Origin of the sequence: Salinicola endophyticus, assembly GCF_003206575.1 — a bacterium.
Lineage (GTDB): Bacteria > Pseudomonadota > Gammaproteobacteria > Pseudomonadales > Halomonadaceae > Salinicola > Salinicola endophyticus.
On record NZ_PZJO01000006.1, the window covers coordinates 99,768 to 298,229 of the forward strand.

Annotated in this window: 199 protein-coding genes and 3 tRNA genes; 91 read left to right on the forward strand and 111 right to left on the reverse strand. The window is 65.0% G+C overall.

The window, feature by feature from the left end; translation table 11 throughout:
• The 3 genes from DOM66_RS14000 to DOM66_RS14010 all read left to right on the forward strand — a co-directional run.
• On the forward strand, positions 1 to 992 hold a 992-nt coding region (locus DOM66_RS14000; protein ID WP_342588203.1), incomplete at its 5' end, for a tripartite tricarboxylate transporter substrate binding protein.
• A 92-nt stretch (positions 993 to 1,084) separates the two neighbouring features.
• Positions 1,085 to 1,546: a tripartite tricarboxylate transporter TctB family protein gene (locus tag DOM66_RS14005; protein WP_110690606.1), complete on the forward strand. Its 462-nt coding sequence runs from the start codon at positions 1,085 to 1,087 to the stop codon at positions 1,544 to 1,546.
• Between the two features lie 3 nt (positions 1,547 to 1,549).
• Positions 1,550 to 3,091: a tripartite tricarboxylate transporter permease gene (locus DOM66_RS14010; protein WP_110674888.1), complete on the forward strand. Its 1,542-nt coding sequence runs from the start codon at positions 1,550 to 1,552 to the stop codon at positions 3,089 to 3,091.
• A 56-nt stretch (positions 3,092 to 3,147) separates the two neighbouring features.
• On the opposite strand, the gene DOM66_RS14015 is transcribed toward DOM66_RS14010, so the two are convergent.
• The 7 genes from DOM66_RS14015 to DOM66_RS14045 form a co-directional block, all read right to left on the reverse strand.
• Positions 3,148 to 3,852 (reverse strand): GntR family transcriptional regulator, encoded by a 705-nt coding sequence (locus DOM66_RS14015; protein WP_110674887.1) that lies wholly within the window; start codon positions 3,850 to 3,852, stop codon positions 3,148 to 3,150.
• Between the two features lie 102 nt (positions 3,853 to 3,954).
• Positions 3,955 to 4,950 carry an LLM class flavin-dependent oxidoreductase gene (locus tag DOM66_RS14020; protein WP_110690607.1) on the reverse strand — a complete coding sequence of 332 codons (996 nt, stop codon included), beginning with the start codon at positions 4,948 to 4,950 and terminating at the stop codon, positions 3,955 to 3,957.
• Positions 4,951 to 5,077: 127 nt separating this feature from the next.
• Complete coding sequence (locus DOM66_RS14025; RefSeq protein ID WP_198651740.1) at positions 5,078 to 5,815, reverse strand: tetratricopeptide repeat protein; 738 nt, start codon at positions 5,813 to 5,815, stop codon at positions 5,078 to 5,080.
• 14 nt (positions 5,816 to 5,829) lie between these two features.
• Positions 5,830 to 6,630, reverse strand: a complete 801-nt coding sequence (locus DOM66_RS14030; protein WP_110674885.1) for an SDR family oxidoreductase — start codon at positions 6,628 to 6,630, stop codon at positions 5,830 to 5,832.
• Positions 6,617 to 7,312 carry a TenA family transcriptional regulator gene (locus DOM66_RS14035; protein WP_110690608.1) on the reverse strand — a complete coding sequence of 232 codons (696 nt, stop codon included), beginning with the start codon at positions 7,310 to 7,312 and terminating at the stop codon, positions 6,617 to 6,619. Before DOM66_RS14035 ends, DOM66_RS14030 begins: the two co-directional genes overlap by 14 nt.
• A 179-nt stretch (positions 7,313 to 7,491) precedes the next feature.
• Positions 7,492 to 8,937, reverse strand: a complete 1,446-nt coding sequence (locus tag DOM66_RS14040; RefSeq protein ID WP_110690609.1) for an AMP-binding protein — start codon at positions 8,935 to 8,937, stop codon at positions 7,492 to 7,494.
• The gene (locus DOM66_RS14045) at positions 8,930 to 9,601 is read right to left on the reverse strand and encodes a thermostable hemolysin (protein WP_110690610.1); all 672 of its coding nucleotides are present in this window, start codon (positions 9,599 to 9,601) and stop codon (positions 8,930 to 8,932) included. Before DOM66_RS14045 ends, DOM66_RS14040 begins: the two co-directional genes overlap by 8 nt.
• 433 nt (positions 9,602 to 10,034) lie before the next feature.
• Between DOM66_RS14045 and DOM66_RS14050 the strand changes: the two genes are divergently transcribed.
• Both DOM66_RS14050 and DOM66_RS19610 read left to right on the forward strand, forming a co-directional pair.
• Positions 10,035 to 11,669, forward strand: a complete 1,635-nt coding sequence (locus tag DOM66_RS14050) for a BCCT family transporter (RefSeq protein ID WP_110674881.1) — start codon at positions 10,035 to 10,037, stop codon at positions 11,667 to 11,669.
• 263 nt (positions 11,670 to 11,932) lie between these two features.
• Positions 11,933 to 12,100: a hypothetical protein gene (locus tag DOM66_RS19610; protein ID WP_157958805.1), complete on the forward strand. Its 168-nt coding sequence runs from the start codon at positions 11,933 to 11,935 to the stop codon at positions 12,098 to 12,100.
• Positions 12,101 to 12,145: 45 nt separating this feature from the next.
• Here the strand turns inward: DOM66_RS19610 and DOM66_RS14055 are convergent, their stop codons facing one another.
• A complete protein-coding gene (locus tag DOM66_RS14055; protein WP_110674880.1) occupies positions 12,146 to 12,814 on the reverse strand; it encodes a GntR family transcriptional regulator in 669 nt (222 codons plus the stop codon).
• Between the two features lie 298 nt (positions 12,815 to 13,112).
• Between DOM66_RS14055 and DOM66_RS14060 the strand changes: the two genes are divergently transcribed.
• From DOM66_RS14060 to madM, 4 genes are all read left to right on the forward strand, one after another.
• Positions 13,113 to 14,501: a malonyl-CoA decarboxylase gene (locus tag DOM66_RS14060; RefSeq protein ID WP_110675292.1), complete on the forward strand. Its 1,389-nt coding sequence runs from the start codon at positions 13,113 to 13,115 to the stop codon at positions 14,499 to 14,501.
• 81 nt (positions 14,502 to 14,582) lie between these two features.
• On the forward strand, positions 14,583 to 16,136 hold the full coding sequence (locus DOM66_RS14065) for a malonate--CoA ligase (protein WP_110690611.1): 1,554 nt from the start codon (positions 14,583 to 14,585) through the stop codon (positions 16,134 to 16,136).
• Between the two features lie 80 nt (positions 16,137 to 16,216).
• Positions 16,217 to 16,651 carry a malonate transporter subunit MadL gene (gene madL, locus DOM66_RS14070; RefSeq protein WP_232825159.1) on the forward strand — a complete coding sequence of 145 codons (435 nt, stop codon included), beginning with the start codon at positions 16,217 to 16,219 and terminating at the stop codon, positions 16,649 to 16,651.
• 72 nt (positions 16,652 to 16,723) lie between these two features.
• Positions 16,724 to 17,485, forward strand: a complete 762-nt coding sequence (madM, locus tag DOM66_RS14075; RefSeq protein WP_110690612.1) for a malonate transporter subunit MadM — start codon at positions 16,724 to 16,726, stop codon at positions 17,483 to 17,485.
• A gap of 42 nt (positions 17,486 to 17,527) precedes the next feature.
• On the opposite strand, the gene DOM66_RS14080 is transcribed toward madM, so the two are convergent.
• Both DOM66_RS14080 and DOM66_RS14085 read right to left on the reverse strand, forming a co-directional pair.
• The gene (locus DOM66_RS14080) at positions 17,528 to 18,958 is read right to left on the reverse strand and encodes a GGDEF domain-containing protein (protein WP_110690613.1); all 1,431 of its coding nucleotides are present in this window, start codon (positions 18,956 to 18,958) and stop codon (positions 17,528 to 17,530) included.
• Positions 18,959 to 18,998: 40 nt separating this feature from the next.
• Positions 18,999 to 19,706: an EAL domain-containing protein gene (locus tag DOM66_RS14085; protein WP_455431019.1), complete on the reverse strand. Its 708-nt coding sequence runs from the start codon at positions 19,704 to 19,706 to the stop codon at positions 18,999 to 19,001.
• Between the two features lie 306 nt (positions 19,707 to 20,012).
• Between DOM66_RS14085 and DOM66_RS14090 the strand changes: the two genes are divergently transcribed.
• Positions 20,013 to 20,705: an extensin-like domain-containing protein gene (locus DOM66_RS14090; protein ID WP_110690614.1), complete on the forward strand. Its 693-nt coding sequence runs from the start codon at positions 20,013 to 20,015 to the stop codon at positions 20,703 to 20,705.
• Positions 20,706 to 20,729: 24 nt separating this feature from the next.
• Here the strand turns inward: DOM66_RS14090 and DOM66_RS14095 are convergent, their stop codons facing one another.
• Positions 20,730 to 20,957, reverse strand: a complete 228-nt coding sequence (locus DOM66_RS14095; RefSeq protein ID WP_106419670.1) for a hypothetical protein — start codon at positions 20,955 to 20,957, stop codon at positions 20,730 to 20,732.
• Positions 20,958 to 21,084: 127 nt separating this feature from the next.
• Positions 21,085 to 22,185, reverse strand: a complete 1,101-nt coding sequence (gene aguA, locus DOM66_RS14100) for an agmatine deiminase (protein WP_110674874.1) — start codon at positions 22,183 to 22,185, stop codon at positions 21,085 to 21,087.
• 182 nt (positions 22,186 to 22,367) lie between these two features.
• Here aguA and DOM66_RS14105 point away from each other — a divergent pair, with 182 nt between their 5' ends.
• The 5 genes from DOM66_RS14105 (at position 22,368) to DOM66_RS14125 (ending at position 27,129) form a co-directional block, all read left to right on the forward strand.
• Positions 22,368 to 22,991, forward strand: coding sequence for a YbhB/YbcL family Raf kinase inhibitor-like protein (locus tag DOM66_RS14105; RefSeq protein ID WP_110690615.1), 624 nt, complete (start codon positions 22,368 to 22,370; stop codon positions 22,989 to 22,991).
• Between the two features lie 42 nt (positions 22,992 to 23,033).
• Positions 23,034 to 23,555 (forward strand): retropepsin-like aspartic protease family protein, encoded by a 522-nt coding sequence (locus tag DOM66_RS14110; protein WP_110675290.1) that lies wholly within the window; start codon positions 23,034 to 23,036, stop codon positions 23,553 to 23,555.
• Positions 23,556 to 23,781: 226 nt separating this feature from the next.
• Complete coding sequence (locus tag DOM66_RS14115) at positions 23,782 to 24,321, forward strand: carboxypeptidase-like regulatory domain-containing protein (protein ID WP_110674872.1); 540 nt, start codon at positions 23,782 to 23,784, stop codon at positions 24,319 to 24,321.
• Between the two features lie 381 nt (positions 24,322 to 24,702).
• Positions 24,703 to 25,422, forward strand: a complete 720-nt coding sequence (locus DOM66_RS14120; RefSeq protein WP_110674871.1) for a response regulator transcription factor — start codon at positions 24,703 to 24,705, stop codon at positions 25,420 to 25,422.
• A gap of 72 nt (positions 25,423 to 25,494) precedes the next feature.
• On the forward strand, positions 25,495 to 27,129 hold the full coding sequence (locus DOM66_RS14125; RefSeq protein ID WP_110674870.1) for an ATP-binding protein: 1,635 nt from the start codon (positions 25,495 to 25,497) through the stop codon (positions 27,127 to 27,129).
• Positions 27,130 to 27,145: 16 nt separating this feature from the next.
• Here the strand turns inward: DOM66_RS14125 and DOM66_RS14130 are convergent, their stop codons facing one another.
• Complete coding sequence (locus DOM66_RS14130; protein ID WP_110674869.1) at positions 27,146 to 28,060, reverse strand: LysR family transcriptional regulator; 915 nt, start codon at positions 28,058 to 28,060, stop codon at positions 27,146 to 27,148.
• Positions 28,061 to 28,183: 123 nt separating this feature from the next.
• On the opposite strand from DOM66_RS14130, the gene metE reads away from it, so the two are divergent.
• From metE to DOM66_RS14165, 7 genes are all read left to right on the forward strand, one after another.
• Positions 28,184 to 30,472 carry a 5-methyltetrahydropteroyltriglutamate--homocysteine S-methyltransferase gene (gene metE, locus DOM66_RS14135; protein ID WP_110690616.1) on the forward strand — a complete coding sequence of 763 codons (2,289 nt, stop codon included), beginning with the start codon at positions 28,184 to 28,186 and terminating at the stop codon, positions 30,470 to 30,472.
• 175 nt (positions 30,473 to 30,647) lie between these two features.
• The gene (locus tag DOM66_RS14140; protein WP_157959052.1) at positions 30,648 to 31,451 is read left to right on the forward strand and encodes a C-type lysozyme, inhibitor; all 804 of its coding nucleotides are present in this window, start codon (positions 30,648 to 30,650) and stop codon (positions 31,449 to 31,451) included.
• Between the two features lie 157 nt (positions 31,452 to 31,608).
• Positions 31,609 to 32,217 carry an FMN-dependent NADH-azoreductase gene (locus DOM66_RS14145; RefSeq protein WP_110674866.1) on the forward strand — a complete coding sequence of 203 codons (609 nt, stop codon included), beginning with the start codon at positions 31,609 to 31,611 and terminating at the stop codon, positions 32,215 to 32,217.
• A 67-nt stretch (positions 32,218 to 32,284) separates the two neighbouring features.
• Entirely contained in the window at positions 32,285 to 32,689 is a 405-nt protein-coding gene (locus tag DOM66_RS14150; RefSeq protein WP_110674865.1) for a DoxX family protein, read from the forward strand.
• A 191-nt stretch (positions 32,690 to 32,880) separates the two neighbouring features.
• Entirely contained in the window at positions 32,881 to 33,321 is a 441-nt protein-coding gene (locus DOM66_RS14155; protein ID WP_110690618.1) for a VOC family protein, read from the forward strand.
• A gap of 5 nt (positions 33,322 to 33,326) precedes the next feature.
• Positions 33,327 to 33,800, forward strand: coding sequence for a TspO/MBR family protein (locus DOM66_RS14160; protein ID WP_110690619.1), 474 nt, complete (start codon positions 33,327 to 33,329; stop codon positions 33,798 to 33,800).
• Between the two features lie 46 nt (positions 33,801 to 33,846).
• A complete protein-coding gene (locus tag DOM66_RS14165; protein WP_110690620.1) occupies positions 33,847 to 34,542 on the forward strand; it encodes a uracil-DNA glycosylase family protein in 696 nt (231 codons plus the stop codon).
• A 98-nt stretch (positions 34,543 to 34,640) separates the two neighbouring features.
• Here DOM66_RS14165 and DOM66_RS14170 read toward each other — a convergent pair whose 3' ends face one another.
• The gene (locus DOM66_RS14170) at positions 34,641 to 35,042 is read right to left on the reverse strand and encodes a DoxX family protein (RefSeq protein ID WP_345774420.1); all 402 of its coding nucleotides are present in this window, start codon (positions 35,040 to 35,042) and stop codon (positions 34,641 to 34,643) included.
• Between the two features lie 417 nt (positions 35,043 to 35,459).
• Here DOM66_RS14170 and DOM66_RS14175 point away from each other — a divergent pair, with 417 nt between their 5' ends.
• Positions 35,460 to 36,506, forward strand: coding sequence for a GGDEF domain-containing protein (locus tag DOM66_RS14175; protein WP_157959053.1), 1,047 nt, complete (start codon positions 35,460 to 35,462; stop codon positions 36,504 to 36,506).
• An 83-nt stretch (positions 36,507 to 36,589) separates the two neighbouring features.
• On the opposite strand, the gene DOM66_RS14180 is transcribed toward DOM66_RS14175, so the two are convergent.
• The 9 genes from DOM66_RS14180 to DOM66_RS14220 all read right to left on the reverse strand — a co-directional run bounded on the left by DOM66_RS14180 (position 36,590) and on the right by DOM66_RS14220 (position 46,392).
• Entirely contained in the window at positions 36,590 to 37,318 is a 729-nt protein-coding gene (locus tag DOM66_RS14180) for a phosphatase PAP2 family protein (protein WP_110690622.1), read from the reverse strand.
• Between the two features lie 234 nt (positions 37,319 to 37,552).
• A complete protein-coding gene (locus tag DOM66_RS14185; RefSeq protein WP_110690623.1) occupies positions 37,553 to 40,405 on the reverse strand; it encodes a valine--tRNA ligase in 2,853 nt (950 codons plus the stop codon).
• A gap of 141 nt (positions 40,406 to 40,546) precedes the next feature.
• Complete coding sequence (locus tag DOM66_RS14190; protein WP_110674859.1) at positions 40,547 to 40,972, reverse strand: DNA polymerase III subunit chi; 426 nt, start codon at positions 40,970 to 40,972, stop codon at positions 40,547 to 40,549.
• A gap of 13 nt (positions 40,973 to 40,985) precedes the next feature.
• Positions 40,986 to 41,630, reverse strand: a complete 645-nt coding sequence (locus DOM66_RS14195) for a LysE family translocator (protein WP_110690624.1) — start codon at positions 41,628 to 41,630, stop codon at positions 40,986 to 40,988.
• Between the two features lie 146 nt (positions 41,631 to 41,776).
• Positions 41,777 to 42,517 carry an SDR family oxidoreductase gene (locus tag DOM66_RS14200; protein WP_110674857.1) on the reverse strand — a complete coding sequence of 247 codons (741 nt, stop codon included), beginning with the start codon at positions 42,515 to 42,517 and terminating at the stop codon, positions 41,777 to 41,779.
• Between the two features lie 67 nt (positions 42,518 to 42,584).
• Positions 42,585 to 42,983 (reverse strand): VOC family protein, encoded by a 399-nt coding sequence (locus DOM66_RS14205; RefSeq protein ID WP_110674856.1) that lies wholly within the window; start codon positions 42,981 to 42,983, stop codon positions 42,585 to 42,587.
• 69 nt (positions 42,984 to 43,052) lie between these two features.
• Positions 43,053 to 44,153 (reverse strand): branched-chain amino acid aminotransferase, encoded by a 1,101-nt coding sequence (locus tag DOM66_RS14210; RefSeq protein ID WP_232825158.1) that lies wholly within the window; start codon positions 44,151 to 44,153, stop codon positions 43,053 to 43,055.
• A gap of 232 nt (positions 44,154 to 44,385) precedes the next feature.
• Complete coding sequence (locus DOM66_RS14215; protein WP_110690625.1) at positions 44,386 to 44,670, reverse strand: YciI family protein; 285 nt, start codon at positions 44,668 to 44,670, stop codon at positions 44,386 to 44,388.
• 204 nt (positions 44,671 to 44,874) lie between these two features.
• Positions 44,875 to 46,392: a leucyl aminopeptidase gene (locus tag DOM66_RS14220; protein WP_110690626.1), complete on the reverse strand. Its 1,518-nt coding sequence runs from the start codon at positions 46,390 to 46,392 to the stop codon at positions 44,875 to 44,877.
• A gap of 236 nt (positions 46,393 to 46,628) precedes the next feature.
• Here DOM66_RS14220 and lptF point away from each other — a divergent pair, with 236 nt between their 5' ends.
• The 4 genes from lptF (at position 46,629) to bfr (ending at position 50,248) form a co-directional block, all read left to right on the forward strand.
• Positions 46,629 to 47,705, forward strand: a complete 1,077-nt coding sequence (lptF, locus tag DOM66_RS14225) for an LPS export ABC transporter permease LptF (protein WP_188115195.1) — start codon at positions 46,629 to 46,631, stop codon at positions 47,703 to 47,705.
• Positions 47,705 to 48,769, forward strand: coding sequence for an LPS export ABC transporter permease LptG (gene lptG / locus DOM66_RS14230; RefSeq protein WP_110690627.1), 1,065 nt, complete (start codon positions 47,705 to 47,707; stop codon positions 48,767 to 48,769). Before lptF ends, lptG begins: the two co-directional genes overlap by 1 nt.
• Positions 48,770 to 49,090: 321 nt before the next feature.
• Positions 49,091 to 49,294 carry a (2Fe-2S)-binding protein gene (locus DOM66_RS14235; RefSeq protein WP_110674850.1) on the forward strand — a complete coding sequence of 68 codons (204 nt, stop codon included), beginning with the start codon at positions 49,091 to 49,093 and terminating at the stop codon, positions 49,292 to 49,294.
• Positions 49,295 to 49,765: 471 nt separating this feature from the next.
• Positions 49,766 to 50,248, forward strand: a complete 483-nt coding sequence (gene bfr, locus DOM66_RS14240; RefSeq protein WP_110674849.1) for a bacterioferritin — start codon at positions 49,766 to 49,768, stop codon at positions 50,246 to 50,248.
• Between the two features lie 194 nt (positions 50,249 to 50,442).
• Here the strand turns inward: bfr and DOM66_RS14245 are convergent, their stop codons facing one another.
• The 5 genes from DOM66_RS14245 to DOM66_RS14265 form a co-directional block, all read right to left on the reverse strand.
• Positions 50,443 to 51,534, reverse strand: coding sequence for a 5-(carboxyamino)imidazole ribonucleotide synthase (locus DOM66_RS14245; RefSeq protein ID WP_110690628.1), 1,092 nt, complete (start codon positions 51,532 to 51,534; stop codon positions 50,443 to 50,445).
• Positions 51,535 to 51,536: 2 nt separating this feature from the next.
• The gene (purE, locus tag DOM66_RS14250) at positions 51,537 to 52,055 is read right to left on the reverse strand and encodes a 5-(carboxyamino)imidazole ribonucleotide mutase (protein ID WP_110674847.1); all 519 of its coding nucleotides are present in this window, start codon (positions 52,053 to 52,055) and stop codon (positions 51,537 to 51,539) included.
• A gap of 154 nt (positions 52,056 to 52,209) precedes the next feature.
• The gene (locus DOM66_RS14255) at positions 52,210 to 52,440 is read right to left on the reverse strand and encodes a DUF1653 domain-containing protein (RefSeq protein WP_035473994.1); all 231 of its coding nucleotides are present in this window, start codon (positions 52,438 to 52,440) and stop codon (positions 52,210 to 52,212) included.
• On the reverse strand, positions 52,433 to 53,314 hold the full coding sequence (tcdA, locus tag DOM66_RS14260; RefSeq protein WP_110674846.1) for a tRNA cyclic N6-threonylcarbamoyladenosine(37) synthase TcdA: 882 nt from the start codon (positions 53,312 to 53,314) through the stop codon (positions 52,433 to 52,435). The genes DOM66_RS14255 and tcdA overlap by 8 nt, the downstream gene beginning before the upstream one ends.
• Complete coding sequence (locus tag DOM66_RS14265; protein ID WP_110690629.1) at positions 53,311 to 54,123, reverse strand: pseudouridine synthase; 813 nt, start codon at positions 54,121 to 54,123, stop codon at positions 53,311 to 53,313. The genes tcdA and DOM66_RS14265 overlap by 4 nt, the downstream gene beginning before the upstream one ends.
• A 125-nt stretch (positions 54,124 to 54,248) precedes the next feature.
• On the opposite strand from DOM66_RS14265, the gene DOM66_RS14270 reads away from it, so the two are divergent.
• From DOM66_RS14270 to DOM66_RS14295, 6 genes are all read left to right on the forward strand, one after another.
• Complete coding sequence (locus tag DOM66_RS14270; protein WP_110674844.1) at positions 54,249 to 54,962, forward strand: SIR2 family NAD-dependent protein deacylase; 714 nt, start codon at positions 54,249 to 54,251, stop codon at positions 54,960 to 54,962.
• Positions 54,963 to 55,231: 269 nt separating this feature from the next.
• Complete coding sequence (locus DOM66_RS14275; protein ID WP_110690630.1) at positions 55,232 to 56,179, forward strand: bile acid:sodium symporter family protein; 948 nt, start codon at positions 55,232 to 55,234, stop codon at positions 56,177 to 56,179.
• 131 nt (positions 56,180 to 56,310) lie between these two features.
• Positions 56,311 to 56,964, forward strand: coding sequence for a glutathione S-transferase family protein (locus tag DOM66_RS14280; RefSeq protein ID WP_110690631.1), 654 nt, complete (start codon positions 56,311 to 56,313; stop codon positions 56,962 to 56,964).
• A 155-nt stretch (positions 56,965 to 57,119) separates the two neighbouring features.
• Positions 57,120 to 57,911 carry a tRNA-uridine aminocarboxypropyltransferase gene (locus tag DOM66_RS14285; RefSeq protein ID WP_110690722.1) on the forward strand — a complete coding sequence of 264 codons (792 nt, stop codon included), beginning with the start codon at positions 57,120 to 57,122 and terminating at the stop codon, positions 57,909 to 57,911.
• Between the two features lie 73 nt (positions 57,912 to 57,984).
• A tRNA-Arg gene (locus DOM66_RS14290) sits at positions 57,985 to 58,061 on the forward strand.
• A 117-nt stretch (positions 58,062 to 58,178) separates the two neighbouring features.
• A complete protein-coding gene (locus tag DOM66_RS14295) occupies positions 58,179 to 58,814 on the forward strand; it encodes a cysteine hydrolase family protein (protein WP_110690632.1) in 636 nt (211 codons plus the stop codon).
• 49 nt (positions 58,815 to 58,863) lie between these two features.
• On the opposite strand, the gene DOM66_RS14300 is transcribed toward DOM66_RS14295, so the two are convergent.
• From DOM66_RS14300 to DOM66_RS14310, 3 genes are all read right to left on the reverse strand, one after another.
• Positions 58,864 to 59,658 carry a glutamate racemase gene (locus DOM66_RS14300; protein ID WP_110690633.1) on the reverse strand — a complete coding sequence of 265 codons (795 nt, stop codon included), beginning with the start codon at positions 59,656 to 59,658 and terminating at the stop codon, positions 58,864 to 58,866.
• Between the two features lie 24 nt (positions 59,659 to 59,682).
• The gene (locus DOM66_RS14305) at positions 59,683 to 60,318 is read right to left on the reverse strand and encodes a LysE family translocator (protein ID WP_110690634.1); all 636 of its coding nucleotides are present in this window, start codon (positions 60,316 to 60,318) and stop codon (positions 59,683 to 59,685) included.
• Between the two features lie 73 nt (positions 60,319 to 60,391).
• On the reverse strand, positions 60,392 to 60,925 hold the full coding sequence (locus DOM66_RS14310) for a GNAT family N-acetyltransferase (protein ID WP_157959054.1): 534 nt from the start codon (positions 60,923 to 60,925) through the stop codon (positions 60,392 to 60,394).
• 917 nt (positions 60,926 to 61,842) lie between these two features.
• Between DOM66_RS14310 and DOM66_RS14315 the strand changes: the two genes are divergently transcribed.
• The 5 genes from DOM66_RS14315 (at position 61,843) to DOM66_RS14335 (ending at position 65,435) form a co-directional block, all read left to right on the forward strand.
• Positions 61,843 to 62,418, forward strand: coding sequence for a GIY-YIG nuclease family protein (locus tag DOM66_RS14315; RefSeq protein ID WP_110690636.1), 576 nt, complete (start codon positions 61,843 to 61,845; stop codon positions 62,416 to 62,418).
• Positions 62,419 to 62,550: 132 nt separating this feature from the next.
• Positions 62,551 to 62,730: a hypothetical protein gene (locus tag DOM66_RS14320; protein ID WP_110690637.1), complete on the forward strand. Its 180-nt coding sequence runs from the start codon at positions 62,551 to 62,553 to the stop codon at positions 62,728 to 62,730.
• A gap of 66 nt (positions 62,731 to 62,796) precedes the next feature.
• Positions 62,797 to 63,264, forward strand: coding sequence for an ASCH domain-containing protein (locus DOM66_RS14325; protein ID WP_157959055.1), 468 nt, complete (start codon positions 62,797 to 62,799; stop codon positions 63,262 to 63,264).
• A gap of 105 nt (positions 63,265 to 63,369) precedes the next feature.
• Entirely contained in the window at positions 63,370 to 65,151 is a 1,782-nt protein-coding gene (locus DOM66_RS14330; protein WP_110690639.1) for a DUF748 domain-containing protein, read from the forward strand.
• Positions 65,148 to 65,435 (forward strand): GFA family protein, encoded by a 288-nt coding sequence (locus DOM66_RS14335; protein ID WP_223161990.1) that lies wholly within the window; start codon positions 65,148 to 65,150, stop codon positions 65,433 to 65,435. The genes DOM66_RS14330 and DOM66_RS14335 overlap by 4 nt, the downstream gene beginning before the upstream one ends.
• 63 nt (positions 65,436 to 65,498) lie before the next feature.
• Here DOM66_RS14335 and DOM66_RS14340 read toward each other — a convergent pair whose 3' ends face one another.
• On the reverse strand, positions 65,499 to 65,762 hold the full coding sequence (locus tag DOM66_RS14340) for a type B 50S ribosomal protein L31 (protein ID WP_110674835.1): 264 nt from the start codon (positions 65,760 to 65,762) through the stop codon (positions 65,499 to 65,501).
• Positions 65,763 to 66,058: 296 nt separating this feature from the next.
• Here DOM66_RS14340 and DOM66_RS14345 point away from each other — a divergent pair, with 296 nt between their 5' ends.
• The gene (locus DOM66_RS14345; protein ID WP_110674834.1) at positions 66,059 to 66,358 is read left to right on the forward strand and encodes a YfgM family protein; all 300 of its coding nucleotides are present in this window, start codon (positions 66,059 to 66,061) and stop codon (positions 66,356 to 66,358) included.
• A gap of 161 nt (positions 66,359 to 66,519) precedes the next feature.
• A complete protein-coding gene (locus DOM66_RS14350; RefSeq protein ID WP_110690640.1) occupies positions 66,520 to 66,885 on the forward strand; it encodes an STN domain-containing protein in 366 nt (121 codons plus the stop codon).
• A gap of 57 nt (positions 66,886 to 66,942) precedes the next feature.
• On the opposite strand, the gene DOM66_RS14355 is transcribed toward DOM66_RS14350, so the two are convergent.
• Positions 66,943 to 67,221: a hypothetical protein gene (locus tag DOM66_RS14355; protein WP_110690641.1), complete on the reverse strand. Its 279-nt coding sequence runs from the start codon at positions 67,219 to 67,221 to the stop codon at positions 66,943 to 66,945.
• A 165-nt stretch (positions 67,222 to 67,386) separates the two neighbouring features.
• Here DOM66_RS14355 and DOM66_RS14360 point away from each other — a divergent pair, with 165 nt between their 5' ends.
• On the forward strand, positions 67,387 to 68,934 hold the full coding sequence (locus DOM66_RS14360; protein WP_110674830.1) for a BCCT family transporter: 1,548 nt from the start codon (positions 67,387 to 67,389) through the stop codon (positions 68,932 to 68,934).
• A 161-nt stretch (positions 68,935 to 69,095) separates the two neighbouring features.
• On the opposite strand, the gene DOM66_RS14365 is transcribed toward DOM66_RS14360, so the two are convergent.
• The 13 genes from DOM66_RS14365 to def form a co-directional block, all read right to left on the reverse strand.
• The gene (locus DOM66_RS14365; RefSeq protein ID WP_110690642.1) at positions 69,096 to 69,605 is read right to left on the reverse strand and encodes an Hsp20 family protein; all 510 of its coding nucleotides are present in this window, start codon (positions 69,603 to 69,605) and stop codon (positions 69,096 to 69,098) included.
• A 459-nt stretch (positions 69,606 to 70,064) separates the two neighbouring features.
• Positions 70,065 to 71,279 (reverse strand): TraB/GumN family protein, encoded by a 1,215-nt coding sequence (locus DOM66_RS14370; RefSeq protein WP_110690643.1) that lies wholly within the window; start codon positions 71,277 to 71,279, stop codon positions 70,065 to 70,067.
• Between the two features lie 128 nt (positions 71,280 to 71,407).
• The gene (gene sstT / locus DOM66_RS14375; protein ID WP_110690644.1) at positions 71,408 to 72,691 is read right to left on the reverse strand and encodes a serine/threonine transporter SstT; all 1,284 of its coding nucleotides are present in this window, start codon (positions 72,689 to 72,691) and stop codon (positions 71,408 to 71,410) included.
• Between the two features lie 175 nt (positions 72,692 to 72,866).
• Positions 72,867 to 74,315 (reverse strand): TrkH family potassium uptake protein, encoded by a 1,449-nt coding sequence (locus tag DOM66_RS14380; protein ID WP_110674826.1) that lies wholly within the window; start codon positions 74,313 to 74,315, stop codon positions 72,867 to 72,869.
• Positions 74,316 to 74,430: 115 nt separating this feature from the next.
• Entirely contained in the window at positions 74,431 to 75,804 is a 1,374-nt protein-coding gene (trkA, locus tag DOM66_RS14385) for a Trk system potassium transporter TrkA (RefSeq protein WP_110674825.1), read from the reverse strand.
• A gap of 254 nt (positions 75,805 to 76,058) precedes the next feature.
• Entirely contained in the window at positions 76,059 to 76,265 is a 207-nt protein-coding gene (locus DOM66_RS14390) for a dodecin (RefSeq protein ID WP_110674824.1), read from the reverse strand.
• 45 nt (positions 76,266 to 76,310) lie between these two features.
• Entirely contained in the window at positions 76,311 to 77,102 is a 792-nt protein-coding gene (locus DOM66_RS14395; protein WP_245392450.1) for a nicotinamidase, read from the reverse strand.
• 152 nt (positions 77,103 to 77,254) lie between these two features.
• Positions 77,255 to 77,863, reverse strand: a complete 609-nt coding sequence (locus DOM66_RS14400) for an ATP-dependent Clp protease proteolytic subunit (protein WP_110690645.1) — start codon at positions 77,861 to 77,863, stop codon at positions 77,255 to 77,257.
• Positions 77,864 to 77,886: 23 nt separating this feature from the next.
• Positions 77,887 to 78,252 (reverse strand): SRPBCC family protein, encoded by a 366-nt coding sequence (locus DOM66_RS14405; RefSeq protein WP_110690646.1) that lies wholly within the window; start codon positions 78,250 to 78,252, stop codon positions 77,887 to 77,889.
• Positions 78,245 to 78,562: an ArsR/SmtB family transcription factor gene (locus tag DOM66_RS14410; RefSeq protein WP_110674821.1), complete on the reverse strand. Its 318-nt coding sequence runs from the start codon at positions 78,560 to 78,562 to the stop codon at positions 78,245 to 78,247. Before DOM66_RS14410 ends, DOM66_RS14405 begins: the two co-directional genes overlap by 8 nt.
• A gap of 326 nt (positions 78,563 to 78,888) precedes the next feature.
• Positions 78,889 to 80,250, reverse strand: coding sequence for a 16S rRNA (cytosine(967)-C(5))-methyltransferase RsmB (rsmB, locus tag DOM66_RS14415; protein WP_110690647.1), 1,362 nt, complete (start codon positions 80,248 to 80,250; stop codon positions 78,889 to 78,891).
• Positions 80,247 to 81,263, reverse strand: a complete 1,017-nt coding sequence (gene fmt / locus DOM66_RS14420) for a methionyl-tRNA formyltransferase (RefSeq protein WP_110690648.1) — start codon at positions 81,261 to 81,263, stop codon at positions 80,247 to 80,249. Before fmt ends, rsmB begins: the two co-directional genes overlap by 4 nt.
• 85 nt (positions 81,264 to 81,348) lie before the next feature.
• A complete protein-coding gene (def, locus tag DOM66_RS14425; RefSeq protein ID WP_110674818.1) occupies positions 81,349 to 81,861 on the reverse strand; it encodes a peptide deformylase in 513 nt (170 codons plus the stop codon).
• 188 nt (positions 81,862 to 82,049) lie between these two features.
• Between def and DOM66_RS14430 the strand changes: the two genes are divergently transcribed.
• A complete protein-coding gene (locus tag DOM66_RS14430) occupies positions 82,050 to 83,168 on the forward strand; it encodes a LysM peptidoglycan-binding domain-containing protein (protein WP_188115190.1) in 1,119 nt (372 codons plus the stop codon).
• Positions 83,165 to 84,319: a DNA-processing protein DprA gene (dprA, locus tag DOM66_RS14435; RefSeq protein ID WP_110690650.1), complete on the forward strand. Its 1,155-nt coding sequence runs from the start codon at positions 83,165 to 83,167 to the stop codon at positions 84,317 to 84,319. Before DOM66_RS14430 ends, dprA begins: the two co-directional genes overlap by 4 nt.
• A gap of 89 nt (positions 84,320 to 84,408) precedes the next feature.
• On the opposite strand, the gene DOM66_RS14440 is transcribed toward dprA, so the two are convergent.
• Positions 84,409 to 85,251: a 5'-nucleotidase, lipoprotein e(P4) family gene (locus tag DOM66_RS14440; RefSeq protein ID WP_157959056.1), complete on the reverse strand. Its 843-nt coding sequence runs from the start codon at positions 85,249 to 85,251 to the stop codon at positions 84,409 to 84,411.
• Positions 85,252 to 85,456: 205 nt separating this feature from the next.
• Between DOM66_RS14440 and DOM66_RS14445 the strand changes: the two genes are divergently transcribed.
• From DOM66_RS14445 to aroE, 3 genes are all read left to right on the forward strand, one after another.
• Positions 85,457 to 86,005 (forward strand): L-threonylcarbamoyladenylate synthase, encoded by a 549-nt coding sequence (locus tag DOM66_RS14445; protein WP_110674814.1) that lies wholly within the window; start codon positions 85,457 to 85,459, stop codon positions 86,003 to 86,005.
• 103 nt (positions 86,006 to 86,108) lie between these two features.
• Positions 86,109 to 87,041: an oxygen-dependent coproporphyrinogen oxidase gene (hemF, locus tag DOM66_RS14450; RefSeq protein ID WP_110690652.1), complete on the forward strand. Its 933-nt coding sequence runs from the start codon at positions 86,109 to 86,111 to the stop codon at positions 87,039 to 87,041.
• The gene (gene aroE / locus DOM66_RS14455; RefSeq protein WP_110690653.1) at positions 87,038 to 87,850 is read left to right on the forward strand and encodes a shikimate dehydrogenase; all 813 of its coding nucleotides are present in this window, start codon (positions 87,038 to 87,040) and stop codon (positions 87,848 to 87,850) included. The genes hemF and aroE overlap by 4 nt, the downstream gene beginning before the upstream one ends.
• 173 nt (positions 87,851 to 88,023) lie before the next feature.
• Here the strand turns inward: aroE and DOM66_RS14460 are convergent, their stop codons facing one another.
• Together DOM66_RS14460 and DOM66_RS14465 are read right to left on the reverse strand one after the other, a co-directional pair.
• Positions 88,024 to 88,830, reverse strand: coding sequence for a M48 family metallopeptidase (locus DOM66_RS14460; protein WP_110690654.1), 807 nt, complete (start codon positions 88,828 to 88,830; stop codon positions 88,024 to 88,026).
• Positions 88,831 to 89,013: 183 nt separating this feature from the next.
• Complete coding sequence (locus DOM66_RS14465) at positions 89,014 to 89,634, reverse strand: hypothetical protein (RefSeq protein ID WP_110674810.1); 621 nt, start codon at positions 89,632 to 89,634, stop codon at positions 89,014 to 89,016.
• Between the two features lie 147 nt (positions 89,635 to 89,781).
• On the opposite strand from DOM66_RS14465, the gene DOM66_RS14470 reads away from it, so the two are divergent.
• From DOM66_RS14470 to DOM66_RS14485, 4 genes are all read left to right on the forward strand, one after another.
• Entirely contained in the window at positions 89,782 to 90,657 is an 876-nt protein-coding gene (locus DOM66_RS14470; protein ID WP_110674809.1) for an ATP-binding protein, read from the forward strand.
• Positions 90,658 to 90,756: 99 nt separating this feature from the next.
• Positions 90,757 to 94,224, forward strand: coding sequence for an ATP-binding protein (locus DOM66_RS14475; RefSeq protein WP_157959057.1), 3,468 nt, complete (start codon positions 90,757 to 90,759; stop codon positions 94,222 to 94,224).
• Position 94,225: 1 nt separating this feature from the next.
• Positions 94,226 to 94,615 (forward strand): response regulator, encoded by a 390-nt coding sequence (locus tag DOM66_RS14480; protein WP_110674807.1) that lies wholly within the window; start codon positions 94,226 to 94,228, stop codon positions 94,613 to 94,615.
• Positions 94,605 to 96,224: a diguanylate cyclase gene (locus tag DOM66_RS14485; RefSeq protein WP_110690656.1), complete on the forward strand. Its 1,620-nt coding sequence runs from the start codon at positions 94,605 to 94,607 to the stop codon at positions 96,222 to 96,224. The genes DOM66_RS14480 and DOM66_RS14485 overlap by 11 nt, the downstream gene beginning before the upstream one ends.
• Positions 96,225 to 96,328: 104 nt before the next feature.
• Here DOM66_RS14485 and der read toward each other — a convergent pair whose 3' ends face one another.
• The 13 genes from der to DOM66_RS14550 form a co-directional block, all read right to left on the reverse strand.
• On the reverse strand, positions 96,329 to 97,732 hold the full coding sequence (der, locus tag DOM66_RS14490) for a ribosome biogenesis GTPase Der (protein WP_110674805.1): 1,404 nt from the start codon (positions 97,730 to 97,732) through the stop codon (positions 96,329 to 96,331).
• A 236-nt stretch (positions 97,733 to 97,968) separates the two neighbouring features.
• The gene (gene bamB, locus DOM66_RS14495; RefSeq protein WP_110674804.1) at positions 97,969 to 99,129 is read right to left on the reverse strand and encodes an outer membrane protein assembly factor BamB; all 1,161 of its coding nucleotides are present in this window, start codon (positions 99,127 to 99,129) and stop codon (positions 97,969 to 97,971) included.
• The gene (locus DOM66_RS14500) at positions 99,126 to 99,785 is read right to left on the reverse strand and encodes a YfgM family protein (RefSeq protein ID WP_110674803.1); all 660 of its coding nucleotides are present in this window, start codon (positions 99,783 to 99,785) and stop codon (positions 99,126 to 99,128) included. The genes bamB and DOM66_RS14500 overlap by 4 nt, the downstream gene beginning before the upstream one ends.
• 124 nt (positions 99,786 to 99,909) lie before the next feature.
• Entirely contained in the window at positions 99,910 to 101,199 is a 1,290-nt protein-coding gene (hisS, locus tag DOM66_RS14505; protein ID WP_110690657.1) for a histidine--tRNA ligase, read from the reverse strand.
• A gap of 76 nt (positions 101,200 to 101,275) precedes the next feature.
• Positions 101,276 to 102,391 (reverse strand): flavodoxin-dependent (E)-4-hydroxy-3-methylbut-2-enyl-diphosphate synthase, encoded by a 1,116-nt coding sequence (gene ispG, locus DOM66_RS14510; RefSeq protein ID WP_110674801.1) that lies wholly within the window; start codon positions 102,389 to 102,391, stop codon positions 101,276 to 101,278.
• Positions 102,392 to 102,399: 8 nt separating this feature from the next.
• Positions 102,400 to 103,479 (reverse strand): RodZ domain-containing protein, encoded by a 1,080-nt coding sequence (locus tag DOM66_RS14515; RefSeq protein ID WP_110690658.1) that lies wholly within the window; start codon positions 103,477 to 103,479, stop codon positions 102,400 to 102,402.
• Positions 103,480 to 103,516: 37 nt separating this feature from the next.
• The gene (pilW, locus tag DOM66_RS14520; RefSeq protein ID WP_110674799.1) at positions 103,517 to 104,254 is read right to left on the reverse strand and encodes a type IV pilus biogenesis/stability protein PilW; all 738 of its coding nucleotides are present in this window, start codon (positions 104,252 to 104,254) and stop codon (positions 103,517 to 103,519) included.
• 160 nt (positions 104,255 to 104,414) lie between these two features.
• A complete protein-coding gene (gene rlmN, locus DOM66_RS14525; RefSeq protein ID WP_110674798.1) occupies positions 104,415 to 105,548 on the reverse strand; it encodes a 23S rRNA (adenine(2503)-C(2))-methyltransferase RlmN in 1,134 nt (377 codons plus the stop codon).
• Between the two features lie 82 nt (positions 105,549 to 105,630).
• Positions 105,631 to 106,059 (reverse strand): nucleoside-diphosphate kinase, encoded by a 429-nt coding sequence (gene ndk, locus DOM66_RS14530; protein ID WP_110674797.1) that lies wholly within the window; start codon positions 106,057 to 106,059, stop codon positions 105,631 to 105,633.
• Positions 106,060 to 106,298: 239 nt separating this feature from the next.
• A complete protein-coding gene (locus tag DOM66_RS14535; RefSeq protein WP_035469853.1) occupies positions 106,299 to 106,625 on the reverse strand; it encodes a HesB/IscA family protein in 327 nt (108 codons plus the stop codon).
• 44 nt (positions 106,626 to 106,669) lie between these two features.
• A complete protein-coding gene (locus DOM66_RS14540) occupies positions 106,670 to 107,845 on the reverse strand; it encodes an aminotransferase class V-fold PLP-dependent enzyme (RefSeq protein ID WP_110690659.1) in 1,176 nt (391 codons plus the stop codon).
• A gap of 123 nt (positions 107,846 to 107,968) precedes the next feature.
• Complete coding sequence (gene iscR, locus DOM66_RS14545) at positions 107,969 to 108,454, reverse strand: Fe-S cluster assembly transcriptional regulator IscR (RefSeq protein ID WP_110674795.1); 486 nt, start codon at positions 108,452 to 108,454, stop codon at positions 107,969 to 107,971.
• 121 nt (positions 108,455 to 108,575) lie between these two features.
• Positions 108,576 to 109,367, reverse strand: a complete 792-nt coding sequence (locus DOM66_RS14550) for an RNA methyltransferase (RefSeq protein ID WP_110690725.1) — start codon at positions 109,365 to 109,367, stop codon at positions 108,576 to 108,578.
• 228 nt (positions 109,368 to 109,595) lie between these two features.
• Between DOM66_RS14550 and DOM66_RS14555 the strand changes: the two genes are divergently transcribed.
• A complete protein-coding gene (locus tag DOM66_RS14555) occupies positions 109,596 to 110,390 on the forward strand; it encodes an inositol monophosphatase family protein (RefSeq protein ID WP_110674794.1) in 795 nt (264 codons plus the stop codon).
• 234 nt (positions 110,391 to 110,624) lie between these two features.
• Here the strand turns inward: DOM66_RS14555 and DOM66_RS14560 are convergent, their stop codons facing one another.
• The 7 genes from DOM66_RS14560 to speB form a co-directional block, all read right to left on the reverse strand.
• Positions 110,625 to 112,466, reverse strand: a complete 1,842-nt coding sequence (locus DOM66_RS14560; RefSeq protein WP_223161993.1) for an autotransporter domain-containing protein — start codon at positions 112,464 to 112,466, stop codon at positions 110,625 to 110,627.
• Between the two features lie 158 nt (positions 112,467 to 112,624).
• Positions 112,625 to 114,067 (reverse strand): aldehyde dehydrogenase family protein, encoded by a 1,443-nt coding sequence (locus DOM66_RS14565; protein ID WP_110690728.1) that lies wholly within the window; start codon positions 114,065 to 114,067, stop codon positions 112,625 to 112,627.
• An 8-nt stretch (positions 114,068 to 114,075) separates the two neighbouring features.
• On the reverse strand, positions 114,076 to 114,819 hold the full coding sequence (locus tag DOM66_RS14570; protein WP_188115191.1) for an MBL fold metallo-hydrolase: 744 nt from the start codon (positions 114,817 to 114,819) through the stop codon (positions 114,076 to 114,078).
• On the reverse strand, positions 114,816 to 116,156 hold the full coding sequence (locus DOM66_RS14575) for a purine-cytosine permease family protein (protein ID WP_110690660.1): 1,341 nt from the start codon (positions 116,154 to 116,156) through the stop codon (positions 114,816 to 114,818). The genes DOM66_RS14570 and DOM66_RS14575 overlap by 4 nt, the downstream gene beginning before the upstream one ends.
• A 77-nt stretch (positions 116,157 to 116,233) precedes the next feature.
• Positions 116,234 to 117,823, reverse strand: a complete 1,590-nt coding sequence (locus DOM66_RS14580) for a 5-guanidino-2-oxopentanoate decarboxylase (protein WP_110690661.1) — start codon at positions 117,821 to 117,823, stop codon at positions 116,234 to 116,236.
• Positions 117,820 to 119,223 carry a sodium:solute symporter gene (locus DOM66_RS14585; protein ID WP_110690662.1) on the reverse strand — a complete coding sequence of 468 codons (1,404 nt, stop codon included), beginning with the start codon at positions 119,221 to 119,223 and terminating at the stop codon, positions 117,820 to 117,822. The genes DOM66_RS14580 and DOM66_RS14585 overlap by 4 nt, the downstream gene beginning before the upstream one ends.
• 83 nt (positions 119,224 to 119,306) lie before the next feature.
• Positions 119,307 to 120,275 (reverse strand): agmatinase, encoded by a 969-nt coding sequence (gene speB, locus DOM66_RS14590; RefSeq protein ID WP_110674789.1) that lies wholly within the window; start codon positions 120,273 to 120,275, stop codon positions 119,307 to 119,309.
• A gap of 177 nt (positions 120,276 to 120,452) precedes the next feature.
• On the opposite strand from speB, the gene DOM66_RS14595 reads away from it, so the two are divergent.
• Positions 120,453 to 121,880 carry a sigma-54 interaction domain-containing protein gene (locus DOM66_RS14595; RefSeq protein WP_110690663.1) on the forward strand — a complete coding sequence of 476 codons (1,428 nt, stop codon included), beginning with the start codon at positions 120,453 to 120,455 and terminating at the stop codon, positions 121,878 to 121,880.
• Positions 121,881 to 121,925: 45 nt separating this feature from the next.
• Here the strand turns inward: DOM66_RS14595 and DOM66_RS14600 are convergent, their stop codons facing one another.
• The 6 genes from DOM66_RS14600 to queA form a co-directional block, all read right to left on the reverse strand.
• Positions 121,926 to 123,062 (reverse strand): AI-2E family transporter, encoded by a 1,137-nt coding sequence (locus DOM66_RS14600; RefSeq protein WP_110674787.1) that lies wholly within the window; start codon positions 123,060 to 123,062, stop codon positions 121,926 to 121,928.
• A 139-nt stretch (positions 123,063 to 123,201) separates the two neighbouring features.
• Positions 123,202 to 124,113 (reverse strand): protein translocase subunit SecF, encoded by a 912-nt coding sequence (secF, locus tag DOM66_RS14605; protein WP_110674786.1) that lies wholly within the window; start codon positions 124,111 to 124,113, stop codon positions 123,202 to 123,204.
• 12 nt (positions 124,114 to 124,125) lie between these two features.
• Positions 124,126 to 125,973 (reverse strand): protein translocase subunit SecD, encoded by a 1,848-nt coding sequence (gene secD / locus DOM66_RS14610; protein ID WP_110674785.1) that lies wholly within the window; start codon positions 125,971 to 125,973, stop codon positions 124,126 to 124,128.
• A 104-nt stretch (positions 125,974 to 126,077) separates the two neighbouring features.
• A complete protein-coding gene (yajC, locus tag DOM66_RS14615; RefSeq protein WP_106419738.1) occupies positions 126,078 to 126,410 on the reverse strand; it encodes a preprotein translocase subunit YajC in 333 nt (110 codons plus the stop codon).
• Between the two features lie 114 nt (positions 126,411 to 126,524).
• On the reverse strand, positions 126,525 to 127,643 hold the full coding sequence (tgt, locus tag DOM66_RS14620) for a tRNA guanosine(34) transglycosylase Tgt (RefSeq protein WP_110690664.1): 1,119 nt from the start codon (positions 127,641 to 127,643) through the stop codon (positions 126,525 to 126,527).
• A 206-nt stretch (positions 127,644 to 127,849) separates the two neighbouring features.
• The gene (queA, locus tag DOM66_RS14625) at positions 127,850 to 128,884 is read right to left on the reverse strand and encodes a tRNA preQ1(34) S-adenosylmethionine ribosyltransferase-isomerase QueA (protein ID WP_110690665.1); all 1,035 of its coding nucleotides are present in this window, start codon (positions 128,882 to 128,884) and stop codon (positions 127,850 to 127,852) included.
• Between the two features lie 189 nt (positions 128,885 to 129,073).
• On the opposite strand from queA, the gene DOM66_RS14630 reads away from it, so the two are divergent.
• Positions 129,074 to 129,160: transfer RNA gene (locus DOM66_RS14630), tRNA-Leu, on the forward strand.
• 72 nt (positions 129,161 to 129,232) lie between these two features.
• Here the strand turns inward: DOM66_RS14630 and DOM66_RS14635 are convergent.
• The 13 genes from DOM66_RS14635 to DOM66_RS14700 form a co-directional block, all read right to left on the reverse strand.
• Positions 129,233 to 130,111: a phage integrase gene (locus DOM66_RS14635; RefSeq protein ID WP_245392451.1), complete on the reverse strand. Its 879-nt coding sequence runs from the start codon at positions 130,109 to 130,111 to the stop codon at positions 129,233 to 129,235.
• A 110-nt stretch (positions 130,112 to 130,221) separates the two neighbouring features.
• The gene (locus tag DOM66_RS14640) at positions 130,222 to 131,517 is read right to left on the reverse strand and encodes a hypothetical protein (protein WP_110690667.1); all 1,296 of its coding nucleotides are present in this window, start codon (positions 131,515 to 131,517) and stop codon (positions 130,222 to 130,224) included.
• Positions 131,518 to 131,847: 330 nt separating this feature from the next.
• On the reverse strand, positions 131,848 to 132,537 hold the full coding sequence (locus tag DOM66_RS14645) for a TraX family protein (RefSeq protein ID WP_110690668.1): 690 nt from the start codon (positions 132,535 to 132,537) through the stop codon (positions 131,848 to 131,850).
• On the reverse strand, positions 132,534 to 133,805 hold the full coding sequence (locus tag DOM66_RS14650; RefSeq protein ID WP_110690669.1) for a secretin N-terminal domain-containing protein: 1,272 nt from the start codon (positions 133,803 to 133,805) through the stop codon (positions 132,534 to 132,536). The genes DOM66_RS14645 and DOM66_RS14650 overlap by 4 nt, the downstream gene beginning before the upstream one ends.
• Positions 133,786 to 134,859, reverse strand: coding sequence for a zonular occludens toxin domain-containing protein (locus DOM66_RS14655; protein WP_110690670.1), 1,074 nt, complete (start codon positions 134,857 to 134,859; stop codon positions 133,786 to 133,788). The genes DOM66_RS14650 and DOM66_RS14655 overlap by 20 nt, the downstream gene beginning before the upstream one ends.
• Entirely contained in the window at positions 134,859 to 135,209 is a 351-nt protein-coding gene (locus DOM66_RS14660; RefSeq protein ID WP_110690671.1) for a DUF5455 family protein, read from the reverse strand. The genes DOM66_RS14655 and DOM66_RS14660 overlap by 1 nt, the downstream gene beginning before the upstream one ends.
• A gap of 2 nt (positions 135,210 to 135,211) precedes the next feature.
• Positions 135,212 to 136,843, reverse strand: a complete 1,632-nt coding sequence (locus DOM66_RS19615; RefSeq protein ID WP_188115192.1) for a hypothetical protein — start codon at positions 136,841 to 136,843, stop codon at positions 135,212 to 135,214.
• Between the two features lie 93 nt (positions 136,844 to 136,936).
• On the reverse strand, positions 136,937 to 137,209 hold the full coding sequence (locus DOM66_RS14675; RefSeq protein ID WP_110690673.1) for a major coat protein: 273 nt from the start codon (positions 137,207 to 137,209) through the stop codon (positions 136,937 to 136,939).
• 100 nt (positions 137,210 to 137,309) lie between these two features.
• A complete protein-coding gene (locus tag DOM66_RS20095; RefSeq protein ID WP_223161995.1) occupies positions 137,310 to 137,408 on the reverse strand; it encodes a tail virion protein G7P-2 in 99 nt (32 codons plus the stop codon).
• Positions 137,409 to 137,449: 41 nt separating this feature from the next.
• The gene (locus tag DOM66_RS14680; protein ID WP_110690674.1) at positions 137,450 to 137,800 is read right to left on the reverse strand and encodes a hypothetical protein; all 351 of its coding nucleotides are present in this window, start codon (positions 137,798 to 137,800) and stop codon (positions 137,450 to 137,452) included.
• A gap of 370 nt (positions 137,801 to 138,170) precedes the next feature.
• Positions 138,171 to 138,377 carry a hypothetical protein gene (locus tag DOM66_RS14690; RefSeq protein ID WP_110678998.1) on the reverse strand — a complete coding sequence of 69 codons (207 nt, stop codon included), beginning with the start codon at positions 138,375 to 138,377 and terminating at the stop codon, positions 138,171 to 138,173.
• Positions 138,374 to 139,108, reverse strand: a complete 735-nt coding sequence (locus tag DOM66_RS14695; protein ID WP_110690675.1) for a hypothetical protein — start codon at positions 139,106 to 139,108, stop codon at positions 138,374 to 138,376. The genes DOM66_RS14690 and DOM66_RS14695 overlap by 4 nt, the downstream gene beginning before the upstream one ends.
• A complete protein-coding gene (locus tag DOM66_RS14700) occupies positions 139,105 to 139,311 on the reverse strand; it encodes a DNA-binding protein (protein ID WP_110675377.1) in 207 nt (68 codons plus the stop codon). Before DOM66_RS14700 ends, DOM66_RS14695 begins: the two co-directional genes overlap by 4 nt.
• A gap of 111 nt (positions 139,312 to 139,422) precedes the next feature.
• Here DOM66_RS14700 and DOM66_RS14705 point away from each other — a divergent pair, with 111 nt between their 5' ends.
• The 5 genes from DOM66_RS14705 (at position 139,423) to glpT (ending at position 146,161) form a co-directional block, all read left to right on the forward strand.
• A complete protein-coding gene (locus tag DOM66_RS14705; protein WP_110690676.1) occupies positions 139,423 to 139,713 on the forward strand; it encodes a helix-turn-helix transcriptional regulator in 291 nt (96 codons plus the stop codon).
• A gap of 142 nt (positions 139,714 to 139,855) precedes the next feature.
• Positions 139,856 to 140,410: a hypothetical protein gene (locus tag DOM66_RS19620; RefSeq protein ID WP_157959059.1), complete on the forward strand. Its 555-nt coding sequence runs from the start codon at positions 139,856 to 139,858 to the stop codon at positions 140,408 to 140,410.
• 18 nt (positions 140,411 to 140,428) lie between these two features.
• Positions 140,429 to 141,379, forward strand: a complete 951-nt coding sequence (locus DOM66_RS14710) for a DUF2806 domain-containing protein (protein ID WP_157959060.1) — start codon at positions 140,429 to 140,431, stop codon at positions 141,377 to 141,379.
• Positions 141,380 to 142,298: 919 nt separating this feature from the next.
• A complete protein-coding gene (locus DOM66_RS19625) occupies positions 142,299 to 144,290 on the forward strand; it encodes a hypothetical protein (RefSeq protein WP_157959061.1) in 1,992 nt (663 codons plus the stop codon).
• Between the two features lie 548 nt (positions 144,291 to 144,838).
• The gene (gene glpT, locus DOM66_RS14715) at positions 144,839 to 146,161 is read left to right on the forward strand and encodes a glycerol-3-phosphate transporter (protein ID WP_110690678.1); all 1,323 of its coding nucleotides are present in this window, start codon (positions 144,839 to 144,841) and stop codon (positions 146,159 to 146,161) included.
• A gap of 849 nt (positions 146,162 to 147,010) precedes the next feature.
• On the opposite strand, the gene DOM66_RS19630 is transcribed toward glpT, so the two are convergent.
• The gene (locus DOM66_RS19630; RefSeq protein ID WP_157958925.1) at positions 147,011 to 147,232 is read right to left on the reverse strand and encodes a hypothetical protein; all 222 of its coding nucleotides are present in this window, start codon (positions 147,230 to 147,232) and stop codon (positions 147,011 to 147,013) included.
• A 130-nt stretch (positions 147,233 to 147,362) separates the two neighbouring features.
• Entirely contained in the window at positions 147,363 to 147,779 is a 417-nt protein-coding gene (locus tag DOM66_RS14720) for a hypothetical protein (protein WP_110690679.1), read from the reverse strand.
• A gap of 167 nt (positions 147,780 to 147,946) precedes the next feature.
• Between DOM66_RS14720 and DOM66_RS14725 the strand changes: the two genes are divergently transcribed.
• A complete protein-coding gene (locus tag DOM66_RS14725; protein WP_110690680.1) occupies positions 147,947 to 148,675 on the forward strand; it encodes a Crp/Fnr family transcriptional regulator in 729 nt (242 codons plus the stop codon).
• Between the two features lie 116 nt (positions 148,676 to 148,791).
• On the opposite strand, the gene DOM66_RS14730 is transcribed toward DOM66_RS14725, so the two are convergent.
• Positions 148,792 to 149,202, reverse strand: coding sequence for a carboxymuconolactone decarboxylase family protein (locus tag DOM66_RS14730; protein ID WP_110678980.1), 411 nt, complete (start codon positions 149,200 to 149,202; stop codon positions 148,792 to 148,794).
• A 150-nt stretch (positions 149,203 to 149,352) separates the two neighbouring features.
• Positions 149,353 to 149,676 carry a glycine zipper domain-containing protein gene (locus DOM66_RS14735; RefSeq protein WP_110690681.1) on the reverse strand — a complete coding sequence of 108 codons (324 nt, stop codon included), beginning with the start codon at positions 149,674 to 149,676 and terminating at the stop codon, positions 149,353 to 149,355.
• A 248-nt stretch (positions 149,677 to 149,924) separates the two neighbouring features.
• On the opposite strand from DOM66_RS14735, the gene DOM66_RS14740 reads away from it, so the two are divergent.
• Positions 149,925 to 150,533: a LysE family translocator gene (locus tag DOM66_RS14740; RefSeq protein ID WP_110690682.1), complete on the forward strand. Its 609-nt coding sequence runs from the start codon at positions 149,925 to 149,927 to the stop codon at positions 150,531 to 150,533.
• A 12-nt stretch (positions 150,534 to 150,545) separates the two neighbouring features.
• Here the strand turns inward: DOM66_RS14740 and DOM66_RS14745 are convergent, their stop codons facing one another.
• The gene (locus DOM66_RS14745; protein WP_110690683.1) at positions 150,546 to 152,201 is read right to left on the reverse strand and encodes an acyl-CoA dehydrogenase family protein; all 1,656 of its coding nucleotides are present in this window, start codon (positions 152,199 to 152,201) and stop codon (positions 150,546 to 150,548) included.
• Between the two features lie 203 nt (positions 152,202 to 152,404).
• Between DOM66_RS14745 and DOM66_RS14750 the strand changes: the two genes are divergently transcribed.
• Entirely contained in the window at positions 152,405 to 152,911 is a 507-nt protein-coding gene (locus DOM66_RS14750) for an NUDIX hydrolase (RefSeq protein WP_110690684.1), read from the forward strand.
• A 97-nt stretch (positions 152,912 to 153,008) separates the two neighbouring features.
• A complete protein-coding gene (locus DOM66_RS14755; RefSeq protein WP_110690685.1) occupies positions 153,009 to 153,503 on the forward strand; it encodes a glutathione peroxidase in 495 nt (164 codons plus the stop codon).
• Positions 153,504 to 153,568: 65 nt separating this feature from the next.
• On the opposite strand, the gene DOM66_RS14760 is transcribed toward DOM66_RS14755, so the two are convergent.
• Positions 153,569 to 153,973 (reverse strand): DUF7079 family protein, encoded by a 405-nt coding sequence (locus tag DOM66_RS14760; protein ID WP_110678968.1) that lies wholly within the window; start codon positions 153,971 to 153,973, stop codon positions 153,569 to 153,571.
• A gap of 428 nt (positions 153,974 to 154,401) precedes the next feature.
• On the opposite strand from DOM66_RS14760, the gene fabV reads away from it, so the two are divergent.
• From fabV to DOM66_RS14805, 9 genes are all read left to right on the forward strand, one after another.
• On the forward strand, positions 154,402 to 155,601 hold the full coding sequence (fabV, locus tag DOM66_RS14765; RefSeq protein ID WP_110690686.1) for an enoyl-ACP reductase FabV: 1,200 nt from the start codon (positions 154,402 to 154,404) through the stop codon (positions 155,599 to 155,601).
• A 65-nt stretch (positions 155,602 to 155,666) separates the two neighbouring features.
• The gene (locus tag DOM66_RS14770) at positions 155,667 to 156,668 is read left to right on the forward strand and encodes a GlxA family transcriptional regulator (protein WP_245392452.1); all 1,002 of its coding nucleotides are present in this window, start codon (positions 155,667 to 155,669) and stop codon (positions 156,666 to 156,668) included.
• Positions 156,665 to 157,237, forward strand: a complete 573-nt coding sequence (gene ampD, locus DOM66_RS14775; RefSeq protein WP_223161997.1) for a 1,6-anhydro-N-acetylmuramyl-L-alanine amidase AmpD — start codon at positions 156,665 to 156,667, stop codon at positions 157,235 to 157,237. The genes DOM66_RS14770 and ampD overlap by 4 nt, the downstream gene beginning before the upstream one ends.
• Positions 157,238 to 157,691: 454 nt before the next feature.
• Positions 157,692 to 160,382, forward strand: a complete 2,691-nt coding sequence (gene aceE, locus DOM66_RS14780; protein ID WP_110678964.1) for a pyruvate dehydrogenase (acetyl-transferring), homodimeric type — start codon at positions 157,692 to 157,694, stop codon at positions 160,380 to 160,382.
• Between the two features lie 107 nt (positions 160,383 to 160,489).
• Positions 160,490 to 162,592 (forward strand): pyruvate dehydrogenase complex dihydrolipoyllysine-residue acetyltransferase, encoded by a 2,103-nt coding sequence (aceF, locus tag DOM66_RS14785; protein WP_110690687.1) that lies wholly within the window; start codon positions 160,490 to 160,492, stop codon positions 162,590 to 162,592.
• A gap of 317 nt (positions 162,593 to 162,909) precedes the next feature.
• Positions 162,910 to 163,566: an adenylate kinase gene (adk, locus tag DOM66_RS14790; protein ID WP_110690688.1), complete on the forward strand. Its 657-nt coding sequence runs from the start codon at positions 162,910 to 162,912 to the stop codon at positions 163,564 to 163,566.
• A gap of 96 nt (positions 163,567 to 163,662) precedes the next feature.
• The gene (gene tsaB / locus DOM66_RS14795; RefSeq protein ID WP_110690689.1) at positions 163,663 to 164,352 is read left to right on the forward strand and encodes a tRNA (adenosine(37)-N6)-threonylcarbamoyltransferase complex dimerization subunit type 1 TsaB; all 690 of its coding nucleotides are present in this window, start codon (positions 163,663 to 163,665) and stop codon (positions 164,350 to 164,352) included.
• Between the two features lie 149 nt (positions 164,353 to 164,501).
• Positions 164,502 to 165,299 (forward strand): undecaprenyl-diphosphate phosphatase, encoded by a 798-nt coding sequence (locus tag DOM66_RS14800; protein ID WP_110690690.1) that lies wholly within the window; start codon positions 164,502 to 164,504, stop codon positions 165,297 to 165,299.
• Positions 165,287 to 166,102, forward strand: a complete 816-nt coding sequence (locus tag DOM66_RS14805) for a class I SAM-dependent methyltransferase (protein WP_110690691.1) — start codon at positions 165,287 to 165,289, stop codon at positions 166,100 to 166,102. The genes DOM66_RS14800 and DOM66_RS14805 overlap by 13 nt, the downstream gene beginning before the upstream one ends.
• Here the strand turns inward: DOM66_RS14805 and DOM66_RS14810 are convergent.
• The 5 genes from DOM66_RS14810 to DOM66_RS14830 all read right to left on the reverse strand — a co-directional run bounded on the left by DOM66_RS14810 (position 166,060) and on the right by DOM66_RS14830 (position 170,138).
• On the reverse strand, positions 166,060 to 167,052 hold the full coding sequence (locus tag DOM66_RS14810) for a DMT family transporter (RefSeq protein ID WP_110690692.1): 993 nt from the start codon (positions 167,050 to 167,052) through the stop codon (positions 166,060 to 166,062). The genes DOM66_RS14805 and DOM66_RS14810 overlap by 43 nt on opposite strands.
• Positions 167,053 to 167,200: 148 nt before the next feature.
• Entirely contained in the window at positions 167,201 to 168,508 is a 1,308-nt protein-coding gene (locus DOM66_RS14815) for an arsenic transporter (RefSeq protein WP_110690693.1), read from the reverse strand.
• A gap of 84 nt (positions 168,509 to 168,592) precedes the next feature.
• Positions 168,593 to 169,315 carry an arsenical resistance protein ArsH gene (gene arsH, locus DOM66_RS14820; protein ID WP_110690694.1) on the reverse strand — a complete coding sequence of 241 codons (723 nt, stop codon included), beginning with the start codon at positions 169,313 to 169,315 and terminating at the stop codon, positions 168,593 to 168,595.
• Between the two features lie 5 nt (positions 169,316 to 169,320).
• On the reverse strand, positions 169,321 to 169,758 hold the full coding sequence (arsC, locus tag DOM66_RS14825; protein WP_110678945.1) for an arsenate reductase (glutaredoxin): 438 nt from the start codon (positions 169,756 to 169,758) through the stop codon (positions 169,321 to 169,323).
• An 8-nt stretch (positions 169,759 to 169,766) separates the two neighbouring features.
• Complete coding sequence (locus DOM66_RS14830; RefSeq protein ID WP_110690695.1) at positions 169,767 to 170,138, reverse strand: ArsR/SmtB family transcription factor; 372 nt, start codon at positions 170,136 to 170,138, stop codon at positions 169,767 to 169,769.
• 164 nt (positions 170,139 to 170,302) lie between these two features.
• Here DOM66_RS14830 and DOM66_RS14835 point away from each other — a divergent pair, with 164 nt between their 5' ends.
• From DOM66_RS14835 to nspC, 3 genes are all read left to right on the forward strand, one after another.
• Complete coding sequence (locus tag DOM66_RS14835; RefSeq protein ID WP_106419771.1) at positions 170,303 to 170,554, forward strand: CsbD family protein; 252 nt, start codon at positions 170,303 to 170,305, stop codon at positions 170,552 to 170,554.
• Between the two features lie 291 nt (positions 170,555 to 170,845).
• A complete protein-coding gene (locus DOM66_RS14840; RefSeq protein WP_110678941.1) occupies positions 170,846 to 172,045 on the forward strand; it encodes a saccharopine dehydrogenase family protein in 1,200 nt (399 codons plus the stop codon).
• 22 nt (positions 172,046 to 172,067) lie between these two features.
• Positions 172,068 to 173,246 (forward strand): carboxynorspermidine decarboxylase, encoded by a 1,179-nt coding sequence (gene nspC / locus DOM66_RS14845; protein ID WP_110690731.1) that lies wholly within the window; start codon positions 172,068 to 172,070, stop codon positions 173,244 to 173,246.
• Between the two features lie 204 nt (positions 173,247 to 173,450).
• Here nspC and DOM66_RS14850 read toward each other — a convergent pair whose 3' ends face one another.
• The 3 genes from DOM66_RS14850 to DOM66_RS14860 all read right to left on the reverse strand — a co-directional run bounded on the left by DOM66_RS14850 (position 173,451) and on the right by DOM66_RS14860 (position 175,288).
• Positions 173,451 to 173,633, reverse strand: coding sequence for a hypothetical protein (locus tag DOM66_RS14850; RefSeq protein ID WP_110678939.1), 183 nt, complete (start codon positions 173,631 to 173,633; stop codon positions 173,451 to 173,453).
• Positions 173,630 to 173,878, reverse strand: coding sequence for a hypothetical protein (locus DOM66_RS14855; protein ID WP_110690696.1), 249 nt, complete (start codon positions 173,876 to 173,878; stop codon positions 173,630 to 173,632). The genes DOM66_RS14850 and DOM66_RS14855 overlap by 4 nt, the downstream gene beginning before the upstream one ends.
• A gap of 477 nt (positions 173,879 to 174,355) precedes the next feature.
• Positions 174,356 to 175,288: a LysR family transcriptional regulator gene (locus tag DOM66_RS14860; protein ID WP_110690697.1), complete on the reverse strand. Its 933-nt coding sequence runs from the start codon at positions 175,286 to 175,288 to the stop codon at positions 174,356 to 174,358.
• A gap of 188 nt (positions 175,289 to 175,476) precedes the next feature.
• Between DOM66_RS14860 and DOM66_RS14865 the strand changes: the two genes are divergently transcribed.
• Positions 175,477 to 176,112, forward strand: a complete 636-nt coding sequence (locus tag DOM66_RS14865; protein ID WP_110678934.1) for a hypothetical protein — start codon at positions 175,477 to 175,479, stop codon at positions 176,110 to 176,112.
• Between the two features lie 205 nt (positions 176,113 to 176,317).
• On the opposite strand, the gene DOM66_RS14870 is transcribed toward DOM66_RS14865, so the two are convergent.
• The 4 genes from DOM66_RS14870 to hmpA all read right to left on the reverse strand — a co-directional run bounded on the left by DOM66_RS14870 (position 176,318) and on the right by hmpA (position 179,868).
• Entirely contained in the window at positions 176,318 to 176,521 is a 204-nt protein-coding gene (locus tag DOM66_RS14870) for a cold-shock protein (RefSeq protein ID WP_035475974.1), read from the reverse strand.
• 503 nt (positions 176,522 to 177,024) lie between these two features.
• On the reverse strand, positions 177,025 to 177,276 hold the full coding sequence (locus DOM66_RS14875) for a hypothetical protein (protein WP_110678932.1): 252 nt from the start codon (positions 177,274 to 177,276) through the stop codon (positions 177,025 to 177,027).
• A 196-nt stretch (positions 177,277 to 177,472) separates the two neighbouring features.
• Positions 177,473 to 178,546: an NAD(P)H-dependent flavin oxidoreductase gene (locus DOM66_RS14880; protein WP_245392453.1), complete on the reverse strand. Its 1,074-nt coding sequence runs from the start codon at positions 178,544 to 178,546 to the stop codon at positions 177,473 to 177,475.
• Between the two features lie 98 nt (positions 178,547 to 178,644).
• Positions 178,645 to 179,868: an NO-inducible flavohemoprotein gene (gene hmpA, locus DOM66_RS14885; protein WP_110690699.1), complete on the reverse strand. Its 1,224-nt coding sequence runs from the start codon at positions 179,866 to 179,868 to the stop codon at positions 178,645 to 178,647.
• A gap of 116 nt (positions 179,869 to 179,984) precedes the next feature.
• Here hmpA and DOM66_RS14890 point away from each other — a divergent pair, with 116 nt between their 5' ends.
• From DOM66_RS14890 to DOM66_RS14905, 4 genes are all read left to right on the forward strand, one after another.
• Complete coding sequence (locus DOM66_RS14890) at positions 179,985 to 180,422, forward strand: Rrf2 family transcriptional regulator (protein ID WP_110690700.1); 438 nt, start codon at positions 179,985 to 179,987, stop codon at positions 180,420 to 180,422.
• Positions 180,423 to 180,531: 109 nt separating this feature from the next.
• Positions 180,532 to 181,146, forward strand: a complete 615-nt coding sequence (locus tag DOM66_RS14895; protein ID WP_110690701.1) for a LysE family translocator — start codon at positions 180,532 to 180,534, stop codon at positions 181,144 to 181,146.
• A 9-nt stretch (positions 181,147 to 181,155) separates the two neighbouring features.
• The gene (locus DOM66_RS14900; protein ID WP_110690702.1) at positions 181,156 to 181,977 is read left to right on the forward strand and encodes an AraC family transcriptional regulator; all 822 of its coding nucleotides are present in this window, start codon (positions 181,156 to 181,158) and stop codon (positions 181,975 to 181,977) included.
• A 128-nt stretch (positions 181,978 to 182,105) separates the two neighbouring features.
• Positions 182,106 to 182,182: transfer RNA gene (locus tag DOM66_RS14905), tRNA-Arg, on the forward strand.
• Between the two features lie 209 nt (positions 182,183 to 182,391).
• Here the strand turns inward: DOM66_RS14905 and DOM66_RS14910 are convergent.
• On the reverse strand, positions 182,392 to 182,967 hold the full coding sequence (locus DOM66_RS14910) for a LysE family translocator (protein WP_110690703.1): 576 nt from the start codon (positions 182,965 to 182,967) through the stop codon (positions 182,392 to 182,394).
• A gap of 140 nt (positions 182,968 to 183,107) precedes the next feature.
• Here DOM66_RS14910 and DOM66_RS14915 point away from each other — a divergent pair, with 140 nt between their 5' ends.
• The 5 genes from DOM66_RS14915 to DOM66_RS14925 all read left to right on the forward strand — a co-directional run bounded on the left by DOM66_RS14915 (position 183,108) and on the right by DOM66_RS14925 (position 189,031).
• Positions 183,108 to 183,650: a TetR/AcrR family transcriptional regulator gene (locus tag DOM66_RS14915; RefSeq protein WP_110690704.1), complete on the forward strand. Its 543-nt coding sequence runs from the start codon at positions 183,108 to 183,110 to the stop codon at positions 183,648 to 183,650.
• Positions 183,651 to 184,448: 798 nt separating this feature from the next.
• A complete protein-coding gene (locus tag DOM66_RS14920) occupies positions 184,449 to 185,201 on the forward strand; it encodes a KilA-N domain-containing protein (RefSeq protein WP_110690705.1) in 753 nt (250 codons plus the stop codon).
• Between the two features lie 94 nt (positions 185,202 to 185,295).
• A complete protein-coding gene (locus DOM66_RS19635; protein ID WP_157959062.1) occupies positions 185,296 to 186,219 on the forward strand; it encodes a hypothetical protein in 924 nt (307 codons plus the stop codon).
• A 95-nt stretch (positions 186,220 to 186,314) separates the two neighbouring features.
• On the forward strand, positions 186,315 to 186,677 hold the full coding sequence (locus DOM66_RS19640) for a hypothetical protein (RefSeq protein WP_157959063.1): 363 nt from the start codon (positions 186,315 to 186,317) through the stop codon (positions 186,675 to 186,677).
• 506 nt (positions 186,678 to 187,183) lie between these two features.
• A complete protein-coding gene (locus tag DOM66_RS14925; protein WP_110690706.1) occupies positions 187,184 to 189,031 on the forward strand; it encodes an AAA family ATPase in 1,848 nt (615 codons plus the stop codon).
• Between the two features lie 55 nt (positions 189,032 to 189,086).
• Here the strand turns inward: DOM66_RS14925 and DOM66_RS14930 are convergent, their stop codons facing one another.
• Positions 189,087 to 189,539, reverse strand: a complete 453-nt coding sequence (locus DOM66_RS14930) for a GNAT family N-acetyltransferase (RefSeq protein ID WP_110690707.1) — start codon at positions 189,537 to 189,539, stop codon at positions 189,087 to 189,089.
• Positions 189,540 to 190,174: 635 nt separating this feature from the next.
• Here DOM66_RS14930 and DOM66_RS14935 point away from each other — a divergent pair.
• On the forward strand, positions 190,175 to 190,681 hold the full coding sequence (locus DOM66_RS14935; protein ID WP_110690708.1) for a GNAT family N-acetyltransferase: 507 nt from the start codon (positions 190,175 to 190,177) through the stop codon (positions 190,679 to 190,681).
• A 54-nt stretch (positions 190,682 to 190,735) separates the two neighbouring features.
• On the opposite strand, the gene DOM66_RS14940 is transcribed toward DOM66_RS14935, so the two are convergent.
• Positions 190,736 to 191,302, reverse strand: a complete 567-nt coding sequence (locus tag DOM66_RS14940) for an HPP family protein (protein WP_245392454.1) — start codon at positions 191,300 to 191,302, stop codon at positions 190,736 to 190,738.
• 164 nt (positions 191,303 to 191,466) lie between these two features.
• On the opposite strand from DOM66_RS14940, the gene DOM66_RS14945 reads away from it, so the two are divergent.
• On the forward strand, positions 191,467 to 192,369 hold the full coding sequence (locus DOM66_RS14945; protein WP_110690709.1) for a methyltransferase domain-containing protein: 903 nt from the start codon (positions 191,467 to 191,469) through the stop codon (positions 192,367 to 192,369).
• Positions 192,366 to 193,370, forward strand: coding sequence for a methyltransferase (locus DOM66_RS14950; protein ID WP_110690710.1), 1,005 nt, complete (start codon positions 192,366 to 192,368; stop codon positions 193,368 to 193,370). The genes DOM66_RS14945 and DOM66_RS14950 overlap by 4 nt, the downstream gene beginning before the upstream one ends.
• On the opposite strand, the gene DOM66_RS14955 is transcribed toward DOM66_RS14950, so the two are convergent.
• Together DOM66_RS14955 and greB are read right to left on the reverse strand one after the other, a co-directional pair.
• A complete protein-coding gene (locus DOM66_RS14955; RefSeq protein ID WP_110690711.1) occupies positions 193,354 to 194,598 on the reverse strand; it encodes an EAL and HDOD domain-containing protein in 1,245 nt (414 codons plus the stop codon). The genes DOM66_RS14950 and DOM66_RS14955 overlap by 17 nt on opposite strands.
• 103 nt (positions 194,599 to 194,701) lie before the next feature.
• Positions 194,702 to 195,235 carry a transcription elongation factor GreB gene (gene greB, locus DOM66_RS14960; protein WP_110678904.1) on the reverse strand — a complete coding sequence of 178 codons (534 nt, stop codon included), beginning with the start codon at positions 195,233 to 195,235 and terminating at the stop codon, positions 194,702 to 194,704.
• A 174-nt stretch (positions 195,236 to 195,409) separates the two neighbouring features.
• Between greB and DOM66_RS14965 the strand changes: the two genes are divergently transcribed.
• From DOM66_RS14965 to DOM66_RS14980, 4 genes are all read left to right on the forward strand, one after another.
• Positions 195,410 to 196,051: a tetratricopeptide repeat protein gene (locus tag DOM66_RS14965; protein WP_110690712.1), complete on the forward strand. Its 642-nt coding sequence runs from the start codon at positions 195,410 to 195,412 to the stop codon at positions 196,049 to 196,051.
• A 308-nt stretch (positions 196,052 to 196,359) separates the two neighbouring features.
• Complete coding sequence (locus DOM66_RS14970; RefSeq protein WP_110678900.1) at positions 196,360 to 196,986, forward strand: NUDIX domain-containing protein; 627 nt, start codon at positions 196,360 to 196,362, stop codon at positions 196,984 to 196,986.
• A 43-nt stretch (positions 196,987 to 197,029) separates the two neighbouring features.
• Positions 197,030 to 197,476 carry a DUF1249 domain-containing protein gene (locus DOM66_RS14975; protein WP_110678898.1) on the forward strand — a complete coding sequence of 149 codons (447 nt, stop codon included), beginning with the start codon at positions 197,030 to 197,032 and terminating at the stop codon, positions 197,474 to 197,476.
• A complete protein-coding gene (locus DOM66_RS14980; RefSeq protein WP_110690713.1) occupies positions 197,476 to 198,198 on the forward strand; it encodes a phosphodiesterase in 723 nt (240 codons plus the stop codon). Before DOM66_RS14975 ends, DOM66_RS14980 begins: the two co-directional genes overlap by 1 nt.
• Positions 198,199 to 198,462 lie beyond the last annotated feature (264 nt).

Below are 198,462 nucleotides of genomic sequence, written 5' to 3' on the forward strand. Positions count from 1 at the left end.
GAGCGGTGCTGGCGGCCAACCAGGAGAAGCCAATGAAGCCCGGGAAGAAGACCAGAACCCTTGCGATCGCTGCCCTCATGCTGACACCGCTGTCGGCCATGGCGGACTACCCCGAGCGTGCGGTTCAGATGATCGTGGCCTATTCCGCCGGGGGCGGTACCGATATCGCCGCCCGCACCCTGGTGCCCTACATCGAGAAAGCCCTGGGCACCGACATCACCGTGATCAACCGACCGGGTGCCGGTGGTGAGGTCGGTTTCACGGCCCTGGCCCACGCCCAGCCCGACGGCTACACCATTGGCTTCATCAATACGCCCAACGTCTTGACCATCCCGATCGAGCGCAAGACGCGCTATACGTTGTCCGACTTCCAGCCGGTGGCGAGCGTCGTCGACGATCCCGACGGCTTCAACGTCGGGCCGGAGAGCCCGTTCGCATCGCTGGCGGATCTGGTCGACTACGCCAAGCAGCATCCCGGTGCGATCACCTATGGCACCACCGGGGTCGGCTCGGACGATCACCTGGCGGCCCTGGCGCTGCAGCGTCTGGCAGGGATCGAGATGACCCACGTCCCTTTCCCCGGCGCGGCCGATGTACGCCAGGCACTGATGGGCGGACATATCGACCTGGGCATCTTCAACATCGGGGAGGCGGCGTCCGACGTGAAGGCCGGACGGGTCAGAATGCTCGCGCAGGCCGCGGCGCAACGCTCGAAGGAGCTGCCCGAGGTGCCGACGACCGCCGAGGCGGGCTATCCGCTGACCATCGGTTCCAACCGCGGGATCGCCGTCCCCGCCGGGGTGCCGGCGCCGATCGTCGAGAAGCTCTCCAGCGCCATCGAGACGGCCATGCAGGACGAGTCCTTCCGCCAGGCGGCTGCGCAGCAGTCGCTGCCGCTCGATTATCAGGATCCGGCCACCTATCAGAAGACCCTCGAGGAACTGCAGGTGCGCTTCCAGGCGCTATGGAAAGAGTCACCCTGGAGTGATTGACGCCACCGGCGGAGCAGTCGCTCCGCTGCCTGCCTCCCGGTCTGGGCTCGACCCTGGGTCGGGAGTCTTCACGTTAGAGAGGAGAGCACACCATGCGTCAAGCCACGCTGGAGACGGGTGTCGCCCTGGCCGGGGCGGTGCTCAGCGGCTGGGGGCTGTGGCACGCGCTGAGCTTCACCCGGGACTCGGCCTATCTGCCCACGGCGGTCATGGGCCTGCTGACGTTGCTGCTGCTGGTGTGGGGGATTCGCTCGGCCTGGGCGCTGCGCCAGGCCGGTAGCGACACGCTGCGCTTTGCACCGGGCCATGCCCGGCGCTTTCTCACCCTGCTGGCGACCTCCATCGCCATGATTGCCATCGCCCCCAGCCTGGGTTTCGCCACCACCTTCCTATTGTTCGTGCCGTTGAGCGGGTGGCTGCTCGGCTATCGCCAGGGCAAATGGCTGGTGGTGACCGCGATCCTCTTTTCACTGCTGATCTATCTGATCTTTCAGATCGTGCTCGACAGACCGCTGCCGCCGGAGATGGCGCTACGTCTGGTGACCGGGAGCTAAGCCATGTGGGATTCGATTCTTGCCGCCTTGCCGCTGCTGTTCTCGCCAGCGGTGCTGCTGGCGATGGCCGGCGGCACCACCATTGGCGTGCTGATCGGTGCGCTGCCCGGGCTTTCCGCCACCATGGGGATTGCCGTGCTGATTCCGCTGACCTTCACCATGCAACCGCTGGTGGCGCTGGGGATGATGGCCGGGATCTACAACGGTGCCATGTACGGTGGGGCGATCCCCGCCATTCTGCTGCGCATTCCCGGTACGCCCGCGGGTATCGCCACGGTTTTCGATGGTCACCCCATGGCGCAGAAGGGGCAGGGGCTCGAGGCGATGAAGATCGCCCTGACGTCGTCGGCGATCGGCGGTTCGGTCAGCGCGCTGGCGCTGCTCTTTCTCAGCCCGCCGCTGGCCGCCATGGCGCTCAAGTTCGGGCCGGTGGAGATCTTCTGGCTGGCGATCTTCGGGCTGGCGGCGATCGCCGTACTGCTGAGCGATGCCCCTATCAAGGGGCTGATCAGTGCCTGCATCGGCCTGGTGATCGGCATGGTGGGCATCGACTCGATGACCGGCAACGAGCGCTTCACCTTCGATGTCATGGAGCTGATGGGTGGTATCGACATCCTGGTGCTGCTGACCGGTCTTTATGCCATCCCTCCGGCGTTGACCCTGGCGCAGGAGGCGCTGCTGCTGGGTCGCGGCGGCCTCGGCAGCAGTGGACGAACACGCAGCGGTATCGGCTGGCGCCGCCTGCTGCCGACCTGGGGCCGGGCCTCGATCATCGGTGTCGTCGTCGGCATCATTCCCGGCACCGGTGGCAACATCGCCGCCATGCTGTCGTGGAACGAGACCCGGCGCGTGGCCAAGGACAAGTCACGCTTCGGCAAGGGGGCGCCGGAAGGCGTAGCGGCGGCGGAGTGCGCCAACAACGCCGACAACGCCGCTTCGCTGATTCCCGCCCTGACCCTGGGCATTCCTGGCAGCAGTGTGTCGGCGGTGATCCTGGGCGGGCTACTGGTGCACGGCATGCTGCCGGGGCCGGAACTCTTCACCCGCTCCGCGCCAGTGACCTACGGCTTCATCCTGGCCATGCTGGTGACGTCGGTCATGCTGTTCGTGATCGGTCGACTCGGGGCGCGGCTGTTCATCAACGTGATGTACATGCCGCCGCTGCTGTTGGCACCGATCATCATTGCCCTGACCACCATCGGCGTCTATGCCATCAACAACAGCCTGTTCGATGTCTGGCTCATGCTGGCGTTCGGGGTCATGGGGTGGGGCATGGAGCGGCTAGGCATCCCGCTGGCGCCGGCGGTCCTGGCGGTCATTCTGGGGCCGGTGGCGGAGTCCAGCCTGCGCCGGGCGATGCTGATCGGACATCATCAGATGGGATATCTGTTCTCCAGCACCATTGCCATCGTCATGGTCACGCTCATCGTGCTGACGATACTCGTGCCGCTGGTCAGGCGCCTGCTGGCGCACTACCGCGGACGGCCGTCGAAGCTGGCCCTGGCGGCCGACCCGGAGCGGGCGCGTCGCCACATGGAGTCCTGAGCGCTTCCGGTTCGGGATACGGCCGCATAGCGCGGCGTCGGGGAACCGGCGGCGCGCTACGCCTCGTCCGCCATATTCCAGGGCTCTCCCTTCTCCCGGGCCGACTGTCGGGCCATGAAGGCGCAGTAGGCCATGCGCAGGTGCACGCGCATCAGATCCTCGGCGTAGCTCTCCTCCCGGCGCTCGATCGCATCGACGAGATCGCGGTGCTGCTGCATCGAACGCTGCATCTGTGTCTCGGAATAGAGATAGTAAGAGCCCACCGTGATCGGCGAGTCCACCAGCATCCTCACCATCTGCTTGAGCTGAACCGAGCCCGCGGCGGTCAGGATGACCTGATGGAACAGCTGGTTCTCCGTCTGGATGCTGAACAGGTACTTGTCCGGCTGTTCCCGGTAGAGCTCTTCGATGACGCTGGCGTGATGGCGCAACCGCGTGATCTGCTCAGGCGTCGCGCGCGCCGCCGCCAGCCTGGCGGCACGCGATTCCAGCAGGATGCGCAGCTCGTAGATATCGACGATATCGTCCTGCTGCCAGGGCGAGACGAACGAGCCGCGACCCTTCTCGTGGTAGATCAGGCCATCGTCCGCGAGCCGCTGGATCGCCGCCCGCACCGGCGTGCGGCTGACCGCGAGCATGTCGGCAAGGTGAGCCTCCTTGATCTGCATATCCGAGGAGAGTTCGCCCGACATGATTTGTCTTCTGAGGGTCGTGTAGACCCTATCTGTGAGCTTGGTCATGACGCCCGGCCATCGTTGCATGGATATCGTATCGCCCTGTCTCCCGGATGCAGGACGTGGAGACGGCCAGAAGATACTACCCAACAGACGCCATGGGCGCGAGACGGGCCCCGGGTCGAGGCTTCAGGCGCCTTTCCACACCTCGGCCAGAATCTCGTAGGAGCGCACCCGGTCGGCGTGGTCGTAGCAGTCGGTGTTGACCATGATCTCGTCGGCGCCGGTGGCGTCGAGCAGCTCGTCGAGCTGACGGCGTACGCTCTCCGGGCCACCGACCACCGCGGCGCCGAGGTTCTGCGAGACTGCGGCCTCTTCCTGGGGTAGCCAGTCGAGACGCTCGACCGGCGGCCGCGTGCGGGTGCTCTTGCCGCGGATCAGGTTGAGGAACTTCTGCTGCTGGGTGGTGGCGAGGAAGCGCGCACGCTCGTCGCTCTCCGCGGCGATCAGCGGAATGCCGATCATGGCATGGGGCGCGTCGAGCACGCCTGGCTGAAACCCTTCGCGGTAGAGGTGCAGGGCTTCGAGCATGTAGCCGGGGGCGAACTGGCCGGCAAAAGCGAACGGCAGTCCCAGCCGTGCGGCGAGCTGGGCGCTGTAGCCGCTGGAGCCGAGCAGCCAGATGGGTACGTGGGTGCCTTCGCCGGGGATCGCGCGCACGCGCTGGCCCGGGGTGGCGTCGCCGAGATAGCGGCGCAGCTCGTCGAGGCGGTCGGGGAAGTCGTTGACCCCGGCGTAGGGATCGCGGCGCATCGCCTGCATGGTGACGCCATCCGAGCCCGGCGCACGGCCCAGGCCCAGGTCGATACGGCCGGGGTAGAGCGTCTCCAGGGTGCCGAACTGCTCCGCCACCACCAGCGGCGGATGGTTGGGCAGCATGATGCCGCCGCTACCTACGCGGATCGTCGAGGTGGCGCCGGCGACATGGCCGATCAGCAGGCTGGTCGCGGCGCTGGCGATACCGTCGATATTGTGGTGCTCGGCGAGCCAGTAGCGGTTGTAGCCCAGGCGCTCGGTCTGCTTGGCGAGATCGACGGTATGGCGGAAGGTCTCCGCCGGGGTGCCGTCGAGGGTGATCGGTGCCAGGTCCAGCACCGAAAGGGGAATGTCGGCCAATCGTGACATGAGGCTCCTCGATCGTAAACGGCGGGCGAGTTTCCTTAGCGCCCTCATGATTCATATCATGAGGGCGCCCATCACGATTGCAAGCGCGGCCTGAGCGATCCGTGCGGGCGGCTCGCTCAGGCAGGGCTCAGCTCTTCAACTGACTCATCAGCTTCTGAATATCTTGACGCCGGCCGGCATCGGCGCTTTCGCGGCCGGGTCGGGGGGCGGCGGCCAGGGCTTTCTGCAGCGCCTGGCGGGCCTGGGCGTCATCGCCCTGATCGTGCAGGAAGTCGGCCCAGAAGTAGTTGCTGTCGATGCCGTTGGGGTTGATCGCCAGCCCTTTCTGCAGCAGCTCGCGCGCCTTGTCGTCGTCTCCGAAGGCGATCGGCCAGCCGGGTACCTTGTGATAGAGCGTGCCCAGACTGGTATAGGCGGAGCCATCCAGCACCTTGGGATCGATGGCCAGTGCCTTCTCTAGCTGCTGGCGTGCCTCCTTGACCTGGGAGAGCGCACTGAGCCCGCCGCCGGCGCCGGCTTCGGAGGCGCGGATGATCCCGGCCCAGGTATGCAGCTCTGCGCTCTGCGGATGTGCGGCGACCAGGGCGGTGGCACGTTGATAGAGCTGGTCGAAGGCATCCTCGCGGCGGGATTCCGGCAGCTGATAGTTGATGTTGGCCCAGCGGTTCTGCAGCTCGTGCAGGCCGGCGGCCACCGAGGTGGCACTGGCGGCGGGGGCCGCCTGGGCCTGGGCCATGGGCGTGGCCAGCAGGGTGCCGCTGGTGCTCAGGCCGAGGGCCAGCGCCAGGACCAGCGGGCGCCAGCCCGGGGTGCGAGAACGGACGCTGGCGTGATCGACGACAGGGGTGCGCGAAGAGAATGTCATGGGGATCTCTCGAATCAGGGGGTGTGCGTCGAGACGTGACGCGCATGGCGCTGGATGATCGGCAGACGCTTCTTGAGCGCGCGGTCGACCACCCCGGGCAGCAGGCCGTTGAGACGGACCAGCAGGCATTCGGGCCAGCCCAGCTGGCGCTCGCGGGTGCGCTTCTCGATGCTCGAGACGATCGCCGCGGCCACCGCCTCCGGAGCGTCGACGGCGTTGCCGAGCGCAGCGTTGAGCGAGTCCGCGGCGGCGCTGTTCATGCCGGTGCGAGTCGCCCGCGGGGCGATGTGCAGCACCGCCACCGGGGTGTCGGCGAGCTCGCGGCGCAGCGCCTGGCTGAAGCCGCGCAGGGCGAACTTGGTGGCGCAGTAGGTGGCATAACCCGGGTGCCCGATGGCGCCGAAGGCCGAACCGACGTTGACGATCCAGGCACGGTCGTGGTGCAGCAGGCGCGGCAGCAGCGCCTGGGTCAGCAGCAGGGTGGCGGTGACGTTGAGCTCGACCATGGCGCTGATGGCCGTCGCGGCCTGCTCCTCGAACAGGCCGAACTGGTTGCTGCCGGCGGCGTTGATCAGCATGTCGATGCGCGCCTCGTTGGCGGCGTCGACGACCCGGCGGCGATCCTCGGCCTGGGCGAGATCCGCTTTCAGCACGTAGATGCGCTCCGGCGCCAGTGCTGCCAGGCGATCCAGACTCGGCTGGTTACGGCCGACGATCAGCAGCGTGGCGCCGGCCTCGGCGAGTTCGGCCACCAGCGCGCCGCCGATGCCGCCGCTGGCACCGGTGACCAGGATACGGCGATCAGACCAGCGCATCGGCGAGTACCTCGCTGGTGTGGGCGTCGTCCGCGGCCTGGCCGAGGGTGCGGAACATGGCGCCATAGAGGCGATAGACCATGTTGGCGGTATCGATCACCGCCTGCAGGTCCTGGGCCGATTCGATGCGGTTGATCTGCTCTTCGAAGAACGCCAGGTGGCCGATATCGAGGGCGCCGTGGGACTCCAGGTAGCGGAAGGCATCGGCGGGCAGGCCAGCACCGTCGCGCATCTTCTCCGCCGCCTGGGTGGCGATGGCGGTGCTGGTGCCTTCGAGCACCTGGACCATGCCGAAGAAGCCGATCGGGTTGCCGTGTTCGATCACGTCGCGCACGTAGCTCACCATCAGCTCGGTGGCCGGCGCCGGGCGACCCGCGGCAACCGCCTCGGCGTCGCCGCCGAGGGCGCGAATGTCATCGAGAATCCACGCCTGATGGCCGTACTCCTCCTCGATGTACTCGACCAGCGCGCCGCGCAGCCACTCCAGGCGCTCGGGCAGGTGCGCGCCGCAGGCCATCATCAGCGGCACCGTGTACTTGACGTGGTGGTAGGCCTGGGTGAGGAAGGCCTGGTAGGTGGCGCGGTCGATGTCACCGGCCAGGGCGCGGCGGATCACCGGGGTGTCCAGCAGCCACTGGCGCTGTTCTGCGGTTTGCTGCTGCAGGGTCTGATACGGGGTCATGGCGTTCTCCAGGGCGGCCTTGTCGGCCGCACGATGTGCAGGGGGTGTCCGAGTCGAGGCGTCGTGCGTCGATCGAACGGGTGTCGAGTCTTGATGCGTCGGGTCTGTGTACGTCGACTTCGTGTGCGTCGAATCTTGATGGGGCATGCGGTGCTCTCCTGGTGCTGTCCGCGGGCGTGTCACGCGCTGACCGGGGTCTCCAGCCAGTGGTGGTAGCGCTCGGCCAGCGCCTCGCGGCGCAGCCGGCCATTGGCCGTCGCCAGGCCGTTGTCCGGGGTGAAGGGGCCGCCGCGCTGCCAGCACGCCACACGGGCGTAGTCGGGCAGACGCTGGTTGGCGCGGGCCACGGCCTCTTCGAGCTGCTGGTCGTTGACCCACTCGCCGCGGGGTACCAGCAGTGCGCGGTTGCTCGGCTGAGCCTCGCCACTGACCCAGGCCTGGGCGATCGCCGGTTCGGCGGTGAGCTCGGCCTCGACCCAGGCGGGGTCGACGTTACGCCCGTAAGCGGTGATGAAGACTTGACGCCGGCGCCCCTTGAGCACCAGCGCTGCGCCCTCCCAGGCGCCGAGATCCCCGGTGGGCCAGCGGGTCGGGCGCGGCTCTGCGTCACCGAGATAGCCGAGCATCAGGCTGCCCTCGACCACCACTTCGCCATCCTCGGCGAGGGTGATCCGGGCATGGGGCAGCGGGCGGCCGACGCTACCCGGCTGCACCTCGCCGGGGCGGTTGAGTGCCACCACCGAGGCGCACTCGGAGAGCCCGTAGCCTTCGAAGACCGGCCAGCCGGCCTGCGCCGCACGTGTCAGCAGCGCCGGTGAGACCGTGGCCCCGCCCACCGCGAAGAAGCGCCCGAAGCCGAGCGGCGCCTCACCCTGCTGCATCAGCAGTGCGCTGAGCAGCTGTGGCACCAGGATCAGACTGTCCGGAGCCTCGGCGCGGATCACACGCCACGCCTGGGCGCTGTCGAAGCCGCTGGCACCGCGCCAGCCGAGCTCGCCCAGCCCCGGAAGGGCGACGCTGCCGCCCAGCCACAGTGGGGCATAGAGGCCGCCGATGTTTTCCAGCAGCGTGGCCAGTGGCAGCATCGCCAGATGCCGCCTCACGCCCACGCTGCGCGCCACTTCGGCCAGACTGTCCGCCACCGTCAGTTGGGTATCGCTGTCGAGGCAGACCCCCTTGGGCGTGCCGCTGGTGCCGGAGGTAAAGGTGATCTTGTGGGTTCCCGGCGGCAGTACCGGCGGTGTGGCGACCTCGCGCCGCCACAGCAGCGGATCGTCGCTGGCGGCAAAGCCCAGCGCTGCGGCGGCCGCGCCCGGACCGATCAGGGTGTCGATCCCGGCCTGGTCGACCACATGGGCCAACTGGGCGGGGGAGAAGAACGCCGGCAGCGGCACGTTGACCGCCTCGCTCTGCATCAGCGCCAGATCCCACAGCGCCCAGTCGAGGCCGTTGTCGAGCATCAGCGCCACGCGGCGCCCGCCGAACGCTGCCAGCTGTTGGCTGCGCCGGGCGATCTCGCCGGGTAGATCGGCGTAGTTCAGCGCCACGTCATTGGCGCTCAGGGCGACCTGACCCGGCTGGCTCACGGCCAGCGCGCTGAGATGGTCGAGGAAACGTTCACGCATGGGGGACGGCCTTGTGATGGCAGCCCTGGGCTGTCACGGTGAGTGGGGTAGGGCTATCGGGAGAGGTAAGCTCGCGGTTGGGATCTAGCCGCCGCCACGCCTTGATCAGGTCGCCGCCCATGACCCACGGGCGGTGCAGGTAGTAGTTGCCCCAGCGCTCGCGTTCGCGGCTGTCGAGATGGGCGGGGTCGGCGTCACCCAGGCGGCGCACGTCGAGCCCCAGCCGGCGGAAGCCGTTGCGCACCGCCGCGGTGGCGGTGAAGGTGAGCCAGCCGCAGCCCTCGGCCACCAACGAGTCGATCAGGTGGCGGATGAGTGGAACCGCCAGGCCCGGGCGCAGCGTGGCCAGGTTGGCGATTTCGGCCAGCGCGTGGCGCTCGACCGGCACGCCCAGCTCGCGGGCCAGCAGGTGCTCGACCGGCTCGCCCAGGTAGCGCTCCAGGTACAGCGGGGCGTCGCCAGCCAGACGCACGCCGACAGCGGCCTGCAGCTGGTCGGCATCCCACAGCCCATAGAGGCGCGGCGCGAACTGGCTCAGCTCGGCGCCGTGCTGACGTCGGTAGGTCTCGGCGATGAAAGCTTCGAGCTGGGTGCGCTCCGACGCCTGCTGGCACTCGCGCCAGTGCAGCGCGGGGGTGGGAGAGGTCAGCGATAAACCGGGCATTGGGTTTTCCCTCGTGGTCGGTCTCCTGCATGCCTCTAGGCACTATCTGAAAAGGACTGCGCTCGCCCATGCGGCGTTAAAAATCGGCTCACTGAACCTCGTTCAGAACGTCCGTAGGACGGCCCGAAGGGCGAGCGGAGCGAGTAATATGCTCATTTACACCAGTAAACTCCGCGTTCTCACCGATTTTTGCCTTGCCTGGTCTTCGCTCGTCGACTTTTCAGACAGCTCCTAGGGGTCTGAAGGAGAGGATGTCGAGGGTAGGGTGCCGTGGATGGGCTTAACGAAGTCTTACGTATATTAAGTTTGCTTCATGCCCGTCGAACCGGGTGCCTCGAGGCAGGGTGAAAAACGCGTCGTCTATACTGGTGCCAGCCCTGCGTTGCGGCGTCGGCATGATTCAAGGAAGAGACACAACGACCGGAGAGTCTTTATGGCCAGACTTGGCAAGCAAGGTGTATTCATCGTATCCGCGGTGCTGATCGCCGCGATCGTGGCCATCGGGGCCATCTTTCCCACCCGCTTCGGCGATATCGCCAATACCGCACTCAGTGCCACCACCCACTACTTCGGCTGGTTCTATCTGATCTCGGTGTTCGGGTTCGTGACCTTTCTGGTAGTGCTGGCCTTCAGCAAGTACGGCAAGATCCGGCTCGGGCCGCAGGACAGCAAGCCGACCTATGGCTTCTTCTCCTGGGTCAGCATGCTGCTGGCCGCCGGCTTCGGCGTAGGGCTGGTGTTCTACGGCATGGCCGAACCCATGACCCACTATCTCAATCCGCCGTTCGGCGACGTCCAGGGTGGTACCCCCGAGGCGGCGCGCTACGCCATCCAGTACAGCTTCTTCAACTGGGGCATTCACCAGTGGGCGGCGTTCTCGGTGGTCGGCCTGATCATCGCCTACTACCAGTTCCGCAAGGGGCAGGCGGGCATGGTCTCCAACGTGCTCTCGACGGTCACCGCCAAGCGCCCCAAGCTACGCCGTCTGGGGCCGGTGCTGGATATCTTCGCGGTGGTCGCCACCGTGATGGGGGTGGCCACCTCGATCGGCCTGGCGGTGCTGCAGATCAACGGCGGCCTGCACGCAGTGTTCGGGGTCGACGAGGGCATGACCTGGCAGTTCATCATCATGGGGGCGATGTTCGTCTGCTACATGATCTCGGCCACCTCCGGGCTGGACAAGGGGATCAAGAACCTCTCCAACCTCAACCTGATCATCTGCTTCGCGCTGATGTTCTACGTCCTGCTCACCGGGCCCACGGTCCAGATCCTGGAGACGATCACCCTGGGCATCGGTGACTATCTGCAGAACTTCATCGGCATGAGCCTGCGCATGTCGCCCTACAACGGCAGCGACTGGGCCGCCGGCTGGACCATCTTCTACTGGGCCTGGGTAATCGCCTGGTCGCCGTTCGTCGGCACCTTCGTGGCGCGCATCTCCCGCGGGCGCACGATCAAGCAGTACGTGTTCGGCGTGCTGGTCGTGCCGCCGCTGCTGGCGTGTCTGTGGATCGGAGTGTTCGGCGGCGCGGCGATTCAGATGGAGCTGCACAGCGACGCAGGTCTTGCCCAGGCCACCGCGGACAACATCACCTCGGCGCTGTTTCGCATGTTCGACCTGATGCCGTTCTCCAACGTGCTGTCGGTGGTGGCGCTGTGCCTGATCTTCATCTTCCTGGTGACCTCGGCGGACTCGGCGACCTACATCGTGTCGCAGATGACCGATAACGGCTCGCTCAATCCGCCGCTGCTCAAGCGTGTGATCTGGGGTGTGCTGATTGCCGCGATCTGCCTGACCCTGCTCTCCGCCGGCGGCGAGAGTGGCCTCAAGGGGTTGCAGTCGGCGGCAGTGCTGTCGGCGCTGCCGTTCACCTTCATCCTCTACGGCATGATCTCGGTAATGATCAAGGAGCTCAGAAGCGACCGCAAGGCGATGCTCACCGCGCTCTACCGCCGTCACAGCGAGACCCCGGTGGGGGCGGATGCGTTCGAGGCCGAGGAGCTGGTCGACGAGGACCGCTACCGCCGTGCGCCGGACGTCAAGAACCGCCGCATCAATCCACGCTGAACTGCTCCGCCCGCCATCGCTGGCGGGCGAGGTACGCTATCGGGCCCCGCTTCGGCGGGGCCCTTTTTCATCTCCGGGCGCCGATAGCCAGCGAGTGTGATCAGACCGGGAAGGGGAGGTCGAGGCGAAAGATAGCGTGGGAGAGAGGTGGTGCGTGGCAAGATCGCGTGGCAGTGGAGAAAAATCCCCGCGGGGCCTAATGTAACGGGAGTCACGGCCGTTAACCTTGGTATCACCCACCTTTAACCGATTGCCGACTGCCCATGCCTGACCGATCTTCCCATCGTGCCCCGCAGGGCGCCACCCGGCGAGCCGCGCCGATGGCGCTGTCACGCTTCGACCGCTGGCTCAACCGGCTGGTCAGCGTGAGCGTGTCGGTGGCGCTGGTGGTGGGCGCCGTGGCTCTGCTGCTGACGCTACTGGTGCGCTGACAGGCGGATATTACCGCAGTGCTCACGCCGTCTTGCTGTGTGCCATCAGCGGCGCATGGCCTGTAGCCGCTGCATCGAGGCCACCAGGTCGTTGAAACGCTCGCCCTGAATCTGCACATGATCGCGGATCGCCTGTTCGGCACGTGCGGCATCGCCGGCCTCCAGCGCGGCGATGATCGCCTGATGCTCGGCGTAGCTGCTCTGCATGCGCTGGCGCACGTGCAGCTGCAGGCGCCGGTAGGGTTTGAGGATGGCGTGCAGTCGCGTCGCCTCCTGGGTCAGGAAATCGTTGTGGCCGGCGGCGTAGATCCGATGATGAAAGGCGCCGTTCTCGTAGTAGTAGCCATCGACGTCCCCCGCTTCGAGGCAGGCGTGGCAGGCCTGATGCGCCCGGCGCAGGCCTGCCAGCTCCTCGGGGGTGGCACGCCGCGCCGCCAGGCGTGCGCACATGCCCTCCAGTTCTGCCATCACCTCGAACCGCTCCACCAGTTCGGTCACCCCGAGCTGGGCTACGAAGGTGCCGCGCTTGGGCAGCACCTTGACCATGCCCGAGGCGGCCAACTGCTGCAGCGCTTCGCGGATCGGCGTGCGCGAGCAGGCGTAGTCGCGTGCCAGCGCCTCGGGGTCGAGTCGGTCACCGGGGGCGAAGTGGCCCTCGACGATCGCGTCCTCGAGTAGGTCGCGCAGTCGCTGGGCCTGGGGGACGCTGGCCATGCTCGATATTCTCCTCTGCTTTCCGCTTCCGTGATCTGTCCAGATTTCCCTGTCTTTTCAGTCTTCCAGGCCTATCCAGGCAGCTATGCTGCCGCGCCTTCTTAGACTTTTTCCCAAGTTGACAGTCAACCCGCTAGCCGTGACTGTTGTATATAACAGAACGGTGACATGTATGTTAACACCCGTGTCCGAGTGATCTCGCTAGGCCTTGTCTAAAAATCAGGTCTGAACGTCGGGTCTGACACGTCGGCGAGCGCACCCACACTCCATACCCGAGAGGGCCGGCATGAACGTCAACATGAATTTTCTGCAGGAACTCCTGTCGAGCATCGGCCGCCGCACCCGCGGGCAGACCGGTCACGCCGACAAGCGCGACACCCCGAGCAGTCTCGCGCGCCTGACCTCGGTGTGCGAGACGCTGATGCAGCCCGGTGGCGAGGCGTCGCAGATATTGATCGCCCAGGAGGCGCTGGAGCGCTACGCCTCCCTCGATGACGCCGGCCGCCTGGCTTTCTTCCAGCTGCTCGCCGAGCACTACGCCGCCGAGCCCGAGCGGATCCATGCCGCCTATGCGGCCTATCAGGAGGCGGAAGACAACGCCAGCCTGGCGCAGCTGTTCGCGGTGTGCGAACCGCGGCGTCAGCATCTGCTGCGGCGGCTCAATCTCTGCCCCGGTGGCACCTACGAGCTGGTGAAGATGCGCGCCGATCTGCTCGGCCTGCTCAAGGCCCATCCGGAGCTGGCGCCGCTGGATGCGGATTTCGCGCACCTGTTCGCCTCCTGGTTCAACCGCGGTTTTCTGATGCTGGAGAGCATCGACTGGAACACCTCGGCGGCGGTGCTCGAAAAGCTGATCCGCTACGAGGCGGTACACGCGATTCGTGACTGGGGCGATCTGCGTCGGCGGCTCGATCCCGATGACCGCCACTGCTACGCCTTCTTCCACCCGGCCACCGGCGACGAGCCGCTGATCTTCGTTGAGGTGGCGCTGTGCCGCGGCATTCCCGACAACATCCAGACCATCCTCGAGAGCGGCGACGAGGTGCCGCCGCAGGAAGCGGACACCGCCGCCTTCTACAGCATCAGCAACTGCCAGTCCGGACTCAAGGGCATCTCCTTCGGCAACTTCCTGATCAAGCAGGTGGTGCAGGAGCTCAAGCGCGAGCTGCCCAATCTGGAGAACTTCGTCACCCTGTCGCCGGTGCCGGGGTTCGCCGCCTGGCTGCAGCAGACCCGCGACCAGGGCGAACTCAACCTCAGCGACGATCTCGTCGCCGAGCTCGACGCCGGGCACTGGCGCGAGCCGGGCAAGGCGCGCGACAAGCTCGCCCCCGAAGTGCGTGCGCTGGCCGCCCACTACCTGATCGACGTCAAGCGTGGCGGCAGCGGCATGCCGCTCGACCCGGTGGCACGCTTCCACCTCGGCAACGGCGCCAGCCTGCATCGCCTCAACTGGCCGGGTGACGTGTCGGAGAAAGGGCTCAAGCAGTCGCACGCGCTGATGGTCAACTACCTCTATGAGCTCGAGCGGATCGAGCAGAACCACGAAGCGTTCAGCCGCGAGGGCAGCGTGGTGTGTACCCAGGAGATCCGGCGCGACGCCAAGCAGGCGCGTGGTCGTCTGCGCGGCGCGTCGAAGAACCCGTCCAAGACCGACCCCAAGAGCAATCCCAAGGCCAACGCATGAGCCCCGGCGGGCGACCCCGCCGCGGTGGGCGCGTGTCATGAGCAGTGGCATGGCGCGTGGCATGAATCGCAGGAGAGTGGCATGAACCAAAATCTTTACCTTCAGTTCTTCGACAACTTTTCACGTCAGCCGGAGAAGGTGCTGATCGATACCGCCGAGGGGACGAGCTACCGCTACCGCGATGTGCTCGACACCTCGCGGCGTCTGGCCCGGGTGCTGCGCGAGCGCGGAGTGACCCCCGGCGAGCGGGTGGTGGTGCAGGTCGACAAGAGCCCGCAGACGGTGATGCTCTATCTCGCCTGCCTGCAGGTCGGCGCCGTCTATCTACCGCTCAACACCGCCTACACCGAGGCCGAGATCGAGTACTTCCTCGGTGATGCCGAGCCGCGCCTCTACGTCTGCCGGCCGGCGGATCGCGACAGCGCCGAGCGGCTGGCCGAGCGCTGCGGCGATGTTTATCAGACACCGACCGCGGTCGAGACCTTGGGGGCGGCGGCCGACGGTTCGCTGATGGCCCTCGCCGAGGCGACCGAGGCGGATGCGGAGATCGCCGAGCTGGCGGGAGACGACCTGGCTGCGATTCTCTACACCTCGGGCACCACCGGCCGCTCCAAGGGGGCGATGCTGACCCACGCCAACCTCTCTGCCAACAGCCAAGCGCTGGCCGAGACCTGGCGCTTCAGCAGCGATGACCATCTGCTCCACGCGCTGCCGATCTTCCATACCCACGGCTTGTTCGTGGCGTGCAACATCATCCTGACCGTCGGCGCCTCGATGACCTTCCTGCCCAAGCTCGATCCGGAGCAGCTGATCACGCTGATGCCGCGGGCGACCGTGCTGATGGGGGTGCCGACCTTCTACACCCGTCTGCTCGCCAGTCCGCGTCTCGATCGCGAGGCGGTGCGCAACATGCGCCTGTTCGTCTCCGGCTCGGCGCCGCTGCTGGCGGAGACCCACCACGACTTCTTCGAGCGCACCGGTCACGCCATCCTCGAGCGCTACGGCATGACCGAGACCAACATGAACACCTCCAACCCCTACGACGGCGAGCGCCGCCCCGGTACGGTCGGCTTCGCGCTGCCCGGCAGCGAGGTGCGGATCACCGATCGCGACAGCGGCACGGTACTGGCGCCGGGTGAGACCGGGCTGGTCGAGGTACGCGGCCCCAATGTGTTCAAGGGGTATTGGCGCATGCCGGAGAAGACCGCCGCCGAATTCCGCGAGGATGGCTTCTTCATCACCGGTGATCTGGGGGTGATCGATTCCGACGGCTATCTGTCGATCGTCGGACGCGACAAGGATCTGGTGATCTCCGGCGGCTACAACGTCTATCCCAAGGAGATCGAGCAGTGGATCGACGAATTGCCGGAGGTGGTCGAGTCGGCGGTGATCGGCGTCAACCATCCGGATCTGGGCGAAGGCGTCACCGCCGCGGTGGTGCTCAAGCCGGGTGCCACGCTCGACGAGACACAGGTTCTCGCCGCGCTCAGCGACAAGGTGGCGCGCTACAAGCAGCCCAAGCGGGTGTTCTTCATCGATAGCCTGCCGCGCAACGTCATGGGCAAGGTTCAGAAGAACGCCCTGCGCGAGCGTTACGCCGACATCTATCAGGCACCCGCCGCGGCGTCGCGCTGAGGCACTACCTCCGTTCATGCCATCACAAGCGCCGGTGATCAGGGGCTCGCCGGCGCAACAACAATGCCCCGATGAGGTGAATGACGATGGTGATCTACGGTGTTGCACTACTCGCCGGCTGCATGCTGGTGGGGCTGATCATCGGCGACGTGCTGGGCCAGCTGCTCGGCATCAGCGCCAACCTGGGCGGCGTGGGTATCGCCATGCTGCTGCTGATCTTCGTGACCGGCTATCTCAAGGACCGCGGCAAGCTGCCGGAGGCGACCGAGAGCGGCATCAATTTCTGGAATGCGATGTACATTCCGATCGTGGTCGCCATGGCTGCCAGCCAGAACGTGGCGGCGGCCTTCAGCGGTGGCCTGGTGGCGATCGTCGCCGGGGTTCTGGCAGTAGCCCTGGGGCTGGCGCTGGTGCCGGTGCTCACCGGGAAGAAGGGGGATGATGCGCGCCCGCTGGACCCGCCTGCCAGCGCCGCCATGCCGCCCTCCCGGGCGACCACTTCCGATCGTTCCTGACCGCGCGGCTACTGAATCTTTTGACAACGTTTCTTAACAACGAATTTTAACAACAACAGGGGGAGTGCCCGCATGAACGACTCCATCGTGTCGCTGGTCGACAAATACCATCTGATCGCGGCCTTCGCCGTGGTCGGCCTGACCATGTATGTGGCCTATTGGCTCAGCCGCCATCTCACCGCCGATCGTCTGCACGGCTCGGCGATCGCGATCATCATCGGCCTGGTGCTGGCCTACGTGGGCGGTATCTCCACCGGGGGCAGCAAGGGGCTCTCCGATGTCACCCTGTTTTCGGGGCTGGGCCTGATGGGCGGCGGCATGCTGCGGGATCTGGCGATCATCGCCACCGCCTATGGCGTGCGCTTCCAGGAGATCAAGAAAGCCGGGCTGCGCGGCGTGATCGCGCTGTTTCTCGGTGTGCTGGTCTCGTTCGTCGCCGGTGCCGTGGTCGCGGTGGGCTTCGGCTACACCGACCCGGTGGACATCACCACCATCGCCGCCGGTGCGGTGACCTATATCGTCGGGCCGGTGACCGGCGCCACCCTCGGGGCGAGTTCGGAAGTGATCGCGCTGTCGATCGCCGCCGGGCTGGTCAAGTCGATCCTGACCATGATCGCGACCCCGGCCACGGCGCGGCTGATCGGGCTCGACAACCCGCGCTCGGCAATGATCTTCGGCGGCCTGATCGGCACCACCAGCGGGGTCGCGGCAGGGCTCGCCGCCACCGACGCACGGCTGGTGCCGTATGGCGCGATGACCGCGACCTTCTATACCGGCCTGGGCATTCTGCTGGCACCGACGGTGCTGTTCCTGGCCGTGCGCGCGCTCTTCTGAACCCGCGGTGGCGCGACGTAGACCCGGCGGTGCGCCTGCTAGCTACAGCGGCAGCGCCGGGCCTTCGGGGGGCGCCGGGCCTGTAGGGCTCGCCGAGTTTCCGGGCCGTGCCGTGTCTTCGCGCAGGGCCGGCGGCTGCGGCGTCTCCTCGGCCATGGTGATACAGCCGCGGCCGGCCTGCTTGGCCTGATAGAGTGCGGTATCCACCTGTTCGAGCAGCCTGTGCGAACTGGTCTGGCGCGGCTCGGCGATTCCCGCCGAGAACGATAGCTGCAGCTCGCACGCGCTCAGTGGCTGCTGTACCAGGCGCGCCAGGACCCGGCCCAGGGTGGCATGAGCGGAGAAGCGGTCGACTCCCGGCAACAGCAGCAGAAACTCCTCGCCGCCCCAGCGGATCAGGGTGTCGCTCTGACGCAGCATGGTGCCGACCAGATCGCTGAACTCTCGCAGCACCTCGTCGCCGACCGCATGGCCGTGTTCGTCGTTGACCGTCTTGAAGTGATCCAGATCGAGCATGGCCACGGCCAGCGGCTCGCCATAGCGGCGGCTGCGCCGGATCGCCTGCTCCAGCAGTTGCTGGCCGTAACGCCGATTGTGCAGCCCGGTCATCTCGTCACGCGTGGCCAGATACTCCAGCCGGCGGTTGCGTGCCTCGAGCTGGCGCGTCTGTTCGCGCTGGGCGGTGAGGTCGACCAGACACGCGAGGCGCAGCGGCTGGCCATCGGCGTCGTTCACCAGGCTATCCGCCACCTGCACCGAGCACAGCGAGCCGTCGCGACGCACCACTTCCACACGTTGCTGCCCGCCGCCGTCGGCGAGCGCCGCCTGGTGGTGGCGCTCGCCGCGCTCGCGCGAGGCGGGGGCGAGCAGTTCGCCATAGGGGCGCCCCAGCAGCTCGCTGGCCGCGTAACCGAGGAGCGTACAGAGCGTCGGATTGACCAGGCGCAGGTAGCCCTTGGCGTCGATCACGCAGGCGCCGATCGGCAGGCTGCCGATCCACTGGTGCAGCGATGCCGGCAGCCGGGGTGTGGGCGCCGGCAGATCGGCTGGATGCGGATCGAGCGGGGTGATCTCATCGAGGGCGACCAGCACCTGGCGGCCGGCGTCGGCCTCGATCTGGCGGCAGCGCAGCCGCAGTGCGCGCAGCGATCCGTGACGGTCGCGCAGATGGCAGCGGCGCCAGCCCTGGGGGGCGCTGTCTGCCCGCCGTCGCGCGGGATGATCGTCGGCCGCCAGCGGCTGGTGCTGATCATCGAGCCACTGCCAGGGATCGGCGAGGGGCGGTCGAGCATCCAGCGCGAGCTGCTGGCACGCCAGCGCGTTAGCGCCGGCAACCCAGTTTTCGTCGCCTTCGACGCGGTAGACCAGCGCGGCAATGCCGAGCTGGTCGAGTCCATCCAGGGTGGCCTGTAGGGTCGGCTGACGCGGCGGCTGGCCGGCGTCGCCGTCGGGAAGTGCCTGCGGAGCGTCCATGGGGAGAGCAGCCAGGTAAGATGACAAGAGACGCTGGCGCTCAGTGCTGACCACGGACCAGCGCGAGCTGGGCCGGCTGACACTGGGGCAGACGTTCGGTTTCCGGGCGTGCGTACCAGTAGCCCTGCTGACGCGTGATACCGCGCCCGTAGAGCCAACGCGCCTCTTCCAGGGTCTCCACGCCTTCTGCGACCAGCGCGATATCGAGCTTCTCAGCCAGGTTCACGATCTGGTCGATGAGGATCTGCTGACGCGGGGCCCTGTCAACGCCATCCACCAGACGGCGGTCGATCTTGAGCAGATCGGGCGTGATATCCACCAGTAGATCGAGATTGGCGTGGCCGCTGCCGAAATCATCCAGCGCCACGGTCATGCCCATGTCGCGATAGGTGTCGACGATGTTCTGCAGATGGCGTCGATCCCGGACATGCTCGGTCTCGATGATCTCGAAACAGAGCCGGTCCACCGGCCAGCCAAGCCGCTCGGCGGTGACCAGTGTGGCCTGGATGCAGGCTTCGGGTTCGTAGACGGCGTTGGGCAGGAAGTTGATCGAGAGCAGGCCCTGGTTGCCGAGCCGATGGGCCAGCTCCAGCGCCTTTACCCGGCACGCCTGATCGAAGCGGTAGAGGTTGTCGTCGTCGACCCGACTCAGCACGCTGAACGCCGAGCCGCCGTCGCTGCCGCGTACCAGCGCCTCATAGCCGTAGATCTCGCCATGCTCGAGATCCACGAGCGGTTGGAAAGCCATGGTGAAGTCGAACGGCAGCGGAGCATCGCAGCGCCGGCATACCGATTCGTGTCTCGCGCATCCCGGCATTGTGGTCCTCCCTGACGCGACAATCTGGGTAATCGAGGTGATGGAGCGGTTGGGCGGCGTCGACGCAGCACCCAGCATGCCCCATGCATCCAGACTAGAAGAGATCGGCGCCGACGAATAGTCGCGATGTTATCGCCGTGGCGGCGAGATGCCCGCATGGCGCCATCGTCAGGGGCGGAATGTGACGCAGCCACCTAAGCTAAGAGCTGGATTCGGTGGCATGAGGCAGGGAGGCGCATGCGCGCAACGACGCTGGGATGGCTGGCGCTGATCGCGCTGGGTGTTGCGCTCGACAAGGGCGGCATCGAGGTGCCGCGGGCGTGGAATCCGTTCGCGCCGCTGGTGGTGGGCGATCCGGTGACGCCGGTCACCCGGCTCAAGCTCGCCCGCGTCGAACGCGACCCCGAGGCGTGCCGCGCGGCGCTGCGCACGGCCCCGGAGGTGCGCTTCACGCCGCTGGCGGACTACACCCCGGCGGCGGGCTGTCCGCTGACCGATGTGGTACGCCTCCAGGGCACCGGAGTGCGCTTCAGTTCCAGCTTCGTCGCCACCTGCCCGCTGGCCCTGGCGTGGACGATGTTCGAACGCCACGAGCTTCAGCCCCTGGCCGAGCGTAGCTTCGGCAGCCGCGTCACCGCGGTGCGCCACTTCGGCTCCTTTGCCTGCCGCAATATCTACCACCGGAAAAACGCCAGACGCAGCGAGCACGCCACGGCGTCGGCGCTGGACGTGGCGAGCTTCACACTGGCCAATGGCGAGCGCATCGATCTACTCGAGGATTGGAGGGGCGACGGGGTGCGGGCGGGTTTCTTGCGCCAGGTCCAGGCGGCGGCCTGTGGCTATTTCGGGACCGTGATCGGCCCCGATTACAACGCCGCCCATGCCAATCACTTTCATCTGGGGATGCGCGGCGTTGCCTTCTGCCGCTGACGGCAGATAGCGGTTGCGATGCGCTCAGTTGCCGAGGTTGATGTCGTTCGAGTCGGTCGCTGCCCCGGTGGCCGCACCCACGCCACCGCCGATCACGGCACCGTCGGAGACATCGCCGCCGGTGGCCGCGGCGGCGCCGGCGCCCACTGCGGCACCCACACCGGCACCGCTGACCGCGCGTTCACCGGTAGTGGTGCCGCAAGCGCTGAGCAGCAGAGCGGTGGCCATCATGAAGGGAATCGTACGTAGCATGATCAATCTCCTGAATCGACATCGGGTTCCTTGGCGCCAAAGGCCATGACTTCAGCATAGCCCGGGTGATGACAGGCGCCACCGCCCCCGGGATGTGCGATGCCGATGAGGTAGGGCCACGGGGCGCTCAGGGTCTGGGCTGCTGCTGGGTGATGCAGTGGATGTTGCCACCGCCGAGCAGAATCTCCCGCGCCGGTACTCCGATCACCCGGCGCCCCGGGAAGAGCTCTGCCAGCGTCTCGCGCACGCTGTCGTCGTGGCTGGGATCGAGCAGCGGCATCACCACCACGCGGGTGCCGATATAGAAGTTGACGTAGGAAGCCGCCATGCGATCCCCCGGGCGCCGCGGACGCGAGCTCGACAGGCGGTCGACGCCACTGGCTTCCTCTTCGCCCAGATAGAGCGGGCCCGGCTGCGGCAGTCTGTGCACCACGAAGCGGCGGCCGCGGGCATCGGTGGCGCTTTCCAGAATCTCCAGCGCCTGCCGCGAGATGGCGTACTGCGGGTCGCGCTCGTCGTCGGTCCAGGTCAGCGCCACCACCCCGGGGGCGATGAAGCAGCAGAGGTTGTCGACGTGGCCATCGGTCTCGTCCTGATAGCAGCCCGCCGGCAGCCAGATCACCTTGTCGATGCCCAGGTAGTCGGCCAGCAGTCGAGTCTGGGCCTCGCGGCTGAGCTCCGGATTGCGATTGGGGTTGAGCAGGCACTCTTCGGTGGTGATCAGCGTGCCCTCGCCATCCACATGGATGGCGCCGCCCTCGAGCACCATCGGCGCGGCAAAGCAGGGGATGCCCAGCATCTCGGCGATCTTGCGCCGAATGCGCCGATCCTTGTCCCAGGGGAAGTAGAGCCCGCCCTTGAGCCCGCCCCAGGCGTTGAAGTCCCAATCGACCAGGGCGATGCGGCCGTCGGGGTGGGTGACGAAGGTCGGGCCGACGTCGCGCATCCAGGCGTCGTTGCTCGAGAGCTCGACCACCCGGACGTGCTCCGGCAGCTGGTGGCGGGCGTTCTCGTACTGCTCGTCGTTGACCCCGACGATCACGGTCTCGCTCTCGGCGATGGCGCGGGCGACCTCGACGAAGGCGCGCTGCGCCGGCTTGGCACCCAGGCGCCAGTTGTCCGGACGCTGTGGCCACAGCATCCAGCAGGCGTCATGGGGAGCGAACTCCGCCGGCATGCGAAAGCCCAACTGGGCGGGCGTCTGGGAGGGGGGAGCGAGATCGGTCATGACAAACGCCTGCGGGAACCCTAAGGTTATCGGTGAACGGTAGTGGGTGCGTCGAGAGTACAGCGTGGGTGCGTCGTGACGGCGACTTTAGCACCCTGCGATGCGCTTGCGCAGTGGGTCGCGGATGCGCTCGCAGCACCCCGGGTCAACGGAAGATCCCATCGGAGAGACAGGAGAGAGTCATGCGTTTCAGCGTCAAGGGTATCGCCGAGGGCCAGCCGGTCCCGGCCGAATTCGCCTTCGCGGTGCCCGATCCCGGACAGCACATGCGTTTCAGTGACAACCGCAATCCAGAGCTGCGCTGGCTCGACGCGCCGCAGGGCACCCAGAGTTTCGTGGTGCTGGTGATGGACCCGGACGTGCCCAGCGTGGCTGACGACGTCAATCAGGAGGGCAAGCGCGTGCCCGCCGATCTTCCACGGGTCGACTTCTACCACTGGGTGCTGGTCGATATTCCCGCCGATGTCACCCTGCTCGAGGAGGGTGAGTTCGCCGATGGCGTGGTGCCGCGGGGCAAGACCCCGGGCAAGCGCCGCAAGGGCATCGAGGGCATCAACGGCTATACCGGCTTTCTCGCCGGTGACCCGGACCTGGCCGGCACCTACGGCGGCTACGACGGTCCCTGCCCGCCGTGGAACGATGAGATCGTCCACCGCTACATCTATAGCGTGTTCGCCCTCGACGTGCCGTCGCTCGAGCTGGAGGGCGATTTCACCGGTGGCCAGGTGCGCGAGGCGATGCGCGGCCACGTGCTGGCCGAGGCCAGCGTGACCGGCACTTACACCCTCGACCCGGCGCTGCGCTGAGCGCCGCCGCCGACGGGGTGAATTCGCACGGTGGCCGAGCCGATGGCTGATACGCAACGCACTACCCGGCGTCTCGGCCTCGGCATGATGCTGCTGTGCTGGGTAGTGATGCTGGCGCTGGCGGTGTGGTGGTTTCGCGGCGTCGAGAGCCGTCGCGCCAATCCCAATCTCGAGCTCTCCCGCCACGCCGCCCCCGGGGCGCCGGTCACCCTGGCGCGCAATGCCGCAGGCCACTTCGTCGCGCCGGGCGAGATCGACGGCCAGCCGGTCACCTTCCTGCTCGACACCGGCGCCACCTATGTCTCACTGTCGCGTGGGCTGGCCGAGCGCCTGGGTCTGCAACCCGGCCCTGCGGCCACCTTCACCACCGCCAATGGACGCGTCGAAGGGCGCCTCACCACCCTCGACAGCGTGCGCCTGGGTGGTCTCTCTGCGCGTCGGGTGGCGGGGTCGATACATGCCGGTATCGGCGATGACATGGTGCTGCTCGGCATGAGCTTTCTCGGCCGCTTCGATATTCAGATCCGCGCCGATCACCTGACGCTGAGTCCACGCAAGCCCTGACACGGATATATCTAAAGAAGTGTCGCCCGGTAGCGACAACACTTGCGTAATCTCTGCGTGATTGTCGTTTACAATTGTTCTCTCGGGTGACTCACGCTGACACTGTCGGACAGCTCGACAGCGCTGCGTGACCTAATATGAGCTCTCGCCGCAGTGCACTGCAGGGAATTGTCGCGTGTCAGGCCCGGTCGGCCATGAACGCGTGGTTGCATTCAAGGAGTCGAAGATGACGCTGACACGCTGGCGGCCTTGGCTGCTGCCCTTTTTGATCACGCTGGGGCTGGCGGGATGTGAAAACCTCTCCACCAGCAGCTTCGAGATGCCTGACATCTTCGGCAGCCAGTCCCGGGACGAGAATGTGGTCAAGCGTCAGATCGCGTTTCCGGCGGAGGAGTACGCCAAGCTCGAAAAGCACGGTACGGCGGCGGTGCAGGGGCGGCTGAGCTACACCATGCCGGGTGGGCGGACGATCGTCGGCGCCAACGAGACGATCTCGGTGGCGCCGGCGACGCGCTACGCTGCGGAGGCAGCCGATGTCGCGCTCTCCGGGCGCCGGATCGAGCCCGCCGACCCGCGGGCGCGCGACTACACCCACTATGCCAAGACCGATGCCAATGGCTACTTCGTGGTGCGCGGCATTCCCGCCGGGGTCTTCTACGTGGCCGGCAGCGTGCTGCTGCCCGGCGGAGAGTCGCGCAGCCCGATCATCATCAAGCAGGTGACGCTGCGCGATGGCAAGACCCGTGAGGTCGAGCTGAGCCGCTGATCGCGGTGCAATGAAGCGGCCGAGCGGGGGCGCAGGTCGCCCAGTGGGATCGGTTTTTCCTAAGTCTAATGAGTGAAAGGGTGGCGAGTTATCTCGCACATCCGCTCTGAAGCCTATCTCGAGAAAGTGTGATGGATAGTGAGTAACACCAGATTATCCAGATGGGTTAGTGGGTTACAAAGGTGTCATATGAGGTATCATGATCGCTCGGATACCATCGGCGTTGATTGAACTTGGCGTAGCATAGCGTCTCTAAAGATTTCGTTGCGTTATGCGCCACCTTGGTTCACCGTTCACTATCAATCGGTCGATGCCTTAGCGCGTCACACAATAAATGAATCGGTGGTATGCAGGGCCGGGTTTCGAGGCCAACTCAAAGGGATGGAAGACAGCTTGGACAGCACTGCACATCAAGATCGCGTACTGATCATCGAAGACGACGAGCGGCTGGCGCATCTGACTCGCGAATATCTGGAAGCCAATGGTTTCCAGGTCGGACTGGAGCATGATGGCGCTCACGGCGTGGAGCGGATCATCGAGGAGCAGCCGGACATGGTCATCCTCGACCTGATGCTGCCCGGTGAGGATGGACTCTCCATCTGCCGCCGGGCGCGGCCACACTATGCCGGTCCCATTCTGATGCTGACCGCGCGCACCGACGACATGGACCAGGTGCTGGGGCTGGAGATGGGCGCTGACGACTACGTGCCCAAGCCGGTGCAGCCGCGGGTGCTGCTGGCACGCATGCGCGCGCTGATGCGTCGCGCCGACAGTCTGGTGTCGTCGAGTGGTGCCACGCGTCTGACCTTCGACAACCTGGTGATCGACAGCGCCACCCGCGAAGCCTGGCTCGAGGAGCAGCGTATCGACCTCACCAGTGCCGAATTCGATCTGCTCTGGCTGCTGGCCGACAACGCCGGGCGCGTGCTCACCCGCGAGGAGATCTTCTCGCAGCTGCGCGGGATCAAGTACGACGGCCAGGATCGCTCGATCGACGTGCGCGTATCGCGTATTCGTCCCAAGATCGGCGACGATCCCAATCATCCCCACCGCATCAAGACGGTGCGCAGCAAAGGCTACCTGTTCGTCAGGGATAGCTGAGCCACGAAGGCGACCGCGCTCGCGGTCGCCTTCGTTTGCCGACCCACCCCCTTATTCCCCGCGAGAGCAGCGATGCGGCGTTCGCTTACCGACAGCACGTTTCTGCGCTTCTACCTGGCGCTGCTGGCCGCACTGGTGATCACCTTCGGGTTGGCACTATTCGGCTTTCTGATGGTCGACAAGGTGCGTCAGGAGCACTATCGCGAAAGCCTGGTCAGCGGCCCCTTGGCGCTGCTCGCCGATCTGGTCTCACGGCAGCCGCTGGACAGGCGCGACGACTGGCTCGCCTCGATGGCCTCGACCCTGGGCATGCCCCTGGGGCTGTTTCGGCTCGAGGATCTTTCGCTCGACTATTTCGAGCGCGCCCGGCTGGAGGAGAAGCGCCCGGTGATCGAGGCCGCCGACGACGGCTGGCGCTCGCTCTATAAGGTACCGCAGTCCGACTGGGTGCTGGCGGCGCGCATCAACTCGCTCAACGAGATGCAGCTGCGCGGCATCACCGAGGTTCTGCGCAGCTGGCTCAGCGGTGAGTCGGACAAGGTCCAGGCCAAGCGCCTGCATCGGGTGCAGCAGCAGTTCCAGGTGCCGGTGGGCCTCTACGCCGAGCCGCCGTCCCACGTCGACCCGATCCAGGCGACCCGGCTCGATGCCGGCGAGGTGGTCGTGCGTCTCGACTCCAGCCTGAGTGCGCTCTACATCCACGCCCGGGTCGGCCCCGATCGCTGGCTGCGTATCGGCCCGCTGCCCAGCTTCGAGGCGATGCCGCTGTCACTGGCGCTGGCGCTGCTGATCATCGTGCTGATCACGCTGGCGGGGGCGATCTATCTGATCGTCTGGAGCGTCGAGGGGCGGGTCGGCCGGCTCGAGCGTGCGGCGACGCGGATCGCCGCCGGCCATCTCAATGCCCGTGTGCGGGTCGACGGCAACGACTTCCTCGGCCGCCTGGGCATGGCGCTCAACGGCATGGCGGCGCAGGTGCAGTCACTGCTGCGCAGCCAGCAGGAGATGATCCGCGCGGTCTCCCACGAACTGCGCACGCCGGTGGCGCGTATCCGCTTCGCGGTGCAGATGCTCGAGGATCTCTACGGCGAGGGCCATGCGCGCAAGCAGCTGGAGGGCATCGACGAAGATATCTCCGAGCTCGATCGTCTGATCGACGAGATCCTCACGTACGCCAAGCTCGACAGCGAGAACGCCCAGGGCGTCACGCTCAAGACCGAAAGCCTGGAGTGCCGCGCGCTGGCGTGGCGAGTGCTGGAGATCCTCAGCCCGCTGCATCCGCATCTGACGCTGACGGTGGCCGACGGCGAAGAGCTGGAAGTCGAGGCGGAGCCGCGTTATCTGCAGCGTGCGGTGCAGAACCTGGTCGCCAACGCCTGCCGCCACGCCGAGACCCAGGTCTGCATCACCATCCACCGCGAGCCGCGGGCGATCCGTATCGATGTCGAGGACGACGGCCCCGGCGTGCCGGAGAAGGATCGCATCGCCATCTTCAAGCCTTTCGCCCGGCTCGACGACAGCCGCACGCGGCGCTCAGGCGGCTATGGTCTGGGGCTGTCGATCGTGCAGAAGATCATGGTGTGGCACGGCGGCAACGTGGTGGTGGATCGCAGCGAGCGCCTGGGTGGAGCACGCTTCAGCCTGCTGCTGCCGCTGCACGCGCGCGAATCGATCAGCCCGCTCAACTTCGACGGCGGCGCCCACTGAGCGCCGTCGCTGGCGCTCAGGCCGGCTTGATGCCGCTCAGTACCGCAAAAGAGGTATCCCGCGCGGTGCGAATGAAATCCTCCATCCACGGCAGCGCCCGGTCGTTGTCGCGGATCGCCGCGTAGAGCGTGCTCCACACCCCCTCCTTGCCCAGCGGCAGCGCCTTGACGTAGTCGCGCTCCAGATACTCGGTCAGAGCCCAGTTGGGCAGGGCGCAGACGCCACGCCCGCTGGCCACCAGCTGCATCATCATCACCGTCAGCTCGGCGCTGCGAATCTCGCGCGGGCGAATCTCCGCCGGCTCCAGGAACTGGGTGAAGATATCCAGCCGCGAGTGGTCGATGGGGTAGACGATCAGCGTCTCCTCGACCAGATCCGGCGGCTCTACCCAGCTCTGCCCAGCCAGGGCGTGCTGCTTGGCCACCGCCAGCAGCCCTTCGTAGCGGAACAGCGGGGCGTAGTGGATGCCGGGCAGCGGCTCGGGATTGTCGGTGATCACCAGATCGAGCGCTTCGCGCACCAGCGCCGGCAGCAGGTCGAAGTTCTGGCCGCTGGGAATGTCCACCTCCACCTCGGGCCAGTGATCGCGGAAGTGGTCGACCGTGGGCATCAGCCACTGGAAGCAGCTATGGCACTCGATCGCCATGTGCAGGCGCCCCTGCTCGTGCCCGGCGAGGCGGGCGAGATCGCGTTCCGCCAGGCGCAGTTGCGGCAGTACCTGCTCGGCCAGGGCCAGCAGCCGCTCTCCGGCGCGGGTGAAGGCGACCGGGCGCGTCTTGCGCGCGAACAGCGGCATGCCCAGACGCGACTCCAGATCCTTGATCTGGTGCGACAGCGCCGACTGGGTGAGATGAACACGCTCCGCCGCCTCGACCAGCGAGCCGGTGTCTCGCAGGGCGATCAGCGTACGAAGATGGCGAAGTTCGAGCATGCTATGAATATTGTTCACGTCAGGGATTAGGAAAACGCGTTTGATTCAGGGAAAGGGCGTGGCGAGACTGCTCGTCTGGCCGTCGGCCCCGATGTTACCCGCTAATGCACAGAGACCCTACCTATGACGACCCTGGTTCACACGCTCGGCTATCCGCGTATCGGCGCCCACCGCGAGTTGAAGAAGGCCGTCGAGGCCTATTGGCAAGGCGAACTCGACCGCGATGCGCTCGAGCAGGCGGGCAAGCGCCTGCGTCTGACGCATTGGCAGGAGCAGCGCGATGCCGGGCTCGATGTGGTCACCGTGGGTGACTTCTCCTTCTACGATCAGGTCCTCGATGTCTCTGTGCTGGTCGGTGCCGTACCGCCACGCTTCGGCCAGGTGGCAGGCGATGTCGACCTGGACACCGGCTTCCGCATGGCCCGGGGCCGCGCCCCCAGCGGTGAACCCGCGGCGGCCTGCGAGATGACCAAGTACTTCGACACCAATTACCACTATCTGGTGCCGGAACTCCATACCGGGCAGCGTTTCCGCATCGCCAGCCAGCGGCTGTTCGACGAGGTGCAGGAGGCCCACGACGCCGGGCACCCGGTCAAGGTCGTGCTGACCGGGCCGCTGACCTGGCTGTGGCTGGCCAAGGTGAAGAGTGAAGGGCTCGAGCGGCTGGCGCTGCTCGACGCGCTGGTCGCCACCTATGGCGAGATTCTGGCACGCCTGGGGGCGCTTGGGGTGGCGTGGGTCCAGCTCGACGAGCCGGCGCTGGTGCAGGATCTGCCCAGCGCCTGGCAGCGTGCCTTCCAGGCCGCCTATCGCCAGCTGCAATCGGCCCCGGTGAAGCTGCTGGTGGCGACCTACTTCGGGGCGCTCGGCGACAACCTGGAACTGGCGCTGGCGTTGCCCGTGGCTGGGCTGCACATCGATCTGGCACGGGCCCCGCAGCAGCTCGACCCGGTGCTCGAGCGCCTGCCGCAGGACAAGGTGCTGTCACTCGGCGCCATCGACGGGCGTAACGTCTGGCGTGCCGATCTGCGTGCGCTGGCTGCTGCGCTGGCGCCGGCCAAGGCGCGTCTCGGCGAGCGCCTGTGGATCGCGCCCAGCTGTTCGCTGCTGCACGTGCCGGTGGACCTGGCGCACGAGACCCGGCTCGATCCGGCGCTCAAGCGCTGGCTCGCCTTCGCTCGCCAGAAGCTCGACGAGGTGGCCACCCTGGCACGGGTGGTGGATGGCAGCGAAGGTGCCGCCGATCGTCAGCGTCTCGAAGAGGCCGACAGCGCTCTCGCCGCCCGGCGGGCCTCCCGGCGCATCCATAACCCCCGGGTCGGCGAACGGCTCGCGCGGCTCGAGGCCGCCGACACCCGGCGCGATAGCGCCTATGCCGTGCGCGCTGTGGCCCAGCGCCGCCATCTGCAGCTGCCACTGTTCCCGACCACGACCATTGGCTCCTTTCCGCAGACCCAGGCGATCCGCCAGACCCGGCGCGAGTTCAAGCAGGGCAGCCTGAGCCGCGAGGCGTACGAAGCACGCATGCGCGAGGAGATCGCCCAGGTGGTCGCACGGCAGGCAGCCCTCGGCCTCGATGTGCCGGTGCACGGCGAGGCCGAGCGTAACGACATGGTGGAGTACTTCGGCGAGCAGTTGGATGGCTTTGCCTTCACCCAGAACGGCTGGGTGCAGAGCTACGGCTCGCGCTGCGTCAAGCCACCGGTGATCTTCGGTGACGTCGAGCGTCCGCAGGCGATGACGGTGCGCTGGAGCGAATACGCCCAGTCGCTGACCGACAAGCCGATGAAGGGCATGCTCACCGGGCCGGTGACCATTCTGCAGTGGTCGTTCGTGCGTGATGACCAGCCACGCGAGGTGAGCTGCCGCCAGATCGCGCTGGCCCTGCGCGACGAGGTTGCCGATCTCGAACGCGCGGGTATCTCGATCATTCAGATCGACGAGCCGGCCTTCCGGGAGGGGTTGCCGCTGCGCCAGGCCGAGTGGCAGCACTACCTCGACTGGGCGGTGGCGTGTTTCCAGCTGAGCGCTGCGGTGGTGCGCGACGAGACCCAGATCCATACCCACATGTGCTACTCGGAGTTCAACGACATCATTGGCGCGATCGCGGCCATGGATGCCGATGTCATCACCATCGAGACCTCGCGCTCGGACATGGAGCTGCTGGATGCGTTCCACGACTTCGACTATCCCAACGAGATCGGGCCGGGGGTCTACGACATCCACTCGCCCAACATCCCCACGGTGACGTGGATGGTCGACCTGATGGACAAGGCGGCGGAGAAGATTCCGGCCGAACGGTTGTGGGTCAATCCGGACTGCGGGCTCAAGACGCGCGGCTGGGCCGAGGTCGAGCCGGCGCTCGCCAACCTGGTCGAGGCCGCGCGACTGCTGCGCCAGCGCTTCGCCTGAGTCTTGCCTGAGCGGCGCAGCGCGGCGGGCGCCCGAGCCTGCGTCGGCCGCGCTGCACATGGTAGTCTTCGTCACGCGCCACGAGTTCGCTCGCGGCGCTTTTTTGTCGTCCAACCGCAAGTTTTGTCGTCCAACCGCAAGCTGCTGTCAGCCAACAACATTCGGGAACTCGCTCATGTCTTCCGTGCCTCTTGCCGCTCTTCGTCGTGCTCTGACGTCGCCCCGCGCGCCCAGGCTCGCCGCCACGCTTCTGCTCGCCTCGTTGGTCGCCGGCTGTGCCGGTGGTGCCCAGCCGACCTCGGGCGGGTCAGGCGCTGGCGGGGGTACCGGTGTCGATAGCCCGAAGGCGGCCGGCGCGCCGCAGTCGCCGCTGCTGCCGAGTGCCTTCTTCGCCGATGGCGGCGAGCGCTTCAGCGCCTGGCGCTGCACGCCGTCGCAGAATCTGGTGACCACGACGCCGGACGCCAAGCGCCTGCGCCTGTGGACCGCGCTCGGCAGCACGGAACTGCAGCGTGCAGTGGCCGCCGACGGTGACCGCTATGTGCTCGGCGGTGTCGCCTTCGAGCGCCACGGCCGCGACGCCCGGGTCGAGAGCGACAATGGCCAGCTGGTCTGCGCGCTGGCCAGCGAGCGCGCCACCACCACGCGCCAGGCGCATCCACAGAGCATCTTCTACGCCAGCGGCAACGAGCCGGGCTGGAACGTCTCGCTCGACCGCCAGACCACCACCCTGACGCTGGTCTCCGACTACGGTCAGGCGATCGACACCTTCCGCTACCGCGTGGCCTCGGTGAAGAACGGAAGCGATGCGCGCATGGTGCTGGTCAGCGACAGCGGGCGCCAGCCGCTGGAGATGGATCTGCGCGCCGGCGCCTGTTTCGACGACATGAGCGGGCAGCCGTGGCCGGTGAAGGTGACCCTGCGCTACGGGCGCCACGATTGGCACGGCTGCGGGCAGGGGGTGGAGGCCAAACGCTGATATTCAAACGAATCTATCGAATGGTTTGTGCCAATATTCGCGGTTTTTATTTCAAAAACCACAATGAATAATGGCAGTCAGCGTTCACCCGCCGCCTTGGGCGGCGGGCTTCACCTCTACGCTCCAACCTTCACCCTCTGCAAGGGAAGCTTCGTCCATGACACAACGCATCCTGCTGATCACCAGTTCGCTGTTCGGCGAGAATGGCCAGTCCCGCGCTCTCGCCGCGGCTTTCAAGTCCGAACTCGCCGGGCGCGACGTCGCGCTGGTCGAGCGTGACGTGGTCGCAAGCGAGCTGCCGCACCTGAGCGGTGCAGAGATGGGGAGCTGGATGACCGAGCCCAGCGCGCGCACTCCGGAGCAGGTCGCACTCGCGAGCCACTCCGAAGCGCTGCTGGCCGAGGTCGAGGCCGCCGATCTGATCGTGCTCGCGGTGCCGCTCTACAATCTCGGCATCCCCAGCCAGCTCAAGGCGTGGTTCGACCGTATCCTGCGTGCGGGCAAGACCTTCAAGTACACCGAAAACGGTCCGGTCGGCCTGCTCGAGGGCAAGTCCGGGCTGATCCTGGCGGCGCGCGGTGGCCAGTACGCCGGTACCGAGCTCGACTCGCAGACGCCGCATCTGCGCCACATGCTGGGGCTGATCGGGATCAAGGATGTCCATGCCATCTACGCCGAAGGGCTCAACATGGGCGACGCCCAGAAGCAGGCGGCCATGACCGAAGCCCAGCAGGCGATTGCCGAGTACGTGGCCAACCACTGCTGATTTCCCGCTGCGCTGACGCGGCCACGCCGGATGCCGGCACTTGATCTCGAGGGCGGGAGACGATCCCATGCCAAGGTTTTTCCATAACGACGATATGGGCAAGCTGGTCCTGCGCCTGTGTGTCGGTGTGCTCATGCTGTTCCACGGCATCAACAAGGTGCTCCATCCGGCCGCTTTCGACTGGCTGGCGCAGACGTTGTCCGGCGTCGGCTTGCCGACTTTCATCGCCTATGGCGTGCTGCTGGGCGAGATCGTCGGTCCGCTGATGGCGATCGTGGGCTGGCGGGCCCGTATTGGCGGCTTGCTGATGGCTGGCAACATGGTCGTCGCGGTGCTGTTGGTGCATCTGCCGCAGTTCTGGTCGCTCACCAGCCAGGGTGGCTGGGCGCTCGAACTGCAAGGCATGTATCTGTTTGCCGCGCTGGCGGTGATGTTCCTGGGCAGCGGGCGTTTGGCGCTCAAGCCCGACTGAGCCTGCCGGCGCTTGCTGCCGAAGCTCTACAGCCGTAGCGACGAAAATCGCCCGCNNGCGGGCGATTTTCGTGATGGCAGGGGGGCGGTGCCACCCGCAGATCGACCACCCGTGCTAGCCGACATTCACCGTCGCGCGTTCCTGGTCTACCATGAAACGGTTCAACTCACTGACGAATCAGGAAGATTCCCATGGAATACCTGCACACGATGGTGCGCGTGTCGGATCTCGATGCGTCGCTGCACTTCTATTGCGACCTGCTCGGCCTCGAGGAGGTATCGCGCAAGGAGAGCGAAAAGGGCCGTTTCACGCTGGTCTTCCTCGCCACCCCCAACGACCGGCCGCGCGCCGAAGCGGAACAGTCCCCGATGGTCGAGCTGACCTACAACTGGGACCCGGAGACCTACACCGGTGGGCGCAATTTCGGCCACCTGGCCTACCGTGTCGACGACATCTATGCGCTGTGCGACAAGCTCCAGAGCAATGGCGTGGCCATCAATCGCCCGCCGCGGGATGGCCATATGGCCTTCGTGCGTTCGCCTGACGGTATCTCCATCGAACTGCTGCAGAAGGGCGAGCCGAAGCCGGCGCAGGAGCCCTGGGCGTCGATGGAAAACACCGGCTCCTGGTAAGTCACGTGAATCGCTCGTTCGCGATCTTTCTCGGCTGGCTGCTGCTGGTGGCGCTCGCCGCCAGCAGCGGCATCCTGGCGCCACCGGGGCCCTGGTACGCCGCGCTCACCAAACCGCCGCTGACGCCTCCGGACTGGCTCTTTCCGGTGGCCTGGACACTGCTCTATCTGCTGATGGCGGTGGCCGCCTGGCGAGTCACGCTGGTGGCACCACCTGGGCAGCGACGCCGGGCCTTGACCCCCTTCGTCGCTCAACTGCTCGCCAACGCGCTGTGGTCGTGGCTGTTCTTCGCTGCCCACTGGATGCTGGTGGGGCTGCTCGATCTGCTGCTGATGTGGGGGCTGATCGTGTGGACGCTGGTCACGTTCTCGCGCTACTCGCGACTGGCGGTGCTGCTGTTGCTGCCCTATCTGGTCTGGGTCAGCTTCGCGGGTTATCTCAACGCCGGGTTGTTGGTGCTCAATTTTTCCACCGGTTGAGCATTGAACCCGCCGGGGCACAGACAGGAACGAGCCAGGAGACTGCATGGGAGATAACGATCGGCTAGTATCGCTGCCGGCGACCCTCGAGGCTGCCCTGCGTCGGGAAGCGGCTGGGCTGGAACGCCTGGATCGCGATACCTATGCGCGCTTTGGACGCGATCCCTGCGAGCCGATCGTAGGGCTCGGCCCGCGCAGCGCCCGGCTTGCGATCTTCGGCCGCGATCCAGGCACCCGCGAGGTCGAGACCGGGGAGCCATTCGTCGGCGCAGGGGGGCAGAAGGTGCGTACCGAGCTCTACCGGCACCGCCACCAGGAACCGCCGCCGGACTTCGATGCCGCCCTCGCGATCGGGCGTGAGCTGTTCTGGATCAATACCGTGCCCTACAAGCCCCAAGGCAACAAGGCTTGGTCGATGGCGGTCAAGCGTCGCTTCCAGCCGCTGGTGGCGCAACTGCTCGACGCCTGCTGGCAGGGCGAGCGGATCATCACCCTGGGGCGGGAAGCGTTTCTATGGTTCGGTATCGATCAGCCGCGCGAGGTTCGCGCGGCGCTCGACGCGTTCTGGGCCCGGGAGGATCGCTTCGCGGCGCTGCACGCTACCCGGCTGCGCCTGCCGGATGGCCGGGAACGCACCTTCACGCTGGCGCCGCTGCCGCATCCTTCACCGCTCAATCAGCGCTGGTTCAAGCGCTTTCCCGAGCTCATGGCCCAGCGTCTGGAGGCCCTCGACGGGGGATGAAAGCGAGCCCTTATTTAATATTAGTAAAAATTTAACTAAAGAGTCCGGCAATCAGACCCGTCCGAGCGCCTGCCAGTCCAGGCGCTCGCTGTGGCGGGCTAGTCTGGCTTGACCGCCATCCGCCCGCTGCCCAGGAACATCACCGCCAGCGCCGCGCCGAGGAACATGCCCTGCAGCTCCAGCGTCCAGCCGCCCTGGCCGTTCAGGCTCGACAGCTGTGATAGGTGCACCAGGACGATGGCCACCAGCATGTTGATCGCCATCAGTAGTCCGCCCAGGCGGGCCTGCCAGCCGAGGATCGCCATCAGCGGGGCGATGATCTCGCCCACCAGCACGCCGTAGGCGACGAAGGAGGGGACGCCCATCTGTGCGAGCTGATGGGCGATACCGTTGAGACTGGCGGGGTCCATCAGCTTGTGCAGACCGTGCAGCAGGATCAGAATCCCCACGCAGAGTCGCAGCAGCAGTTTGCCTAAGTCGTCGTTGTGCATGAAACGCATGAGCCAGCGCGTCCTTGTGGTTGGGTCGATAGGGGGGTGGAGTGGGTGACGGATACGAGGATGGATGACACTTCCCTCGGGCGTATGACGTTTCTTCGGGACGGTGACATTATACGTCGTGCGCCGAGATTATCAGAGTTTGTTAATAGAAAGTCAGTGTCGTCATGGGCTTACAAAGTAAATCGGCAAATTTGAATGTTATTTGAAGTTAAAACAAGCGATACTCTTGTGCTGTCACCTCAGCGCGCCTCAAACTCGGCCGATACCGACGCCTGAGGGCGCGCCGTGCCCGCGCCGAGGTAATAACAAGATTGCGAGCCGATCACCATGCCTAGCCGCTATCTCTTTCATCTCTGGCGGCGCGTTACGCGTCCCCCCGATAGGCTATCGGTGGAGCGTCGCCGCAGTTTCGAGATCATGGCCGAAATCTATCTGCTGGCCCTCTGCCTGCAGATTTTCATCGCCCCTGTCCTGTATCTGCTTGGCTATAGCGTGATGGGACACCTGAATCTCGTCTGTGTGCTTGCCTACGCGGTGGCGCTGCGCCTGCACCGGCACCTCTGGGTGGCGCTGGCCCTGGGGGTGAAGCTGGGCGCCTTTCTCCTGCTGTTGATCTATGGCGCCTTGGTGCTGGGCAGCGACAGCGGGGTCGTCTACTGCTTGCTGTTCGCCGAGGTGGAGCTGATGCTCGCCGATCTGCGTCGACGCACCAAGCTGCTGTTGACGGCCGGACTGGCGACGCTCGCCCTGGGCCTGGCGGACCTGCCCAGGCTGAACTCGCCGCCGCTGGGTTTCGAGGCGCATCTGCTGGAGAATTTCGTGCTGGTGGCGGTTTTCGTCATGCTGTGCATGGTGATCTTGCGCATGCTCACGATCACCGACCGCCACGAGTACCGTTACCGCCGCGATGCCATGCATGACTCCCTGACCCTGGTCCTCAATCGCCGTGCCATTTTCGACAAAGCTTCGGCCTACTGGCGTCAGCAGACAGCGTTCGCGATGATCCTGGTGGACGCCGATCACTTCAAGGAGATCAACGACAACTTCGGCCATACCGCGGGGGACGCGGTGCTGCACCATCTGGCCGGCGTGCTCAGGGATGCGCTGCGCGGCGAGGACGACGTCGGTCGCGTCGGCGGTGAGGAGTTCCTGCTGCTGTTGCCGGAAACCAGCATCTCGGAGGCGGTGACGGTTTCCGAACGTATCCGCGTGCGGCTGGCCCGGCGCCCGTGTCAGTTCGGCGGTCAGCTGATGCCGGTGACGCTGTCGATGGGGATTGCCTGTGCCGACGAGGGCGACAAGCTGCAGAGCATCATCGAACTCGCCGACCGGCGGCTGTATGCCGCCAAGTCGGCCGGGCGCAATCAGGTGGTGGCCGAGGGGCATGTCGAGAGCGCCAACTCGCGCAACGCCGGGCGGCTGTCGCGCGGGGTGAAGGATGCGCTGCAGTCGGAAGATGGCTAGGGGCTGCCGAGAAGTCACTGTCGAGAAGCCCAGCGCGGGGTGCGGGGCTTCCCGACAGGCCTGGCGTGCGCAGCCCAGGCCTCTCAGCCCGAGTGCAGACGTTGCGGCATCCAGCGTGCCAGCGCGCGCTGGATGCGGCCGGCGGCAGCCGCCGCCAGCGGCGTGCACAGCACCCAGGGCAGGGCGATCAGAGCGATGCTCAGCGCGCCCATGTAGACATCGCTGAACCAGTGCGCGCCGACCATGATGCGCGGGGCGCTCAGCAGCACCACGAAGGCCACGCTGAGCAGGGCGATGCGGCGCGCGGCGAAGCGCAGCATGAAGCCGGCGAACACCATCAGCATCAGGCCGTGATCGCCGGGGAAGCTGTTCGATGCCGAATCCTTGGTCGGAATCGAGACCACGTCGGTCAGTCGCATGGCGTTGGCGAAGAAGCGGGTCGGGCTGGGGTGGCCATAGCTGATGCCCTTGGTCGTGAACAGCGCCAGCACGCCGGCGGTGAGCACCATGGTCACACCGATACCGATCCAGCGGGTCAGGCGCTCGGGATGCGGATCGCGAAGCATCGCCCACAGGAACAGCAGGCCCATGATCGCCAGCGAGATCATGTCGAAGGCGCGATGGTTGAGAATCGCCAGAGTATCGTCCCACCAGTTGGGCTCGGGCGTGATCAGGGCGTTGAAGAACCAGAAGATACGATCGTCGAGATCGCTCCACAGCATGTCGTGGGGCCAGGCCCAGCTCAACAGCAGCAGCAGGCCGGTAACGTTGAAAGCGACGATACGCTTGAGATCGAGACGGGGGCGGGTCATGAAGGAGCCTTGCCGAACGGCGTTGCAAGAGACGGTAAGGCGCCATTTTAAGTTAAGCTGGGCATAAGAAACAATGTTTCTTAACTTCGCAGACTCACCCCTGACATCTTTCTATGGCAGACGTCGGTGTCAGGCGACGTATAGCACCGCTATACAGCCAGCGGCCCCGTCATCTGACGGGGCCGCTGGTGTCACCGCAGGCCGCCGGCAAGGGCGGTGGTCAGGGCGAGGCGATCAGCCGTCGAGTTCGGCGATCTTGTTGTGCTGTTCGACCAGGTGCTGGCGCGCCGCCAGATACTCCTTGAGCTTGCCGCGCTCCTTCTCGACCACCGCCTCCGGCGCCTTGGCTACGAAGCTGTCGTTGGAGAGCTTCTTCTCGATGCCGACGATCAGCTTGTCCTGCTTGTCGATCTCCTTGTCCAGCCGTGCCAGTTCGGCTTCCTTGTCGATCAGATCGGCCATCGGCACCAGCACTTCCATGTCGCCCACCAGCTGGGTCGCAGCCAGCGGCGCCTGTGCCGGATCGTCGAGCCAGTCGGCGCTCGCCAGCTTGGCCAGTTTGGCCAGGAACAGGCGGTTGGCCTCTAGACGCTCGCGGTCGCCGGCGTCGCCCTTGGTCAGCAGCACTTCCAGCGGCTTGCCGGGGGCGATGTTCATCTCGGCGCGAATATTGCGCACGGCGACGATCACGCCCTTGAGCCACTCGATGTCGCGGATCGACTGTTCGTCGATGCGCGAGGCGTCGGCCTCCGGCCACGGCTGGGTCATCAGGCTGGCGCTCTCACCGGACGCGGTGCCGGCCAGCGGTGCCACGCGCTGCCAGATCTCTTCACTGATGAACGGCATCATCGGATGCGCCAGACGCAGCACTGTCTCCAGCACGCGAACCAGGGTACGGCGAGTGCCGCGCTTGGCTTCCGGCGTCGCGGCGTCGTCCCACAGCACCGGCTTGGAGAGCTCCAGGTACCAGTCGCAGTACTCGTTCCAGACGAAGTCGTAGAGCGCCTGGGAGGCGTGGTCGAAGCGGTACTCGTCGAGGGCGTTGGTGACCTGGGTCTCGGTCTGCTGCAGGCGCGAGACGATCCAGCGGTCGGCCAGCGACAGCGCCACCGGTGCGTCGTCGAGGCCGACATCCTCGCCCTCGGCGTTCATCAGCACGTAGCGCGAGGCGTTCCACAGCTTGTTGCAGAAGTTGCGGTAGCCATCCAGGCGGCCCATGTCGAACTTGATGTCACGCCCGGTGGTGGCCAGCGAGAGGAAGGTGTAGCGCAGGGCGTCGGTGCCGTGGGCCTCGATGCCCTCCGGGAACTCGGCACGGGTTGCCTTCTCGATGGCGCGTGCTTTCTGCGGCTGCATCATGTTGCCGGTGCGCTTGGCCACCAGGGTTTCGAGGTCGATACCGTCGATCAGGTCGATCGGATCGAGCACGTTGCCCTTGGACTTCGACATCTTCTGGCCCTGGCTGTCACGCACCAGGCCGTGAACGTAGACGGTCTTGAACGGCACTTCGTCGGTGAACTTCAGCGTCATCATGATCATCCGGGCGACCCAGAAGAAGATGATGTCGAAGCCGGTCACCAGCACGCTGGTGGGGTGGAAGGTCGAAAGCGCCGGCGTCTGTTCCGGCCAGCCCAGGGTGGCGAAGGTCCACAGGCCCGAGCTGAACCAGGTATCCAGCACGTCCTCGTCCTGGGTGAGCGCGACCTCGGCGCCGAGGGCGTACTTGTCGCGGGCCTCCGCTTCGGTGCGCGCCACGTAGACGTTGCCCTCGGCATCGTACCAGGCCGGAATACGGTGGCCCCACCACAGCTGACGCGAGATGCACCAGTCCTGCAGGTCGCGCATCCAGGCGAAGTACATGTTCTCGTAGTTCTTGGGCACGAACTGGATATCGCCGTTCTCCACCGCGGCGATGGCCGGCTTGGCCAGCTGCTCCACGGCGACGAACCACTGATCGGTGAGCAGCGGCTCGATGACATCGCCGGAGCGGTCGCCGTAGGGCAGGGTGTTGCTGATCGTCTCGATCTGCTCGAGCAGCCCGGCGGCCTCCATGTCGGCGACGATGCGCTCGCGCGCCTCGAAGCGGCCGAGCCCGGCGTAGGCGGCAGGCAGGCTGACATCGATGTCGTCCAGCGGTTGGCCCTGGAGATCGAATGCCTCGGCGCGTTCGAGGATGGTGGCATCCTGGGAGAAGACGTTGATCAGCGCATGGTTGTGGCGCTTGCCCACCTCATAGTCATTGAAGTCATGGGCCGGAGTGATCTTGACGCAGCCCGAGCCCTTCTCCATGTCGGCGTGTTCGTCGGCGATCACCGGAATGCGGCGGCCGACCAGCGGCAGCTCGATGAACTTGCCGACCAGCGAGGCGTAGCGCGGATCCTCCGGATTGACCGCCACGCCGGTGTCACCCAGCAGGGTCTCCGGGCGGGTCGTGGCGACGACCAGATAATCCTTGCCGTCGGCGGTGGTGACACCGTCGGCGAGCGGGTAGCGGAAGTGCCAGAACTGGCCCTGTTGCTCGCGGTTCTCCACCTCCAGATCGGAGATCGCGGTGTGCAGGGTCGGGTCCCAGTTGACCAGGCGCTTGCCGCGATAGATCAGCCCCTCGTCGAACAGGCGCACGAAGACTTCCTGGACCGCCTGGTAGAAGCCGTCATCCATGGTGAAGCGTTCGCGGCTCCAGTCGACACTGGCGCCCATGCGCCGCAACTGGCGCGTAATATGTCCGCCGGACTCCGTCTTCCACTCCCAGATCTTGTCGGTGAACGCTTCGCGGCCTAGGTCGTGACGCGACTGGCCGGTCTCCGCCGCCAGCTTGCGCTCCACCAGCATCTGGGTAGCGATGCCGGCGTGGTCGGTGCCCACCTGCCACAGTGTGTTGTTGCCGCGCATCCGCCGCCAGCGCGTCAGCGTGTCCATGATGGTGTCCTGGAAGGCGTGGCCCATGTGCAGGCTGCCGGTGACGTTGGGCGGCGGGATCATGATCGAGAACGGCTCGCCCTGGCCGCTGGGGGCGAAGTGGCCGTCCGTTTCCCAGCGTTGATACCAGCGGGTTTCGATCTGATCGGGTTGGTACGTCTTGTCCATGGCGGCTTCTTGACTCGGCAAACGATGGCGGGCACGCGGCGCCTGTGAAGGCGGGCGGCGTGACGAAAATGGCGAGGATTATACCTGCTGAGGGCGGAGCGCGTCAGGTTCGCGTCGGGCGAGGGGGGGCGGGTGTGACCCTCACAGCTTGTGCGCTTCGACCCGGTAGCCGCGATCCTTGTAGGTCTTCCAGCAGGCGCGCTTGCAGCGCAGCACGTCCTGGTGCTGGTTGATGATCTCGGCGACGCGCTCGACCCGGGAGAACCACTCGGGAATGTCGTCGTGGAGATTGAGCATCGCCTGCACTCCGGGTTCCGGGGCGGCCTGCCAGCCGATGCTCACCGGCGGTGCCGGTTCCACCGCGTCGCCCACCACCGCATGTGGCACATAGCTTTCGTCGCGGAATTTCCACAGATGCTCGTCGAACTGGCGCGCCATCGCCTCGTCCTGGGTATGGACATGCAGGCGATACCCCTTGCGGTAGATCGTCTCCGCCAGGCGGCAGGCGAAATCGAAGCGCGCCTCCAGCGTGGTGTCCTGAAGGATGTAGAAGTCGACTTTGGTCATGAGCGCCCGTCTGTCATTGGGTCCGTTGGTAGATGCCGGTGACACCGCCTGCGCCGATCAGCAGAGTGCCACCGATGCGATTGGCGACCCGCTGAACGCGTGGGCTGCGGATTCTGTCACGCGCCGTCGCTGCGAGTAACCCATAGAGCGCCGCATTCAGCGTGGCCAGGATGACGAAGGTCGCCTCCATCAGCGCAATCTGCGGGAGCAGCGGGGCATGCGGGGTGAGGAACTGCGGCACGAATGCGACGAAGAAAATGAGGCTTTTGGGGTTGAGTGCAGTGACCACGTAGGCGTGCCAGAAGAGCCGATGGTTGGCGCTGGCTGGGGAGGTGTCTGGCGCGGCACTCGTCACCTCGTCGGCGATCGGCATCGTCGGCGCACGCCACGCCTTGATGCCCAGGTAGATCAGGTAGGCGGCGCCGATCCATTTCAACACGCTGAATAGCGTGGCCGAGGTGGCCAGCAGTGCCCCCAGGCCTGCCATGGAGGCGGTCATGGCGGTGAGATCACCCAGCGCCACGCCGCCCACGGTGGCGGCGCCGGCGCGACGTCCGTGATTCAGTGCGTGAGAGATCACCAGCAGGATGGTCGGGCCGGGAATCGCCAACATGAGGGTCGATGCCGCCACGAAGGCGAGCCACATTTCGAGAGGCATGGGGGCGTCTCCTGCCAGTGCCATGGCTCTCTAGTCATCCACGGGATCGACGCGGCTGTCAAACCGCGACCGCTCCCCCTGCGACAGGCCTGACGCCGCGCTCGGCATTCGCGACCGCACCAGGCGCGGTACCTGGCGATACAGGCTCAGACGCCGCCGTCGACATCGATCAGGGCGCCGGTGGTGAACCCGGCTTCGGCCAGCCACAGCACCGCGTTGGCGATCTCTTCCGGCTCGCCGATACGCCCCATCGGAATCACCTCTCCGGCGACATCGGGCTTGTCCGGGTTGCCACCGCTGGCGTGAATGGTGGTGCGGATCACCCCGGGGCGCACGGTGTTGACGCGGATGCCCTCGCCGGCGACTTCCTTGGCCAGACCCTCGGTCATGGTGTCGATGGCGCCCTTGGAGGCGGCGTAGTCGACATACTCACCGGCACCGCCGAGGTGTGAGGCGGCGGAGCCGACGTTGATGATCGCACCACCGTTGCCGCCGTGGCGGGTGGACATGCGCTTGACTGCCTCGCGGGCGCAGACGAAGGGGCCGACCACGTTGATCTTCATCATCCGATCGACACGCTCGAAGCTCATCTCGTCGACGCGGCTGATCTGGTCGACCACCCCGGCGTTGTTGACCAGCACGTCGACCCGACCCAGCTCGCGGTCGACGGTCTCGAACATGGCGACGATGGCGCCTTCATCGACCACATCGGCCTGAACCGCGATGGCGCGGCCGCCGGCGGCCTCGATCTCGGCGACCACCTTGTCGGCAGAGGCCTTGTCGCTGCGGTAGTTGACGGCCACGGCGTAACCCTTCTGGGCCGCCATGCGGGCGGTGGCGGCGCCGATGCCGCGGCCGGCACCGGTCACGATCATGACTGGTTTCATGCACTCCTCCGATAGCGGGGTGAGAGAGTCGACGCCACGCAGGCGCGCGGCGTCGACAGGCAGCCTATCAGGCTGCGGGTTCGAGCGGATACACGGCACAGAGCTTGTGGCCGTCGGGATCGCGCACATAGGCCAGGAAGAGGTCGCCCATCGGCGTATGGCGCACGCCCGGCTCGTCCTCGATCGAGGTGGCGCCCTGGGCGACCGCGGTATCGTGGAAGCGCTGGGCCTGCTCCTGGGAGCTGCAGGTAAAGCCCAGGGTGTCGCCGTTGCCCACGGTGGCGGGTTCGCCGTTGATCGGCTCGGTGACGACGAAGGCGTTGCCGTCATGACGATAGGAGAGACGCTGGAGGCCGTCGTACTCGAAGCGCTGGCCGGCTTGCGCGCCGAGTACGCCGAGCACCTCGTCGTAGAAGCGCTTGGCGCGCTCGATATCGTTACTGCCGATCATGATGTGGCTGAACATAGGGGCTCCCCTTGAGGACCTTGTCGATAGTGAAAATGGATACCGAGCCCGCTTCGCGTCAGGACGCGATCAGGCCAGACGCATCAGCCAGCCGCGGGTGTCCTCGCTGCGGCCGTACTGGATATCGAGCAGGCGCTTGCGCAGCTGGGCGCTGACCGCTTCACCTGCCACCGGTGGTGTGGCGATACGCTCGTCTTCGCTCACCAGCTCGCCGATCTGGGTGATCACGGCGGCGGTGCCGCAGGCGAACACTTCGGTGATCTCGCCGCTGGCGACGCCGTCACGCCACTCGTCGATGCTGATCTGACGCTCTTCCGGGGTGAGGCCGGCATCGCGGGCCAGTTCGAGGATCGAGTCGCGGGTCACGCCCTCGAGGATCGTGCCGCTCAGCGCCGGGGTGACCAGGCGGCCGTCACGGTAGACGAAGAACAGGTTCATGCCGCCCAGCTCTTCGATCCACTTGTTCTCGGCGGCGTCGAGGAAGGCGACCTGGGCGCAGCCGTGCTCCTCGGCTTCGGCCTGGGCCAGCAGCGAGGCGGCATAGTTGCCACCGCACTTGGCGAAGCCGGTCCCGCCGGGGGCGGCGCGCTTGTAGTGGGAGGAGAGCCAGATCGAGACCGGCTTGCCGCCGCCCTTGAAGTAGGAGGCCGCCGGCGAGGCGATCAGGTAGTAGTCGACCTCGGCGGCCGGCTTCACGCCCAGCGACTTGCCGTTGCCGATCATGAACGGGCGCAGGTAGAGGCTGCACTCTTCGCTATCGTTCTGCGGCGTCGGCACCCAGGCGGCGTCCTGGGACACCAGCGCTTCGAGCGAGCCGAGGAAGGTCTCGTCGTCCAGCTCCGGCAGGGCCAGGCGACGCGCCGAGGCGCGGAAGCGCGCGGCGTTCTTCTGCGGGCGGAAGGTCCACACCGAGCCGTCGGCGTGGCGGTAGGCCTTGATGCCCTCGAAGATCTCCTGGCCGTAGTGCAGTACCGGCGAGGCGGGGTCGATCAGCAGCGGCCCGTAGGGGCGAATCTCGCCGCGCTGCCAACCGCCCTGCTTGGTCCAGCGTACGTGCACCATGTGATCGGTGAAGAAGCGGCCGAAGCCCGGATTGGCAAGAATCTCGTTGCGCAGGTTGGCATCGAGCGGGTTGGACGAGAGGCGAACTTCGAATCCTGACGTGGACACTGCGACTTCTCCTGGCGGCCCCGAATGATGGCGGCGCGGTGGCATTCGCGCGCCGGCCGACGGGCATACGATCGGTGACGGTGGGTCCGCACGACGCGCTCGGGCGAAGACGCGCCGGCAAGGCTGCGTCAACGCGGGGCGGCGCTGGCGGAAAGGTCAAATTAGCATGCAAAGCGTATTCTGCGAAGAGGGGCCTTGGCCGTGCCGCCGGGGCGGCCAAGGCATCATCGGCTCAGCCCTTGAGCGCTTCGAAGCCGGGGGCGGTCAGTGTGATGGCACACTCGATGATCTCGTAGTCGGCGAGATCGTGGCTTTGGAACGGATCGGTGGCCAGGCACGCCTCCAGCGCCGGGCGCTCGGCGTGGGAGAGCAGCACGCCGCCACTGCGCGGCACCTTGCGCCCGGAGGCGATCAGCAGCCCGCGGGCGTAGGCGTCCTCGAGCCACGCCATGTGGCCTTCGATATGCGCCTCGATACGCTCGAGAGGCACCTTGTAGGTGAGTGAGACGATGAACATGCCGCGGCACTCCTTGTCGGTTTGTCGATACGGGTCATGAGCCCCCGAGAGGGGGAAATCAAAAAGAACCCGCCGCGACGCCCCGGGCGGGGCGTCTCGACAGGCTCTGGTTTGCAGCGGTGGGTCACCACCGGTCCGGCGTCACCGGTCAATCACGACCGGTGAGCGGCGGCTGGGCGCCTTTGTGGCTCAAAGACACCGCGCTCAGGTCTCGTCGGTCACCACGTGCTCGCTCTCGCGGTCGAGCAGATAGCGCGTGAGCAGGCCCACCGGACGCCCGCTGGCGCCTTTCTGCTTGCCGCTGTGCCAGGCGGTACCGGCGATGTCCAGATGCGCCCAGGGGTAGCTGTCGGCGAAGCGCGAGAGGAAGCAGGCGGCGGTGATGCTGCCCGCCGGACGCCCACCGATATTGGCCAGATCGGCGAAGTTGGACTCCAACTGGGCCTGGTAGTCGTCCCACATCGGCATGTGCCAGGCGCGGTCCCAGGCGGTTTCGCCGGCTTCGAGCAGGTCGAGGGCAAGGTCGTCGTCGTTGGAGAAGAGCCCGCTGGCGTGGTCGCCCAGGGCGATCACGCAGGCACCGGTGAGGGTGGCGATATCGACCACGCTGGCCGGCTGGAAGCGCTCGGCGTAGGCCAGGGCGTCGCACAGCACCAGGCGCCCCTCGGCGTCGGTGTTGAGGATCTCGACGGTAAGCCCCTTGAGCGTCTTGACGATATCGCCCGGCTTGATCGCGCGGCCATCCGGCATGTTCTCGGCGCTGGCGACAATGGCGATCACGTTGAGCTTGGGCTTGAGCGCGATCACGCTCTTCATGGTGCCGAACACGCTCGCCGCGCCACACATGTCGAACTTCATCTCGTCCATGCCGGCGCCCGGCTTGAGCGAGATGCCGCCGGTATCGAAGGTGATGCCCTTGCCCACCAGCACGTGGGGCGCCTCTTCGGCGTCCTCCGCGCCCAGATACTTCATCACGATCAGCTTGGAGGGCTCGGCGCTGCCACGGCCCACGGCGAGCAGGGAATGCGCGCCGAGCGCTTCGAGTTCGGCTTCGTCGAGCACCTCGACCTCGAGGCTGCCGCCGGCTTCACCGGCCAGCGTCTCGGCCTGATCGGCGAGATAGCTGGGGGTGCAGATATTGCCCGGCAGGTTGCCCAGGGTCCGCGCCAGGTTGACCCCGTCGCCGAGGGCGGCACCGATGCGCGCGCCGCGCTCGGCGGTTTCGCTCTGGCCGCTGTCGGCGATCAGCAGCTCGACCCGGGCGAGGGCCGGCAGCGGGCTCGGGGTGGATTTGCACGCGTTGAAGCGGTAGACCGCCTGGGTCGCGGCATCCAGGGTCATCTGGGTGTTCCAGGCGATATCGCGGTCGGCGATGACGGCATCGCTGAAGCCCACCGCGACACTGTCCGCCGGCAGCTTGGCAACGGCGGCGAAGGCTGCATCCAGCGCCTTGCGCAAGCCACCCTCGTTGAACTTGGCGCGCTCGCCCAGACCCACCAGCAGCAGGCGCTCGGCGGAGAGGCCCGGGGCGAACGGTATCAGTTGCACGTCGCCCAGGTTGGGGGTGAAGTCGCCGCGCGCCAGCAGCTGCGCGATCAACCGCTCGCTGGCGTCATCCAGCTTGGCCGCGGTGGGCAGCAACTCGCCATCCTGGAACAGCGGCACCACCAGACAGGCAGTCTCGACCTTGGCCGGGTTGACGCTGAGTACGGAAAATTCCATGTCGTCTCCAATGAACGATTGCGCTGGCTTCGCGTCACAGGTCTCGGCAACGAGACAAGTGCGCGGGGAATCGGGATAATGGCCGGGGCCGCGCCAGTGCCCGGCGCAGCGCCCGGTGTTGCAGGCGCAGCCCGCAAGACGCCTCAGTTTACGCAAAGCGGGGGGACGATGCACAAGCCCACCCGCCGCCGGAACGCACGCCGTGCGCTGGCAGGAAGCCAGATCAGGAGTCGATGTTGATTGTATTCCGCTATTTGACCCGCGAGATCCTGCTGACGATGTCAGCAGTCGCCGGCGTATTGCTGCTGGTGATCATGGGCAGCCGGTTCATCCGCTACTTCACCGACGCCGCCCAGGGCGAGCTGCCGCTCAGCGCCCTGGGTTCGCTGATGCTGTTCCACATGCCCAGCTTCATGGAGCTGGTACTGCCGCTGGCGTTCTTCATCGCCATCCTCCTCGCCTACGGACAGCTCTATCTCAACAGCGAGATCACCGTGCTGGTGGCCTGCGGCATGAGCCCCAACCGCCTGCTCCAGGTCACGCTGCTGCCGGCACTGCTGATCGCCGCGGTGGTCGGCGCCTGCAGCCTGTGGCTGACCCCCTACGGTGCGCTGCACAACGAGCGTCTGATCGAGCAGCAGAAGAGCCAGCTCGACTTCTCGCTGCTCACCCCCGGGCGCTTCCAGGATTTCGGCAGCGGCCGTACCGCCTACACCCAGTCACTCAATGACGACCATTCGCGCATGGAGGATGTCTTCATCAGCGAACAGGGCAAGGGCAGTGATGGCGGCCAGCAGGTGGTGACCCGCGCCGAGAGCGGCTACCAGACCGTCGATCCCAAGACCGGCAGCCGTTTTCTGGTGCTCTCCAACGGTACCCGCTACAGCGTCGACCCGGGTAGCCCGGTGGCCGAGCGGCTCGCCTTCGGCAGCTATGCGGTGCGTCTCTCCACCGACGGCGAGACCGATATCGGCGACGACACCGAGCTGATGAGCACCGCGAAGCTGATCGATCAGGGCGACGACGAGTCGATGGCCCAGCTGCAGTGGCGCCTGTCGATGCCGCTGATGGTGCCGATCCTGACCCTGCTGGCGCTGCCGCTATCGCGGGTCAATCCGCGTCAGGGGCGCTTCGCCAAGCTGCTGCCGGCGCTGTTCCTGCATGTCAGCTATCTGAGTCTGCTGCTCGCGGCCCAGGACGCGATCGCCCGTGGCAGCCTGCCGGCGGGCGTCGGCATGTGGCCGATCCACGGCGTCTATCTGCTGCTCGGCCTGATTCTGCTGCGCCGCGACCAGCGCCAAGGAGGCCGCTGATGCTGCTCGATCGTCTCGACCGTTACATCGCGCGCAATGTCCTCGGCGCCATGCTGGTGGTGCAGGTGATGGTGCTGGGGCTCGACCTGGTGATCTCCTACATCAACGACCTCGGTGATGTCTCCGGCAACTACTCCGCCTTCGACGTGCTGCTCTATCTATTGATGCGGCTGCCGTGGCGCTTCTACGAATACGCCCCGGTGGCGGTGCTGATCGGTGCGCTGGTGGGGTTGGGGTCGATGGCCTCGAGCAACGAGCTCACCGTGATGCGCGCCGCCGGGCGCTCGCTCGGACGCATTCTGATCGGGGTGCTCAAGCCGCTGCTGCTGGTGATCCTGATCACCATGGGCATCGGCGAGTTCGTCAGCCCGGCCACCGAGCAGCACGCCGCGGCCTGGCGCCTGGAACAGTCCGAGGGCGCCGATGCGGTGCTCGAACGTGGCGGTGGCTGGCAGCGTGAAGGTGACAACTTCTACCGCTTCGGCACCATCCGCGCCGACGACACCGTGATCAACGTGCGCCGCTACGAGTACGACGGCCAGCGTCTGGTGGAAGCTTCCGAGGCCCAGCGCGCGGTGTGGAACGGCAAGGCGTGGACGCTGGAGAACGTCAAGACCACCTACTTCGACGCCAACGGCACCCGGGTCGAGTCCCAGCCCACCGCCACCTGGCACACCGATCTCACGCCGGCCCAGCTCAATCGCCTGCTGCGCCCGCTCAACAGCCAGCGCATGAGCAGCCTGTGGCAGTACGCCAGCTATCTGCGCTCCCAGGGGCAGGAGGCAACCCAGCCGCTGCTCTACTTCTGGCAGAAGAGTCTGCTCCCGGTCACCCTGGCGGGGCTGGTGCTGCTGGCGGCGTCGTTCGTGTTCGGCCCGCTGCGCAGTGTCGCTGCCGGCACGCGGATCTTCTACGGCGTGATCGTGGGGCTGTCGTTCAAGTACCTGCAGGATCTGCTGGCGCCCGCCTCGGTGCTGTTCGGTTTCTCCCCGTCGCTGGCGGTGGTGGTGCCTACCGCGGTCTGCTATCTGCTCGGCTTCTGGCTGCTGCGCCGCACCGGCTGATCCTGCCCGAGCGCTTCGCTTCCCCGCTCATCGCACAAGACGACGCCGCACTCCTGGAGTGCGGCGTCTTGCGTTGGGGCGTTTCACGTGAGGGCGTTTCACGTTGGTTCGTTTAGTGTGGGTTCGGGGCGTCGGATGGCGTCTGAGCCCCGGGATGCGGTGGTCGGTCCGAGCGAGAGGGCGGAAGAGGGCGGCTGATACCTGTGCTAAGTCTGCGCTAAGGAAGCGGCGCTAACGTGAGCGAGATGATTGTGATTCGGACTTGAAAGTGCCTATGCGAATCATTTACATTCACTCCTACGTTGAGTGCGAGGATCTGCCGTGTACGTCTGTCTCTGCCAGGGTGTCACCGACCGCGATATCGAAAACGCCGTGAGCGATGGCGCCCGCAGCTGGCGCGAAGTGCGCGAAGTCACTGGCTGCGCCGGCCAGTGTGGCAAGTGCGCCTGCACCGGCAAACGGGTGATGCGTGACGCGATCAGCGAGCAGTTGAGCTTCGACCCGGACCTCGCCTACGCGGTGTGACCTCTCGGGCGCCAGCCCCGCCGCGTGTGTCGCCTGTTGTTCGCCTCCTCTTTTTGCGTATCCACTTTTTGCGTCTTCACGACAGGTCGTATCGACAGCTTTCCCCGCCTTCGCGCTTTTGCCTTTCCGCATCACGGGTAGTCGTTATTCCTGCCTTTCCATGTGATGCCAACGCTTCCTGCTGCTGAACTTCCGCTAAGTAGTCCAAGTTGCCAGATATCCCCTAAGGGTAGGCGAGCCGGTGTGTCTGCGATGCGCGCCGGGCGCAGCGCGACTCGTTATCAGCCGCGTTATCACCTGCCAATCGCTGGCAGATGAGAAAATTTCGTAAGTTACTGTAATAGTTGTAATTTCTCGATGCCTTGTGGATACTGCCACCATCGGACCAGCGCCACCCTGTGGTAGCGTACTCCGTCAGGGAGCGCGCGAAGCTGCCTCCCCTCGCCAGTTACCCATGAGGAGAACACGACAATGAAAGGCGACCCGAAGGTCATCAGCTATCTGAACACCGTCCTCGGCAACGAGCTGGTGGCGATCAACCAGTACTTCCTGCACAGCAAGATGTACAAGGACTGGGGCTTCAACGTGCTCGCCAAGTGGGAGTACGACGAATCCATCGAGGAGATGCAGCACGCCGACAAGCTGATCGAGCGCATCCTGTTCCTCGAAGGCATCCCCAACCTGCAGGATCTGGGCAAGCTCAACATCGGTGAGAATGCCAAGGAGATGCTGGAGAGCGATCTCAAGATCGAGCACAAGGCGCGTGCCGACCTGCAGGAAGCGATCCCCTACTGCGAATCCGTGCGTGACTACGTCAGCCGTGATCTGTTCATCAAGATCCTCGACGACGAAGAAGAGCACATCGACAAGCTCGAAGCGGAGCTGGGCCTGATCGACAAGGTCGGTATCCAGAACTATCTGCAGAAGCACATGTTCGGCGACGAGAAGGAGTGAGCGCAGTCTGCACGCGCTCCGCGGGCCGGGTCTGAGCTGACCCCGCCAGCGCCAGCAAGAGGCTGGAACCTAAAAGGCCCCGCTGTCATCGACAGCGGGGCCTTTTTCATTCTGCCTGCTCACGTCTTGGCTGCGGGCAAGGGCGCGGTAGCTGATGTGGGCGCAGCGCGCGCCAGCCACCCCAGGAGTGGTGGCTAGCCCAGATCGTTGACCAGCAGCGCCTCGACCGCCTCGATACGCGTCTTCAGCGTCTCGTCGTCGGCGGCGAGCACCGTGATATGGCCGATCTTGCGGCCCGGCCGGGGCGCCTTGCCGTAGTCGTGCCAGCGCGTGCCGGGCAGCGCGAGCACCGCGTCACGCTCGGGGAAGGCGCCGATCACGTTGAGCATGGCGCAGGGCGCCAGACGTGCGGTTTCGCCCAGCGGCAGTCCGGCCACCGCGCGCACGTGGTTCTCGAACTGGCTGGTGACCGCGCCCTCGATGCTCCAGTGGCCGGAGTTGTGCACCCGCGGGGCGATCTCGTTGGCCAGCAGGCCGGCGTCGGTGACGAAGAACTCGAACGCCATCACCCCGACATAGTCGAGCTCACGCATCACCCGGCTGGCGTAGTCCTCGGCCTGGGCCTGCAGCGGGTGCGCCACCTGTGGCACCGAACAGTGCAGGATGCCCTGACGATGCGCGTTGCGTACCACCGGCCAGTGGCGAATCTCGCCGTCCCGGGCGCGCACTGCGATCACCGAAATCTCGTGATCGAAGTCGATGAAGCCCTCGAGGATCAACGGCACGCCGCCGAGCTCGGCGAAGGTACCGCTGACGTCGGCAGGCTCGCGCATCACCTTCTGGCCCTTGCCGTCGTAGCCCAGGGTACGGGTCTTGACCACTGCGGGCAGGCCGATCTCGGCCACCGCGGCGTCGAGATCGGCCTGGCTGTCGATGCGTGCGATCGGCGGCACGGCGATATCCAGCTCGCGGAACAGCGACTTCTCCAGCCAGCGATCGCGGGCGGTGGAGAGCGCCTGGGCCGGGGGGAAGGCCGGGCGCTGCTCGGCGAGACGGGCGACCGCCTCGGCCGGCACGTTCTCGAACTCGAAGGTAATGGCATCGCAGCTGGCGATCAGCGCTTCGAGGGCCGTCGGGTCCTGCCAGTCGGCCTGCAGATGCTCACCATGCACCGCTGCGCAGGGTTCGCTGCCCGGATCGAGAAAGGTGAAGCGCAGGTCGAGCGGGGCGCCGGCCTGGGCGAGCATGCGGCCGAGCTGGCCGCCACCGACGATTCCGATTCGCATGATCAGCTCTCGCTCTGGTCGTGGTCGGGGGTGCTGGGGCGCGGATCGGGAGACTCGAGCACCTTGCGCGTCTGCTCGGCGCGGTAGGCTTCCAGCGCGGTGCGGACTTGCGGGTCGTGGTTGGCCAGCATGGCGGCGGCGAGCAGCGCGGCATTGATCGCCCCGGCGCGGCCGATCGCCAGCGTGGCGGTGGGGATACCCGCCGGCATCTGCACGATCGAGAGCAGCGAGTCGACCCCGGAAAGCGTGCTCGACTTGACCGGCACGCCCAGCACCGGCAGGCGGGTCTTGGCCGCGCACATGCCGGGCAGGTGGGCGGCGCCGCCGGCCCCCGCGATGATCACCTCGAGCCCACGCTCGGCCGCGGTCTCGGCGTACTCGAACAGCAAATCCGGGGTGCGGTGGGCGGAGACCACCTGGGTTTCATGCTCGATGCCGAGCTGTTCCAGGGTCTCGACGGTATGGCAAAGGGTCGACCAGTCCGACTTGGACCCCATGATGACGCCGACGCGTACGCTCATGCTTCCTCCCGGGGGAAAGGCTCGACCGCCGCGGCTTGTGGGTTGTCAGGCGGCGTCGAGATACGGTTTGGAAAGCGGCGCATTATACCCGTCATGGGGCCGCGCAGACAGCCACTCTCGGGGGGAGAAATGCGAGCAGGGCTTGACCGATCGGTCAGCGGAACGCCTTCTCCAGGGCGAAGCGCGGCACCGGTTCGCCGCTCACGTCGACCTGTTCGCAGAACATCTCCAGCGGCCGGGCCCAGAGACCGTAGTCGCCGTAGAGCGCGCGGTAGATCACCAGACGCTCTTCGCTCTCGCTGTGCTGGGCGACATCCAGCACCTCGTAGAGCTGGCCCTTGTAGTGGCGGTAGATGCCCGGAACCGGGCGGCTCGAATCACTCATGCGATGCGGACTCCTGCGTGGGGGAAGCAGCGGGCGAGGTGGCGTCCGGCTCGGCTACCGGGGGGCTCTCGGCGCCAGCTTCGGGCGCCGCCTGGGCGCGCCGCGCCAGCCGGCTGAGTACCCGCGCGGCGGCGGTGAAGCCGAAGCTGCCGGTGACCACGCTCACCGCGCCGAAACCGGCGGCACAGTCGAGCCGGGTGGCCTGACCCGGTGCCGGCTTGTGCTGACACACCTCGCCATCGCTGCCAGGGTAGACCAGTTGTTCGTCGGAGTAGACGCACTCGATGCCGAAGCGGCGCTTGGGATTGCGCGAGAAGCCGTAATCCCGGCGCAGCTTCGAGCGCACCTTGGCCAGCAGCGGATCGTGCTCGGTGCGGGTGAGATCCGCCACCTGGATACGGCTCGGATCGCTCTGGCCACCGGCGCCGCCGGTCACCGTGATTGCCAGCTTGCGCCGCTGGCAGTAGTGAATCAGCGCCGCCTTGGCGCCGACGTGGTCGATGGCATCGATCACGTGGTCGGCGTCGGCAGGGATGCGCTCGGCCAGATTGGTCGGGGTGATGAAGGCTTCATCGGCGACCACCTGGATACCTGGCCAGATCGCGCGGCAGCGCTCCGCCAGCACCGCCACCTTGGGCTTGCCGATCTCGCCGTCGAGGGCGTGGAGCTGGCGGTTGACGTTGGAGACGCAGACATCGTCGAGATCGATCAGGGTGAGCTTGCCGATGCCCGAGCGCGCCAGCGCCTCGGCGCTCCAGCTACCCACGCCGCCGACCCCGACCACTACCACATGGGCGTAGCGAAAGGCGTGGGCGGCGCGGGTGCCATAGAGGCGGCGGATACCGCCGAAGCGGAAGTCGTAGTCGTCGGTCATGGGCTCTCGGGGTTCGGTTCTGCCAGCGTCGCGGTGGCGGCCTGGGCGACGCTGGGCGGGTCGAAGCGGGCGCTGTCGCTACCGGTGTGGGCCTGCCAGCCGAAGCGCGCCAGCAGCGCGGCGAAGGCGGCATCCGGCGCCGCGGTCAGCGTCAGCCAGCGCTCGGCATAAGGGTGCCACAGGCGCAGCTCGGCAGCGTGCAGCAGCAGATGCGGGCAGCCTAGATGATCGCGAAAATAGCGATTGTGGATACCCTTGCCATGCTTGGCATCGTTGATGATCGGATGCCCGCAGCGCGCCAGATGGCGGCGGATCTGGTGGCGCCGGCCGGTCTCCGGGCGCGCCTCCATCAGCGCGTAGCGCGACTGCGGATAACGTTCGATCGCCACTGGAATCTCGACGCAGGCGAGCCGGCGCAGGTGAGTCAGCGCCGGCTGGGCCGGCATTTCCGCCTTGGGCCGGATGCCATCCTCCTCGCGCAGCGGGACGTCGACGCTCAGCGCCTCCGGCCCCCAGCCACGCACCACCGCCAGATAGCGCTTGGTCACCAGTTTGTCGGTGAACGCCTGGGTCAGTGCAGCGGCGGCCTGGGAGTCGAGCGCGAACACCAGCACGCCGCCGGTGGGGCGGTCGAGCCGGTGCACCGGAAAGACGTGCTGGCCGATCTGGTCGCGCAGGGTCTGCATCACGAAACGCGTCTCGCCGCGGGCCAGGGCAGTGCGATGCACCAGCATCCCCGGCGGCTTGGCCACCGCGATCAGCTGGGCGTCGCGATAGATCACTCGAAGGGGCGGCGTGGCGGCGGTCATCGAAATTGTCGGGGTCGTGGCGTGGGGCGCTATTGTCGGGGCTGGGCAGGGCGATCTCAAGTGTCGCCACGGCGGTGCCGTGCTAGGGTGCCCAGACAAGCGATGCGCCAACCCAGGGATCTTCCATGACCGACACTCGCTCCCTTCACCTCGTCGTGCTCACCGGTGCCGGCATCAGCGCCGAGAGCGGGCTCAAGACCTTTCGTGACGGCGACGGCCTGTGGGAGAACCATCGGGTCGAGGATGTCGCCACGCCCCAGGCGTGGGCGCGCGATCCGGCCAGCGTGCTGCGCTTCTACGACGAGCGTCGCGAGCAGACCCGCCGGGCCCGGCCCAATCCCGCCCACCGCGCACTGGCCGAGCTGGAAGCGGCCGGCTTCCGGGTCGACGTGATCACCCAGAACATCGACGACCTGCACGAGCGCGCGGGCTCGACCCAGGTGCTGCATCTGCATGGCGAGATTCTACTGGCGCGCTCCTCGGTCGATGATGGCCTGCGCTATCCGCTCACCCGCGGCGGTATCGCCCTGGGCGATCTCTGCGACAAGGGCAGCCAGCTGCGCCCGGACGTGGTCTGGTTCGGCGAGTCGGTGCCGCGCTACGCCGAAGCCTGCGATATCGTCGCCGAGGCCGATGCGCTGCTGGTGGTCGGCACCTCGCTGGCAGTGATGCCGGCGGCGCTGCTGCTCGAACAGGCACCGCTGGACGCCCCCTGCTGGCTGGTCGACCCCCAGGCGCGAGACCTCGCCCCGCCGGGCGTAGCGCCCATCGCTGAACCCGCCAGCCAGGGCGTGCCGACCCTGGTGGCGCATTGGAAGGCCCAGGGCGGGTTCGAGTAGTGGGGCCGAGTCGCGGCTCTCGATGAGAAGCTTCGACTGAGGGCTTTGAATGAGGACTTCGAGCAGGCATGTCGACGAGACGCTTCGATGAGCGCTTTCCCGAAGCGCTGAGGCCAGCGATGCCTGGCATCGGCGCCCGCCGAGCGGGTTCGGCTTTCGCCGGCCCGGGCCTTGCGGCATGATAGCCGGCTAAGGAATAGGCGCCAAAACAGACGCCAAGAGCCGTGCGCAGCGGCCATCACGATCATTCAACGCCAGGACACATCGTCATGTTCGAACGCATCAACCGGCTGTTCCCGGTCTGGGCCATCCTGCTGGCCACCCTCGCTGCCTTCCAGCCGCAGCTCTTCGTCGGCTTCAAGGCCGATATCAAGATGCTGCTGGTGGTGATCATGTTCGCCATGGGTCTGACCCTGACCCGCGAGGACTTCGCCCGCGTGGTCAAGGCACCCAAGCCGGTCGCCGTCGGGGTCGTCCTGCAGTTCTTGATCATGCCGCTCGCCGCGCTGCTGGTCTCCCGGGTGCTCGGCCTGGGGGCGGAACTCACCACCGGCATGGTGCTGGTCGGCGCCACCGCCGGCGGCACCTCGTCCAATGTCATGACCTGGCTCTCGGGTGGGCACGTGGCACTCTCGGTGACCATGACCATGGTCTCCACGGTGATCTCGGTGGTGGCCACTCCCTTCATCACCTGGCTGCTGGTCGGCCAGAGCATCGATGTGCCGGTGCTCGGCATGCTGCTGAGCATCGCCCAACTGGTCATCGCCCCGATCGCCCTTGGCGTGGTGTTCCACCATCTGCTGGGGGCGCGTATCCGTAAGATCGAATCGGCCCTGGCGACGCTGGCCATGGCGGCGATCGTGATGATCATCGCCATCGTGGTCGCGCTCAACGCCGGCAATCTGGCGACCCTGGGGCCGATCGTGGCGCTGGCGGTGATCGCCCATAACGCCATCGGGCTGGCGGGTGGTTACTGGCTGAGCCGCGCGCTGGGCTTCGATATCCGCACCGCGCGCACCATCGCCTTCGAGGTCGGGCTGCAGAACTCCGGCCTCGCGGTGGCCCTGGCCAACCAGTTCTTCACCGCTGGCGCGGCACTCCCCGGGGCGCTCTTCTCGGTCTGGCACAACGTCTCCGGCTCGCTGCTGGCCGGCTACTGGAAACAGCGCGGCGTGCCCGCCGCGAAGCAGCCAGAGGCCGAGCGCGCACAGGGCTGAGCGCCTGACACGGTCTCGTCCTCGCGCGGCTTCATACTCGCGCGAGTTCGTCCCCACGCGGTTTCGTACTCATAACCAAAGCCCCGGGCAGTCCGGCTCGGGGCGCGGGCTCACGCAAGGAGATACTCGAGATGGCGGATCTGAAACTCTTCTACGCCCCTGGCGCCTGTTCGCTCGCCTCGCACATTGCGCTGGAGGAGGCGGGCGCCGAGTTCGAGGCGGTGCGCATCGACACCGCCGCGGGCGAGCAGCGCTCGGCGGACTATCTGCGCATCAACCCCAAGGGGCGGGTGCCCGCGCTGGCGGTGGGGGAGACGGTGATCACCGAGAACCCGGCGATCCTGCGCTATGTGTCGCAGCGCTTTCCCGAGTCGGTGCTGTGGCCGAGCACGCTGCTGGAAGATGCCCGCTGCGCCGAGTGGCTCGCCTTTCTCGCCTCCGGCGTGCACCCCATCTACGCCCACGTGCGCCGTCCCGAGCGCTACGCCACGGGTGACGCGGCCAAGGCCGATGTGGTCGAGACCGCCCGCCGCAGCACCCGCGAGCTGTTCGAGATGATCGAGGCGCGCCTGGCCGAGCGCCCGGACGCCTGGGCACTCGGGGAGCGCTACAGCGTCGCCGATGCCTACCTCTTTGTCTTCTGGCAGTGGGGCGCCGGCGCCGTGCTCGGCTACGACATGGCCAGCGACTTCCCCACCTGGAGCCAGCACGCCCGGCGCATGCTCGCCCGACCCGCCGTCGGCCGCGCTCTGGCACGCGAAGGGCTCGACATCCCGACACCCTGAGCTATCCCGCTGCACCCAGGACGGGGTGATGGCATCACCTGTGGTCGCATAACTTTCCTTGATTGCTGCGCTTGGTACGCCGCGCAAAGTGATAGACTGCGCGGCCTTTCAGACTGGCTGGAGAGCGGCACCCGATGCGAGACGATGCCGACACGATGATGGCGCCCCAAGCGCGCGACCCCGAGACGACCCACGCGGCGCAGGACCCGGCGACCGGCCACCCGCGCCCGCCGCGGCGGGAGTTCAAGGCCCGCGGCAGTTTCGTCGAGCGCTGTGACGGTTGCCGCCTGCCGGTGCTCAACTGTCTCTGCCCCTACCGGGTGAGCACCACCAGCGAGGCCGAGGTGTGGCTGCTCACGCACCCGCTGGAGCACAACAAGCCGACCAACACCGGCCGGCTGATCGCCGACGTGCTGCCGCAGACCCAGGTGTTCGACTGGCACCGTACGGCGCCGGACGCGGGGCTGCTCGCACTGCTCGCCGACCGCCGCTACGTGCCCTTCGTGATCTTTCCCGACGACCAGCCGGACTACCAGCACCGGGTGGTCGACGAGCGCGCCGTGGTCGGCGTCAAGCAGGATGGCTTCATTCCCGTTTTCATCCTGCTCGACGGCACCTGGCGCCAGGCGCGGCGGATCTTCCGCAAGAGCCCCTATCTGGACGGCCTGCCGGTGTTACCGCTGCACACCGACCGCCTGACCCGCTACCGCCTGCGCAAGCCCGCCTCTGCTTCGCATCTGTGCACCGCCGAGGTTGCCGCCGAGCTGCTGCGCAAGACCGGTGACGGGGTCGCCGCCGACGTGCTCGACGACTACTTCGACGCCTTCAACGAAAGCTACGCCGCGAGCCGCTTCTACCACAAGATCGACAAGCCCAGCGCCCCCATGCAGCGGCTGCTCGACCGCCGCATGGCCGGCAGCGCCCACCTCGTCGATCCGCGCGGCTGAGCCCGCCGCCTTCGGCTCGAGCCGGCAGGCGGCTCGCTTGAGAGGGGCTTGGGTGTTATCGTCTCCGCCGTGCGCCCGAATAGCTCAATTGGATAGAGTACCGGCCTTCGAAGCCGTGGGTTGCAGGTTCGAGTCCTGCTTCGGGCGCCATTCCTTCCGCATGATCTTCCCCTCTTGCATCCGGCAGTGACCGGGAGCATCAACGCCGCTTTAGCGTGATCCATGTGACTATGCCAAAAACCTGTGGCTCTCGATAAGGAAGCGTCCATGCAAGAGACCGATACGCCCGCCAGCGGCGCAGCGCCGCGAGGCGATGGGGCCGGCCCCGCGAGGCCGCCGGCGGGAAGCGTTTTGATCCTGATCGATCAGCAGCGCTGCATGCAGGCGCTGGGCATCGCGCAGCGCAACAATCACGACGCAGAGACGCTGATCGCCGCGCTGCTCGGGGTGTGGCGGCAGCGCCAATGGCCGGTGGTTCACGTGCGCCATCTCTCACGCTCGGAGACCTCCGGCTTCCGCCCGGGGCAGACAGGTGCGGCGTTCCAGGAAGCTTTCATGCCGCTGTCGCACGAGGCTGTCTTCGAAAAGAACGTCCCCGACGCCTTCACCCAATCCGCTCTGGAAAGGTGGCTGCACGTGCGGGGGATTCGCCAGCTGGTGATCGTCGGCGTGGCGAGCGAGAACTCGGTGGAGAACACCGCGAGAAGTGCCGGCAACCTGGGGTTTACCGTCTGGGTGCCGGAAGCCGCCTGCTACACCTTTGCCAAGCTGGACTACGCCGGTGTATGGCGCTCGGCGGCGGAGGTCCACGCCATGGCGATGGCCAATCTGGACGGCGAGTACGCCAACGTGGTCGACCGCACCTGGCTACTGGCGGCGTTGGAAGGATGGCAGGCGGAATAAGCTGCCGAGTCGTTTCCCCACACGCTTGATCAGAGCACCCCAGGCGTACTCACGCCACCTTCTCGAGCGGTAGCTCGACCCCCAGGCGTGCCAGCATGCGTTGAAAATCCGCCAGGCTGTAGCGTTCATCCTCGGTTACCAGGGCGCGGATGCGGCCGCTGCCCGGCGTGCCTTCGCCCAGCCCGGCGACGATCGTCTCGGCGGGGTCGAGGAAGCGGCAGCCGGGACTGGCGGTCTCGAAGAACCCCTTGAGCCAGGGCAGGTGCGTGCTCGATAGTGTCAGCACCTCGAGCCCCGGCACCCGGTGATGCAGGGCTGTGACGAACTCGTTCACCTGCGCCTGCGTCCCCTCGGGGTCGAACAGAAAGGCGCCACTCTCCACCAGTTCCACCATCGCTGAGGCATCGATCAGGCTCACGGCCTCCGGCGCCGACGTCTGCCTGGCCACGAAGCTGCGCAGCTCGTCACTCTCGATCAGCGAGCGCACACCCATGATGCCGACCTTGTCATGCGGGGCGAGCGCCAATGCCTCGGCCAGGGGCGGAAAAACGCCGAAGAGCGGCAGCGGTGTGAGCGGTCGCACTCGCTCCAATACCGTGATTGAGGGTGCATTCGACGCCATCACGATGGCCGAAGGGGAGAAGCCTTCCAGAAAGCGCAGGGTGCGTGCCATCACCTCGGCGAGTTCGTCTGGCTCTTTACTGCCGTAGGGAAAGCTGGCGCGGTCGGCGAAGTAGATCACGTCCTGCTGGGGCAGGCGGCGCTGAATCTCCGCGACGATGGCATAGCTGCCGATACCGGCATCGAAGACGGCGATAGGGCGATTCAAGGCGCTCTCTGGCATGGAACGGTTCCCATAACGATGAATTCAGCGGTGCGACACGGCCAGGGCTCCCCCGGCGGCGACGAACAGGCTACCGGTGGTGCGATTGAACAGCCGCACGCGACGCGGTGTGGCGAACCAGCGGCTCACGCTGGAGCCGACCGAGGCGTAGGTGGTCATGGTGGCTAGATCGACGACGAGCCAGGTCAACGCCAGGATCGCGAACTGCGACCACTGTGGCTGGCCAAGGTCGATGAAGTTGGGAAAGAGCGCGCCGAAGAACAATAGATCCTTGGGATTGCTGATGCCCACGGTAAAACCCTTGGTGAACAGACGCCCTGGGCTCTGCCCAAGCGTGGGTGACGCGCTGTCTCCGGCCGGTACCGTGGGCGCTGCCGCCGGGGCCCGCCACGCCTGCACGCCGAGATAGATCAGGTAGGCCGCACCGACGACCTTGAGCACCAGGAAAGCCGTTTCCGAGGTGGCCAGAACGGCCCCGAGGCCCAGCGACGAGAGCGCCATCAAGGCGAGCGATGCCAGCGCGCCACCCACCACGGTGGCCAGGGCACGGCGGCGCCCGTGACGTAGCCCGTGATGCATGCAGAGCAGGGCGACCGGCCCGGGGAACAGAATCAGCGCGGTGATGACGCCGAGATAGGTGATCCAGAGGGCGAGATCCATCGTGTGATTCCTTGTCTTGAAAACGTGCGCCAAGCGCTACCTGGGTGATCGTCTCGATAAGTGCGGGCTGGCGCTAAGACGCGACAGCGCCGTTCAGGCGGCGCTTCATGATGTAGTCGTTATCCACCACATCGCCCATGCGAAATTCGTGAACGCCATCGATCACGAAACCGAGTTTCTTATAGAACGCGATCGCGGTGAGATTGTGCTCCCACACCCCCAGCCACAGGAGGGTGGCGTCACGCCGCTCGGCGATCTCCTGCGCCTTGTCGTAAAGGATTCGGCCGTAGCCTTGCCCCTGTAGTGACGCGAGCAGGTAGATTCGCTCTATCTCCAGCGCATCCTCATCATGATGCTCGGTTTGCGCCTCACCCCAGTTTACCTTGAGGTAGCCGCCGCATACGCCGTCGACTTCCAGCAGCCAGAATTCGGACTGGCCGTTCGCGATTTCGGTCGCCAGATTCGAAGACGCGAAGGCGGATTCGAGGTACTGCGCGATGACCTGGGCCGGGTAGTGAGGCGCAAACGTCTCGGTGTAGGTGGCTCTACCAATGGCAGCCAACACATCGATGTCTTGTTCTGTCGCCTGTCTGACGGTCGGGGGCATAGGTCCTCGCGTTATAATGCACATGGGGCGATGGGGATAGAGACGACAGCACGCGAACGGACCCAACATCAGTACTCCTGGGGCCGCTAATGCCTCACCAGATAGGTGGCCTGCACCACCAAGGCCAGCGTCAGCAGATGGCGACGTCCACCGGGTCTCTTCCTCTTGGCATCGATTGAGGCGGGCCGCGTAGCAGGCCTTCGAATCGAGCTTACCGCAGTGCCAGATGGCCTGTCGCGTTTGGCTAGACTCTCTTCGTCACTAAGCGGCTGAAAAATAAGGTATGCGCCGAAACTGGCTAGGCTCGAGCCATGACTATGCGTCAATTTACTCAGTTGAGGATTGATGTATGTCTATAGATCTATAGGCAGTCAGAGTGACATGTAGTTGGAATGCTCTGCGTCAGCGTAATATTTGACCAAACGCTAAGGGGTTGAAAATTTATAATTTAGGCAACATCTTGGTCGTTGTTGCCATATGGAAACCAATGGGTACGTCATTACGCTGGAAACTCCCCGTCCCGCCTGTGCGCTACATGGTCCAGTTTTGAGGCAGAGTTGCAGAGGGCGCCAAGCCGCTCCAGCGTTGGGGCGCCGGAGCGTGACATCTGTAAAAACAACGCGGAATGATGCGTATTGAAACGAATTCGACGAAAGGCGGGAAGCGCCGCATAGAGAAATGCAGCGGAATGTGGCAAATTGATGCATATGGTATTTTGGTGGAGCTTGAGAGATCTACCGGGTTCCTCATCAAAGAGCATGCTGGAAAGGCTATCAGCTCATTTTTCAGTGTTTTTTGTCAGAGTTTGCCTTGAAATAAAATAGTTAAGGTGGCGGCGTGAGAGTGTTAAGCGCGCACGCTCGTTCAAGTGAGAAACTCTGCCTGTTAACTAATGCCCGTTAAGTGTAAGGAAAGATATGGCCCAGAATCCGTTTTATGTTTACGCCTTGAAAGACCCCAGAGAGCGACCTGCCAAAGCCTTTTATATTGGCAAAGGTACTGGAAATCGCGCCTGGGAGCACCAGACAGTTGAAGACGACAGCGAGAAAGGCCTAGTCATTAAGGCAATACATGAGTCTGGCCATTCAGTGCTGCATACCGTCATTACTGACAACCTCAATGAGGAACAGGCGCTCAAAATTGAAGCAGAACTGATTGCCGCATTTGGCATACGTTCGCGGGGTGGGCTGCTTACAAATAAGATACAGCCGAATCCTGAGACGATCACAAAGAAGGTAAGAGCCAATATCCCAGAGGGTTGTTATGAAAAAGCTCAAATGGGACTCGGTATACTAAAAAGCGCAATTATGGAGCTGGCCAAGGCTAATCCAGAGGGTATTAAGAATTCTGATGCTGCCAAATACCTCGGGCTGCAGTCAGATTACGGCGGTGGTTCTAAAGACTATCTGACTTACAGTCTTCTTGGTTTATTGATGAAAGAAGGCCGTATCGAGCGGACTGAGAAAAGAAGGCATGTGGCCAAGTCTGAGTAAAATATTTAACAAGGCGCATCAGTGCGCGGCTGCGGCCGCCGGACGCCGGTAAACTCGCGCCGCTGTGCTTGGCGTTATATCAGTTTTGACTCGACATCCATTTATGCTCCTAATGCCCCTCGGAGCGGGATAATGGGCGCGCTCTTCTTGCTGATGGAACTGGTCGCCGTGGCGGCCTATGCCATCTTGGGTAGCCGCATCGGCCGCTATCTGCGCGGTGGGCGCACCTTGCAGTGGTTCAACCGGGTCAGCGGCGCTTTGATGCTGGCGTTCAGCGTGGGCATCGTGGCGATGAAGCGGCCGGTGGCATAACGGGTTGTGGATGGCGTTGGCCTGGCAAAGGGCATGGCAGCAAGGCAATACGATGAGACTTTGGAGATGACACCACGTCAGCAGGCGTTCGTGGCGGCTTTTCTGGCCACGCTGGAGGAACCGGAGCGGTACCGGGCATCTGCGATTCAGCCCGATATGTTCTGTGACAATCGGGCCGACGCGGATGAGTGCGCGCGTCTGGTCGATCAAGGGATCAAGCGTGCGAGCTGTAGTCTGTTGGCGGCCTACGAGATCGAGGGTATTGATAGACCAGCGCCCGGCGCCTTCACGCTGGTGGTCGATTGGGCCCAGAACCCGGTATGCGTGATCGTGACGACCCAGGTGGAGATCGCGCCTTTCGATCAGGTCTCCGCCGAGTTTGCTTATCTTGAGGGAGAGGGTGACCGCTCGCTCGCGCAGTGGCGGGAGACCCACCGCCGCTATTTCGAGCGCGCGGCCAGCCAGCTCGGTATCTCCTTCAGCCCGCAGGATCTGCTGTTGTTGGAGCAGTTCGAGAAAGTCTATCCCCTTTGATCTCCCTGCCGCCGGGCTGTGTGAAATCCTCTCCGGCGCTTCCGCTGTGGGTTGCTACGCTCAATAGGCAATCGAGTGGTTTCACCGACGCAAGGGAGCGTGTTCATGGCTAGCGCGACTCGACGCCGCTGGGTCGGCGTTTTTACCGTGGCGCTCGCGCTGCTGTTTCTGGCCATCGTGGTCGGGCCCTGGGCGTTGACGAAGTGGGCGGAGAGTCACTTTTCCCGTTCGCTGGGTGAGCCGGTCACGCTGGAGCGCCTCTCTTTCAATCCTTTCACCGCCACGGCGTCGTTCTCGTCACTGCGTATCGGCAGCGACAAGACGCCGATGCTCTCGGCCGCGTCGGGCCGGGTGGCGTTCGCCTGGGATAGCCTGTGGCAGCCGGGTATTCATATCGATTCCGTCACCCTGGGCTCGCCGCATCTGCATCTGGTCTCGCCCCTTTCCGGGCCGCTCAACGTGACGACGCTGGGAGCGACGTCTGGATCGGCCGGTGCCGGGCAGCCGATGCCGCTGACCATCGATCGGATCAGCGCCGAGCATGGGCGGATCACCTGGGTCGATCAGGCGGCCACGGGGCAGCCCAAGATTCAGGCGGACGAGGTCGATCTCACGCTCCATGGATTTCAGCGGCCGGGTGGCGGCCCGATGCAGGGGCAGGCCACGGCGTCCCTGGGCGGTGGCCAGCTCGATCTCGAGGGGAGTTTCGGCCTGCTGCCGCTGAGCGGCGATCTCACGCTGAAGGCGCAGCAGGTCAACGCCGCCGCGCTCGACCCCTGGTTGACCCGGGCGTTGCCGGCGCGGGTGGTGGGCGGTCAGTTCTCGCTCGATGGCAGGCTGCGCTTCGGGCAGGCGGTGGCTACCGCCGTGGCCTATCAGGGCGGGGTGACGCTGAATGGCTTCGAGACCCAGGGGTCGCAGGGCCAGCCGCTGTTCTCGGTGCAACAGGGCGTGGCCAAGCAGGTCGATTTCGCCAGCGACGACCACCTCGTCGTCGGCTCGCTGGCACTCACGGCGCCCAAGTTGAATGCGCTGGTGGATGATCAGGGGCGCTTCAATCTGACGGCGCAGTTCGGCGGCCAGCAGGCACAGGCGGGGCAGGCCCAGACTCAGAGCAACCAGGAGCAGACTCGGACTAGCCAGAACCCAAGCGATGGGGGCCAGAGCCAGAGCAGCCGGAAACAGGGCGGCCAGGACCCAAGCAACGGGCATCAGAACCCAAATAGCCAAGCTGATCGTCAATCCGGCGGTATGGCGCTGGCGCTGAACCAGATGCATATCGAGCAGGGCGAGATGACGTTCGAGGATCGCCGCATGTCGCCGGTGGTGTCGCTGGATATCGGCCAGTTGCAGGGCCAACTGACGGGCTTCGATACCCGCACCGCCAAGCCCGCCCAGTACCATGTCAACGGCAGCGTGAGCGATGGTACCCCGGTGATGATCGAAGGGGACGTGAGCTTTGGCGACACCCTCGGCGCGCGTATGCATTTGACCACCGAGCGGCTGGCGCTGTCCCAGTTCGCTCCCTATATCCGGCGCTTCGCGGGCTATCGTATCGAGCATGGCAGCGCCGATCTCGATCTCCACTATCGCTTGGAGGATGGCGCGCTGACAGCGCGCAACCACATTATCCTCAAGCAGCTCGACCTCGGTCGTGAGATCGACCCGGACGCCAGCTCGCTGCCGCTGAAGAATCTGGTGGCGCTGCTGCAGGCAGAGAACGGGGTGATCAATCTGAACATCCCGATCGATACCACCGTCAACGGCAGTCAGGTGGATATGAGCGTGGTGATCTGGCAGGCGATCTCTGAGTCGCTGGGGAATATCGTCACCTCGCCGATCGATTCGCTGCAGGCGCTGATCGGCTCCCCCGAGAAGGGCTCATGACCACGCCAGGGCAACTGACGCTGCGCTGCGACTGCGGCAATCTCGAGATCACTGCGCCGATACCGGTGCAGGTGACCGTCTGCAACTGTGGGATCTGCCGTCGCTACGCTGCGCTCTGGGCCTACTACTCCCCCGGCGAGGTCACCCTCCAGGTCGGCGAGGCGGGGGTGGCACTGTGGCAGCGCGGTGACCGCGAGATCGAGTTCGTGCGCTGCGCCCGTTGCGGTATCGCGCTCAATGCGCGGCTGGCGGAGCCGGCGCTGGCGGGCGTTCCGGTGCGCTAGGCGGACAACGCCTCGCGCTGAGCGGGCGCAATGAAAAGCCCGGCGCGATGGCCGGGCTCGACATCACTTGCGACGGGCGGCGGCGATGCTGCCGAAGCGGCGCTGGAACTGGGCGGCGCGGCCTTCGCTGCCGACTTCGCGCTGCTTGCCGGTGTAGAAGGGGTGCGAGGCGGAGGAGATATCCAGACGGACCACCGGGTAGGTGTTGCCGTCTTCCCACTCCATGGTTTCGTCCGAGCTCATGGTCGAGCCGATCTTGAAGTACTTGTCGACGCTGGTGTCGTGGAAGATCACCGTGCGGTATTCGGGATGGATACCGTCTTTCATGCTCTCTCTCCTGTAGCGATGATGGCTGGGTCAATGAGATCTGGGTCACTGACCCAATAGTGTTATGTTATCACATAGCTGTATAGGTGAGTCCAGCAGGTGAGTCTGCAGGGATGGGATTGCCATCAGCGGCGCCCGCTTCCTTTGGCCATGGAATCGCCAGGACGAGACTGCCCCATGACGCCTCAGCGACCTGTCGCTATCTGGGCGAGTCACCCGCCTACGTTCGTCAGCGCCGATCCGGTATCATCGTCGCGCTTTCTTGCGTTCTTCTCTTTCTCTGACAGGCAGCGGATATGCATAACGTCTACGTTCCCGTGGTGGGGATCCTCCTCGTCTTTGGTGCCATCTTCGGTTATCAGGCCTTTAACGATAGCCAGGTCGATGACAATGTGGCGCAGCTGATCGCCACCCAACGCGGGGTGGAGAAGGTCGAGGTGAAGGATCTCGACTCGGTGCAGAAGGGCTACGGCCTGTGCGGCCAGTACCGGGTGGCGGGGGAGACGGCCTATGCCCCGTTCTACTACAGCCAGGTGGATGATCGGGTCACGCTCGACACCCAGGCCAAGTCTTACCAGAAGTACTGCAGCCGCTGAGCGCGGAGCGGAGAATGTGGCGATAGCTGATGACCCAATGGCTCTGTCGCATTGCCGGTCGAGAAGCGTGGATCGACAGACCTGGAGCGAGAGATCTGGATCGAGAGACGTAAATCGAGAAGCGGATATCGAGAGGTGCAGTTCAATTGAGGGAGATCACGATGCGCAGACGTCTTGCGGTACTGGCAGCCGGTTTGGTGAGCGCGACGCTACTCGGCGGCTGCGCCCCGGCGCCAACGGCTTCGTCGGCCTCGGCTGCGCCGGAGGCATCGGCGGCAGCCACGCCGAGGGGCGCCTGCGACAAGCCGGCGGCGAACCCCATCCCGTCTCAGCGCTTCGATGAGACCGTACAGCAACTGGCGCACGCCACAGGGTGTTTCATCGACACCGATCTGGCCCGCACCGGGGCGGTCCGTGTCCACGCTGTCAGCGAGGCCATGAGCATTCGACAGGCGCTGGAGAAGGCGCTGGCGGGCACGTCGCTCGATATCGTCGCGCAGACATCGAACCGTATCACGGTGCGCTGACGCGCCGCCTGACTGCCGACTCGCCCGGCCACAGCGGCGGCCGGGCGGCGGTGCGGTTCAAATCTGCTGGAAGCGCTCGATACGATCGCGGATCGCGACTTCGGGGCCGACCAGATCGGTGAGGTCGCTTTCGGTCAGGCCAATATGGGTATGCCCGCGGGCGATGGAGACATAGGTCTCGCCCTCGCGGATCGCCTCCTCGACCATCAGCGACAGCTCCTTGCGGTCGTTCAGTGACGCGGGGTCGAAGGGTTGCCGGGCACGCTGCTGCTGCAGGATCTTCTCCTTGCGGCAGCGGGTCAGCAGGCTTTCGGTGATGAACGGTGTACTCTTCACGGGATCGATCCCCCTCGGTCAGGTCCACCTTGAGACTAGAACCGAGTGAGAACTTCTCTCCATTACCATTTGGGCGAATAGAGGCGCCGATGTGGCTGGCGCTTGCCGTCCGCAGCGCGGATCGGTAGGGTGGCGCGCTTCATGCCTAACGAACGCTCCCCTCATATGACTTCCGATCCCAACGCGCCATCGTCCAAAGGTGGCCGTTTTGGCGACCCCGTCGTACTCGTGCTCACTGTGGGTTTCATCGTGCTGTTCGTCGCCGCTTCGGCGATTGCTCCGGACACCGTGGCGCATCTGATCGACGTCGGCTTCACCCAGTCCGCGCGGCTGTTCGGTAGCACCTTCCAGCTCTTGATGCTGTTGACCTTCTTCATCGCCATCGGTGTGGCGCTCTCTCCGGCTGGCCGCGCGCGCATCGGCGGGCTCGACAAGCCGGACATGAGCACCTTCCGCTGGGTGTCGATCATCCTGTGCACGCTGCTGGCGGGGGGCGGGGTCTTCTTCGCCGCCGGCGAGCCGATCTATCACTTCGTGGTCACGCCGCCAGCGTTCGATACCCAGGCGGGTACGCCGGCGGCGGTGCCCAATGCGCTGGCCCAGGCCTTCTTCCACTGGGGCTTCACCGGCTGGGCCATTCTCGGCACGCTGCCGGTGTGTATTCTCTCGCACCAGCACTATCAGCGTGGCTTGCCGCTGCAGCCGCGCACGCTGCTGGCGCCGGTGATCGGCGACAAGCGGATGAAAGGTGTCCTCGGTGGCGTCATCGATGCCATCTGTGCCATCGCGGTGACCGCCGGCACGGTGGGGCCGCTCGGCTTCCTGGCGACCCAGGTCAGTTTTGGGCTCCACGATCTGTTCGGCTTTCCCCGCGGTTACGAGGTGCAACTGATGATCCTCGTCGGCCTGGGGGCGATCTACGTCACCTCGGCGGTGACCGGGATCGACCGCGGTATCCAGTTTCTCAGCCGCTTCAATGTGATCTGGGCCATGGTCCTGGGCGGCGTGATCCTGGTGCTGGGGCCTACCCTGTTCCTGGTCAATAGCTGGTTCCAAGGCTTCGGATCCTATCTCAGCCACTTCTTCGAGCTCTCGACCCTGACCACGGTCACCGCGCCGCTGGGCTGGCTGAAGTGGTGGACGGTGTTCTTCTTCGCCTGGTTCGTCGGTTTTGCGCCGCCGATGGCGATCTTCGTCACCCGTATCTCCCGCGGGCGTACCATCCGCGAGATGATCATCGCCACCGCGGTGCTGGCGCCGATCGTGACCACCGTGTGGTTCACCCTGCTCGGCGGCTCCGGCATCTTCTACCAGCTGCATGGGGTGATCGATCTGGCCGAGCCGCTCAAGAACTTCCAGTTCGACGTGGCCACGCTGACGGTGGCGCAGGCGCTGCCCGGCGGTACCTGGATGGCGCTGGCGGTGCTGGTGCTCACCACTATCTTCGTCGCCACCACCGGCGACTCGATGAGCTATGCGGTCTCGGTGGTGTGCGCGGGGCACGACGACCCGGGCGTGGCGCTGCGCGCCTTCTGGGGTGTCACCTTCGCGCTGATGGCGGCAATCCTGCTCTACATGGGTTCGGGCCAGGTCAGCGTACTGCAGCAGTTCCTGGTGATCCCGGCGGTGCCGGTGGCCTTCCTGCTGATTCCCACCCTGTGGCACGGGCCGCGGGCGGCGTATGCCATGGCCAGGGAGCAGGGTGTGCTCTGAGACCCAACGTCAGAGGGTGTTTACAAAGTCGACGCCCAGACGAAATAAGGCCCGGCGGGTTACCCCGCCGGGCCTTTTGCTACCCGCCCTCCCGGCAGCGCGGGCGGCCAGGGCGACGGTGCTTGGCGGCCATCGCGGCCGTCATGGTGCCTGGCTCATGCTCAGGCGTGGGTGGTCTCGAGCGTCTCGGCCTGAGTGGTGTCGCGCTGGGTTGCACCGCTCAGAGATGTGTCGCTCAGGCGCTGCTGCTGGCCGTTGATCGGAATCTGGCGCGGACGCTGCTCTTCGGGCACCACGCGCAGCAGGTCGACGATCAGCAGGCCGTTTTCCAGCCGTGCGCCCTGGACCTCGATGTTTTCGTCGAGACGGAACGAGAGCTTGAACGCGCGCTGGGCGATACCCTGGTGCAGGTACTGAACCTGCTGCTGGCCATCGCGCTCACCCTTGCCGGCGCTGATGGTCAGCACGCGCTTCTCGACGTTGACATCGAGCTCGCCCTCGCTGAAGCCGGCGGCTGCGACGGCGATGCGGTAGTCGTTCTCGCCATACTTCTCGACGTTGTAGGGCGGATAGCTGGGTACGTCGTTCTGCATCGCGGTCTCGAACAGATCGTTGAGCCGATCGAAACCGATGGAACGGCGGAACAGCGGAGAAAGGGACAGAGTATTCATGGTGCAACCTCCTGAATGACAGCGAAGTCTTGAGGTGCCCGGGCCCACCCCGGGTCACCGGTCACGGACCCGCTTGGCGGCGTCCGCTGTCGAGGGGATGACGCATGCAAGATGCCGTCTGCCAACTGGCGCTCTCTCAACGTTATGTTAAATAGGGTCGTTCAAGCAGCTTTCAAGAGGGGAAGTGAATCACGCCGCGATTTTTTTCATCCCCGGCTCTCAGCCCTGCTATCAGCGGCCTCGGCGGTACCCGGAGCAGACAATGGTGGCAGTTGGAGGGCTTTCAAGAGGCGGGATGAGAAAGTCAGGGAGTGCGTGAAAGCGGTTATGGGCGCAGGCCCGAATCAGCCATCTAACGAGAGCCGAACGGCTTCCCTTGAACACGCGCCCTCGGCTCGCGCATGGCGAACCGAGGGCTCTGAATCAGCTGAGGGCTTTTAATCAGCTGAGGGCTCTGGGCTAGCCGAATAGCTGCCCGGCGATACGCAGACCGGCCACCCAGGTGGCGATCGCCGAGCCGAGGCTCGAGAGCAGGAACACCAGCAGGGTGCGTGCGACCCGGTTGCGCCACCAGCCGCGCCAGTGGCTGACATCGCTGCGCAGGCGCGAGAAGTCACCCACCGTGGGGCGGCGGAAGTAGAGCTCGACCCCGGCGGTGACGAAGCCGACCCCGATGGTGGGGTTGAGCGAGGTGAGCGGGGCGCCGAAGAAGGCGGCGGCGATGGTCAGCGGATGGCCCAGGGCGATCAGCGCCCCCAGCGCCGAGAAGCTGCCGTTGATCAGCACCCACTCGGCCACCAGCGACCAGCCGAAGGCGGTGTCGCGGCTGAAGCCGATGGCGAAGCCGGTGAGCACCAGCGCGACGATGATCCAGGGCAGCGCCTTCCACCAGCGCGCGCGTGGCGCGGTCGACTCCAGCGCTGTGCGCTCTTCGCGCAGCGTCTGCGCGGCCGGCGGCTGGGCGTCCAGCGCCTGCAGATGCTCGCCCATGCCCTTGAGGTGGCCGGCGCCGATTACCACCAGCACCCGGCGGGCGGCGCCGTCGGGCAGCGACTCCACCAGCTTGAGCGCCATGAAACGGTCGCGCTCGGCGATCAGCGGCACATAGAGGGATTCCGACTGCTCGGCGAACTCGGCGAAGGTGGATTCGAGCACGTCGCCCTGCTTGAGCTTCTCGATCTCTTCGCTGGAGACCGTCTGCCGCGACAGCACGCTGCCGAGCAGCCCCGAGATCAGCCCGAAGCGCTTGTACCAGGGCACGTTCTGGTAGATCCGCTTGAGGGTGACGCCGATCTCACGATCGATCAGGTAGAGCGGCAGGCCGGCACGTTCGGCACCCTTGACCGCGGCTCGCATCTCCGCCCCCGGCTCGATGCCGGAGTGGGCCGCCACCCGCTGCTGGAAGGCGCCGAGCGCCAGGCTTGCCGCAACCATGCCCGCCTTGCCCTGCTTGAGCACCTGAAACAGGTCGAGCTTGGCCATGGCGTCGGGCTGGGTCAGGCTCTGGTGGCGCGAGGTGCAGAGCTCGATCGCCACGGCGTCGAACTCGCCGGAGTTGATCAGCTCGCGCACTTCGTCGGCGCTGGCCTGGGAGACATGGGCGGTGCCGAGCAGGGTCAGCTCGTGCTCGGCGAGCGCGACGACCTCGCGGGGGCCGGCTGTGGAGTCAGACATCGGGGGGAGATTCCAAGGCTAGAGAAAAGTCATCGCCCCATATTGCACGTCACGGCGGCGATGCCAAGCCGACCGGTGAAAAACCGGTCGGCCGGAGACTGGCAAGTCGGCTGTCGCGCCGAGCCTGGCTAGTTCGCCTCGCTCGCGGTGCGGGCTGTCTCGTCCGCTGGGCTGGCTGTCTCCTGCGCTGCGCGAGCCTTGGGCGAACGGCAGGCGGCGGCGGTGAACAGCACGTCGGTGGAGGAGTTGAGCGCGGTCTCGGTGGAGTCCTGCAGCACGCTGATGACGAAGCCGATCGCCACCACCTGCATGGCGACATCGGCAGAGATGCCGAACAGACTCGCCGCCATCGGAATCAGCAGCAGCGAGCCGCCGGCCACCCCGGAGACGCCGCAGGCGGCGAGGGCGGAAACGATGCACAGCAGCAGCGCGGTGGAAAAGTCGACGCTCAGGCCCAGGGTGTGGGCGGCGGCCAGGGTCATCACGGTGATGGTCACCGCGGCGCCGGACATGTTGATCGTCGCGCCCAGCGGTATCGACACCGAGTAGGTGTCGGCGTGCAGGTCGAGGCGCTTGCACAGCTCCATGTTGACCGGGATGTTGGCGGCACTGCTGCGGGTGAAGAAGGCGGTGATGGCACTGCCGCGCAGACAGGTGAAGACCAGCGGATAGGGGTTGCGACGGGTATACAGGAACACGATCAGCGGGTTGGTCACCAGCGCCACGAACGCCATGCAGCCGACGATCAGTCCGAGCAGATGGGCGTAGTCGGCCAGCGCGCTCATGCCGGTGGTGGCGAAGGTGTTGGCGACCAGCCCGAAGATACCCAGCGGGGCGAGCCGGATCACCCAGCGCACCAGCCCCGAGACGGCATCGGAGATATCGGCGAGGCCGCGCCGGGTGGTGTCGCTGGCGCGCCGCAGCAACAGCCCCAGGCCCACCGCCCAGGCCAGAATGCCGATGAAGTTGGCGTTGGTCAGGGCCGCCACGGGGTTGTCCACCGCGTTCAGCAGCAGGTTGCGCAGGATCTCGGCGATCCCCGAAGGCGGCGTGCCGTCGGCCTGGGGCGCATCGATGATCAGCGTGGTCGGGAACAGAAAGCTCGCGCTCACCGCCACCAGCGCCGCCACCAGGGTGCCGATCAGATAGAGCGCCAGTACGCCGCGGATCTGGGTCGGCTGGCCGCGCTCATGGCTGGCGATGGCGGCCATCACCAGCACGAACACCAGGATCGGTGCGATCGCCTTGAGCGCGCTGATGAACACCTGCCCCAGAATCTCGAACGACTGCGCCAGCGCCGGTGCCAGCTGTGCGACCAGCAGGCCGAGGAGAATACCGATGACGATCTGCGGAATCAGACCCAGCCGCGGGAACGGTCGGGAGGAAGCGCTGCGTTGCGAATTGACGGACATGACTCTCTCGTGATGCGAAAGGTAGGGGACGGCACTACCGCTGCCTCGTGAGCCTCTTGGCGGCGCCGGAAAGCCGCGCATTCTATCACCGCCACCCGCCGGGCTGCCCCCCTGGCGGAGGCGCCCTTGTCATCCTTTAGTGGAAGACCGTATCGGTGACCGCGGGGCGGCGATCTCAGCGGCGCCAGAACGCCGGGGTGAACAGCACCAGCACGGTGAAGATCTCCAGGCGCCCCAGCATCATCGCCAGCACCAGGATCCACTTGGCCAGATCGGGGATGTCGCCGTAATCGGTGGAGACCGCGCCCAGCCCGGGGCCCAGGTTGTTGAGCGCCGAGCCCACTGCCGACCACGCGGTGACCTGGTCGAGCCCGGTGGCCGAGAGCGCCAGCAGCATCAGCACGAAGAGCATCAGATAGACCGAGAAGAAGCCCCACACCGCCTCGGCCACCCCTTCGGAGATGCGCATCTTGCCCACCTTGACCGCGAACACCGCGTTGGGATGGATCAGGCGGTGCACCTCGCGGATGCCCTGCTTGAGGATCAGCAGGATACGGATCACTTTCATCCCGCCGCCGGCGGAGCCGGAGCAGGCGCCGACGAAGGCCGCCATGAACAGCATGATCGGCAGTACCCCGGGCCACAGGGTGAAGTCGGCGACGCTGAAGCCGGAGGTGGTGGCCACCGAGACCGACTCGAACAGCCCGTGGCGCAGGCCGGTGGCGTCGTGGTAGGTGCCGGTGGCGAACAGCGTGATCACGGTGATCAGCACCAGCAGGCCGAGGAAGGAGACGAAGAAGCAGAACTCCGGATCGCGGATGTACTGCAGCAGCCGCTTTTCACGCCATACCGCGAAGTGCAGGCCGAAGCTGATCGACGAGACGATCATGAACAGCACGCAGATCAGCTCGATGGTGGGACTGTCGAAGTAGGCGATGCTGGCGTCATGGGTGGAAAAGCCGCCCACCGCAATGGTCGAGAAGCTGTGGCCGATGGCATCGAACCAGTCCATGCCGGCCAGCCAGTAGGCCAACGCGCAGACCACGGTGAGGATCACATAGATGTACCACAGCGCCTTGGCGGTCTCGGTGATCCGCGGGGTCAGCTTGGAGTCCTTCAGCGGCCCGGGGATCTCGGTGCGGTAGAGCTGCATGCCACCGATGCCCAGGGTGGGCAGGATCGCCACCGCCAGGACCACGATCCCCATGCCGCCGAGCCACTGGAGCTGCTGGCGGTAGAAGCGGATCGAGGCGGGCAGTTGATCGATGCCGTGGAGCACCGTGGCGCCGGTGGTGGTGAGCCCGGAGAAGGATTCGAACGCCGCATCGGTGAAGCTCATCGCCGGTGCTTCGGAGACCATGAAGGGTACGGTACCGAACAGCCCCAGCACGCCCCAGAACAGCACCGTGATGATGAAGCCGTCGCGGGTGCGCAGCTCGCGCCGGGCGCGCCGGTTGGGCCAGTAGAGCAGGGCGCCGGTGACCACCGAGATCGCCATGCCGATGGCGAAGGCGTGCCAGTTGCCATCATGGAAGATCCGCGCGATCACCATCGGCGGCACCATGGTCAGGCTGAACAACATCAGCAGCAGCCCGACGATGCGCAGGGTCACGAACAGATTCATGCGCACACGCTCACGAACGGCCGCCGCGACCGGTGTGAAGAGATCGCAAATACCCTCTTGAAGACCGCCATCTCCACGAGCGGCACCAGAACGAACGGTATCGGGACGAACAGCATCAGAAGAAGGTGAGCCCGACCTGGAACAGCCGTTCGACGTCGCGGATGCGGCGCTTGTCGATCACGAACAGGATCAGGTGGTCGCCGCTCTCGATCAGCACGTCGTCGTGGGCGATCAGCACCTCCTTGCCGCGGACGATGGCACCGATGCTGGTGCCGCTGGGCAGATCGACCTCGCCGATGGTGCGCCCGACCACCCGGGAAGAGCGCTTGTCGCCATGCGCGATCGCCTCGATCGCCTCGGCGGCACCGCGGCGCAGCGAGTGCACGTTGACGATGTCGCCTCGGCGCACGTGGGTCAGCAGGCTGCCGATGGTGGTCTGCTGCGGCGAGATGGCGATATCGATCTCGCCACCCTGGACCAGGTCCACGTAGGCGGCGTTGTTGATCAGCGTCAGCACCTTCTTGGCGCCCAGGCGCTTGGCCAGCATTGACGACATGATGTTGACCTCGTCGTCGTTGGTCAGCGCGCAGTAGATATCGCAGTCCTCGATGTTCTCCTCGAGCATCAGCCGCTTGCTGGTGGCACTGCCGTGCAGCACCACGGTGCGGTCGAGCCGCTCGGAGAGGGTGCCGCAGCGGCTCAGGTCGTGCTCGATGATCTTGACCTGATGCTTGTGCTCGAGGGTCTCGGCCAGGCGCTCGCCGATGTTGCCGCCGCCGGCGATCACCACGCGGCGGAAGTCGCGGTCGACCTTGCGCAGCTCGCCCATCACGGTGCGGATATCCTTGCGCGCGGCGATGAAGAAGACCTCGTCATCGGCCTCGATCACGGTGTCGCCCGAAGGAATGATCGGCCGGTCGCGGCGGTAGATCGCGGCCACCCGGGTATCGATATCAGGCATGTGGCGGCGCAGAAAGCCCAGCTCCTGGCCCACCAGTGGCCCGCCGTAGTAAGCCTTGACCGCCACCAGCTGGGCCAGGCCGCCGGCGAAGTCGAGCACCTGCAGCGCACCGGGATACTCGATCAGCCGGCGGATATGGTCGGTGACCACCTGCTCCGGGCTGATCAGTACGTCGACCGGGATGGCGTCGTTGGAGAACAGGCTCTTGCGCGTCAGATACGCGGTCGAGCGCACGCGGCCGATCTTGGTCGGCGTGCGGAACAGCGAGTGCGCGACCTGGCACGCGATCATGTTGATCTCGTCGGAGCTGGTCACCGCGATCAGCATGTCGGCATCCTCGCCGCCGGCCTGGCGCAGGATGTTGGGGTAGGACGCGGTGCCCACGACCGTGCGGATATCCAGGCGGTTCTGCAGCTCGCGCAGACGCACTTCGCTGATATCCACGACGGTGATGTCGTTCTCTTCGTTGGCCAGGTGCTCGGCCAGCGTGCCGCCCACTTGGCCGGCCCCTAGAATGATAATTTTCATGCCAAACCGTCAGGGAAGCACTGAATAAGGGAAGCTCTGGATAGATGCCCACCCACTGCCCGGCGCCGGGCGCGCCTCGATCAGCGCGTAGCATAACGACCCTGGCCGGGGAATGACACCATCCGCGCGCGAGGGTATGGGTCGCGAAGGTGATGGTAAGTGCCAGAAAGCGCTACGGTCGTGAGCGGTGTCGTTGAGCGAACGATGTCGGGGAGCGAGAGGGCGGGCCGCGAGGTGTGCGCGGCCCGCGGCGGTCAGTCGAGGGAGATGCCCACCTTGACCGTCACCTGCCAGTGCGCGATGCGCTCGTTCTCGATATGGCCACGGGTCTCGGTGACCTCGAACCAGCGCATGCCGTGCAGCGACTCGCTGGCCTTGGCGATGGCGTTCTGTACCGCAGCCTCGATGCCGTCGGGGGAAGAACCGGTGATTTCGACCTGCTTGTAGACGTGCTCGCTCATGGAGTGACTCCTGCTGGGAATGAAAACGTTTCAGGGTGATAACCGTCAGGCCTCGATCACCGCGACCTCGAGCGCCGCCAGACGCTTGAGCACGTCGGCGTCGGTATCGAAAGTGACGGGGCGTGTCAGCGGCCACAGGAAATGGGTGCGGAAACCGGCGGCCACGGCGTCCTCGGCGGTCCACAGCACGCACACGTCGCGGGCCAGGCCGCAGACGTAGACATCGCTCACGCCCCGGTCGCGCAGCCAGCCGGCCAGCCCGGTGGCGGGGCGATGGCCGTCTGGGCCGACGTTGTTGCGAAAGGCGCTGTAGGAGTCGATGCGCGGATCGGTGCCCTTGCGGATGATCACGTCGCACGGCGACCAGTCGATGGCCGGGTGCAGCGCCGCGCCCTCGCTGCGCTGGATGCAGTGGTCCGGCCACAGGGTCTGGCTATGGCCGTAGAGCTCGATTGCCTCGAACGGCTGGTGCGGCGGATGGCACGAGGCGAAGGAAACGTGGCGGGCGGGATGCCAATCCTGGGTCGCCACGACATGGCCGAAGGCGTGCTGCGCCAGCAGCCAGGCGAGGCCGGGGAGAATCGCATCGCCCTCGGCGCAGGCCAGCGCGCCGCCGGGCATGAAGTCAGGCTGCACATCGACGATCACCAAGGCACTGTGCTCGGCGATGCCGTCGAGGGACTGCAACGCCGGCTGGGTCTGGGTGTGGGGCGTGAACGCGGTCTCGGTCTCCGACGCGGGTTCACTGGCGGCCACCGCACAGGCGGCATCGGTGGTATTGGCGCCGGTTGAGGCGCGGGGTGACGCGAGGCGATCTGACACGCTCTTGGCGGGCACGGGCGGCCTCCCTGATCCGGTATCCACCCTCAGTATCGAAGCGTGCCCGCCAGGGCGCAAGTCGGTGGGGTGCTCGGCCTGTCAGAATGGCCTGGTGACGCGTGAACCATGAGCGCGTTGAGTTGTTCGGCGGGATGTTGCTCGCCTGCCGCTCAGGCCGCCAAGTCGCTGCGCCGCGTCATGACAGTGTCGATCAGTCTCCAGTTGCGGGCCTGCTCGGCGTCCATGAAGTTGTCACGGTCGAGCGCTTTTTCGACGGTTGCCTCGTCCTGGCCACAGTGGTGCGCATAGAGTGCAATCAGCCGGCGCTTGGTTTTCTGGATGTTGGCCGCGTGGATGGCGATATCCGACGCCTGGCCGCGAAAGCCGCCCAACGGCTGGTGGATCACCACCGAGGCGTTGGCCAGCGCCATCCGTCGCCCTGGCTCACCCCCCATCAGCAGGAACGAGGCCGCCGAACAGGCCATTCCCATGCAGAGCGTCGCGACCGGGGCGGTGATGAACTGCATGGTGTCGTAGATGGCGAAGGCACTGGAGACGACCCCGCCAGGGGAGTTGATATAGAAGGAGATCTCCTTTTCAGGATTCTCCGACTCCAGGAACAGTAACTGCGCGCAGATCAGTGCCGCAGAGTCATCATTGACCTCGCCGTTGAGGAACACGATGCGCTCCCTCAGCAAGCGGGAGTAGATATCGAATGAGCGTTCGCCCCGGGAGGACTGCTCCACCACCATGGGAACGAGCTGCAAGCGGCTATTCATGTCGGCTTCTCCGGTGGTGGCGGTCAGGCGGCGAGGGCCCGCGGTGAGTGGTAACTGTCGTTGGCGGCTCGCTGATGCATGACGCCGGGGCGATGCGTCAGACGTAAGCGTGTCCTGTCTGGCGCGAGTGGTTCCAGCTCTATCAGCACCGTCGATTGGGGCTGGTCGGTCGCGGGGTCGTGCCAGGCGAACCAGACGCGTTCGTGCGCCTGCGTTTCGACGATGCGGTAGTCGATCTCGCTGCGTGCAGTGTCGCCACCACCCGGCGCCAAGCCGATCCATCTGGCCAGCAGAGCTGGCGTTGTCACGGCCTTCCAGACCTGTTCGAGCGGATGGTCGAAGTCGCACTCGTGCACGATCTCGGCCTGTCGTGACTCCCGTTCACTCATGATCCATCTCCTCGAGAAGCGTTTGCAGATTGTCGAGACGCTGTGGCCAAAAGCCCTGATAACGCTGGAGCCAGTCGAGCAGCGGCCGCAGGCCGTCTGGGTCGATACGGTAGCGCACCTGTCGCCCCTGGCGGCTGGCCACGATCAGCCCGGCCTTCCTGAGCACGGCGACATGCTGTGACACGGCAGGCTGGGAAATGCCCAGGCCTTGGCGCAGTTCGGTTGCGTTGAGCTCGGCGAGTCGCAGACGGTCGAGTAAGGCCCGACGGTTGGGGTCGGCGAGTGCGTGAAATATCGTGGCTTCGTTCATGTTATTGATATAAGTGAAAACTTATCTTTTCACCCACATCCCTCCCCGTTTGCAGAGAAACCTGAGCTTGTCTGCCTGGGCATCGGTTTATCCAGCTATTTGTCTGTCCAGTCGCTACCGGCTATCCCACGACCTGTCGTCATCCCTACCCAAAAGATAAGCCTGGACTTATCTTTTTGTCAAACGTCACCGCGCCCCTGTCACGGCAGGCTGCCATCAAGGGCTCGAGGGCAGGCTCAGGATGCGATCGTCTTTAGTCAACGTGGCTGTCGCTGCGAATCACAGAGAGAGGCAGGCGATGTGCCTGCCTCTCTCTGGATCTGGACCTAGTCGGCCACCTTCTCCAGCCGGGCGTAGAAGAAGCCGTCGTGGCCGCCTTGGGCAGTCAGCAGCTGGCGGCCGTGGCCGGCGGTCTGGCCCCAGGCGAGGGCTTCGGGAGTGGTGGCGCGGGCGTCCGGGGTGCGTGCCAGGAAGGCAGCGATCTGCTCGGCGTTCTCGGCCGGCAGTACCGAGCAGGTGGCGTAGAGCAGGGTGCCGCCGGGGGCGAGCTGGCGCCACAGGTTGTCGAGCAGGCGTGCCTGCAGCGCGGCGAGTTCGCCGATGTCGCTGGCACGGCGGGTCAGCTTGATGTCCGGGTGGCGGCGGATCACGCCGGTACCCGAGCAGGGGGCATCGAGCAGGATGGCATCGAAGCCCGCGCTCGGCGCTGCGGTGTCGGCGCTTTCCGGGGCATGGCCCAGCGTCTCGGCTAGCGTGGCGCTGCCGGCGTCGAGGGCGCTCAGGCGAGCATCGAGACCGAGCCGCTCCAGGGTGGCACCGACCCGCGCCAGCCGGCCGGGGTCGATATCGCTGGCGGTGAGATCGAGGGTGAAGCGCTCCAGCAGGTGCGCGCTCTTGCCGCCGGGGGCGGCGCAGGCGTCGAAGACCCGGGCGCCGTCGCGACCCTCGAGCGCCGGCGCCAGCAGGTCGGCGCAGAGCTGGGCCGATTCGTCCTGCACGCTGACATCGCCCTCGGCGAAGCCCGGCAACTGATGCACGTCCACCGCCCCGGCGAGCTGAATGCCGTCGGCGGCGTAGTGACAGGCGGTGGCTTCGATACCGGCGGCGCCGAGGCGCTCGAGATAGGCATCGCGGGCCACGCGGCGGCGGTTGACGCGCAGAGTCATGGGGCCGGCGTCGTTGTTGGCCGCACACAGCGCCTGCCAGGCCTCGGGCCAGGCCTGACGCAGCGCCTTGAGCAGCCAGGCGGGGTGCCACAGCGCCACCGGCGGGTCGCGGTCGACCTTGGCCTCGAGTGCCACCGATTCACGCTGGAAGCGGCGCAGGCAGCCGTTGAGTACGCGGGTGGCCCAATCCTTGCCCAGCCCGCGGGCGGCACCGGCGGTCTCGCTGACCGCGGCGTGTGCCGGCACCCGCATGTGCAAGAGCTGGTAGAGCCCCAGCAGCAGCAGTGCCTGGATGTCGCTGTCGCGGCGTTTGAGCGGCTGGCGCAGCAGCTCTGCCGAGAGTGCCTCCAGGCGCGGATAGGCACGGCAGACGCCGAAGCAGAGCGCCTTGACGAAGCCGCGGTCGCGCTCGGCGACCCCCTGGGCGGCGATCTCGGCATCGAGTGAGGCCAGCGAGCCCTCTCCGTTGATCACCGGGACCAGCAGTCTGGCCGCTACGACACGTGCACTGACGCCGCTCATGCGCTTTCTCCCGTCGGGTCTTCCAGGGTTGCCGGCTGGCCGAGGCGCGCTCCGGCGCCGAGCCGCCAGGGCTTGGCGTTGAGCAGGTCACGGGCTGCCAGCGGCTTGCCGCCCGGCAGCTGCAGCCGGGTGACCCGCAGTACCTCGCGGCCTTCGCTGCCACAGGCGATCCGCAGGGCGTCTTCCGCCGGAGCGAGCAGGGTGCCGGGGGGCGTGGCCGCCTGGGCGGTGTCCGCCTCGGCCTCGGCCAGCCACAGGCGTACGCTGTCGCCGTCGAGACGGGTCCAGGCCACCGGCCACGGGTTGAAAGCACGTACCCGGCGTGCCAGTGCCGCGGCGGGCTCGAGGAAGTCGAGTTCGGCTTCGGCCTTGGAGAGCTTGCTGGCGTAGGTGACGCCGTCGGCGGGCTGCGGTGTCGCCGTGAGGCCGGTCTCGCTCAGCGCGTCGAGACCGGCGATCAAGGTCTCACCGCCGAGTGCGGCCAGGGTATCGTGGAGCGTGCCGCCGGTGGTGGTCGTCTCGATCGGCGTGTGCCGCACCAGCAGCATGTCGCCGGTATCCAGGCCGGCATCCATCTGCATCAGGGTGATACCGCTCTCGGCGTCGCCCGCTTCGATGGCACGCTGGATCGGGGCCGCACCGCGCCAGCGCGGCAGCAGCGAGGCGTGCACGTTGAGGCACCCCAGCCGCGGCAGGTCGAGCACCGCCTGCGGCAGCAGCAGGCCGTAGGCGACTACCACCATCACGTCGGCTTCGAACGCGGCCAGCTCCTGCTGCGCCTCGGCGGTCTTGAGCGAGGTCGGCTGGCATACCGGCAGGGCGTGGGTCAGCGCCAGCTGCTTGACCGGGCTCGGTGTCAGCTTGCGCCCGCGGCCGGCAGGGCGGTCGGGCTGGGTGTAGACGGCAACGACCCGGTGGCGCGAGTCGAGCAGCGCCTGGAGGCTCTCGGCGGCGAAGTCGGGGGTGCCGGCGAAGACGATGCGTAGCGATCGGCCGTCGGTGCTGTGGCTCATGCGGCGGGGTTCCTCTCGAAGCACGAAAGGCCGGCGTCACGGTGACGGCCGGCCTCGAACGAAGACTGTCATGGGCGAATCCGGATCAGGCGTCCTGATCCTGCTTGTGGCGCTTCTGCATCTTCTTGAGCACACGGTCGCGCTTGAGCGGCGACAGATAGTCGACGAACAGCACGCCTTCGAGGTGATCGCACTCGTGCTGGATGCAGTGGGCGAGCAGACCGTCGGCATCGAGCTCGTAGGCGTTGCCATCGCGGTCGGTCGCCTTCAGATGGACGCGCAGGGCGCGCGGCACTTCGGCGTAGTAGTCGGGGATCGACAGGCAGCCTTCCTGCAGCGGCTGGCGCTCATCGTCGAGCGCGGTGTAGCTCGGGTTGATCAGCACCAGCGGCGAGCTGCGGTCGTCGCTGACGTCCATGACGATGACGCGCTGATGGACGTCGATCTGGGTCGCCGCCAGACCGATGCCCGAGGCGTCGTACATGGTCTCGATCATGTCGTCGACCAGGGCGCGGATCTCGTCGTCGACCTGCGCCACCGGGGCGGCTTTGGTGCGCAGGCGGGGATCGGGATATTCGAGGATGGTTCTGATGGCCATAGCGTTCTGGGTGCCCGTCGGCGTGTTGACGTAATCCTCTATTGTAGAGCCGCCATGCCGCGTTCTCAAAATCCCGCGATGCGATGTCGCCGGTGTCGGGGGATTCAAGTCCCGCCGGTACGGGCCGATCTATCCCTGACAGGCGCGGCGGTGCCGTGCTCACGATATCCAGCGGCAGGAATTCAGCGATGGCGATCAGCCCCCGGCTCTCATCCACTCGGTTCGTCCGCCGGCTGGCGTCATCGGTACTGGTGGGGGCGCTTTTGCTGTTCACGCTGGCAGGGCCGGGCGCCGTGCCGGCGCTGGCCTATACCCTCAAGCCCGATGCCCCGAGTCGCTACCAGGTGCGCCCGGGTGACACGCTGTGGGGCGTGGCGGCGCGCTTTCTCGAAGATCCCTGGTCCTGGCGCGAGTTGTTGCGACGCAACCCCGGGGTGGCCGGGCCCGAACAGCTCTATCCCGGCGATGTATTGGTACTGAAAACCCACGCCGGCGAACCCAGTATCGGCGTCGAGCGCGCCCGCGGCGGGACGGTCAGGCTCTCGCCCCAGGTGCGCCGGGCGCCGGTGCGTGAGGCGCTGCCCAGCCTGCCGCTGGAGCGGGTGCGGGTGTTCCTGAAGGCCTACCGGATCGTCGATCCTGCTCTGCTGGCGTCGGCGCCGCAGGTGGTGGCGGGGCAGGGCGGTCGCCTGCTCAGCGGTGCGGGGGACCGGCTCTACGCCCAGGGGCGGCTGCCGCCGGCGGGCACGCGTCTGGGCATCTACCGCGCGGGAGACGACTACCGCGACCCCGCTGACGGCACGCCCCTGGGGCGGGAGCTGCAGCGCCTGGGCGAGGCGCGGGTGGTGCAGCGCCATGATGATGTCAGCGAGCTGGAAGTGCTCGACGCCGGACGCGAGATACGCGCCGGGGATACCCTGCTGACGCTGGATGACGGCGGCATCACCACCGAGTTCGTGCCGCGCGCGCCGACCTCGCCGGTGACCGCGACGCTGCTCGCGGTGCCCGGCGGGGTGCGATTCATCGGCCGTGACGACGTGGTGGCGATCGACCGCGGACGTGCCGACGGCCTCGAACCGGGGCATGTGCTGCAGGTGATGCGCCAGGGCGAGCGGGTGCGCGCCGCCGACGGCAATGGCTGGATCATCCTGCCGGACCACGAGGCGGGCGCGGTGATGGTGTTCCGGGTCTTCGATCATCTCGCCTATGCGCTGGTGATGCGGGCTTCCGAGGCGCTGGCGGTGGGGGATCGGCTGACCACGCCCCAGGCGCTCGGCGCCAGCGTGGCGCGTACGGAGGCACGGTGAGTTCGGCGTCCCCCACGCTGCGTGACTGGCTGGCGCTGGCCGCGTTGCCCGGGCTTGGCCCTGCACGGCTGGCTCCGCTGCTGCAGCGCTGGCGTGAGCCCGAGGCGCTAGCCTGGCCGCAGGGCTGGCTGGCGGCGCTACCGGCCACACTGGCCCAGCCATTGCGGCTGTGGCTCGATCACCCGGCGCGCAGCCCGTTGGAGGGCGCGGTTGCCGCGGCCCTGGCGTGGCAGGCCGAAAGCCCGCGCCACCATCTGCTGCATCCGGCCCATTCCGACTGGCCCACGCTGCTCGATCAGCTCCCCGACCCGCCGCTGGTGCTGTGGGCCAAGGGCGACCTGAGCGCGCTGGCGCCACCGGCGATTGCCGTGGTGGGCACGCGCAAGCCGACTCGTGAAGGGCGCGACAACGCTGCGGACTTCGCGCGGGAACTGATCGCACGCGGCTTCGGCGTGGTCAGCGGCATGGCGCTGGGTATCGATGGCATCGCCCAGCACACGGCGCTGCAGGCGGGCGGAGCTACCGTCGGCGTGCTCGGCTGCGGCGTCGACGTGATCTATCCGCCACGCCACGCCGGGCTCTACCGCGATCTGCTGGCGGGGCGCGGCCTGCTGCTCTCGGAGCATCCGGCCGATACTGTGGCGCATCCGCGCTTCTTTCCGCGGCGCAATCGTCTGATCACCGGGCTGGCCCGGGGCGTGCTGGTGGTAGAAGCCGCGGAGAAGAGCGGCTCGCTGGTCAGCGCACGCCTGGGCCTCGAACAGGGGCGGGAGGTGTTCGCCCTGCCGGGCTCGATCCACAACCCCCAGGCCAGCGGCTGCCTGCGGCTGATCCAGCGCGGCGAGGCAGCACTGGTGCGCGACATCGACGATCTGCTGGCAGAGCTGGGTCACTGGTCGCCGATACCGGCCGACGATGCGCTGGAAACGGCGCCATCCGTGACCGCACCGACACCGCTGGAGAGAGCAGGGCCTGCGGCCGGGCCGAATGCTGGTGTGCTGGCGCAACTGAGCGACACCCCGACGCCGATCGACGTGCTGGTCGCGGCGTGCGGCGAGTCCGTGGCCACGCTGCAGCTGGCGCTGCTCGAACTCGAGCTGGAGGGGCGGGTGGCGCAGACCGCGGGTGGCTGGGTACGCCGCCGCGCTTGAACGTCGGCTAGATAGGGGCCGCGTACGGCCTCCGGACGGTGGACCGTCCGGAGGCCGTTCACGTTGGGTGTTTTGATGAATCGCGCGGCTCAGGGGGTCTCGGGGCCGCTCCACATCTGCAGGTGATTGTGCCGGGCGTGGGCCTTCTGTTCGTCGCTCAGATGCCAATTGTTTTGATAGAGCGCACCCTCCCAGGCGCCATAGGCGGGGTTGGGCAGCACGATGTAGCGGCTGCCGAAGGCGTCCGGCTGGGCCTCGACGGCGGCGCGCCGGGCTTCGGCGGTGTCACGGTCGAAACCGGCGGAGAAGTCGCCCAGATTGTCGCCCATCAGCAGAATCACCCAGTGCGACTGTGCCACCCGCTGGCGGCGGGCGCTCTTGTCACTGCTCTTTGCGCGTGGCAGGAAGTGCGCCTCGTCGGCGTCGGGGAAGCCGACCTGGCGCAGATTGCGTAGCGTGGCCTGGGTCTCTTCGGCGCGCCGGTTGGTGATATAGAACACCTCCACCCCGCGCGAGGCGGCGTAGTCGAGAAACGCCTTGGCGCCAGGCATCGCCCGGGCGCTGGCCTTGTCCACCCACTGCTGCCAGGTAGCGCTCTGGTAGTCCTGACCGCTGGCGATCAGCCACGCTTCGTAGGGGGTGTTGTCGAGCACCGTCTCGTCGACATCGACCACGATCGCCGGCGGGCGCTGCTGCCCGTCGGAGGCGGCCAGGGCACGGTCGAGATTGCGCCGCGCGAGATTGAACGCCTGGTGGCTCAGCGCGGCGTACTCGCCGGAGGTCTGCATCCATAGTGTCGCCATCACCAACTGATCGGAGAGCGCGGGCGCCGGCGGCTGGCTCGTCTGCTGGGCCGGCTGCTGGGCGCAGGCGCTGAGGCCGCCGGCGCAGACCAGGCCGAGCAGGGCGAGAGAGAGGGGCGATCGAGTCATCTTGGGCTCCTGAGACAAGGTGGAAGTCGATGTGACGCCAGCGCGGGCTGTCGCGCTGCCTGCCGCTTCACTATGGCCGGCGCAAGCCGCTGGCGCCATTCTCGCCGCCCGGCGTGGCGGGGTGCGACGCTCGGGCGCGGGGGCACTATAGAGGCGTCGTGTTACCATCGCCGCAGCTTGAATACGGCAACTCGAGGAAGCGGAGATGTCAGAGTGGGCCGCCGCAATCGCGGCGCTGGAACAGGGGGGCGTGATCGCCTACCCCACCGAGGGCGTCTGGGGTCTGGGCTGTGACCCGGACGACGCCGATGCGCTGGCACAGGTGATCGCGCTCAAGGGGCGCGCCAGCGACAAGGGCTTGATTCTGATCGCCGGCAGCCTGGCGCAGCTGGCGCCGTGGCTCGACGGGCTCGACGCCGAGCAGCGAGGGCGCCTGGCAGCCAGCTGGCCCGGGCCCAATACCTGGCTGATCCCCGACAACGGGCGCGCCCAGCCGCTGCTGCGCGGCAACCACACTACCCTGGCGGTGCGGGTCAGTGACCATCCGCTGGTGCAGTCGCTATGTGCTGCCTGGGGCGGGCCGCTGGTCTCCACCTCGGCCAACCGCGCCGGCGAGGCGCCAGCGATGAGCGCGCAGGCGGTGCGCGAGACCTTCGGCGACGCCGTGGCGGCGATCGTCGACGGCCCTCTGGGGGGCCGCGATCGCCCCAGCACGATTCGCGACCTGCTCAGCGACCGGGTCCTACGCCCCTGAGCCGGGCGGCTGTCATACGCTGCGCCGAGTCCGCCTGACAGCCGCCATCCGCCCCTTGGCAGCCGGCGCCCTATTTTCCGTTCCCCGCAGAAGGACATCGACCATGGCACATTCGCACCTCGATAGCGTCAAGACCTACCTGCTCTCGCTGCAGGACTCCCTGTGCGACTCGCTCGCGGCGCTGGATGGCGGCAAGGTTTTTGCCGAGGACTCCTGGGAGCGCGCCGAGGGCGGCGGTGGGCGCAGTCGGGTGATCGAGGAGGGCGCGCTGTTCGAGAAGGGCGGGGTCAACTTCTCTCATGTTTACGGTGCCGAGCTACCCGCTTCGGCCACCGCCGCCCGCCCCGAGCTCGCCGGGCGCAGCTTCCACGCCGTGGGGGTCTCCTGGGTGCTGCACCCGCGCAACCCGCACATCCCCACTTCCCACGGCAACGTGCGCTTCTTCATCGCCGACAAGCCCGGCGAGGTGCCGGTGTGGTGGTTCGGCGGCGGCTTCGACCTGACGCCCTACTATCCCTACCTGGAGGATGCCCAGCACTGGCATCAGGTAGCCCAGCGCGCCTGCGAGCCATTCGGGGAGTCGGTCTATCCGCGCTTCAAGGCGTGGTGCGACGACTACTTCTTCCTCAAGCATCGCAACGAGACCCGCGGCGTCGGCGGGCTCTTCTTCGACGATCTCAACGAGTGGCCGTTCGAACAGTGCTTTGCCTTCCAGCGTGCGGTCGGCGACAGCTTCCTCGACGCCTATCTGCCGATCGCCGAGCGCCGTCGCGAGACCCCCTTCGGGGAGCGCGAGCGTGAGTATCAGTCGTTCCGTCGCGGGCGCTACGTCGAGTTCAATCTGGTCTGGGACCGGGGTACCCTGTTCGGGCTGCAGAGCGGTGGGCGTACCGAGTCGATCCTGATGTCGATGCCGCCGATCGCGCGCTGGCAGTATCAGTGGACCCCGGAGCCGGGTAGCCCGGAGGCGCGCCTGCTCGCCTATCTCCAACCCCACGACTGGCTGAACGTCACCCAGGAGCCGCAACCCGCATGAGCGATCGTTACGCTGTCTTCGGCAACCCCATCGGCCACTCGAAATCGCCGCGCATTCATGCTGCCTTCGCCGCGCAGACCGGCGAAGCGGTGGTTTACGAGGCGATCGAGGCACCCGCTGATGACTTCGCCGGCGCCTGGCGCGCCTTCGTCGCCGCCGGTGGCCGTGGCGCCAATGTGACCGTACCGTTCAAGCAGGATGCCTTCGCCCTGGCCGAGGTGCACACGCCGCGCGCGCACCTCGCCGGTGCGGTGAACACCCTGTGGCTGGACGCCGATGGCCGGGTGCGCGGCGATACCACCGATGGCGTCGGCCTGGTGCGCGATCTGCAGGCCCACGCCGCCCCGCTGGCGGGCGCGCGGGTGCTGCTGCTGGGGGCGGGCGGCGCCTCCCGCGGGGTGATCCAGCCGCTGCTCGAGGCGGGTGTGGATACGCTGCGCGTGGCCAATCGCACTCCGGCCAAGGCGCAGGCACTGGCGGCGCTGTTCGCCGGCAGCGGGCGGGTCGACGGCTGCGGCTTCGAGGCGCTGGAGGGTGACTTCGATCTGGTGATCAACGCCACCAGTGCGAGCCTCGCCGGCGAGTTGCCGCCGCTACCGGAGACACTGTTCGCATCCGAGGCGCTGGCCTACGACATGATGTACGGCGCCGAGCCCACGGTGTTCCTGCGCTGGGCCGAAGCGCGCGGCGCGCGCACGCTGGATGGCCTGGGCATGCTGCTCGAGCAGGCCGCGGAGTCGTTCTGGCTGTGGCGTCAGGTGCGCCCGGAAACCGCGGCGCTGCGTGAGAGGCTGCGCGCCGAACTGTGAGGCCGCGCGAGGCTGCCGGTAGCGGCGTCGCACGCTGCGCCCAGTCAGTCGTTCGAGATCGCACGTCCGTAGCGCATCGTTGGATAGCAGATAACAGATAACAGATAGCAGACGGCCGCCGCCGGAGGATTCCGGCGGCGGCCGTTGTCGTGACCAGTTGGGGTTGCCTGGAATCACGCCTTGCAGTTGGGCCGCCGCCCGGCCGCCTTGGCCTGTTCGTAGCGCGGTACCGCTTCGTCGAGACGATTCTTCAACCCACTCATGCGCTGGTCGTTGCTGGGGTGGGTCGACATCCACGCCGGCGGCTCGCCCTGGCTGTTGGCGGCCATGTTCTGCCACAGTTTGAGGCTGGCGCGGGGGTCGAATCCGGCGTCCGCCATCAGATCCAGACCCACCAGGTCGGCTTCCGACTCCTGCTTGCGCGAGAACGGCAGGATCACGCCGTACTGCGCCCCGGCCCCCAGCAGCCCCATCACCTGTTCGCCGCCGGCGCCCTGTAGCCCGGCAGCGCTCTGCAGCACCGAGAGTCCGGTCTGGGTGGCGGCCTGGGTGGAGACCCGCTCGTTGGCATGATGTGCCAGTACGTGGCCGACCTCGTGGCCGATCACCGCGGCTAGCTGGTCCTGATTGGTGGCGACCTTGAGCAGCCCGGTATTGACACCGATATAGCCGCCGGGCAGGGCGAAGGCGTTGGCGCTGTCATCCTTGAACAGCTTCACCTGCCACTTGCCGATACCGTCGCTGGCCGGCACCTGGGCGGTGATGGCGTCGGCCACGCACTGCACGTAGCGCGCCTGGGCACCGCCCACCGTGGGCAGCTGCTGCTCGTACTGGCTGAAACTCTGTTTGCCCATCTGGGCCAGCTCGTCATCGGAGTAGAAGGCGAGCTGGTTGCGTCCCATAGGCGAAGTGCTGCAGGCGCTGAGCAGCGCCGCGACGCCGAGAACGCCCAAGGCGCGGCGCGAGAGGGGGAGTGACATGCGGGTCTCCGAATACGAGTCTGGCGTTATCGTTGCTGTCTTGGCTGACGTCGAGGGTGGTCTGGCGGTGCCCTATCCGGCCCTACGCTGCGCATCAGCCCGTCCAAGATACCCGGCCTGCCGGGGCGGTCAACCAGTGCGCCTCCGTGGGCCGCGGTTGCCGACCCCGGACCGGCTTCTGGGTCACTGCGTGGGCGTCTCGATGGGCTCCGAGCCGCTCTCTCCACCGACATCGAGTTGCACGGTCGGGGCGGAGACCACCCGGGCCAGCGCCGGCGGCAGGGCCGGGGTCAGGCTGAGCCGGCTGCCCGGCGGGAGTTCGCCGCTGGTACTGAGACGGCGCGCTAGATCGAGCAGCGAAGCGACCTTCTGTGCGCGGCTGGGCAGGGCGTCGATGCCGCGCGGTTCGAGCGCCGCCGGCAGTGTCACCGTGGTGGTCTCACCGCCGCGCAAGGGCACCGGCTGATCGAACTCACCGGCCACCGCTTCGGCCCCGGGCACCTGGAGTTCCCAAGAGAAGCCCTGGAGCTCGATCGCCGGTGCGTTGGCGGGCAGCGAGAGCGCCAGCGGCAGGTCGATGTTCACCGGCAGCCCGGCCAGGGCCAGGCCCGAGTTCAGCAGGGTTCGTTCGTCGATGCCTGCGAGGCCGGGGGCGAAGTGGTAGTTGCCGATACGCACGTTATCGACGCCGAGCGAGGAGAGCGCGATACGCCCGAGCAGGACGCCGAGTTGGGGCAGGGCAAGGCAGCCGCCGAGCAGGGAGAGCAGCAGTAGAACGCAGGCAAGGCGGGCACGAGACGTCATCGTCTCTCCTCGAAGGGAGTCATGGGGGCGCGCGTGGCCGGGCCGACTGGACCCGGCGGCGCGCGCGGCACAAGATACGCCCATCGTGGCGATTGGCAATCCCCGCCAGCGCCGGACCCGCAATATCGACCCGAGGAGATTCGAGAGATGGATGGAGAGCTGGCCCAACGGCTGAGCCGACTGCTGGAGCGTGTCGAGGCGTGGCTACCCGAGCAGCCCCCGGCGGTGGATTGGACCCGCGACGTGGCGGCGCTGTGGCAGTCGCATCCGTTGGGCGGTCAACTGGTGCCGGTGGCGCCGCGGGATGCGGTGGGACTCGACGATCTGATCGGCGTGGCGCGTCAGAAGCGGGCGCTGGTCGACAACACCCGCGCCTTTCTGCAGGGGCGCCCGGCCAACCATGCGCTGCTGTGGGGCGCCCGCGGCAGCGGCAAGTCGTCGATGGTGCGCGCGCTGCTCAACAGCCTGGCCGGCGAGGGGCTGCGCCTGATCCAGGTCGATCGCCACGATCTGGTGGCGCTGCCGCTGCTGGTCCAGCGCCTGCGCGATCATCAGCACCGCTTCGTGGTCTACTGCGACGACCTCTCCTTCGAGGGCAGCGACGATGCCTACAAAGCGCTCAAGAGCGTGCTCGATGGCACCTTGACCGGGCCGCCGGAGAACGTGCTGCTCTACGCCACCTCCAACCGCCGCCATCTGCTGCCGGAGTCGATGGCCGACAACCAGCAGACCCAACTGGTCGACGGCGAGCTGCACCATGGCGACGCGGTGGAGGAGAAGATCTCCCTCTCCGACCGTTTCGGTCTGTGGCTGGCGTTCCACCCCTTCGATCAGCAGGCCTATCTCGAGGCGTGCCGCCACTGGGTCGAGCATCTCGGCGGCGCCGATGCCTGGCATGAGGCGGCGCGTGCCGAGGCGCTGCGCTATGCCACTTTGCGTGGGGTGCGTAGCGGCCGTGCGGCGTGGCAATTCGCCTGTCAGTGGGTGGGAACCGAGGCTATTCGCCAAATGCAATATCAGTAAGATGCGTTAAGCTTTTCGCCAGGGCATTTCTCTCGCGAAAAAGTCTGAGGGACGTGCTCATACTTTTTCAGCGCTGATGAGAGGTCCTGGGTGAAAGTCTTGCGTTTACCGTTGCTGACGACCTTGCTGGGAAGTGTGCTGCTGACGGCATTCTTCGGTTTCATGCTGACCCAGGCACTGCACAATGATCGCGAGGCGTTCCAGCGCGATCTGGCGTTCCAGTCCCAGGAGCAGGGCATCACGGTCAGTGCGACCCGCGCCGGGCTCGAGCGCCGGGTCCAGGTGCTGGCCACCACCTTGGTGGCCGACCCGGTGGTCCGTGGGCTCATGGCGCAAGCTGCGCAGGCGTCCTCGCCGGACCAGCTGGCGACGCTTCGAGAGCGCCTGCGCGACAACATCGGACCCTACTGGCAGTCGCTGCGGGCTGGCGGTGCCCTGGAGCTCAATGTCTTCCTGCCCGGGGCGGATGATCGTCATCCGTTTCTGCACACCGAGCCCCCTGGTGTGGAACGGGAGAGCATCGCGGACAGCGACTATCTGTTGCAGCAGAGCGCGGCTACCGGGGAGCCGGTCTTCGGCATCGAGTTCGACGGTGAGCGGGCGACCACGGCTGCCATCGCGCCCATCAGGGCGCCTGATGGCGAGAATGGCGGTCAGCTCGTCGGCTTGCTGGAGGTGGAGTTCGGCCTGGTCGCCAATGTCGAACAGCTCTCGGAGCAGCTGGAGAGCGGTGTCGCCGTTCTCGCGCGCCAAGGGGGCAAAAATGGCGGTCAGATATCGTGGCGGGTGAATGAAAGCTCCGACGCGAGCATTGCCGACTGGCTCGATCAATATCGCTTCCCAGACGTGAGGACGCGGGCCGACTGGCGAATCGTCGATGGACGTGAGCACCATCACTATCTGCTGACGCTGTTGCCGGTGAGCCGGAGCGGCGACGAGCGCTCGCAGGTCGTGGCGGCGATCGCCATCTGGAAGGACGTCAGCGCCCAGTATCATCACCGCCATCAGCAGGTGGTCGCCACCTGGCTGCGCTGGGGGGTGGCCTGGCTGATTGCCGAAGCCTGCCTGCTGCTGCTGCTGTGGGGCACGCGCCGGGTCACCCGCGAGACCATGTTGTATCACCAGCAGCGCCTGGAGCAGCAGAAGCGTTCACTGGTCGCGGTCAATCAGAGCCTAGAGGCGCAGAAGGAGGCGCTGCAGACGCTCAACGACATCGCCGCGCTGCAGGAGACCTCGTTTCCGCTGCTGATGGAGCGCGCGCTCAAGATGGGCGCGGCGCATCTCGACCTGCCATTCGCGGTCGCCAACCAGATCGATGGCGAGGATTACATCATCCAGGCCGGCTATTCGCCGGACAATCGCTTCGCGCGTGGGCAGGTACTGGAGACCCGCGATACCTACTGTAGTGAGGTGGTGGCGAGTAACGACGTGGTGGCGTTCTCCGATGCCGACGCCGAGGGCTGGCGCGATCACCGCTGCCGCCGGTTGTTCGGGCTGAAGAGCTACATCGGCGCGCCGATCTGGGTCCACGGCGAGCGCTTGGGTGCGCTGGCGTTCAGCGGCGACAGCGTGCGCGGGCGTCCGTTCGACGAGGCCGACCGCGAGTTCGTGCGCCTGCTGGCGCGCTGGGTCGGCGGTACCCTGATGCGCTGGCAGGAGGTCGAAGCGCGCGAGGAGCTATCCGGGCGTCTGGCCAAGATCGCCTCCCAGGTTCCCGGGCTGATCTACCAGTATCATCAGGATCTCGATGGACACCCCTCGTTTCCCTACGCCAGCGAGGCGATACGCGCCTATTACGGTGTGACGCCGGAGGAGGCCAAACAGGATGCCACCCAGGTCTTCGAGCGCATCGTGCCGGAAGACAGAGATCTGCTGGTGGAGTCGATCAGCGAGTCGGAGAAGAATCTGACCCCGTGGCACTGCGAGTATCGCGTGCAAAAAGCCAATGGTGACGTCATCTGGCTGTCGGGGCAGTCGGTGCCCGAACGCGAGGAGGATGGCAGCACCACCTGGCACGGCTTCCTGCACGATATCACCGAGCGTAAGCATAACGAACGCTTGAAGGGGGAGTTCATCTCCACCGTCAGCCATGAGCTGCGCACCCCGCTGACGTCGATCTCCGGGTCGCTGGGTCTGATTCAGGGGGGGGCCCTGGGCGAACCACCGGAGAGCATGCGTTCGATGTTGGCGGTGGCGCATGGCAACGCCAAACGGTTGATCCTGTTGATCAACGACCTGCTCGACATGGAGAAGCTGGTCGCCGGCAAGATGACGTTCCAGATGCAGGAACAGCCGCTGATGCCGCTGATCGACCAGGCGATCGAGTCCAATCAGGCCTACGCCGATCAGTTCAAGGTTCACTATGTGGTCACCGAGCGCATGGAGCGAACCGATGTGAACGTCGATGCCATGCGCCTGCAGCAGGTCATGAGCAACCTGCTCTCCAATGCCGCCAAGTTCTCGCCCCCGGACATGCAGGTGGAGATCCGGGTCGAACCGATCGGCGAGCGCGTACGGGTCAGCGTGATCGATCACGGCCCGGGTATCCCCGAAGCGTTCCACGATCGCATCTTCCAGAAGTTCTCCCAGGCCGACGCGTCCAGCACGCGCAAGCAGGGAGGCACCGGTCTGGGCCTGGCGATCACCCGGGAACTGGTCGAGCGGATGCGCGGTTCGATCAGTTTCTTCTCCGAAGAGGGCCAGGGGGCGTGTTTCTTCTTCGAGTTGCCGCGGATCGAGCGCCAGTCGGCAGACCAACCCGAGGTGGCGCTGCCGATGCCGGCGACCATCGCCGAGATGCCTGTCGATCCCGCCTCGCGACTGCTGATCGTCGAAGACGATCCTGACACCGCGCTGCTGCTGGCGATGATGGTACGGCGCTGGGGCTATCAGGCCGAGATAGCGCATACTCTGGAAGAGGCGCTAGGCTGGGTCGAGCGACGTAGCTTCGACGCCATCACCCTCGATCTGATGCTGCCCGACGGTAACGGGCTGACACTGCTGCGTCAGTTGCGCGATCAGCCGGCCACGCGGGAGCTGCCGGTGCTGGTGGTGTCGGCGATCGCCGAGGAGGGGCAGCTGGAGATCGGCGGCCAGCTCAAGGCGGTCGACTGGCTGGCCAAGCCGTTCGACGAACAGCGCCTGTCCAGTGCGCTGCAGGGTTCGCTCACTGCCGTCCCGCGGCGGGCGCGCATCATGCACGTGGAGAGCGATGCCGAGTTGACCCGGCGGGTTGCCGGTCAAGTCGCTGCGAGCATGACGCTGGACGTGGCACGCTCGGTGGCCGAGGCGCGCTACCTGCTCGATAGCAACGAATACGGCTTGATCTCGCTCGACCTGACCGAGAACCACGGACCGGGCTGGGAGATCATTCCGCTGCTCAGCCAGCTGCCGCACCACCCGGCGGTGATCATCCTTTCCGAGCAGGCATTGGCGCCGACCCTGCTTGGCCGGGTCGACACCGCGATCGCGCGGCCCGGGCTCTCCGCCGAGGCGCTGCGCGAAGCCTTCGACCGCCAGCTGCAGGGACATCGAGCTGACGGCAACGACACACAGGGAGAGAGCTGACATGCAAGCGTTACATCGTGTCCTGCATGTCGAGGACGATCCGTCGATTCAGGAAGTGGCGCGGATCGCCCTCGAAGTGGTTGGCGGTATGGAGGTCGCCAGCTGCGACAATGGCCAGTCGGCACTGGACAAGGCCGCCGAATGGCAGCCGGATCTGATCCTGCTGGACGTGATGATGCCCGGCATCGATGGCCCCACGACGCTGGGTAAATTGCGCGAGCAGGCCGAGACGCGCGAGATCCCGGTGATCTTCATGACCGCCAAGGTGCAGCCCAGCGAGCTGGATCACTACCGCGCCATCGGGGCGCTCGATGTGGTGATCAAGCCGTTCGATCCGATGACGCTGGCGGCCCAGCTGCGTGAGATCTGGGAGCGCTCGGATGCAGGGTGAAGAGGTTCAAAGGCGTCTGGCGGCGCTGCGTGAGCAGTACGCCGAGCGTATCGGCAACGATCTGCAGACGCTGATGGCGCAGGCGCGGGAGCTCGCCGCACGCCAGCGCGCGGTCGAGCCCGAGGCGCTGGAGTCGCTGCGCCACGGGCTGCATCGCATCGCCGGCTCCGCGGGGACCTTCGGCTATCCGGCGCTGGGGCAGGAAGCGCGCGAGATGGAGCTGTGGGTACAGACCGTGCTGGAGACCGCAGTGGCGCCCACGTCGCCGATGCTGACCACGCTGCATGACCGTCTTTCGGGTAGCTACCGGCTGCTCGAGAACAGCGCTACGGCGTCGGTGGCAGAGCCACAGGCGGACTACGAGCTGGTGAGCGGCGAGCGTGCGATTCGGATCGCGATCATGGCCGAGGGCGACACGCATGGGTTACTGCAGTCACTGAGTGGCTTTGGCTACGACTGCCGCTGTCTGACCGAGATCGAGGAGTGGCGTTCGTGGCGGCCCGACGTGGTGATCATCGACACGGCCCATGTCGAGCCCGCCGTATGGCAAGCCAGTGTCGCCGAGGTACCCAGTGCGATGCGGGTACTGCTCAGCGATGACGGGAGCTTCGACGCCCGCCTGCAGGCCGTGCGCGCCGGCGCTCAGGGCTTCTTTACCCACCCCCTCGACGTGCCGGCGCTGGAACGGCGTCTGCGCCATCTGGTCAGCCTGCCGCAACAGGACCCTTACCGGGTGCTGATCGTCGACGACGATGTCGAGCTGGCCGAACATTTCCGCCTGACGCTGAAGGTGGCCGGCATCGAGTCGCGGGTGATCGACCAGCCCAGTGACGTGCTACGCGGCCTGCGCGAGTTCGTGCCCGATCTGGTGCTGATCGACATCAACATGCCGGGCTGCTCGGGAACGGAACTGGCGCGGTTGATCCGCTTCGACGACGACTGGCTGCGTATCCCGCTGATCTATCTCTCGGCGGAGTCGGATGCCGAGCGCCAGGCCCAGGCGCTGGCCCAGGCCGGTGATGACTTTCTGGTCAAGCCGATCTCAGACGTGGCGCTGACCGCGGCGGTGACTGCGCGCGCCCAGCGCTCGCGGCAGTTGAGCCAGGCACTGGCCCGAGACGGCCTGACCGGGCTGATCAAGCACCCGGCGATCAAGGAACTGATCGAGATCGAGCAGTCACGCACCCAGCGCAGCGGCGCCGAGGCGTGTGTGGTGATGATCGATATCGACCGCTTCAAGTCGATCAACGACACCTACGGCCACGGCACCGGCGACTACGTGATCCGCCTGCTCGCCAACCTGCTGCGCCAGCGCCTGCGTCGGGTCGATCATGTCGGCCGTTACGGCGGCGAGGAGTTCGTGGCGGTGCTGCCGGCGTGCTCGCTGGACAACGCGTGTGAGGCGATCGAGCGTATCCGCGAGAGCTTTGCCCAGATGGAGTGCGTGGCGGGGAAGGCCGTGTTCCATGCCACCTTCAGCGCTGGCGTGGCGAGCACCTTCGACTGGGCGGACGCCGGCGCGCTGCTGGAGGCTGCCGACCGCGCCATGTACGAAGCCAAGCAGAGCGGGCGCAATCGGGTATGCGTGGCCCGCGACACCAGCGTCTAGGCATATCTGAAAACTAGACATCTCTGAAAAACAGCACGCGTCGGTGCTGCGAAGCCGATCTGCGGCGGCACGCTGAGAAGCGTGCCGCCGCTAGGTGCTGGGCCTCAGCGGCGGTTCTTGCGCGCTTCCTTGGTCCGACTGAGCTGACGCGCGCGTGCCTTTTCACGGTCGCTGGCGTCGCTGTTCTTGTCGTAGGGGTTGTCGCCGGAGCGGAACTCGAAGCGGATCGGCGTACCGCGCACCTTGAGCACCTTGCGGAAGGTGTTGGTGAGATAGCGCTTGTAGGCTTCCGGGAGCGCCGATGTCTGGTTGCCGTGGACGACGATGATCGGCGGGTTGCTGCCCCCCTGGTGGGCCATGCGCAGCTTGATCCGGCGGCCGTTGATCAGTGGCGGCTGATGCTCGCTGACCGCGTCCTGCAGAATGGTGGTCAGACGGTTGGTCGACCAGTGGCTGTTGGCGCTGGCGAAGGCCTTGTCGACCGACTTGTAGAGATCGCCCACCCCGGTACCGTGCAGCGCCGAGATGAAGTGCAGATCGGCGTAGTCGGCGAAACCGAGGCGGCGCTTGATATCCGAGCGCATCTTCTCGCGCGCCTCCTGCTCCAGCCCGTCCCACTTGTTCACCGCCAGCACCAGCGCCCGGCCGCTCGACAGCACGTAGTCGAGCAGGTGCAGATCCTGTTCCACCAGGCCGCTGCGGGCGTCGAGCACCATGATCGCGACATGGCACTCCTTGATCGCTTCGAGCGTCTTGACGATCGAGAACTTCTCGGCGGTGAGGGTGACGTTCTTGCGCCGCCGGATACCCGCGGTATCGACCAGCACGTAGGGCTTGCCGCGGCGCTCGAAGGGGATCTCGATGGCATCGCGGGTGGTACCGGCCTCGTCGAACACCACCACCCGATCTTCGCCCAGCATGCGGTTGACCAGGGTCGACTTGCCCACGTTGGGGCGGCCGATCACGCCGATGTGCACGCCGGGGTGGCCGCCCTGGGGGCCAGCCAGCGGGTCACGCGCGGGGAACGGCTCGAGCACTTCGTCGATCAGCGTGGTGACGTTGCGCCCGTGGGAGGCGGCGATCGGCCGCGGATCGCCAAGACCCAGCCCCCAGAAGTCGGCCATGCCGATCTGTTCGTCGATGCCGTCGGTCTTGTTGACCACCAGCCAGGTCTTCTTCTGATTCACCCGCAGGTGATTGGCGATCGCCTGATCCGCCGGCATCAGCCCGGCGCGGGCATCGACCAGAAACAGCACGATATCGGCTTCGTCGATGGCGGTGAGCGACTGCTCCGCCATGGCGGCATCGATGCCTTGCTCGTCGCCACTGATACCACCGGTATCGATGACGGTGTAGGCCTTGTCGCCGAGCTGGCCGTTACCGTACTTGCGGTCGCGGGTGAGGCCGGGGAAATCGGCGACCAGCGCGTCGCGCGAGCGCGTCAGGCGATTGAACAGCGTCGACTTGCCGACATTGGGGCGGCCAACCAGGGCGATAACGGGGGTCATGGCGATTCGCAAACGAGCAGCGGAAGAATGGCGCCGGCGCGGGATAGGCGTACGGCGACGTCAGGGTTGGGCGAGGGCAAAGATGCACTTCGACTCGCGTTCTGGCGCGATTCTAGCATAGACCGCCGCCCGGCACAGACCGCGATCCTGCGTCGCGGCGCCGGACGTCACGCCGAGCCCCAGACGACGACGGCCCCGTTTGAGCGGGGCCGTCGTCAGGACGCAGAGCGCGCGTCTCAGGGTTTGACGGTCTTGAGGTCGTAGGCGACCAGGCGGCCGTCGTTGGCATAGACGTAGAGACGCTTGTCGCCGGTCAGCAGGGGCAGGGTGAGGCCGCTGCCGCTGACGTGGACACGCCCGCTCATCTCGCCGGTGGTGGCGTCGAGCAGATGCACGTAGCCCTGATAGTCGCCCACCGCGATATTGCCGTCGACGAAGGCCGGCGAGGTCAGCCAGCGCCCTTCGAGGGTGTCGGCGTCCCACATCACCCGGCCGGAGTCGGCCTCGATGGCGAGCACGTGGCTGGCGGCATTGACCGTGAACAGGTAGTTGCCCACCACCAGCGGGGTCAGATAGCTCGACTCCTTGCGCTCCCACAGCACCTTGCCGGAGGTCGCTTCGAGCGCCACCAGGCGGCCGTTGTAGCTGGTCACGAACAGACGCCCGTCGCGGGTCAGCACCGGCTGGCCGTCGAGATCGACCAGCTGGTCGACTTCGGTACGGCCCTGGGGCACGGCCACGCGCATGTCCCACAGCGGCTGGCCGCTACGGTTGTCCAGGGTGACCAGACGGCCATTGGCGAAGCCGGCGAAGGTGACCGGGTCGATGGTCCGCGGCGTGCCGGTGCCGCGCAGGGTCAACGCCGGCATCGAGCTGGAGTAGACCCACTTCTCCTGGCCATCGGCGCGGTCGAGCGCGGTCACTGCGCCGTCGACGCTCTGCGCGATCACCAGCTGGCTGTTGACCTGGGGCGGCGCCAGCACTTCGCTGGAGACCCGTGAACGCCAGGCGATGCTGCCGTCGGTGCGATCCACCGCCAGGACTTCGCCGTTGCGGGTGCCCAGATAGAGGCGGCCCGGATCGGCGCCGATACCGCTGGAGATCGGCGTGCCGAGCTCCACTTCCCATTGGGTATCACCGCTGTCGGTGTCGATCGCGCGCAGGTCGCCGGTCTGGTCGACGGCGTAGATGGTGCCGCCATCGACCAGCGGGGTCAGCGGGTACTGGGCGCGGCCCAGACCTTCGCCGATGTCCTGGCTCCAGCGTTCGTCGAGTTCGACGGTGGCGGGGAAGTCCTTGAGCTCCTTGGGCGGATACTGGGGTTCGACGCCACCGGCGCAGCCGGCCAGCAACGTCGCGGTCAGCCCCAGGGGCAGGAGTAGGCGGGTCAATTTCATGGGGTAGCGTCCTCTGCACCGAGATCGTCGAGCTTGAGCTGAAGGCCGTAGAGCGTCTGGTCTGTCTGTTGTGCCAGGTTCTGTGCCTGCTGATAGGCCTGGCGGGCGTCGTCATCGCGGTCGAGGGCGACGAAGGCGTCACCGCGCACCGCCTGGCGCTGTGCCTCGAGCGCTTCGGGGAAGCTGCCGTCGAGGGTATCGAGCGCGCCTTTGGCGTCCTTGGCGGCGATCTGCAGGCGTGCCAGCTCGAGCGTCGCCAGCCCCTGCATGTAGGGGCGGTCGCTGTCGGCGATCACCGGTTCGAGCGCCTTGCGGGCACGGGCGTCGTCGTCGGCGCCCACCGCCAGCTTGGCCTCGATCAGGCCGGCGAGGTCGGCGTAGAGCGTGCCGCCGTGGTCGCTTTCGAGCTTGTCGGCCAGTTCGAAGGCCTGCGCGCGCGCCTTGTCATCGAGGCTATCGCTGGCGGCGATGGCGATGAGCTGCTGATAGGTCACCGAGGCCTCGGCGGACTGGTTCTCCTGATGGCGCTGCCAGGCGTGCCAGCCCAGCACCAGCGCCACGGCGACGACGATGCCGACCAGCAGCGCGGTGCCGTTGGACTTCCACCACTCCTTGATCGCATCCAGCTGTTCTTCTTCGCTTCTCAGCTCCGCCACGGGCGGTCTCCTTACACTGTGTGACTCGGCGCCCGCTCAATCAGGCGCGCTATCGATGACGTCTACCGTCGCGCAGATGCGGTCTCCGGCGCCGCGTTAGGGCGGCCGGAGACGGCGGCTGGCGTCACGACTCGCCGACGATCCGTTCGGCGAGCCAGGCGATGGCCGCGTCCTGATCCAGGGTCTGCTGCTCGCCGTCGTCGCGCAGCGGCTTGAGGGTGAGGCGGCCGTTGGCGATCTCGTCCTCGCCCAGGATCAGCGCGACCCGCGCGCCGCTGCGGTCGGCACGTCGAATCTGACTCTTGAAGCTGCCGCCGCCGCAGTGTACCTGAAGGCGCAGCGCCGGCAGAGCGTCGCGCAGACGTTCGCCCAGCAGCAGGGCCTGGCGCTCGGCGCCGTCACCCATCGCCAGCAGGTAGGCGTCGACGCCGCCCTTGGCCTCATCGGGAATCAGCCCGAGGGTCTCCAGCAGCAGCATCAGCCGTTCGAGACCGATGGCGAAGCCCACCGCGGGCACTGCCTTGCCGCCGAGCTGCTCGACCAGACCGTCGTAGCGGCCGCCGCCGCACACCGTACCCTGACTGCCGAGGGCCGTGGTAGTCCACTCGAACACGGTGCGCGAGTAGTAGTCGAGCCCGCGCACCAGGCGCGGGTTGAGCCGGTAGCCGATGCCGGCGTCATCCAGGGTCGCCTTGAGCTGCTCGAAGTGCTCGCGCGACTCGTCGTCGAGGTGGTCGAAGAGCTGCGGGGCGCCGGCGAGCATCTCGGCCATGTCCGGGTTCTTGGAGTCGAGGATGCGCAACGGGTTGCTGGTCAGGCGCCGCCGAGAATCCTCGTCGAGTACCTCGCGGTGGGCCTCGAAGTAGGCCACCAGCGCTTCACGATAGCGCACCCGGGCCTCGGGCGAGCCCAGCGAGTTGAGTTCCAGGGTGACGTGCTCGGACATGCCCAACTGGCGCCACAGGCGCGCCGAGAGCAGGATGATCTCGGCATCGATATCCGGCCCGGTCATGCCGTAGGCTTCGATACCGATCTGGTGGAACTGGCGATAGCGCCCCTTCTGCGGCCGCTCGTAGCGGAACATCGGGCCCATGTACCAGAGCCGTTGGGTCTGGTTGTGCAAAAGGCCGTGCTCCATCGCCGCCCGCACCACCGCCGCGGTGTTCTCCGGGCGCAGGGTCAGGCTCTCGCCGTTGCGGTCGTCGAAGGTGTACATCTCCTTCTCGACCACGTCGGTGGCTTCGCCGATCGAACGCGCGAACAGACCGGTCTGCTCGACGATCGGGGTGCGGATCTCGCGGTAGTCGTAACGCTCCACCAGCGCGCGCAACTGGCGCTCCAGGTATTGCCACGCGGGCGACTGATCCGGCAGAAGATCGTTCATGCCGCGGATGGCTTGTATCTTGTTGCTCAACTGACACTCCTGCCTAAAGCAAAGCGCCGCGGACTCCCGGCCCGCCGGCGCTGGATGGTTCTTCGAGGGAAAGGGTTCAGGCCCCGCGGGCGATCACTGCCTCGTCGCGCGCTTCCTTCTCCTTGGCCTTGGCCCGGATCAGCGCTTCGAGATCGTCGACCAGATGGTCGTTGCGCAGCTTGCTCGCCGGCTTGCCGTCGATATAGACCAGGTTGGCGGGGCTGCCGCCGGTGAGCCCGATATCGCTCTCCTTGGCCTCGCCCGGGCCGTTGACCACGCAGCCGATCACCGAGACGTCGAGCGGTGTCATGATGTCGTCGAGGCGCTCCTCGAGGGCATTCATGGTGCCGATCACGTCGAAGTTCTGGCGCGAGCAGCTGGGGCAGGCGATGAAGTTGATGCCCTTCGAGCGCAGTCGCAGGCTCTTGAGCATGTCGTAGCCCACCTTGATCTCTTCCACCGGGTCGGCGGCCAGCGAGACCCGGATGGTGTCACCGATGCCATCCATCAGCAGCATGCCCAGGCCGATCGAGGACTTGACCGTGCCCGAGCGCAGACCCCCGGCCTCGGTGATACCGAGATGCAGCGGCTGTTCGATCTGGGTCGCCAGCTGGCGATAGGCGGCGACCGCCATGAACACGTCGCTGGCCTTGACGCTGACCTTGAAGTCGGGGAAGTCGAGGCGATCGAGGTGATCGATATGGCGCATGGCGGATTCGACCAGCGCTTCCGGCGTCGGTTCGCCGTACTTCTTCTGCAGATCCTTCTCCAGCGAGCCGGCGTTGACCCCGATACGGATCGGGATGCCGTGGTGGCGCGCGGCGTCGACCACCGCACGCACCCGCTCCTCGCGGCCGATATTGCCGGGGTTGATGCGCAGGCAGTCGACACCCAGCTCGGCCACGCGCAGGGCGATCTTGTAGTCGAAGTGGATATCGGCGACCAGCGGCACGCTGACCCGACGCTTGATCTTGCCGAACGCTTCGGCGGCGTCCATGTCCGGCACCGAGACGCGCACGATATCGGCGCCGGCCACCTGCAGGCGCTCGATCTGCGCGACCGTGGCATCGACATCGAGGGTGTCGGTGTTGGTCATGCTCTGCACGGAGATGGGCGCACCGCCGCCGACGGGGACGTTGCCGACATGGATCTGGCGCGAGAGTCGGCGGGTGATCGGAGAGTGCATGTGCATGGTGCTTCTCAGTCTCCCAGCGTGAAGCGGGCGACGTTGTTGCCGCCGGTGTATTGGCCAAGGTCGACCGTCTGGCCGCGGTAGCGCAGCGAGACACCGCTGGCGTTGCCGATGGTCAGACGGAAGGGCGGTTTGCCGCGGGCAGTCGCCTGACTGCCGGCGGACTGCAGACCGCTGAAGATGCGCTTGTCGGTGGCGTCGTAGATTTCGGTCCAGGACTGCTGCTTGAAGGTCAGCGCGAGCGTGTTGACGTCGGCGCTGGGTCCGCTCTGGGTGCTCTCGGCGGTGTCGCTACCCCCGCTGCTGCTGACCTGGGTCGCGGCGCCTTGGTCGGCACTGCCTGGAGTGCCAGAGCCTTGAGCGGCAGTGCCTTGAGTTCCCGTGCCCTGGGCGCTGGCGGCGACGGACTGGGCTTCGCGCTCGTCCGCCGGCGGCGGCGTGCTGTCGCTGGTCGGTGCAGCGCTGCCGCCTGCGCTCGCCACGCTGGGTGCGGTGCCGTCAGCGGCCGGGGTGTCGGTCGGGGTCGGCACCGGCGGCAGCGCGGTATCGCTGTTGGGCGTGAGCTGGCTGCTGGTGTCGGCGGCCGGTGCCGCGTCGCGCTTGCCGTCGAGGGAGTCGACCGCGATCGGGGCGTCGTCGCTGCCGCCACCGAACAGGTCGTTGCCCTCGCGGCTCTGCCACCACAGCAGGGTGAGGCCGATCAGTCCGACGATCACCAGCAGGGTAAACAGCCGGAACACCCAGGCGCCGACGCGGGAGGGCGGCCGCGAGGTGTTCACCGGCGAGACCTTGCGCTCGACATCGGACTGGCCATGGGTGGCGTTGTAGGCGCTCACCACCTGGCTTTCGTTCATGCCCAGCAGACGCGCGTAGGCGCGCACATAGCCGCGGCGGTAGGCGGCGATGGGCACCTGCTCGAAGTTGTCCTGCTCGAGCCCTTCGACCACGCTGGGGCGCAGGTTGAGCTGCAGCGCCACTTCGTCGAGGTTGAGTCCCTGGCGCTCACGTTCCGCACGCAGCATCCTGCCGGCGGACTCTGATGGGAAGCTGCGTTCGCTCTCTTGCTGCTGTTCGTCGATTGCGCTCATGCGCGAAAATCCTTTTGCATTCTAGGGTCCATGCGCCTCAGGAACCGCCGAGCTGTTGACGGTAGAAGGCCGCCCGCGTCGAATCGCCCTGGGCGCTGGCGATGTCGCTCGCCAGGCGCAGGCTCTCGGTGCTGGTGCCGGCCACGGTGAAGTAACGCTGCAAGCGTTCCCAGGCGCGTTCGTTATTACCCTGCGTATGATCGATGCGTGCCAGGGCGAGCAGGCTCCGCGCGTTGCGCGGATCGATGTCCAGCGCGCGGCGATAGCTCGCCTGCGCCGCCTGGATGTCGCCTGTCTTGCCCTGACACTGGCCCAGATTCGCGAACAGCTGGGCGCGTTTGGTATAGGTGATGTCCTGGCTCGCCAGCGCCAGTTGCTGGCATGCCTGTGCGTAACTTTCGCGCTGATAGAGCAGTGCGGCGTAGTTGTTGCGGATACGGGTGGCATCGGGAGCCGCCGCCAGCGCGCGCTCGAAGAAGCGCGCAGCGAGGTCGAGTTCACGCTGGCGCTGATAGAGCAGTGCCAGGCCCTCCAGCGCATCGGCGTCACGCGCATCGAGCTTCAGCGCGTGTTCCAGCGCCTGCTGGGCGCGCGGCAGATTGTTCTCGGCCAGATACGCCTTGCCCAGACGGGTGTAGGCGGCGGCCGCATCGCTCTTGCTCTCGGCCCGGGGCGCGTTGGAGGCCACCGGGGTGGCGCAGCCGTTCATCAGGCACGCCAGGCCCACGGCGATAGCGACAGCGCGTACCGGTGGTGGACAGAATTGGCGGCTCATTGACGGCTCTCCCGCGGTTCGGACACACGTCGCGTGCTGGCCTTTGTTCCGAACGGCTGAAAACAAAGCGGTTTTGGGGCCCCCATCAAAGCGCCGCACCGGATCGAAGTCAAGGCGGCGAGGGTGCGATCGGCACCGGATGGGGCGCAGCGCAACCGGTTCAGTCGGCGTCTAGCTGGATCGACTGAATATAGCGTTCGTGGCGCTTGGTACGATCCTTGACCCGGCCGACCAGCTGGCCGCAGGCGGCGTCGATATCGTCGCCGCGGGTCGAGCGCACCGGCGCGGTGTAGCCCAGTTCATAGAGCCAGCGCTGGAAGCGCATGACCTGATTGCGCGACGGGGTCTCGTAGCCCGAGTGCGGGAACGGGTTGAACGGGATCAGGTTGATCTTGCACGGCAGCTCGTCGAGCAGCTTGGCCAGCTGTTCGGCATGTGCCTGCTGGTCGTTGACGTCCTTGATCAGGGTGTACTCGATGGTGATATGGCGGGCGTCGCCACACTTGTCGAGATAACGCTTGCAGGCGTCGAGCAGCTTGCGGATGTTGTACTTGCGGTTGAGCGGTACCAGCTCGTTGCGCAGCTCGTCATTGGCTGCATGCAGCGAGATCGCCAGGCTCACGTCGAGCTCGTCGCCGAGCTTGTCGATCATCGGCACCACGCCGGAGGTGGAGAGTGTCACCCGGCGCTTGGACAGGCCGTAGGCGTTGTCGTCGAGCATCAGCTTCATCGACGGCACCACGTTGTCGTAGTTGAGCAGCGGCTCGCCCATGCCCATCATCACCACATTGGTGATCGCGCGGCGTCCGTCGGCGGCACTCATGCGTCCGCCGGCACGCTGCTGGGCGACCCACACCTGACCGATGATCTCGGCGCTGGTGAGGTTGCGCTGAAAGCCCTGCTTGCCGGTGGAGCAGAAGCTGCAGTCGAGCGAACAGCCCACCTGGGACGAGACGCACAGGGTGCGGCGCGTACCGTTGTCGGCGGGGATCAGCACGGTCTCGACGTAGCTGCCGTCCTCGACCTCGAGCACCCACTTGCGCGTGCCATCGCTGGAGGTGCCTTCGTAGACCACGCCCGGGCCGCGAATCTCGGCGTGCTCGGCCAGACGCGCGCGCAGCGATTTCGACAGGTTGGTCATCGACTCGAAATCGTCGCAGCCTTCCTGGTGAATCCATTTCATGACCTGGGCGGCGCGAAACTTCTTCTCGCCTAACGAGACGAAGAAGGCTTCCATCTGTTCGCGGGATAGCCCAAGAAGATTGGTACGCGGGGTGTCAGTGGCAGCGCTCATGGCAACGGGACCGGCTCGAGAATGGCGGGGTGTCCGGGGGACGCGGGCGACGACCGGCCGCAGCGGCCGGTCGTCGGGCGAATCAGCCGCGCGGGCAGATGTCGCTCTCTTCGAAGAAGTAGCTGATTTCGCGCGCGGCGGATTCGGTGGCGTCGGAGCCATGTACCGCGTTGGCGTCGATGGAGGTGGCGAAGTCGGCGCGGATGGTGCCCGGCTCGGCTTCCTTCGGGTTGGTCGCACCCATCAGCTCGCGGTTCTTGGCCACGGCGCCTTCACCTTCGAGGACCTGGACCATGACCGGACCGGAGGTCATGAACGCGACCAGGTCGGCGAAGAAACCGCGCTCTTTGTGCTCGGCGTAGAAGCCTTCCGCCTGCGCCTGGGAAAGGTGCAGCATCTTGGCTGCGACGATGCGCAGGCCGGCTTTCTCGAAACGGCTGTAGATGTCGCCGATCGCGTTCTTGGCAACGGCATCGGGCTTGATGATGGACAGCGTGCGCTCGGTAGCCATGAGTTCGGTCTCCTGATCAGTAGAGAAAGATGGAACCGGCCGCGATGGCGGCCGGGTATCCGGTTGGGATAGATGAAACGACGCGCCACCGGAGTGGCGCGTCGTCGAAAACGGTTTCGGCCAGGCGCTTTCTACCTCGATACTCTGGGAGAAGGGGCCGAAAAATCGCGCCATTGTAGCCTAAGCATCCGAGGGACGCACCCCGGCCGCTCCGCGGGATCAGACGCTGACGCTTGCGTTCAAACGCTGAAGCTCTCGCCGCAACCGCACTCGTCGGTGACATTGGGGTTGTTGAAGCGGAAGAAGCGGTTGAGCCCTTCGTTGACGTAGTCGACCTCGGTGCCATCGAGGATCGCCAGCGCCTCGCGGTCGACCAGCACCTTGACCCCGCGCTCCTCGAAAGCGATCTCGTCGTCGCGCGCTTCGTCGGCGATATCGAGCACGTAGCTGTAGCCGGAGCAGCCGCTCGGCTTGACCGCCACCCGCAGTCCCAGGCCGCTGCCGCGCTCGGCGAGCACGTGGCGGATCTGGTTGGCGGCGGCTTCACTGATGCTGATGCTTTGCATGCCTATCTCTCCCTGCTCGTGGCGAGTCATTTGGCTGGCTTCGCCTAGCGTTGATGCATGGCGGCACTGGCCGGTCGGCGCAGGCCGTCTAGCGCGTGGCGGATCTCCGCCACGGCGCTGTCTATGTCGTCGGCGCGGGTGAAGCGGCCGAAGCTGAACCGGATCGATGCCAGCGCCTGGGCGTGGGGCACGCCGATCCCCTTGAGCACATAGGAGGGATCGACGCTGGCCGAGTTGCAGGCCGAGCCGGTGGAGACCGCGAGCCCGCGCAGGGCCATCAGCAGCGACTCGCCGTCGACATCGTCGAAGGCGAGATTGACGATATTGGGCACGCTGTGCGCCGCCGGCGAATGGTTGTGAATACCCGAACAGGGCGCGAGCCCGTCGAGGAAGCGTTCGCGCAGCTCGCGCAGGTGCGCGTCATCCTGCTCGCGCTCGTCCAGGGCCAGCGCAAAGGCCGCGCCCATGCCCACGATCTGATGAGTGGGCAGGGTGCCGGAGCGCATGCCGCGCTCGTGGCCGCCGCCGTGGATCAGTGCCTCCACGCGTAGCGCCGGGTCGCGGCGTACGTAGAGCGCGCCGATCCCCTTGGGGCCGTAGGCCTTGTGCGCCGACAGCGACATCAGGTCGATGCCCATTGCCGTGACGTCCAGCGCCAGGCGCCCGGCGGCCTGAGCCGCATCGGTATGGAAGAAGGCGCCGTGAGCGTGGGCGACCTCGGCCAGGGCGGCGATATCGTTGACGCTACCCAGCTCGTTGTTGACCGCCATCAGCGACACCAGCACGGTGTCGTCGCGCATCGCCTCGCGCAGCGCCTGCGGGGTGATCAGGCCCTCGCGGGTCGGGGTCAGCCAGGTGACCTCGAAGCCCTCGGCCTCCAGCGCCTTGGCTGTATCGATCACCGCCTTGTGCTCGATGATCGAGGTGACCAGATGGCGGCCACGGGCGCGGTTGGCGCGCATCAGCCCGGTCAAGGCCAGGTTGTCCGCCTCGGTGGCGCCCGAGGTCCAGACGATCTCGCGCGGGTCGGCACCGATGAGATCCGCCACCTGACGGCGTGCCTGCTCCACCGCCTGCTCCGCCAGCCAGCCCGGCATATGACTGCGCGAGGCGGGGTTGGCATAGACACCGTCGAGCGTCAGGTGACGCATCATCTGCTCGACCACGCGGGGGTCGGCAGGGGTGGTGGCGGCGTAATCGAGATAGAGGGGAGCGCTCATGGCACGGTAGATCTCTACAGTCGGTCGAGGGGCGTGACGTCTTTTCAAATCAACGCCTGTCTAAAGCAAGGTGCTTCTAAAGCAGGGTGCCTCTAAAACAAGTTGCCTCTAAAACATAGTCGCTCAGTGCGACGAAACCGTGATCGTTGCCGGGTCATCCTGGCGCGACACCGGCGCCTGGCGCTGGCGTTCGGCGATCACTCGCACCTCTTCCCGGCGTACCAGCTCCTGCAGCGTGATGTCGCTGAGGAAGCGCTGGATCTCGTCGGAAAGATCGCACCATAGATGGTGCGTGATGCATTTGCTGCCCTGCTGGCAGTCGGCCTGGCCGTGACAGCGGGTGGCGTCCACCGACTCGTTGACGGCATCGATCACCCCGGCGACCGAGATCGCCTCGGGGGTGCGCCCCAGCCGATAGCCGCCGCCCGGCCCGCGCACGCTGGTCACCAGCTGCGCCCGGCGCAGACGGGCGAACAGCTGCTCGAGATAGGAGAGCGAAATGCCCTGGCGCTTGGAGATATCGGCCAGGCATACCGGTCCCTGATCGGCGTTGAGCGCCAGATCGAGCATGGCGGTGACGGCATAGCGGCCTTTGGTGGTCAGACGCATCGGAGGAGTCGGCGGTCGCTGCAAAGATGCCGGCATTATGGAAAACCCGAGTAGAACGGTCAACCATTCCCCGCGGCGTCGCGCCACCCCGGCACCCCGCGAGGCGAGCCCGTCGGCGCGCTCACTCGCCGTCGCGTGGCGCTGGGGCTGTGTCGCGCAGGCGCTTGTCCATGGTGCCGAGGATGCCGCGCAGGATATTCATCTCCATGCTGTCGAGATGGGCACGCAGAAACAGCCGGCGCAGGCGTGCCATGAGCTGGCGCGGGTTGTCCGGGTCGTGGAACTCCAGCGTGGTCAGGGTACGCTCGAGATGGGCGAAGAAGCGCTCCATGTCGGCGTGGCTGGCCGGCGGGTTGTCCCAGGCCACGCCGAACGGCTGCGCGGCGTCGTCATCCGCGTCCGAGGCCGCTTCGCGGGTGGCGAGCCATGCCTGGCGGCACTCGTAGGCCAGCACCTGCACCGCCGCGGCGAGGTTGAGCGAGCTGAAGTCGGGGTTGGTGGGGATGTGCACGTGGCGATGGCAGCGCTGCAGCTCGGCATTGGTGAGCCCGGTATCCTCGCGGCCGAACACCAGCGCGACCCGGCTCTGGGCCGGGGCCAGCGCCGTGGGCAGGCTCCCCGCCAGCGCGCGGGGGCCGATCAGCGGCCACGGCAGATGGCGTGAACGCGCACTGGCACCCACCACCAGGGTGCAGTCGGCGACCGCCTCTTCGAGCTGGTCGTGGACGCGGGCGGCGTCGACCAGAGAGTTGGCACCGGAGGCCCGCGAGTAGGCCTCGCGATCCTTGGGGTCGCAGCGCGGTGCCACCAGCGCCAGATCGTCGAGCCCCATGTTGCGCATGGCGCGGGTGGCCCCGCCGATATTGCCGGGGTGGCTGGTGCCGATCAAAACGATACGAATACGGTCGAGCATGGAGCTGTCGGGCCTGGAGGTGTCGGACATGGGTCTGTCGAGCCTGGGAGTGTCGAGTCGCGGGATACCGAGCCCAGGGGTGGCGAGCATGAGAGCGTCGGCCATCGGGCGCAAAGCGGGAAAACGCGTAGTCTAGCATGCCCGTGCTCTGTTAGACTCTGCCGCGCTCTTTAACAGCTTTCGATCCCGCTCTCGATACCGTTCTCGATAGATACCAAGGCCAGATCCATGCATCCGATGGTTCAATTCGCGCTGCGTGCTGCACGTAGCGCCGCTGAACAGTTCGTTCGCATCCGCGACCGTCTCGAAGTCAGCCACGATGAGCAGGCCACCTCCGGTCTGCTGCAAGACACCGCGCGTAACGCCGAAACGCTGATCGTGCATCAGCTCACCCGCGGTTACCCCAAACACGGCGTGTCCGGCCGCTTCACCCCTTACCGTGAAGGCAAGGGTGAGGAGCGCGACACCGTATGGCACATCGAGCCCATCCACGGCGAGTCCAACCTCGGTGTGGGGAGTCGCCAGTTCGCGATCTCGATGGTCTGCCTGGTCAAGGGACGTCCCGAGCATGCGGTGATCGTTGCGCCGTTCAGCGACGACGAGTTCCTGGTCAGCCGCGGCCGCGGTGCCCAGGGCAATGGCAAGCGTCTGCGCGTCTCCAAGACGGTCGGCGTCCCCGGTGCGCGTCTTGCGCTCTCCTGGCCCAGCGAAGAGTACCGCTCGCGCTGGCTGCCGCAGTACCTCACCGTGGTCGAGCGTCTCGGCCCGCAGATCGACACGCTCGTCGGCAGCGGTTGTGCGCTGCTCGACCTGCTCGAATTCGCCGCCGGCCGCACCGATGCCGCCTTCGTGCTCGGTCTCGAAGAGCAGGATCACTGGGTCGGCTCGCTGCTGCTCAAGGAGGCCGGTGCGCTCTCCGGCGCCATCGACGGCTCGCCCAGCGTGGAAGTGGGCGGCACCCTGATGGCTGCCGGCCCGCGCCTCTACAAGGCCCTGGCACAACAGCTTAAAGCGAGCGTCTGAGGCGTCGGTCGCCACGCCCGCAGGGCGCCAGGCGCTGCTGATATAAAGACACCCCGCCGGTTTTGCCGGCGGGGTGTCTCTGTTTTCGGCCCCCTGTTTTCAGTCCCCCGTTTTCCACTCGCGTTTCAAGCTCTCGTTTTCAGCTCACGTTTTCAGGGCATGTTTCCGACGCCGGCGTCTGGATGGCTTGTCTACGCTGCGCGGAAGCGGGGCGCCGAGGGCGCCCCGGCTTGCTCAGATGCGCTTGCCCAGATTCACGAACAGCGTGCTGGTGCGCGCATTGTCGGGATCGACACTGGCGCCGAGCTGGGTATCGATGCCCCAGAGCGTGGCCCGTGCGCCGACGTTGACCTCGACATAGTCACGGTCGAAGGTGAGCTTGGGCACGCGATAGTCGCCCAGCTGCGGCAGGCTCTGCAGGGTCGCCGCGACGCCTTCGCTCTTTTCGAACTCGTGGTTGTAGGTGAGCTGCAGGTAGGGGTTGAGCGTCGGCCCGTGGCGGCGGATCTGCCAGCCGACCCGGCCCACCACCGAATCGATGTCCTGGTCGGGGTAGCTCAGCGAGGTCGACGCCTCTCCCTCTTCGTCATAGCCGTCGAGCTTGACCCGCTGCCAGGTCACACCGGCGATCGGCCCGGTGCGCACGTCGCCCTCGGGGATCGCGAAGGCGCGGAACTCGTAGCCGGCGTTGAGCGCCGCAGTCAGGTTGCTGCCGTCCGGCGAGCCGCGGTGGTGGCGGGTCGCGCTGCCGAGCTGCACTTCGCGGTCGATGTCGTAATCGAGCCAGCTGTAGCTGAGCTGGGCATTGACCCAGGCGCTGTCGGCGTACCAGCCGGAGAAGAGCCCGAGGGTAGTGTCCTTGCGCTGGAAGTCGCCGCGGCCGTCGCCGAAGTCGGCATCCTGATCGCCGTAGCCGACGAACCCGCCCAGTACCAGCCCATCCCGATACCAGTCCACCCCGAACAGCCCCGCCGGCATGCTGGCGTCATACAGATCGCCGGAATCGAGCTGCTGATGCTCGGCGCGCAGATCGCCCCACCAGCGCAGGCCGTTGGCCAGCGGCACCGCGTTCAGGTGCTCGGCGACCCGATTGGCCCGGGAGCGTCCGCTGAGAACCGCCGAATGGGTCAGCAACTGCTGCTGCTGCGGGGCTTCGAGCAGCGAGATCACGTACTCGCCGATGATCCGATGGGTGGCGGTGGTGGGGTGGACGTCGTCGGCGAACACATAGTTTTCGTCGGCGCCGGGGGCGACCAGGGTGTTGGGCGTACACAGCGGTAGCGTCTGGGTACAGGCGCGGTCGGTGACATTGGTGAAGCCGTAGGCGGCGGGCTCGGCGACCACTTCCTGCAGCAGGCCGAAGGTATCCACCGGAATCACCTGGGCGCCGCTGGCGGCGACCGCCGCATAGAGCGCGCTGTTGTACTGCTGCGCCAGCGCTGTGGCACCCGCACTGGTGGCGGGATCGCCATTGAAGCGCGGCGTCAGGCCGAAGTCGGGAATGTTGAACAGCAGCACATGGCGCGCGCCGGCACCTTCCAGCGTGGCGAGAAGACCGGCGGTGCCGGTGACCGCGGTGGTGATGGTGCTCTGGGCGTCGGCACCGCCGGCCACCGCGAACAGATCGTTGGCACCACCCCACACGGCATAGAGGGCATCACCATCGGCCACACCGCCGGTGCTGGCGAGGTAGGTCGCGACCTGCTCGCTGAGGGCGGGTGCCGCGCCGAACGGGGTCGACGCCGGGGTGGTCACCCGGGCGCCGCCGGCGGCGTAGTCGTTACCGCCGACATTGCTGGGCTGGGCGTTGCTGGCATAGTGGCCGGCGACCCGTTCGGCCCATACCGGCCCGGGGTTGGTGGTGAAACGGCCGATGAAGGCCTGCTGGCTCGGGGTCAACGAGAGCGCGCTGCCGATGGCACCCCGGAAGTATCCGGTGTCGCTCAGGCTATCGCCGAAGAAAACGGTGTCGTCGAAGGTGTCATGGAAGCTGGAGGCGGCCAGCGCCGGGAGCGGCAGGGCGCTGGCCCCGACGATCATCCCCAGCGCCAGTTGCCGAGAGCGCGGCATTGGCATGGTGTCGATCCCTTGTGAGCTATTGTCGTGGCGCGTGGGAGTGCAGGCCGGCCCTGATAGCGGGGCGACGAGCGGTTCTCAAACGAGCGTTTACGTTATGACACAGCGCCGCCGCCGCGGCTGTAAGAGAAAGGTCGCATGGCGCCTTAAACCGACGCTCACGCCGGGCCGATCAGATGCTTGATCTCCACGTAGCTGGCGAGCCCCCAGGGGCCCAGCTCGCGGCCGATGCCGCTGCGCCCGAAGCCGCCCCAGCCGGCCTGGGGCAGCACCCGCTGCTCGCCGTTGAGCCAGACGCTGCCGGCGCGCAGCGCCCGGGCCACGCCACGCACACGGTCGAGGTCGCCACCGATCACGGTAGCGGCGAGACCGAAGTCACTGGCGTTGGCCAGCGCGATCGCCTCGGCGTCGCTGGCCACGCTGCGCGCGCACAGCACCGGGCCGAAGATCTCCTCCTGCCACAGGCGGCTGGTTACCGGCACGTCGCGATATAGGGTGGGGGCGACGAACTCGCCCTGGGGCGGTAGTTGGCGGTGGCTGGCATCGCGCACCGCGACCAGCCCCTCGCTGGCGGCGAGGGCGAGATAGGCTTCCACTCGCTCGCGCTGCCGGGCGCTGGTCATCGGCCCCATGTCGGTCCCGGCGGCGAGCGGGTCGCCCAGGCACAGGGCATCGATCCGCTGGGCGAGCGCTGCGTAGAGCGCCTCGGCCAGGCTATGGTGCACCAGCAGCCGCGAGGTGGCCGAGCAGATCTGGCCGCTGTTGAAGAAGATCCCTGCCATCACCCAGTCGGCGGCGCTGTCGACATCGGCATCGTCGAGCACCAGGATTGGCGACTTGCCGCCGAGCTCCAGCGAGACCCCGCGGCTGCCGCGGGCGGCGGCGCGCATCACCGTCTCGCCCACCGCGTTGCTGCCGGTAAACGAGAGCTTGTCGATACCGGGGTGGGCGCTCAGCGGAGCGCCGATGCCTTCGCCGTCGCCCAGCAGCAGGTTGAACACGCCGGGCGGCAGATCGATCTGTTCGGCGATCTCGGCCAGGGCCAGCTCCGGCAGCGGCACTACCTCCGAGGGCTTGAACACCACACAGCAGCCGGCGGCGAGGGCTGGGGCGATCTTCCAGGCGCTGGTCACCAGCGGGAAGTTCCACGCTGTGATCAGGCCCACCACGCCGGCGGGCTCTTCATAGATGCGGGCATCGATATCCGCCGCGGGTTCCACCGGGCGCCCCTGGCGCGCTTCCAGGTCTTGCGCCTGGGTGGCGTAGTAGCGATAGCAGGCCACGGCGTCATCGAGGTCGATATGGGTCTCGGCCAGGGCCTTGCCGTTGTTGCGTGCCGTGAGCCGGGTCAGCGTCTCTCGGCGGCTCTCCAGGGCGGTGGCCAGGGCCTCGAGATAGGCCGCGCGGCGCGCTCCGCCGAGGGCATGCCAGGCCGGCTGGGCGTCGCGGGCCGCGTTCACCGCGGCATCGACGTCACTGGCGTCGCCGGCGGTGATCTCGGCGAGCCGTGTCTGGCGATAAGGGTCGATGACCGGCAGGCGCCGTTCGCCCCGCGAGGCGATCCAGCGGTTGTCGATGAACTGATGGTCGAGTCGTTGCATGGTCATCCTCAACGGTCGTGGTCGCGTAGCCAGGCATCGATCAGGGCGTGGCAGCGCTGCCCCGAGAAGCTGGGGAAGTGGCCGCCGTGCACCACCCGCAGGGGCAGTCGGCGCAGGCGCTGCAGGCTGGCGGCGTAGTCGTCGAGATCGCTGTGGTAGGCGTCTTCGATCAGTTCGCCGTCATAGATGATGTCGCCGGCGATCAGGGTCTCGCTCGCCGCTTCCCATAGCGCGATGCCCCCGGGCGAGTGGCCGGGGGTGTGGATCACCTCGAAGCGGCGGTCGCCGAGATCGATCACGTCGCCATCCTCGATGGGCTGGATCGCCGCCGGTGCCGGAATACGATAACCGCTGTGGGCATAGGGCAGCGGGGGCAGGGTGTCGAACATGGCGTCGTCGAGAAAGCGCGCGGCCAGCGTGCGCGCGTTGTCCGGTGCGGCGAGGATATCCGCCTCGGCGGCGTGCACGTGGCAGCAGTCGAACTCGTGGGCGCTGCCGATATGGTCGAAATGGGTATGGCTGGCCACGGCGACGATATCGCGCTCGCTGAGCAGGGCCACCCGCTCGCGCAGCGGCACCGCGCCCAGCCCGAAGTCCACCACCAGATCGCGCTGGCGACCGCGCACGTGCCAGATGTTGCAGCGATAGAACGGCTTGATCCCCGGTTCGTCGATCAGCGTGATGGCGTCGGCAAGGGGCTGCAGCCGATACCAGCGGGCGGCGTCGCCCCGGGGCAGGCTGAATCCGCTCATGGCGTCGACTCCTCGACAGCGTCGGTCTGCGGGCGCGGCCGGGTCAGCAGCATCGCCCCCAGCCAGTAGAGCGTGCCGGTGATCACGAATACCGGCAGCGAGGCGCCGAACGCCAGCGGTGAGACCAGCGACCAGTAGGCGGCGAGGGCGGCACCGATCAGATAGGCGCCGATCGCCACCGCCGCGGTGGGCCGACCCAGCTGGTGCGGCGAGGTGAGCAGTTCGCGCCCGTAGCCGTCGCGCCCGACCAGGTAGTAGTCGACGATGATCACCGAGAAGGCGGGGATGAACAGCGCCCCGATCAGCAGCAGGAAGTTCTGGAACTGATCCAGGATGCCCGGGATCAGCGCGCCGAATACCGTCACCACGCCGATCACCAGCGCCGGCTTCCAGAACGCCATGCCGGGGGAGACGTTCATGCACGACAGCGTGGCGCTGTAGACCGCCATGACGTTGGTGGTCATCACCGAGAAGAAGATCACCAGTGCCGCCGGCAGGCCGAAGCCGAAGCCGGAGAGCAGCCGCGTCGGATCGTAGGTCTGGGGCATGCCGTTGAGCACCGAAAGCCCGGATACCGCCGCGCCCAGCCCCATCGCCAGCAGCGCCGCCAACACGTAGCCGATATAGGTGCCCCACACGGCGATGGCGCTGCTCTTGCAGTTGCGGTTGTAGTCCGCCGAGGAGGAGATCCAGGAGAAGGCGGTGGCGATGACGATATCGAAGGCGATACCGAGGGTGATGCCGTTGCGCGCCTCGACCTGCATGTCCAGCAGCGCGCTGACGTCGTAGTGGCGGTTGAGCTGATACAGCACTACCGCCGCCAGCCCGACCATGGCCACCGCCGCCCAGCGCTCGACCCGCTCGATACCCAGATGGCCGCGCAGCACGATCAGCACTACCACGCTCTCGCACAGGATGGTCATCAGCGCCAGGTTGGAGTAGCCGGTGGTCGCCTGGATCGCGTAGTCGAGACTCATCCCGGCGAGCAGCGCCTGGATCCAGCTCCAGGCGATCAGTACGCCCATGTTGACCAGCGAGATCAGCCGGCTGCCCAGCGGCCCATAGGCGCGGCGGGTCAGCGCCATCGAGGGCAGCCCGGTGCGCTGGCCCATCAGCCCGACCAGCAACAGCGGCACGGCGCCGATCAGCGAGCCCACCAGTACGCTGCCCATGGCGGTGGTGAAGGGGAGATCCGGCACCAGCAGCATGCCGGTGAGAATGGTGGTGACGACGACATTGGCACCCAGCCACAGGGCGACGGTACCAAAGGCGCCGAGACTCTTGTGCTGATGCTCGTCGAGCGTGTCCTGCCCGAGCAGGCGGTCGAAGAAAGCCATGTTGAGATCCTCGGTCGTTGTCTTTGTCGTTTTCTCGTTGGGTCTTGCCTGGACGGCTTGGGTGGCGCGGCCCGGCTTCAGCCGCAGGCCGCTGCCCACGCCGCGGCATCGATCTCGATCAGCCGTGGGGCCGTGCAGGGTGCGGCCAGGGCCTCTGCCAGCGCCGCCGGGTTCGATACGCGCTCGGCGCCGCAGCCGAAGGCCTGCGCCAGTGGCAGGAACGCCGGTGCCGCCGGGTCGACGCCGAGCGGGGCGATGCCGGCGTGGGTCATGGCCTGGCGGATCTCCGCATAGCCGGCGTTGTGCCACAGCAGCAGGGTGAGCGGCAGCGCAAGCTCCACGGCGGTGGCCAGTTCGGCCAGGGTGAACATCACGCCGCCATCGCCGACCAGCGCCACCACCGGGCGCTCGGGGCAGGCCAGCGCCGCGCCGATGGCCGCCGGCAGGCCGTAGCCGAGCGTGCCGTAGCCGGTGGAGGCATTGAACCAGCCGCGCGTTGCCTCGCGCTGGGCCAGATGGTTGCCGGCGTAGACCGGTGCGGTGGAGTCACCGACCAGTACGGCGTCGCGGCGGTGCTGGTCCAGGGCATCGAACAGCGGTACGAAGGGGGCGAAGTCCGGCCGGGTGGCCAGCGCCAGCGCAGCCTTCAGCTTGGCCACGCGAGCGGCCGCATCATGCGCCCCCGGCGCCAGCCGGGGCAGCAGATCGCGCATCGCCGCCCCGGCCTCGGCCACGATGCCCAGCGCCGGTAGATGGTTGCCGCACAGCTGGCGCGGATCGATGTCGATGCGGATCAGCCGTTCGGGGAGCGTGAAGCCACCATCGAAGGTGACGTCGTAGTCGGTTTCGCCCAGCTCGGTGCCGATCGCCAGCACCACGTCCGCCTCCGCCACCAGCGCGCGCACCTCGGGCCAGGTGGCATTGGCACCGAGATCGAGCGGGTGCGCCCGCCCCAGCACGCCGCGGGCATTGATGGTGGTCAGGGTGGGAGCATCCAGGCGCTCGGCCAGGGCGCGCGCCGCCGCCGGGTCGGCGATCGCTCCACCGCCCAGCAGCAGCAGCGGGCGTCGGGCGGCGTCGAGCCATGCCGCTGCCTGGTCGAGCGCCGCCGTCGCCGCCTGGGGTGGATGGCAGCGCCCGGGCCGCGGCAGTTCTGTGTCGAGCGGCGCATCGAGCAGGTCCCGCGGTATCTCGATGTGCACCGGCCCCGGCCGCCCGGTATGCAGCAGCGTCCAGGCCCGCGCCAGCACCCGTGGCAGATTGGCCGGGTCGAGCAGGGTATGGCTGAACAGACTGACCCCGCTCAGGGTCTGCTGCTGCGATGGCAGCTCGTGCAGCCGGCCTTCGCCCATGCCCAGCTCGGCGCGCCGATTGACGCTGGAGATCACCAGCATGGGCACGCTGTCGGCGAGCGCCTGGCCCATCGCCGTGGCGATATTGGTCATCCCCGGGCCGGTGATGATGAAGCAGGCCGCCGGGCGTCCGCTGGCGCGGGCATAGCCATCGGCCATGAAGCCCGCGCCCTGCTCGTGGCGCGGCGTGACGTGGCGCAGCCGGCTGCCCTCGAGCCCACGATAGAGTTCGATGGTGTGGACACCCGGAATGCCGAAGACGGTATCGATGCCGAGCGCTTCCAGCGCCCGCACCAGCCAGTGTGCCACGCTCATGCGCGCTGCTCCGGCTGGGTCTCGGCGGCCACGGGGCGGCTAGTATCCGGACGCAGCAGGCTGACCACGACGAAGCTCGCCAGGCTCGCCACCAGACCGGCGTAGATCGGCGAGTTGGCCAGCAGGCCATCCTTGAGCATGAACGCCACAACCCCCAGCGAGCCGGCCGCCATCGCCGCGATGGCGCCGCTGTTGGAGGCCCGCCGCCAGTAGAGCGCGCCCAGGATCGGCACCAGCATGCCGCCGACCAGCAGGTTGTAGGCGATGGTCAGGGCGCCGATCACGTCATCCACCAGCAGCGCGATGACGATGGTGATCACTCCCATGAGCAGCGTCCACAGGCGGTAGCTCGAGACCCGCTCGCTCTGCGGCCCGCCGCCCAGGGCCGGCAGCAGGTCCCTCGTCATCAGGGTCGAAGCGGCGAGCATGCCGGCGCTGGCGGTGGACATCATCGCGGCCATGGCGGCGGCGATGATCAACCCGCGCAGGCCGTCCGGCAGCGCCAGTTGGGCGACCGCGGCGAAGGCGTTGTTGGGATCGGCGAGATCGGGCAGCAGCACGCTGGCAGCCACCCCTACCAGCGCGCCGATGGCACCGTAGATCAGGCAGTAGACCCCCGCGGCGGTGCCGGCGAAACGGGCCACCCGGGTCGAACGGGCGGTGAACACCCGCTGCCAGATGTCCTGGCCGATCAGGATGCCCAGGAAGTAGATGACGAAGTAGGTGACGATGGTGGACCAGCCGATGCCGGTGAGCGAGAAGTGCCCCGGTGCGGCGCTGGCGACCAGCGTGTCCCAGCCGCCGGCATAGTGCACCGTCAGTGGCAGCATCAGGCCGAGCATGCCCACGGTCATGATCACGAACTGGACGATGTCGGTGAGCGTCAGCGACCACATGCCGCCGAGGGTGGAGTAGATCACCACGATGGTGCCGCCGATCACCACGCCGACCCAGGAGGGTAGCGCGAACAGCACCGTGACCAGGGTGCCGATGGCGATGGTCGAGGTGACCGCGATCATCAGGTCATAGGCGAGCATCACCGCCGAGCTGACGCTCTTGGCCGCCGGCGTGTAGCGGCGCTCGAGCAGCTGGGTGATGGTGTAGAGCTTGAGCTTGGCCAGCGGCTTGGCCAGCACCAGGCTGAGCACGATCAACCCCAGGCCCAGGGCGCCGCACAGCCACAGTCCGGAGAGGCCGTAGACGTAGCCCAGCTTGACCGTGCCCACGGTGGAGGCGCCGCCGAGCACCACCGCGGAGAGCGTGCCCAGATAGAGCCCCGGGCCCAGGCGGCGGCCCGCCACCAGATAGTCGTCGCTGCTGCGGGCGCGTTTCATGCCCCAGCAGCCGAGGAGCAGCATGCCCGCCGCGTAGAGCGCGACGACGATAAGATCCAGCATCATGACGTTTTACCCTGCCGCCGTGCCGGCGGCGATTGTTGTTGTGAATTCAGATGTGAACGGTGATGACCTGCGACTGGTTGGCGTCAGCGGCGCTTCACGCCGGGCAGCACGCAGAGCATCTCGAACAGCAGATTGGCGGCGACCACCGCGGTCTGGCCGTGGGCATCATAGGGTGGCGAGACCTCGACCAGATCGCAGCCGACGATATCCAGGCCGTGACAGCCGCGGATGATCTCCAGCGCCTGGGGAATGGTCAGCCCGCCGATCTCGACGGTGCCGGTGCCCGGGGCATAGGCGGGGTCGAGGCTGTCGATGTCGAAGCTCAGATAGACCGGTCCGCCGCCGACCTTTTCGCGAATCTCTGCCATCAGCGGTGTCAGGCTCTGGTGCCAGCACGCTTCCGCGGGCACCACCTGGAAGCCCTGCTCGCGGCCCCAGTCGAACTCGTCGGCGGCGTAGCCGGTGCCGCGCAGGCCGATCTGGGCCACGCGCTGGGTATCCAGCAGCCCCTCTTCCACGGCGCGGCGGAAGGGGGTGCCGTGGGCGATCTGCTCGCCGAACATCTGATCGTTGACGTCGGCATGGGCATCGACGTGGATCAGCCCCACCGGGCCGTGCTTCTTGGCCATGGCGCGCAGGATCGGCAGGGCGATGGTGTGATCGCCGCCCAGGGTCAGCGGGATGACGTCGTGGCCGAGCAGTTCGTGGTAGAAGCGCTCGATGATGCCGACGCTCTTCTTGAGATCGAAGGTATTGATCGGCACATCGCCGATGTCCGCCACCTGCAGGCTCTCGAAGGGTGCGGCGCGGGTGGCCATGTTGAACGGCCGCAGCATGCGCGACTCGTCGCGGATCTGGCGCGGCCCGAAACGGGTGCCGGGGCGATTGGAGGTGCCGATGTCCAGCGGGATACCGACGAAGCAGGCATCGAGCCCGGCAGCGCTCTGCTGGGTCGGCAGCCGCATCATGGTCGCCGGGCCGCCGAAACGGGGCATCTCGTTACCGCCCAGTGGCTGGTTGAGCGGGGCGCGATCCGTAGGCTGGTGGGACATACCATCTCCTGGGTTGTGATTGTCGAGGGATCGGACATCACCACGCATAAAGCGTGCCAACCGTAACCCATTGATTTTGCGAACCTGCCGACGCGCATTGATGCGTTTTTGTATTGTTGTCTTGTCGCTGTTGATTCATTGACGTATCAATGATGCAAAGTCGAATCGGAGACGCCGATGTCTGAGGCCCAAGCGGACCGCGCCACCCTGGGGGCCATGGTCCATACCGCCCAGGACCATCTGTTCGTGGTCGATGCCGCGGGGCGCATCCTCGATGTCAGCCCCGGCGCCGCGACGGTCTATGGCATGCCGCGGGAGGCGCTGTGCGCGACCACCGTGCAGGCGCTGCAGGCCAGCGGCGTGCTCTCGCCCTCGGTGTCGCTCGAAGTGATCCGTACTGGCCAGCCGGCGCAACTGATGCAGCGCACCGGCACCGGCCGCCAGGTGATCGCGGAGGCGCATCCGGTGTATGTCGGCGGGCGTCTGGTGCGGGTGATCAGCCGCTCGCGTGACCTCACCGATCTGCGTCTGCTGCAGGATGAGTACGCGCTGCTCCAGCAGCGCTTCACCGATCATCTCAAGCGCCACCACGAGGCGCCGGCGGAGACGCCCGCCGAGGCCGGCGAGCTGGTGGTCAAGAGCCGCCTGATGCGCGAGATCACCCAACTGCTCAAGCGCAGCGCGCCGACCGATGCCACGGTGCTGATGCTGGGGGAGTCGGGGGTGGGCAAGACCGCCTTTGCGCGCCAGCTGCACCGCTGGAGCCGGCGCTGCGATGGCGCCTTCGTCGACGTCAACTGTGCGGCGATTCCCGAGTCGCTGTTCGAGTCGGAGATGTTCGGCTACCAGCCCGGCGCTTTCAGCGGCGCGGCGCGACAGGGCAAGGCGGGGCTGCTGGAGCAGGCGCACAACGGCACTCTGTTCCTCGACGAGATCGGTGAGCTGCCGCTGACCATGCAGTCCAAGCTGCTCAAGGTGATTCAGGATGGCTCCCTTACCCGGCTCGGCGACACCCGTTCGCGGCGGGTCGACTTCCGCCTGGTGGTGGCCACCAACCGCGATCTGGCGCGGCAGGTGGAGGAGGGCGCCTTCCGGCTCGATCTCTACTACCGGCTCAACGTGATCCCGGTGACCCTGCCGCCGCTGCGCGAGCGCCGCGAGGAGATCCGTGGGCTGGCGGAGCGCCAGCTGGAACGGCTCAACCGCCGCTACGGCGATGACAAGATGCTCCACCCACGGGCCTGGGCCGAGCTGATGAGCGCCGAGTGGCCGGGCAACGTGCGTGAGCTGGAGAACTGGCTGGAGCGCGCCTGGCTGGCGGCGGAGAGCAGTGTGATCGGCGGCCCGGCGGGGGGGGAGCCGGGCACTGCCGGGGCGCCGCCGTCGCAGCATCCGACGGAACCGGCGAGCGGTGCGCTGCTCGGCGAGGGGGAGGGGCTGAAAGCCGCGCTGGCGGCCCACGAGCAGCGTATTCTGGCCCAGCTCGCCCCGACCCATGGCTCCACCTATGCACTGGCCGAGCGCCTCGGCATCAGCCAGCCCAGCGTGGTGCGCAAGCTGAAGCGCTACGCCATCACCCTGGGGCGTGAGCGGGAAGACAGTTGAGCGCCCATCGCTCTCATCGATAAGGGCGCGTAGCGATCAGGATGCCTAGCGGTCAGGGTGTTGGCCGGTATAACGGGCGATCAGCCGCGGATTGCCGTAGCCCCAGCGCTCCGCCTCGCTGGGGGCGTCCGGGGCCTCGTCGTCGTGCAGCCACTCGCGCCAGCTGGCGACCAGCAGGGCCATCAGCACCGGGCCCACGAACAGCCCCACCAGCCCCATGGTCTTCACGCCGCCGATCAGGCCGAAGAAGGTGGGCAGGAAGGGCAGCTTGATCGGCCCGCCGACCAGCCGCGGGCGCAGCGTCTTGTCGACCACGAACAGCTCGATTGCGCCCCACAGGAACAGCCCGATGCCGTTGGGCAGGTGGCCGGTGGCGATCAGATAGAGCGAGACCAGCGTGAAGGTGAGCGGGGCGCCGCCGGGGACCAGCGCCATGAAGGCGGTGATCACCCCGAGCACCACCGGCGACTGCACCCCGGCGATCCAGTAGGCGGTGCCCAGCACCACACCTTCGCCGAGGGCGATCAGCCCCATGCCGACCACGGTCGAACTGATGGTCGCCGGTACCACCCGCGAGAAGCGCTGCCAGCGCGCCGGCAGGATGCGCTCGCCGACGATATCCAGCTGGCGCGCCATGCCCACCCCATCGCGGTAGAGAAAGAACAGCGTGATCAGCATGAACAGCAGGGTGAGCGCGAGATGCACCGCATTGCTGCCGAGCGCCAGCACCCAGCGCGAGATATTGCCGATGTGCTCGCCACCCACCAGTTGGAGATAGGACTCCAGCGCATGCGGCTCGGCCAGATAGGTCTGCCACTGTTCGTGTACCCAACTGCCGATCCCCGGCAGCTCTGCGGCCCAGCCCGGCGCGGGAATGCCGTGCTGATTGGCGGCCAGCAGCCAGCCGATCCAGCCCTTGAGCTCCTGGAAGGCGTAGGTGCAGGCCATCACGATGGGAATCACCAGACACAGGATGATCAGCACCAGGGCGATGCTCGCGGCCAGGGTGCGACGCTGGCCGCAGCGCGCCAGCAGCCAGCGGTAGAGCGGCCAGCTGGCGACACAGATGATCAGCGCGGCGAGTACCGGAATCAGGAAGTCGATGAAGAAGTAGACGCCGGCGATCATCACCAGCACCAGCAGCCAGCGGGCGACGCTGGAATCGGCAAAGATAGGAGCCATGGATCTCCCTGATGGCAAGCGTGGAAGGCGACTCATCATACCCCAGCTCGGCGCGCTGGCGTCGAGTCTCGAGCGCGGCGGCTGGCATGAAAAAGGCCTCTCCTGAGAGAGGCCTTGGGTCCGGCATACGTCTCGCGGCTCAGGGCAGCTCTTCTTCGCCTTCGACGTTCTCCTTCTTCGCCGGGATCAGGTCCTGGCGCTCCAGCTTGAACACCAGCAGCAGCGCTGCGGCGACATAGACCGAAGAGAAGGTACCGGCGACGATCCCCAGGATCAGCGAGATCGAGAAGTTGTGGATCATGTCTCCGCCGAGGAAGAACAGCGCGAACAGCACCAGCAAGGTGGTGCCCGAGGTCGCCAAGGTACGGGACAGGGTCTGGTTGATCGCTTCGTTGAAGATCTGCGCCATGTCGTCGCTGCGCGAGAGCCGAATGTTCTCGCGGATACGGTCGTAGACGATGATGGTGTCGTTCAGCGAGTAGCCGATGACCGCCATGATCCCGGCCAGCACGGTGAGATCGAACTCCCACTGGAACAGCGCGAACAGCCCCAGCACGATCACCACGTCGTGGACCAGCGAGATCAGCGCGCACAGGGCGAACTTGTACTGGAAGCGGAAGGCGACGTAGATCGCGACCCCGGCCATCGCCACCAGCATGCCCAGACCGCTCTGGTCACGCAGCTGGCCGCCGACCTGGGCGCCGACGAACTCGGCGCGGACCAGATCGATCGAAGCGCCTTTGGCGTTGAGCGCGGCGACCACCTGATTGCCGACATCGTTGTTGAAGGTCTGCTGCAGGCGCACCAGCACTTCGTTGGCGGCACCGAAGGTCTGGACCTGGAAGTTCTCGAAGCCGTGGCTGGCGAGCAGGGCGCGCACGTCATCCAGCGAGGGCGCGGTGGCGTAGTGCAGCTCCACCACGGTGCCGCCGGTGAAGTCCAGACCCAGGTTGAGGTTGAGCAGCACGAGGGCACCGACCGAGACGATCGTCAGCACGATCGAGACGATGAAGGCGATGCGGCGTTTGCCCATGAAATCGAATTGGCGCATGGCTCGCGTCTCCTAGATCCAGAGTTTCTTCAACGGCTTGCCGCCGATGGAGAGATTGACGAGGGCACGCGACACCATGATGCCGGTGAACATCGAGGTCAGGATGCCGATCGACAGCGTCACCGCGAAGCCCTTGACCGGGCCGGTGCCGATGGAGAACAGCACCACCGCCACCAGCAGCGTGGTCAGGTTGGCGTCGACGATCGAGGTGAAGGCGCGCCCGTAGCCGGCGTGAATCGCTTGCTGTGCCGGTGTCTTGCGCCTGAGCTCCTCGCGTATGCGCTCGTAGATCAGCACGTTGGCATCCACCGCCATCCCCAGCGTGAGCACGATACCGGCAATGCCGGGCAGCGTCAGCGTGGCGCCCAGCAGCGACATGACCGCGATCAGCAGGGTGAGGTTGACCGCCAGGGCGACATTGGCGATGACGCCGAACGCCTTGTAGCGGATCAGCATGAAGGCCACCACCAGCAGCCCGCCGACGATCACCGAGAAGATCCCTCGTTGGATGTTCTGCGCCCCCAGGCTTGGCCCGATGGTGCTCTCCTGCACGAAGTAGATCGGCGCGGCGAGCGAACCGGAACGCAGCAGCAGGGCCAGCTCACGCGCTTCGGTCGGGGAGTCCAGACCGGTGATGCGGAAGCGGTTGCTCAGTGCGCTCTGGATGGTCGCCAGGCTGATGATGCTGCGCTCGGTGGAGGGGATGTGTTCCACCACCTGCTTGCCATCCTTCATCACTGTGCGTGTCTGGGTCTTGTGCTCGATATAGAGCACCGCCATGCTGCGGCCGATGTTGGTGCGGGTGGCCTGGTTCATCAGCGAACCGCCGGTGCCATCCAGGTTGATGTTGACCTGGGGGCGGCCGTTCTGGTCGAAGCCCTGGCTGGCGCTGGAGACGCGGTCACCGGTGATGATCACGTCACGCGACAGGGTCGCGGTGCGCTGCGGGTTGTTGCGGAACGGGAAGGTCTCGGTCTCGGAAGCCGGCGCATCCGGGCGCGCCTCGAGACGGAACTCCAGGTTGGCGGTGGCGCCGACGATGCGCTTGGCTTCGGCGGTGTCCTGCACCCCCGGCAGCTCGACCACGATACGGTTGGGGCCCTGGCGCTGGACCAGCGGCTCGGAAACCCCCAGCTCGTTGACGCGGTTGCGGATCGTGGTCAGGTTCTGCTCGACGGCGTAGTCCTGAATGTCCTTGATCGACTGCTCGGTGAGCGACATGTCGAGGAAGGCCCGGCGGCCCTCTTCGCGACTCTGCAGCTGGAACTCGCGGAAGTTCTGCCGGATCTGGTCGCGGGCGGCGTTACGATCCTCGACGTTGGCGAACTCGAGATGCAGCGCGTTGCCGTCGATCTCGGTGCCGCGGTAGCGGATGTGCTGGTCGCGCAGGTCGGCGCGGATCGCGCTGGCGGTGGCTTCCAGACGCTGCTTGACCGCGGCTTGCATGTCCACTTCGAGCAGGAAGTGCACGCCGCCGCGCAGGTCGAGGCCGAGTTTCATCGGGGTCGCGCCCAGGCTGGTCAACCACTCGGGCGTGGAGTCGGCCAGGTTGAGCGCCACGGTGTAGTTGTCGTCGAGCGCCTTGTCGATCGCGTCGCGCGCGGGTAACTGCTGTTCGGCGTTGTCGAGACGGATGAGGGCACTTGAGTTGCCGGTCATGTTGGCCGACTTGACCGCGATGCCGTCGTCGGCGAGAACTTGGGTCACACGCTCTAGCTGCTGGCTGTCCAGGGTGCCATTGGTCGTGCTGATCTGAACGGCGGGGTCCTGCGGATAAAGATTGGGTAACGCGTAGATGACACCGACGGCGAAGACGATGAGTATCAGCAGATACTTCCACAGGGGGTAACGATTGAGCATGGAAGCCCTGTCCTTTCATTCAATGACGATCGGGGGGATCGTCGTGCGAAGACTGTCGCGGAAATGAGGCAGGCCACCGGCGGTGATGCCGGTGGCCCGAAGGATTACAGCGACTTCAGGGTACCCTTGGGCAGGACGGAGGCCACGGCGCTTTTCTGCACGTTGACCACGGTGCCTTCGGCGATTTCCATGCTGATGAAGTCGTCGGTCACCTCGGTGATGCGGCCCATCAGCCCGCCGCCGATGACGATTTCGTCACCCTTGGAGAGGTTGGAGATCAGCTGCTTGTGCTGCTTGGCACGCTTGGACTGCGGGCGCCACAGCAGGAAATAGAAGATCAGCACGAAGCCGACCAGCATGATGATCTGGGCAATGCCACCACCGCCAGGTGCGGCTGCATCCTGGGCGTGTGCCGCAGGGATGAAAAAGTCCAGCATGGATGGTTCTCCGAAGTTGCGCGATGAAAGTCGCGAGAGTTGCGATGTGAACGGGTGATACGTTACGAGACTTACCAGGCCCGCCGGCGTCGCCACCGGCCAGCCCGTCTCTTGTCAGTCGACCCCAGGCGGTACGGGAAGCCCCCGCCGCCGATAGAATTGTGCTACGAAGTCGGCCAATGTACCCGCTTCGATAGCCCCGCGCAAACCGGCCATCAGGCGCTGGTAGTAGCGCAGATTGTGGATGGTGTTGAGCATCGAGCCGAGCATTTCGCCGCACCGATCGAGGTGGTGCAGATAGCCGCGGGAGAAGTGCTGGCAGGTGTAGCAGTAACAATCCGACTCCAGCGGCCGGGTATCGTGACGGTGGGTGGCGTTACGAATCTTCACCGTGCCTTCGGCGGTGAACAGGTGGCCGTTGCGGGCATTGCGGGTCGGCATCACGCAGTCGAACATGTCGACCCCGCGGCGTACGCCCTCGACCAGGTCCTCCGGCTTGCCCACGCCCATCAGATAGCGCGGCTGCTCTTCCGGCATCCACTGGGGCAGATAGTCGAGCACGCCGATCATCTCCTCCTTGGGCTCGCCCACCGAGAGACCGCCGATCGCCAGGCCATCGAAGCCGATCTCGAGCAGCCCCTCCAGCGAACGCTTGCGCAGCTCCGGGTACATGCCGCCCTGGACGATGCCGAACAGCGCCGAGGGCGAGTCGCCGTGGGCCTCGCGCGAGCGCTTGGCCCAGCGCAGCGAGAGCTCCATCGACTTCTGTGCCTCCTGCTCGGTGGCGGGGTAGGGGGTGCACTCGTCGAAGATCATCACGATGTCCGAGCCCAGCGAGCGCTGGACCGCCATCGACTCCTCCGGACCCATGAATACCTTGGCGCCATCCACCGGCGAGCGGAAGTGCACGCCCTGCTCGGTGATCTTGCGCATGGCACCCAGCGAGAACACCTGGAAACCGCCGGAGTCGGTGAGAATCGGACCCTGCCACTGGGAGAAGTCGTGCAGGTCGCCGTGACCCTCGATCACCTCGGTCCCCGGGCGCAGCCACAGGTGGAAGGTGTTGCCGAGAATGATCTCGGCGCCGATCGCCTCGACGTCACGCGGGGTCATCCCCTTGACCGTGCCGTAGGTGCCCACCGGCATGAAGGCGGGGGTCTCCACCGTGCCGCGGGGGAAGGTCAGGCGGCCGCGCCGGGCGCGGCCATCCTGGCCCAGGCGTTCGAACTTCATGAAGCTTTCGTGTCGCATAGAATTCTCTGTCTCTCGGCGCGCCGGCAATCGTGCGCAACGCTTGGGGCCACTCGGGGCCCGCTGAATGTCTTTCTTTCTATCTCTCTACGCTCGGCGACCTGGCTATCTCGCTAGCGCTCGGCGACCCTGCGATCGGCTCTCTCTTGCTCAGGTCACCGGCACTTGGGCGATGCGTGCCCGGACGATCACGCGTCTTGGCGCGTGAGGAACATGGCATCGCCGTAACTGAAGAAGCGGTACGCCTCCTCCACGGCAGCGGCATAAGCGCGCATCACGCTCTCATAGCCGGCAAAGGCAGAGACCAGCATCAGCAGCGTCGACTCCGGCAGGTGGAAGTTGGTGACCAGGGCATCCACGCAGCGCCAGCGATAGCCGGGATAGATGAAGATGTCGGTCTCGCCGCGGTAGGGCGCCAGGCGGCCATCGTCCTGGCTGGCGCTCTCCAGGCAGCGCACGCTGGTGGTGCCGATGGCGACGACACGCTTGCCCGCCTCCCGCGCCCGGTTGACGCTGGCGCAGACCTGCTCGTCGACCTCCAGCCACTCGCTGTGCATATGGTGCTCGCGGATATCGTCGACGCGCACCGGCTGAAAGGTACCGGCCCCCACGTGCAGAGTGACGAAGGCGATCTCGACCCCCTTGGCCCGCAGCGCCGCCATCATCGCCTCGTCGAAGTGCAAGCCGGCGGTGGGCGCGGCGACCGCGCCTTCGCGGCGGGCGTAGACGGTCTGATAGCGCTCGCGGTCGGCGAGTTCGTCCTCGCGGGTGATATAGGGTGGCAGCGGCATATGCCCGTGCTGTTCGAGCAGCGCGATCAGCGGGGTCTCGCCGAGGAAGCGCAGCTCGAACAGGGCGTCCTGCCGGCCTTCGACCACGGCGTGGATGCCGCCTTCGAAGATCAGCTCGGTGCCCGGCTTCGGCGACTTGCTGGCGCGCAGATGGGCCAGGCCGCGATGGGCATTCAGCGGGCGCTCCAGCAGCATCTCCACCTTGCCGCCACTCGCCTTCTGGCCGAACAGACGTGCCGGGATCACCCGCGTGTCGTTGAACACCACCACGTCGCCGGGTTCGAGATGTCCGAGCAGATCGGGGAAGCGTTCATGCGCCAGCGCCCCGGAAGGGCCATCGACGCACAGCAGGCGGCAATCGGTGCGCTGCTCGGAAGGGTAGCGAGCGATCAACTCGTCGGGGAGATCGAAATGGAAGTCGGCGCGCTGCATGGCACTCATGAATTGGCGAAAAAGGAATGACGTGACCGCAGGCGACCGCGGCCACTCGAAACAGGCCGCTGACGCGGCATCGAGGGCCGGCGGGCAACCCTCGCGAGGGCGCCATGATAAAGCAGGCGGGGAGCGAAGTCAGCGCAGTGATTGACGCAAAGGCCGGGGTCCGTATAATGCCACTCCGCTGCCGGCGTGGCGGAATTGGTAGACGCAGCGGATTCAAAATCCGCCGCTGGAAACAGTGTGTCGGTTCGAGTCCGACCGCCGGCACCATGCAAATCAAGCACTTATAGCGTTTTTCCCTCCGCTTGATTCCTGCTTTTTTCTCGATGTGTCAACGCAGTGTCAACCGATTTTCGGGGCGTACTTGATCGCGTCCGCGAGGTGGTCGGGGGACAGGTGTGCGTAGCGCATCGTCATCGTAATCGTCTGATGTCCCAGTATCTTTTGCAGCGTTAATACGTCGCCGCCATTCATCATGAAATGGCTGGCAAAGGTGTGGCGTAACACGTGCGTTCTCTGCCCCCTGGGGAGCTGAATCCCCGCCTCCTTGATCGCATCCGAAAACGGGTTATATCCGGTCGTTGGGAAGACGCGCCCGACCTTGGGGGCGTGTTCGATCAGCGTCTGGTAGAGCCCCGGATGCAGCGGGATGGTGCGGTTACGGCCGTTCTTGGTGCCGGTGAAGGTGACACGACCGTCACGGAGGTTTTCGGCGCGCAGATACTGGGCTTCCGACCAACGGGCACCGGTGGCGAGGCAGAGCCGGGTGATCAGGAGGGCATCCTTGTTGGCGCGACGGTCGAGGATCTCGAGCAGCCGGGCTATCTGGTCTTCGGTGAGGTAGCTGAGTTCGGTTTCGTCGAGGCGCAGCGGCTGGAGGCTGGCAAAGGGGTTGCCCTGGTGCCACTCGCCGAGCTTGGTCAGCTTGTTGAAGACGGCGCGCAGGTGGGCCTGATCGTGGTTGGCGGTGGTGGGCGTGATCCCTGAAGCCAGGCGCTTTTGCCGGAACCGTGCGGCGTCCATGGCGGTGATGGTGGAGGCTATCGGGTTGCCCATCATGTCGGCGAGGGCGAGCATCTGTGCGTAGCGACGCTTGCCGTCCTTGAGCGAGACGCCATGGAATTCATACCAGAGGCCGATGAGGTCACGCAGCCGCCGCTTGTCGCGTTTCTTGGGTGCGTAGTCTTCCCCCGCCGCAGCCTTGCCGAGCGTGAGGGTCATGAAGCGTTGGGCTTCCAGCTTGGTCGGAAACGTCTTGCGTATGCGCCGGTGCCCACGTCCTCCAGGTTGTATATCGACTTGCCAGCCGCTGGCTGTCTTTCTGATCGCCACTAGGCAGCCTTCCCGAGTAATCGCCTCTCGACCAGCCGCTGTTCGATGAGCTGGCGTAGCTGTCCCGCATCCAATCCCCGTCGGCGGTAGTAGTTGGCGATGTCGTCCCAGGCCCCGCAGCGGGAGAGCCCTTGCATGGCTTGCTGGATGGTGAAGCCCTGGCGTGCGTAGAGGGAGATGAGGTTACCCACGACCAGGGCGACGTTCTTTTCGTTGCCGAGCCCCGGGGCCTTGCGCGCTCGCTTGTAGAGGAGGTGGGGTTCGTGGTCGTAGAAGCGGGCGTCTTCCTGCAGGAGCTGCCACACGCAGTCGATGAGGTTGCGGGCGTGGTCGAGTCGATACTTGCCCATGGCGGTGCGCCAGAGGCCGGTGAGGTGGGGCACGGTGTCGGTGAAGCGCTTGAAGCCGTGGTCCATGTCGAGGCATTCGCCGGTGTCGACGTTGCAGGGGGTGCCCTGGGCGAACTCACGCAGCACCGACTGATGAAAGCGCATCTCGATTCGCCAGACCGGCTTGTCGGGGTTGTAGTCGGAGGCCATGGGGTCATCGCCGGCCGCTTTCTGCCAGATGCTCTCCCAGAAGTGGATCTTGTCGCGGTAGTGGGCCTCCTTGGTCTTGTTGTAGATGCAGCACTGGAGGGCGCCCGCGGTGCCGAACATGAAGGTTTCGGCGTTGCCGTAGGAGGTGGCGATGTGGCCGTGGTTGAAGCTGAAGTCGTCGATGCCGTTGATGCGCGTGACTTTCTTGGAGCGGGTGACGAAGCGTTCCATGAAGTCGGCGGGGGGCTGCCAGCCCTGGACGTCTAGCGCGAGGTGCACGGCACAGCCCATGGGCTCGACGTAGGCGAGGAGCTGCTTGGCGATGCTGTCCAGGTAGGCTTGCACGTCGGCGGTGCTGTGTTCGTGGATGAAGTGCGGAGAGAGCTCGATCTTGAGGTGGGTGCCGATGTCTTCGGCCTTCACGTGCCGGGCGTAGAACAGGACGATGACGCCCAGGTCGTTGTTCTGCAGGCGGTAGCGGAAGCCGCTTTGGGTGTTGCCCGCGCCGACGCTCCAGGTGGTGCCGAACAGGTCCATGGTGGCGCCCCGGCCTTCGCGGTAGACCTCGATGATTTGATCGAAGAGCGCCATGCAGGGCTTCCCGGCGTAGAGCTGGCGCACGGTGTCGACGCCTGCGTGGAGGAGCTTGATGTGATCGAGCTGGCGCTGGCCCTTGGGACTCAGGAACAAACGGCCTTTGGGATCTTCCCGATTCTCGATCAGGGAGGCGATGGAGTAGCGTTCCCAACGGTTCATAAAGTGTTCTCCTGATAAAGACGCTTAGTGACGGTTTATGGAGGTTTCGGAGGTCAATGTGCGAGACGTGTTACAGGGAGGGTCTCGCCTATCCAATGACTCGATGGTGATGCGTGTTTTTTCATAAGTCACTGTCCTGCATGAAGAAAAGCAGAATGGTTCAAGTGTTTTCCGTTACTGACAAACAGTGACGGCTAATGACACCTGCTTTTTTTTAGCCTTGGAGAATTAGGCAAGTTGGCAAGCGGCTGTCGACTCCCGTTGCCCGACGACAGATTCGTTTACCCCCACTCACTAGTCGTCGGTCCCCGGCAGTCCGTGTTGATCCCCTCATGACGTGATGCCTCCGGTAGCCAGGGTGATGACGAGCAGATGCAGCGGGTACCAGGAGAGCCGCAGGGGGCGCGGTATGGCCGGGACCGGTATGCGCCAGGAGAGAGACCCGTTGGCCAGCAGGATGAGCACGACGGCGGTAGCGAGGCTGACGACCATGCGGGCCGGGGTGGCGTTGACGAGGATCGAGGTGAACAGGACCGGGATGGTGGCGGCGGTGTGCTGGGGATAGCGGAACGCCAGGGCGAACGCGGGCACCAGCAGCAGCCCGAGGAGGCCATATTCGATCCAGGGATCGATAGCGAGGGCGAGCACCAGCAGCACGAGCCCGGCGGCGAGCTGTAGAGTGCGCTCCTCGAGACGAACCAGCAGCACCACAACGAGCAGCCCCAGGCCCAGGGTAAAGCAGACGTTGAGCTTGTCCGGGGTGACGACCAGGGCGTAAGGGAGTTGGGCGACGAGGCCGACCAGGAGCAGACGACAGCCGTAGCGCAGCGGGCGGCGGGTGTTGTGCAGCAGATGCCACGCGACCATCCCAGCGAACAGCGGGAAGGCGATGCGCCCGACCAGGATCGCCCAGGGCACGGCGGGGGAGTCTGGCCAGATGAACTTGGTGGCGTGTTCCAGCGACATGGCGAGAATCGCGAGCCACTGGGCGAGCGGTATCCAGGCGTTGGTGCGCGTCATGAGGCGGCCTCCCGGGTAGGCAGCACGGTGGCTTGCAGCAGCACATAGAGGTTGCTGGTCTGGTGGCTGGTCGAGGTGGAGCGGAACAGGGCGCCGATGACGGGGATGTCGGAGAGCACCGGCACGCGGTTCTGCTGCTGCCGATTCTCTTCGGAGACGAGGCCGCCCAGGAGCACCGACTGGCCGGAGTGAATCTGTACCGTGGTGTTGATGCTGCGCTGGTTGGTGATGATGTCGGACGCCAGCACGGAGTCGGTGAGGCTGTCGGCGGCGGTACCCACGTCCATGACGATCAGGCCCGAGGGGGTGACCACCGGCAGCACGTTGAGGGTGATGCCGATATCGCGGCGCTCGATGGTCTGGAAGGGGTTTTCGATGTTGGCCGCTTCGCCGGTGACCCGCCCGGTGATGAAGGGGACATTCTGGCCGACCGAGATGGTGCCGCGCTGGCCGGAGAGCGCCAGTATCTGGGGCGTCGAGAGAACACGGGCGTTGGAGTCGCGGCGGATCGCGTTGACGGCCAGGGCCAGCACGTCGCCGTCGAAGATGCCGAACGAGCCACCGGGCACCGAGAGCGCGCGGCCGAGCCCGGAGGTGTTGAAGCCCCCGGCGGGGTTGCTGCCAGCGCGGGCGCGGCCAAACGAGACGCCGAGGTCGAGGGTGTCGCCGTCGTTGGTTTCGAAGATCAGGGCGCGGATGAGCACCTGGGCGCGGGTGACGTCGATCTGGGGCAGCAGCCGTTCGAGCGCCTGGATGCGGTCGGGGGGACCGCTGACCAAGAGCGCGTTAGCGGCGTGCAGCACCTGGGCGCGGGATGACTGAAGGCTACCGGGCGTGCTCTGGGCCAGGAAGGCGTCGACCAGGGGCGCGAGATCGCCGGCGCGTAGGTGGTTGATCGGCAGCACGCGGGAGACGCTGGGCTCCCGAGGGGCCGGGGTGGCGATACGGCTCATGAACGTCTGGTCGGCCTTGGCCGGGACCAGGGTCGGCGGGTTGCCGGGGGCGAGCTGATAGCCGTGGGACTGCATGACGCCCTGGAAGAACTCGGGGAGCTGATCGGGCGGCACGTCCGGGGCGTAGACGGTGAGGGTGCCGTTGACGCGCGGGTCGATGGCGATGGGCGTGGCGGTTTCCTGGCTGTACCAGTGCACGAAGTCGCGCACGTCCGCGTCCTGCATGTCGATGGGCATGGCGTGGGCGGTGGACGTGAGCAGCAGGGCGCCAGCGGTGAGGGCCGCGCGGGCGAGATTAGCAACCGATGTCGACATGGTGGGCTCCAGAGCCGAGGCGGAGATGACAGGCACCCATCGGGATGACGTCGAGGCCGAGGCGTTCGAGGTCGTCGCTGGTGGTGGGCCGGTGGTCGCCGTCCAGGAGGCGGTAGGTGGTGCGGTCGCCCAGTTGGGCGTAGCCGGTGATGCGCGCGCGGTCGAAGCGGGAGAGATCGAGTGCGGGCGCAGGATCGGGCGTGGCCTCGAGGTCGGCGTTGCGGGCGTCGACCTGATCGACGACGAGCACGGACGTGGTGAGGACGATGCCCAGGAGAAAAGCCAGGGTGACCAGAAGCGGGCGGTTGAAGCGCTTCCAGTAGATACGGGTCATGCGCATGTAGAACCTCGCATCGCGGGGGACGCGGAACACGCCATGGGTGAGCCACGGCGGCAGCATCGAGTAGGTCTGGTGCGGGTAAGCGTCGGAGAAGGCTTGCTTGGTGTCGTAGGCCGGGTAGAGCGCGCGGCCGGTGTAGGTCCAGCGTTCGACGACGAGGCTTTGCGGGGAGTCGCCGTATTTGACGATGCCGAGGTGGAGCTTGGGCATCGGCAGCTTGCCCCCGGCGAACATCGACCAGAGGGAGCCGATGATCGGAAGCGAGAGCCGATCGAGGCGGCGGCAGTAGACGACGTGCTCAGCCAGCGCCACGCGGGCCTGCTTATCCATGATCGAGAGATCCTGGATCAAGAAGATGATGTCCCAGCCGAGCTTGCGCGCGTGCAGGAACCAGTCGATGACCGCCTGGCGCGACTTGTCGGCCCAGGAGCGGGAGTTGAACCAGGTGCCGCACTCATCGAGCACCAGGAGGCCGTTCTTGGCTTCGTCGTAGGTGTCGTTGCCACGGCCGATGGCTTCCAGGTCGGCGAGCTGGGGCTTGTCGGGGATGCGATAGACGCGGGTGTTGCGCGCGCGTTCGCCGACCAGCTTATGCAGGCGCAGGTCGAGGTTGGTGGCCACCGGGCAGCCGTGGTTGAGCTTGTCCTTGATCTTGCCCACGGCGACGAGCGTCTTGCCCGCGCCCAGTTTGCCGGTGACGACATAGACCGCCATCACACACCCCCAAGGCCCAGCACGCGGTCTTTGACGTGCAGGGCCATGACCGTGAACTTGGCCAGCACGATGGCCGAGACACAGGTAGAGAAGTTGTCGGGCAGGATGCGGTTGACGCCATCGGCCAGCACCGAGGGCATGGCCACGGTGAGGCTATCGACGATGCTGGAAATCACGTCGGCGGTGCCGGTGATCAGGGCGACGAAAATCCCGACCTTGATCAGGAACAGGCCGAAGCGGGCGACCTTGAGCCAGAAGAAGAACTGGAGAAACCACGTCCCGAAGTGCTTGAAAAAGTTACGCGCCAGCGGAATCAGGGCGGTGAAGAGCAGCCGAACGAGCGCACCCATGGTCAGCCCTCCGAGGCGCTGCGATAGGACAGCGCGATCATGGTGATTTGGTAGCAGGTGAAGAAGAACAGCAGCCAGGAGAGCGCGGCCTTGATCAGATCGAAGACGCGGCACTCGATGGTGACGGTGTGGCCTTGGAAGCTGAAGGTGAGCGGGACACAGCCGCCGCCACCGGGAATCTCGGGGAGCCAAGCGGTGGCCACGCCTTTGACGTAGCTAAGGCCCTTGCCCAGGAGGCTGCTGTCATCCTCGAACAGGTCGCGATAGCGCTGGGTGATCTCGCCCTGTACGTCTTCGTTCTGGGTATCGAGCTGGCTCATCAGGTCGTCGGTGAGGCCCTGGCCATCGAACTCGCTCTCGACATCGGCCGCGGTAGGGGCGCCGTCCTGGTTGGTGAAGGTGTCGACGAGGTTGGAAAAGCCGTTGTTGATCGCCTTGCGCACGCCGCCGATGGCATCCAGTACGGCGTCGAGGCCATCGCCGGGTTCTTCGCTCTCTTCGCCGTCGCCGCTGTCGTTGTTGCCGCTGTCGCTGCTGCCGGTATCGCCTTCGGAGGGCGTATCGGTGTCGTCGGGGGGCGTGGCGTCATCATCGGTCGAGGTATCACCGCCACCGGTCGAGGTGTCACCCCCGGTGGAGCCACCACCGGAAGATCCGCCACCGCCATCGGATGAGCCGCCACCGGTACTACCACCCCCACCGGAAGCGCCACCCCCACCGGAAGCGCCACCACCGCCGCCACCCGATGAGCCACCGCCCCCGGTCGATCCACCGCCCGATGAGCCACCGCCCCCGGTCGATCCACCGCCCGATGAGCCGCCACCCACAGTCGATCCCCCATCGCTGCCCGATCCGGTATCGCCACCACCGGTATTGCCCCCGGTGTCGGTGCCGCCGTCATCGGTCACCGGGTTACCGTCGTCGCCGATATGGATGGTGTTGATGTCACTCGATTGGCCGGTGTAGCAGTAGCTTTTGCCACCGGATGAGTAGGAGCCGTTGGCGCAGCTCGATGGGTTGTCGGTGAGTTGAAACGGTGACTCTTCGACGGTCGCGCCTTCGGCATCGGGGTCGTTCGGTTCGCCGGTGGATTCGGCGCGCCAGACGGTAGAACACTCTTGAGTGCCGTCGGGATTATTGGTGCAGAAGGTGACGCCGGGCGTCTGGTAGAGCTTGCAGGCGCCGGTATTGACGTAGGCATTGGCGGTATTGAGGGAGCCAGACGGGACCGTCACCGAGCGCATCTCGCCACCGTAAGCGGCTTGGCACTGCTCATCGGTATAAGCGATGTTGTAAATCGTATCCGCCGCCAAATCGGAGGCGGGGATGTCGGCGGGTGATCCGAGATATTTGAAGACGGAGTAAGCGTAAGGACGGGTGCGATATACCTTGCTGATGCCGTCGTCGCCGGTTTTCTTTTCGCACCACGTACTGTTCGGATCGGTCTTGATTCTTAATGGCAAGTTGCCTTTGGTGATGCGCAGGGCTTCCTGGTAGGTAGAGCGGCGTTCCGCAGAGAGCGCCATAGAGCACGTTGAGGCTTTGCGGTAGCCCGATGACACGACGAACGACCAGTCATCGGCGCGGGAAGGCAAAGAGATCGCCAGTAAGAACAGCAGTAGAAGACTTCTCATAACGCACCCATGAAAAAGGGGCCTCGAAAGGCCCCTGGCGACCGGCCCCGGTATGCGCCCAGGGCGGACAGCGGGACCGGTTTAACCACCGGATCAGGTGGCCTTGTTGGCGAACTTCTTGAACAGCCCGATGGCGAGCAGCGAGCCGACGATGGCGGTAACCACCGGCCACGCTTCGCCAGCCATGCTGCTGGCTTGGCTGGAGAGTTCGGAGAAGGCCTGAGAGGCAGCCGAGCCGCCGGAGTCGGAGGCCATGGCGGCGCTGGCCGTGGCGATGGTGCCGACGCCGATCATGGCGACCTTGCCGGGGATCGAACGGGCGGCGTTGCGGGTCGTGACGAGCGCGTCTTTCAGTTGGGTTTTCATAGGGTTTTCTCCGCAAATTGCTTGAACGCGAGTGTGGTTTTGCCCCACGCCCAACCGAGGGCGTAGGCGCCGAGCAGGTAGCCGATGAGTTCCGAGGGGCTCATCGTTGGCCACCCTTGATTGCACCGAGCCCGAACGCGAGGACGAGCCCGATACAAAAGGTGAGGAGCCACAGGGCATTGAACTGGTCGTCAGTCATCTGTGGTTCCTCCTAAGTCGTTGACGGTCGAGGCGAGGGCGTCAGTTGGCCTTGGCCGTGTCGGCCTTGGCGCTCGAAGGTGCCGCACCCGCGCCCTTGGGGAGGCGCACGGCGATGACGTGCATCGAGGTGGTTTGCTGCTTGTTCTGGCCGGCGCGAACCATGCGCAGCTCGATATCGAGTTCGAGATTGCACGGCAGCTCGACCCCGGCGTTACGAATCTGATCGACGATGGAGAAGTCGGCGGACATGTCGGAGCACTGCATACCGACTTGGTTGTCGTTGTCGGCGTCGACTTCGTTGATGACGCTGACCTTGCCGCCCTTGCGGCCATCGAATTCGTAGCGGGAAGCACCGGAAACGCGGGCGATGATGGTGTTGATCATGGACATGGTGAGGTTCCTTTCAGCGTTGGTACCGGGTTGCCAGGATGTGGCAGTGGCGAGCGAGTACGACTAGCTCAGTGAGATCGGACGACTCGGGGTCGAGCATCCGGGTTAGGTGTTCCGCCTGGGCGTAGAGCAGGGCGGCGTGACCGTAGTCACGGCCCTGGAGGCACCGCTTGGCCCGCTCCCTCAAGACTCGGGGCTCCGGGCAGGCGGCTACCCACCCTTGCCCGTCGTCCATCGGTCGGGATGCACGGCGGCCGATCCCGCGCCCCCCGTCAACCCGTGCTGCGCAGGGTATGACGGGGGGCGCGGTGCCGGCCTGGGAAGCCGTGCGACCGATGGGCGACGGGTGACGGGCAGGCAGCAACATGACTTAGGCCCCGGAGTCCGGGCGGGCCGGGGTGGTGCCCCCTTCCAACGGCGAGCGGTCGCCGCTTTCCAGCAGGGTCAGGCCGTATTGCATAAGCCGTTCGCCCAGGGCGGAAGGGGTCAGGCGGTTGGTGCCTGCCTGGACGAGAAACCGGGAGTGGTCGCTCTGGTCCAGGAACACACGAACGGGCTGTTTCTTGGTCGTGGTCATTGGGTGTTCCTCAGGGTGGGGACTGCGTGGCGATGACCGGCCACGAAACGCGACACGGTCGGGGGAATAAAAAGCGCCCGGGTACCGGCAGAGGCAGGCGACGGGGGGAGCGAGCCACCGGTGACCTGGGCGAAGGGGAACGCGGTATTGGCGGGGCGTGGGTCGGCCCCGGCCTGGATGTCAGCGGCAGTGACGCGGCGATAGGTGCCGTCGGTGTAGTGCAAAAGGTTGTAGGTCAACGCCGGGTAGACGTTGAAGACGCGCTTGGCGGGACGCGCAACGGGCACGGGCTCGAGCGATGCGCATTCAGGAGTGAACGCGAGATCGCGAGACCCGTTGCCCTGGCTGGGGTCATTCCAGGTGCGCTGATCGATCAGAACGCGGGATAAGCGGCGCTGGGCATCCAGACTATCGAGGACGAGCTGATAGAAGCTCTTGGCACACTGGGAGTTGCAGATAGCCCGAGCGCGAGACCTCAGTTGGCGGTAAGCCAGACGTAGAGCAAGCCGAGACACAAGACGTAGGGCAGCGGATCGATCAGCGACGACGACATGGCCGCGAGCCTCAAGAAAACGGATAGGGCGCCAGAATGCGCGATGGAAGTCGACGGCGTGGGCTGCCGTGGGGGCGGTGTGCTTACGGATGACACCCGCGAACTCGCCGTCGAGGTAAAAGGCCGTGCCCTTGGCTGGGTCATCAGCGACGAGGTTGGCGAACGTGACCTGGATCATCCCCAGTCATCCCCTTCCAGCAGCTCGGCCTGGAGTAGGGCGATGTTGATCATGCGGTGGCGGCCCAACTTGTAGGAGGGCAGGTAACCACGGCGCAAGTGCCCCTCGATGATGTCGATGGAGAGGCCCGTGAGTAGCGAGAAGCGCTCTTTGGTCATCAGGGGCACGATGGCCGGGACCTGGGGCGATTTGCTGGGTTCCATTGTCGTAAGCCGCCTTTGTTTGTCTGTGATAGGCTTTTTGGTGTGCTATTAACCAATAGGTAGAATCCTACTCAGTGAGTAAGATGCTACCCGTGTAGGATCGTACTCGCAATGGACGAAGGAAAAAAAATCCGTGAGATCAGAGAACTTTTTGATCTAAGCAGGCCGCAGTTTGCTGATAAAACGGGCATAAGCGTGCACACCATCCACAGCACAGAGCTGGGCCGGATGAAGTGCTCAATTGAGACGCTGAGGGCTGTACAGAAGGCATACCCGCAGTTTGCGAAATGGCTGAATGAGATCCCGCTTGAAGATGGGGATGGACAGTCGACTCCTGAGATAGAGAGAACACGAGATCGGCTGAAGCCGACCGGAACGGATACCGAGTCGCAAGGCAAGTAGCTGAACGCTGGTACCGGGGAACAGGGAATTAGTGCTGGGTGGGTTAAAGGAGAGAGCGCGTAGACGCTCAACACTGCCAAGGATCTACCATTGGATTTGAACATGAGGTGACGGCCTGAAGTAAAGAAAAAGGGGGGGGGAAATGTGGGCGGATCTCATTCTGAGAGGGATGATTGGAGTAGTGCTGCTTTTATCCTTCAACGGCAGCGTGAATATGTTGTCTGAAAGACCTCCTGCACCTACCGAAGATGAAGTTCGTCTTTATGGTTTGAAAAATATAATAAGGCATAATAGAGAGCGCATTAACAGCTTTGCTCTCGATCCTGTTAGGATTTATAGGTATCAAAGCAGTGATCAAATGTTTGTCGATCTGAATGCTTGGAATAAACAGCAGCTATACGGTAAAGAAACATACGATATCTATGGCAAAAGAACTGGGGTTCGCTACTCAAAAACAATAAAAGTGTATTTTGACTGCGGCAGCAGGCAAGATGCCCATTGCTATGCAGTTGATGTAAGAAATTATGCCGGACAATACGCCTCGGATGCTCAAAACGGGATCTGTTCGAATGAAATGCTAGATGAGATAAAGAGCGTAGGAATAGATAGCGTTGCATTTTATATCCCAGGCATAAAAAAGCCAGTAGCGACATGCACGAATGGTTTTTGGTTGGTGGACTCTCGGCGTGATAACTAATAAAGCATGGAGGCGAAAATGGACTCTTTGATTAAAATTAATGCGGAATCGTTTGGTGAGGCGGCAAAAGAGCTAATAAGCAAAGTTTCCGATGGGGTTGGTGGGATTGCAAAGCCATGGCAAATGAAACGAGTGGCCAAGGCCGACATAGCCGTCAGAAAAATGAATGCGCTCGCTGAGCAGGAGCTAACAGAGATAGAAGGTAGAGCTGTTAACAGAGTGGTCGCACAAGAGACCAGGAAGCAAAGAAATATTGAGAATATCACATACAGATCGACGAGCCACCTGAACGAGGAAAATGACATAAAAGAACTTGACGAAGACTGGATTGCAGACTTCTTTGACAAGTGCGAAAATGTCTCGGCTGAGTATATGCAGGAGATGTGGGCAAGAGTTTTAGCAGGAGAAGCTAATAAGTCTGGATCATATTCCAAAAAAACAATAGACATAATATCCAAGATTGATAGGGAGTCGGCTGTTTTGTTTTCGCGGCTATGTAGCTTTATTGCCTTTTTTTATAACAAGGAAGAATTGCTTGTGGATTATGAAAGCATGTCTGATTTGCTGATTAAGAAAGGGTTGAATTTTCTCAAGCTGCAAGAGTTTGAAACAGATGGTCTTATAAATTTTAGCTCTCTAACAGGGTATGGAGTCAGCAATCCTTTTTTCACAAAAGACGGCGATAAAAATAAAAGCGGAGAGCTTTTTATTTTGTATCATGATAATGTTTCATGCTATGCTATTGAGTCTATAGATAGGCTGAAAACTGGCAATATAGTTCTGACTAGATATGGAAGGGAAGTGGCAACAATATGTGATATTGAGCCTGATGTTGAAGTGTATGAGTTAATGAAAGGCTACATTGAAGGGCAAGGCTTTAAGTCGTCCGATAAGTTTAAAGGGGCGGCTGAGGAAATTCTTGTGGAGGTCTTTAGAAAGCAGTTGGATCTAAAAATTATGCGGAAGTGAAATTCTTCTAGATTTGAGTTCTTTTGATGTTGGGCAATGTTGGTTTTATGCTTGCCGCTTTTTGTATGAGTTTTAGTCTGCTGTTGTAGGGTTAAGCGGCTTTGATTAATTTTGATTTAACATTGCTTATGTGGCCTTTCTTCAAAGGCCAACTTCCCGTGTGCTATCCACTTTGAAGGCGCAGAGTAAGTCGTAGAACACAATAATCTGCAAACGCCCAAATTTCCAAGGGCGGACTATAATGGATACGCTAGGTGGCAAGTGAAAATCAGCCAATGACCAATACTGTCCACTCTGGCGAAGCAGAGCGAACCGCAGCAGAACACTACTAATGCGCAAGCGGCTGAATTTGCAAGGAACTGACCATAGTGGGCTTTTTCGGGTTCGCGTTCAAAATCCGCCGATTTACGTCTCCATCATCGTGGTGTTCCTACCTGTAGACGTGTCAACCAAGTGTCGACGGGCTTGACGCCTAGAGACGTCCGCTGACGATTTGAGAGCTTCGTAAGTGGCTGTTTTTTCGGTCAAAGACAGCCACTGACATTCTTAAACTAGAATTCAAAATCCGCCGCTGGAGACAGTGTGTCGGTTCGAGTCCGACCGCCGGCACCATGTGTGAAATCAGTGGCTTAGCGCCACATCCCCCTGAAACACCTCCCCCCTTACGTTTTTTGGTCGCAGTCTGGTCGCGCCTCGTGCCCAGGTATCCAGCGGCGTCTATTTGCTCGTTCCATCATCTCGCCCGAGCCTTTGGTTATACGCTGCCCGTGGCAGCCAATAGCGCCTGCTTCCTCTGTATCTGTCCGCCTTCTCTTTGATGTCGGCCGCTCTGGCCCGCCTTCATTCCCTCTATCTATCTTTCCAGGTCACACCGTCCAGACCGCCTAATGTAGCGATTGCCGAGAGCAGTCGCTGTGGTATGTTGCCGATTAGCCACACGCGGCAGGGCCTCGTTTTGCCGGATGTTCAAGAAGACAGGCACGGATACCGAGTCGCGAGACGGGTACCGGCGCGCTGGTACCGGGGAACACAGGGAATCAGTGATGGACGGGCGGATGGAAAGAGCGCATTAGACGCTCAAGGTTATCAAGGGTCTGTAAACAAAAAACGAAAGGGAATAAATTGTTTTATGAGATTTAGAAACGTTTCGAAATGGGGCGAGTTTGGTGCCCGTGAGCCTTTGCTTTTTTTTGCACAACGGTCCGAAGAAATACTTTTTGAATATACTTTGGATAGTTATAAGACGATGGCGTTGAATTCTTCTTTTTTATGCCTTGAAGCAATCGCGCTTATTGGTAATATTGAAAATGGTGTTATTGATTCTAAGAACTTAGATCCTGTGCTGGAGGAGCTGAGATGGAGTTTGTCTGTTGATAAAATAGCTAAAGAGCTAATGGACTTGGAGTCAAAGGATTATGTTCTTGACCCAAAAAATGAGTCGCTAGAAAAAGTAAAGCTAAGGCTGGAAGTTTTAAGCAAAACCTTGAGGCCGGATCGATATTTCGAGAGAGGGTGCGCGTTACTAGCTCAAGCTATTGGACGGGGGGCTAAGAAGGAAATTGATAGTTTGGCAGGTGGGGTTTTTACGACACTTGTGAACATGGGGTGTCATAAGCAGGATTTATATACAAAAACTGTGTCATTTTTCTACGGTCAAAATGGCAGGCCGAATATAGAAGACGAAAGTGTTTTTTTTGAGTATATCAAACTAATATGGCCTGCTCACAAGCAATTCAAGGCCGTGTTCATTGTGTCTTCTTTGTTTGCTGACGTCAAAGATGCGGCGGAGCAAGCGTTTGATGTCAAAATTTGTGAGGAAATGCCAGAAGAATTTAAAAGCCTAGCGATAAAGGAGAAGTATAAGGTTGGTAGTGATGAAGTGTTGGCCGAAGTGAGTGGTATAAGCGCCATTGATTATTATAGTGCCAGAGAGCTTGCTAATGCTAACCTTGGAAGGCTTAGAGATCTTTTTACGCTCTATCACCATAAAAATCAAATAAAATGGAGAGATAAGGCTATGGTAAAAGAGGTCGGGGATGAGCTGCCGTTAATGATGAAAATGCCCACTAATCCAATTGAGAAGGTCAAAGATCAGAAACCTGGAATGGCATCTGAAAGCTTAACTTGGATGCTCAAAAATTTTAGCATGCGTGATTCAGATTTTAAAAAATTTGCCAGGATAGTGGATTTTCATGGGCTAAGTGTGAACAGTTCGGAGCCTGAGAATCAGTTGTTGAATCTTTGGATTGCCTTGGAGTCACTAGTACCTGCATCAGCAGCAACATCAAAGATCAATCAGATAATAAATTCGATAGTGCCCGTTTTGGGTATGGAGTATTTTGCGAGGCTAGTGCAAAATCTGGCACAAGATTTGATACGGTGGGATAGGGGGGCGGTAAGGTCCGCTCTTAAGAAAGTTCCTGATAGTGACAGTATGTCTTTAAGAGAAAAGGTCATGCAGGTCGTGCTGAGTGAGAACTGCGATGTGGTAAGATCTGAATTGTACGAAAAGCTAAAAGATTTTCATCTTCTTAGGTATAGACTATTTACTATGCATGAGTGTTTTAAGACACCTAGGAAAATGATCGAGTCCATTGAAAAGCATGAGGAAAAAGTGACTTGGCAAATTAGGCGAATTTATAGGACTCGCAATTTAATTGTTCATTCTGCTTCCTCGTCAAAACACATAAACTCATTGATTGAGAACGGGCATGACTATTTGGATCAGGTCGTTTTTATGATAACCAAGATGTCAGGAGGTTCTTACGGGATAAGTTCGATATCTCAGGCGTTTGAATTGGCAAGGCTCTTTAGGCTGAATATTTCGAGGGCTTTAGGGAATGCCGAGGTTTACGATGACTCTTGTTTTAAATTGCTTTTAGGTGAGCACGAATTTATGACAAGACCTTAATAAAAAAAGAGTGGGAATATGATTGCTGCTGACCAAGCGACCACAGATTATCCACGATATCTAGAACAAGCAAGCCAGTACGAGCAGTTGGGATGAGGTAAGCCATTGATTCCAATGACAACTAGCCAGTATGAACCGGTGTATGGTCGCTTTCAAAATCCGCAATTAGAAACCAGATGCCTTCCCAGATTTGATCATCGCTGACCTTGTTCGCGTGAGGACGACTCTGGGAGCCTTCCCCGCGCTGCCGGATGTTCATTTCTGCACATTGATTGCAAACGTGTTCTCAAACCAGGCCTGGTGCCTGCCCTTTGGCGACACCAACCTCGCATCTCCCGCTCTTGCGGCTCATAACCCTGAAAGCCAGACCTTTCGTGCCTTACGGCTCGTCTCACGGGCGCCATTAGACTAAAGCCTAGCAGCTTATATGACAGAAATATGACAGTTTGCGCGTCCGTTCGCTTTCGAAAGTGAACATCGTGCTCGCCTGCCTGTCGGCGAGTCGGCCGGTGGGGTATCGGCACTCATTCCGTGTTCACGAGGTAATCATGCTAGGCATCTTCAAGGCGGGTGGCGCGGCGGCGCGGCTGCCCGAGGCGCGTATCGATCCGGTCTATCGGCGGCTGCGCTGGCAGATCTTCGCCGGGATCTTCTTCGGCTACGCGGGCTACTACCTGGTGCGCAAGAACTTCACCCTGGCGATCCCGCATCTGGTAGAGCAGGGTTACTCCCGTGGGGATCTCGGCGTGGCGCTGGCTGGGGTCTCGGTGGCCTACGGCATCTCGAAGTTTCTGATGGGCGCGGTCTCCGACCGTTCCAACCCGCGCCTCTTTCTGCCGACCGGGCTGCTGCTCTCGGCGCTGATCATGTTCCTGTTCGGCTTTACCGACTGGGCCACGTCCAGTGTGGTGATCATGTTCGTGTTGCTGTTCCTCAATGGCTGGGTGCAGGGCATGGGTTGGCCGCCCTGTGGTCGAACCATGGTGCACTGGTGGTCGCAGAAAGAGCGCGGGCGCATCGTGTCGACCTGGAACATCGCCCATAACGTCGGCGGTGGGTTGATCGGGCCGCTCTTCATTCTGGGCATGGCCTGGTACAACGATTGGCACTCAGCGTTCTACGTGCCCGCTGCGGTGGCGGTGGGGGTGGCGGTGTTCGCTCTCCTGACCATGCGCGATACGCCCCAGACCTGCGGGCTGCCACCGATCGAGGCGTACAAGAACGATTATCCCGAGGGTTACGATGACTCCCATGAAAAGGAGTTCTCCACCCGCGAGATATTGGTCGAGCATGTGCTCAAGAACCGTTTGCTGTGGTATATCGCGCTGGCCAACGTTTTCGTCTACCTGCTGCGCTACGGCGTGCTCGACTGGGCGCCCACCTATCTGCAGGAGGTGAAGGGCTTCACCGTCGATAAATCCTCCTGGGCTTACTTCCTCTATGAGTGGGCGGGTATTCCGGGCACGCTACTGTGCGGCTGGCTCTCCGATCGGCTGTTCAAGGGCAACCGGGCGGCAACCGGAATCACCTTCATGGTGCTGGTGACCCTGTTCACCGCGCTCTACTGGCTGACACCACCTGGACACGCCATGCTCGACATGTTCAGCCTGATCGCCATCGGTTTCTTGATCTACGGCCCGGTGATGCTGATCGGTCTCCATGCGCTCGAGCTGGTGCCCAAGAAGGCGGCCGGCACCGCGGCGGGGTTCACTGGCCTGTTCGGCTATCTGGGTGGCTCGGTCGCCGCGAGTGCGCTGGTAGGCTACACCGTGGATGCCTATGGCTGGGATGGGGGATTCGCGCTGCTGATCGGCGCCTGTGTGCTCGCCATCGTGCTGCTGGCGATGACGTCGCGTCACGCTTCGCGCTGATCGCCATCCTGCAGTCAGAGCGCCCCGACGGCCATGCCGTCGGGGCGTTTGCGTCTCTGGTACAGGGCGGAGCGAATGGCCCCGGTCAATGGCTGATAGCTGTTCCCATGAAGAGCGCTGAATTCTGGGCAGTATTGGGAACAGCAGCGCAAAAAAAGCCCGATGCAGTGGCATCGGGCGAAAAGATCGCTCAGAGAAGCGACCATGAACGGGGTACAGCCAGCATCGGTCGTGGCCGATCGCATAATGGCTTTCATTGTTTAAGCATGCGTTATAAGAGTGGTTTTTGCACTGTTTAGGTCTTCCAATATTGAATATTTTTGTTTCCATTCGATATTGCAGAAGGATGTTCGGAAACGCTTGCTCGGTCGGCTTGAGGCTGGAGGCGCTATGTCAGCAGAGGGAGAGATTGCGCTTCACGCCTCTGCTAGACATCGTGCAATGAAAAGCCCACGGCGCGCTGGTCTCCATGGCTGAGGAGGGCGGCCGCGGGCGGTATTGCGTTATGAACTGCCTCGAGTGCACTTGTATGCGCACTTCCGTTCATGGTCGTCTGTATCTGTCATGAACCGAACGCCTTGCGACCCATCGCGGCGGTCGATAGCGCGATTCACCAAGGCAGTCTACGCCGATTTCTGGTGGTGCAGCATGGGAAAATTGTAACAACCGATTGGCTGCTAAGTATAATGAGCCCTTGCGCTGACAGCGCATCCGCTTTCTCATCAGAACGGCGCCACGGCGCTATGTTGGACAAACGAACATCAGGCGATCGGGAGGCCCCCGCTGTCGCTTCCCCGCCGACTTGTTCCGTTCACCGCACTTTCCCTCTCTACCCCGGCCTCGGATACGTCAAGGGTTGCGGGGTCTCCCTTGTGGGCCAATGGGCGTCTCCAGTGCCAGCTTGATCGCCTTGTCGCGATCGTAGCCCCGGTCGACCAGGGTCTTGACCCGGCTCTTGAGGGTACCCAGCGGCATACCCGCTTCTGCTGCCAGGCTTGCTAGGCTTCCCGGTTGGCGCCGGCTGCGCTTGCGCTCGGGGAGCCTTTCCAGTTCGTGTTTGGTGAAGCGCACGACTTCTTCCTTGTCACAGCCATGAAAGAGATTGCTAACTTTTGTTAGCAATCTCATCGTTTTATCGGCAGTGCTCTGGATTTCTTCATGCCTGCGCCAGCCGGGCGGTGCCGAGCCTGTCCTTCATGGCTCAGGCGCTGGGTGCCTCGCCCAGACATGTGGCCAGGCCGGCGGCGTTCAAGGCCTGGCGGCAGACGTTCTGAGCGGCCTCCGGGAGCGTGAACCGGTATAGCTCCGACTGCAGCGCCCAGATCAGATCCTGCTCGACCATCGAGCGGGCGTTGTGCGGATGGAGTTTGAGTGTCTCCATGGCCACCAGTCGAGCGGCATCCAGCCCCTCCAGCCTACACCAGGGCGTGGCGCGGGATTCGCGGATCGAGGCGGCGTAGCAGGTGAGCAGGAAGAAACCGAAGGCTTCGCGCAGGGCTTCCTGGTAAGCCGGGTCTTGATTGTTCGTCTCCGAATGGTCGACGCCATGCTTGGACAGGGCGCCTTGGAACGCGGTTTGCCACAGCGCCTCGTAGTCGAAATCTGCACTCTCTTGCATGGGGTAACGTCCTGTCGTCGCTGAAGAGGGCTTCGATTGTTTATCGGCAGGTCGCTGGTGAGCCTGATCCCTTGGGTGCCATTTCGCGTGCCGATCTAACCGGTGTTATATAACTCGTTTCCCTAACATGCTGTCATGCCTGAAAAATTTCAAGAAGGCACGGAAGCATGGGTCAGCAGGAAGGCTGTCTATCTCAGCATTTCAAACACTATGGCAGATTATCCGACAGCGAGTGCCGCCGGCTCGATGGTCTGGAAGGTCCGGCGCTGGCGATGGCCAAGGGGCAGGTGTTCTGGCGCGAGGGCGATGCCGCGCGAGAGTTCGGCACCCTGAGCCGGGGTTGGGCGTATTCGTTTCGTGATCTGGCGGATGGCACCCGCCATATCCTCGAGGTGTTCATGCCGGGGGATGTGATTGGTCTGCGCGAGTTTCCCTTCAAGCAGCGGCTGTCGAGCGTGGCGATGCTGGAAGATGGCGAGATCCGCCTGACACCGCATCGGCGGCTGATCGAGATCTTCCGCGACTCCTCCCGTCTGACCTCCCTGTGTTTTGCGGTCGCCTCCTACCAGCAGGCCCTGTTGAGCGAGCGGCTGGTGCACCTGTCGCGGCGCAGCGCGCGTCAGCGGGTCGCCTATCTGTTGTTCGAACTCTATTCGCGCACCAAGCGCAACGACGACTCGATCGAGGATCGCTTCCGCGTGCCGCTGTCACAGCAGCAGCTCGCCGATGCGCTGGGGCTGTCACCGGTACATGTCAGCCGGACCTTGACCGCCTTTCGTCAGGAGGGGGTGCTGCGTCGCCTGCGTGGCTGGGTACATCTGCTCGATCCAGGGGCGCTGGAGGCCGAGGGGAGCATCGTGGGCCATCTGCATGATGAGATCGAGCTGGTGGAGTAGCGCTGACTGTTCTCTTGACGGGGTTGCCTGGCTGGCGTGTTTCCTGACGGGAAACGACGAAAGCCCCGCCGAAGCGGGGTTTCGAGGATGAGCGCTGGCGGGGGCTGACGACGCGATCAGATGGCGGCGCGGCGCGAGGCGCGGCTCAGCGCGCTGGTCATTTCGATCGCCATGGTCAGATCGGCCAGCTCACGCGCGGAAAACGCGGTGAGTGCCAGCTTGCGCATGGCCGGATCGGCCGGGCGGAAGCGGGTGAAGGATTCGCACCAGGCCAGCGCGGCCTTTTCACGCTCGTCGAATTCGTCGGATTCGGACCAGGCGTCGAGCGCCGAGAGCTTGCTGGGGGCGATGCCCAGCGCCTCGGCCTGCTCCTGGCGGAAGTGAGTGCAAGTCAGGCAGCCGTTGATCTGAGACGCGCGCAACTCCGCCAGACAGCGGATCGATGGGTCCAGCGAACAGGCATGTAGGGATCTGGCGGATCTGTCGACATGTTTCACGTCGATCGTCTGCCACTTATCAGCGCTCATCTCGGATCTCCTGAAAGCGGGTGTGCCACGATTAAACGACTATCGTTCTCAATATTCCACAGCTTCGATTGTAAAGTTTGATCGTGGTTAATCATTGAAACTATGGTTGTCACGTGCGGTTTCTCACTGCTCGCCCGCACGCGACTCGCGTCAGCGACGGCCGAGCAGCAGACCGATCACTGCGCCTGCGGCGGCCGCGGCGCCGATGGCCCGCCACGGATGATCGTGCACGTAGCGGTCGCACTCGTCGAGAGAGCGGTGGGTCGAATGGCGCAGACGACGCTGGCGCCGGCGGGCTTCGGCTGCCGTGCGGGCATACTGCTCTTCGCTGCGCAGGCGGGCTTCTTCGATGGCGTCCGCGGTCTCGTCGCGCAGGTCGCGTCCCAGCGCCCGGCTCTGATCGCCAATATCATGGATGTCGTCGCGGATACGTTCGGCTCGCGTCTGCGAGTCATCACGCTTGAATAGGCTCATGGTCCACCTCCCTGGTGTCTGGACCTGTGACAGCGTAGACGGGGAAAAGTGTCCTGGCGACAGATAGCGACACCGGTAGGGAGATACGGGGCAGGGTCGTGTTCGTGGTGATGGTGGCGAGCGTGTGACGCCGACGCACTGGCCCCGGGCGCCGGCGGGGGTTAACGTCTGCACTCGCCCCTGTTTGGCCGGCTCACGCGGTGGTCGTGCCGCCCGCACTTGAAGCCGCATCTTGTAAGGAGTTCAGCGTGTCCCCGGAACTATGGTTGTCGCTTTTGCTGATCTGCGCCCTGGGGGCGATGTCGCCGGGCCCGAGTCTGGCCATGGTGATGCGCCACACCGTCAGCGGCGGGCGTGCGCCCGGGGTGGTCGCGGCGCTCACCCATGCGCTGGGGGTGGGGCTCTATGCCGGGCTGACCGTGCTCGGTCTGGCTACGGTGATCGCGCATCAACCTTGGTTGTTCCGAGTCGTGACGCTGGGCGGCGCGCTCTATCTGGCCTGGCTAGGCGTGCAGGCGCTGCGCGCCGGGCGTGGCGAGGGGTTGCGGGTGGCGAAGGTCGCCAGTGGCCGCCGTATGGCCATGCGCGATGGCCTGCTGGTGGCGCTGGGCAACCCCAAGCTGATCGTGTTCTTCGTCGCGCTGCTGAGCCAGTTCGTGAGTGCCGACATGAGTGTCGCCGGGCGCTGGCTGATCGTGGCTACGGCGACCCTGGTGGACGGCGGCTGGTATGTGCTGGTGGCGCTGCTGCTCTCGCATTCGCGGGTGCTGCCGTGGCTGCAGCGTCGTGCGGTATGGATCAACCGCCTTACCGGTGTGGTACTGCTGGGGTTGGCAGCGAGGGTCGCACTGGGCTGAGCTGGCGGCCGTTCATCCCAGCCGCGCCAGAATCTCGGCCACCGGGGCGGCGGTCGGCAGCACGCCATACTGCGGCGTGGCCGCGGCCAGGCGCGTGGCACAGAAGGTTTCCGCCACGGCGGTCGGCGCTTGGCGCAGCAGCAGCGCGGCCTGCAGCGCCTGGGCCATGCGCTGGGTCAGCCAGCGGGCCTGCGCCGCCTGCGTCTCGGCGGGGGCGGCGAGCAGGGTGTCGAGTTCGGCCAGGGCGCCATCCAGCGCCGGATGCACGCCGCGCGCCGGTGTCAGCTCCTGACGCAGCGCCTCGATGCTCTCCGGGTGACGCGCGAGGATGCGCAGTACATCGAGACAGATCACGTTGCCCGAGCCTTCCCAGATCGAATTGACTGGCGCCTCACGGTAGAGGCGCGCCAGCGGCGACTCCTCCACGTAGCCGATCCCGCCCAGGCACTCCATCGCCTCCGCCATGAAGCCGGGGCCACGCTTGTTGTGCCAGAACTTGGCCAGCGCCGGCAGCAGTCGTGACAGCGCCGCTTCATGGGCGTCGGTGGCGGCGCGGTCCATGGCCCGGGCGCCGCGCATGGCCAGCCACAGGCTGGCTTCTGCCTCCAGTGCCAGATCGGCGAGCACACGCTGCATCAGTGGCTGGTCAACCAGGCGGGCGCCGAAGGCCGCGCGCCCGCTGACATGCGCGTGGGCTGCGCTCAACGCCTGGCGCATCATGCCGGCCGGCGCGGTGGCGGCATCCAGACGGGTCTGCTGCACCATCTCCAGAATCGCCGCGACGCCGCGCCCCGGTTCGCCCACCAGTTGTGCCCAGGCGCCGCGGTACTCAATCTCGGCGGAGGCGTTGGCGTGGTTGCCGCACTTCTCTTTCAGCCGCTGGAGCTCGATCGCGTTGCGCTCACCATCCGGGGTGAAGCGTGGGGCGAGAAAGCAGGAAAGGCCCTCATCGGTCTGCGCCAGGGTGAGAAAGGCGTCCGACATCGGCGCACTGCAGAACCACTTGTGTCCGCTCAGCCGATACCAGGCGCCGCTGCCTGGGGCCTCGACCGGTTCGGCCCGGGTGGTGTTGCGGCGTACGTCGCTGCCGCCCTGTTTTTCGGTCATTGCCATGCCGAAGGTGTTGGTCGACTTGTGCCACGCCGGCAGCGCGCGCGGGTCGTAGTGGCAGCCGCGCAGGCGCTGCTGCCAACTGGTGTCGGCGCTGAGGTGGCGCAGTACCGGCATCGCCGCATGGGTCATGGTGAGCGGGCAGCAGAAGCCGGGTTCGGCCTGGGTCAGCAGATAGAGTCCGGCGACATGGGCCTGATGGCCGCCATCGTGTTCGCGCTCCCAGGCCACGGCGTGCCAGCCGCCCTCGATCGCCAGCGTCATCAGCGCATGGTAGGCGGGGTGGTAGGCGACCTCGTCGAGGCGCTGGCCGTAACGATCAAAGGCGCGCAGCGTGGGCGGGTAGCGGTTGGCCTGGTCGGCCCACTCGGCGATATCGGCCTGACCCAGGCGCTGGCCCAGGCGCGCCAGGCGCTCGCCGACCCAGGCTGGGGCAGCATGGGCGACGGCGTCGCGCAGGGCGGTGTCGCTGGCCCAGAGATCGCGGGTGGCGAGTGCGGCGGGCTGATTCTCGACCCGGTGGGTGGCCAGCTCGGTGCGCGGGGCGTAATCGGTCATGCGCGGCCTCCGAAGCCTCAGGTTCGACAGGGTGGCTCTAGAGCATAGCGCTGGGTGATGACGTTGGCGTGATATTCGACCAATGCGGCAGGCATTGGTCTGAGCGAGGGGAAACCTGTGGGGAAGGTGATGCAGGAGACGATGGCGCCAGTACAGGGTGCTAAGCTGGCGCCACCTTCTAGCCGATAGAGCATGAGCATCCCATGAGCGACACTGTGATTGCCGACGAGCAGGTGCAGCTCGTCGATGCCCGCAACCGCCCCTGTGGCAGCACCTCTCGGGTGACCTTGCGGCGCCTGGCGTGCTGGCATCGCGCCACCTACATCGTGGTGCGCAATCCGGCCGGCGAGCTTTGCGTGCAGACGCGTACGCTGATCAAGGAAACGCACCCGGGCTGGTACGACCTTGCCGCCGGCGGCGTGGTCGGGGCGGGGGAGGCGGCGCTGCCGGCGGCGCGGCGCGAGCTGGAGGAGGAGCTGGGCATTCGGCGGGTACCGCTGGTCGCGCTGGGCGAGTTTCGTTTCGTCGACGGCGCCCTACGCATCTACGGCAGTCTCTACGGGGTACGCTACGCCGGCCCGCTGCGCCTGCAGCCGGAGGAGGTGGCAGCGGTACGCTGGTTGGCGCCGTCAGCGGCGCTGGCGCTCGAGCACGCCACGCCGGATACCCGCGTGGCGCTGGAACTGGCATTGCGGCAGGATGGCTGGTGAAGCGCTGCCCGGCGTGGCAACCTTGTCGCCTCGATACTCAACGAACCCGTCGCGCTGTGCGGCGACGGTGTTCCCGGTCCAGGATGAGCGGCCCGCCATGTCGCTGTACACGCAAGACTGCCGCAACCATGCCGGCGAACCCTTCAATCTGCGCGCCCTGCGCGGCCAGGTGCTACTGGTGGTCAATGTCGCCAGCCAGTGCGGTTTCACGCCCCAGCTCGAGGGGCTGGAGAAGCTCTACCGCGAATATCGCGATCAGGGCTTCATCATTCTCGCCTTTCCGTGCAATCAGTTCGGCCGCCAGTCGCCGGAGTCGGCCAGCCATTTCGGTGCCTTCTGTGAGCAGCGCTACTCGGTGACCTTCCCGGTGATGGAGAAGGTCAAGGTCAACGGCCGCGACGCCCACCCGTTGTTCATGCAGCTCCGGCGGCACGCGCCGGGGTTTCTCGGCAGCACGCCGATCAAGTGGAACTTCACCAAGTTTCTGGTGGGTCGCGATGGCCAGATCATTCGCCGCTTCGGCCCGCGGGCCTCGCCGCGCTCGCTGCGGCGCGATATCCAGAAGGCGCTGGATACGCCGTTCTCGGCCTGAGCCTCGTGTCAGACGCCAGGGTTCGTGCGAAAAGTCGGTGAGCGCAGGCCGTGTTCGTGCAGAGCCTAGAGCGGCGGGCGTTCGCCCCGCGCCACCATCAACCGATAGACCAGTTCGTCGAAGCGCGGGCGGCTCATCATGGTGGTGAGCCCGGAGAAGAGGGTGGCGACGGCCTTGCGCACGCCGCCCAGGCGGCGGTTGTGGCGGACCAGGCGCAGCAGCAGCAGGTTCTCGTCGAAGGCGCGCCACTCGCCGGCCATCGAGACCTGGTAGCGCACCATCACCGGCGACATCTCCAGCCGGTAGACCCACTCCAGCTCCTTCAGCGTCAATCCGCTGGCGTCGATCTCTCGCACCATGCGCGCAAAGTCCGCCTCGCGCGGTTCGCGCTCCAGCCACAGCGCCGATAGCGCCAGCCACAGCGCGCCGCGGCGGGCGATCAGCGCTTCGATTTCCTGTTCGTCGCTCATGCTGACTCTCTGGCCGCAGGGGCTCGGGGGACATGGCGCGCCATCTTCGGACAGTGCGCACGCCGACACAAGGGAACCCGCGCATAAATGCCTGCACGGACTCGGCGTCCCCAGCGCATGACCAGGTTGCGCGGTACTGGTGCGCCAGCCCGGTCGAAGGCTCGCCTAACTCCATGTTCTGTCTCGCATGACGCGTTGCCTTCGGCAACTTGCCCTGATGGGCCGCCCTACGGGCGTTCTCTACGCGTTGCTCCGAGTCAGCGTTACGTGCGCCTTGCCCTTCATCTCGTTCGGCGATTCATTCAGCGCTCCCCAAGCCTGCGTGGTCTGCGCACAAGTTTTCGTCACCCTGTTAGAATGCGCTCAACATCGCTGTGGGAGGCGTCTCCCGGAGCGTCCCGATTCGGTACGGAAAGACGAGGTTAGACGTGATCATCAAGCCCAAGGTCCGCGGTTTCATCTGCACCACGACCCACCCGCTCGGCTGCGAGCGCAACGTGCTCGAACAGATCGAGGCGACCCGCGCCCATCTCGACGGCGTCGAGGGCGGGCCACGCAACGTGCTGGTCATCGGTGCCTCCAGCGGTTACGGCCTGGCGGCCCGTATCACCGCCGCCTTCGGCTACGGTGCCGACACCCTGGGTGTGTTCTTCGAAAAGCCCGGTAGCGAGAAGAAGCCGGGCACCGCCGGCTGGTACAACGCCGCCGCCTTCGACAAGTTCGCCAAGGCCGAAGGGCTCTACAGCAAGGCGATCAATGGCGACGCCTTCTCCCACGAAGTTCGCGAGAAAGCGATCGAGCTGATCCGTGAAGACATGGGTCAGATCGATCTGGTGATCTACTCGCTCGCCTCGCCGGTGCGCAAGATGCCGGACAGCGGCGAGCTCAAGCGCTCCAGCCTCAAGCCGATCGGCGAGACCTATACCGCGACCGCCATCGACACCAACAAGGACGCCATCATCGAGGCGTCGGTGGAGCCGGCCACCGAGCAGGAGGTCGCCGATACCATCGATGTCATGGGCGGCCAGGACTGGGAGCTGTGGATCGACGCTCTGGACAAGGCCGGTGTGCTCGCCCCGGGGGCCAAGTCGGTGGCGTTCAGCTATATCGGCACCGATATCACCTGGCCGATCTACTGGCACGGTGCCCTGGGCAAGGCCAAGGAGGATCTCGATCGCGCCGCTGGCGAGATCGATGCGCGCCTCGGTCAGCAGGGCGGCAGCGCCAACGTGGCTGTGCTCAAGTCGGTGGTGACCCAGGCCAGCGCCGCGATCCCGGTGATGCCGCTCTACATCTCCATGGTCTACAAGGTGATGAAGGCGCAGGGCGTCCACGAGGGCACCATCGAACAGCTCAATCGGCTGTTCGGCGAGCGCCTCTATGCCGACGGCGAGCCAGCGCTCGATGAAGCCGGGCGTCTGCGTCTGGACGACTGGGAGCTGCGCGACGATATCCAGGATGCGTGCAAGGCGCTGTGGCCGCAGGTGACCAGCGACAATCTGTTCGAGCTCACCGACTACGCCGGCTACAAGCACGAGTTCCTCAAGCTGTTCGGCTTCGAGCGCGACGACGTGGATTACGATGCCGAGGTCGATCCGATGGTCGAGTTCGATGTCGTCCAGATGTGATCCGTGTGCGTTGAGCGGGCAGGGCGGCGGGGGCTCGCGGGCGTGATGCCGAGAGTAGCGACAGCGTGACCAGGCCTGCCCACGATGCCCCGCTGCAGGTGGGATTCGTTCTTCTGCCGGGCTTTTCACTGCTGGCCCAGGCCTGTGCCATCGAGCCATTGATCGTCGCCAACGGCCTGGCCGAGCGACGTCTCTACGGGGTTACGACCTTCGGCATCGATGGCCGTCCGGTGGCCAGCGTGGCCGAGCTTGCGCTCACGCCCCAGAGCGTGGCGGGCAGCGATGCGCGCCATCTCGATCTGTTGTTCGTGTGCGCGCCGCCGCTGCCCGCCGACTCGTCGCGGGAAGTCAACGACACCCTGATCGCCTGGCTCAAGCGGCTGGCCCAGCGTGGGGTAGTGCTCGGTGGTATTGCTGGCGGCACTCACTGGCTGGCACGCGCCGGGGTGCTCGACGGTTATCGCGCTTCGATCCCCTACGCCAGCGCCGATACCTTCAGCCGTGCCTTTCCCGCGATCCATGTCTCGCATCAGCTGTTCGAGATCGACCGTGACCGCCTCACCTGCGGCGGCGGCACCGCGGCGATGGATATGCTGATGACCCTGATCGGGCAGCAGCAGGGGGCAGGGCTGGCCCAGCGCATCTCCGAGCACTTCGTGTGCGAGCGTATTCGCATGGCCGACGAACCCCAGCAGCTGCCGCTGCGCTCGCGGCTGGGCAACGCCCCGGAGAGTCTGCTCGAGGCGGTGGCGCTGATGGAGGCGAATATCGAGGAGCCGCTCACCACCCACGAGCTGTCGGCGCACCTGGGCATCTCCCGGCGGCAGCTGGAGCGGCTGTTCAAGAAGCATCTGCAGGCGGTGCCCAGTCGCTACTACCTCAATCTGCGCCTGCAGCGCGCGCGCCGGCTGCTGCGCGAGAGCGATCAGGCGGTGGGCGATATCGCCCTGGCCCACGGCTTCTCCTCGGGGGCGCACTTTTCCACCAGCTATCGCCACCACTTCGGCATCAGCCCGCGCGACGAGCGCCTGGTGCAGGTGGCTCGCGATCCGGAGGGCGATTCATGACGCTGACGCTCGAGCAGCACTGGCTGACCCAGGCGCGGCGGGTACCGTCGCCCAACGCCAACGCTCGCCCCGCGGGGGAGGTCTCGGCGGTGGTGGTGCACGGCATCAGCCTGCCGCCGGGCGAGTTCGGCGGGCCGGCGATCGAACAGCTGTTCACCAATACGCTGCCACCTACGGCGCACCCGTATTTTGCCACCATCGCTGCGCTGCGGGTCTCGGCGCATCTGCTGATCCGCCGCGACGGCGAGCTGGTGCAGTTCGTGCCCTTCGATGCCCGCGCCTGGCACGCCGGGCGTTCGCGCTGGCGCGACGACTCTGGCCGCCTGCGCGAGGGGCTCAACGACTTCGCCATCGGCATCGAGCTGGAGGGCACCGACGAGCGCCCCTATCGGGCGGCGCAGTATCACGCCCTGGTCGCAGTGCTGGCGACCTTGATGCAGCACTATCCCGCGATCACGCCAACACGGCTGGTGGGCCACGCGCACATCGCGCCACTGCGCAAGAGCGACCCCGGGCCGGCCTTCGACTGGGCCTATCTGCGCCGCTGCCTGGGTCGAGCCACTGCCTGACGGCCGCTAGCCTGACACCCCCTGGCCTGACAAACCCCGACCGGCTGCTATGTTGATGAGGGCGGCAGCGTCGGCGGGTGGCGTGTGGAATCGCGTTCCGGCAGGCGGTCAATTCGGCGCTGGTTTGCCCTAAGGTAATTTTATTTCGGCCTGGCGGCGTGCCGATCGCTGCACCGACCCAAAATACAAGTGCTTGTAAAGAAAGGATTTATACAAGCGTTTGAGGCCAAAAACGGTGGCGGTGAATTGGCAGCGGTGCCCGTTTGCGGTATCTTCTTCGCCGGATTTTCCGCGTCACGCACGCCCGCTGTAATTCAGTTACAGCCGAACAATCTCGGAAAGCGGCCCCAAAAGAGCTGCACCTGCACCGAAGAGCGCATATTCCCAAGCCCCGCTGCGGCTACCCGCCACGGCCGGGCGAATGGCAAACCTTTTCCCATTCGGAGAGTTGTCTATGAGTCTGGAGACACGAGAAGATCTCGATCCGGTCGAAACCACGGAATGGCTGGACTCCCTGGCCTCGGTCGTCGAGCATGAGGGCGAGGAGCGCGCTCGGTACATCCTGAGTCGGCTGGCTGACCGCCTGCGTCGTGACGGCTCTTCACCGCCGTTCTCCGGCACCACGCCGCACCGCAATACCATTCCGGTGCATCGTGAGGCCAAGATCCCCGGCGACATGTTCATCGAGCGCAAGATCCGCTCGGCGATCCGCTGGAACGCCATGGTGCAGGTGCTGCGGGCCAACAAGAAGCACAAGGGGCTGGGCGGCCACATCGCCAGTTATCAGTCCAGTGCGACCCTCTACGAGGTCGGCTTCAATCACTTCTTCCGCGCCGACAACGGCGACCACAAGGGCGATCTGCTCTACATCCAGGGCCACGTGACGCCGGGTATCTACGCGCGCTCCTTCCTGGAAGGTCGTCTCGACGAGACGCAGATGGACAGCTTCCGCCAGGAAGTCGACGGCGAAGGTCTGCCGTCCTATCCGCACCCCTACCTGATGCCGGACTACTGGCAGTTCCCCACCGTTTCCATGGGGCTGGGTCCGATCCAGGCGATCTATCAGGCCCACGTGATGAAGTATCTCAATTCGCGTGAGCTCGAGAACATGCAGGATCGCAAGGTCTGGGCCTTCCTCGGCGACGGCGAGTGCGACGAGCCGGAATCCCTCGGCGCGCTGCATCTGGCCAGCCGCGAGAAGCTCGACAACCTGATCTTCGTCATCAACTGCAACCTGCAGCGTCTCGATGGCCCGGTCCGCGGCAACTCGCGCGTGATCGACGAGCTCGAAGGCGTGTTCCGCGGTGCCGGCTGGAACGTCATCAAGGTGGTCTGGGGTGGTCTGTGGGACCCGCTGTTCGAGAAAGACACCAAGGGCATGCTGCAGAAGCGCATGGACGAGGCGGTCGACGGCGAGTACCAGAACTACAAGGCCCAGGGTGGCAAGTACACCCGCGACAACTTCTTCGGCAAGTACGACGAGACTGCCGAGATGGTCAAGGACTACTCCGACGAGGAAGTCTTCCGTCTCAACCGTGGTGGCCACGACCCGCAGAAGGTCTATGCGGCCTATCACGAGGCGGTCAACAACGCCAACGGGCGTCCCACCGTGATCCTGGCGCACACCGTCAAGGGTTACGGCATGGGCGGCGGCCACGGCGAGGCCGACATGGAAGCGCACCAGATCAAGTCGATGGACGTCGACGCGCTCAAGGCTTTCCGTGACCGCTTCGGCATCCCGATCTCCGACAAGCAGATCGAGAGCGGCGACATCCCCTACTACAAGCCCGCCGACGACAGCCCGGAGATGAAGTACCTGCATCTCCAGCGCGAGAAGCTCGGTGGCTTCCTGCCGGCGCGCAAGTCGGACTTCGAAGCGCTGGAGATTCCGGGGCTCGACGACAAGATGTTCGCCACCCAGCTCAAGGGCTCCGGCGACCGTGAAGTCTCCACCACCATGTCCTTCGTGCGTGTGCTCAACGGCCTGGTCAAGCACAAGCCGCTGGGTTCGCGTGTGGTGCCGATCATCCCTGATGAAGCGCGTACGTTCGGCATGGAAGGCATGTTCCGCCAGCTCGGCATCTACGCCGCCGAAGGCCAGAAGTACGAGCCGATGGATGCTGGCCAGATCATGTACTACCGCGAGGACAAGAAGGGCCAGATCCTCGAGGAGGGCATCACCGAAGCCGGTTCGATGTCGGCGTGGATCGCTGCGGCGACCGCCTACGCCAACCATCACCTGCCGCTGATTCCGTTCTACATCTACTACTCGATGTTCGGCTACCAGCGTATCGGTGACCTCGTCTGGGCCGCCGGCGACCTGCAGGCGCGCGGCTTCATGGTCGGCGGTACCGCCGGGCGTACCACCATCAACGGTGAAGGTCTGCAGCACCAGGACGGCCACAGCCACATCCTGATGTCCACGGTGCCCACCTGCCGCGCCTACGACCCCTGCTACGGCCACGAAGTGGCGGTGATCGTCCAGGATGGCCTCAAGCGCATGTTCCAGGACAAGGAGAACTGCTTCTACTACCTGACCGTGATGAACGAGAACTACGCGCATCCGGAGATGGTGGAAGGCAGCGAAGAGGGCATCGTGCGCGGTATGTACCGCCTGCACGAAGGCAAGGCCGCCGCCAAGAAGAAGCAGCCGCGGGTCCAGCTGCTGGGCAGCGGTACCATCCTGCGCGAAGTCGAAGCCGCCGCCGAGATGCTCGCCGAAGAGCATGGCGTGGTCGCCGATGTCTGGAGCGTGACCAGCTTCAACGAGCTGCGTCGCGAAGCGCTGGAGTACGATCGTCAGCAGTTCCTCGACTTCGACGAGAAGCGCGAGAAGCCGTGGGTGTCGCAGCAGCTCGAAGGCACCGAAGGGCCGGTGATCGCCGCAACCGACTACATGAAGCTCTACGCCGACCAGATCCGTGCCTGGGTGCCGGGTGACTTCCATGTTCTGGGTACCGATGGCTTCGGCCGCTCCGATACGCGTGAGCAGCTGCGTCACTTCTTCGAGGTCGACCGCTACTACGTCACCGTTCAGGCGCTGCGCGCCCTGGCCAAACGCGGTGAGATCGACGGCAAGGTCGTCAACGACGCGATGAAGAAATATGGCCTCGATCCGGCCAAGCCCAGCCCGCTGGTGTCTTGATCGGCAGTTTCCATCGCAGGGTTACCGCCCCCCGGGGGCGGTGACCGCGGCCAGTTGAGCCGGCGCGTCCGTGTGACGCGCTGGCGGATGATCAGAGGAGCGCGACCTTGAGTAGCGAAATCATCAAAGTTCCCGACATCGGCGGTAGCGACGGTGTCGAAATCATCGAGATCTCGGTGCAGGCGGGCGACGTCATCGCTGCCGAAGACACCATGATCGTGCTGGAGTCCGACAAGGCCTCGATGGACGTGCCGGCACCCAAGGCCGGCAAGGTCGTCAAGGTGCTGGTGAAGGAGGGCGACACCGTCTCCGAAGGCGACGACATTCTCGAGCTCGAAGCGGAAGGTGAGGGTGACGCCGACGCCTCGCAGGACGAGGGCGATGCCGAAGAGAGCGATGCCCAGGCCGAGAGCCAGGACGATGAGTCCGAGCAGGCTGCCAGCGAAGCGGCACCGAAGAAGACGTCCGGCGGTGGTGGCAAGCGCACCGTCGAGGTCAAGGTGCCGGATATCGGCGGCAGCGACGGCGTCGAGATCATCGAAGTCGCGGTGGGCGAGGGTGACGAGATCAGCGCCGAAGATACGCTGATCACCCTGGAGTCCGACAAGGCCTCCATGGACGTGCCCAGCCCCTACAGCGGCAAGATCGTCTCGCTCTCCATCAAGGAGGGCGACAGCGTCTCCGAGGGTGACCTGATCGGCACCATGGAGATCGCCGGTGAAGGCGACGACGCGGAAGACGACGCCTCGGCGGCGGACGATGCCGACGCCCCGAGCGCCGACGACAGCGCCGATGCCGAAGAAGACAGCGCCGACGAAGAGGGTGACGACGAAGACGCCGACGACAGCACCGGCGGTCGTCAGGAGATTCGCGTGCCGGATATCGGCGGCAGCGAAGGCGTCGAGATCATCGAAGTCGCGATCAGCGAAGGCGACGAGATCGACAAGGAAGACACCCTGATCACGCTGGAGTCCGACAAGGCCTCCATGGACGTGCCCAGCCCGGTCAAGGGCAAGGTGGTCGAACTGGCGGTCAAGGAGGGCGACAGCGTCTCCGAGGGCGATCTGATCGGCTACGTCGAAGTCGCCGGCCAGTCGGGCGGCAAGAAGAAGTCGCCCAAGCGCGATGCTCAGAAGGATGGGGCAAAGCAGGGCGCGGCCAAGAAGGACGAGGCCAAGAAAGGTGATGCCAAGGCCGCGACCGACTCGCGCGCGCAGAAGCAGCAGCGCGGCGAGCCGAGCCCGGAAGCGCGTCACAAGCACGGCGATGACAAGAGCGCCGGTGCCCACGTGCACGCCGGCCCTGCGGTGCGCAAGATGGCCCGCGAGCTGGGCGTCGAGCTGAGCGAAGTCAAGGGCTCCGGTCCCAAGGGGCGTGTCCTCAAGGATGACGTCGATGGCTTCGTCAAGCAGGTGATGCAGGCACGCAAGCAAGGCGGTGGCCAGGCGGCAGCGCCGGCGGCCAGCGGTGGCGCGGGCATCCCGCCGGTACCGGCGATCGACTTCAGCCAGTTCGGCGAGATCGAAGAGAAGCCGATGGGGCGCCTGATGAAGGCCGGTGCGACCAATCTGCATCGCAGCTGGCTCAACGTGCCCCACGTCACCCAGTTCGACGAGGCGGACATCACCGAGCTGGAAGCCTTCCGCAAGGCGATGAAGGACGAAGCGCAGCAGCAGGGCGCCAAGCTCACGCCGCTGCCGTTCATGATCAAGGCCGCGGCCAAGGCGCTGGAGAAGTTCCCGCAGTTCAACGTCTCGCTGCATCCGGATGGCGACAAGCTCATCCAGAAGAAGTACTTCCACATCGGCGTGGCGGTGGACACCCCCAACGGCCTGATGGTGCCGGTGATCCGCAACGTGGATCAGAAGGGCATCATCGAGCTGGCCAAGGAGGTGATCGACCTCGCCGGTCGTGCCCAGGAGGGCAAGCTCAAGCGCGACGAGATGCAGGGTGGCTGCTTCACCATCTCCAGCCTGGGCTCGATCGGTGGTACTGCCTTCACGCCGATCGTCAACACGCCGGAAGTGGCGATTCTGGGGGTCTCCAAGTCGCAGATGAAACCGGTCTGGAACGGCTCGGAGTTCAAGCCGCGTCTGATGTGCCCGCTGTCGCTCTCCTATGACCACCGGGCGGTCAATGGGGCCGATGCGGCGCGTTTCACCGCCTATCTGGCCCAGGTACTCACCGACATCCGCCGTATGCTGGTCTAACCGCGCGGTTCGTCAGTACCAGCGCCGATGGCTCCTGCGGGAGCCATCGGCGTTTTTTATGGAAGGCTATCGGCGTTTTTATGGGAAGCCGTCGGCGTTTTTCATGAGTGGCCATCGACCTTTTGGGGATGGTCATCGGCATCCTCTTGCCCCTATCCCCGGGATTTCCCGCCTCGGGCCCGCTCTGCGCCTAACCGAGCCTTGTGCGCCTGAGTTGCGAAAGGTATCGTCATGTGCCACTGACGATGTCACCGGCGTCGCCTCTGGCGGCCGTGAGGTCACATAAGAACGATGCCATTCACGAAGGAGCTGTATCGATGCGTTTGATCCTCTTGGGCGCCCCTGGCGCTGGCAAGGGCACCCAAGCTCAGTTCATCTGCGAGCACTTCCATATCCCGCAGATCTCTACTGGCGACATGCTGCGTGCCGCCGTCAAGGAAGGCAGCGAACTGGGGATCAAGGTCAAGGAGACCATGAACAGCGGCTCGCTGGTGTCTGATGACCTGATCATCGCGCTGGTCAAGGAGCGTATCGCGCAGCCGGATTGCGTCAATGGCTTCCTGTTCGACGGCTTCCCGCGCACCCTGCCGCAGGCCGACGCCATGAAGGATGCCGGTATCAAGCTGGACCACGTGGTCGAGATTGCGGTCGACGACGAAGAGATCGTCAAGCGTCTGGCGGGGCGTCGCGTCCACCCGGACTCCGGGCGCGTCTACCACCTCGAGTACAAGCCGCCGCGCGAGCCGGGCAAGGACGACGTCACCGGCGAGCCGCTGATCCAGCGTGACGACGACAGCGAGAAGACCGTGCGTCATCGCCTCTCGGTCTATCACGATCAGACCGCGCCGCTGATCGGCTACTACCAGGAGTGGGCCGCCGAAGCCCCCGAGGCCGCTCCGGCCTACCATCGCATCGCCGGTGTCGGCAGTGTCGATGACATCCGCGCTCGCGTGATCGCCGCCCTCGAGGGCTGATCGCGCGCGACCGCCTCGCCAGCCGGCGGGGCGGTCGTCGCCACGCTGTTCACACGCTATACTCGCCCCTCCTTTTGTAGTCACCCCGGGAAACCGATGTCGACGCTGCTGGCCCTAGATGCCTCCTCGACCGCCTGCTCCTGCGCGCTCTGGCGGGACGACGATCTGATTCATCGTTTTGAAATCGCCCCGCGCGAACATACCCGCCGGCTGCTGCCGATGATCGACGAGCTCCTCGCTGAGGCCGATCTCGATCTCGCGGCGTTGGATGCCATCGCCTATGGTCACGGCCCCGGTTCGTTCACCGGACTGCGGATCGCTGCGGGTATCGCCCAGGGGCTCGCCTATGGCGCCGAGCTGCCGCTGATGGGGGTCTCCACCCTCGAAGCGCTGGCGCTGGCGGCACACCGCAAGTGGCACGCCCGCCACGTGATCGCGGCGCTGGATGCGCGCATGGACGAGATCTATGTCGGCGCCTATCGTTGTGTCGATGGCGAGCTGACGTCCTGTCTCGACGAACGGGTGATCGCCCCGGAGCGGCTGCGACTGCCGGCGGAGAGCGGTGACCGTGAATGGTTGGGCATTGGCAGTGGCTGGCAACTGCTGGCGCGCATGCCGGTCGAGATACAGGCCGTATTGCCCCAGACCCTGCCCGACGAACTGCCTGCGGCCGAGGAGATCGCGCGTCTTGCCGCCGCCGCCTGGGCGCGTGGCGAGCGCGGCGCACCGCCGCATGAGGTGACGCCGGTCTATCTGCGCAATGAGGTGGCATGGCGTAAGGCGTAGACCGAGGGCGACGACTGCCTGCGTCGACGCGTGGTGACCAGCCCAGGACGGGCTGAGTCTGGCAGGGCAAGGTGGCGCGCGGCGGCGGCGGTGATCTCTCGACGCCTTACCCGGGGCGGTTGGCCCCCTCTGCAAGGAAACGCTTCATCATGGATGTGTTGCATCTCGCGGCGCTGGCACTGATCCAGGGCCTGACAGAATTCCTCCCTATCTCTTCCTCCGCGCATTTGATCCTGCCGTCGCAGCTGCTCGGCTGGTCGGATCAGGGGCTGGCGTTCGATGTCGCCGTACATATCGGCTCGCTGGGCGCGGTCCTGGTGGCCTTCCGCCACGAGGTGATCAAGATTCTGGGTGCCTGGTTCGGGCAGTTCGGCGCCCGCGGGCCGAGCCCCGAGAGTCGGTTGGGCTGGGCGATCATCATCGCCACCTTGCCGGCGGTGGTGTTCGGTCTGCTGGTAGACGACTGGGTCGAGTCCGCCGGGCGCTCGGTGCTGGTGATCGCCACCACCACGGTCGTCTTCGGGGTACTGCTGGGCATCGCCGATGCCCGCGGTAGTCGGGTCGAGCCGCTGGGGGCGATGACCCTCAAGCGTGCGCTGCTGATCGGCCTGGCTCAGGCGGTGGCGCTGATCCCCGGCACCTCGCGCTCGGGCATCACCATGACCGCCGCACTCATGCTCGGCTTCACCCGGCAGGCGGCGGCGCGCTTCTCCTTCCTGCTCTCGATTCCGTTGATTCTGGCCGCTGGCACCCTCAAGGGAGTCGAGCTGGCGCAGACAGGCACCGCCACCCAGTGGCACGAGATCGCCCTCGGCGTGGGCTTCTCCTTCATTGCGGCCTGGCTCTGCATCAAGCTGTTCCTGGCCGCGCTCGACCGCATCGGCATGATGCCCTTCGTGATCTACCGTCTGCTGCTCGGTGTGGTGCTGTTCGTATGGGCGACCTGAACAGCGGTCTGAACAGCGGCCTGAACGACGCCGCAGTGGTCGTGGTGGGGGAGCCGCTACGTGAACTGGCGGCGCGTTATGGACTGGGATGGCGGCCCGATCCGCCGGCCGGTGGGCTGGCCCTGCGCCAGGGCGAGGCCGGGCTCGAGATCGCCGGCGATACAGCGCTTTATGGCCACCCCGTGCGCGCCGATTTCGTCACCGGTGCCGCCGACCATCGGCGCCGCTTCGGTGGCGGCCGCGGCCAACTGGTGGCCAAGGCGTGCGGCTTCGGCAAGGGCGTGGTGCCACAGGTGGTGGACGCCACCGCCGGGCTGGGGCGCGACGCCTTCGTGCTCGCCTCGCTGGGTGCCGAGGTGCTGATGGTCGAGCGTGTGGCAGCGATCCACGCGCTGCTCGATGACGCCCTCGCGCGGCTGGCCGCTGCCGAGGCGCTGGGCGAGATCGCCGCGCGGCTGTCGCTGCGTCATGCCGACGGCACCAAGGCGCTGGCCGATGCCATCGCCGACTGGCCGCATGCACCGCAGGTGATCCATCTCGACCCGATGTTTCCCCACCGCGAGAAATCCGCGCTGGTCAAAAAGGAGATGCGGCTGTTTCGCGAGCTGGCCGGCGCCGATGACGATGCCCCGCAGCTGCTGGCAGCGGCGCTGGATCTTGCCACCCACCGGGTGGTGGTCAAGCGTCCGCGCAAGGCGCCGCCCATTGCCGGCCCCGCGCCCCAGCACGTGATCGAGGGCAAGACCAGCCGCTACGACCTCTACGTACACCGGTCGCTGCGCGCGGATGTCGCCTCGACCTGAGATGCTGCCGCGGCCGTCTGGGCTGGCTTGGCAACTGCCTGTTGACCTGAATTCTCTACCGGGCCATCTGAGCGCTTGAAGAGAATCAGCCACAGTGCCAGTGCGATCAGCGCGCCGCCGGCGGCGTGGGCCCAGGTCACCTGCTCGTCGAGGAACAGCGCGCCCCAGAGCACGCCGAACAGCGGCACCAGCAGGGTCACCGTCAACGGCTTGACTGGGCCGAGTTCCTCTATCAGACGAAAGTAGAGCAGATAGGCCAGCGAGGTGCAGGCCAGACCCAGGACCAGTAGCGCCAGCCAGACATGGGCATCCTGCCAGTGCCCCTTCGTGGGGTGTAGGGCCACTTCGGTGAGCATCAGTGGGGCCAGCAGCAGGGTCGCGCCGAGCTGGGAGCCGAGCGCGATCAGTCGCGAATCGAGCCCGCCGCGCTGAGCGATCCAGCGCCCCACCAGAAAGCCGCTGACCCCGTAGCAGGCCGCCGCCCCGAGGCAGGCAAGGGCACCAATCACCAGTCCGCTGCTCAATGCCACCGGCCCGCTGACCACCAGCACCGCCACCCCCATCATGCCCACCACCACGCCGCCCAGGCGCTCGCGGGTCAGCCGCTCGGAAAAGCAGGCGGCGCCGATGAGTACACCCATCAGCGGCATCGAGGCGTTGAGCAGCGCCGAGTAGCCCGCCGGGATGAAGCGCGCGGCGATACAGAAAAGCGCGAACGGTAGCCCGGAGTTGATCATGCCGATTATCAGAGTGGTGACGAACTTGCCGTCGAAGCGCCAGCGCACGCGCCACGCCAGCAGTACCGCTATCAGGCCGAGAGCGCCGAAAAAGACGCGAAAGAAGGCGGTGGGGAAGACCCCGATGGCCGGTGTGGCGATACGCATGAACAGAAAGCTGGCACCCCATAGCGAGGAGAGGAGAATCAGGCGAAAAACGGCGGGCAGCGGCATGGCTCCTCCAGGCATCTCTTTCAGGGGCGCGCCTGGGGTCGAGGCGCGCCGACGTTCACCACTCTATGCCTGTTCGATGGCGCCGCCTGGCCATTTACGGCAGCGGCGTTCGCTGCACGCCTGTGATCACGGCAGCGCGCCGCTTCGCTCAGGGGGAGATCAGCGGCAGCCACAAAGCCAGCGCGATCAGCGTGGCCAGCAGCACCGGCGGTGTGATCAGCAGCCCGATCTTCATGTAGCGACCCCAGCCGATGCGGTAGCCCTTCTTGGCCAGCACATGGAGCCACAACAGTGTCGCCAGGCTGCCGATCGGGGTGAACTTGGGCCCCAGGTCGTTGCCGATCACGTTGGCGTAGATCATCAGTTCGCGGGTCACCGCCGGCACGTCGGCCTGATGGATCGCCAGCGCCCCGACCAGGGTAGAGGGCAGGTTGTTCATCACCGAGGCGAGCAGGGCGCTGAAGAAGCCGGTACCGACGGTGGCCACCAGCGGGCCATGCTGGCCCAGCCACTCAAGTACGCTGGCGGCCAGTGGCGTGAGCCCGGCATGGCCGAGGCCGTAGACCACCAGATACATGCCCACCGAGAACCACACGATCTGCCACGGCGCGTGGCGCAGGGCGTGGCCGACCGATACCACCGCGCCCTGGCCCAGGCGCCACCAGCGCCCGGCGATCGCGATCAGGGCGAGCGCCGCCGCACCGGTGACGAAGGCCACCGGGACGTGCCAGGCGGCGGTGACGAAGTAGGCCACCAGCAGGGTGATCAGCAGCGGAAAGGCGGCGCGGAACACCAGCGGATCGCGGATCGCGGTGTGTGGCGGGTCCAGCTTCTCCAGCGCGTAGCGCTTGGGCACCTGGCGGCCGAAGGCGAGCCACAGCACCACCAGGGTCGCCAGCAGCGAGACCAGATTGACCGGCACCATGACCCAGGCATAGCGCGAGAACGAAATGCCGAAGAAGTTGGCGCTGACGATATTGACCAGGTTGGAGATCACCAGCGGCAGGCTGGTGGAGTCGGCGACGAAGCCGGTGGCGATGATGAACGCCAGCGCCGCCTGGGGCGAGAACGAGAGCCGCAGCAGAATCGCCAGCACGATCGGGGTCAGCAGAAGCGCTGCACCGTCGTTGGCGAAGAAGGCCGAGATCACCGCACCGAGCATCACAACCAGTGGAAACAGCCAGTGCCCGCGGCCATTGCCCCAGCGGGCCACGTGCAGCGCCGCCCAGGCGAAGAAACCCGCCTCGTCGAGGATCAGCGAGATGACGATCAGACCGACGAAGGTAAAGGTGGCGTCCCAGACGATATCCCAGACCGTGCCGATATCGCCCAGTTGGACGACGCCGGTCGCCAGTGCGAGCACGGCACCACCGACAGCGCTCCAGCCGATGCCCAGGCCGCGGGGTTGCCAGATCACCAGGATCAGGGTGACGACGAAGATGGCCAGCGCCAGCATGCCAGGACTCTCCACAAGGGGCGCCGCGGCGCGGTGAGAGACACCGCCCGGCGCGGGCGCCCGATCATCGATAAGGAAATGCGATCAGAGATCGCGCTGGTTGACCCGGGCGGAGAGCTGGGCCGCGCTCTCCACGCGCTCCGAGTAGCGGTCGGTCAGATAGTCTGCGCGCCCGCGGGTCAGCCAGGTGAACTTCACCAGCTCCTCGCAGACATCGACGATGCGCTGGTAGTAGGGCGAGGGGCGCATGCGGCCATGGTCATCGAACTCGTTGAACGCCTTGGGTACCGATGACTGGTTGGGGATGGTGAGCATGCGCATCCAGCGGCCAAGAATACGCATCTGATTGACCGCGTTGAAGCTCTGACTACCACCGCAGACCTGCATCACCGCCAGTGTCTTGCCCTGGGTGGGGCGGATGCCGCCCAGCGAGAGCGGCAGCCAGTCGATTTGTGCCTTCATCACCGCGGTCATGGCGCCATGGCGCTCCGGGCTCACCCACACCATACCCTCGGCCCAGGTGGCCAGCTCGCGCAGCGCCGCGACCCGCGGATGCTCCGGGCCCTCGGCATCCGGCAGTGGCAGGTCGCGCGGGTCGAAGGTGGCCACCTCGCAGCCGAAGGCTTGCAGCAGCCGGCCTGCCTCCTCGGCCACCAGGCGCGAGTAGGCGCGCTCGCGCAGAGAGCCGTAGAGCACCAGGATCCGCGGCGGATGGTGGGGCCCCGCGTCTCCCGCCAGGGCCTCGCCGTCGATGGGTGCGAAGGCGGTGGGGTCGAGCTGGGGCAGCGTGTCGAATGACGCAGACATGGCGATTACTCGGCGGCGGGCGAATGGCTGGACGTCGGTGTCGGCGTTGGGTGCACCACCTCGCCATCTTCCTTGGTGAAGGTGTCAATCGGGTGATCCAGCAGTGACAGCACCACCTCTGAAGGGCGGCACAGCGCAGCGCCCTTGTCGGTGACCACGATCGGCCGGTTGATCAGAATCGGGTGGGCGAGCATCGCCGTGATCAGGGCGTCGTCTGTCAGGTTCGGGTCGTCCAGGCCGAGCCTGTCATAGGGAGTGCCCTTGCGCCGCAGCAGCTCCCGCGGTGACAAGCCCGTGGCCGCCAGCAGCGCCACCAGTTGGGCGCGGTCCGGCGGGGTCTCGAGGTAGTGGATCACCTGGGGTGTCTGTCCCGAGGCTTCGATCATCGCCAGGGCGTTGCGCGAGGTACCGCAGTCCGGGTTGTGATAGATCACGGGGTTCATGGCGTCTCTCATGAAGGATCGGTCGATGGGCGAGGGGGTGATGCTGCGCTGACACAACTGCCGAGCAGGGTATCCAGTGGCGCGCAGACTTCGGGGCTACCGTGGCAGCAGTCGCTGACCAGAAACGCGGCCAGGGCGCCGACGGCGGCGAGATCGGCACGATAGATCATCGAGCGGCTCTGGCGCTGGGCGTGAATCAGGCCAGCGCGGCTGAGCACGGCCAGGTGGGCCGACATCGTGTTGTGCGGCACGTCGAGGTGACGCGCTATCTCTCCGGCGGCGAGGCCGTCGGGTTCGTGCCGGGTCAGTAGGCGAAAGGCCGCCAGCCGGGTTGGCTGTGACAGGGCGGCAAAGGCGTCGAGCGCGTTGTTTGTGTCCATGTGTCCAAGAATATAGACATAAATTCGGGGCGGCAATCACCATGATGGCCTTTCGACGAGAGTGAGAGCGGTATGACCTTTGTGTGACCTGTATGAGCGGACTACGCTCTAGAGGCTGTCTGGGCGTCGATTCGCCCAGCGCCCTATACGATCAAGGAGGTCGCATGTACGAAGAGCAGATGAAAGGACGCACCGAGTCCCTCAAGGGCCAGGCGGAAGAAGCCGTGGGCCGCTTCACTGACGACGACGAGATGCGCGACGAGGGCCGCGCGCGCCACGCCGCGGGCAAGCTGCAGGCCAACTACGGCGAGAAGCTCGATAGCGTGCGCGAGGCGACGGTCAAGAATCCGATCAGCGCGCTGGCGATCGCTGGCGGCGTCGGGGTGTTCCTGGGGATCCTGCTCGGACGCCGTTGACACGCCCGAGTGCGGCTACCCGCTCCCCGACGATAAAAGCCCCGGCCCAGGCCGGGGTTTTCGTCATCAGAGGGTGGGTGTCGGCTCAGTTTCACATTTGACGCGGAAAATACTTGAGGCCAGCCTTCGTCGGGGCCATTATCTGCGCCCTTCCATCGGTCCCCGTGACCGGCGGAGGACCAAGACCGGGGTGGCATCGGGTCGGGGTGCGCTGAATCTGCACGACAGATGAGTTGCCCACTACCGATAAGACCTTCCACTGTTGACTTTTCCCGATCTGGAATCGAACTCATGAGCAAAGTCCTGATTATTGGCGCCGGTGGCGTCGGCGGTGTCGTTACGCACAAGTGCGCGCAGCATCCCGAGGTGTTCACGGAAATCTGCCTCGCCAGCCGCAATGAAGCGAAGTGCAAGGCAATCGCCGAGCAGTTGCCGCGTTCCATCCAGACCGCCCAGGTCGACGCCGACGACGTGGAAGCGATCGTGGCGTTGATCGAGTCGTTCAAGCCGGACGTCCTGATTCACGTGGCGCTGCCGTATCAGGATCTGACCATCATGGAGGCATGCCTGCGCACCGGCGTGCCTTATCTGGATACCGCCAACTACGAACATCCGGACGAAGCCAAGTTCGAGTACAAGGAGCAGTGGGCGTTCCAGGAGCGCTACCAGAAGGCCGGCAACATGGCCACGCTGGGCTGCGGCTTCGATCCCGGCATGACCAACATCTACTGCGCCTACGGCCAGAAGAACCTGTTCGACGAGATCCACCGCATCGACATCCTGGATGCCAACGGCGGCGACCACGGCTATCCGTTCGCCACCAACTTCAACCCGGAGATCAACATTCGCGAGATCACCGCGAATGGTCGCTACTGGGAGAAGGGCGAGTGGATCGAGACCGCGCCGCTGGCCGAGAAGCGCACCTTCGACTTCGACGGCATCGGTGAGAAGGATCTCTACCTGCTCTATCACGAAGAGCTGGAATCGCTCTCCCAGAACATCAAGGGGCTGGAGCGCATCCGCTTCTGGATGACCTTCTCCGAGAAGTACATCACGCATCTGAAGGTGCTCGAGAACGTCGGCATGACCAGCATCGAGCCGATCGAGGTCGACGGCGCCCAGGTTTCGCCGCTGCAGTTCCTGAAGCGCGTGCTGCCGGACCCGGCTTCGCTCGGCCCGCGCACCAAGGGCAAGACCAACATCGGCGTCATCCTCGACGGCATCAAGGATGGCAAGCGGCGCAAGGTGTACATCTACAACATCTGCGACCACGAGAAGTGCTACGCCGAAGTTCAGTCCCAGGCAATCTCCTATACCACCGGCGTGCCGGCGGTGACCGGCGCCATGCTGATGCTCGAGGGCATCTGGAAGGGTGACGGGGTGTTCAACGTCGAGCAGCTCGACCCCAATCCGTTCATGGAGCGCATCGGTGAGATGGGCCTGCCGTGGCAGATGGTCGAGCTCGATCCTGACGCCGACCCGCTGGCCTGAGTCCGGGGCGATGGCTGATTCGATGAGTGATCCCACGCACGCGACGCCGGCGGAGATCTGCGGCTTCGATATCCACGCCTGCCCGTCGCCAGCCTACGTGGTCGACGACGCGCGTCTCACGCGGAATCTGGAGCTGCTGGCACGGGTCCAGGTCGAGAGCGGTGCCAAGGTGCTGCTGGCGCTCAAGGGCTTCGCCATGTGGGATACCTTCCCGCTGGTGAGCCGCTATCTGGTGGGGACCACCGCCAGCGGGCAGGACGAGGCGCGTCTCGGTGCGGAGACCTTCGGCGGCGAGGTGCACGTCTACTCGCCCGCTTTCACCGCGCCGGAGATGGAGGTGGTGCTGCGCTACGCCGACCACCTCAGCTTCAACTCCCCCGGCCAGTGGCGCCACTTCCGCGACACCGTCGCGGCGGCGGCGCGGCCGGTCTCCTGCGGGCTGCGGGTCAACCCGGAGCACTCTACCGGTGAGGTCGCGCTCTACGACCCCTGCGCGCCGGGCTCGCGTCTCGGTACGCGGGCATCCGAACTGCGTCAGGGCGATCTCGAGGGGCTGGAAGGGCTGCACTTCCACACCCTGTGCCAGCAGAACAGCGATGCGCTGGAGGCGACCCTGGCGGCGTTCGAGACCCGGTTCGGTGAGTATCTCGGTGGGCTGCGCTGGGTCAACTTCGGCGGCGGGCACCACATCACCCGTGCCGACTACGACGTCGCGCGGCTGGTTCGGGTGATTCGCGAGTTTCGCGCGCGCCATCCGCATCTCGAGGTCTATCTGGAGCCGGGCGAGGCGATCGCGCTGAATACCGGCTTCCTGGTCGCCACGGTGCTGGATATCGTCGACAACGACGGCCCCATCGCGATTCTGGATACCTCCGCGACCGCGCACATGCCCGATGTGCTGGAGATGCCATATCGCCCCGAGATTCTCGGCGCGGCCGAGCCGGGTGCGAAGGCCTACACCTATCGCCTGGGTGGCACGACCTGCCTGGCCGGCGATGTGATCGGCGACTACGCGTTCGACGCGCCGCTCGCCATCGGTGACCGGCTGGTATTCACCGACATGGCCCACTACACCATGGTCAAGACCACCACCTTCAACGGCATTCGTCTGCCGTCGATCTGTCGGGTCGATGCCGAGAGCCGCGAGGTACGCACGGTCAGGACCTTTGGTTACGAGGACTATCGCCAGCGCTTGGGTTGAAGGCTGGCGTCGCCAGGTGGTACTCGACAAACCCCGCTTCGGCGGGGTTTTTTGAGGCTGGAAGGTAAGGCTTTCGGGATAACGGCGCGGCGAGCAGGCACAAAAAAGGCCGCCGAGACGGGGGAGGCGGCCAAAGGGCTTGGACAAAAGGGCGAACGAAGAGCGCCAGTGAAGGCTGGTCAGCGGTGTGCCCAGATCATCGGCTCACACCGCGACCGGTCTACTCTCGCTCAGTGCGGCCACCGCGTTATCGGCACGGCGCGACTCGTAGCGATGCGCCGTGCACTGGGCGCAGCGCAGCTTGCGCGCCTCGCCCGGCCCCGAGGCGACGTAGAACTCGCGAAAGCCGCAGATCAGACACGGCTGTTCGAGATGTACTCGACTCATGCCGAGCGCAGCGCCGCCGGGCCATCGTTGAGCGCGCGGCTGGAACGTGCCATCTGCAGGATCAACCCGCGTGACAGATTGAGCGCGTGCATGGGGTAGGAGACACCGTGGGTATCGGCGTAGTGGCCGCAGGTATCGATGAACTCACCGCAATCGGTGCAGGTGATTTCGTCCCAGTCGTGGGCGGTATCCGGGGCGATGGCGTGCTGACTTCCACAGCGGGTGCATGAGATCTGGTATTTCATGACTTCCCTCCTTGGCGCTGAGAGTGGACTTCCGGTGTCCAGGGGGTCGGCTTCCTTGCCGGTCGAGACAGTGCGGCTTGCCGCGCTGACATTGCGGACGTCCTGTCCGTATGTTGCCCCCTGAATTTGGCATAACCCGTAAAGCTGTACAAGAATTTTTTTAAGTACAACTCTGGGTCAGATTGTGCGATCTGTGTTCTTTCACGGCAGGGCACAGCACGGCATCTTTGCATGGCAGGTGCGGCGCTGGTCGTGGGCCATTAGCGATGGGGTGCTCGATTCGCCTGTCATTCACGCTAATGCGCGATCTTTGCATGCCGATGACAGGCTGGTGTCATCCCGCGGGGCGCACTCAGGCATGCCACTGCGGTGTCGCGAGGCAGAGTGGCGTCAGGAGCGGGGATCGCTGCCGAAAGCGTGGCGATGTCGGAGGTGATGTCAGGCTAAAGCGCCGGGAGGCGGCCCCGTAATAAGGTCTCAGGAGAGCGGCGCTGGCGGGGCGCCCAGCGGCCCTATCTCACCGCTCAGGATGGTGTCCAGCAGCTCCTGGGCGCAGCCGGGTAGCACGCCTTCGTCACGGATCAGCAGGGTGCGCTCGCGGTAAGCCCAGGCGTCGCCGAGATGGCGCACCTGCAGCTTCATGCTGGCCTGATAGCGCAAAGCGCAGGACTCGGGAATGATCCCCACGCCGACCCCGGCCTCGATCATGCGGCAGGCCGATTCGAAGCCGAACACCTGAATACGCACCGGCAGCGGCATGCCGAGTTCTAGCGCCTTCACCTGCAGGAAGTGAAACAGCGTGCTGCCTTCGTGGAGCCCGACATGGGGGAAATCGAGGGCATCCTCGAAGGTCACCGCCTCGCGGGTCGCCAGCGGGTGCTCCCACGGCGTGGCCAGGACCAGCCGGTCGCGGCTGAAGGGCAGCGAGCGCAATCGCGGCGGCACCTCCATGCCCACCATGATGCCTAGAATCCCCATGTCGGCGGTGCCATCGAGCACGCCGCGAATGATATCGCTGGTCATGCGTTCCTGCAGATCGACGGTCACGCCGGGCCGGGTGGCGAGAAACTCGGCCAGCACTTCGGGCATGAATTCGATCACCGCGGTGGTGTTGGCGAAGATGCGCAGATGCCCGCTGGCGCCATCGGCGTAGGCGGAGAAGTCGCTCTTGACCCGCTCCACCTGGCGCAGAATCAGGCGTGCATGGCGTAGCAGCCGCTCTCCGGCGGGGGTCAGCTCCACGCCCTGGGCGCTGCGATAGAACAGGCGGCTATCGAGCTGATGCTCGAGAGTCTTGATTCGCCCGCTGACCGCGGCGGTGGAGAGGTGCGCGCGGCTGGCGCCGGCGGTGAGGCTGCGGGCCTCGGCGACGTGAACGAAGATACGGAGATCGGCGAGATCGAAATGCATGGCGCTGCGCGTCGCTGGGGAGTGACAGAGCTGACGAGTATAGCGCCGTGGCGGGCGGGCATGAAATGTCACTGGCAGTGCCGGGGGCGGGATGTCGGCAGCGCTTGCCAAAGGACCACATAGGTTATCGTAGGGCTCGATGCCCAGGCTCTAGAGTGGCGGCTCTTTCATTCAGGAGGTGCCGATCCATGGAGTGGTTCGCACAGAACAGCCGGGCAATCACCGCCGTGAGCAGCTTGTTCACGCTGTTCGTCTGGGTCTTTTATGCGCAGATTCTTTACCGCAATTTCGCGCGCACTCGACGGCCCAGGCTCATCATCAATCGAGGCCATGGCAACGGTCTCGGGGCGCGCTGCTTGATCAGCAACATGAGTTCCGAGCCGATCTTTCTCGAGCACGTGATCGTTTCCCTGCACACCAGCGAAGGGTGGTTGACCAAGGATCTGATCGACGAAGAGGTCGACTCTCTGCGCGAAGTGGAGTCGGACAGCCAGCAGCTCTCCAGCCAGGGACCGATGCTCTCCGGCAGCTTCAGCCATATCGGCACCTTTCGCGCGATCATTCAGCAGATCTGCCGCAACCATGACCTCGACTTCGCCCAGGGGCAGACCAGCAATGGTGCCACGCTGCACCATCTCGATGTGCGGGTGGTGGCGATCTACGGCAGCGAGGATCATCCTATCGGTGCGGCTCGTCGCTTTCGTATGGTGCAGAAAGACGAAGAGGACACCTGTGTGCTGGTGCCGGTATCCATCGATACCAAGCGCTATGCCAGCCGGCTGCAGCGCTGGCGGGTGCGTCAGTGGATTCGTCGCCTCGATTGAAGCGGGGGATCGTGCGAGCGGGTGATATCAGAAGAGAGGGTATGGGATGACGCCTGAGACTACCGCGTGTATTGATCGGGGTCGAGGAAGGGCGAGGTTCGAGCGGGAGAGTGGACGGATGGCAATATACCGCCCAAACGCAACGAAGCCCGCAGATGCGGGCTTCGTCGGTGCTATCTTGCGCCGTAGCGCAGGGCTAGCGAGATCAGAGCGGCTTGATGTTGGAAGCCTGCAGACCTTTTTTGCCTTGAGTCACGTCGAAGGAGACTTCCTGGCCTTCCTGCAGCGACTTGAAGCCGCTCGCTTGGATTTCAGAGAAGTGCGCGAACAGGTCGTCGCCGCCTTCAGACGGAGTGATGAAGCCAAAGCCCTTGGAGTCGTTGAACCACTTAACGGTGCCAGTTGCCATGTGTCGAATTCCTCAATACGTGAGCTTGCGCTCAAAAGTTGCCGGGTAATACCCGAATTAGTGGGCAAAACAAGGGGATATAACCAGGCTACCGATTGACTCGACTGCGACTGACAATATGCGACTTGCTACCTACCTGCCTCAGGGTGCGGCTTTGGGCCTGAAGTGTCAAACGATATTTGCGCTGAGGCGTGAAAATACCGGTCGATACCCGCGCAGGTCGCGATACCGGGGGCGAGCTGCCACCACTAGTACTGCGCTGCGCAGGGGGATAGAGGCCACGCACGCTCAGCGCGTGGCACCTGCATGGCGGGCAGTGCACCGCCCGCCAGAGAGAGGGTGTGCGTCAGAGGCGCCATGTGCCCCGATGGTGGCAGCGGGGCGCGAGCGCCCCAGCCGGCGATGGGCGTTGCAGCGCTCGCAGACTGCCCGCTCGGGTGCCAGCGAGACATCGAAACGATCGTGACCGCAGACCCAACACCTGACATCGAGACGTACAGGGTTCACGCCGCCGCTCCGGTAATGCCGATGAAGCTGGCATCGCCCGGCTTCTCGCGGGCCATACGCACCAGCGTCTCGACGGAGAGGCTCAGTGTATGCAGGCGATGGTTGCGCGAACCGAAGGTGGCGTTGTGATCGCGTGTGGCGATGAAATCGCCGCAGCCGACACAGGTGATCTCGTCCCAGTCCTGGGCGGTGTCGTTGGAGTGGCCTTGGGTATGACCACAGCGGTGACAGGCAATATCGTGTTTCATTGGGGGCCTTCCTCGGCATCCAGCCGTCGGTCTTCCTGACCGGCGGTACTTAAAGGTGGCAATCCTTGCCAGGCGGTTCCAGCATCCGATGCTGATTCCAGAGGCCGCAATCCTTGCGACGCAATGTCAGAGTGGCACACTCCCAAAACTTGTACAAGTATAATTAGGAGTACAATTTGTGCAGAGCTGGAAAAGCCTAGCTGCTGTTGGCCTGGCGCCACTCTCCGGCAATTTCCTCGATCAGTGCCGCCGCGGGTAACGCTCTTGCTCGGGCGGCCTCGGCGCCCGCCCACTGGGCGCCATAGGTGTCATCTCCGCTGGCCTTGGCGGCGGCATTCAGCGCCTTGCCCAGATCATAGGCACAGGGATAGGCGGGGATCTCTTCCGGGCGGGCGTCACGTGCCCAGGCAGTAAAGCCGTTCTCCAGGCAGCGAGCTGGGCGCCCGGAAATCGCACGGGTCATCACGGTTTTACCACCCGCCGCCAGGCGCCCGCGGTGGGCCGGGTCGGCGGCGCTCTCCGGGCAGCCGATAAAGGCGGTGCCCAGCTGTGCCGCGCTGGCCCCCCAGGAGAGTGTCCGGGCGATGTCCGCGCCATCCATCAAGCCGCCCGCGGCGATGATCGGTAGCGTGGATTCCGCGACCAGCCGGCGCGTGAGCACCTCGGTGGATAGGCGTTCATCCCCGGCGTCGGGGTCGAAGATGCCGCGGTGTCCACCCGCCGACCACCCTTGGGCGATGATCGCATCGAGCCCGCTGGCGGCGATCCGACGCGCCTCGTCCAGAGATGTCGCGGTGGCCAGCAGCAGGCAACCGGCACGGCGCAGCGAGTCGATCTGCGCCGCCGATGGTAGCCCGAAGTGGAAACTGACCATGGCGGGGCGGGTTTCCAGCAGCACCTCCAGCATCGCTGGATCCAACTGAAAAGGGCGGTAGATCTCTTCCAGCGCTGACGGCGGCGAGCTGCCGAAGGTCTCGAACAGCGGCCGGGCGCGCTCGATCCAGCGCGATTCGACCCCGTTATCGCGTGCCGCCGGTGCGTGGCAGAACAGGTTGACCTGGAAGGGGCGCGCGGTGAGCGCCTGGGTGCGGAGGATCGCCGCCCGAGCCGCCGCCGGGGTCGAGGAACCCAGGCCCAGTCCGCCAAGCGTACCGGCATTGGATACCGCCGCCGCCAGCTCGGGGGTCGCCATGCCGGCCATGGGGGCCTGGAGTAGCGGCAGTGTCAGCGTCTCAAATAGCGCGAGTGTCGTAGCCTGTCGTTGATTCACGGGTCACCTATGTCGCTGAGTCGTCCACCTTCACGGAGTCCTTCTCTTTTCCCCAGCCCTTAACCGTACATGCCGTCCTTTGCCGTAAAGGGGCGGGATTAGCTCGCCAGTACCTGGCTTGGGCCGAAGCACTCGTAGTGGCGGTTCTTCGCGCTCACGCCCTGTTCGGCCAGCAGCCGGTCCAGCTCGCGCATCATCGGCAGCGGGCCGCACACATGGTAGCTGGCCGTCGAGTCACCGACCCAGGCGGCGAGATCTGCCGCTTCCAGCAGGCCATGCTTGATTCCGGCCACCGAGTCAGCGGGTGCATCGGCGCGCGGTTCGTCGTAACACAGATGCAGCGAGAAGTTCGCATGTGCCCGGGTCAGCGCCGCCAGCTCTTCACCGAAGGCACGTACACCGGCATGCCGGGCAAGCTGGATCATCACCACGCGTCGCTCTGGTGACGCGGCCAGCGCGGCGTGCGCCATCGAGATCAACGGGGTGATACCCACACCGCCGCCGATCAGCACCACCGGCCGGGCCGGGTCTTCCGGCAGCGCGAGTTCGAAGGTGCCATAGGGCGGTGTGAGCTCGACCTGATCCCCCTCGGCTAGCCTGGTATGTAGCAGTGGCGATACCTGACCTGCCGGCTGCTCGGCGTTACCCGTCTCGTGCTTGATGCTGAGACGGTAGGTCTCGCTGCCGGGGGCATTGGAGAGGCTGTACTGGCGCATGGGCTGGTTGCCCGCCGCATCCGTCATCCGCAGCGTCACGTACTGACCGGCAGCATGGGCCGGCAGCGTGCGGCCGTCGCTAGGGGCCAGATAGAGGGAGACGATGTTCTCGCTCTCCGCCTGGCGGCGTACGATGGTGAAAGGCCGAAAGCCAGCCCAGCCCTGAGTGTCGCGCTGCTGAGTGTAGAGTTCACGCTCGCGGCCGATGAACACCGTTGCCAGTTGGGCGTAAGCTGCCTCCCAGGCGTCGATGATCTCCGGTGTGGCGGCATCGCCCAGAACTTCCTGGATCGAGGCGATCAGATTCTCACCCACGATGGGGTAGTGCTCCGGGCGAATGGTCAGCGAGGCATGCTTGTGCGCGATCACCTCCACCGCTGGCGCCAGCGCGGCCGTATCGTCGATATGGCGTGCGTAGGCCAGGATCGCCCCCGCCAGGGCCCGTTGCTGCGCGCCCTCGCGTTGATGCGCGGGATTGAAGTAGGGCTTCACTTCGGGATTGTGCGCGAACATGCGAGTGTAAAAATGGCAGGTCAGTGTCTCCCCATGGGCCTCGAGCACGGGAATGGTCTGCTTGACGGTGGCGATCTGGTCTGGACTGAGCATGGTGACTCCCCGGTGGCGGGTAGGGCTGGCGGCTGGCGCCAGTGTTTCTTAATTGGTATGTAATCTACCAATTTAAATTGGAGTATCATTTACCACTTTATGACTGTCAAGCGATCATGAAACTCACCACGCACACCGACTATGCGCTGCGGCTGCTGATCTACCTGGCGATCCGAGGCGATGACATGCCCGCGACCGTGCAATCGGCGGCGGGCCACTACGGTATCTCCGGGCACCATCTGGCCAAGGTCTCGCAGACCCTGGTGCAGCTGGGCTATGTCTCCAGCCTGCGCGGGCGGGGCGGGGGCCTGCGCCTCAATCGTCCGGCCGAGGAGATCAACATCGGCGCGCTGATTCGGCAGACCGAGAACCTCGAACTGCTGGAGTGCTTCGGGCCCAACTCGACCTGCCCGATCGACCCCGCCTGCCGGCTCAAGCATGTGCTGTGGTCCGCCCAGCAGGCGTTCATGCAGGTGCTGGATGGCTACGTACTGGCGGACATGATCGATAACCGCGAGGCGCTGCGCCTGCTGATCTCCGGCGACGGCAGCTGAGGGCACCCCAAAAAGAGACTACTGCACGATCGTTCAATACCGCCCGCTCGGGCGCCTGCACACTGGCGCTGCGTTCATGTGAACGGAACCGAGAGGTAGCGAGTCAATCATGGAGATCGTGCTGTACGCCTTTACCGTCATGTACACCCCGGGGCCGGTCAACCTGCTGGGGCTCAATGCCGGGCTCACGCGCCCGCCGCGGGAGAGCCTGGGGTTCTTCCTCGGTGTGGCCCTGGCGATGTTCGTCTGGTTCGTGGTGATCGGTCTCGCCGGGCAGCTATTCGTGGTCCAGCGGATGCTGCCCTATATCGCCTTCGCCGGTAGCGCCTACATTCTCTATCTGGCGTTCAAGGTGTTCCGCGCGCCGGTGTCGCTCGATGCGCAGGCAGCGCCCGCCGCCCGGCTGGTGTTTCGCGATGGCTTTCTGATGCAACTGCTCAACCCCAAGAACTCGCTGGTAGTGATCCCCATTGCCACGGTGATGTTCCCGGGGCGGGGCATCGCCGGTGGCGAGCTGCTGGCGTGTTCGGCGGCGATCGCACTGGGCGGTGGCGGGGCGCCTGCGCTCTACGCCATGGCCGGCCATCTGATCGGCCGGCGTATCGCCCGGGTCGAGGTGTTCCGCCTGTGCCATCGGCTGATGGCACTGCTGCTGGTGGTCGTGGCGATCCTGATGCTGCGTGACTATGTCTGGTATAGCGATGTCTGGGCAGTACTGCGCTGAGGAGACGACATGGCAGAGGCGAAGGGGGTGATGAAGAGTGACTGGCTGATCGCATCGCCGCCATCGCGGCTGGAGCGGATCGAAGCACACTTCCAGGGGCATGCCTACGACATGCACCGGCACGACAGCTTCGCCATCGGCCTGACCCTGAACGGCGTGCAGAGCTTCCACTACCGCCGCGGCTATCGCCATAGCCTGCCCGGCACGGTGCTGGTGCTGCACCCGGACGAACCCCACGACGGCCATGCCGGCGACGCCCGTGGGTTTCACTACCGCATGCTCTATATTGAGCCGGCGCTGATCCAGAGTGCCCTGGGCGGGCAGCCGCTGCCGTTCGTGGCTGGCGGGCTCTGCCGCGAGCCGCGACTTGCCACGGCAGTGCAGACGCTATTGGCCAGTCTCGACGGTGCGCTCGACCCGCTGGAGGAGAGCGACGGCATCGCCGAGCTGGCCGATGCCCTGGCCGCCAACGGAGATGCCCGCCGCAGCCCGCCCAAGCGCTTGCCTGACTATCGTGCCGCGCAGCGGGTGCGGGAACGGCTCGACGCGGCGCTGCTGGACGGCGTCTCGCTGGATGAGCTGGAAGCCATCGCTGGCCAGCCGCGCTGGACGCTGTCGCGGGATTTTCGCGCGCTCTTCGGCACCAGCCCCTACCGCTATCTGACCCAGCGCCGGCTAGCGCTAGCCCGCCAGCAGATCGCCGCGGGCACTGGCCTGGCCGAGGCGGCGCATGCCGCCGGCTTCGCTGACCAGAGCCATATGACCCGCGCCTTCGGGCGGACCTATGGCCTCTCTCCGGCGCGCTGGCGCGGTCTGCTCGGCACCCGCTGAGTGCCGACCCATCTGCCTCGCAGCTCGGGCCGGCAGCACTCGGGATCACAACGGGTTTATCTCGGAGAATCCGGCGCTTATACTGTGCGCCGCTTGGAAACAGCGGCGCCATGCCGTCTCGCCACCAGGCCCCCGTAGCTCAGCTGGATAGAGCGGCCCCCTCCTAAGGGGCAGGTCATAGGTTCGAATCCTATCGGGGGCACCAAGTGACCTTCCTCGTTGCCCCACTTTTTTGCTATCTGCTAGGCCCCACCAGAATCGGCATGCGCAGGGTTATGCAGTGAAGTATGGCTCTCCTTTCGGCGCGCGGCTGCATACCCACGTGCTGCTACGTATTAGAAAGATCGAATCGACCAGGCCGTCTCGGCCATGGCTCTCTCGGAAGATTGATGGGGCTCAACTCTGTATGAAGGCTCAGGAGACAGCGCCGATCATCAGCAGGGCGAAGATGAGGCGTAGCAACCGGGAGAAGAGAGGGCGCTGCACAAGGGGCCGGATGGCGCCGCCGACGCACATCCAGAAGATATTGGTGAACACAGCAACCGCCAGGCAAACCCCCATGGTGGCCACATAAGCGATGGTCGCTGGCGAGATCGGCAGCAGAAACTGCGAATAGATCACCAGTAACACCGCGTAGGACTTCGGGTTGAGTACGTTGAGCAGGACACCATCGCGCATCGTCAGGCGGGCGCCTTCGGCTGCGCGGGTGTCGAGTGGCGTGGTCGCAATGCGGTAGGCGAGGTAGAGCACATAGAGCCCGCCCACGATCTGTAGTGTCAGCTTCGCACTTGGCCAGGCTGCCAGTAGCGCCGCCAGGCCCAGGGCTGCGGCCACCATGGATATCGCCAGCCCGGTCAGAATGCCCACATAGAGCGAGAGCGTCTTGCGTACCCCAAAAGTGGCGGATGTCGCCACGATGGTCATGGGGCCCGGCCCCGGAGAGCCGAACAACAGCATTGCCGTCATGGCGAGCGTGGTGAGTGACGACATGAGCTTTCATCTCCGAGTGCGGTCTCTCGCAGCGAAACAGGCCATGGCATGCCATCGCCGTTCGGAACCGATCAGTACCGTTTGCGTAAAACGGTACTAATCATTACCATCCCGTGTCAATCTCACAGAAGGGATAAGCCATGGCGACACAGGCGCGTGAACGACTGATAGCGACGGCTGAAGCGCTTTTCTATCAACGCGGCATCCAGGCGGTCGGCATCAGCGAATTGATCGATGCCTCTGGCGTGGGGCGTGCGTCCTTCTACCGTCACTTCGACAGCAAGGACGCCCTGGTGCATGCCGTGCTACGCCACCGCAATGAGAGGGCGCTGGCCGCCTTGGAGGCAGCTCTTGCCGGCAGCGATGATTCGCCCCTGGGTGTGTTCGACGTGGTCGCCGAGCGCTACGGGCAAGCCGACTTTCGGGGCTGCGCCTTTATCAACGCCATGGTCGAAGCCGCCGACCGGGGCAGCGAGACCCACCGTATCGCCAGAGCGCACAAGCTGGCTCAGATAGAGATCATTGCTCGCCAGCTCCGGCAAACCGGTCATTCTCCGAGTGAAGAACTCGCCCGCGATTTTCAGCTACTGATCGATGGCGCGGTCATGGGCGTACTACGCGAAGGCAATCTCGAATCGGTCGAGAGAGCCAAGCAGATAGCGGCCAGACTGCTGAGTCTGTAAGCATCGCCTCATCCGTAGTGATGGTTCCCCGAGCATGCTCAGCCCGCGATAGGAGCGGGGTGCGATAGCCTCAGTGCCCCCTGAGTTGCACTGGTGGCCAATCTCGATCATCTACTGCTTCCCGAGCCAGTCTCCCTCTCGCACGATCAGAACCCCGCCCGGCCCGTGAGCTAAAGGAGGTAGCAATTGCTCAGCCTCCGACAAACCATACGTTGCACTCCCGCTGGTGCTGATATGAGCCTTGGGTAGCGCCAAGAATTTATCTAAATATCTGCAACATTTATCCCTAAGCAAATTTCGGGGAGAACATACCCGATTGCGACATGCGACCAAATGACAGGGTGTGAGGGTATTCCTAATAAAGACAGAAACGTGCTAAGTGTTACCGTACGGCAACAAAAGGGATCAGCCGTGATCGCTACTGGGGGGTGAACCGCGGAATTTACGCCAGCATTGCCGGCGCGCTGTCGACTCCCCGCCTCGCGAGCGGGCTAAAGGAGCCGGTTTTGAAGCAGCGTTTAGCCGCGCTAGTACTGAGTACGTGGCCCGATCAGGGCCCGGAAAAGAGTGCGGAATGATGAATTTCACGGCGCACTCTACGAAAGGCAAGGAGCATTAGGTAGAGAGTCGAGATGAAATGTGTCAGATTGATACCAAAGGTGTTTCTAACAGCGCTTGAGAAGGCTGACAGGTTCCAACTCAAAGCGAATGGTTCGAGGAAGACCGCATGCGTGTTCAAGTCAATTAACGACTCCACTATCTAATACCTGTTAGCTCCCAAAAAATTAAGGAAATACCATGCAGCAGATAGCGCTAATACCCAGAGTTGAAGAAGGTGAAATCATCCCTCAAAGAGTTGGTGATGGGTACATCAGTGCCACAGCTCTTTGTAAGTCTGTAGGAAAGCGCTACTCAGATTATAGGGCTTTAAAATCGACTGCTGAGTTTCTTGTCGAATTAACTGCGCAAACAGGTCTTCCGGAACAAGAGTTAATACATGTAATTAGCGGGGGAAATCCGAGTCTCCAGGGGACATGGGTTCATCCGTATCTCGCTATAAACTTAGCGCAGTGGTTGTCTCCAAAGTTTGCTGTCAAAGTATCTCAATGGGTGACTGAGTGGCAGCAAGGGCGCTCCACGCCCGTTATGCCTGTTCATATTGAGAGGTATATGGAAAACCGCTCTAAAGTTCCATATACACACTTTTCAATGCTAAATGAGCTGACTCTAAATCTAATTGCGCCTCTTGAGCAGGCTGGTTATACTCTCCCTCAAGAAATGGTTCCGGATATTTCGGAAGGTAGAATTTTCTGCAAATGGCTCAGGGCTAATCGTGGTGTGGAGCCTAATACGTTTCCTACGTATGCTCACACCTATCCGGACGGTCGCGTTGTTCAAGCAAAACTTTACCCAATTGAGTTGTACGAAGACTTTAAGCGTCATTTTAATGAGGTATGGCTGCCGCAACACGCACCTAGATATTTTGGCCAAAGAGATCAGCAGGCATTGAGTTTTGTTACAACTCTACTTCTACCTGCTCAGGCGAGCTAACAGTTACGGTCACGACGACGTCTACTGCATTTTGGCTCCGCCTCCAACTTGTAGCCGCGTGTTCTTTTGGCTTTGGCCCTGCAGGGAGCTCGCTGTGCAACTTGTGAAGTCGCTTAAAGAAATGTCTCGATACAGCCGAGAGTCAGCCTTTCGAATTCGGCTATTCGATTCTAAAGGACTATATCCTCGGGGTGTTTTCGCGAATGAAAAGTCACTTTATGTAGCAGATGGCGAAGTGGCGTTCTCGATCGTTTATTCAAAACCCTACGATCAGCTGGCGTCGGATTTTCCCTACTCGGAAATGGTTTGGGCTACGCCACAGGAGGTCCGTTTTTGGGCTTCCATTCTCCTATGTGAGGATGCTAAAGGCCCACGAATTCTTCTATATCCCGAGCATAAGACGTTTGCTTTTTTGGATTCGCAAGAACTAGAATTTAAAGACAGTGAGACTCAGCTTGAGCTACGGCGTCTTGTCGTTGAGGAGGCAGCTGCTAGGAAGCAATCGTTAACTTCTATTCACACATTTGAGCATGATATTAGCCTCGGTCGCCAAGCCGAGTTTTTGAAAGCGATAAAAGATACAGATCACGTTTTTCTTCGGGCGATTGCATGCCTGATAAAGTGCGACATGTTGTCCCGGTATTATGAGTTTGCTGAGGAAGCTATCATTGTGGCGTTCATCGCCCTTGAGGCATCTTTCTCACTAGTCGTGGATATGCTGAAACGATCTGGTACCCCAAATCCGTCTGCTAAAAATGCCGGAACATGGTTAGATGATACGTTCAACCGCCCGTTGGGCATTGAGCCTGGCGAGCGGCGCTATTTCGAAGAACTGTACGAGCAGCGCGTAATGACGATGCATCCGAGTAGTCGATACGGTGAATGCCCCTACGCACCACTTGCCGTCGATGACCTTTACGATTTGCGCCGAGATTTGAGGGAGGTTTTTGCTTACTTAGTTTCTGGTCAGCACGGTCCGGAGTGGATCAAGAGACTGAGACATAGAGGCATGGAATAAATGTGGCCCAACGAATCGCTGCAGTTGACCGCCCAAAGCGCTGCCGCGCCTCGGCCGGCAACTAAGCTTAGGCACTGGGTATATTTGGATGACTAATGAAAAATGATCAGGAGAGGTTGCAAATACCAACTTCTGAAGAGATTAAAGGGCAGGTTGAAGAACAGGACAACGTGTATGCTGTCGCAATGGAAGAGCTTCGTGAAGCATACGGGCCAAGTCGTTTAGGCGTCCACGTGATAAGCGACATAAGCAGAGCGCTATCAGGTTTTGGGCCCGGTCATGTGTCCGAAGATTTGCTTAATTACCAGCATGAGCAAGTACGGTTCTACAAAAAGGGTGCTAAGGTTGGGGAACTTATCGATACTTATCTTTCGCCCGGCGAACAGAACGATAAGAAGCTTGCTGAGCAGTTCGACTATCAGCAAGCTGACTACGCCGAAATCGTCCGCAAAGTCTGAAATTTAGTCGCTGATTGACACCGAGAAAATTGCTGCAGTTGATGGTCCTTATAAGGGCCGAAGCTGAGCTTCGGTGTTAGGCTTTATCGGCCGTCAGGAGAAATATATGCGAAATAAGAGTAAAAGTCGTTCTAATAACAGAAAGGTTGGCTGGAGGGGGTTAAAAGACGGAAGGGAGTTCTGGGAGTTCAATTTTTTTGTGCGCGAATTGAATTTTGAATGCTCGACAATTATGATTTTTTGGCTGTTTTGGAAAACGGGCGTGCTCTATCAGAGCCGACCTTTCTGGGAGTGATTTTATAGTTGGAAATCTGGAAGGTGACCAGCTTCGGCGGCACCGGCTGCAGTCGGTCAGAAACTTACACTGATATTTTAGTTGTTTCGATTGTTAGCGGTAGAAATAGAAGCTCAATGCGAGCCATAGTGTGCTTTATTAGGGTGCGCCGTGCCTCAGATATGATACCGAGTACATACAGTGAATTCACACTCCAAAACAAGGAAGTAGCATGCGCATTCGCCTCGATAAAGTCATCATCAAGGACTTCAAGCGGATAAATTCACTTGAAATCGAATTGCAGCCTGTGACTGCGTTGGTTGGCGGAAATACGAGCGGTAAGAGCAGCGCACTGCAGGCAGCGCAGCTTGGCGTCTCAATCTTGCAGGCTGCGTTTCGAGGTATTCGACCTAATGGCGTTCCAGACTTCGCAGGTACCGTCGCCAACGATTCTGTGCTGTTCCGCCCAACTGAGCGGTTGCTTGACTTGAGGCGTGGGGAAAGCGCGACGCAAAACCTCGGCTATTCGATCACCTACTGTGGAGTAGGTCTCGACTCAAACGCGGAGAAGGAAATAACGATCCATATTCGCCGTGGAAAGAACGCGAATATTGCCATCACTCGTAGCGGAGATGATGACTTCGCGGCCGCCCTTGCAGACAGCGATCGCCCTTTCTCAATCTTCACTCCTGGCTTATCGGGGATTCCGATCCGCGAAGAGTGGCGGACGAAGGGGGCAATGGACGCTGCAGTCATGCACGGCGACGCCAATCTTTATCTCCGCACAGTACTTGATCATTTGTTCACACGTGATCTCGATGAGATGGCGAGGGCTGCCTGGCGTCGAGAACGTAACATTGACCTGCTGCCAGACAGTGGGTGGAAGACCTTCTCTAAGTTACTAGAGCGGTGCTATCCAGGCACATGCGTCGTGGTAAGTCATGATCACCAACGCGATCGTTATGTAAAGGTCGATGTCGAAACAGCGGATGCGTCGGTTACGCTCGACATGGCGTCGACAGGTATGCTCCAAGTCATTCAGATTATCGCCTACACTTGTTTCTATGCGCCGCCTTTGGTTCTACTGGACGAGCCAGATGCGCACCTACATGCCGACAGCCAGTCGCGACTTTACGATGCCCTCAGAAGCGTTGCTACCGAGACGAAAACTCGCATCCTGTTCGCCAGCCACTCACCCCAGTTGATCCAGCGCCTTATGTACGACACAGACGCAGCAGTTGTATGGATGAGCGAAGGTGCGAAGGTGCCTGTCGACGATGCTCAACGTCCTGCAATTCCCATTCTGATGACGCTTGGTGCGCTTTCGGCAGGTGCTGATGCCTTCGACCCTGCTCGGTCAGTAATTTTGATGACAGAAGACAAGCTGTCGAGGCCAGTAACGGTGCTGGCGAAGGCGAACGGCGCGCCTGAAAACCTAGCCGTGATTTCTTACAACGGGTGCGGAAACCTTCCGGCAGCAAGGCTCCTGGCAAACATGATTACCGACATGCGCCCTGACGCCCGGATCATTTTGCATCGGGATAGAGACTTCCGGACTGAACAAGAGGCGCAATTCGAACTTTTAATCGCTGCTTCAGAGCGTCAGCGCAACGGAGTGACTCGGGTTACGGAGGTTTTTACCCCTTTAAATGATGTCGAGCACTCGTTTGCTCAGGCCGCACATCTGAAAGAGGTCTTCAACGAACTAGCTCCCGAGCTAATAGATTCTGCAATTGCCGATGTGATTATATTCAAACGCGACGACCTCGTGCATGCCGCGCGCATCGCTCGTGGACAGATTTCAAATTCGCTCTACGAATCTCCTCGTAAACGAAGGAAGCCAGAATGGACGGCAGCAGAAATGCCAGATAACACTCCGCCTATAATTGGTTTCGTTCCTGCGAACGGCCTAATCCCAGTTTCATTCGAGCATTCTCATGGGAAGATGCTCATGGACGCTCTTCGTCCGAAAATCCATCATCATGTTGGCGGTGCTTCGCAGGTATCGGACGGTAGAATATATGCAGTGACGCCCCATCTTTTGGCGCCCGGATGGAGGGATGCATTTTCCCCTCAGTGACTCTGAGTAATGTCTCTTAATTGTATTGCGGCCGCTTCTGGCCGAATGCTACCACTCAAAGGTTACCCGCCACGGGCCGGACTTTGACGAATTTCATTAAGCCGCGATCCCGTTTCTCTACGGGAAGCCAGCCGGCACGCTCGTAGAACGCATAGGCTCGACTGCCAATCTCGGTTTCCAGCCAGATCTCGTCGAAGGTGGCGAAGAGGTGGCGCTCGGCGCGTTCGAGAAGACTGCGGCCCACACCTTGCCCTTCATGGTCGGCGCGGACGAACAGTCCAAACACGCATCCGGTCTCATTGCGAAACATTGAGAAACCCACGGGTACTCCATCAATCTCTGCAACCCAAAGACAAGGTTCCTGAGCGAGCTCTGCGGCGATGGTCTCAGGTGTAATGCCCATTTCGGCGAGCTGCTCTAGCGAAAGATGGTTCTCCGCCACGCTTGTGCGAATAGCGAAGATATCCCCGATGTCTGTCTCTCTCGCTTCTCTCACTTGAATTGGCATGGATCGATACCCCTGGCAGTGATTGAAAAGCCCATCGGCGATTATTTTGAAGCACAAAGTGGCCTTAGGCGAGCTTGCTTGGCGGTTGGGAGCCGTGGCTAAGTGGTCCTGCGATGGACAACCATATGGCCAGCTTTCGAAGCTGAGAGGTATATCGCATGATATATCTAGGTTGTCGAATCTAGAGAATTTCTTTCTAAAACAGATGTCTAGCTATCATTATGGAATCTTGTCGAGCCAGCGGCAGCGCGAATTCTTGGTCCTCTCCCTCGATTTTCCGTGCTTATCGCACGGGACAGCGTGACGAGGCCCTGCCTTCCCAGATGGCTCGCCCTTGACCAGCTCCCACTGCGCCATCGAGTGCTCAGACGCCGCTCGGAAAGCGGCGCCAGGCGGCCTGCGATAGCCCACCGACCCTCGACTTGTGCGAGATCTCTTACAAAGTTGGACCAGATAGTCTTAGAAAACTGGTCCTATGGCGGGCGGTCAAATTCGTTATCCTGTGTGGGTGCCCGATTGGGCCTGCGTTTGAACCCGGCCCCTTGGGCCGGGTATTTTCGTTTCAGCCCCCGCAAACCCTGGCTGGCTCGGTAACGCTCGCAGGGGCAGGCTGGATCTCGAAAAGGCTCGACCCGATGACGCTGACACTCGTTCACCCTACGCAGGCGCACCAGTCGGCCTTTCTGGCCGCCGTTCGGCACAGCCAGCCACTGCTGGATGGCTGGGTCTTCCCGCCGGAAACGCCACAGGCCTACGCCGATTTCCTCTCCCGCTACACGGCGGAGACCCACGTGAGCTATCTCGCCATCGCCCCCGATGGCAGCCTGATCGGCTGTATCAACCTGAATGAGATCGTCCGCGGTGCGCTGCAATCCGCCTATCTAGGCTATTACGGCTTTGCGCCGCACCAAGGCCGGGGATGGATGAAACAGGCTCTGGGCGAGGTGATCACTCGCGCCTTCGATAGGCACGGCCTGCACCGGCTGGAGGCCAATATTCAACCCGCCAACCGCCGCTCCATCGGTCTGGTGCAGTCCCTGGGCTTGCGCCTTGAAGGCTTCTCGCCGCGCTACCTGCGCATCGATGGCGAATGGCGCGACCACGAGCGCTACGCCATCACCGCAGAAGAGTGGGATGCCTGAGAGAGATCCACAGATGCGTTCGTCATCTGCGCTCTGGGGAACGTCTGGGCGGGCTCACCACCAGTGCTGCGGATAGCGCCGGTGCCGGGCGAGATTATTGATCACCACCGCCACGCTGAGCATCAGGATGCAGCCGAGTCCGACCGGGAAGAAGGCGTAGATCCAGCCGAGTTGGTGCAGTTCGCCCGAGCCGATCACCGCGATCAGCGCGGTGGCGCCGCCGGGCGGGTGCAGGGTGTGGGTGAGCTGCATCAGCAGGATGGCGGTGGAGACCGCAACCGCGGCGGCGATCCAGCCGTCACCCAGTAGCGACCAGGTGACGAAGCCGCAGAGCGCCGAGAGCACGTTGCCGCCGAGCACATTGCGTGGCTGGGCCAGCGGGCTCTCCGGCGCGGCGTAGAGCAGCACCGAGGTGGCGCCGAACGAGCCGACCATCAGCAGTGGGTGGGCCTGGGTCGCCTGGGTGCTGAGCCAGCCCACGCCGGCCATGCCCAGAAAGGCACCGAGCCAGGACCACAGCGCGTCGCGCCAGTTGGGGGCAGGGCGCGAAACCGGGGCGCCTTTCATCTTGCTCAGATATTGCTTCACCATGGGGTCGGTATCGCCATGTGTGGGATTCATGGGTGGGATCGAAGGCGCGCTATCTTGCCAGCTCGTACTCGTGCGGGGAAATACGTCTTGGCAATAGCCTCATGACCGCCGCGCCGGGACGCCCGCGCTAGGCATTGCTACAATGCCCGGCTTTCCTGGATGCAGGGCTCGCCCGTTCATGTTCGACCTTTTTCATGTCTGATCGCGCCGATAGTGCAGTTGGCCTTCATGGCAACGATGTGCCGGTGGCGCGGGACCGTATCTTCGACGGTCTGGCCGACAAGTTCGCCTCCAGCCTGTATGCCACCGCGCGCGGGCGTATCCGCCTGGCGGTGCTGACGCCGTTGCTGGAGGAGGCGCTGCCGGCGGAGGGTTCGGCGGCGCTGGATGTCGGCGGCGGCCTGGGCCAGATGAGCGCCTGGCTTGCCGCTCGGGGGCATCGGGTCACCCTGGCGGAGCCCTCCGCCGAGATGCTGGCTCGGGCTCAAGAGACCTTGGCGCAAACCCCGTCGGATATTCCGGTGCAGACTCTACAGGCGCCACTGCAGGCGCTCGGCGAGCTTGCTCCCGGGCCGTGGCCGCTGGTGGTGTGTCATGCGGTGCTGGAGTGGCTGGCCGACCCGGAAGCCGGGCTGCGCCAGCTCGCGGCACTGCTGGCGCCGCAGGGGCGGCTGTCGCTGATGGTGTTCAACCGCGATGCGCTGCGCTTCTCCAATGTGGTCAAGGGCAATCTCGACAAGGCCCTGGAGGATCGCCTGTCCGGTACCGGCCAGCGCCAGCGGTTGACCCCGATCTCGCCGCTGACCCATGCCGATATCGTGAACTGGTGCGAGGCCAGCGGGCTCAAGATCGAGCGTGTCGCCGGAATACGCATCTTCCATGACTACCTGCGCGAGCGTGAGCCCAGCGAGGCCGACCTGGCCAAGCTGATCGCGCTGGAGCGCCGCTACTGCGAGACCGAGCCGCACTGGCGTCTGGGCCGCTATCTGCACTATCTGATTCGCCCCGCGGAGTCGGCCGAGGATCGCCGGCTGACCGCTGCGTCTGAGCGGGGCGAACACCCCCGAGACGCGCATCTTCAAGGAGAGAACCGATGAAGGCACAAACGCCCCCGTGTGAACTGCTGGCGCGCCAGGACGCGGACTACCGCGGCTGGCTGTGGGTGGCGCCGCCGCGGGATAGCTGGCTGGAGAGCGGCGAGGGCGTGGTGTGGAGCGCCGATCTCGCCGTGGTGAACGCATGGCGTGCGGCGGGGCGCGAGGCCCACGCGGGGCTGACGCTGCCGCCTCTGGCGCCCCCCGGAGCAGTGCTCTTCTGGCCCAAGAGCCATGCCCAGGGCGAGTGGTGGCTGCGCACCCTGAGCGCGACCCTGCCCGCCGGCACCCCGATCCAGATCGTCGGTGAGCATCAGGGCGGGATCAAGCGTGTGCCCAAGGTGCTCGCGGCCATGGCGCACGCCTGCCGCAAGCTGGACAACGCCCGTCGCTGTACCCTGTTCGCGACCGAGGCGGGGGAGGGTAGGCCCGACCCGGAGGCCGGCTGGGAGCAGTTCGAGACCCACGGGCTGGCACTGGCGACACACCCCGGGGTGTTCGGCCATGGCAAGCTCGACGAGGGTACCCGGTTGCTGCTGGAGACGCTGGCAGCGCTCGATGCCCGTGGCGAGCTACCCGCCGGACCCACCCTGGATATCGGTTGCGGCGACGGCATTCTGGCGGCGTGGTTCGCGCGCCAGGGCCATGCGGTGACCGCCACCGATGTCAGTGCCTTTGCGGTGGCGGCGACCCAGCGCACGCTGGCGCTCAATCAGTTGGAAGGGGAGGCGCGTCAGAGCGATGTGTTCGAGGCGGTGCCGGAGCGCTTCGCGCTGATCGTCAGCAACCCGCCGTTCCATCAGGAGCGGGCGGTCGACTACGGCCCGGCGGCACGTCTGATCGAGGAGGCGCCGGCGCATCTCGAGGCCGGCGGGGTGCTACTGCTGGTGGTCAATGCCTTCCTGCCCTATCCCGATTGGCTGACGGCGGCGTTCGGCGAGTTCGAGACCCTCGCCGATAACCGCCGCTACCGTGTCTATCGCGCGGTCAAAAGCCGTCGCTAGTCGTTAGCTCGCCGACGATGTGCAGCGCGCGCTGGTTGGCGGCGCTGACGTCGGTGGGCTGGATGCCCAGTTCGCGCAGGCGCCCCCAGGGGATCTCGTTCCAGTCGCCGTGCTCCAGCTTGATCGCGGTGTCGAGCAGCGCGCCCAGCGGCCCCTCGTGCTGCAGCAAGGCGGCATTGATCGAGGCGTGCAGCGGCAGGATGGCGACCAGATCCTTCAGCGGGCGGTCGAAGAACGCCTCCAGGTAGGAGAACAGGCCGACGATGAAGGCGCGCTCGGAGAGCAGCGGGTCGTCGAGCGTCAGCTCGCGGCACAGGCTGGCCCGGGACAGCGCTAGCTGGCGCAATGAGTGGGGCTTGTCGTCCAGCTCGCTGAGCGCCAGCAGGGTGGCCAGGCTGCGGATACGCTGGGTGCCGATCAGGGTGACCGCCTGGTGCAGCGAGGTGATCTGGCCGGCGCGCTGATACAGGGTGGTATTGACCAGGCGCAGCAGGCGCACGCCGAGTGCCGGGTCACGTTCGATCGTGGTGGCGACGTCGCGGGTGCTGACCTCGGGCTGGTTGAGTTCGGTGATCAGCTTGAGGATGGTCAGGCGTGCGGTGGTCACCGGCTTGCCGTGGACGATCTGCGGGCGCGCCAGGAAGTAGCCCTGGAAGTAGTCGCAGCCGGCGTCGAGACACTGCTCCAGCTCCGCTTCGGTCTCGAGCTTTTCGGCCAGCAGCTTGAGATGCGGATGGTGGCGGCGCAGCAGGCCGATCACCCAGTAGAGTTCATTGTTCGAGTAGTGCGGGTACTCCAGTTTGACGATATCGACCAGCGGCAGGAAGGGGTGGGTGGCGTCGTGCTCGGTAAAGTCGTCCAGCGCCAGCGTATAACCCGCCTTGCGCAGTTCGATCAGGCGCCGGCACACGGCCTCGGTGCAGGGGGTGTCCTCGAGAATCTCCACGACCAGGTGGGTATTGTCGAAGGGGATGTCGCCAGCCAGGGTGTCGGCGGTGAAATTGACGTAGAGATGCTTGCCCTGGCCCACGGCGTTGAGATCCCCCTGGGTGAAGGCGTTGAGCAGTACCGTGCTGGTGGCGCGATTGCCGTCGAAGGGCAAAGGCATGGGGCCGCCGTCGGTGGGGCGGAACAGCAGCTCGAAAGCGACGATCTCCCGCGAGCCGTCGAAGATCGGCTGACGCGCGAACAGCACCGATGTCTGATGAGGGTCGGAGAGCGCTGACATGGCAAGCTCCTCATGAGTGTCGGGCTTGGCCGCTGGCGCCCTTGCAGGGCGCTTTATCGGCCGTTGCTAATCGTTTTGAACGCGGCTTTCGTTGAAGCCCGACTCAGCCAGGGGCGTAGTCGATCGCCGTGATGACGTAGTGCGTCTCTCCGCCCGGTGCGGCGACCACCACGTCGTCGTCCAGCGCCTTGCCCAGCGTGGCCTGGGCAAGCGGGGCGTCGATGCTGATCCAGTGCTTGGTGGTGTCGGTTTCGTCGTGACCGACCAGACGAATCGAGAGCTCTTCGCCGTCGTCGTCCTCGAGGGTGACGAAAGCGCCGAAGTAGACCTTGCCGGTGTCCGCAGGCAAGCGATCGACCACCTGCAGTTCGTCGAGGCGCTTGCGCAGATAGCGGATGCGCGCGATGACTCGATTGAGCTCTTTCTTGTTATAGGTGTAGTCGGCGTTTTCGCTACGGTCGCCCAGCGCGGCGGCCTCGCCCACCTTGGCCGATAGCTGGGGGCGCTTGACCCGTGAGAGGTGGTCGTGGATGCCTTGCAATCGATCATAACCCTGCGGCGTGATCAGGTTACTCTTTTTCTCCTGGCGCGGGTCCTTCTTGGGATCGCGCCAGCGGGTCATGTTGCGTCCTTGCATGCGTTGTCTCTGAAGGGTCTTGCGAACATTGGCTGGCCTCCTAGATTACCGCATCGAACGGCGCCGCGACCACGCGCGTAAGGCCCGGCGGAGCCGCATGCGACTAAAACCCAATGGCCCTGTATTCAAACGCTCGTTAGATTTTTCTCAGGATCGCAACCGGAGCGACGACTCATGACACGCTTTGCCAAGACGATGATGGGTATCACCGCTGGAGTAGTCCTGAGTGCGGGGCTGATCGGCAGCGCCGCAGCCCAGCAGAACGAGCTCTTTCCGCTGATGCAGCGCTGGGGCAACGTCGAGTACGAGATGCAGGGGGATGCCCAGCAACGTGCCTTCGAGAGCCTGGTCAAGGAAGCCGATAAGCTGGCCCAGCGCTATCCCGACAATGCCCACGTGCTGACGGCGCAGGGCGTGGTGCTGGCCTCCTACGCCAAGGCCAAGGGCGGCCTGGGGGCGCTGGATCTGGCCAAGCAGGCGCGCAAGGCGCTGGAGCGGGCGATCCAGATCGATCCCCAGGGCGAGAACGGCTCGGCCTATGTCACCCTCGGGGCGCTCTATCAGCACGCGCCGGGCTGGCCCATTGCCTTCGGCGACGACGACAAGGCGGGGGAGCTGTTGAAGCGCGCGGTGGAGATTCGTCCCGACGGCATCGATACCAACTTCTACTATGCGCAGTACCTGGAAGATCAGGGCCAGCACGCCGAGGCCCGCCAGTATGCCGAGCGGGCAGTGAAGGGGCAGGCGCGCAAGGGGCGTGCCTCGGACGAGGCGCTGCGCCAGGAAGTGCGCCAGTGGCTGGCACGGCACGGCTGAGCCTGCCGAGACCGCATGCCCCTGCCAGGCTCTCACATCATCTCTCGCGATCACTCTCACCACGGGAAGCGTTGACGCCGACGCTTCCCGGTTATTGGCATCACCTCTCTCAGGGCACCTGCTTGCCCTTGCTCTCTGCGTCCTCTTCTTGCGCTATCCGAGGGCTGTCTGCCGTTGGCAACCCGTGCGGGCGGCAGCCCATGGCCGGGGTAGCCCGGTCATGACGGCGATCCACGCCGATGACAGTGGTTGGAAAGCCGGTTATCTGCCTCAATAGAGAGAGGCTACCGACGACAGGAGCAAGAGGCATGGCGCAGCATCCCCGAGAGCCCGGCCGATTCGATGCCGATGATGTGGAGCGGGTGGAGACCGAGCTGATCTATGACGGTTTCTTTGCGCTGGAGAAGCGCCGTCTGCGCCATCGTCTCTTCAATGGCGGCTGGAGCGAGACCGTAGATCGCGAGGTCCATGTTCGCCGCGATGCCGTGGGCGTACTACTCTACGATCCGGCGCGCGACCGTGTCGTACTGGTAGAGCAGGTTCGGGCGGGCGCGCTCGACGACGCGCGCTCACCGTGGAAACTGGAGCCTGTGGCAGGGTTGGTCGAGGCGGGCGAGTCGCCGGCCGAGGTGGCACGCCGTGAGGCCCAGGAAGAAGCCGGTTGCGAGATTGATGAGTTGATCGAGCTGCACCGGTATTATCCCAGTCCAGGTGCCTGCACCGAGCAAGTGACGATGTTCTGTGGTTTGATCGATAGCTCGGGGGTGGGCGGCGTGCACGGGCTCGACACCGAGCACGAAGATATTCTGGTTCACGTCATGCCGTTCCCGGATGCCTGGGAGAGGCTGATGGCGGGCCATTTGGACAATGCCATGGCGTTGATCGGTTTTCACTGGCTGGCGCGGGAGCGCGCCGGGCTGAGAGCTCGTTCATAGTGGCTTCACCGCGGTCGACGCCATGCCACCGCAGGAGAAAAATATGGTCAAGACCGCCTATGTCACCGACCTCAAGGCACTGCAGGCGGAGTGCAGCAGCAACTACGTGAGGCTGTGCCGGCTGGTGGCCGACATGGCAGCGGGCGAGGTTCGCGAAGTGCCCCTGGCCGGCGAGCGCGCCCGTTTCGGTACCCTGTGGCTCGAAGTGCTGGAGCAGGCACCCTACACCACGATCGCCCGGGTCTCGCAGACCGGGGTCATGGATGGCTTCATCGACTCGCCGCGGATGACCGTGCACCTCTATCACGACGCCAATATGGCCGAGGTCACCGATTTTCAGCGTCAGCGCCACTTCCAGGGCCGCTATCGCTATCCCAACCCGCGCATGCACCAGCCCGACGAGAAGCTCCAGCTCAATCGCTTTCTGGGTGAATGGCTGCAGCATGGTCTCGCCCATGGTCACGCGGCCGGTATCCCGGAAACCCCCTGATGCGCGTGATTCAGATTACCGATTGCCATCTGCTCGCCGACCCCGAAGGGGCCTCGCGCAAGGGGTTCCCGCTGCGTCAGCTCCAGGCCGTGGTACGCCGCGCGGCGCAGCTGCGCCCCGATGTGCTGCTGGTCACCGGCGACGTCTCCCAGGACGAGACCTCCGCTACCTATCGTCTGGCCAGCGAAGCCTTTGCGCGGCTCGGGTGTCCCTGGTTCTGGATTCCCGGTAACCATGATCAGCCCGAGCTGATGGAGGAGTGGCAGCCGGCGCTGGACGAGATCGACCTCGAGCACTGGCGCATCCTGCTGCTGGACACGCGGATCAGCGGGCAGCCCGGTGGGGCGGTCGGACAGACCCAGCTGCAGCACCTTGCCGCGCAGCTCGAAGACGATGACCGGCCCACCCTGATCGCGATGCACCATCCGCCGATCGCCATCGGCTCGGTATGGATGGATGCGATCGGGCTCGAGGACCGCGACGCCTTCTGGCAGACCCTCGCCGCCTATCCCCAGGTCAGGGCGATCCTGTGCGGGCACATTCACCAGGCTTTTGCCGCCTGGCAGGGGCTGGTAGCGGTCTATGGCTGTCCCGCCACCTCCGATCAGTTTCTCCCCGGCAGCCACGAGTTCAGTGTCGACGAAGCCGCACGCCCCGGGCTGCGCGTAGTCGATCTCGAGGGCGAGCGGCTGTCGACCTGGATCGAGCGCGTCGAGCTGTAGCGTCACCCGGATACAGGTCGTCTCGCGATGCAGAGCGGTGCGTCCTGCCCGGCTTCTTTATAACTAAATCAGATTTTGAGATTAGCTTTCATTCTTTGACGTTATTACCGCTCTCTCGCTAGGGTGACGGCTCTACGATTCCGAGCCGTGCCTTCACGAAGCACGTGACAGCGAGATTCCCCCATGGCAGATCGATTGGTTAGCGCACAACGTCAAACCCACCTCAAGCAGCTCGAGGCGGAGTCGATTCACATCATCCGCGAG

What these genes read in the sequence shown, in the direction of transcription:
- DOM66_RS14005 (WP_110690606.1), top strand. Translation starts at nt 1,085, where the DNA reads ATGCGTCAAGCCACGCTGGAGACGGGTGTCGCCCTGGCCGGGGCGGTG.
- DOM66_RS14010 (WP_110674888.1), top strand. Translation starts at nt 1,550, where the DNA reads ATGTGGGATTCGATTCTTGCCGCCTTGCCGCTGCTGTTCTCGCCAGCG.
- DOM66_RS14015 (WP_110674887.1), bottom strand. Translation starts at nt 3,852, where the DNA reads ATGCAACGATGGCCGGGCGTCATGACCAAGCTCACAGATAGGGTCTAC.
- DOM66_RS14020 (WP_110690607.1), bottom strand. Translation starts at nt 4,950, where the DNA reads ATGTCACGATTGGCCGACATTCCCCTTTCGGTGCTGGACCTGGCACCG.
- DOM66_RS14025 (WP_198651740.1), bottom strand. Translation starts at nt 5,815, where the DNA reads ATGACATTCTCTTCGCGCACCCCTGTCGTCGATCACGCCAGCGTCCGT.
- DOM66_RS14030 (WP_110674885.1), bottom strand. Translation starts at nt 6,630, where the DNA reads ATGCGCTGGTCTGATCGCCGTATCCTGGTCACCGGTGCCAGCGGCGGC.
- DOM66_RS14035 (WP_110690608.1), bottom strand. Translation starts at nt 7,312, where the DNA reads ATGACCCCGTATCAGACCCTGCAGCAGCAAACCGCAGAACAGCGCCAG.
- DOM66_RS14040 (WP_110690609.1), bottom strand. Translation starts at nt 8,937, where the DNA reads ATGCGTGAACGTTTCCTCGACCATCTCAGCGCGCTGGCCGTGAGCCAG.
- DOM66_RS14045 (WP_110690610.1), bottom strand. Translation starts at nt 9,601, where the DNA reads ATGCCCGGTTTATCGCTGACCTCTCCCACCCCCGCGCTGCACTGGCGC.
- DOM66_RS14050 (WP_110674881.1), top strand. Translation starts at nt 10,035, where the DNA reads ATGGCCAGACTTGGCAAGCAAGGTGTATTCATCGTATCCGCGGTGCTG.
- DOM66_RS19610 (WP_157958805.1), top strand. Translation starts at nt 11,933, where the DNA reads ATGCCTGACCGATCTTCCCATCGTGCCCCGCAGGGCGCCACCCGGCGA.
- DOM66_RS14055 (WP_110674880.1), bottom strand. Translation starts at nt 12,814, where the DNA reads ATGGCCAGCGTCCCCCAGGCCCAGCGACTGCGCGACCTACTCGAGGAC.
- DOM66_RS14060 (WP_110675292.1), top strand. Translation starts at nt 13,113, where the DNA reads ATGAATTTTCTGCAGGAACTCCTGTCGAGCATCGGCCGCCGCACCCGC.
- DOM66_RS14065 (WP_110690611.1), top strand. Translation starts at nt 14,583, where the DNA reads ATGAACCAAAATCTTTACCTTCAGTTCTTCGACAACTTTTCACGTCAG.
- madL (WP_232825159.1), top strand. Translation starts at nt 16,217, where the DNA reads ATGACGATGGTGATCTACGGTGTTGCACTACTCGCCGGCTGCATGCTG.
- madM (WP_110690612.1), top strand. Translation starts at nt 16,724, where the DNA reads ATGAACGACTCCATCGTGTCGCTGGTCGACAAATACCATCTGATCGCG.
- DOM66_RS14080 (WP_110690613.1), bottom strand. Translation starts at nt 18,958, where the DNA reads ATGGACGCTCCGCAGGCACTTCCCGACGGCGACGCCGGCCAGCCGCCG.
- DOM66_RS14085 (WP_455431019.1), bottom strand. Translation starts at nt 19,706, where the DNA reads ATGGCTTTCCAACCGCTCGTGGATCTCGAGCATGGCGAGATCTACGGC.
- DOM66_RS14090 (WP_110690614.1), top strand. Translation starts at nt 20,013, where the DNA reads ATGCGCGCAACGACGCTGGGATGGCTGGCGCTGATCGCGCTGGGTGTT.
- DOM66_RS14095 (WP_106419670.1), bottom strand. Translation starts at nt 20,957, where the DNA reads ATGCTACGTACGATTCCCTTCATGATGGCCACCGCTCTGCTGCTCAGC.
- aguA (WP_110674874.1), bottom strand. Translation starts at nt 22,185, where the DNA reads ATGACCGATCTCGCTCCCCCCTCCCAGACGCCCGCCCAGTTGGGCTTT.
- DOM66_RS14105 (WP_110690615.1), top strand. Translation starts at nt 22,368, where the DNA reads ATGCGTTTCAGCGTCAAGGGTATCGCCGAGGGCCAGCCGGTCCCGGCC.
- DOM66_RS14110 (WP_110675290.1), top strand. Translation starts at nt 23,034, where the DNA reads ATGGCTGATACGCAACGCACTACCCGGCGTCTCGGCCTCGGCATGATG.
- DOM66_RS14115 (WP_110674872.1), top strand. Translation starts at nt 23,782, where the DNA reads ATGACGCTGACACGCTGGCGGCCTTGGCTGCTGCCCTTTTTGATCACG.
- DOM66_RS14120 (WP_110674871.1), top strand. Translation starts at nt 24,703, where the DNA reads ATGGAAGACAGCTTGGACAGCACTGCACATCAAGATCGCGTACTGATC.
- DOM66_RS14125 (WP_110674870.1), top strand. Translation starts at nt 25,495, where the DNA reads ATGCGGCGTTCGCTTACCGACAGCACGTTTCTGCGCTTCTACCTGGCG.
- DOM66_RS14130 (WP_110674869.1), bottom strand. Translation starts at nt 28,060, where the DNA reads ATGCTCGAACTTCGCCATCTTCGTACGCTGATCGCCCTGCGAGACACC.
- metE (WP_110690616.1), top strand. Translation starts at nt 28,184, where the DNA reads ATGACGACCCTGGTTCACACGCTCGGCTATCCGCGTATCGGCGCCCAC.
- DOM66_RS14140 (WP_157959052.1), top strand. Translation starts at nt 30,648, where the DNA reads ATGTCTTCCGTGCCTCTTGCCGCTCTTCGTCGTGCTCTGACGTCGCCC.
- DOM66_RS14145 (WP_110674866.1), top strand. Translation starts at nt 31,609, where the DNA reads ATGACACAACGCATCCTGCTGATCACCAGTTCGCTGTTCGGCGAGAAT.
- DOM66_RS14150 (WP_110674865.1), top strand. Translation starts at nt 32,285, where the DNA reads ATGCCAAGGTTTTTCCATAACGACGATATGGGCAAGCTGGTCCTGCGC.
- DOM66_RS14155 (WP_110690618.1), top strand. Translation starts at nt 32,881, where the DNA reads ATGGAATACCTGCACACGATGGTGCGCGTGTCGGATCTCGATGCGTCG.
- DOM66_RS14165 (WP_110690620.1), top strand. Translation starts at nt 33,847, where the DNA reads ATGGGAGATAACGATCGGCTAGTATCGCTGCCGGCGACCCTCGAGGCT.
- DOM66_RS14170 (WP_345774420.1), bottom strand. Translation starts at nt 35,042, where the DNA reads ATGCGTTTCATGCACAACGACGACTTAGGCAAACTGCTGCTGCGACTC.
- DOM66_RS14175 (WP_157959053.1), top strand. Translation starts at nt 35,460, where the DNA reads ATGGCCGAAATCTATCTGCTGGCCCTCTGCCTGCAGATTTTCATCGCC.
- DOM66_RS14180 (WP_110690622.1), bottom strand. Translation starts at nt 37,318, where the DNA reads ATGACCCGCCCCCGTCTCGATCTCAAGCGTATCGTCGCTTTCAACGTT.
- DOM66_RS14185 (WP_110690623.1), bottom strand. Translation starts at nt 40,405, where the DNA reads ATGGACAAGACGTACCAACCCGATCAGATCGAAACCCGCTGGTATCAA.
- DOM66_RS14190 (WP_110674859.1), bottom strand. Translation starts at nt 40,972, where the DNA reads ATGACCAAAGTCGACTTCTACATCCTTCAGGACACCACGCTGGAGGCG.
- DOM66_RS14195 (WP_110690624.1), bottom strand. Translation starts at nt 41,630, where the DNA reads ATGCCTCTCGAAATGTGGCTCGCCTTCGTGGCGGCATCGACCCTCATG.
- DOM66_RS14200 (WP_110674857.1), bottom strand. Translation starts at nt 42,517, where the DNA reads ATGAAACCAGTCATGATCGTGACCGGTGCCGGCCGCGGCATCGGCGCC.
- DOM66_RS14205 (WP_110674856.1), bottom strand. Translation starts at nt 42,983, where the DNA reads ATGTTCAGCCACATCATGATCGGCAGTAACGATATCGAGCGCGCCAAG.
- DOM66_RS14215 (WP_110690625.1), bottom strand. Translation starts at nt 44,670, where the DNA reads ATGTTCATCGTCTCACTCACCTACAAGGTGCCTCTCGAGCGTATCGAG.
- DOM66_RS14220 (WP_110690626.1), bottom strand. Translation starts at nt 46,392, where the DNA reads ATGGAATTTTCCGTACTCAGCGTCAACCCGGCCAAGGTCGAGACTGCC.
- lptG (WP_110690627.1), top strand. Translation starts at nt 47,705, where the DNA reads ATGCTGCTCGATCGTCTCGACCGTTACATCGCGCGCAATGTCCTCGGC.
- bfr (WP_110674849.1), top strand. Translation starts at nt 49,766, where the DNA reads ATGAAAGGCGACCCGAAGGTCATCAGCTATCTGAACACCGTCCTCGGC.
- DOM66_RS14245 (WP_110690628.1), bottom strand. Translation starts at nt 51,534, where the DNA reads ATGCGAATCGGAATCGTCGGTGGCGGCCAGCTCGGCCGCATGCTCGCC.
- purE (WP_110674847.1), bottom strand. Translation starts at nt 52,055, where the DNA reads ATGAGCGTACGCGTCGGCGTCATCATGGGGTCCAAGTCGGACTGGTCG.
- DOM66_RS14255 (WP_035473994.1), bottom strand. Translation starts at nt 52,440, where the DNA reads ATGAGTGATTCGAGCCGCCCGGTTCCGGGCATCTACCGCCACTACAAG.
- tcdA (WP_110674846.1), bottom strand. Translation starts at nt 53,314, where the DNA reads ATGACCGACGACTACGACTTCCGCTTCGGCGGTATCCGCCGCCTCTAT.
- DOM66_RS14265 (WP_110690629.1), bottom strand. Translation starts at nt 54,123, where the DNA reads ATGACCGCCGCCACGCCGCCCCTTCGAGTGATCTATCGCGACGCCCAG.
- DOM66_RS14270 (WP_110674844.1), top strand. Translation starts at nt 54,249, where the DNA reads ATGACCGACACTCGCTCCCTTCACCTCGTCGTGCTCACCGGTGCCGGC.
- DOM66_RS14275 (WP_110690630.1), top strand. Translation starts at nt 55,232, where the DNA reads ATGTTCGAACGCATCAACCGGCTGTTCCCGGTCTGGGCCATCCTGCTG.
- DOM66_RS14280 (WP_110690631.1), top strand. Translation starts at nt 56,311, where the DNA reads ATGGCGGATCTGAAACTCTTCTACGCCCCTGGCGCCTGTTCGCTCGCC.
- DOM66_RS14285 (WP_110690722.1), top strand. Translation starts at nt 57,120, where the DNA reads ATGATGGCGCCCCAAGCGCGCGACCCCGAGACGACCCACGCGGCGCAG.
- DOM66_RS14295 (WP_110690632.1), top strand. Translation starts at nt 58,179, where the DNA reads ATGCAAGAGACCGATACGCCCGCCAGCGGCGCAGCGCCGCGAGGCGAT.
- DOM66_RS14300 (WP_110690633.1), bottom strand. Translation starts at nt 59,658, where the DNA reads ATGCCAGAGAGCGCCTTGAATCGCCCTATCGCCGTCTTCGATGCCGGT.
- DOM66_RS14305 (WP_110690634.1), bottom strand. Translation starts at nt 60,318, where the DNA reads ATGGATCTCGCCCTCTGGATCACCTATCTCGGCGTCATCACCGCGCTG.
- DOM66_RS14310 (WP_157959054.1), bottom strand. Translation starts at nt 60,925, where the DNA reads ATGCCCCCGACCGTCAGACAGGCGACAGAACAAGACATCGATGTGTTG.
- DOM66_RS14315 (WP_110690636.1), top strand. Translation starts at nt 61,843, where the DNA reads ATGGCCCAGAATCCGTTTTATGTTTACGCCTTGAAAGACCCCAGAGAG.
- DOM66_RS14320 (WP_110690637.1), top strand. Translation starts at nt 62,551, where the DNA reads ATGGGCGCGCTCTTCTTGCTGATGGAACTGGTCGCCGTGGCGGCCTAT.
- DOM66_RS14325 (WP_157959055.1), top strand. Translation starts at nt 62,797, where the DNA reads ATGACACCACGTCAGCAGGCGTTCGTGGCGGCTTTTCTGGCCACGCTG.
- DOM66_RS14330 (WP_110690639.1), top strand. Translation starts at nt 63,370, where the DNA reads ATGGCTAGCGCGACTCGACGCCGCTGGGTCGGCGTTTTTACCGTGGCG.
- DOM66_RS14335 (WP_223161990.1), top strand. Translation starts at nt 65,148, where the DNA reads ATGACCACGCCAGGGCAACTGACGCTGCGCTGCGACTGCGGCAATCTC.
- DOM66_RS14340 (WP_110674835.1), bottom strand. Translation starts at nt 65,762, where the DNA reads ATGAAAGACGGTATCCATCCCGAATACCGCACGGTGATCTTCCACGAC.
- DOM66_RS14345 (WP_110674834.1), top strand. Translation starts at nt 66,059, where the DNA reads ATGCATAACGTCTACGTTCCCGTGGTGGGGATCCTCCTCGTCTTTGGT.
- DOM66_RS14350 (WP_110690640.1), top strand. Translation starts at nt 66,520, where the DNA reads ATGCGCAGACGTCTTGCGGTACTGGCAGCCGGTTTGGTGAGCGCGACG.
- DOM66_RS14360 (WP_110674830.1), top strand. Translation starts at nt 67,387, where the DNA reads ATGACTTCCGATCCCAACGCGCCATCGTCCAAAGGTGGCCGTTTTGGC.
- DOM66_RS14365 (WP_110690642.1), bottom strand. Translation starts at nt 69,605, where the DNA reads ATGAATACTCTGTCCCTTTCTCCGCTGTTCCGCCGTTCCATCGGTTTC.
- DOM66_RS14370 (WP_110690643.1), bottom strand. Translation starts at nt 71,279, where the DNA reads ATGTCTGACTCCACAGCCGGCCCCCGCGAGGTCGTCGCGCTCGCCGAG.
- sstT (WP_110690644.1), bottom strand. Translation starts at nt 72,691, where the DNA reads ATGTCCGTCAATTCGCAACGCAGCGCTTCCTCCCGACCGTTCCCGCGG.
- DOM66_RS14380 (WP_110674826.1), bottom strand. Translation starts at nt 74,315, where the DNA reads ATGAATCTGTTCGTGACCCTGCGCATCGTCGGGCTGCTGCTGATGTTG.
- trkA (WP_110674825.1), bottom strand. Translation starts at nt 75,804, where the DNA reads ATGAAAATTATCATTCTAGGGGCCGGCCAAGTGGGCGGCACGCTGGCC.
- DOM66_RS14390 (WP_110674824.1), bottom strand. Translation starts at nt 76,265, where the DNA reads ATGAGCGAGCACGTCTACAAGCAGGTCGAAATCACCGGTTCTTCCCCC.
- DOM66_RS14400 (WP_110690645.1), bottom strand. Translation starts at nt 77,863, where the DNA reads ATGAATAGCCGCTTGCAGCTCGTTCCCATGGTGGTGGAGCAGTCCTCC.
- DOM66_RS14405 (WP_110690646.1), bottom strand. Translation starts at nt 78,252, where the DNA reads ATGAGTGAACGGGAGTCACGACAGGCCGAGATCGTGCACGAGTGCGAC.
- DOM66_RS14410 (WP_110674821.1), bottom strand. Translation starts at nt 78,562, where the DNA reads ATGAACGAAGCCACGATATTTCACGCACTCGCCGACCCCAACCGTCGG.
- rsmB (WP_110690647.1), bottom strand. Translation starts at nt 80,250, where the DNA reads ATGAGCGGCGTCAGTGCACGTGTCGTAGCGGCCAGACTGCTGGTCCCG.
- fmt (WP_110690648.1), bottom strand. Translation starts at nt 81,263, where the DNA reads ATGAGCCACAGCACCGACGGCCGATCGCTACGCATCGTCTTCGCCGGC.
- def (WP_110674818.1), bottom strand. Translation starts at nt 81,861, where the DNA reads ATGGCCATCAGAACCATCCTCGAATATCCCGATCCCCGCCTGCGCACC.
- DOM66_RS14430 (WP_188115190.1), top strand. Translation starts at nt 82,050, where the DNA reads ATGGCGATCAGCCCCCGGCTCTCATCCACTCGGTTCGTCCGCCGGCTG.
- DOM66_RS14440 (WP_157959056.1), bottom strand. Translation starts at nt 85,251, where the DNA reads ATGACTCGATCGCCCCTCTCTCTCGCCCTGCTCGGCCTGGTCTGCGCC.
- DOM66_RS14445 (WP_110674814.1), top strand. Translation starts at nt 85,457, where the DNA reads ATGTCAGAGTGGGCCGCCGCAATCGCGGCGCTGGAACAGGGGGGCGTG.
- hemF (WP_110690652.1), top strand. Translation starts at nt 86,109, where the DNA reads ATGGCACATTCGCACCTCGATAGCGTCAAGACCTACCTGCTCTCGCTG.
- aroE (WP_110690653.1), top strand. Translation starts at nt 87,038, where the DNA reads ATGAGCGATCGTTACGCTGTCTTCGGCAACCCCATCGGCCACTCGAAA.
- DOM66_RS14460 (WP_110690654.1), bottom strand. Translation starts at nt 88,830, where the DNA reads ATGTCACTCCCCCTCTCGCGCCGCGCCTTGGGCGTTCTCGGCGTCGCG.
- DOM66_RS14465 (WP_110674810.1), bottom strand. Translation starts at nt 89,634, where the DNA reads ATGACGTCTCGTGCCCGCCTTGCCTGCGTTCTACTGCTGCTCTCCCTG.
- DOM66_RS14470 (WP_110674809.1), top strand. Translation starts at nt 89,782, where the DNA reads ATGGATGGAGAGCTGGCCCAACGGCTGAGCCGACTGCTGGAGCGTGTC.
- DOM66_RS14480 (WP_110674807.1), top strand. Translation starts at nt 94,226, where the DNA reads ATGCAAGCGTTACATCGTGTCCTGCATGTCGAGGACGATCCGTCGATT.
- DOM66_RS14485 (WP_110690656.1), top strand. Translation starts at nt 94,605, where the DNA reads ATGCAGGGTGAAGAGGTTCAAAGGCGTCTGGCGGCGCTGCGTGAGCAG.
- der (WP_110674805.1), bottom strand. Translation starts at nt 97,732, where the DNA reads ATGACCCCCGTTATCGCCCTGGTTGGCCGCCCCAATGTCGGCAAGTCG.
- bamB (WP_110674804.1), bottom strand. Translation starts at nt 99,129, where the DNA reads ATGAAATTGACCCGCCTACTCCTGCCCCTGGGGCTGACCGCGACGTTG.
- ispG (WP_110674801.1), bottom strand. Translation starts at nt 102,391, where the DNA reads ATGCACATGCACTCTCCGATCACCCGCCGACTCTCGCGCCAGATCCAT.
- DOM66_RS14515 (WP_110690658.1), bottom strand. Translation starts at nt 103,479, where the DNA reads ATGAGCGCAATCGACGAACAGCAGCAAGAGAGCGAACGCAGCTTCCCA.
- pilW (WP_110674799.1), bottom strand. Translation starts at nt 104,254, where the DNA reads ATGAGCCGCCAATTCTGTCCACCACCGGTACGCGCTGTCGCTATCGCC.
- rlmN (WP_110674798.1), bottom strand. Translation starts at nt 105,548, where the DNA reads ATGAGCGCTGCCACTGACACCCCGCGTACCAATCTTCTTGGGCTATCC.
- ndk (WP_110674797.1), bottom strand. Translation starts at nt 106,059, where the DNA reads ATGGCTACCGAGCGCACGCTGTCCATCATCAAGCCCGATGCCGTTGCC.
- DOM66_RS14535 (WP_035469853.1), bottom strand. Translation starts at nt 106,625, where the DNA reads ATGCAAAGCATCAGCATCAGTGAAGCCGCCGCCAACCAGATCCGCCAC.
- DOM66_RS14540 (WP_110690659.1), bottom strand. Translation starts at nt 107,845, where the DNA reads ATGAGCGCTCCCCTCTATCTCGATTACGCCGCCACCACCCCTGCCGAC.
- iscR (WP_110674795.1), bottom strand. Translation starts at nt 108,454, where the DNA reads ATGCGTCTGACCACCAAAGGCCGCTATGCCGTCACCGCCATGCTCGAT.
- DOM66_RS14550 (WP_110690725.1), bottom strand. Translation starts at nt 109,367, where the DNA reads ATGCTCGACCGTATTCGTATCGTTTTGATCGGCACCAGCCACCCCGGC.
- DOM66_RS14555 (WP_110674794.1), top strand. Translation starts at nt 109,596, where the DNA reads ATGCATCCGATGGTTCAATTCGCGCTGCGTGCTGCACGTAGCGCCGCT.
- DOM66_RS14560 (WP_223161993.1), bottom strand. Translation starts at nt 112,466, where the DNA reads ATGCCAATGCCGCGCTCTCGGCAACTGGCGCTGGGGATGATCGTCGGG.
- DOM66_RS14565 (WP_110690728.1), bottom strand. Translation starts at nt 114,067, where the DNA reads ATGCAACGACTCGACCATCAGTTCATCGACAACCGCTGGATCGCCTCG.
- DOM66_RS14570 (WP_188115191.1), bottom strand. Translation starts at nt 114,819, where the DNA reads ATGAGCGGATTCAGCCTGCCCCGGGGCGACGCCGCCCGCTGGTATCGG.
- DOM66_RS14575 (WP_110690660.1), bottom strand. Translation starts at nt 116,156, where the DNA reads ATGGCTTTCTTCGACCGCCTGCTCGGGCAGGACACGCTCGACGAGCAT.
- DOM66_RS14580 (WP_110690661.1), bottom strand. Translation starts at nt 117,823, where the DNA reads ATGAGCGTGGCACACTGGCTGGTGCGGGCGCTGGAAGCGCTCGGCATC.
- DOM66_RS14585 (WP_110690662.1), bottom strand. Translation starts at nt 119,223, where the DNA reads ATGATGCTGGATCTTATCGTCGTCGCGCTCTACGCGGCGGGCATGCTG.
- speB (WP_110674789.1), bottom strand. Translation starts at nt 120,275, where the DNA reads ATGTCCCACCAGCCTACGGATCGCGCCCCGCTCAACCAGCCACTGGGC.
- DOM66_RS14595 (WP_110690663.1), top strand. Translation starts at nt 120,453, where the DNA reads ATGTCTGAGGCCCAAGCGGACCGCGCCACCCTGGGGGCCATGGTCCAT.
- DOM66_RS14600 (WP_110674787.1), bottom strand. Translation starts at nt 123,062, where the DNA reads ATGGCTCCTATCTTTGCCGATTCCAGCGTCGCCCGCTGGCTGCTGGTG.
- secF (WP_110674786.1), bottom strand. Translation starts at nt 124,113, where the DNA reads ATGCGCCAATTCGATTTCATGGGCAAACGCCGCATCGCCTTCATCGTC.
- secD (WP_110674785.1), bottom strand. Translation starts at nt 125,973, where the DNA reads ATGCTCAATCGTTACCCCCTGTGGAAGTATCTGCTGATACTCATCGTC.
- yajC (WP_106419738.1), bottom strand. Translation starts at nt 126,410, where the DNA reads ATGCTGGACTTTTTCATCCCTGCGGCACACGCCCAGGATGCAGCCGCA.
- tgt (WP_110690664.1), bottom strand. Translation starts at nt 127,643, where the DNA reads ATGAAGTTCGAACGCCTGGGCCAGGATGGCCGCGCCCGGCGCGGCCGC.
- queA (WP_110690665.1), bottom strand. Translation starts at nt 128,884, where the DNA reads ATGCAGCGCGCCGACTTCCATTTCGATCTCCCCGACGAGTTGATCGCT.
- DOM66_RS14635 (WP_245392451.1), bottom strand. Translation starts at nt 130,111, where the DNA reads ATGACCCTCACGCTCGGCAAGGCTGCGGCGGGGGAAGACTACGCACCC.
- DOM66_RS14640 (WP_110690667.1), bottom strand. Translation starts at nt 131,517, where the DNA reads ATGAACCGTTGGGAACGCTACTCCATCGCCTCCCTGATCGAGAATCGG.
- DOM66_RS14645 (WP_110690668.1), bottom strand. Translation starts at nt 132,537, where the DNA reads ATGACGCGCACCAACGCCTGGATACCGCTCGCCCAGTGGCTCGCGATT.
- DOM66_RS14650 (WP_110690669.1), bottom strand. Translation starts at nt 133,805, where the DNA reads ATGTCGACATCGGTTGCTAATCTCGCCCGCGCGGCCCTCACCGCTGGC.
- DOM66_RS14655 (WP_110690670.1), bottom strand. Translation starts at nt 134,859, where the DNA reads ATGGCGGTCTATGTCGTCACCGGCAAACTGGGCGCGGGCAAGACGCTC.
- DOM66_RS14660 (WP_110690671.1), bottom strand. Translation starts at nt 135,209, where the DNA reads ATGGGTGCGCTCGTTCGGCTGCTCTTCACCGCCCTGATTCCGCTGGCG.
- DOM66_RS19615 (WP_188115192.1), bottom strand. Translation starts at nt 136,843, where the DNA reads ATGAGAAGTCTTCTACTGCTGTTCTTACTGGCGATCTCTTTGCCTTCC.
- DOM66_RS14675 (WP_110690673.1), bottom strand. Translation starts at nt 137,209, where the DNA reads ATGAAAACCCAACTGAAAGACGCGCTCGTCACGACCCGCAACGCCGCC.
- DOM66_RS20095 (WP_223161995.1), bottom strand. Translation starts at nt 137,408, where the DNA reads ATGACTGACGACCAGTTCAATGCCCTGTGGCTCCTCACCTTTTGTATC.
- DOM66_RS14680 (WP_110690674.1), bottom strand. Translation starts at nt 137,800, where the DNA reads ATGTCCATGATCAACACCATCATCGCCCGCGTTTCCGGTGCTTCCCGC.
- DOM66_RS14690 (WP_110678998.1), bottom strand. Translation starts at nt 138,377, where the DNA reads ATGACCACGACCAAGAAACAGCCCGTTCGTGTGTTCCTGGACCAGAGC.
- DOM66_RS14695 (WP_110690675.1), bottom strand. Translation starts at nt 139,108, where the DNA reads ATGATCCAGGTCACGTTCGCCAACCTCGTCGCTGATGACCCAGCCAAG.
- DOM66_RS14700 (WP_110675377.1), bottom strand. Translation starts at nt 139,311, where the DNA reads ATGGAACCCAGCAAATCGCCCCAGGTCCCGGCCATCGTGCCCCTGATG.
- DOM66_RS14705 (WP_110690676.1), top strand. Translation starts at nt 139,423, where the DNA reads ATGGACGAAGGAAAAAAAATCCGTGAGATCAGAGAACTTTTTGATCTA.
- DOM66_RS19620 (WP_157959059.1), top strand. Translation starts at nt 139,856, where the DNA reads ATGTGGGCGGATCTCATTCTGAGAGGGATGATTGGAGTAGTGCTGCTT.
- DOM66_RS14710 (WP_157959060.1), top strand. Translation starts at nt 140,429, where the DNA reads ATGGACTCTTTGATTAAAATTAATGCGGAATCGTTTGGTGAGGCGGCA.
- DOM66_RS19625 (WP_157959061.1), top strand. Translation starts at nt 142,299, where the DNA reads ATGTTGCCGATTAGCCACACGCGGCAGGGCCTCGTTTTGCCGGATGTT.
- glpT (WP_110690678.1), top strand. Translation starts at nt 144,839, where the DNA reads ATGCTAGGCATCTTCAAGGCGGGTGGCGCGGCGGCGCGGCTGCCCGAG.
- DOM66_RS14720 (WP_110690679.1), bottom strand. Translation starts at nt 147,779, where the DNA reads ATGCAAGAGAGTGCAGATTTCGACTACGAGGCGCTGTGGCAAACCGCG.
- DOM66_RS14725 (WP_110690680.1), top strand. Translation starts at nt 147,947, where the DNA reads ATGGGTCAGCAGGAAGGCTGTCTATCTCAGCATTTCAAACACTATGGC.
- DOM66_RS14730 (WP_110678980.1), bottom strand. Translation starts at nt 149,202, where the DNA reads ATGAGCGCTGATAAGTGGCAGACGATCGACGTGAAACATGTCGACAGA.
- DOM66_RS14735 (WP_110690681.1), bottom strand. Translation starts at nt 149,676, where the DNA reads ATGAGCCTATTCAAGCGTGATGACTCGCAGACGCGAGCCGAACGTATC.
- DOM66_RS14745 (WP_110690683.1), bottom strand. Translation starts at nt 152,201, where the DNA reads ATGACCGATTACGCCCCGCGCACCGAGCTGGCCACCCACCGGGTCGAG.
- DOM66_RS14750 (WP_110690684.1), top strand. Translation starts at nt 152,405, where the DNA reads ATGAGCGACACTGTGATTGCCGACGAGCAGGTGCAGCTCGTCGATGCC.
- DOM66_RS14755 (WP_110690685.1), top strand. Translation starts at nt 153,009, where the DNA reads ATGTCGCTGTACACGCAAGACTGCCGCAACCATGCCGGCGAACCCTTC.
- DOM66_RS14760 (WP_110678968.1), bottom strand. Translation starts at nt 153,973, where the DNA reads ATGAGCGACGAACAGGAAATCGAAGCGCTGATCGCCCGCCGCGGCGCG.
- ampD (WP_223161997.1), top strand. Translation starts at nt 156,665, where the DNA reads ATGACGCTGACGCTCGAGCAGCACTGGCTGACCCAGGCGCGGCGGGTA.
- aceE (WP_110678964.1), top strand. Translation starts at nt 157,692, where the DNA reads ATGAGTCTGGAGACACGAGAAGATCTCGATCCGGTCGAAACCACGGAA.
- adk (WP_110690688.1), top strand. Translation starts at nt 162,910, where the DNA reads ATGCGTTTGATCCTCTTGGGCGCCCCTGGCGCTGGCAAGGGCACCCAA.
- tsaB (WP_110690689.1), top strand. Translation starts at nt 163,663, where the DNA reads ATGTCGACGCTGCTGGCCCTAGATGCCTCCTCGACCGCCTGCTCCTGC.
- DOM66_RS14800 (WP_110690690.1), top strand. Translation starts at nt 164,502, where the DNA reads ATGGATGTGTTGCATCTCGCGGCGCTGGCACTGATCCAGGGCCTGACA.
- DOM66_RS14805 (WP_110690691.1), top strand. Translation starts at nt 165,287, where the DNA reads ATGGGCGACCTGAACAGCGGTCTGAACAGCGGCCTGAACGACGCCGCA.
- DOM66_RS14810 (WP_110690692.1), bottom strand. Translation starts at nt 167,052, where the DNA reads ATGCCGCTGCCCGCCGTTTTTCGCCTGATTCTCCTCTCCTCGCTATGG.
- DOM66_RS14815 (WP_110690693.1), bottom strand. Translation starts at nt 168,508, where the DNA reads ATGCTGGCGCTGGCCATCTTCGTCGTCACCCTGATCCTGGTGATCTGG.
- arsH (WP_110690694.1), bottom strand. Translation starts at nt 169,315, where the DNA reads ATGTCTGCGTCATTCGACACGCTGCCCCAGCTCGACCCCACCGCCTTC.
- arsC (WP_110678945.1), bottom strand. Translation starts at nt 169,758, where the DNA reads ATGAACCCCGTGATCTATCACAACCCGGACTGCGGTACCTCGCGCAAC.
- DOM66_RS14830 (WP_110690695.1), bottom strand. Translation starts at nt 170,138, where the DNA reads ATGGACACAAACAACGCGCTCGACGCCTTTGCCGCCCTGTCACAGCCA.
- DOM66_RS14835 (WP_106419771.1), top strand. Translation starts at nt 170,303, where the DNA reads ATGTACGAAGAGCAGATGAAAGGACGCACCGAGTCCCTCAAGGGCCAG.
- DOM66_RS14840 (WP_110678941.1), top strand. Translation starts at nt 170,846, where the DNA reads ATGAGCAAAGTCCTGATTATTGGCGCCGGTGGCGTCGGCGGTGTCGTT.
- nspC (WP_110690731.1), top strand. Translation starts at nt 172,068, where the DNA reads ATGAGTGATCCCACGCACGCGACGCCGGCGGAGATCTGCGGCTTCGAT.
- DOM66_RS14850 (WP_110678939.1), bottom strand. Translation starts at nt 173,633, where the DNA reads ATGAGTCGAGTACATCTCGAACAGCCGTGTCTGATCTGCGGCTTTCGC.
- DOM66_RS14855 (WP_110690696.1), bottom strand. Translation starts at nt 173,878, where the DNA reads ATGAAATACCAGATCTCATGCACCCGCTGTGGAAGTCAGCACGCCATC.
- DOM66_RS14860 (WP_110690697.1), bottom strand. Translation starts at nt 175,288, where the DNA reads ATGCATTTCGATCTCGCCGATCTCCGTATCTTCGTTCACGTCGCCGAG.
- DOM66_RS14865 (WP_110678934.1), top strand. Translation starts at nt 175,477, where the DNA reads ATGGAGTGGTTCGCACAGAACAGCCGGGCAATCACCGCCGTGAGCAGC.
- DOM66_RS14870 (WP_035475974.1), bottom strand. Translation starts at nt 176,521, where the DNA reads ATGGCAACTGGCACCGTTAAGTGGTTCAACGACTCCAAGGGCTTTGGC.
- DOM66_RS14875 (WP_110678932.1), bottom strand. Translation starts at nt 177,276, where the DNA reads ATGAAACACGATATTGCCTGTCACCGCTGTGGTCATACCCAAGGCCAC.
- hmpA (WP_110690699.1), bottom strand. Translation starts at nt 179,868, where the DNA reads ATGCTCAGTCCAGACCAGATCGCCACCGTCAAGCAGACCATTCCCGTG.
- DOM66_RS14890 (WP_110690700.1), top strand. Translation starts at nt 179,985, where the DNA reads ATGAAACTCACCACGCACACCGACTATGCGCTGCGGCTGCTGATCTAC.
- DOM66_RS14895 (WP_110690701.1), top strand. Translation starts at nt 180,532, where the DNA reads ATGGAGATCGTGCTGTACGCCTTTACCGTCATGTACACCCCGGGGCCG.
- DOM66_RS14900 (WP_110690702.1), top strand. Translation starts at nt 181,156, where the DNA reads ATGGCAGAGGCGAAGGGGGTGATGAAGAGTGACTGGCTGATCGCATCG.
- DOM66_RS14910 (WP_110690703.1), bottom strand. Translation starts at nt 182,967, where the DNA reads ATGTCGTCACTCACCACGCTCGCCATGACGGCAATGCTGTTGTTCGGC.
- DOM66_RS14915 (WP_110690704.1), top strand. Translation starts at nt 183,108, where the DNA reads ATGGCGACACAGGCGCGTGAACGACTGATAGCGACGGCTGAAGCGCTT.
- DOM66_RS14920 (WP_110690705.1), top strand. Translation starts at nt 184,449, where the DNA reads ATGCAGCAGATAGCGCTAATACCCAGAGTTGAAGAAGGTGAAATCATC.
- DOM66_RS19640 (WP_157959063.1), top strand. Translation starts at nt 186,315, where the DNA reads ATGAAAAATGATCAGGAGAGGTTGCAAATACCAACTTCTGAAGAGATT.
- DOM66_RS14925 (WP_110690706.1), top strand. Translation starts at nt 187,184, where the DNA reads ATGCGCATTCGCCTCGATAAAGTCATCATCAAGGACTTCAAGCGGATA.
- DOM66_RS14930 (WP_110690707.1), bottom strand. Translation starts at nt 189,539, where the DNA reads ATGCCAATTCAAGTGAGAGAAGCGAGAGAGACAGACATCGGGGATATC.
- DOM66_RS14935 (WP_110690708.1), top strand. Translation starts at nt 190,175, where the DNA reads ATGACGCTGACACTCGTTCACCCTACGCAGGCGCACCAGTCGGCCTTT.
- DOM66_RS14940 (WP_245392454.1), bottom strand. Translation starts at nt 191,302, where the DNA reads ATGAATCCCACACATGGCGATACCGACCCCATGGTGAAGCAATATCTG.
- DOM66_RS14945 (WP_110690709.1), top strand. Translation starts at nt 191,467, where the DNA reads ATGTCTGATCGCGCCGATAGTGCAGTTGGCCTTCATGGCAACGATGTG.
- DOM66_RS14950 (WP_110690710.1), top strand. Translation starts at nt 192,366, where the DNA reads ATGAAGGCACAAACGCCCCCGTGTGAACTGCTGGCGCGCCAGGACGCG.
- DOM66_RS14955 (WP_110690711.1), bottom strand. Translation starts at nt 194,598, where the DNA reads ATGTCAGCGCTCTCCGACCCTCATCAGACATCGGTGCTGTTCGCGCGT.
- greB (WP_110678904.1), bottom strand. Translation starts at nt 195,235, where the DNA reads ATGCAAGGACGCAACATGACCCGCTGGCGCGATCCCAAGAAGGACCCG.
- DOM66_RS14965 (WP_110690712.1), top strand. Translation starts at nt 195,410, where the DNA reads ATGACACGCTTTGCCAAGACGATGATGGGTATCACCGCTGGAGTAGTC.
- DOM66_RS14970 (WP_110678900.1), top strand. Translation starts at nt 196,360, where the DNA reads ATGGCGCAGCATCCCCGAGAGCCCGGCCGATTCGATGCCGATGATGTG.
- DOM66_RS14975 (WP_110678898.1), top strand. Translation starts at nt 197,030, where the DNA reads ATGGTCAAGACCGCCTATGTCACCGACCTCAAGGCACTGCAGGCGGAG.
- DOM66_RS14980 (WP_110690713.1), top strand. Translation starts at nt 197,476, where the DNA reads ATGCGCGTGATTCAGATTACCGATTGCCATCTGCTCGCCGACCCCGAA.